This is a genomic window from Gluconobacter cerinus, from assembly GCF_025961355.1.
Lineage (GTDB): Bacteria > Pseudomonadota > Alphaproteobacteria > Acetobacterales > Acetobacteraceae > Gluconobacter > Gluconobacter cerinus.
On sequence record NZ_JAOQNM010000001.1, the window covers coordinates 2077843 to 2300000 of the forward strand.

Consider the following 222158-nt stretch of genomic DNA (forward strand, 5'->3'; position numbering starts at 1 on the left):
TGGTCATTCGTGAAGTGAAGCTTATGGGGAAGGCCGGTGGAAAACGTGACTTTCAGCGGATTGAAGCATGAGGCCCCTTTACGGTCTGGTTCTGGCGGGTGGCGTCAGTGCGCGGATGGGGCAGGACAAAGCTGAGCTGTCCTATCATGGAGCGCCCCAGTTACAGGTGGCGTATGACGCGCTTTTTCCGCTTGTAGAACGCTGTTTTGTCTCTGTGCGTTCGGCACAGAAAGAGGACCCGCTACGGGCACGGTTTCCTCAGATTGTTGACACTGTCGCGGTAGACGGTCCAGCCGCAGGCCTTCTGTCTGCACATCAGGCATTTCCGGAGGCCGCCTGGTTGGTTCTGGCGTGTGATCTGCCACTTCTGGATCAGCTTACGCTTGAAACTCTGATTGCTGCCCGTGATGATCGGCATGTGGCGGTGGCTTATCGCAGCGAACATGACGGACTGCCAGAACCGCTTTGTGCGATCTGGGAGCCGAGAGCGCTGGACGCTCTGGCGCGTCAGGTCGAAGGAGGGCGGAAGTGTCCTCGCAAGCTTCTTATCAATAGCCAGACGTTACTGCTTTCCCCGCGGACAGTCGGTGCTCTGGATAACATCAATACTCCGGAAGAACGTGCAAGCGTCTCACGGCGATTGGGAGGACAGATGATCCGCCTCGATGTGGAATATTTTGCTCAGATGCGCGAACTTGCAGGGCAGAAAACGGAAACTGTGGAAACGCATTTCGGAACGGTCGGCCCGCTTTATGAGCAGCTGAAAGAGAAATATGGCTTTCCGTTCGAGGCTGATCGCCTGCGGGTTGCTTTGAATGGAGATTTCGCACCTTGGACGCAGCCTCTGAAGAGCGGGGACCACGTTGTGTTCATTCCGCCGGTGACCGGCGGATGACCCATTTTCTGATGGCTGATGCGCCAGTCGATCTGAACATGCTGCGAGAGGGCTTACATCTGGCTGAAGCTGGTGGCTTCTGCACTTTTGAAGGCTGGGTTCGCAATAGCAACGAGGGCCGTCCAGTGGATGGTCTGGAATATGAATCCTACGCTGCCCTCGCAGAAAAAGAAGGTGCGCGGATTATTGAAGAAGCATTGGCCCGATTTGAAATCAGCCATGCTGTGGCCATGCACCGGACGGGAATACTACGGGTTGGGGATGTTGCCGTCTGGATCGGCGTGTCTGCGCCTCATCGCGATGCAGCGTTCCGAGCCTGTCGTTATATCATCGACGAGATCAAGCACCGGGTGCCCGTCTGGAAGAAAGAGCATTATCTGGATGGCGACGCCGAATGGGTGGCCTGCCATCACTGTCAGGTCGCTCCCCGGATAAGCGATGACGATCACGGGCACGATCATCACCATCACCACGATCATGGGTCTTGCGGTCACAAGCACTGATCTATTGCCCGGCGAGTACGTCTGACTCTTACCGGGCATTCTCTTTCTTTTTGAAAATCAGAGCGTTGCTGTCCTCTTTCCAGGAGAGGGCAGCGAGCATTTTTTCGTGCCACAAGCGTGCGGTCACGCATTTTTAGTTTGATATTGCAAATCATTCTCAATTAGAGTGTCTCTGGTTCTGCTGATTCGGAGATTGATCATGACACGGACACCGCTTTTCCTGTCTGACCTGTGCTGCTGCGAAAGACTGGCACTCTGGAGTATCCGGTGTCTGGTCAGCCGATACCGCCTGCCGTACTGCCATGAAACCCGCACGACGGATGGCATGTTTCCGGCATCTTTCCGTCCTGTTCTTGATGCAGCGGAGCGAGCGTTCGAGGATGCAGCCCAGCATCTGAGAGAAGCCGGGCAGCCTGTGCTGGATATCAATCCGCCGGGCTCTCAGGGGCTGAGTGCGATGGAGGAGCGCTTTCTCCAGGGGATCCAGACGGTGCAGAATGATGGCCAGAAGGAAGTCTTCCACCTTCTTGCCGACCTCTTCCCCGAGCGACTGATGCAGGGTTACATTGTCACGGCTCTCGCCCTGATTTCAGACTGTATGGCTGGGATTGGTCACTGGCTTCCGCGGCATGAGCGCAAGACGGCAGGGGCCGGAGCTTTGTCATCTCTGGCACGATGGAAAAAGATTCATCCGGCTGAAATGCGGGTGCTTTGGCCACGGGATATCCCCCAGGCCTGGGCGGGACGCACTCTGCACTGAATTCCGCTGCATTCTGCAAGAGACGAAACACCACAGCCTGCTGGGCTTGGATTTAAAAGCGGTCAGACCTCACCAAACTGCCCTGCAGTCATGAGTGAAGTCTGGACCAAATGGGTGTGTGGACTCAGTCCACGCCAACCATGACGCTGGAAGCCTTGATAACGGCATAGGCTTCCTTGCCCACTGTCAGTGACAGTTCCTCAACAGCTTCATTGGTGATGGCACTTGTAATAATCGTGCCGTTGACGTCGATCGTGATGTGAGACGTCGTTGCGCCTTTTACGATCTGTGTAATCTGACCTTTGAGCTGATTACGTGCGCTGAGTTTCATGGTGGTGTCCTTTTGCTACCCCCTTGGAGATGGGGGTGACACATTAGGACACATGGCCTGAGAAAGCAGACAAGACTTTTTTCGGGGATGGCCTGTGCCACCCCCAATCAGAAGCGTCTTAGATATAGTGCTCGGTCAGAGGCGGAAAACCATTGAACCCGACGGAGCAGTAGGTCGAAACATAAGCGCCAGTCGCCAGAATTTCGATGCGATCTCCAGACTTCAGGCTGTTCGGCAGCGGGATGCGGTTCTTCTCATAGAGAATATCGACACCATCGCAACTTGGTCCTGCCACGACGCAGGGGGAACGTGAGCTGTCTGTGTCGTCGCGAGACGTGCGGAATGAGTAGCGAATGGCTTCACCTTCCGTCTCCGCGAGGCCACCGAAGCGCCCGATGTCCAGATAGACCCAGCGTGGGTCTGTCTCTGCACCGCCACGACGGCTCACAAGAATGACCTCGCTCGACACTACACCGGCCTGACCGACCATATATCGGCCCGGCTCCAGCAGAACTTCTGGCTGCTCGTCAGGAAAGTGCTCGCGGAGAGCAGCCTGAATGGCGGCGCCAAATTCCTGCACAGACGGAATGTCTTCCCGATAATGGGTTGGGAAGCCGCCGCCCAGATTGATCATCTGAAGGTCAAGGCCTTCCGCGCGCAGCTCATGATAGAGGCGTGCGGCCGTTGCAATGGCGTGCTGGTAAGCGGCGATACCCGTCTGCTGGCTTCCGACATGGAACGAAAGGCCATAGGGATGCAGGCCCAGATCGCGCGCGCGGATCATCAGGTCGCGGGCGTGGGCAATTGTTGTGCCGAACTTGCGCGAGAGCGGCCAGTCAGCGCCTTCGTTCTCAACGGCCAGACGGCAGAAGACACGGGCACCTGGTGCGTTCTCTGCAATCTTTTCGAGCTCTTCCATGCTGTCGAGCACAAAGAGATCAATGCCCATGTCTCGGGCTTCACGGATCGCACCAACCTTCTTGAGCGTATTGCCATAAGAGATGCGATCAGGTGTGGCGCCAGCCTTCAGGCACATCCGGATTTCTTCGAGCGATGCTGCATCGAAAGACGATCCCAGAGCGACAAGGCGCTTCAGGATGGACGGTGCCGGATTGGCCTTGATGGCGTAATAGATCTTGCCAGCTGGTAGGGCGTCGTGAAGGGCACGATAGTTGCTTTCCACAACATCGAGATCAACGACGAGGCAAGGGGTTGCCGGCTGCTGCTCGGCAAGAAAACGGGTGATTTTGGGAGTCATGACACTCTTTCCCAGAACCGGACTCGTCAGGGAACAGTTACACCCTGCGAGTGTGTTGCGAAACGGTCGAACGGACCAGCGAATAGCGGGGACCCAAAAGAAGCGGGACCCGGAAGGCCAGAACGCTTGACGTCGTTGCGTAACCTCGAGAGGGCCAGTGGCACGTGCGTTGCTGCGTGACGGGGCGTATGAAACCAAAGCCCCGCCGTTGCAAGAGCTAATTTTGCATTATTTGTGTTTTGGAAATATTGAGGGGATTGAAATCGGGGCAAATTCGGAACGCAGAAGGCGATTTCTGCGTATGCTAGGTTCTGTCGATCCTGAGAACGGAACGACTTAATCTCGCCTGTTGCCCATAACAGGAACTGCCGAGGACCCCCTGAGTGAGCTTATTTCCCGATTCTGCGTCAGCTTCCGGTCCAGCGCCAGACGCACCTTCGGAGCCTGACCGGAAAAAAATCCACCAGGACATCCAGCGTGTCCATGAACTGACGCCTGAACCCAGCGAAGAAGATATTCGCAAGGCGCGTGAACTTGGTCCTGATGCCCCAGGTACGGGAGCGAACTCCCCTCTGAGTATGCCCAGAGCGGGGTGGAAGATCGTCCTGCGCCAGGTTTTCTCGGAAGTAGGATCGTCTCAGACGTCCCTTTCTGCTGCGGGCTGCGCGTTTTACGCCACGCTCTCTCTCTTTCCGGCCATATCGAGCCTGATCTCGCTTTATGGTCTGGCGTTTGATTTGCAGACCGTCGAGCCGCAGCTTGAAGTGCTGCGTCATCTGCTGCCCCCAACAGCTTATTCGCTGATTGGCAATCGGATCCACGAGCTGGTTTCCCAGCCGCATACGTCTCTGACCATAGGGCTGATTTTTTCTGTTTCCGTTGCGTTGTGGTCCGCTTCAGCCAGTACGAAGTCCATCCTGTCCGCGTTAAACATGGCATATAATGCCACCGAAACACGCGGCTTCCTGAGGTTCCAGGCGACTGCTCTAGCCACCACTCTGATGGCTGTTGTTGGTGCTGCACTGACCTTGGCACTGATGGTGGCTGCGCCTGCGCTGGTTGATTACCTTCCGCGGTATCTGGGCTTCAGAAAGCCGCCGCCGCCGTTTGATCTTCTGGTGTCTTACGGTGCGCCGCTTGTCGTGCATACGCTTGCACCGATCCTGATGCTGCTGTTCGTGTTCGTGGCAGTCACGATGCTTTATCGCTTTGCCCCCAGTCGGGAGCCAGCAAAGTGGCGGTGGATATTCCCCGGATCAGCGCTGGCGACCGTCCTGTGGGTTCTCATGTCGCTCGGATTTTCGTGGTATGTCGCGCACTTCGCGAGCTACGGCGCAACCTATGGGCCCTTGGGCGCAGTTGCGGCGATTATGATGTGGTTCTTTGTCAGTGCGTATGTTGTGCTCTTCGGAGCAGAGCTGAATGCGGGGCTGGAAGAGCGCATTAAAGGTGCGCAGCCCCGGATTGCTGGTCTGCCACAGACAGACCCTTTGATTGCTGAAGCCGTTACGGCCGAAAGTACGCCCCGGTAACCACCGGGGTAACTAAGCCCGCCCGTCGTTATTAACGTTGGGTGGGCTGCTTTGTGCTGTCAGATTGGGTGCCCGCAGCCTTGATGGCTTGCTCGCTCGTATCCTTGGACTCGGCTTCCGCGACTTCGCTCGCGGCATCTGATGCAGGCTTGTCAGCCATACGAGCAATGGTGACGTGGGCAGTTCCGCTATTCAGCATCCCGATCTTCGCTGCTGCTGCATGGGAGAGATCGATGATGCGGCTATTGAACGGCCCGCGATCGTTCACTGTGACGACAACAGAACGGCCCGTATCTTCAGACGTCACCAGCAGTTTTGTGCCAATCGGCAGGGAAGGGTGTGCGGCGGTCAGATCATTTGTGTTGAAGATCGTCCCGCTACTGGTGCGACGTCCGTGGAAATGACGTCCATACCAGCTCGCCATGCCATGCTGGGTCCAGGACGCGGCCTTGTGGGCCCGGTTTGCCAGCGCGGATCGAACAGAGGCTGCCCAGCTGGTCCGGACCGTCCCCGCTGCATCACCAGAAGAATCGTCTGCTGCATGAGCAGTTGTTCCACCTGCAATTCCGGCAAGCGCGAGTGCAAATGTCATGCTGCGCAGGGGAGACAGTCGACGGGATGAGCGAATGGCAGGCGGGGCAAATTTCACTAGACTGGTATCTTCTCCAGTGGACGAAAACGGGCTTGAGCCGTGCTTCCTAGCACAAAACCATGGGCCTGTCCCCCTTTTGAAGCCTGCGAAGACGGCAGGATTAGGGCGATGACGCTTTCATGACGGCTCCGAAAGTGCTATCGCGCGGCCAGATGAAACGTCCTCTCATTGCCGTTCTGAACGGTCCGAATCTCAATATGCTGGGTCTGCGCCAGCCTGGAATCTACGGTCACGCTACGCTCGACGATGTCGAGCAGGTGTGTATTCAGGCTGCTGAACGCCTCGATGTCGCGATCGATTTCCGACAGACCAACGGTGAGGGAGAACTTGTGTCCTGGGTGCAGGAGTGTCGCGGCCGCGCTGATGGAATCGTGATTAATCCTGCTGCTTATGGGCATACCTCGATTGCCCTGCTCGACGCGCTTCTTGCGGTTGAGTTGCCGATAGTTGAGGTTCATATTTCCAACATTCATCGCCGGGAGCCATTCCGCCATCATACCTACGTCTCGCAGGCCGCCATCGGTGTGATCTGCGGCCTCGGCGTCAGGGGATACGCGCATGCGCTTCAGGCAATAACCGACATGATCGAAGACGAAGGATGAGCCGCATGCTCGTGGACAAGGATGCCATTCGGGCATTGGCCGATATTCTGACGCAGACCGGCCTGACCGAAATCGAGATCTCCGAAGCTGATAGCCGCATTCGCGTGGCGCGCAACGTCAACGTGGTTCAGGCTGCTGCACCAGCCGTTGCTGCTCCCGCCGCAGCACCAGCCGCTGCTCCTGTTGCGGCACCTCCGGCTGATCCTGCCAAGCATCCTGGTGCGGTTCCAAGCCCGATGGTGGGTGTCGCCTATCTGGCGCCGGATCCGGCTTCCCCGGCATTCGCTCAGGAAGGTCAGACCGTTTCTGCCGGTCAGACGATCATGCTGATCGAAGCCATGAAAACCTTTAACCAGATCAAGGCTCCTCGCTCTGGTACCCTGACAAAGTTCTTTGTCGAGTCCGGGCAGCCTGTTGAATTTGGCGAAGCTCTGGCGATCATCGAGTAATGATTTCTAAAGTCCTTATTGCCAATCGAGGCGAGATCGCGCTGCGTATCCAGCGCGCCTGCCGTGAGATGGGCATCAAAACCGTGGCCGTGCATTCGACGGCTGACGCCGATGCAATGCATGTGCGTCTTGCTGATGAAGCCGTCTGCATCGGTCCGCCGAGTGCACGCGATTCTTATCTGAACGTCGCTGCCATTCTGTCAGCCGCCATGATTACGGGCGCGGATGCCATTCATCCGGGTTATGGCTTTCTGTCAGAAAATGCCGAGTTCGCCGAGACTGTTGAAGAGCATGGTCTGGCGTTCATTGGCCCGACGGCGGAGCATATCCGCACGATGGGCGACAAGATCACGGCCAAGACGACCATGCGTGCGCTTGGCGTGCCGCTGGTGCCGGGCTCCGATGGGGCGCTGGTCGATATTCAGGCTGCCCGTGAAGTCGCCGAGAAGGTCGGTTATCCGGTCCTGATCAAGGCTGCTGCCGGCGGCGGTGGTCGCGGCATGAAGGTTGCGCAGACCGCAGATGATATCGAGGAAGCCTGGTCGGTAGCTCGTGCAGAAGCCCGTGCTGCCTTCGGCAATGACGAGGTCTATCTCGAGAAGTATCTTGATCGCCCGCGTCATATCGAGCTTCAGATCCTTGGTGATGCCCATGGCAACGTGGTGCATTTTGGCGAGCGTGACTGCTCCCTCCAGCGTCGTCACCAGAAGCTGCTTGAAGAAGCCGGTTCCCCGGCTCTGACGGATGCCGAACGTGAAGAAATCGGTCGTACTTCGACCGAGGCTCTGGCACGCATGGGCTACCGGAATGCTGGCACGCTTGAGTTCCTGTATCAGGATGGCCAGTTCTGCTTCATCGAGATGAATACCCGCCTTCAGGTGGAACATCCGGTGACGGAAATGGTGTGCAGTGTCGATCTGGTGCGTGAGCAGATCCGGATCGCTGCTGGTGAGCAACTCGGTTATACGCAAAAGGACATCAAGATGTCCGGCCATGCGATCGAGTGCCGTATCAACGCCGAAAACCCCGAAACCTTTGCGCCGAGCCCGGGCACGGTCAATGTTTTCCATGCCCCAGGTGGTCTTGGTGTGCGAATGGACAGCGCCATTTACGCTGGCTATCGCATCCCGCCTTACTACGACAGCATGATCGCCAAGCTTATCGTTCATGCGCCGACGCGTCAGGAAGCCATTGCCCGCATGCAGCGTGCTCTGGATGAATGTGTGGTGGATGGAGTGGAAACTGTCATTCCGCTTCATCGGAAAATTCTGGCGGATCCGACTTTCCAGAAAGGTGACTACACAATTCACTGGCTGGAAAACTTTGTCGCCGCCCAGACCAAGTCCTGAAGCGGAGATGATGTGATGAGTTATGTAGAGACCATCTTTCTGGACGTTCAGCCTGGGCATATCCCGCAGGTGGTCTCTGCTCTCTCAGGTCTTGAGGGGGTAGGGGCATGGGTGACCGAAATAGGTCGCCTGAACCGCATTACCCTTCTCAGGACAGCGCAGACCTACGAGGCGCTTTTGAGTGGCCGTCCAGACGTCTTGTCTAGCCTGCCTCATGAGAACCTGGTTCGGGTGGAAGTGACATCCTGGCGCGCCATCACGCCTGTCGCCAATCCCGGCTCTTATGGAAGTGTCTATGAATGGCGCTGCTATGAGGCCAAGGCGGATGGCATGCCTGACGTTGAGGAGCGTTTCCTTGCTGCTGTGCCGGAGAGAGAAACGGTCTCCCCGCTGACGTGCACACTCGTCTCTCTTGAGGGCACGCCGCGCATTGCGCATCTGTGGCCTTATGCAGACCTGAATGCACGGTCGGAAAAGAGGGCCGCTGCTGTGGCTACCGGAAGCTGGCCGCCAAAAGTCGCGCCGTTTCTGACGCGGATGGAAAGCGAGATTCTGCTGCCATTGGCAATCTCTCTCTGGAACTGAAGTGTTCGGTCTTTAGTGTCCGTATTCAAAAAAAGGCGGCCTGCAGAATATGCAGGCCGCCTTTTTTGTTTCTGGTTCCGCGCGTTAGATGGGCGCGAGAGCTTACTTCTTGGTCGCGTTTGCTGGAGCCAGTGTCGTAACGAAGTCTTCGGACACGAACACAATGGAATCCAGAGCTTCATCTAGAGCCTCTACAGCTTGCTGCGGATGGCGACCTTCCGTGAAGACAGTTGCCCGATTGATTGCGCCTTGAAATGGGGCTATCGGGGCTAGGGCGAGAATGAAGTCCGCATTCTGGCCCACGACTTTCATTGTCTGGGCAGCTGAGTCCGTATCACCGTTCTTCAGCTGAGCATTGGCGGATGCGACAGCTGCTTTCTGCTCTGGGGCAAGCGTCTCGCTGGCAATGAACTCACCACCCACGGGTAGCCAGTCAACCTGGCCGGAGACCGCATGATGCGTTGAGGGAAGTGGGTGCTGTGGAGCTGCGTGCAGATCGTTTTCTGCGGCCTGGAACTTCTGACTGGCTGTTGTTGCGGCGGTCAGTCGCTTCTGGGCGTCATAGAGAGCCGGAATGGCAGCATCTGTCTGACCGGCACTCAGGATCTGACGTGCTTTGAGAATGTCCGTAACGGCGCGTTGCCCGTCAGCAGACAGGTGATGAAATGCCCGATGGGCTTTGAAAGATTCCCAGTCCTTATGAAGAGATCCGGCATGCGCTGGCATGGCGGAGAGTGTCAAGGCTGCTGATGCAAGGATGGGAAGTAGAATTCGCATGATGAGATCCTAATGAATATAAAATCAATATCGAGAAACATAAAAACATAATTCAGAATCTATCAAATGAAAGTTGATTTATATTTCATCATTAATCCGGATCAATTTCGTTCTGATTTCCCGCGATAGGAATTCATTTTGAGTATTTGCTCATCATCGCATCTGCGTATATGAAAATACATAATATTGAAAATACTGGGTAAGTCTGAGTTTGTACTTTATTTTCATTTTTTCGAAAAAAAACGGTTTAAATGAAAAGATAAAAAGCCATTCTGAGAAATAAAAATAATAAATTTTCTCGGAAAGGCATTGTGAGGTGTTGCTGTTCCAGGTTCGGTTCCGTATGAAAGTAGCCCCTTCACGAGGCTGTGTCTTTCAGCGGAAAGAGCGTTTTTTCCGTCTGGCAGCGCGTGTGTCAGTCGAGCAGCGAGTGTTCCAATGTCTTTGAATTCCGTCGTCGAGAGCGTGACCGCCCGGATCATCGAGCGTTCGAAAGTCTCCCGTCGCCGTTATCTTGCTCTGATGGAGCGAAACCGGGCCAAAGGCGTCTCCCGCCCACGCCTGGCCTGCGGAAACCTCGCTCACGCCATTGCTGCGGCTGCGTCTGACAAGCCGGAGCTCATGCGTCCGGCCAGCACGAACCTCGGGATTGTGACGACTTACAACGACATGCTGTCGGCGCATCAGCCGTATGGACGTTACCCCGACCAGATGAAGCTGTTCGCCCGCGAAGTTGGGGCAACTGCTCAGATCGCCGGTGGTGCGCCAGCAATGTGTGATGGCGTGACGCAGGGACAGGAGGGAATGGAGCTTTCCCTGTTCTCCCGTGACGTTATTGCCATGTCCACGGCTGTCGGCCTGAGCCATGGCATGTTCGAAGGTGTCGCGCTTCTGGGGATCTGTGACAAGATTGTCCCGGGCCTGCTGATGGGCGCGCTGCGCTTCGGGCATCTGCCGACAATGCTGATCCCGGCTGGCCCTATGCCGTCAGGCCTTCCTAACAAGGAAAAGCAGCGGATCCGCCAGCTCTATGTACAGGGCAAGGTCGGGCAGGATCGTCTGATGGAAGCGGAAAACGCCTCCTACCATAGCGCCGGCACATGCACCTTCTACGGCACGGCCAATACGAACCAGATGATGGTTGAGATCATGGGTCTCATGATGCCGGATTCTGCCTTCATCAATCCGAACACGCCGCTTCGGCAGGCCATGACGCGCGCAAGCGTCCATCGTCTGGCGGAAATCAGCCTGAATGGCGAAGATGTCCGCCCACTGGCGCAGTGTGTTGATGAAAAGGCCATTGTGAATGCGGCAGTCGGCTTGCTGGCAACCGGCGGTTCGACCAATCACACGATCCACCTGCCTGCCATTGCACGAGCTGCTGGTATCATCATTGACTGGGAAGATCTGAGCCGCCTCTCAGCCGCAGTTCCGCTGATGACGCGCGTTTACCCCAGTGGCTCTGAGGACGTGAACGCCTTCAATCATGTGGGTGGTATGCCCACACTGATTGCCGAGCTTTCCCGTGCGGGCCTTCTGCACACGGACATCATGACGGTCTCGCGCGGCGGATTTGCCGATTATGCCTGCCGTGCCAGCCTGCAGGATGACGAAGTCGTTTACACGCATGCCAAGCCATCGCTGGACCGTGACATTCTCCGGGACGTCAAGGAGCCGTTCAAGGCTGACGGTGGTATCAAGCTCATGCAGGGCAATGTCGGTCGTGGCATCTATAAAAGCAGTGCCATTTCTGAAGAATTCCTGACCATTGAAGCCCCGGCGCGCGTTTTCCATGATCAGCATGATGTCGCTACGGCGTTCCAGAATGGAGAGCTTGAGCGGGATGTCGTTGTTGTTGTGCGGTTCCAGGGGCCGGAAGCAAACGGTATGCCGGAACTGCATAAACTGACGCCAACGCTCGGTGTGTTGCAGGATCGGGGCTACAAGGTGGCTCTCCTGACAGACGGACGGATGTCAGGTGCGAGTGGTAAGGTGCCTGCTGCCATTCACGTCGGCCCGGAAGCTCAGGTCGGCGGCCCGATTGCCCGCGTTCGGGATGGTGACATGATCCGGGTGTGTGCCGTAACGGGGCAGATTGAGGTTCTCGTCGATCCGGCAGAATGGGAGGCACGCGAACCTGTTGCGCCGCCGCCGCCTGCTCTCGGAACTGGACGTGAGTTGTTTGCCCTCATGCGTTCAGTGCATGATCCGGCCGAAACCGGCGCATCGGCCATGCTGGCCCAAATGGATCAGGTAATCGAAGCCGTTGGCGACGCCATTCACTAAGGACCAAATTTCATGAATGATACTGCCAAACTTGATGCTGTCATGACCCGCTGCCCGGTTATCCCGGTGCTGGTAGTCAATGATGTTGCACAGGCTCGTCCCTTGGCTGAAGCGCTGGTCGCTGGTGGCCTGACCACTCTGGAAGTGACGCTGCGGACGCCTTGTGCGCTCGAAGTGATCGAGGAAATGTCCAAGGTTGAGGGCGCGTTTGTTGGCGCCGGCACTGTGTTGAACCCGACGGATCTGGAGCGTGCAGTAAAGGCTGGCTCCCGCTTTATCGTGAGCCCTGGCTTAACTGCACCGCTGGCTGACGCTGCCCGCGACCATGACATGCCTTTCCTTCCGGGCGTCGCAAATGCTGGTGACATCATGCGCGGTCTGGATCTGGGCCTGACACGCTTCAAGTTCTTCCCGGCTGTGACCAATGGTGGCATTCCGGCGCTGAAGAGCTTGGCCAGTGTATTCGGCAATGTCCGCTTCTGCCCGACAGGCGGCATCACTGAAGGGAGCGCTCCGGACTGGCTGGCACTTCCTTCCGTCTCCTGTGTCGGCGGATCGTGGATTACGGCAGGTGAGTTCGACGCAAAGACGGTGACGCAGCGTGCTACGGCTGCTGCTCTTTTGCGTCAGAGCTAAGATACCTTGTAAATTTTTCGCTCTATTGAAAACAGGAAGGCGGTCTGGAAGATATCTGGATCGCCTTTCTTTTTTTTCATTGAGGGCCTGTTTCTCTGCTTGAGAACGGATAAAGAACATTCCCAGAGGAAGAGGGGATGGAATTTATGAATATCTTTGCAGGAAAAGGGGTTACGGCCCTTTCCGCTAACGTCCGAATCGGATCATAAGAACCCGTGACTGGACGTTCTCATCTCCTGATTGGCGGATTTGCTGTTTTGTGTGCGATGCGCTGGCATGTCCTGTCACCCGAGCCTTTTTCGATCTGCACAGGGTTGCTGGGTAGCCTGCTTCCAGACATTGATACGGAGCGTTCCATGCTTGGGGCCCGGGTCAAATTTCTGTCCCGTTTTCTGGCGCGGACGTTTGGTCATCGTGGGATGACGCATTCCGGCGTTGTGTTGCTTTTGATCGCCACTGTGATTGGGGCTTTTATGGGGGAAGGTGCGCTGCGAGGCCCGATTGGCGCTCTTTTACTGGGCGTTGCCACCCACATCGCGGCTGACCTGCCAACCGGTGGCTGCCAGCTTCTGGCGCCCCTTAGCCGGTCCAGACTGTCTTTCTGGCCCTATGTCCGCACAGGCGGCCTGGGCGAGATCATGCTTCTTCTGCCTACTCTTTTTCTATTAGGGTGGGCAGGGTTCGCGGGACGTGATCCATTTGGTGGTCACGCTCCTTACGTCGTGCATCACCAGCGGTTGCACGGACATGTTTTGAAGGATATTGCATTTCCATCATGACTGAGACCCGACTCCCCGTCCGCCGCGCCCTTCTCTCCGTTTCTGACAAGACGGGACTGATTGAACTGGGGCGCGCGCTTGCCGCCCACGGTGCAGAACTGCTTTCGACGGGGGGCTCGGCAAGGGCGCTGCGTGAGGCCGGTCTGACTGTCAAAGATGTTTCAGAGCATACGGGCTTTCCCGAAATTCTTGACGGTCGTGTCAAGACGCTGGTTCCGCAGGTTCATGGTGGCATTCTCGCACGTCGTGACCTGCCGGCTCATCTGAGCCAGATGGAAGAGCACGGCATCGTGCCAATCGATCTGGTCTGCGTTAACCTGTATCCTTTCGCCGCTACGGTTGCATCCGGCGCGGGCGATGAAGACTGTATCGAGAATATCGATATTGGCGGCCCGGCCATGATCCGTGCTGCGGCCAAGAACTTCGATCATGTCACGATCCTGACGTCTCCTCAGCAATACGGTGATTTCGTTCAGTCTCTGGACGCGGGTGGAACGTATTTGAGCGAGCGTCGTGATTATGCGGGTGCTGCGTATGCTCATACGGCGTCTTATGACGGGATGATCTCCCGTTGGTTCGCGGAGCGTGCGGGCGAATTGTTGCCTCCTGTTCTGACGCTCAGTGGCTCCCGCGACGAGCTTCTGCGGTATGGTGAAAACCCACATCAGAAAGCTGCTTTCTATCGTGATGGCAGCACACGGGCAGGTATTGCGACGGCTCGCCAGGTGCAGGGCAAGGCGCTGAGCTACAACAATCTTAATGACACAGACGCAGCGTTCGAGGCTGTTGCTGAGTTTGATGCGCCTACTGTCGTGATCGTCAAGCACGCTAATCCATGCGGTGTGGCGTCTGCTGAAACGCTGGAACAGGCATGGATTGCGGCGCTGCGTTGTGATCCGGTTTCGGCATTTGGTGGCATCGTAGCTGTGAACAGAACGCTGGATGCAGAAACGGCTCAACGTATCAGTGCGATTTTCACGGAAGTGATTGTTGCCCCGGATGCGGACGCACAGGCTATTGAAATTCTTTCTCGCAAGAAGAACCTGCGTCTGTTGCTCACTGGCGGAATGCCGGACCCGGAAGCTGAAGGTCTGGCTTTTCGCTCTGTCGCCGGTGGTTTTCTGGCGCAAAGCCGGGATGCAGGCCGCGTCCTTGAGAGCGATCTGAAGGTCGTCACCAAACGCGCGCCCACGGAAAAGGAGATGAAAGATCTCCTGTTCGCGTTCCGAGTGGCCAAGCACGTGAAATCCAACGCGGTCATTTATGTTCGTAACAATGCGACTGTCGGGATTGGGGCGGGGCAGATGTCCCGTGTTGATAGCGCGCGCATTGCCGCTCGCAAGAGCGAAGATGCTGCGAATGTTGCGGGTGAGACTGCCCCGTTGACCAAGGGATCTGTGGCCGCATCGGATGCGTTCTTCCCGTTCGCAGATGGTCTTGAGAGTGTTGTTGCTGCTGGTGCTGTGGCTGTGATCCAGCCTGGTGGCTCAATTCGCGATCAGGAGGTGATCGATGCTGCCGATGCAGCTGGAATCGCCATGGTCTTCACTGGCATGAGGCATTTCCGGCATTGAAACCTTTCGCTCTCGCAAGCCTGCTTCTGGCTTTCTCCGCCCCGATGGTCGCCGAGGCCGCGCCATGTCTGTATGACATGTCACCGCTGCCCGTCACGAAAGGGATTGTTTCCCGTATTACGCCTACAGGTGTGATGCTGCGTGATGGTACGACTGTCATTCTTCCAGAGGAGCTTCTGGCAGGTGTACGTCTGGCACAGCCTCTTGCGGTGAGAGGGCTCGTGGCAGCATCGACCCACACAGTGCAGGCTTTTGCACTTGATGGCGTTCCGCCAGTTTGCCCGGCGCCAGCCGCAGTTACGCGAGGGCCATTTCCGGGTTCTCCTGGATACGATCACATTCAGAACTGAGTTTTGTGCGCGGCCTCTTTGAAAGGGCCGCGTATAAACCTTTTATTTACGTCTGCCGTGCCACTCTCCTTACCGGTTGTTTCCCCGGGAACTGGAGGGCTTGTCATTGTCGCAGATTCTGCCCGCAGCAAAGCCGGGAATGACGACTGGTGGCGGCACGTTTCCTGTTGGTACGCCACTTGCTTCAAAAGAACGATTTCAGGATTTTCTGAAAAGCTACGTTCATGAGAAGTCTCCGTCCTCTGACTGTGCCGCTCTCTCTCGTAAAAATACGCCGCGGGTGCAGAGTGAAAAGAACGTTCAGACAAACAGAGGGTCTGAGGTCGGCAAGAATCAGCCTGTTTCAACAGAGAACCGCGAGGTCTCTCGAAGTTTAAAACCTTTGAGCGCAGCGACGAAGGTCTCTGCACAGCCTGTCCGTTCGAATTCACTTCCAGAAAAATCTTCGAAAATACCGAATCCGGTTAACATTGCTCGACGCGGATCAGAGCTATCCGCTCATAAAGTTTCGACGGATGCATCCTTCATGGAAGCTCCCAAAGTGTCTTCATCGGTGCTGCAAAACAACGTCATAGACGAGCCTGTGACGACAGAAGAACCTGATCTGGGCCAACACGCAGAACAATTCGCACAATGCGTGTCGGATCTAGAACCCGACAACGGCCAGAGTTCGATGTCTGATTTGTCTCTTGGTATCGCCTCCTTTGATGGCGCGTCGAAATCCACGATAGACCCACTTGAGGTCAAGGAAGACAGGGAAGTTTCTGAAACAGAGAGTGTGAATGTGGCGTCTCCCACGTTGGCAGAAAATATTCCTGTTTTGCAGCCGTCGAATGCCGAGGCCTCGGAATCACTCTTGGAGCTTCCGCCCACGGAATTACAGAATTCCAGTTCCGAACATACGAGCGTTTCAAGCCCCACAAGGGGCGAACCCAGCCCGTCATTTCTGAATGGCCCTGTCATTACGCATCAGGCAACGGATCAGCGTCTCAATACCCAGATCGACATTTTCCTGGAACATGACGGCAAGATCCGGATGTCCGTTGCTGAGGACAAAGGGGGTGAACGCCACATCCATATTCTGGCTGAAAATTCGGAAGCGCTGCGTAGTCTTTCTACAAATAAAGAAAGCTTATTGTCGTCGCTGAACCAGAACCTCGTGTCGGTCTCCGCAGATCAGCCTGTGATATCCACAGAGGTCAGTTTTGGTTTGCTGGGATCTTTCTCGCAAGACTATCCGACAAATTCCGGCCGGGATGAGGGTCAGCAACGGCCCTTCACGGCTTGTGGTTCCTCTGAGACTTCGCCTGAAGATCTCAGTGAGAACGCCTCCATATCTCCTCGAAAATTTTTACGCGGTGTTGTTGATCTGACCGCTTAAAGGACGCTTTTTAATGGTCTCTTCTGTCACGTCATCATCGCTTCTGAACCAGGCTGTCTCGGCGGCCAAGTCGAGTGCGTCATCTCAGACGTCGAGTGCATCAACATCCACAGCAAGTAGTGTGGGCAGCGCTGCACTGTCTTCCATGGCAGGGAATTTCAATCAGTTTTTAACACTTCTGACTACCCAACTTCAGCATCAAGACCCCAGTAATCCAACCAGTACGGACAGCTTCACCAGTGAGTTGGCGCAGTTTGCGGGTGTGCAGCAACAGGTCGAGACCAATACTAATCTTACCAGCCTGATTTCTGCCACGCAGGACACTCAAATCACGTCTGGTATTGCGCTAGTCGGTAAAACAACGACAGCCACGACGGCTTCTCTGCCCCTACAAAGCGGTAAGGCTAGCATGACATTTACAGCGGAGCAGGCTGGGCCTGTAGCAATTGCCGTGACCGATGCGAGCGGTCAGGTTGTCAAAACCGACACGATGACGGCCACTGCGGGTACAAATTCCTGGTCTTGGGACGGAAATGATAACAGCGGACAACAAATGTCTGATGGTCAGTATTTCGTAGCTGTTGAAGGGACCGGGACGAGTGGGGAAACGGCATCTTTCCCGACAACAGTTTCCGGTACCGTTACAGGTCTGACACGGACATCGAGCGGCGTTAACGTGCAGATGGGAAGTGCGACTGTTCCGCTGAGTGATCTGGACGGATTTTCAGGAGCCTGAACAGTCAGCGGGGAAAATTCTATCGTTTTAAGCGCCCGTTAACCTTTTCTGTCCACAATGTCTGTCAGTGATTGCAGCAGGACAGGGTGAACGCGCATGTGGGCAGGGCTTGAGGCATCTCCTGAAAAAGCTTGTACGCAGATGACCGTATGGTGGGCGATTAAGTGAAGGCTCTTCTCGCAAATCTGAAGCAGCTCGGCCTTCCACGGCTGGCTGCTCTGGGGGGAGTGGGGGCGGCGCTGCTTGTGCTGCTCGGAGTTCTGGTTATGCACGGAGCAAATTCCACTACCGGACTGCTCTATCGAGATCTGGACCCCAGAGAAGCCGGTGAAATCGTAGATCAGCTTGCTAAGGCCCATATTGCGTATCGCCTTCAGGATCAGGGCGCGACGATCATGGTCCCTGATGACGAAGTGGCAAAAGCACGCCTTCTTCTTGCGAAAAGTGGCCTGCCGTCCGGCGGTTCGGTCGGATATGAGATTTTCGATAAGGGAAACAGTTTTACAGCCACGCAGTTTGAGCAAACGATCAACGAGACGCGTGCGCTGGAAGGTGAATTGGAGCGATCAATCCGCTTGATCCACGGTGTTCGCAATGCTCGTGTTCATCTTGTTCTGCGGCACAGAGAGCTTTTCTCTACGAACGAACAGGGCGCCCAGGCAAGTGTGCTTCTTTCGATGGACGGCGCACGCCGTTTGGATGAGGAAAGTATTGCGGCGGTCGTTAATCTGGTTTCTGCGGCGGTACCGGGGTTGGAGGCGCAGAATATCTCACTCGTAGACAATCGCGGGCATGTCCTGCTGCGCCAGGGCGCGGGAAGCGTCGATGGCAATCAAACGGCAGAAATGCAACGGCAGGCGTTGGAACAACGCATTTCCCGTGAAGTTGAGGACATGTTGGGAGCTTCTGTCGGCATAGGCCGTGTGCGGGTGGAAGCGACCGTGGCGATGAATAATGATCATGTGCGGGAAACTCAGGAAAGTTACGACCCTGACCAGCAGGTTCTCCGTTCTCAGCAAACCAAAAATGACAAAAGTATAAACACACAAGGAACAGCGAATACGACGGTCGGAAACAATCTGCCGAATGCTAACGCCGGTCAGCCGCAGAACGGAAGTCAAAGCAGCAGGCAGGAGCAAACGGATAATTACGAGATTGGTAAAAAGGTTCGGACCCTTGTGCAGGATCAGCCGCGCATTTCTCGTATCAGTGTCGCTGTCATGGTTGATGGAGCCGTGCAGACGGACGTGAAAGGTCAACATGTCTGGCAGCCACGAAATACTCAGGAGCTGGAAAGGCTAACGGCTCTCACCAAGACTGCCATTGGGTTCGATCAGGCTCGTGGCGATGTTGTTACCGTAATGTCTATGCAGTTTTCGGATATCGAAGCGGCAATACCCACGCCCCAACAGACATTTCTGAAGGGAATTTTGAGCCGCTCAAATGAAATGGAAGCTGCGCGTTTCGGTATTTTTGCTCTGTGCCTATTGATGGTGCTTTTCTTTGTCGTGCGCCCCTTGTTGCGTCCTCCTGGGGGCGGGCTTCCGACCGGGCAGCTTCTTTCTGATGCAAGAAGTGGCGGAGCTCCTCTGCCTGAGTTGGGGGGCACACTGGCGACTGAGGTGGGAAACCCGACAGCTCTTTTGGCTGCTCCATATGATGCCACAGTGCCTCTAACAGAGAGTGACGAAGAGACGGTGGCCGTGAGTGGCGTTTCCGGCCGTATTCGAGCGTCCTCTGTTCAGCGGGTGGTAGACCTCGTGGAAACGCATCCTGCGGAAAGTATTGCACTGATGCGCAGTTGGCTGATGCCGAGACAGGAGGGGCACTAAAAATGATTGGACTGGAAAAATCTGTCACGGGTGCGCAGAAGTCCGCCATTCTGATGATGGCATTAGGCGAAGAAAACTGCGCTCGCTTGTTTGAGCAGATGCACGAAGAAGAAATTCGAGAAATTTCTGCCGCCATGTCTCAGCTTGGAATGGTCTCTGCAGAAACTGTCGAAAGCGTCTGTCACGAATTCAGCCGGAGCCTCGGGTCTTCAGAAGTTTTGATTGGCGATATCGAAACAACTGAACGATTGCTCAAAAATACGCTTCCCGCTGGGCGAGCAGCGGCCATCATGGAAGAAATTCGCGGTCCTGCCGGGCGAACTATGTGGGATAAACTTGGAAACGTCTCAGAGGCAGTGCTCGCTAACTATTTAAAAAATGAATATCCGCAAACGGTCGCTGTTATTCTTGGCAGGATCAAGGCAGCGCACTCGGCGAAGGTTCTTGCTCTGCTGCCTGAAGAATTTTCGCTCGATGTTATGACGCGGATGCTGAAAATGGAAAATGTGCAGAAGGGGGTTTTGCACAGTGTGGAGCAGACACTAAGATCCGAGTTTGTCTCTAACCTTCCTCGTGGTTCGCATAGAGACAGCCACGAAGTTCTCGCAGACATCTTCAATAATTTCGATCGAAGACTTGAAGCACGCTTTATGACTGCCTTGGATGAGCGCAGTCATGATGATGCGGAGCGAATTAAAAGCCTTATGTTTACTTTCGAAGAATTGGCTCAGGTTCCTGTAGAGGGCCTTATGGTGTTGCTTAATCAGATTGCACGCGAAAGCTTGCCGATTGCTCTTAAGGGTGCAAGCGAGAAACTGCGAAGTGCATTTCTTGCGGCAATGTCTGAGCGTGCAGGGCGTATTCTTATAGATGAAGTTGAAGCATTAGGCCCTGTGCGCGTTAAGGACGTCGATGCGGCACAGAGTGATATTCTGCTTGTTGCCAAAGTTCTCCTTGATCGTGGGGAAATTGAACTTCTGGATCAAGAACAGGCCGCGAATGAGATGCTCGTATGAGGATTCCTGATTTCGACCGCCGCGATCAGGTGTCCAAAGTTCTCTACGCTGAAGATTTTGACATCCCGGTTTTGTCTCCAGTCGAACCGGAACCAGTCTCAGATCTGTCTTCTGGGGAAATAACTACACCTGAACTCTACACTGCCGAAGATTTAGATTTTGCCTGTAGGCAGGAAAAAGAACGAGTGTCTGCACTCGAACGAAATTTTTATGAAAAAGAAAAATCTGAATGGAAAAACTGTATTGAGAACAATTCTTTAAATATTATAAAAAAAATTTCTGATCAGATAAATCAATGTGCAGAGCAAGAAGCTGAAAATTCTTCAATCGCCATTTTTTCTCATCTCGCTAAAATTTTTCCATCCCTTTTGGAAAATTATGGCCCCAGAGAACGGGATGTATTGATTGATAAAATCATGCCAACCCTCAGAGAGGCTGCGCGCATCAGAATAGAAGCTAAATCTCAGGAAATTCAGCATTTATTAACGTTGTGTGAGCGAGAAGGAGTGGAAGTGATTGATTGTCGTGCAGATGACACTTTGGCTTCGGGAGATTTTCGAATTTTTTGGGCGACGGGAAAGGCTTGCCGAGAGGCAGGAACCTTGGTGCAGGAAATTTTGAAAATATTTTCTCTGGATAAAGTTTTACCTGCAGTGAGCGCGGAATAATTGAAATGACTGATACACAGAATAATTTCGATCTTGATGACGTCGAAGCAGTATCGGCGCAGTCTGTAGAGCCGCCTCGCTTCGCTCATGATCTCGAAGCGATCTACGATATTCCTGTAACGGTCAGTGCCGTTCTGGGACGTGCAAATATGCAGGTGAGCCAGCTATTACGCTTGGGGCGTGGGGCTGTTGTGGAGCTTGATCGAAAAGTCGGTGATTCGATCGACATTCTCGTAAATAATCGTCTGATAGCTCGTGGTGAAGTCGTGATGGTTGATGAGAATAGACTTGGTGTAACCATGACGGAAATTATTAAATCTGGAAAAGTTAAAAACTGAAAAATTTCCTAATATTTAACCTTGTTGTTATATTTTCTTTCAAGATAAAAATTTAATCAGGTAAGACTATTATTATGAACACATCAGAAGGGGTTCTTTCTTCCTTTGTGAAAAAGACCTCTCTCTCTGGTTATTTTCAGAAAATGCCCTTGCCCGCCTGGTTGCAAGGAGGGCAGCGCTGGCTGCCGGGAACAGATGTTGGATTGGCACTGGCAGTTGCCGGATTGCTCTCAGTTCTCGTCTTGCCGCTGCCGACATTCATTCTGGATGTCGGGCTGGCCCTCTCAGTCACGGCGTCCGTACTTGTCCTGATGGTCGCTTTGTTTTTAACGCGACCACTTGATTTCACCTCTTTCCCAACATTGCTGCTCCTCACAACATTGCTCCGTCTGTCGCTGGAGGTTGCGACAACCAGACTTATTCTTAGTCACGGTTATGAGGGGATGTATGCAGCTGGCCATGTCGTAGCTGCCTTCGGAGGTTTTCTGATGGGAGGTGACGTCGTAATCGGCGCGATCCTGTTTGCAATCCTTCTGGTTGTGAATTTCATGGTGATCACTAAGGGGTCAGGGCGTATTGCTGAAGTGGCAGCACGCTTTTCGCTGGATGCCATGCCTGGAAAGCAGATGGCGATTGATGCTGAACTGTCTTCTGGCGCCATCAGTGACAAAATTGCGCGGCAGCGCCGTAAAGAACTCCAGGAAGAAAGTGGGTTCTATGGAGCGATGGATGGTGCGGCCAAGTTCGTCCGTGGAGATGCAATCGCGAGTTTGATCATTACGGCCATCAATATTGTCGGAGGGTTAGCCATCGGCATTGGGCGTCATGGGATGTCTGTGGCGGATGCTGCATCTGCTTTTACGACTTTGACGATCGGCGATGGCCTGGTTTCGCAAATTCCTGCTCTGCTTGTCTCTACGGCCTCGGGTATTGTGGTGACCAAGGGAGGTACTGAAGGTGCGGCGGACGTAGCTTTGGTGCGGCAACTTGGCGGCAACCCCAAACCGCTTGCTTTGGCAGCTGGCTCATCGGCTGTCCTGTCATTAATGCCTGGGTTGCCGACGCTTCCCTTTCTTGGTTTGGCAGCTCTTGCAGGAGGAGGAGCGTGGTTGCGACATCGCTCACCTGTTAAGGATCAAGATGCTGAAGAGGATGCTGTCAGCCTTCCTGAAAACACACAGTCTGGTGAGCCCCCCATTACCGAAAGCCTCCGTGTAGATTTGCTACGTTTAGAGTTGGGCTTTAATTTGCTCTCAATTGCGAGCGGTGATGGTGCGCGGTTGACTGAGCAAATCAAGGTTCTCAGAAGAACAATTGCTGGAGAAATGGGATTTATTCTGCCACCTGTCCGTATTCAGGACAATCTTCAGCTTTCATCTGACGCGTATGCTGTAAAAATTAAAGAAATCGAAATTGGACATGGAGAAGTACGGATTAGTCGAATTTTGGCGATGAATCCGAAGGGAGGTTTGCCAGACTTGCAGGGTGAGGAAACGCGAGAGCCGGCATTTAATCTCCCAGCATTGTGGATCGATCAAAGTGAACGAGAGAATGCGATTATCAAGGGATATACAGTCGTTGATCCAGCAAGCGTCATTATTACGCACTTAACGGAGTTGGTTCGGGAAAACATGGCCGACCTCCTGTCTTACTCCGAGACACAGAAACTTCTGGATGACATGCCAAGAGATCAGCAGAAACTGATTGTCGATCTTATTCCGTCTCAAGTGTCAGTGAGTGTTGTTCAGAGAGTTCTACAAAGTCTTCTTGCGGAGCAGATTTCAATTCGTGATTTGTCGGGTATTTTAGAGGCGCTGCAGGAAGGCTGTGGGCAAGGTCTCAAATCTGTACTGGCGTTGACCTCACATGTTCGGACCCGTTTGGCGCGTCAGATCAGCTTCGCTGTTACCGGACCAAAGGGCTATATTCCTGTTTTGACACTAAGCCCCGATTGGGAAGTCGTGTTGTCAGAGAACATGATTGGTCCTGCAGATGATCGCCAGTTGGCGCTCCCGCCATCTCGCCTGAACGAATTGGTAGGCCAGCTGAGGCAGGCTCTGGATGTAGCTTTGGGGCAGGGTGAAAACCCGGTTATTCTTGTCGCCGGGGGGATGCGTCGTCCTATACGAATGATTGTGGAACGCATTCGCCCAGCGACCATGGTTCTATCGCAAACAGAAATTTCTACTCGCGCAAAGATACGGACCGTTGGGGTCATTCAGTAAGAACCCAAGAATGCATGGCTCTCGTGTATTGCAAGCTGCCATCTGAGTCTAAGGTGTTCGGGCTTACCTCGGACTTTGTGATCGCTTATGGTCTCTGGTCATTGCTAAAGGGAATGTACCGACCATGCGTGTTGCACTGATCCAGATGGCTCCTTCGGCTGACCGGGATGCAAATATTGCTCAGGCTCAGAAGCTCGTGGCGGATGCAGTAAAAGCCGAAAATCCTGTTTTGGTGGTTTTGCCAGAGGTGTGGAGTTGCCTGGGCGGGACGGCTGAGACCAAGCATGCCAGCGCTGAGCAACTTCCGGCTCCTGGAGAGTCTGGTGGTCCGCTGTATGAGGCTTTGCGCGCAATGGCCAAAGAGCACGGTATTTGGGTTCATGGTGGCTCGATCGGAGAAACCGTCTTGGGTGAGGGAAAAGATAAATTGGCGAACACATCGCTGATCTTTGACCCTGACGGCAATGAATGCGGACGCTACAGGAAAATTCACCTTTTTGATGTGGTCACGCCGAATGGGGATGGTTATCGGGAGAGTGATAACTATGTGCCAGGTGACAGCGTAGAGGTTGTAGATATTTCAGGCGTCCCGACGGGTCTCGCCATTTGCTACGATTTGCGTTTTGCTGAGCTGTTTCTTGCATTGCGAGCCGCAGATGTGGCGATGATCATCTTACCTGCTGCGTTTACACAGCAGACAGGGGAAGCTCATTGGGAAATCCTGATCCGGGCACGTGCGATAGAAACGCAGGCCTGGGTCATTGCCTGCGGGACAGCCGGTTGGCATACGGATGCTGCTGGAAACGAGCGTCAGACATATGGTCACTCCATGATTGTAAATCCATGGGGCGAGGTTGTTCTGAAACTGGGGGGCGAAGCCGCTTGGGGAACTGCCGATCTCGATTTCGATCAGGTGCGTCAGGTGCGTGAACGTATGCCAATTCAGGCAAACAGGCAGCTGATCTGACCGGTATGAAAATTGCTTTTGTAGCGGCGTCAACAGACGCCGCCCAGGATGCACTCGCAGTTCTGGTCGCTCGCTATGGGAACGTTCCGCTCGAAAGCGCTGATGTGGCTGTCAGTCTGGGGGGTGATGGCTTTATGCTCGAAACGCTTCATCGTGTTCTTGGGCTTGAGTTGGCCGTGTACGGTATGAATTACGGAACCATCGGGTTCCTTATGAATACGCCCAATGAAGATGATCTACCGGAACGCCTGTTAAATGCGCAGCCTTCCTTGCTGCATCCGCTGCATATGACGGCGAGGACAGTTAATGGAGAAGTGTCTGAAGCGCGGGCATTTAATGACGTGTTCCTCTTTCGCCAGACACGCCAGACATCCCGAATTCGTATTGAGGTTGATGGTCGGACAAGGCTGGAAGAGTTGATTTGTGACGGGGTCATTGTTGCGACCCCTGCGGGATCGACGGCGTACAATCTTTCCGCACATGGTCCCATCGTGCCCCTGAGTGCGAACATCTTACCGTTGACACCGATTTCTGCTTTTCGTCCCAGGCGCTGGCGGGGCGCTCTCCTGCCATCAACGGCCGTAGTCAGACTGACGTTGATGGACACAGACAAGCGACCCACGGCGGCAGTCGCAGATTTCAAGGAAATCCGTGATGTGGCTGAGGTGATTGTCAAAGAGGACCGCAAGCTGCATGCCACGGTCCTCTTCGATCCAGATCACGGGTTGTCCGAGCGTATTATCGCTGAACAGTTTCTGGAGTAGCTGTTTTACAGGATGGGTGTCAGTAACGGCTTACCGTCAAAGTGCGCGATGAGATTGTCGACCATCAGGTTACCCATAATGGTCCGCGTTTCCACGGTTGCCGATGCCTGATGAGCTTGGAGGACGGTATTATCAAGCTTGAAGAACTCGGGATTGATGTTTGGTTCATTCTGGAACACATCCAGTCCCGCGCCTGCAATCCGCTTTTCTTGCAAAGCTGAGAGCAAAGCTGCCTCATCTACAACCGATCCGCGGGCAATGTTGATGAGGACGCCGTCTGGCCCGAGAGCTTCAAGAATTTCCGCATCAACCATATTGGCTGAGCGAGGGCCTCCCGAGACTGCCAGAACGAGAATATCGCTCCATTCAGCCAGTTTCTTCAGATCACTTTCGAAGCGTACTGCGCTTTCAGGACGTGGCTTCGAATTGAAATAGGCCAGTTCCATACCGAATGCTGCTGCACGGTGGGCGATGGCTTGCCCGATCTGACCAAAACCTGCGATGCCCATCCGTTTTCCGGTCACGCTGCGGGACAGGGGCAGCGAATTTCTGGACCATTCACCGGAGCGAACAAGACGGTCATTCAAGACCGTGTCACGCATGACTGATAGCGTCAGAACAATGGCCATGTCTGCGACATCATCGGTGAGGGTCCCAAGCGTTGTTGCAACACCAATTTTGCGGCGGCGTGCTTCGTCAAGGTCGATCTGATCTGTCCCGACGCCGTTGACGGCGATGACTTCTAACGCAGGAAGCGCGTCCATGAGGGGGCGCGGAAGTCCTGAACCGCCGCCAGTGGCCACCCCCCGGACTTTATCTGCGATTGGCTTGAGCTGATCGAGGTCACTGTATGTGTGCAGGTTAAAATGCTCTGCAAGTCGCGCTACGATCCCGGCTGGGAAAGGGTCGATCATGAGCAGGTCAGGTTTGATAGACAAGTCGGTTCTCCTGTTGATCAGTGACGGGAGGGAAGAGTGTCGAGCTCTTTGTCCGCAAGGGCACGGCAGGCGTGTTCAACGTCGTTCCAGGTGATCGTAAAGCCGCTTTCTGGGCCATAATAAGGATCATCGACGTCTTCACCCTCTCGGCCAGGAATATGGTCGAGCATAAGGGAGAGGCGCGCTCTACTGTCCGAGGGCTGCATATTTTGCAGGTGGGTCAGATGTGAGTGATCGAGCGCAATGATGTGGTCAAAGCGGTAAAAATCATCTTCGCAGATGAGGCGTGATCTAAGTGCCGAAGCGTCCAGGCCGTGTTGGCTTGCTACCTTGCAGGCTCTCGGATCTGGTGGATACCCGAGGTGCCAATGTCCAATAGCAGCTGAATCAATATCGAGTTCAAGTTCTCGCTTCTCAGCCTCTCGCCGCATGGCAAGTTCAGCGAGTGGAGAGCGGCAGATATTGCCAGTGCAGACAAAGAGGAAGCTATTTAAGCGCCGGTTAACCATATGAAAAATGCCATTGTTGCAATGGAAGTCAGTGTTCCGAAAAACAGGACGGAAGCGATTTCGCGTTCCAGAACGTGATACCGCATTGCCAGAATAACGTTGATGGAGGCACTTGGGATTGCCATCGTCAACACACTTTCCTGAAGGGCCTGCGGGGGAAGGTGCCACGCTCGAGCCAGAGCATAGATTATTCCCGGAATGACAATGTTGCGGATCCCCACAATCGTGCCCACCAGAGGACTAAAACGAACCTGCCGCGTAAACAGGACGACGCCTGATGCGAACAAAGCTGCTCCTCCGGTCGTGTGGCCGAGCAAAAGAAAAGATCCTTTCAGGAATACGGGCAGGAAAGCGCCAGCACTGACGAGCACAAGAGCTAGCAGCGGCACCCAGACCACGGGCTCACGGCATGAATGAAGAAGATGCCCTACCAGTTCACGAAGTTCGTTGCGTCTTTCCGTTGTGGTATCGCGGGCCTGTCGGTTTCCGTGATCGTGCCCCATCAGAATAAGGGTTATGGGTAACTGGATCAGGTTCATCGCTAGGGCGGCGATTGAAATTGGCACACCGCTGGCAGCCCCGAAAATCTGCCCTAAAACTGGGATACCAATAAACGGGACCGAGGGACCGGTGATTGTCATGGCAATGATGGCGGCTTCGCTCAGTCGGCGCTTCAGTGCAAAACGGAATACACTGAAAACGGCAGCATATCCGCCCACCATTGCCAAAAGTATGAGCGCCGCTACCGGACCAGCAGACAGCACCTGAGCTTTGGGCGTGCTCAGAATGGAGACGAAGAGTTCGAGCGGAAGAGCATAGAGCATGACCAGTCGCGTCAGAACGCCTGCCTGTTGGGCATCAAAATCTTTACGGTATGCGGCGAAATAGCCGAAGCCCAGTGTGACCAGAATGGGCAAAATAGCCTGGATGATCGTGAGCAGCAGGTTGGGCGAAGAGGTCATGAGATGCTCATAGAAAGGCAGAAGTTCTAGGTGTCGCTATTCTCTTTCGTAATGACATCGTTATCATCCGTCCATCCCTGCCGCTGGAAGCGATTGACCAAAAAGAGCGGGTGATGTCTTTGTAGAATGCTTTTGCTTCAATTCTTGCTCTGGGCGAACCATGCAATCCATTTTTGACACCTTGCTCAGTTTCATCCTGATGCTGCTGGGTTTTATCGTCGCAGCTGTAGCTTTCGTGGAAGTTGCCGCGCGTGCCGTATTGAGTAGCATCGGGATACATGGGCAGTTTCAGACGGTTCTTCTTCTTTGTCTGTTATGCGCACTAATTGTTGTGGCATTTCGTATTTTTGGACGCTTATTGGCGGTGCTTCTGACCGCTGCTTTTGTCGTGTATCTGTTGCACGCGTTGTTAGGTATTCCTCATAATATTCCCGTCGGGGAAAACTCCTCGGAGAAGGCTATTACTCTGTAGGTATATGTTTTCCGTTATGGGAAATGTATTTTTCTTCGATTCGTGTTCTATGGCATTAGAAAAGTATTTATAATTTTAGTTAAATAAATTTTTTACTAAAAATGCATTTCTCTCACTTTCTGAAAATATTTCTCTACAAAGGTGCGGTTATTTTTCTTTGGTGATGGATTTTTATCTGAATTTCTTTTAAAAATGGCGGTTTTGGGGCGTACCACTTGCAAGAAATTGCTGAGCATTGAGTCATAACCCTTGAAGAATATGGTATCTCCCCGTCGCTAGGGGCGCTTCCAAAGCATAGTCGAGGCCAAGGACGGAAGTCTGTAGCGTTATTTCCCGTAGCCGTTAAGGTGCCAAGGGCGCACCAAGGAGGATGGGAACCCATTTTCCCCGAGAATAGATCACTGGCTGTGCACTTCCCCCGACACAGTCTGAACATAGGGCCATGCCGCCCTCCACGCCTTTCACCTTCGAAAGAAGTGTGGATTTTGTATAAGACTGCATGAACAACAGGCCCCCGTATGTAGCGGCGGCTGTTGCATCCCCAATTGAGATATTATGGGTTACAGGATCTGCGTTGATATATGCGAGACGGGCATAAGATGCAGGTGCAGTTTTTGTTGCAGGCACTGAGCTTCCCAGAACAAGGGATTTGGCTTGCAGTGTTGTTTTTACCGTGGCTAACCCATTGATATAAAATGCACCATTGGGAGGTGTTACCGACGTCATCGCTTCATTTGTAGTGCTGCTGAGGTTCACTGTTGTCGGAGAACCCACAGAAGCATTGTAAATATTGTTATTGCCGTTCCAGCCACCAAAAATACTGATCGCTCCAGATTGCCAGCAGTTATTATTAGATATTGTAGTCTGGGATACTGTATCTGCCGGGGTTGTGATAATCATGCAGGTGCCATGCCAGATGCCAGACGTCTGATTTCCAGTCACAATTGAACCGTCTGACACGTATAATTGGTATACAGGTGTTGTCTGGGTTGGTTGTCCACCCAGAGAATTCGCACCATTGTCCGTAATCACGGAATATACGCTCGAAGCCGTCGCGCTACCGATTGAGTAGCCGATAAAAGACGGGCGAGCCGCAGCCTGTAAGTTATTTCGTGAGACGATATTTAAGCCGCCCTGAATCCAGATACCGCCATATTTCACATTCAGGCCGTTATCTACAATCTCCATACCTTCGGATCCAGTATGATCTGCTGGAGCCATGTACACCCCGTACCCGAATGTCAGAAACCTGTTTCGAGAAACGAAGATGCCTTGGACATGATCGTGAATACGCACGGCGACCGACCCCTGCGTATAAACCCCTTGAACGCTGTTATCGTAGACATCAGAGTCAGATGAGTACTGGTCTGCGCCGGTTGTTCCTACTGCTTTCGCCACGCCCGTGAACTCGGTGAAAGCCCGAGAAAAGGAGCCGTAGTTTCTATAGATACTGAAATGGCCGACATTCTGTCCGTAGAATAAGGACCCTGCCCCCGCAGACACAACAGAAGCATTTGGGTAACGTGGGTCTTTGTTAGGAACCGACATGCCGTGAATGCTGGACTGGAAATATCCGAAAAATTCTTTCGCGTTCTGGACGGTCACGAATTTTGCTTTTCCGGCCGTATCAAAAAATACGCCATCATGAATGTTGAAGCCGGACATCTTGGGAACATTTGATCCATCGAAGACCAGAAAATCTGATCCGGTCGTCGTCACAACGCCTCCGCTGTTGAAATTAATATCAACAATATTGCCTGATCCGGTTGAAATGCGGATTGGTGCGTTATTGACGCAAAGCCGACCCGCCGGGAACGTCAGTGAATTGCCGGTGGCCATAACATAGGCAAAAGCGTTCGAGAGCGCGACATGATCATCAATGGTGGCGTTACATTTGGCGCCGAAATCCATAGGGCTGAGAATGCGTCCCAGATGATCGGCAAGTGTATGTGCTGTCGGAGCTTCGCTGGCTCGTGCCACGGAAGTGGTGACGTCAAGACCTGAGGCTGAACCGCCCTGAATGCTGGGATTTTGCATCCGCCCGTTGACGGCATCAGACCTGACAGGATCTTCCGGATTTCCAGCTGGAGTATGAGATCGCCAGTTTGGCACGGCATTGACGGGATCGGCCACTGCATGCCTCGTGCAAGGCAGTAATAAGACGGCGATGAAAACTGTCCTCACGAGTTTCATGTCACAGGCTCTCCTTATGCCTCAATCGCTATTTTGTAATGCAGGCTGATGTCACGTTTGATCGCCATAGTAGGCCAAACACATGTTTGTAACGTACTCACACTTTTTGGGTCATCACATGTGGAGGGTCGGTCCCTTCACATAAACATTCGCGTCGAAGTGGGTATGTTTGAGATACGGTGCCGATACTAACCGCTCATCTGAGGTTAGGGGCACCGTGTGGTAAATTTGGCCTTAGGCTGCGGAAATTTCCAAGGTGAGTGGACAAGCGGCCTACTGAAAAAACTGGCGTCTTCAAAAACATTAGAGGTGGAGGAATGCGGATAATTTTTAACCGGCCCTACCTTAATGGCTTTCTGAAGTGATTCGATACGAATGGAAAGTAAAAACCTAATAGTGACTAAAAAATCTGGCAATATTTTATCACTGTTTCGAAGATTTTTACTGTGTAAATTCCTCTGAATAGGGAGGTATGTAAAAATTGTTAAATAAAAAATTTATCGGAAAATACGAAAATTATCGTGATTGTAAAGCGTAGGGAAAATGTAAAATATTACTCGGGAGTGGAAAGGAGGAGCTTTGTGTGGTGTCCGCGAGAGGATTCGAACCTCCGGCCCCAGGATTCATACCACTTCGACTTTCGCCGCCATGCCCTTGAGCATGTTCGTGGTCTGGACTGTCTCTTCACCACAGCCCCCTAAGCGGCCAAGGTGTCACCCGTACAGTCTCTACACCTTCTTTCCGACTAATGCGGAAAGCTTGGCTCGGGATTGGCACGGCTCAAGTGAACCAGAGCGTTCCCCGAATTTGAGTGAATCCACCATGAAGTTTCCTGTCATGGCGCCCAATTCAGACCTTAGGAATCCTGTGCTCTATCCTGCTGAGCTACGCGGACACACGAGGAGCTAGTTATCCTAAGATGCTTTCACCTGCAAGCATCGCTCTGGATAGGGTCAATACTGAAAAAAAATGTTATTATTTTGCAAACCAAATATGATATCAGTGAAGCGGAAACGTTATTCATTCCGTAATTTAATTATCAAATTAACATAAAAACGTAAATCATATTTCCAATTATCGGGTTTTTGGCGTATTTATATGTCTAAATTTGGAGGCAAAAATGTAAGAACATTCTTGCACTTTCGTGTTGTCTGTGGTTCCAGTCATCCCTGTCTACATAGTTTTTTGATATCAAACTTTCAGAAGTGCCTGTGTCAAAAGCTGTCTCTGATGAAGTGCCATAGTCTTGGCTTATCCTGTGGATAGGTTGAGAAAGTAGTACGTAACTGGGTGGTATATCCTTGCCTCAATGTATGAGTGTGAAGAATTGCTATCCTCGAAATAGACCCCTCCATAAAGATTTCAAGAAATCTTCTGATGGGGTGTGGTTGCTGAACATTATCAGCGCCTGGGTAGGGAGGATGGTAATGCCACAGCCTGTTCCTACAGCGAGCGTTTTGAAACGCCTGTTTCAGGGCTGTTAGGGTTGAGGGTTGCTAGCCATGGTTTCGCATCGAATATCTGATCGAGATAGTCTGCGTCCTTTTCATGCGTTTCGGTCTGACTGCGGGTATTGATGGGTATGACTAAGATGCTTTCAAGTTCAGTGCGCCAGGCCCGCGAAGCAGACCCTACACTTCTACGTCTCAAGCTTATTGGGCAAATGGAAGCGCGCACCCTGACGGGGGAGAGTGTTCTTCCTGTTGGGGGTAAAACGCGCGCGCTTCTGGCTATTCTGGCTCTGTCTGACAGAAAGCCCGTCCTTCGTTCCCGATTGGCTGAACTGCTATGGAGTCGTCGGCCAGAAGATATGGCGCGCGCTTCATTGCGGCAGGAAATTCACCGTCTTTTGGACGCTCTGAGCCCCTTGGGCGTCGAGATTATAGATGTGCAGCGGCATTCTCTTATGCTGAAGCCTGCTCTGACGTCTGTGGACGCTGAACGTATCCTCACGGCCAGTGTCAGGACCATCGATAGTATCCCTGCGCCAGAGGAAGTGCTGCTTGGGGAGCTTAGCGGAATCGATGTCGCGCTGGATGAGTGGCTCAGCCAGCAGCGTGCACGGCTCTCACATCATCTTCTCGGGCTCTACGAAGGCTGTCTGCGCGAGTTGACTGACCCAGAGCAGGTTGATGACGTTACGGATCGTCTTCTCAAGGTTGATGCCCTGAATGAAGCCGCGTGGCGGGCCAAGATTCAAAGTGCTTTGCGTCGCGGTGAGCAGGCAAGGGCTGTTCTCTTGGCGGAGCAGGCCGTGCGAGCCTTTGGGCAGGAAGAGGGGCATGTGGCAGGCCCTGTTACCCAAGCGTTAATTTCCAGTGTTCTGAAGGCCGCTGGGCTCGAGCCGAGCATTGGGGCCGCAGGTATTGCCGAGCTGGACGGCGCTTCGGTGCTATTTTCAGGCAACGACGATACTCTTGCTGTTCCTACAGGCGCACAGCGTACAGATCCGATGCTGGCATTACCCCTTCATCTTTCGCAGATGGCAGCCGGGCAATCCCGAAAGATCTCCCTGCTTGTATTGTCGCCGTTTGCGGCGGACGGTTTGAAAGATGCCGAGTTAAAGTGCGCGACCAGCTTGAGCGATCAGTTTGAACTTCTGTTCGTTCATGTCGACACTTTTGATATTGTGGCAAAGCCTGAAGGTTTCGTTCCAGACCCGGCCAACCCCCTTGCATCGTATCGCGGCCTCGGCGCCGACTATGTCGTGACTGGCGCGGTTCGGGCCGGTGCCTCGGATAATGCTTTCCGGCTTATCCTGAAGGTTCTGGATGTTCGGGCCGGTGGATTTATCGTCTGGGGCACTTACTACGATCTGCCGGATCTGGACCCGATGTCAGTCAGCAACGGACTGATGGGGCCTGCAACGGCAATGCAGTGGGGCCTTCTCCTTGCGGAGGCACGCCGTACGGCGAACCGCGCAGACAGTGAACTCTCTGCTCTGGGTAAAGCGACCAGGGTTTTCATGTTGCTGTTGAAGCGGGACAATGCCCTGTTCCCGAGGATTAGTCAGCTTCTGGACGCTGCGGGGATCGAAGATCCGCGGGAAGGCACCGTGGCAGTGATGCAGGTGCTCTACTGCCTGATCCGCTACGAAAATGACTGGAGTGCGGCCGGAACAGCGCTGCTTGCGCGCGGCATCGAGTTTGCGCGCCTGTTGGTGAATCTCAAGCCGGATGCGCCTGGCATGGCCATCCTTTTGTCCACGCTGCTGATGCACGATCCGGCATCTGTGCCTCTGGCACGTTCCATCATGCGGATGTGTGAGAAGTCTATGGCTGGGACTTCAAGCATGCATAACATGCACGATGTGCTGCTATGCCGCGTCCTGTTACATGTTTTGGATGGAAACCTGGCTGAGGCGGCAGCGGTAGCAGGAAGGCTGCGTCACAATCCGTATCATTCTCCACTTTCAACACTGATCAGACCGTTTTTTATGATGGTCATGATGTTGGGCGGAGAACGTCAGGACGTCATTGAAATGGGGCGTCTGATGGCTGGGCTGCACCCCAATTACTCGAGCACGCTGGTCTATTATCTGGCAGCTCTGGTGCTTGAGGGCGAAAGTAGTGAGGAAATCCAGCAGGTGCGACAGCATTTGCACCGTCTGGTTCCGGATCTGACAATTGAGAAGATTTTGAGTCGTTTTCCGTATCTGAGTGCGGCCAAAAAGGCGGAGCTGCGGCAGGCTTTCAGCTCAACAGGTCTTTTATAAAGCGCTCATGTGCAGGTAGGGCGCTTGGCCTTACCCGATGAGCGCGATATGAACACGGAATTGATGTTGCCCGGATTCAGGTTTCGCCAGTCTGTCTCCATGCCCGTGACGGCCCTGGCCCGGCCCGCAGGACCACCATGATGTCTCGTATGCAGATGATTGTTTCCAGCTCTTCCCGCCGTTCAGCGCTTCGGACGGCCGTGGGCATTCTTGCCCTCGGTACAGTTGCTGCCTGTGGCGGCGCTCGCGATCCCAGCAGCCTTACTGCGCCCCGCAATCATCTGCTCGGCGTTGATCGTGGGGCAGAAGGTGGCGCTGACCAGCTTAAGGGCGGCGTTAATGCCTATCTGTGGCGTGGCGCGATCGATACGCTTTCGTTTATGCCGCTGGCTTCCGCCGACGCAGTCGGTGGTGTCATTCTGACGGACTGGTATCAGCCGCCGTCCAGCAAGGGCGAGCGCTTCAAGATTGCTGCGTATGTGCTTGACCGCCGTATGCGTTCTGACGCGCTTCGCGTGTCGGTATTCCGGCAGGTGTTTCAGGACGGCGAATGGCAGGATACTCCGGTTTCAGCCACGACCACGTCTGACATCACGACCCGTATCCTGACCCGCGCCCGCCAGTTGCGTGCAGAAAACGGCGAACAGGGTAACTGAGTTAGACATGAGCGACACGACACATACGGCTTTCGATTTTCAGTCCCGGGAGCCGTTCTGGCAGGCAGAGTGGAAACAGCGGAATGTATTTGCTGTTCCAGATGTGCCTCCGGCTGATCGGCCAAAATATTACGTTCTGGAGATGTTTCCGTACCCCTCCGGCCAGCTGCATGTTGGCCATGTGCGGAATTATACGCTTGGAGACGTCGTAGCGCGTTATAAGCGCGCAAGAGGGTTTTCGGTGCTTCATCCTATGGGATGGGACGCTTTTGGACTGCCCGCTGAGAATGCAGCGCGGGAACGCAATGTGCATCCTGGCAAGTGGACGATGGAAAACATCGCCACAATGCGCGGCACGCTGCAACGTCTCGGCTTTTCCTTGGACTGGGATCGCGAAATCGCGACCTGCCTTCCGGAATATTACGGCAAGCAGCAGAAACTGTTTCTGGACATGCTCGCCGGTGGTCTGGTTGAGCGCCGGGATTCGTCTGTAAATTGGGACCCGGTCGATGAGACGGTTCTGGCCAATGAGCAGGTTGTCGAGGGACGCGGATGGCGGTCCGGAGCGCTGATTGAGAAGAAAGTTCTTTCTCAGTGGTTCCTGAAAATCACCAAATTTGCTCAGCCGCTGCTCGATACGCTGGGGCAGCTGGATCGCTGGCCGGAACGCGTGCGGACGATGCAGGAACGCTGGATTGGGCGTTCAGAAGGTGCGCGTGTCCGTTTCGCTCTTCATAGCCCGCCGTCGGGCTTCGACATTGATCTGGATGGTATCGAAGTCTTCACGACCCGACCGGATACGCTGTTCGGATTGAGCTTCATTGGTATTGCCGCGGATCATCCGCTGGCAGCCAAGGTCGCGCGGACCAATCCTGCTGCGGCTGAATTTATTGAAGAATGCCGTCGTCTTGGAACATCCGAAGAGGTAATTGAGGCCGCTGAAAAGCGTGGCTTCGATACGGGTCTTCGCGTCAGCAATCCTTTGAATCCAGATCAGACGGCACCTGTCTGGATCGCCAATTTCGTGTTGATGGATTATGGCACAGGGGCAGTGTTTGGATGCCCGTGTGGCGACCAGCGTGATCTTGATTTTGCTCACAAGTATGATCTCGCCATGCCGCAGGTTCTGCTGCCCGCTGGTGAAGATGCTGAGACATTCCGCGTTAGCCGGAAGGCAGTCTCGGGCGAAGCTACGCTTTACAATTCGGGATTCCTGGACGGTCTGGCTGTTGCGGTCGCCAAAAAGACTGTCATCGAGCGTCTCGAAGGCATGGGCGTTGGGCATGGCGTCGTAAACTGGCGTCTGCGGGACTGGGGAATTTCCCGTCAGCGCTACTGGGGCTGCCCGATCCCGATTATTCACTGTGAGAAGTGTGGTGCAGTTCCGGTTCCGGATGACCAGCTGCCAGTTGTTCTGCCAGAAGATGTGACATTTGATCGGCCGGGCAACCCGCTGGATCATCATCCGACCTGGAAGCACGTTTCCTGCCCAAGCTGCGGGTCTGCCGCCACACGTGAGACAGACACGTTCGACACGTTTGTGGACAGTTCGTGGTACTTCGCCCGCTTTACCAGCCCGCACGCGCCGACGCCGACCGTGCCGGCTGCGGCTGATGGCTGGCTGCCCGTCGATCAGTATATCGGCGGCATTGAACATGCGATCCTGCATCTGCTCTATGCGCGCTTCTTTACCCGCGCCATGCATGAGACGGGTCATCTGGGTCTGGATGAGCCGTTTGACGGCCTCTTCACTCAGGGCATGGTCACGCACGAAAGCTACAAGGACGGGGCAAACTGGCTCTATCCGGAAGAAGTCGAGCGTCGCGGCGATGTGGTTGTCCGACGTGACACGGGAACGCCCATTCAGGTCGGACGCTCTGAAAAGATGTCCAAGTCCAAGCGCAATACGGTCTCTCCGGTAGAGATTATTGAGCGTTTTGGTGCTGATACAGCGCGGTGGTTTGTTCTGTCTGACAGTCCGCCAGAGCGTGACATGGAGTGGACAGCGTCTGGCGTGGCTGCTGCAGCCCGGTTTGGGCAGCGCCTGCATCGTCTGGTTTCCGCTGTGGCTGCGGCTGATCCGATTGACAGTGCGCATGGCTCGGCTGGAGATGATCTGCGCCGTGCTACGCATCGTGCCATTGCCGCCGTCACAGAAGCTTTGGAAGCGTTCACGCCGAACGTGGCAGTGGCTCGACTGCATGAGTTGACCTCCGCTCTGGCAGAGGCGCAGGGCAAAGAGGGGGCTGGTTTCTCTGCTGCACGACGGGAAGCTGCCTCCGCGCTGTGCCTGCTGTCTGCACCAATGATGCCGCATCTTGCTGAAGACATGATGGCGGTTCTCGAACCTGGTGGTGAACTCGTTGTGGATCGGGCATGGCCCGAGGCGCAGGATGAGTGGCTTGCAGTTCAGAGCGTCACGATTGGTGTACAGGTGCTTGGAAAGCTGCGTGGAACAATCCAGGTGCCACCAGATGCCCCGAAGGATGAGGTTCTCGCTGCGGCGAAGGCTGAGCCTAATGTTGCCCGGGCCCTTGAGGGCAAACGTCTGGTGAAGGAAATCCACGTTCCCAACCGGATCGTCAATTTTGTGGTAGCAGGCTGATCGTGAAACGTCGCAGTTCCCTGACCCTTTCTGCGTTCCTTCTGCTGGGAGGGTGTGGTTTCACCCCTCTCTACGGCAAGATGGATACGAAAACCGATATTTCGGCTGAACTCGCACAGGTTTACGTCGCGAATATTCCGGGAAGATATGGTCAGGAACTGCGACTGGCCTTGCAAAAAAATCTTGCAGGTGCCGGTCCTGAAAATCCTCAGCATTATATGCTGCGGGTCAATTCCGGTGCCAACAGTGAAGCCATTGATATTCACCAGGACAATACAGCGGGGCGTATCCGTGTTTCTGGTTCAGCGCACTGGCAGTTGTTTACGGTAGAGCAGTCTCCCCAGTTAATCACGCAGGGAGATGCGACAACGCTTGACGGTTATAGCGGCAGCTTTGAGCAGTATTTTGCTCAGACGCTGAATGATGAAACGACCAAGGGGCGTGTTGCGGATACCTTGGCTCAAAGTCTCACACAGCAGCTCGCCGTCTGGTTCCGCTCCCATAACATGCCGTCCAATGCGGCACCTGTTGATATGCCGAGGTATATCAACACGGACAGAATGCCGTCCGATAACGGGTCTGCGACGGATCGCGTTGGCGTGGATGGCTTCCCGGCCTCCGCGACGGGACGTCTCTCTCAGGGCACCACAAGCAATTAATGAAAATTGAGGCCCGTAACATTGGCCGCGCCCTGTCCGATGCCGGAAGGTGGCGCGCCATTCTTCTTCATGGCGAAGACACGGGGCTAATACGGGAAAGAGCGGCTCAGGCCGTGCGGCTCGTTGCAGAGACACTGGACGATCCATTTCGCGTCTCCCAACTCGATCGCGAGACGCATGATCGTCTTGAGGAAGAGGGCACAGCCCTCTCGTTGATCGGTGGTCGGCGTGTTGTGTGGGTCCGCAGTGGCACAGACGCCCTGACCCCCATGCTGACGCGTGCTCTGGAAGTCTCGATGGACACGTTGATAGTGATTGAGGCACCCGGTCTTACGTCACGATCCACGCTGCGTGCTTTCGCCGAGCGGCACAAAGAAATGGCATCGATTGCCTGTTATCCTGAAGAGGGGCGGGCGTTATCCCAGACGGTGACGGATGCTTTGTCCCAGGCCGCAGTTTCCATTGATCGGGATGCTTTGACCTGGCTTATGGGACGGCTTGGGGCAGATCGAAGCGGCGTTCGCGGGGAGATCGAGAAGCTTGTTCTCTATGCAGGGCCAAATGGTCGGCTTGATCTTGATGCTGTTCAGGACTGCGTGGGTGATGCGGGAGGGAGTTCTCTGGAAGATGCGGTCTTCGCCGCGTTGTCCGGCCATCGGGCAGAGGCAGATCAGGCTCTGGAGCGCGCTTTGGCCGATGGGGCTAATCCCGTAGCGGTTGCGCGTGCAGTATTAAGCGTGCTGACGCGGCTTCAGAAAGTGGCACTTGCAGTTAAGGCTGGCCAAGGCCGTGCAGAAGCCATGAAAACGCTCAAGCCGCCAATCTTCTTTAAACGGACTGCTGCATTTAATCAGGCTCTGGACCGTTGGTCTGTCGCGGCACTGAGCCGGGCTGCACGCGAAACGCAGGCTTTTGAACTGGCCTGTAAGCAGAGCGGTGCACCTGATCTGGCACTTTGCCGACGTCATATCTCGGCGCTGTGTGGCATCTGGAAAGTCTGAGTTTCCAGCGTCTGCATTAAGTGGATGGGTTGTCAGTGTTGTGGTTATGCAAAACGGCGGAGTTCAGCTCCGCCGTTTTGCGTTCTGGCTTAGAAGCGCGCAGACACATCCAAATAGTAATAGCCGCCAGCAATACCGAGCTGGTTGGTGCTCATGTAGTACTTGGGCGCACCAAGATAACGGTTTTCCTTTGGCACGACGGAGGGGTAAGCAGCGAAGATGTTGTTGCCACCAATCGTCGCACTCCAGCGCGTGTTGATGTTGTAGGTTACAGACGCATTGGTGGTCCATTTAGGTGCGTTCTGGAATTCGCGATAGTTCGTGGTCGAGAACGCGTTCGGGCCAGTATAGTAGGTCAGGTTTGATGTCGTCTGGCCATAGCGGATTTCGTGAACTGCAACGGCCCACCTGTTGTTGGGCGAATGCCAGCGACCGCCAAAGATGATCTTGGAGCGCGGATAGGCTGTCGTCAGATAGGCGAGAGTGGGGATGGTCAGCAGGTTTGCACCGCTGGTGGTCGTACCCTGATGGCGCAGGCGCGTCCGGTTTAGGTTGATGGCAACGTCCCAGTCCACATGACCGAAGCGGCCGAACTCGCTTGGGTAAGTTGCATTGATGTCCAGGCCCTGTGTGCGGGTCGTGGCGACGTTCGCGAACCAGTAAGCTGACAACTGGCCAGCACCCCAGTTTTCGGAACCTGACGGCAGTGGGAAGCCGTTTGCGTAGAGGGCCTTATACGCCTGTGAACCGTAGATCGTTCCACCTGGCTGGATACGATCACGCAGATCAATTTGGTAGGCATCGACCGTGACGTGAAGCTTACGGATCGGTTCAACAATGATGCCGCCTTCGACGCTCGTGGCCTGCTCCGGCTTCATCTGTGAAGCGCCGTTGGCCAATGCACCGGTGGAGTTGGCTGCAATCAGGCCGCGTGCTGCCGTTGGGGAGACGGCAAGCGCGGAGTAATGCTGCTGGGCCAGTGTCGGGGCGTGGAAGCCACTGCTGAATGTTCCGCGAACAGCAAACCGCGGGCTGAAATCGTAGCGTGTGGAGACCTTGCCGGTTTTGGCGTTTCCAACATCTGTATAGTGCTCGACGCGGCCTGCCAGATCGACCTGCCAGTTCTTCATCAAGTGTGTAGAAATATCGACGTATCCAGACGCGACATCACGGGACCAGTTGCCTGCGTTGTAAGTTGTCGTACCGGGGATGCCGTCAGCGCCTGTACCAGCAATGCTGTCTGCGGAGCCGGTGCCCATGGAATAGGATTCATAGCGATACGCTGCGCCACCGGCGACGTTGATGCTGTGAGGCCAGAAAGAGAAGTTGAACTTCCGGGACAGATCGAAACTGCTTGTCCACTGGGAGTTGTTATATCCCTGCGCATTGTAAAAGTTCGTAGGCGTCCGGCCGTCGGCTTTGTAAACGGCGCTGTTAATCGTGCTGAGGGCATCAAACCGATCAAAGTCACGGCCATACACTGTGGAAAGATCCCAGTGCCAGCCAGCCAGCATACCTTTGAAACCAGCTGTCAGTTCGTAATCGTTTTCTTCCAGCCCCAGGATCGGCGAATAGCCATATGGGTATTTTGCGGCGTATCCGGGATAGGCGCTCAGGGTCGAAGGCAGGCGATAGTTCTGGTAGGATTCCGCATGCCGATGGGCATAGGTTGCACTGGCATAGGCCTGAACAGTTTCGGTGATGTCGTAACCTGCAGTAATGGCGACGCTCTCACGTGTCTGTTCGGGCTGGCTCAGCACCTGGTTGGTATACTGGTTGGTACGATTGTCTTTACCAGACCGGAAAGCGTGGTCCTGATGCACGAAATCGCCGCCGATATGCACATAGCCGCGGTTATTCAGATTGAAGCCGCCATCCAGATACACACCCTGCTGGAAACCATCACCCTCGCTGGTGATGCCAGTGTTAGAGCGCATGCTCAGACCGTGGTCCTGCTTCTTGGTGATGATGTTCACCACGCCAGCGATCGCGTCCGAGCCGTACTGGGCTGATGCGCCGTCACGCAGAACTTCGATGTGGTCGATCATCGACATTGGCAGCATGTCGATATCAACCGGGGTTGCGCCCTGAGACGGCCCCGGATCGGCATAAATATTGGCCGTCGTATGACGACGCTTGCCATCCACGAGCACAAGGGTTTCGTTCGGGTTCAGGCCACGCAGGGCGATGGTGTCCGTAAGGGCGCCAGCGTCGAAGCCTGCTGTCGGGACTGTCAGGGACGGCAGCAGGAGGGAGAGCGCATCGCGAAGGGTTGGCTGACCCGTTGACGTGATCTGGCGACTTGAAACAACATCAATCGGGGAAATGGAATCCCGTGCTTTCTTGCCGAACTCACGCGTTCCCGTGACAATCACAGCCTCAGTGCCGCCGGAGACGTCCTTGGCGTGCGCGGGGGCAGCATTGCGGACTGCTTGGCTCTTGGTTTTCTTGGGGTGGGTGTCCGTTGTCGGGACGGCTGCGCATAGTCCTGCAACCGGCATCATGAGGGAGGAGCCAAGAAGTGTGGTACCAAGGAGTCCCAGATGTCGGGAAGAAAAGCGTACAGCCACGATTTAACGATCTCACAAGAGTGTATTGATAATTCGACAATCTGATGTCGTGTATCGTTTTGGTCAACGCAATTTCTTGCAGTTTGATAACATTCCCGAAAATTGTGTCCTGGTGTTGCTTCATTCCCTCAGTTGAGGCGTTGCTCTTTGACTGACCACTTGGAGCTTGAACAGTGAAGCGTCGTCGTTTTCTGCGCGCAGCATCGGTTGCGCCCGCCTCTCTCGCTGCATCCTCTCTTATATCCCAACCCGCTTGGGCTGATGGAAATGAAGACCGGGGAACAGGCCCTTCCGGGGTATTCGAAGTGGTGGCCCGGTTTGATGGACCAGGCCCTTCGGGCGTCGTGGTTCTGCCAGATGGTCGCATTTTCGTTGGTTTTCCGCGTCATGCAGTTGACCATAAGGGTGCGACCCTCGGTGAACTCGTGAAGGGAAGGGTGGTTCCTTATCCTTCGGCCGAGGAAAGTATGCCCGGCAGCCGCGCGGCCGCGGATTGCCTTGTATCCATTCATGGCATGACGCTGGACGCAAAGGGCAGGATCTGGGCGATTGATGATGGCAAAAGAGCCGGTCACCCGCTGGCGCCAGGGGCTGCCAAGATCATTTGTATCGATCCGCAGACCAACACGATTGTTCACAGGCTTATCCTGAAAGCGCCTGCGCTTTTGCCGGACAGTCATATGAATGATCTGCGTGTGTCCTTGTCTCATGGACCCAAAGGCACGGTATTCGTAACGGATTCTTCCTTCGGGACGAAGCCGGGACTTGTAGTGGTGGATGTCGCGACAGGGCAGGCGCGTCGTGTCCTGACGCAAAGCAAGGCCATTCTGGCGGAACAGGGCTTTCTGGCAATTGTGGAGGGCGAGCCCCGCCGATACATTCCCGGCAAGCCTCAGCTTGTTTCAGGCGGTGTGGATGGTATCGCCATCACAAAAGACGAGCAGCGTCTGTACTTCTCGCCTCTGACAAGTCGCCGTCTCTACAGCTTGCCCGTTGCTCTGCTCGCAGATGTCTCCTCGGATGACGCAACACTTGAGCCAGCGATCAGGGATGAAGGTGAGAAAGGGGTGGCTGATGGCCTCGATTTTGACCGGCATAATCGCCTTTACACGACCAACTACGAACACGACTGTATCTTGCGGCGTGATCCGGATGGCAGTTTCAAGATGATGCTGCGGGACCCGCGCGCTCTCTCACCGGATGGCATTTTTGCATCCGACAATTATGTGTACTGCACGTTTGGTCAGTGGAACCGGCTGGCGTCTTTCAATGAAGGCAAAGACCGGCGCGTTCCGCCCTATCTGCTGGTCAGGTTCCCGATTGAAGAGCCGGAAGCCTACAATGCCCTGCCCGAAGGGGCGCCCGCCAAAGCCGGAACATCGGGTGATTAAAAACGAAAAAGCCCTCGACCAGATGACTGAACTGAGGGCTTTTTCGGGCTTGGAGCCTTCAGGCTGTCTGCTGCGGAGGCAGCTGGTCTTCTGTCGTGTGTTTGTCCACTGCTGCCGGAAGCAGCTGGGCAATAGCCGGAAGAATGGTTGCTGCCGGAAGACCTGTCTTTGCGACAATCATCTGGATCTGCTCGTTCGTCAGCAGGTTGCGGAGTTCATCCGTGGTGATGGGCAGGTTCTCCCCATTACCAATCCAGGAATGGATCTTTTCATCAAGGCCTGCACTCTTGGCCTGTGCGATGAGCATGTTCAGGCCTTCGCCTTTGAGCATATCCCCAAAGCTGCCACCCAGCTTGTCGCCGAGTTGGCCGCCAAGGGCGCCCATGGCCTGATTCACGATGTTACCGAAAAAGCCGCTCATGGCGCATGTTCCGTTTTTGATGCGGCCTGAACGCCGCTAGGAGAAAAAAGGGCCGACCCAAAATGATCGGCCCGGCTTTAAATCAGGACGCCCGTTTCTTGTTCAGTTCCTGAGGAACTTCGACGTCAATTTCGAGCATTGAACAGCCACTGCCACGATCGACCTTGATCTTGACCTTGTCCTGATCGACGGCGACGTGGCGTGCGATGACTTCCATGATTTCTTTGTGAAGCTGCTTGATCAGGTCTGACTCGCCTTCTTCACCCGCGCCACGTTCGTGAGCGAGAAGAATCTGGAGGCGATCCCGTGCGACAGCGCTACTGGACGTCTGCTGACGTTTTGCGAAGAGGTTTGCGAGGAAGCTCATGCCGCCCCCTTCTTGCCAAGGAGCCAGTCAAAGAAGCCACGCTTCTCGACCGGGACTGAAACTTCAATCTTCTCACCGGCCAGACGACGTGCGGCTTCAAAATAGGCGCGCGCCGGGAGGCTTTCCGGAGAGGACAGGGTGACAGGAGCGCCAACGTTGGACGCCTTCAGAACATCATCACTTTCCGGCACAATACCAACCAGCGGGATGGAAAGGATTTCCAGAACGTCTTCAACGCTCAGCATTTCCTTGCGGGCAGCGCGGATCGGGTCATAGCGCGTGATGAGAAGGTGCTTTTCAATCTTCTCGCCGCGTTCGGCCTTTTCGGTCTTGCTATCCAGCAAGCCGATAATGCGGTCTGAGTCACGTACGGAGCTGACTTCAGGGTTCGTCACGATGACCGCAGCGTCAGCATGGTACATGGCGAGTTGCGCGCCGCGTTCAATGCCGGCCGGGCTGTCACAGATAACCCAGTCAAACTTCTCGCGAAGTTCTTCCATGACGCGGGCTACGCCTTCTGACGTCAGCGCGTCTTTGTCACGCGTCTGGGAGGCCGGAAGAATGGACAGGGTTTCGCAGCGCTTATCGCGGATCAGGGCCTGGGAGAGTCTTGCGTCGCCCTGCACCACGTTGATGAGGTCAAACACAACGCGACGTTCTGCACCCATCACCAGATCAAGGTTACGCAGGCCAACGTCAAAATCCACCACAACGACGTTCTGGCCGCTCTGCGCGAGTGCGGCGCCGAGAGCGGCGGTCGATGTCGTCTTGCCGACGCCACCCTTGCCTGAGGTGACAACCAGAACCTTGGCCATGAATACTCCAAAAACTGCTTCTGTGACGTAATGCCGCCCGTTGTGCGGAACCCGCGCCTGATGCCTTATCCTATGGGATAGTAAAGCCTTACGGCAACACGGGAATAAGGGCTGTTTCGTGGCATGAGGTCACTTTCTTGCAGTTCCCGCCTCCGGATCAGCGCGGAAGAGGCAAAACGCGGACCCGGTCCTCATCCAGAAGGACCTGTGCGGGCTGGCCGAAAATCGCAGCGTCAATGTCTTCCGTAACGGCGTAAAAGCCATCCAGAGCAAGGAGTTCGGCCTCCATTCTGGATGCAAAAATCCGTGCTTCAGACTTGCCGCCGACACCGGCAATCGCGCGGCCGCGTAACGAACCGTAAACGTGGATAGAGCCTGCCGCGACGATCTCTGCTCCTGATGAAACTGAGCCGATAATGATCACGTCGCCCTGCATGTGCTGGATGCACTGTCCTGAGCGGATGGCACCATCGAGGATCAGCGTTTGCCCGCCTGCGGGCGCCGCGACGGCTGTTGCATCTGCTGCGGCCCCTTGGTCGGGAAGCTCTACTTCGCCGGAAGGGCGGCCGCCTTCGAAGGAGGCGGGCCAGTCCCACCCCGAGACAGCCGGCCATGAACGATCACCGCCTTCAATGCTGATGATCCGTACACCACGACTGCGGATATCTTCCAGGAGGGTTGGCAGGCCTGGTGTTTCCTCCGAGAGAAGTCCGAGGTCGAGAATCACCGGCTTTCCGCTGAAAAGGCCGCCGGAACGGACGACCTGCTGATCCAGGCCGGCCAGCCAGAGGTTCAGGGGAGCCTCCGGTGACAGGACCAGCGCCAGAAAAGAGCGGCCGCGGGCACGAATGCGCATCGGGGAGGAGGCGTGAGAAGCGGATGCGGTGTCTGACATCGGAAAATTCGTTGGCCCTGTATGGAAGCAATGACGGAGGCTCTTGTGAGCGCGTAATGGCTGACTTAGAACATGAAGAATGCGTATCCTGCATCACCTTCCACTCTCCCCGCAATGCCGTCTTGTCCGGCTTGTGCTTGGCGAGAAGAGACTGCCCTGTGAACTCGTGATCGAACGGGTGTGGGAACAGCGCGAGGAATTCCTTGCTCTGAACCCTGCCGGTGAGGTTCCGGTTCTTGTTGAAGAGAACGGGCTTGCCGTACCCGGCGCCCGCGTCATCTGCGAATATCTGGATGAAGCCTATCCGGATACACCCCTGCTTGGCCGTACGCTTGCCGAACGTGTCGAAGTCCGTCGATTGATGGACTGGTTTGAGACCCGTTTCGGGCAGGAAGTGACGCGCAACCTGCTGGGCGAAAAAGTTGACAAGCGGTTGTATGGCCGTGGTCACCCAGACGGAAACGTCCTGCGGGCCGGTTACGGCAACATGCGCTTCCATCTGGACTATATCGGCTGGCTGGCAGAAACGCGGTCGTGGCTTGCGGGGCCGTCCATTTCGATGGCTGACTTCGCTGCTGCTGCGCATCTCTCGGCGCTGGACTTCATTGGGGATGTGAACTGGGCAAAAGCGCCGGCCGCCAAGGACTGGTATGCTCGGGTGAAGTCCCGTCCGTGTTTCCGCGGCCTTCTGACTGACCGGATGAGTGGCATTACGCCGCCCGGTCATTATGCGAATCTGGATTTCTGAGCGGGAGCTGTCCGTGACATTTGATGTGGTGGTCCTTGGGGCTGGTGCGGCTGGCCTCATGGCCGCTGCAACTGCGGGACGTGGTGGTGCGCGCGTACTGGTTCTGGATCATGGGTCCGAACCCGGACGCAAGATCCTGATCTCGGGTGGTGGGCGCTGTAATTTTACGCATCTGGAGACGGGGCCAAACTGTTTCCTGTCCCAGAACAAGCATTTTGCGCGCTCAGCGCTGGCACGTTACACCCCGCGTGATTTCGTGAAGTTGGTGGATCGCTATCAGATTGCCTGGCACGAAAAGGCCAAGGGGCAGTTGTTCTGTGATGGGTCTGCCCGTCAGATCGTGGATATGCTGGTGTCTGAATGTCAGGATGCTGGTTGTGAAGCGCGGATGGATACCCGGATCACGGATGTCGAGGCCGATGCGGATGGCTTTGTCGTTCGCACGGATGCCGGGGATGTTCGAAGCCGTTCTGTGATTTTGGCGACCGGCGGTCTGTCCATTCCCAAACTGGGCGCTACGGACCTTTCCCTGCGGATCGCACGATCCTTCGGTTTGAAAATTGTCCCGACTGCTCCTGCTTTGGTGCCGTTGATCCTGGATGATGCGGACCCTTCTCTGGCGGGGGTGTCTCTGGATGTCGTCACAACTTGTGGGAAAAAAGGGCCTCGCTTTGCCGACGGGATGGTTTTCACTCATCGTGGGCTGTCAGGCCCGGCCATCCTCCAGATTTCCTCTTATCTTGAGGCAGGCGGCACGGCTCATATTGACCTGATGCCAGGGCGAAATGCGTTGGAGGTTTTGCTGGCGATCAAGAAGGCACGTCCGCGCGCGCTTCCTCCCAGCCTGCTTGAAGCGCTCCCCGCGCGTCTGGCGAAAGAGCTGGCTGCCGGGCTTGGAGACGTCATGCTGGCCAATCAGCCGGACAAGAATATCAAAGCGCTCGCAGAACGTCTGTCCCGATGGGAAGTCCGTCCTTCTGGAACGGAAGGGTACGCGAAGGCCGAAGTTATGCGCGGAGGGATCGATACGAGCGGTCTCTCCTCCCAGACAATGGAAGTGCGGGACGTCCCGGGGCTGTATGCGATTGGTGAAGCAGTGGATGTCACGGGATGGCTGGGTGGCCACAATTTCCAGTGGGCCTGGTCCAGCGGTGTTGCTGCAGGGCAGGCTGCTGCTGCCCGTTTGTAGGCTTGTGCGCCACAGGATTGCCATATCGGCATAGGATGCCCGCAACTGATGAGCGGAAGATCCGTTTTGCGCTCACATGAATTGTTTTGAGAGGGTCATGTTGATGTCTGGTTCTATTCGCCGTTCAGCCCTGCGTGCTGTTGCAGGCCTTTCATTCCTAGGATTGGGTGCATGCGTCGGAACGGCCGCGCCGGGCCCTGTTAACCCGTCAGCGCCTGTCGCCGGGTATGGCTACACCTGCAAGGCCGGAATCTACACCTGCAAGATGCCAACTCAGGTTCCTTTGGGCACCTCCTGTTCCTGCCCGGGACTGGGCGCTGCAAGCTACGGCAACATCCATCAGCCCTGAGGCTGCCAGGATTGGACATGAGCTCCTAAGGGGCTAGAACCGCGCCATGCAGGATGGGAGTTCCGGTATGGTGCAGTTCGTTCCATGGATTATTGCAGCAGCGGCTCTCGTGGTGGCTGCACTGGCATTATTGCGTGGTAAGAGCGGGGAGGTTGCCCGCTTGCTGGACCGTGAAGCCGATGAGCGTGCGCGGGATGCGGACTATCAGCGAGCGCATCTGGCCGAGGTTGAGCGTGTCCTGTCCGGCCGGATGGATGCTCTTCGGCTTGAAACCAGTGAAAAACTTGGTGATCTCGCGCGCCGCGTTGGGCAGGATCAGGCTGAAGGGCGCGTTCTGCTCTCTGATGCGTTGCGTGACATGGCACAAAGTCAGAACGAACAGATCGAGCGGATCCGTCTGGCCGTAAATGAACAGTTGCACGGTGCTGTCGAAAAGCAGATGCAAACCAGCTTTCAGCGCGTGGTTGAGCAGTTCAGTGCGATGCAGAAAGCTCTCGGTGAAGTCACAAGCGTTACAGCCCAGATCGGGGACCTCAAGCGTCTGTTCTCGAACGTCAAAACGCGCGGTGGCTGGGGCGAGGCACAGTGCCGGGCTATTCTGGACGATATTCTTCCAGAAGGGAGTTATGACACCAACTTCCGACTGGGAGACAGCGGAGAGTCGGTGGAGTTTGCCATTCGAATGCCTGTGAAAGGGCATGTCGCCCCTCGGCTGGCGATTGACAGCAAATTTCCTACGGAGGCTTACGAGCGGCTTTTAAATGCCTCAGAGCTTTCGGACGCAGTGGCAGAGAAGGCTGCAAGGCGCGAGCTTGAAATGGCGATCAAGTTCGAGGCGCGCAAGATCGCGTCCAAGTATATCCGGCCACCTGTCACGGTTGAATTCGCTGTCCTGTATCTGCCGACGGACGGTCTTTATACCGAAATTGCCCGGATGCCCGGCGTTATTGATGAAATCGGGCGGTTGTATCGGGTGATTGTCATGGGGCCGTCATTACTACCCGCCATGCTGCGTACGGTTCATCTCGGTTATGTGACGCTTGCGTTGGAAGAGCGGACAGAGACCATTGCAAGCCTGCTGGGCGCGACACGGCAGGAAATGCTTCGGATGGATCAGGTTCTTGAACGGTTGCAACGGAATGCCGGTACGATGGGGAACACGATCGAAGAGGCGCGCCGCCGGACCCGTGTTCTTGGGCGTCGCCTGAGATCACTGGATGGTATTGATAAAACGGATGAGGAGCAGGGCGAGATTGATAGTCTGGAAGCTTAAGACTGATTTTAATTGGATGACAGGATATATTCCCGCATGTGACAGTTATGAGCATGATGCCCGTACCTGAGCACGAGGCGGTCTCCCGCCCGATTGAGCCTGTCATTCGTCTCCTGCTGATTGAGGACGATGAAAGTATTGCGTCGGAAGTCTCCGAGGAACTGAAGACGCGCGGTTATGATGTGACGTGGGTCGATAACGGCATTCTGGGCCTCGAAGCTGCGCAGTCCGGTCAATACGACCTGATGGTCGTTGATCGTATGTTGCCTGAGATGGACGGCCTGAGTGTTATCGAGGCCCTGCGCCGCCAGAAGATCACACTTCCTGTTCTGGTTCTTTCCGCATTGTCCGCAGTTGATGACCGTGTGAATGGCTTGAAGGCGGGCGGTGACGACTACCTTACAAAGCCGTTCGCCATGGAAGAGCTTGCTGCCCGATTGGAGGCTTTGCTGCGGCGTCCCACGGATAGCCGTGTAACGGTTCTGCGTGTTGGTCCGCTTGAAATGGACCTGATTGAACGCAAGGTGTCTCGCAGTGGCCGGGACGTTGAGCTTCTGCCGCGTGAGTTCCGTCTTCTGGAATACATGATGCGCCGCCCGGGCACCGTTCTGACCCGCACGATGCTGCTTGAGGACGTGTGGAATTACCGCTTTGTGCCACAGACCAATCTGGTGGACGTGCATATCGGCAAGTTGCGCAGGAAGATTGATCTTCAGGGCGAAACGCCGCTGATCCATAGCATCCGGGGTGCGGGGTTCAGTCTGCGTGTATCGGACTGACATTTTCCGGACGGCCACGTTCCGGCTGACACTGGCATTCGTGGTGGCAATGATCGGCGGCATCACGATGCAGTTCCTGCTCGTCTATGCCCAGATGAACGGTTACGAAAGTGCTCGTTCCAGCGATCTGCTTCGGCGCGAGGCAGCACTTCTCGTTCAGGAAACGCCTGAGCGTCTGGAAGACGTCGTCCGGGAACGAAGCAAGACGGACCTGCGCGTCATTTTGAATGGCGCTGGCCTCTTCGATCTAAATCACAACCGTATTGTTGGTGACATTCGGCGTTGGCCTGAAGGGCTGGAGGTCTCCAACCGGACGCGTCGGCTCAAAGTCGCGCCTCCGGGGGACACACCCTATGAGATGCGATATCTGGCGATAGAAGTTCCGGGGCCGGGTGGCGGAGCAGGGGATCGGATTCTGGTCCTTGCCCGCTCCATGCATATGGCGGATGAGCTCCGGTACATCATCAAGCGGGCAGCGCTGATCTCACTGGTGCCAATGGTGCTGTTTGCGCTGCTGGCGGGATTGTTTCTCAGTCATCGGGCCTTGGCGCGGGTCAAGGAGATGCGGCAGGCTATTGAGCGGATCATGGCGGGCGATCTGCATGAGCGTTTGCCCGCTGGGCGCGAATGGGATGATATCGAGCGTCTTGCAGGCGCCGTGAACCGGATGCTGGATCGGCTTGAACATCTGCTTGATGAAATTCGGGATGTTGGCAACGATATTGCGCACGATCTTAGGACCCCACTGGCACGTGTGCGGGCGCGGTTGGAGCGAGCACTCTCGTCGTCAGATGATCCTGTTCACCTCAAGTCCATCATCCTGCGGGCCACGCAGGATCTGGATCAGTGCTTTTCCGTGATTACGGCGCTGCTGCGTATCGGTGAAATTGAGAACGGACGCCGGCAGGCTGGATTCACAACGATGGATCTGTCGGAGCTGGTTGCGGGTATCGCAGATCTCTATGAGCCAATTGCCGAGGCTGGTGGGTTGGCTCTGAGTGTGGAAGGCGCCGATCGCGCGATCCCACTCTATGGAGATATGGATCTCCTGAACGAGGTTCTGGCAAATCTCGTGGACAACGCCATCAAGTTCACCCCTCCAGGCGGGGATGTTGGGTTGATGGTCGGGCAGGACGAGCAGGGCTGCGCCTGGCTTCAGGTTCATGACACGGGCATCGGGATTGCGGAGGAAGAGCGGGGCGCCGTACTGGGGCGATTCTACCGTTCAGACAAAAGTCGTCACATTCCGGGAAGTGGTCTTGGTTTGAGTCTTGTATCTGCAATTCTGCATTTGCATGGGGCAACGCTGAAAATCAGTGCGTTCCGGCCCAATCAGGAACTGGCAGGATCAGTATTTACGATTCATTTTTCAGGGCGCAGTGGCTCCGATCGTAGTGCCAGTATTACATGACATTTCTGTTTCATGCCTGAATCCGGTCTTTCTTAAATTCAATTTTGCTTGTCGCACTTCCTGTGTCCGGTATGACTTGTCTCAATTTAAAGGGGACGCCCGTTGAGACTGAAAAAGACTGACGTAATCGCGCAGCTCCGATCATCCAGGAACGGGAGCATCGCAGACGCATGAATGCCATCGTCGTAACGGCCCTCAAACGGCCTTATACGTTCGTTGTTCTTTCGATCATGATCCTTATTTTTGGGGTCAGGGCGATTGTTTCGACGCCGACGGACGTTTTTCCTTCAATCAAGATCCCTATTGTTGCGATTGTCTGGTCCTATACTGGGCTCATGCCAGACGATATGTCGGGTCGTATTGTTTATTATTACGAAAGATCGCTAACAGCGACTGTCAGTAATATCGAGCATATTGAGAGCTCGTCTTACTACGGCCGTGGCATCGTCAAGGTTTTCTTCCAGCCCGGAACGAATACTGCGGTTGCGCAAACGCAGATTACGTCTGTTTCCCAGACGGTCATCAAGCAGATGCCCACCGGGGCGACGCCGCCGCTGATCATTGCGCTGGATGCTTCTTCCGTCCCGGTTCTGACATTGCAGGTCAATAATTCGACCATGTCCGGGTCGGAAATCTACAACATGGCGTCCAACCTGATTCGTCCGGCGCTTGTGCCGGTCGCGGGTGCAGCCATTCCGAATCCATATGGTGGTCTTGCGCCGGACATCATGGTCGATATCGACCCGATCAAACTTCAGGCTCACCGTCTTTCACCTGAGGACGTTGCGAATGCGCTGAACCGCCAGAACATTGTTCTGCCAGCTGGTGATCAGAAGGTCGGGTCCATTGACTGGATGGTGAAGACCAACTCGACCCCGCTTGATCTCTCGGTCTTCAACAAAATGCCCATCAAGCAGGTGGGGAACTCCGTTATCTATCTGCGAGATGTCGCGTGGGTGCATCGAGGGGGCCCTCCCCAGATCAATGCTGTTCTGGTGAAGGGGCAGCAGGCCGTTCTGATCGTCATCCTGAAAAGTGGTGACGCCTCGACCCTGTCTGTCGTCGCGGGCGTGAAGGCGCTTCTGCCTCAGATCAAGGCTACGTTGCCCGCAGGCACTACTCTGAACGTACTGACGGACGCGTCAGGCTTCGTGAAAGAGTCGGTTTTTGACGTGGTGCGTGAGATGATCACCGCTGCGATTCTGACCAGTTTGACAGTTCTGCTCTTCCTCGGTTCCTGGCGCTCTACCGTCATCGTTGCGACGTCTATTCCGCTGGCCATGCTCTGTTCGTTGATCGGCCTTAGTATTGCGGGGCAGTCGATTAACGTCATGACACTGGGTGGTCTTGCTCTGGCTGTCGGTATTCTCGTGGATGACGCGACCGTCATGATTGAGAATATCGATGCCCATCTTGAGATGGGGAAAGAGCTTGAAGACGCCATCATTGATGCAGCCAATCAGATTGTTATCCCGACATTCGTATCGACAACCTGTATCTGTATCGTCTGGCTACCGCTTTTCGAGCTGACGGGCGTTTCCGGCTGGCTCTTCATGCCAATGGCCGAGGCCATCATCTTCGCGATGATTGCGTCCTTCATTCTCTCACGAACACTCGTCCCGACAATGGCGAACTGGCTGCTTCCGGCGCAGGTGAAGATGCACCGCGATCCGGAGTGGCATCATCGTAAGCCAGGCTTTTTCGGACGGTTCCAGAGAGGCTTTGAAGCCCGGTTTACGAGCTTCCGCGAGCATTACAAAGGTATCCTGTCGGGCCTGATTGCTATTCGCGGCCGATTTGTTGCCATGTTCCTTCTGGCGGCTGTGGCATCCATGGCCCTGCTGTTGTTCGTTGGGCAGGATTTCTTCCCCGAAATCAAATCCGGTACGCTTCAGATGCATATGCGCGCACCGGTTGGCACGCGTATTGAAGAGACAGGCAAAATCGCTGGGCTCGCAGAAAAGCGCCTGCGGGAAATCCTGCCGGGTCAGGTCGAGAATGTCGTGAATAACTGTGGCTTGCCGTTCAGTCAGTTGAACCAGGCCATGGTGCCGTCACCGACAACCGGTGCGCAGGATTGTGACATCACGATTCAGCTCAAGAATGATGAAAGCCCTATCCCGGAATACCGTCAGAAAGTCCGTAAGGGGCTGACAGATGCGTTTCCTGGAACAATCTTCACGTTCCAGCCGGGCGACATGACCGCCAAGATCCTGAACTTCGGTCTGCCAGCGCCGATTGACGTTCAGATTTCGGGCCGTGATCTGCAGAACAACTTTGCCTTTGCAACGCACTTGGCCAAGAAGCTGCGTCATATTCCGGGTATCACGGACGTATCCGTTCAGCAGCCGATGACCCAGCCAACGTTGCTGATCAACAATCGTCGAAGCTTTGCACTGGGAACAGGCATCACGCAGCGGGACGTTGCGTTGAATGCTCTCGTCACGCTGTCTGGTAGTGCGCAGGTGGGGCAGACCTACTACCTGAATGCTCAGGGGACGTCTCAGCTTATCGATGTGCAGACACCTGCGAACTATCTTCAGACCATGAATGATCTGGAAATCGTTCCAATCGACAAGGGCGACGGCAATCCCACCAACCAGAACCCGCAGATGCTGGGTGCCCTGAGCGAACTGGTTCAGACCGGTACGCCTGCGGAAATCTCACATTACAACATCATGCCGGTCTTCGATATTTACGCAGCTCCAGAGGGGACGGACCTTGGCACCCTGTCGCGCGCAGTGAACCGCGTGGTTGACGGAGAGCGTAAAGACCTGCCGCACGGATCAACCCTTGTGGTGCGCGGTCAGGCCGTGACCATGAATGATGCCTATGTGCAGCTGATTGGCGGTCTCGCCCTGTCCATTGTTCTTGTTTACCTGATCATCGTAGTGAATTTTCAGTCCTGGCTTGATCCGTTCGTGATCATCACGGCGTTGCCGGGTGCGCTTGGTGGTATTTCCTGGAGCCTGTTCCTGACCCACACGCCATTGTCTGTGCCGGCATTGACTGGTGCGATCATGTGTATGGGAACGGCTACGGCCAATGCCATTCTTGTCGTCTCGTTTGCGCGAGAGCGGCTGGATCACCACGGTGATGTTCTGCTGGCATCTCTGGAGGCGGGATATGAGCGTATCCGCCCGGTTCTGATGACAGCGCTTGCCATGATGATCGGCATGATTCCGATGTCGATCAGTAATTCTTCGAACGCTCCGCTGGGTAAGGCCGTGATTGGTGGCCTGCTCATCGCAACAGTGGCAACGTTGCTGTTCGTTCCCTGTGTCTTTGCCCTAATGCATTACAAGCGGCCTGCTGGGCCTGAAGGAGACCGCGCGTGACCCACCCGACACAACAGGGGCAGACGCCTCAGGGAAACCGACAGGAAAGTGGATCACCCGTGCGGAACAGACTGATTCTTCTTGGTGTCGTGGTGGTTGCCATTGTGCTGGCTGCCTGGGGTATCGTTGAAAGAGGCGTGCACTATCATTCGCTCAGCGGTGTGACTGAAGAAGCGGCCATTCCGCCGGTAACGCTGATTTCTCCGCAGCCTGGGCCGAAAACGCGTCAGGTAGATCTGCCTGCCAATCTGGCAGCCTGGTATGAAGCGCCGATTTACGCTCAGGTCTCCGGCTATGTGAAAATGTGGTACAAGGACTACGGCGCGCATGTGAAGCGTGGTGATGTTCTGGCTGAAATCAATACGCCAAGCATTGATGCCCAGTTCCAGGCGGCCAAGGCGCAATATAACGTCAAACTGGCGCGCTATAATCTGGCCGTTATCACGACTCAGCGCTGGACTGCTCTGAAGGGGACGCAGGCTGTTTCCCGGCAGGAAGTGGACGTGCAGGCTGCAAATGCAGCGGCACAGAAAGCTGAACTGGAAGCTGCCGAGCATGAAGTCGAGCGGTTTCAGGCGCTGGAAGACTTCAAGAAAATTGTCGCTCCATTTGATGGAATCGTGACGTCACGTCTGGTGAACGTCGGTGACTATGTGAATGCAGGGGGTGGAAACGTGAACTCGCGCGGAACAGCCTCAGAGCTGTTTTCGGTGGCAGATGTTCATCGGATGCGCGTTTTCGTCTCTGTTCCGCAGGATTTTGCGAGCGTTATTTCGCCTAAAATTACGGCTGATCTGTCTGTTCCGCAGTATCCAGGGCGCCGCTTCCGCGCCACGTTCCTGGCAACGGCAAACGCGTTCAATGCGTCTACGCGAACTGTGACGACAGAGCTAACGATCGGGAATGAGGACAATCTTCTCTGGCCGAATTCCTACGCAACAGCTCATATCGCTGCTCCCGGCAATCCGGACATTTTGATTCTTCCCGAGGGCGCTATCATTTTCCGGGCCCAGGGAATGCAGGTTGCCAAAGTTATCAACGGACATGTCCATCTGGTCAGCGTCACGGTTGGTATCAACTTCGGGACGACTGTGCAGATCCTGAGTGGTGTGACGAAGGATGACCAGCTTATTGCCAACCCGACCGCTGATCTGCTGGAAGGGGATGAGGTTCGTGTTGTGCCAACGACACCGGGCTATAACATTCCGACCAAGGCTCAGCAGGAAGAGGACCAGAAATCTGTGCGTTCGCATGATGCCAATCCGGATGAGGCTGGATCCCGTTGATGAGATTGACTGATCGCAAGCGCGGATATTTCTCCAGGCCTCGCCGTCATGTGGCGACGGCTTTGGCTGGTGTCCTATCCATCGGTCTGGCGTCCTGCAATCTGGCGCCAGAGTACCATCCCCAGAAATTTCTCTATCCGGAAGGCTGGGAAGGGAAGGGGGTCATGGGCAACGCCCGTCCTGCGGATGATGCGCTCCGCAGTGACTGGTGGACGATGTTCAAGGACCCTATCCTGAACGAGATGGAAACGCGGATGCTGCAGGTCAATCCGGACCTGCAAGCCGCAGCGGAAGCCTTTACCCAAGCCCGGGACGTTGCGCGAGAGGCGGAGAGCAAGCTCTATCCGCAGCTCACCGGTGCAGCTCATATGAGCTATAACAAGGGCTCGGTCGGGCGGTTGTATAACAATCCGAGAACCAGTTCGTCGCTCGTGTATGAGTCAAATCAGGCTTATAGCGGTGCTGCAACCTGGGAGCCCGATTTCTGGGACTCCATCCGTAACTCAACACGGATGGAGAAAAACCTCGCTCAGGCAACGGCCGCAGAATATGCGTCCGCCAAGCTGAGCCTGGAGGCGGAGCTCGCCAGCGATTATATCGCGTTGCGGGGGCTTGATGCCCAGAATGCGGTTTATGAAGACTCAATCCATTACTTTAAGGCCGCAGTAGAAATTACGGAGCTGCGTCAGGCTGGTGCTATTGGCGCGGGACTTGACGTTTCGCGTGCGCAGAATCAGCTGTTTTCAGCCATGGCCGCTCAGAGCACTCTGGTTGCAGATCGCAGAGTGATGGAAAATGCGATCGCCGTGCTGCTGAATACAGCGCCTGCGGGTTTCCATATTGCGCCAGTTCGCGACGTGAAAATGCGGTTTGGTGTCGTGAAGGTAAATCCGGGCTTCCCGTCGTCCCTGCTGGAGCGGCGTCCGGATATTGCATCAGCTGAACGACATATGGCCGCAGCCTCCCGGGCGATAGGCATATCACGCGCAGCGTTCTATCCGCATATTACGTTGAGCGCGGATGGTGGCTTTGAGGATGGCGGATTTGATCTTGCCAGTGTCTCCCGGGCATTCTGGAAAATTGCAGTTCAAGCTGTGGAGCCGGCATTTACGGGTGGACTACGGCGTGCAGCGTTGCAGCGGGCGTGGTCTCAATATCGGGCTTCAGTTGATGACTATCGCGGCGTTGTCCTGTCTGCGTTTCAGGACGTGGAAAACGGTCTGACCCAGAGCGGGCAATACAAAATTGCTCAGGACCAGCAGCAGAAAGCTGTTGAGGCCGCATTGCGGACGCAGAGCATGACCATGGCGCTCTACACAGGTGGATTGTCGAATTACCTGGATGCTCTCGTAGCGCAGCAGGATGCGCTTCAGGCACGGCTGGGGCTGGTTCAGACGCAGACGTCACAGATACAGGCGACAGTCCGTCTTGTGCGCTCTCTGGGCGGCGGATGGGATGCCAGTGAGCTTCCAGGCGTGAAGCAGATCGATCCGTTTGGTGCGTTCCAGTATGAAGGATTGCACAAGCCGGCACCTGTGGCGGGAATTGATGCCCATGAGTCTGCAGCTGACAACGACCTGAGCGGAGACAAAGGGACGAAAAATGTCCGCGGAGGGTTGACGCACTAGGCTAAACCAGTCTAGGGGACCGCCTCACTTCGAACGCGGGAGGGGGCGGCTGTGTCCGACTCCGTTGTCACCGCGGTTCGGGAACGACAAACAGGGGAGTCCCGGATATGGCCAAAAAAGTTGTTGGCTACATCAAGCTTCAGATCCCGGCTGGTAAAGCCAACCCGTCTCCGCCGGTAGGTCCGGCACTGGGTCAGCGCGGCCTGAACATCATGCAGTTCTGCAAAGAGTTCAACGCGAAGACGCAGCAGCTTGAGCCAGGTATGCCGATCCCGGTGGTTATCACCGCGTATGCAGACCGTACGTTCTCCTTCATCACGAAGACCCCGCCGAACACGTACTTCCTTCTGAAGGCCGCCAAGATTTCCAAGGGCAGCCAGACGGTTGGTAAGGCTGCGGCTGTTGGTTCCGTGACGACGTCTCAGCTTCGCGAGATTGCTGAAACGAAGTTCAAGGACATGAACGCCAACGATCTCGATGGCGCCGTGCGTATGCTCGCCGGCTCCGCGAAGTCGATGGGCCTGAACGTGGTGGAGGGCTGATATCATGGCCAAGAACAAGCGTCTGAATGCTGCGCAGGCTACTGTCGAGCGCAACAAGCCATATGCCCTTTCCGAAGCTGTTGCTCTGGTGAAGAGCAACGCCAAGGCAAAGTTCGATGAGACTATCGAAATCTCCCTGAACCTTGGTATTGACCCGCGTCATGCTGATCAGATGGTTCGTGGTCTGATCTCCCTGCCGAACGGCACGGGCAAGACACTTCGCGTTGGCGTGTTCGCACGTGGCGCCAAGGCTGAAGAAGCTTTGGCAGCTGGTGCAGAAGTTGTTGGTGCGGAAGACCTGGCTGAAAAGATCCAGGCTGGCGAAATCGCTTTCGACCGCTGCATTGCAACGCCTGACATGATGGCTCTCGTTGGTCGTCTCGGTAAGGTTCTTGGTCCGCGTGGCCTGATGCCGAACCCGCGTCTCGGCACGGTAACGATGGACGTCAAGGGTGCGATCACGGCTGCCAAGTCCGGTCAGGTTGAGTATCGCGCTGAAAAAGCCGGTATCATCCATGCCGGCGTTGGTAAGGCTTCTTTCGATGAAGCCAAGCTGGTCGAGAACATCAAGGCTCTGGTCGATGCCGTTCAGAAGGCTCGTCCGTCTGGCGCCAAGGGTACCTACATGAAGAAGGCAGCGCTGTCTTCCACGATGGGTCCGGGCGTCCGCGTTGACGTGTCCTCCTTCGAGGCTTGATTGAATTGAGGGCTTTCTGTAGAAAGCCCTCAACAAGGAATGACGCCATGTTTCGGCATGGTGGCGTAGGGGTAATTCGTTCGCGAATTGCTTCCAAACCTGTCCAAGACCGCACGTAGCACCTCTGGTGCTTTAAATGCTCCCTTCGTGGAGTGGCGAGCGTCAGGCGGGGCGCCAGTGTTTCAGTGGCTTTGCCAGGATGCACTGGGTTCGCTCACTTCTGTGGACAGGCGAGCGGGGTATTTTCCGGAAACGGGGGTATCCCATGGGTAACTTGGTCCGGATCGTTCCGGACTGACGAGGAGACAGGTTTTGGACCGTACGGAAAAGCGGGCCTTTGTCGAGTTCCTCGCCGATGTGTTCAACAGCACGTCCATGGTTGTCGTCACCCAGAACAAGGGTCTGACGGTTGCTGATGTGACGGAGCTGCGTCGACGCATTCGTGCGGCAGGTGCGACATATAAGGTTGCGAAGAACCGGCTGGCCAGCCGCGCTCTGGATGGGACCCAATTCGACGGCATCGCGCCGCTGCTCAAGGGGCCAACCGCCCTGGCTTGGTCTGAAGACCCGGTTGCAGTTGCAAAGGTGATCGTCGAGTTCGCCAAGACGAATGACAAGCTTGTAGTGCTCGGTGGCTCCCTTGGTTCCCAGACGCTTGACGTCGCTGGAATCAAGACACTTGCCGAGCTGCCGTCTCTGGACGAACTGCGTGCGAAGCTGGTGGGTATGATTCAGACCCCCGCTACGCGTATCGCAGGTGTTGTTCAGGCTCCGGCAGGCCAGCTTGCTCGCGTCTTCGGCGCCTATGCCAAGACCGGCGAAGCCGCCTAAGAGTAAAATCAATGCTGCGGCGTAGATTTGAACCCAATCAAACAGTGCATCACGTAGGATAAGACCATGGCCGATCTGGCAAAGATTGTTGAAGAGCTATCCGCTCTTACCGTTCTCGAAGCTGCTGAGCTTTCCAAGCTTCTCGAAGAGAAGTGGGGCGTTTCCGCTGCTGCTCCAGTAGCTGTTGCTGCTGGCCCGGCTGCTGCTGCAGCTCCTGCTGAAGAGCAGACCGAGTTCACTGTTGTTCTGGCCGCTGCTGGCGACAAGAAGATCAACGTGATTAAGGAAATCCGTGGCATCACGGGCCTGGGTCTGAAGGAAGCTAAGGACCTGGTTGAAGGCGCACCGAAGACCGTCAAGGAAGGCGTGTCCAAGGACGAAGCCGAGAAGATCAAGAAGACCCTGGAAGACAACGGCGCCAAGGTCGAAATCAAGTAATCAACTTGATCGGGTCGTTTCCTCTCTGAGGGGACGGCCTCTGCGAAAGCAGACGGATAGGGCGGGGATCGCATGCGGTTCCCGCCCGATTTGCCGTTGGTGGAAATAAGAGTATAATACGCGGCTCGCTACGTATTGAAATTACTGAAAGCCGGTCGTTCCGGTCGTCCGTGTCGTGTCAGACGTTCGTCTGACAATGAAATCCCGGGCGACTCGAAGGTCTGGTGCAGAGGGCAAGATAGATGAACGCGATCACCAAATCGTTCACGGGACGCAAGAGGATCCGCAAAAGCTTCGGGCGCATTCCCGAAATTGCGCCGATGCCCAATCTGATCGATGTGCAGCGCGCGTCCTACGAAGCGTTCCTGCAAATGAACGTGAGTCCTGACAGCCGTCAGAACTCCGGTCTGCAGGAAGTCTTCCGTTCGGTTTTTCCAATCAATGACTTTGCTGGTCGCGGTCGTCTGGACTTCGTGTCTTACGAGTTCGAAGAGCCGAAGTATGACGTTGAAGAGTGCATTCAGCGCGGTCTGACATTTGCAGCTCCGCTGAAGGTTATCCTCCGTCTTACGACTTGGGATATCGATGAAGACACAGGTTCACGCTCCATTCATGATTTGAAGGAACAGCCGGTTTACATGGGCGACATGCCGCTCATGACCAACAATGGCACCTTCATTATCAATGGTACCGAGCGTGTCATCGTTTCTCAGATGCATCGTAGCCCGGGCGTCTTCTTCGATCATGATAAGGGCAAGACGCATTCTTCGGGCAAGTATCTTTTTGCCGCCCGTGTGATTCCGTATCGTGGTTCGTGGCTGGACTTTGAATTCGATGCAAAGGACCTGATTTACGTCCGCATCGATCGCAAGCGTAAGCTTCCAGTTACGACGCTGCTTTATGCTCTTGAGGGCGCGAACTATATCGCCCAACGCGAAGAGAAGATTGCAGAAGGCGGTGATGTCGAAGGTCTAGACATCCGGGGTATGGACCAGGATGAAATCCTGTCTTACTTCTACGACATGGTCACCTTTACGCGCATGGGTGACGGCTGGGCACGTCCGTTCGAGCCTGATGCGTTCCGCGGCCAGAAGCTGCTGAGCCCGTTGGTTGACGCTGATACCGGTGAAGTCGTTGCTGAAGCCGATGCCAAGCTGACAGCGCGCATGGTTCGCAAGATTGCTGAAAAGACCCGTGTAGTTCAGGTCGGCCGTCTTGACGTTCTTGGCTGCTATCTTGCCCATGATCTCATCAATGAGAACACTGGCGAGATCTACGGTGAAGCTGGTGAAGAGCTGACGGAAGACCGTCTGGCAGCACTTGAAGAGCTGGGAATTACAGAGCTTCCAACGCTTTCCATCGATGGTTCGCACGGTCCTTGGATCCGCAACACGCTCTCAGTTGATAAGAACACGAGCCGTGACGAAGCACTGATCGATATCTATCGTATCATGCGTCCGGGCGAGCCGCCGACCAAGGAAACCGCTGAAGCGATGTTCCGCGGTCTGTTCTTTGACCAGGATCGCTACGACCTTTCGTCTGTTGGTCGTGTCAAGATGAACATGCGTCTTGATGTAGACGCTCCGGACACCCTGCGCGTTCTGCGCAAGGAAGATATCCTGCGTACCATCAAGATCATGTGCGATCTGAAGGATGGTCGTGGCCAGATCGACGATATCGATAACCTTGGTAACCGTCGCGTTCGCTCTGTCGGCGAGCTGATGGAAAACCAGTATCGCGTTGGCTTGCTTCGTATGGAGCGTGCCATCCGCGAACGCATGGGCTCCGTCGATATCGATACGGTCATGCCGCATGATCTGATTAACGCCAAGCCTGCGGCTGCTGCCGTACGTGAGTTCTTCGGGTCGTCGCAGCTGAGCCAGTTCATGGATCAGACAAACCCGCTTTCCGAAGTGACGCACAAGCGTCGTCTCTCGGCGCTTGGCCCGGGCGGTCTGACCCGTGAGCGCGCAGGCTTCGAAGTTCGTGACGTCCATCCGACGCATTACGGTCGTATCTGCCCAATTGAGACGCCTGAAGGCCCGAACATTGGTCTGATCAACTCGCTTTCGACCTATGCCAAGGTCAATAAGTACGGCTTCATTGAGACACCGTATCGTCTTGTGAAGGACGGCATTCTTCAGGATGGCTGGAAATATCTTTCCGCCATGGAAGAAGAGAAGCTTGTTGTTGCCCAGGCCGATGCGAAGCAGAGCGCCGATGGCCATCTGACGGACGAACTGGTCTCGGTTCGTAAGTCTGGTGACTTCCGCGTTGTTCCGCCTGAGCAGGTTACGGCTTGCGACGTATCACCGAAGCAGCTTGTGTCTGTTGCTGCGGCTCTCATTCCGTTCCTTGAGAACGATGACGCGAACCGCGCCCTGATGGGTGCGAACATGCAGCGTCAGGCCGTTCCGCTGGTGAAGGCTGATGCCCCACTGGTTGGTACGGGCATGGAAGCAGCCGTTGCACGTGACTCTGGTGCGACAATCGTCGCCAAGCGTGACGGTATTATCGACCAGATCGATGGTGCCCGTATCGTTGTCCGTGCTACCGACGATGCCGGTGCAACTCAGGGCGTCGATATTTATCGCCTTCGCAAGTACATGCGTTCGAACCAGTCGACCTGCATCAACCAGCGCCCGCTGGTGAAAGTTGGTGATACGGTTCATGCTGGCGACATCATTGCTGACGGTCCGTCCACGGAACTGGGTGAACTGGCTCTGGGTCGTAACGTGCTCGTCGCGTTCATGCCTTGGAACGGTTACAACTTCGAAGACTCCATCCTGATTTCTGAGCGTATTGCTCGTGATGACGTGTTCACCTCGATTCATATCGAGGAATTCGAAGTCATGGCTCGTGATACGAAGCTGGGTCAGGAAGAAATTACGCGCGACATTCCTAATGTCGGCGAAGAAGCTCTTCGTAACCTTGACGAGGCTGGCATTGTTTATGTCGGTGCAGAGGTTAATCCGGGCGACATTCTTGTTGGTAAGGTGACACCAAAGGGCGAAAGCCCGATGACGCCGGAAGAGAAGCTTCTGCGTGCCATTTTTGGTGAAAAGGCTTCTGACGTTCGTGATACGTCTCTGAAGCTTCCACCTGGAACGACTGGAACGATCGTTGATGTTCGTGTCTTCTCGCGCCGCGGCGTGGACAAGGACGAACGTGCCATGGCCATCGAACGCGCTGAAATCGAGCGTCTGACGAAGGACCGTGATGATGAGCGTTCCATTCAGGAGCGTAGCTTCCACAACCGTCTGCGTGAGCGTCTGGTTGGTGAAGTGGCAGGAGCAGGCTTCAAGGGGATCCGTGCAGGAACGCCGATCACAGTAGAGGTGCTTGATGAGCATCCTCGCGCTGCATGGCGGAACGTCACGGTTGCTTCTGACGAAGTCACCGCCGAGCTTGAGACCCTGCGTTCAGAGTTCGACGAAGCTGTTCGCCTCATTAACTCTCGCTTTGAGAACAAGGTCGAGAAGCTTCAGCGTGGTGATGAACTGCCGCCTGGGGTGATGAAGATGGTTAAGGTCTTCGTCGCTGTGAAGCGTAAGCTTCAGCCTGGCGATAAGATGGCCGGTCGCCATGGTAACAAGGGTGTTGTTTCCCGTGTTGTGCCAGTCGAGGACATGCCGTTCCTGGAGAACGGTCAGGCGGTTGATATCGTTCTCAATCCGCTTGGTGTGCCGTCTCGTATGAACATCGGTCAGATCCTTGAAACCCATCTGGGTTGGGCATGCGCCAATATTGGCGCAAGCATCGGGGAAATGGTCGACGAGTATCAGCGGTCTGGCGAGCGTAAGCAGGAACTGCTTGATCGCCTGCGTGATGTCTATGGCGACGAAGTGTTCGAGACGGATGTGGCAACGCTTCCTAACGAGCAGCTTGTCGAGCTGGCCAATAACCTCCGCAAGGGCCTGCCAATTGCTACGCCTGTTTTCGATGGGGCTTCCATCCCCGATATCGAAAACATGCTGGAGAAGGCTGGCGTTGATAAGTCTGGCCAGTCCCAGCTGATCGATGGTCGTACAGGCGAGCTGTTCGAGCGTAAGACGACAGTTGGCTACATCTACATGCTGAAGCTGCATCACCTTGTCGACGACAAGATCCATGCACGTTCGATCGGTCCTTACTCGCTTGTTACGCAGCAGCCGCTGGGTGGTAAGGCGCAGTTCGGTGGTCAGCGCTTCGGTGAGATGGAAGTGTGGGCACTTGAGGCGTATGGCGCAGCATATACGCTGCAGGAAATGCTGACGGTGAAGTCGGATGACGTGTCCGGCCGTACCAAGGTTTATGAGGCGATCGTGCGTGAGCAGGATGACTTCGAGGCCGGTATTCCTGAGAGCTTCAACGTTCTGATCAAGGAACTGAAGTCGCTCGGTCTGAATGTCGAACTTGAGCAGGGCGCCGCTTAATTGGCGTCTCTGCTGCTCGCTTTACGGTTCAATTTTGACGCGCCCGCAGGACGCTGCGGCGCGCATTGGGGTTTCGGCGCATGAACGAACTCATGAAGATCCTGGGTCAGGCTGGCCAGTCGGTAGCCTTCGATCAGATCAAGATCCAGCTTGCTTCCAGCGAGCAGATCCGTTCCTGGTCTTACGGTGAAATCAAAAAGCCGGAGACCATTAATTACCGGACGTTCAAGCCTGAGCGTGACGGCCTTTTCTGTGCGCGTATTTTTGGTCCGATCAAGGACTACGAATGCCTGTGCGGAAAATACAAGCGGATGAAGTTCCGCGGCATCGTCTGTGAAAAGTGCGGTGTTGAAGTTACGCTGGCGAAGGTTCGCCGTGAGCGTATGGGCCATATCGAGCTCGCTTCACCTGTTGCACATATCTGGTTCCTGAAGTCGCTTCCTAGCCGTATTGCTACGATGATGGATATGGCTCTCAAGGATGTTGAGCCAGTTCTGTACTTCGAGAAGTTCCTTGTGCTCGACAAGGGAGTCTGTGACTCCGATCAAATTGAGTCTTACAAGAACGGCAAGAAGCGCGACCAGTACCTTCTGGACGAAGTACGCTGTGAAGATCTTCTGGATGAATATCCGGATGCAGGCATCGACGTCGGTATCGGCGCTGAAGCCATCAAGCGTGCACTTTCCACGTATGACTGGGGTATTCCTAACGCTCAGGAGCGTGAACTGAGCCTTGCCGCTAAGGCAAAGGGCTTGGCGGATCCGTTTGACTATGACGCTGAGGTCATGGAAGGCGATTCCGAAAAGACGATGATGCGCAAGAAGCTGCGCAAGGCAACGTCCGAGGCTGCTCGCAAGAAGCTGGTCAAGCGTCTGAAGCTCGTTGAGGCATTCGTTGAGAGTGGTTCACGTCCGGATTGGATGATCATGGACATTATTCCGGTGATCCCACCGGAACTGCGTCCGCTGGTCCCGCTGGATGGCGGTCGTTTTGCCACGTCCGATCTGAATGATCTGTATCGTCGCGTTATCAATCGTAATAACCGTCTGAAGCGTCTGATCGAGCTTCGTGCGCCGGACATTATTGTTCGCAACGAAAAGCGTATGCTTCAGGAATCTGTTGATGCGCTGTTCGATAACGGTCGTCGTGGACGTGCCATCACGGGTGCCAACAAGCGTCCGCTGAAGTCTCTGTCCGACATGCTAAAGGGCAAGCAGGGCCGTTTCCGTCAGAACCTTCTTGGTAAGCGCGTTGACTACTCTGGCCGTTCGGTCATCGTGGTTGGTCCGGAGCTGAAGCTGCACCAGTGCGGTCTTCCAAAGAAGATGGCGCTAGAGCTTTTCAAGCCATTCATCTACTCGAAGCTTGAGAAGTACGGTCACGCTACCACCATTAAAGCTGCAAAGCGTATGGTGGAGAAAGAGCGTCCGGAAGTTTGGGATATCCTCGAAGAGGTTATCCGCGAGCATCCTGTGATGCTGAACCGTGCGCCGACGCTTCACCGTCTTGGTATTCAGGCATTTGAGCCAACGCTGATCGAAGGGAAGGCTATCCAGCTTCACCCTCTGGTCTGTACCGCGTTCAATGCTGACTTTGACGGCGATCAGATGGCCGTGCACGTTCCGTTGTCGCTCGAGGCGCAGCTGGAAGCCCGCGTGCTGATGATGTCCACAAACAACATCCTCAGCCCGGCTAACGGTAAGCCGATTATCGTACCGTCTCAGGATATTGTTCTGGGTCTCTATTATCTGAGCCTTGAAGTTCCTGAGTATCGCGCAACGCCAGACGAAGCTGTTATCGAAGGCGACAAGGTCGTTAAGGCCGCGCCGCCGGCTTACTCGGATGTTGCAGAAATCGAGAGCGCAATGCTGTCGGGTACTCTGCAACTGCACGATAAGATTCGTCTGCGCCTGCCGACCGTTGATGAAAACGGTAAGCCGATCCGCCAGATGATCGTGACGACGCCAGGGCGCGCGCTTATTGCGCAAATCCTGCCGAAGCACCCAGCGATTCCGTTCAGCCTGATCAATAAGCAGCTAACGAAGAAGAACGTGTCTGACGTGATTGACACGGTCTACCGTCACTGTGGTCAGAAGGAAGCAGTGATCTTCTGTGACCGTTTGATGGGTCTTGGATTCCGTCATGCTGCCCGTGCCGGCATCTCCTTCGGCAAGGATGACATGATCATCCCGGCAGAGAAGGCGCCGCTGGTTGCCAAGACTTCGGAAGAGGTCAAGGAATTCGAGCAGCAGTATCAGGATGGTCTGATCACCGCTGGCGAGCGCTATAACAAGGTGGTTGACGCATGGTCACGTTGCACGGACGAAGTCCAGGCAGCCATGCTGAAGGAAATCTCCAAGCAGGTTATCGGTAAGCCGACCAACTCTGTCTGGATGATGAGCCACTCCGGTGCTCGTGGGTCGCCAGCCCAGATGAAGCAGCTCGCTGGTATGCGCGGTCTGATGGTGAAGCCTTCGGGCGAAATTATCGAACAGCCGATTATCGCGAACTTCAAAGAAGGTCTGTCGGTTCTCGATTACTTCACGTCCAGCCATGGTGCTCGTAAGGGCCTCGCGGATACGGCTCTGAAGACTGCAAACTCGGGTTATCTGACGCGTCGTCTCGTTGACGTTGCCCAGGATTGCATCATTGTTGAGCCGGATTGCGGTACTGAACGCGGCCTGACGGTTCGTGCAGTTATGGATAGTGGCGAAGTCGTCGCTTCGCTGTCTGAGCGTATTCTAGGACGTACGACGTCCAAGGATGTGCTGCATCCGGTGACGCATGAAGTTCTGCTTCCGCGCAACACCCTGATCGAGGAGCCTGAAGCCGAGCTCATCGAGAAGGCCGGCGTCGAGAGCATGGAGATCCGCTCGGTTCTGACATGCGATAGCCGCGTTGGTATCTGTGCGCATTGCTATGGTCGTGATCTGGCTCGCGGTACGCCAGTGAACATCGGTGAAGCTGTCGGCGTTATCGCCGCTCAGTCCATCGGTGAGCCTGGTACGCAGCTGACGATGCGTACCTTCCATATTGGTGGTGCAGCAACGCGTGGCGCCGAGCAGTCGATGGTCGAAGCCTCCCGTGATGGACGTGTGACGATCAAGAACCGCAACGTGGTTGAGAACTCTCAGAAGGTTCTGGTGGTGATGTCGCGTAACTGCGAAATCCTGCTGACCGATGAGAACGGTGTCGAGCGTGCCCGTTATCGTGTGCCTTATGGTGCACGTCTGATGGTGGGCGAGGGTGAGGCCGTTGCACGTGGTCAGAAGATGGCCGAGTGGGACCCGTACACCCTTCCAATCATCACCGAGCAGGCTGGTACTGTTGAATACCTTGACCTGATCGACAGCATCACGCTTGTCGAACGTATGGATGAGGTCACCGGCCTTAGCTCCAAGGTTGTGGTTGACTACAAGCAGGCTTCCAAGGGTGTTGATCTTCGTCCACGTCTGCAGCTCAAGGATGCTGCGGGCAATGTGGTCAAGCTCGCCAATGGTAATGATGCTCGGTACTTCCTCTCACCAGACAGTATTCTGTCGATTGAGAATGGTGCCGAAGTTCATGCTGGTGACGTGCTCGCGCGTATTCCGCGTGAAGGTTCCAAGACCCGTGACATTACCGGTGGTCTGCCGCGTGTTGCCGAACTGTTTGAAGCCCGCCGTCCGAAGGATCATGCGATCATTGCCGAAGGCGATGGTCGTATTGAGTTCGGGAAAGATTACAAGTCGAAGCGTTGCGTTATCGTGAAAAACGACGAGACCAGCGAAGAGACGCAGTATCTCATCCCGAAGGGCAAGCACGTTTCCGTTCAGGAAGGTGACTTTGTTCAGAAGGGTGATCCGCTGGTCGATGGTCCGCGTGTGCCGCATGACATCCTGAAAGTTATGGGTGTCGAGGCGCTCTCGGATTATCTGGTCAACGAAATTCAGGACGTCTATCGACTGCAGGGCGTGAAGATCAATGACAAGCACATCGAGGTCATTGTTCGTCAGATGCTGCAGAAGGTTGAAATTCTGGAGCCAGGGGATTCTACCTATCTGATCGGCGAGACCGTGGATCGGATTGAGTACGAGATCGAGAACCAGCGTCTTCAGGAAAACGGTGATACCCCAGCAGTGGCTATGCCGGTGCTACAGGGCATTACCAAGGCTTCTCTGCAGACGCAGTCCTTTATCTCGGCAGCATCCTTCCAGGAGACGACGCGCGTACTTACGGACGCTGCGACGTCTGGTAAGGTCGACACACTGAACGGTCTCAAGGAGAACGTGATCGTGGGTCGTCTGATCCCGGCCGGTACTGGTAGCGTTATGAACCGTCTGCGCGGCATTGCTGCCAGCCAGGATCGTCATCGCGTTGGCCGTTCAGCGGCTGAAGTGAAAGACGCGGCAGAATAATGAGAAACGCCTCTGTTCCTCTTTTAGAAGAAGAGCAGGGGGGAAATTGCGGCGATTCTAAAAACTCTCTCTTTAGAATCGCCGCAATTTTAGCCGAAACACTTGACTCAACGCGGAACCCTTCGTAGGTTCCGCGCCCTCGGCTACTCCCGTCTAATTAGGCGAAAAAAAGCCGTCGAAGACAAAGAATCGCATGTGGTGCCGCTACCCCGGATTCGGGGGATGCCAAGGCCGCACGCTACAAAAGGAGGGAAATGGCTTTTGCTGTTTCTCTTTCCAAATGTGGGATAGGCAGGCGGTTTAGCCGCATGTCGATTTGAATAAAATGTCATGGCAGAAAGTCTGGTGCTTTCTGTCCGGAATAGGACAAGGATTGGGAAGGGCGCATGCCGACCATCAACCAGTTGATCGCGAACGGCCGTGAGCCGGCCGCAAAGCGGAATAAGGTCCCTGCACTACAGGGATGCCCCCAGAAGCGTGGCGTATGCACGCGCGTGTACACGGTAACGCCAAAGAAGCCGAACTCCGCTCTGCGTAAGGTCGCCAAGGTGCGTCTGACCAACGGGTACGAGGTCGTAAGCTACATTCCGGGTGAAGGTCATAACCTTCAGGAACACAGTGTTGTTCTGATCCGTGGTGGGCGAGTGAAGGATCTTCCTGGTGTGCGTTATCACATCCTGCGAGGCGTGCTTGACACGCAGGGCATCGCTAAGCGTCGTCAGCGTCGTTCGCTGTACGGCGCGAAGCGTCCGAAGTAAGAGGTATTTGGAATGAGTCGCCGTCACCGCGCTGTAAAGCGTGAGATCCTTCCCGATCCAAAATTCGGAGACATCGTCATCACGCGCTTCATGAATGCGCTGATGTACGATGGAAAGAAATCCACCGCCGAAGGCATCGTTTACGGTGCTCTCGAGGTTCTGCGTCACCGTGGTGGTGCAACTGCTGACCCGGTGGCTATGTTCCACTCGGCTCTGGACAACGTGAAGCCGGCTGTTGAAGTCCGTTCACGTCGTGTCGGTGGTGCTACCTATCAGGTGCCTGTCGAAGTGCGCACTGAGCGCCGTCAGGCTCTGGCGATCCGGTGGTTGATCGATGCCTCCCGCAAGCGCGGTGAGAACACGATGCAGGAGCGCTTGTCCAACGAACTGATGGACGCGGTTAACAATCGTGGCGCTGCTGTAAAGAAGCGCGAAGACACCCACCGTATGGCTGAAGCCAACAAGGCATTCAGTCACTATCGCTGGTAATCAGAACCCGCTAAAGGGCTTCCGGCAGTATCTGGGAATCTAACAGGTACTGACTGGATGAACTTTCAGTCTTATCTCTGCCTCGTGGAAGGCAGGGTTTTGGAGAAAGACGATGGCAAAGGCTAAATTCGAGCGGAACAAGCCGCACTGCAACATTGGTACGATCGGTCACGTCGATCACGGCAAGACCTCGCTGACTGCTGCAATCACCAAGGTGCTGGCAAAGACCGGTGGTGCAACGTTCAGCGCATATGACCAGATCGACAAGGCTCCTGAAGAGCGCGCTCGTGGTATCACCATCTCCACGGCTCACGTTGAGTATGAGACGAAGAACCGTCACTACGCTCACGTCGACTGCCCTGGCCATGCTGACTACGTCAAGAACATGATCACCGGTGCCGCTCAGATGGATGGCGCAATCCTGGTTGTGTCCGCTGCTGACGGCCCGATGCCACAGACGCGTGAGCACATCCTGCTTGCCCGTCAGGTCGGTGTTCCTGCTCTGGTCGTGTTCCTGAACAAGGTCGATCAGGTTGATGACGAAGAGCTGCTCGAGCTCGTGGAAATGGAAGTTCGTGAGCTTCTGTCTTCCTACCAGTTCCCAGGCGACGATATCCCCATTGTCAAGGGTTCTGCTCTTGTGACTCTTGAAGATGGTGATGCCACCATCGGTGAAGATCGCGTTCTTGAGCTGATGGAAGCTGTAGACACCTACATTCCGCAGCCTGAGCGTCCGGTCGATCGTCCGTTCCTGATGCCGATCGAAGACGTATTCTCGATCTCTGGTCGTGGTACGGTTGTTACCGGCCGTGTCGAGCGTGGCGTTGTGAACGTTGGCGATGAAGTTGAAATCATCGGCCTGAAGGACACCATCAAGACAACCGTTACGGGCGTTGAGATGTTCCGCAAGCTGCTCGATCGCGGTGAAGCCGGTGATAACATCGGTGCACTGGTTCGTGGCACGAAGCGTGAAGACGTTGAGCGTGGTCAGGTTCTTGCAAAGCCAGGTTCCATTACGCCGCACAAGACGTTCAAGGCTGAGGCTTACATCCTCACAAAGGAAGAAGGTGGCCGTCATACGCCGTTCTTCACGAACTACCGCCCGCAGTTCTATTTCCGTACGACCGACGTCACTGGCGTCGTGACGCTGCCAGAAGGCACGGAAATGGTCATGCCGGGTGATAACGTAGCCATGGATGTCGAGCTGATTGCTCCGATCGCCATGGACGAAGGCCTCCGCTTCGCAATTCGCGAAGGTGGCCGCACCGTGGGTGCAGGCGTGGTTTCTTCAATCAGCGCCTAAGTCCTGCGTTTCGCCGTTGATATGGAAGCCCCGGCCAGATTTATTTCTGGCCGGGGTTCCCTTTCAGATGCAATGGCAGTAGGACGAGACCCGAATTTTTGAGTTGGACGAATTAAGACTATGGACAACCAGAACATCCGCATTCGCCTTAAGGCGTACGATCATCGAGTGCTGGACAACAGCACCAAAGAGATCGTAAACACGGCGAAGCGTACGGGTGCGCGGGTTCGGGGTCCGATCCCGCTGCCGACGCATATCGAACGTTTCACGGTGAACCGTTCGCCACACGTGGATAAGAAAAGCCGCGAGCAGTTCGAAATTCGGACTCACCGCCGGCTGCTCGACATTGTCGAGCCGACACCGCAGACCGTGGACGCCCTCATGAAGCTCGACCTCGCCGCTGGCGTTGATGTCGAGATCAAACTCTAAGGTCCAGACGATGCGTACCGGATTGATTGCAAAAAAGCTGGGGATGACCCGGCTGTTTAAAGAAGACGGCACTCATGTGCCTGTGACGGTCCTGCACCTTGACGAAGTTCAGGTTGTAGATACCCGCACGAATGAGCGTGATGGCTATACAGCCGTTCAGCTCGGTCTTGGTAATGCCAAGGTGAAGAATGTCACCAAGGCAAATCGTGGCCACTTTGCCCGTACCAAGGTTGAGCCGAAGAAGCACCTCGTAGAGTTCCGCGTTGCGGAAGATGCTCTGCTTGAGGCCGGCGCAAAGCTCTCCGCTAACCATTTCGTGGTTGGGCAGAAAGTTGATGTCACGGGCCAGAGTAAGGGTAAAGGTTTTGCGGGTGTTATGAAGCGTCATAACTTCGCTGGCCTTGAAGCCTCTCACGGCGTTTCCATTAGCCACCGTTCTCATGGTTCTACGGGCCAGCGCCAGGATCCTGGCAAGGTCTTCAAGGGCAAGAAGATGGCAGGTCATATGGGTGACGAGCGTGTTACAACGCTGAACCTGGAAGTGGCAGCCGTGGATGAAGAGCGTAACCTGATCATGGTCAGGGGTGCGATTCCTGGTGCGAAGAATAGCCTTGTGCTGATTCGCGATGCAATCAAGAAGGCTCGCCACGCCGATGCGCCGTACCCGGCTGCAGTCGTAGCGGCCGCCGGTTGAGGACGAGGGGCATGGAATACGATATCAAGACCCTCGATAATGGCAGCGCTGGCTCAGTCGCGCTTCCAGAAGAGATTTTCGCGGTTTCTCCGCGTGCCGACATCATGGCGCGAGTTGTTCACTGGCAGCTGGCTAAGCGCCGCGCTGGTACGCATCGCACCAAAGGCATGGGTGAAGTTTCTGGCACGACGAAGAAGCCGTTCCGCCAGAAGGGCACCGGTTCTGCACGTCAGGGCTCGCTGCGTGCGCCGCAGTTCCGTACGGGTGGCGTTGTTCATGGTCCGGTTGTCCGTGACCACGGATACGATCTGCCAAAGAAGGTTCGTCGTCTCGGCCTGATTTCTGCGCTGTCGCAGAAGGCTGCTGCTGGCAAGCTGGTTGTGCTCGATACCGCCAATGGCGTGAGCAAGACCCGTGAAGCTGCTGCTAAGCTCAAGGTTCTCGGCTGGTCCTCCGCGTTGATCGTGGATGGTGCGGTTGATGAGCAGTTTGCTCGTGCGGTTGCGAACCTGCCGAAGATTGACGTCCTGCCGACCATCGGCGCGAACGTCTATGACATCCTCAACCACGATGTACTGGTTATTACCCGTGCGGGTCTTGAGGGTCTTAAGGAGCGTCTGGCATGACCATCTCTATTGTCATGAACGCACGTAAGACAGCTGAGAACATGTCTCAGGAAGCTCTTTACGATGTGGTCCGTTCGCCGCTGATCACGGAAAAGGCTACGCTTCTTTCGGAGCGTAATCAGGTTGTTTTCAAGGTCTCCACGACTGCAACCAAGCCGCAGATCAAGGCCGCTGTCGAAAAGCTCTTCAATGTTAAGGTTTCTGGCGTGAACACGCTGGTCCAGAAGGGTAAGACGAAGCGCGTCAAGGGTCGTCCTGGTCGCCGCTCTGACATCAAGAAGGCGTATGTACAGCTAGCAGAAGGTCAATCCATTGACCTTACAGCGAAGCTGGGCTGACGCGGGGTAATAACCATGGCACTAAAGCACTTTAATCCCACGACGCCGAGCACACGCGGCACCGTGCTGATTGATCGTAGCGAGCTCTGGAAGGGCAAGCCGGTCAAGCAGCTGACGGAAGGTAAGAACAAGTCTGGCGGTCGTAATAACCACGGCCGTACGACAGTTCGGTTCCGTGGCGGCGGGCACAAGCAGTCCTATCGTTACGTCGATTTCAAGCGTCGTAAGTTCGATGTGGGTGCAACGATTGAGCGCCTTGAGTACGATCCAAATCGTACGGCGTTTATCGCACTCATCAAGTACGATGACGGCGAGCTTGCTTACATTCTGGCTCCGCAGCGCATCAAGGTTGGCGATCGCGTCATCTCTGGCGCCCATACGGACGTGAAGCCGGGCAATGCGATGTCTCTCGGCGCTATGCCGGTTGGTACGATTGTTCACAACATTGAACTGAAGCCAGGTGCTGGCGGCAAGATGGCACGTTCCGCTGGAACGTATGCTCAGCTCGTCGGTAAAGATGCGGGCTACGCCCAGATCAAGCTTCAGTCTGGTGAGCTACGTCTTGTTCGCGGCGAATGCATGGCAACGGTTGGTGCTGTCTCTAACCCGGACAACATGAACCAGCACATGGGTAAAGCTGGACGTTCCCGTTGGCTCGGACGTCGTCCGCACAACCGTGGCGTTGTCATGAACCCGGTCGATCACCCACATGGTGGTGGTGAAGGTCGTACCTCTGGTGGCCGTCACCCGGTTACGCCTTGGGGCGTTCCGACGAAGGGTTACAAGACGCGTGTTAACAAAAAGACGGATAGCTTGATCATCCGTCGCCGTAAGTCCGGCAAGTAAGAGGGGGCAAACAGAGATGGCACGTTCCGTCTGGAAGGGCCCGTTCGTTGACGGGTATCTGTTCGGCAAAGCAGAAGCAGCACGTGCTTCTGGTCGTAACGAAGTGATCAAGATCTGGTCACGTCGTTCCACGATTCTGCCGCAGTTCGTCGGGCTTACGTTCGGCGTCTATAATGGTCACAAGTTCCTGCCTGTGCAGGTCACGGAGAACATGGTCGGTCACAAGTTCGGTGAATTCTCACCGACACGGACCTACACCGGTCATGGCTCTGACAAGAAGTCGAAGCGGGGCTGAAAATGAGCAAGCCGAAGCACATCCGCACGCTTGCTGATACGGAAGCGCAAGCAATTACGCGTAACATCCGTGTTAGCCCGCGTAAGCTGAACCTGGTTGCGGCAATGATCCGTAACCAGCCAGCTGACAAGGCTATTGCCGCTCTGACCTTCTCGCGTCGTCGTATCGCGCAGCAGGTCAAGAAGACTCTTGAGAGCGCCGTGGCCAACGCTGAGAACAATCATCAGCTGGACGTTGATCGTCTGGTTGTGAAGACGGCTGAAGTCGGCAAGTCCATCGTCATGAAGCGTTTTCACGCTCGTGGCCGTGGTCGCTCGGCTCGCGTTGAAAAGTTCTTCAGCCACCTGAAGATTGTTGTGGCCGAAGCTGCAGAAGCGTCGGAAACCAGCGAAGAGCAGAAGGCAGCTTGATCCATGGGACATAAGGTCAATCCAATCGGGCTTCGGCTCGGTGTTAACCGTACCTGGGATAGCCGCTGGTACGCAGGTGCAGACTATGCACGTCTTCTTCACGAAGACCTTAAGCTGCGTGCATTCCTGCGTCGTAAGCTGTCTGGTGCTGGCGTCTCTCGTGTTGTTATCGAGCGTCCGGCAAAGAAGCCCCGCGTAACGATCTACGCTGCCCGTCCGGGTGTCGTGATCGGTAAGAAGGGTCAGGACATCGATGCACTGCGTAAGGAACTGAGCCGTATGGCGAAGACCGACGTGGCGCTGAACATCGTTGAGATCCGTAAGCCGGAAATCGACGCAACTCTGGTTGCTGAAAACATTGCTCAGCAGCTTGAGCGTCGCGTTGCTTTCCGCCGCGCCATGAAGCGCGCAATCCAGTCTGCAATGCGTCTGGGCGCCCAGGGCATCCGTATTACTTGCAGCGGACGTCTAGGTGGTGCCGAAATCGCACGTGACGAGAAGTATCGTGAGGGACGTGTGCCGTTGCATACGCTCCGCGCTGATATCGACTATGGCACGGCGACGGCCAAGACGACTTATGGAACCTGCGGTGTGAAGGTCTGGATCTTCAAGGGTGAGATCCTGGCTCATGACCCCCTGGCACAAGACCGTCGTGCCGCGGAGCAGGCTCCGCAACGTTGAATTGTAGGCGAAAGCCTACAGTTCCATTGCTGGTGCTGATTGAGGATTTAACAACATGCTTTCCCCAAAGCGGACAAAGTTTCGTAAAGCTCACAAAGGCCGTATCCACGGTCTTGCGAAAAGCGGAACGCAGCTGAACTTCGGTGCATATGGTCTGAAGGCTCTTGAGCCAGAGCGGATCACGGCCCGTCAGATCGAAGCGTCCCGTCGTGCTATTACTCGTGCGATGAAGCGTGCCGGTCGCGTATGGATTCGTATTTTTCCTGACCTTCCGGTCTCGACAAAGCCTGCAGAAGTGCGTATGGGCTCGGGCAAGGGTTCCCCAGAGTACTGGGCAGCTCGTGTCAAGCCAGGTCGCATCCTGTTTGAGATCGAAGGCGTTCCGCCGGAAGTCGCTCGCTTGGCACTGAGCCTGGGAGCTGCAAAGCTTCCGATCAAGACCAAGTTCGTTCAGCGTATCGGAGACGCGTAAGATGGCCGACACGTACAAGCCTGCAGATCTGCGCGCGAAGAGCGAGGACGAGCTGAACGCTCTGCTCATCGATCTGAAGCGCGAACAGATCAATCACCGTTTTGCGGCTGCCACCGGGCAGTCGGAAAACACAAGCCGTGTTAAGGTCGTGCGTCGTGCTGTCGCGCGCATCAAGACACTGGCTCATCAATCGAAGAACCGTGCGGGCGCCCAAACGTCCGCCGCAAAGTCCTGAGAGGAGACGGACGATGCCAAGGCGCGTCCTGACAGGGCGAGTAACGAGCGACAAGATGGACAAGACGGTTACCGTTCTTGTTGATCGTCGTATCATGCACCCGCTCTATAAGAAATTCATCCGCCGCTCCAAAAAGTATGCGGCTCATGATGAAGCCAACGTCTGCCAAATTGGCGATCTGGTTCGCATTGAAGAATGCGCACCGATTTCCAAGCGCAAGACTTGGTCTGTCGTCGCACGCAACGGAGAGGACATGGCTTCGGCTTCCTCTTCCGTCAGCGCATAAGGGGGTAGGCACATGATTCATCCCGAGACCAACCTTGACGTCGCCGATAATTCCGGTGCGCGTCGGGTGCAGTGCATCAAGGTGCTGGGCGGCTCCAAGCGGAAGACTGCCTCGGTCGGCGACATCATTGTCGTATCCGTTAAGGAAGCCATTCCCCGCGGTAAGGTGAAGAAGGGTGACGTCCATCAGGCCGTTATCGTTCGTACGTCTTATCCGGTACGTCGTGCAGACGGATCTGCGATCCGTTTTGACAAGAATGCTGCTGTGCTGATTAACAAGCAGCAGGAGCCGATTGGCACGCGTATCTTTGGCCCGGTCGTTCGTGAACTGCGTGCACGCAAGTTCATGAAGATTATCTCCCTGGCGCCGGAGGTGCTGTAATGGCTGCACGTATTAAAAAAGGCGATCAGGTCCTCGTTCTTTCCGGCAAATCCCGGGGCGTTCGTGGTGAAGTCCTTTCAGTGATGCCAAAAGCTGAGAAAGCTGTCGTCCGCGGCGTAGCTATCGCTAAGCGTCACACGAAGCCCAACCGCGCAGGTGGAGAAGGTGGTATCATCGAGCAGGAAATGCCGATCCATCTGTCAAACCTGAAGCTGGTTGATCCCAAGAGCGGTAAGCCGACACGCGTTGGCTTTCGGGTTCTTGAAGACGGTCGCAAAGTTCGTGTTGCTAAGGCAACCGGCGAAGTGATCGAAGGCTGAGGAACGCAAAAATGAGCGATAACAACACCGCTTTGCCGCGTATGCAGCAGCGCTACGAAGAAATTCTTCGTAAGCAGCTTCTCGAGCAGTTCGGCTACGCAAACCCGATGCAGGTTCCTAAGCTCGAGAAGATCGTGCTGAACATGGGCGTCGGTGAAGCAGCTGGCGACCAGAAGAAGCTGGATGCAGCAGTTGCTGAAATGGCAGCGATCTCCGGCCAAAAGCCGGTTAAGACGCTGGCACGCAAGGCTATTGCTGGCTTCAAGATCCGTGAAGGTCTTCCGATCGGTTGTAAGGTTACTCTGCGTCGTCAGCGTATGTATGAGTTCCTCGACCGTCTCGTGACGATCGCAATGCCTCGCATTCGTGATTTCCGTGGTCTTCCGGCAAACAAGGGCTTTGATGGTCGTGGCAACTTCGCCATGGGCATCAAGGAACAGATTGTTTTCCCGGAAATCGAATATGACAAGATCGATGCCGTTCGCGGTATGGACATCATCTTCGTGACCACTGCAAAGACCGATGCCGAAGCAAAGGCTCTGCTGAAGGCCTTCGATCTGCCGTTTGCAGGTTGATCAGGTAATTTTTCAGACCGATCGCGACTAAAAATAAGGATTCGGCCTTCCATTGGAAGGCCGCTTTCCTTTATAGACACGCAGATTGGAAAACCGTCGGGATAGGCCTGACAGGTTCCGGGAGAAAATTCGAGATGGCGAAGATCTCAGCGGTTAACCGTAATAACCATCGCGCAGCTCTTGCAAAGCGCGATAAGGAAAAGCGGACCGCTCTTAAAAACATCATCAAGGATCGTTCCCTTTCGGTTGAAGACCGATTTGAAGCGACTCTTAAGCTGGCACAGATGCCACGTAACGGATCCGCAACGCGCGTCCGTCTTCGTTGCAAGCTGACCGGTCGTCCCCGTGCTAACTACCGTAAGTTCGAGCTTTGCCGTATCGCTCTGCGTGATCTTGCGTCCGCCGGCCAGATTCCTGGCATGGTCAAGTCGAGCTGGTAAGGGATAGATCGAATGTCGTTGTCTGATCCACTGGGTGATATGCTTACCCGGATCCGTAATGCTCAGCGTGCTCGTCATGCTGCCTGCGTTGCGCCCGCTTCCAAGCTTCGCACGAACGTGCTTGAGGCTCTGAAGCGTGAAGGTTACATCCGTGGTTTTTCCACGGAAGAAGTCCGTAAGGGCGTATCGCAGCTCCGTATTGAGCTGAAGTACGTTGAAGGGCAGCCGGTCATTAAGGAAATCCATAGGGTCTCCAAGCCTGGCCGTCGTGTCTATTCGAAGATCAAGGAACTTCCGCGCGTTTATGCCGGCCTTGGTGTGTCGATCCTGTCCACCCCGCGTGGCGTCCTTTCGGACGTCGAGGCCCGCGCTGCCAATGTTGGCGGCGAGGTTCTCTGCCGCGTCTTCTGAGGAGGGTCGCATGTCTCGCGTAGGTAAATATCCCGTAGAAGTTCCGGCAGGTGTGCAGGTCGCAGTTGCCAACGGTGTCTTCACGGCCAAAGGCAAGCTTGGTGAACTGAGCTTCCCGGTTTCTCGTCACGTGGACGTGAAAATCGAAGACAACTCAGTTGCAGTTGCTCCGATTGGTCGTCGCTCCCGTGAAAACTGGACGATGTGGGGAACGACGCGCGCTCTGATCGCAAATATGGTCAAGGGTGTGTCTGTTGGTTTCACCAAGGGTCTTGAAATTCAGGGTACGGGTTTCCGTGCTGCTGTTCAGGGATCCAATCTGGTGATGAACCTCGGCTTCTCGCACGATGTCGTTTATCCGATTCCGGCCGGTATCAAGATCACCACGCCGCGTCCGACCGCTATTGTTGTTGAAGGCAACGACAAGCAGCGCGTTGGTCAGGTCGCTCTCGATATTCGCAGCTTCCGCAAGCCTGAGCCATACAAGGGCAAGGGCGTTCGTTATGACACGGAAGTTCTGCGTCGCAAGGAAGGTAAGAAGAAGTAATGGCATCGCAGCAAGGATTGCAGGAACGTCGCCGTCAGCGGCTGCGTTTCCAGCTTCGTCGCAAGAGCGGCGGCCGGCCGCGTTTGTCGGTCTTCCGTTCCAGCAAGCACATTCACGCCCAGATCATCGACGATGCACAGGGTCGTACTCTTGCCAGCGCATCTACGCTGGAAAAAGAGCTCCGCGACAATGGCAACACCGGTGCTAACGTGGACGCAGCTTCGGCGATCGGCAAGCTGATCGCGGAACGTGGCTTGGCAGCTGGCGTGACGGCCGTCGTGTTTGATCGCGGCGCTTATGTCTATCATGGCCGGGTCAAGGCCCTGGCAGAGGCTGCCCGTGAGGGCGGACTCTCGTTCTAAGGAGGATCACACATGGCACGTGAGCCAAGAGAAGGCGGCCGTGGTGGTCGTGAGCGCGAGCAGGGCGACGATCTGGTCGACAAGCTCGTAACCATCAATCGTGTTGCCAAGGTTGTTAAGGGTGGCCGTCGCTTTGCTTTCGCAGCGCTGGTTGTTGTTGGCGATCAGAAGGGACGCGTTGGTTACGGTGCGGGTAAAGCTCGTGAAGTGCCCGAAGCTATCCGTAAGGCTACCGAGCGCGCCAAGCGTACGATGATCCGCGTACCAATGAAGGAGGGTCGTACCCTTCATCATGATACGTCAGGTCACTACGGCGCTGGTAAGGTTGTTGTTCGTGCGGCTGAGGCCGGTACGGGTATCATCGCCGGTGGTCCGATGCGTGCGGTTTTCGAGAGCCTGGGTGTTAACGACGTTGTCGCTAAGAGCCTCGGAACGCGTAACCCGCACAACATGATCAAGGCTACGTTCGCTGCCCTTGAAAAGGCAAGCAGCCCTCGCAACGTCGCTTCGCGTCGTGGCAAGAAGGCCGCTGAACTTTTCGGTAAGCGCGAGCAGGCTCAGACCGAGGAGACTGCAAATGTCTGAAAACGGTAAGACCGTTCAGGTAAAGCAGATCGCTTCTGTCATTGGTCGCAAACCGGGCCAGGCTGAGACCCTTGTTGGTCTTGGTCTGCGCGGTATCGGTTCCACCCGTACGCTGGAAGATACTCCGGCTGTGCGTGGGATGATCCGCAAGGTTGCCCACCTCATCCAGGTGGAGGGTTGAAATGAACCTCAACGAATTGCGCGATAACGAGGGCTCTCGTTATCGCAAGAAGCGCCTAGGACGTGGCATTGGTTCCGGTAAGGGTAAGACCTCCGGACGCGGTGTTAAGGGTCAGAAGGCTCGTGAAGGCGTCTCGCTGAATGGCTTTGAAGGTGGTCAGCTTCCGCTGTATCGCCGTATGCCTAAGCGTGGCTTCGTGAACATCTTCCGCAAGGAATATGCTCCGGTAAACCTTGGCGCGATTTCCAAGGCTATTGAAGCAGGCAAGCTGGATAAGTCGGCTCCTGTCACGGAAGCAACACTTCGCGCTGCTGGGCTTGTCAATGGCAAGGCCCATGGTGTTCGTCTTCTTGCGAAGGGTGAACTTTCGCATGGCGTAACCATCGAAGTCGACGGTGCTTCCGCAGCAGCTCTCGCTGCTGTCGAGAAGGCTGGTGGCTCCGTTAAGGTGCTTGCACCGAAGAAGGAAGTTCAGGCTGAAGCCTGAGTTCTCCTCTCCCAGATTTATCTGGGGTATGGTTAGATAGTGAACAGCGTCCCGTGCAGATGTGCGGCGACGCTGTTTTCATGAAAGGACAGGTGGATGGCTTCCGCAGCAGAGCAGCTCGCCGCCAATCTCAATATGAGTTCCTTTGCCAAGGCGACTGAACTCAAGAAGCGTATCTGGTTTACGCTTTTGGCCCTTATCGTTTATCGCCTCGGAACATACATTCCTGTTCCTGGTGTTGATGCGACAGTCATGGGTCAGCTGCTGGCACAGCATCAGGGTGGCATTCTGGGCATGTTCGACATGTTCACGGGTGGTGCTCTCGGACGCATGACTGTGTTCGCCCTGAACATCATGCCGTACATCAGTGCATCGATTATCATTCAGCTTCTTTCAACTGCTCTTCCGTCTATGGAGGTAATGAAGAAAGAGGGTGAGGCGGGGCGAAAAAAGCTTAACCAGTATACCCGCTACCTCACTGTTTTCATTGCGCTCTTCCAAGCATACGGCATCGCCGTTGGGCTGGAGAACATGACGTCTCATGGCGCAAGCGCTGTGGTGATGCCGGGTGTCTTCTTCCTCGCGTCGTGTGTCGTGACGCTGGTGGGTGGCACGATGTTCTTGATGTGGCTTGGCGAGCAGATCACATCACGGGGTGTTGGTAACGGTATTTCGCTAATTATTTTTGCGGGTATTGTCGCCAATCTTCCCCATGCGCTGGCTAGTTTGTTTGAACTGGGTCGCACCGGAGCTTTGTCCCCAATCTTCGTGATGATCTTTTTGGTTATGGCGATTGCCGTCATTGCCTTTATCGTCTTCATGGAGCAGGCGCAGCGTCGTGTTGTGATCCAGTATCCGAAGCGTCAGATTGGCAATCGCATGTTTGGTGGTGACTCCACTCACATGCCGCTGAAGGTCAATACGGCAGGTGTAATCCCTCCCATTTTTGCTTCTTCCGTGTTGCTGATTCCTGTGACGATTTCAGGGTTCATGAATGGGCATAATATGCCGGGTTGGCTTTCCGTTCTCGGGCAGCAGCTTGGTCAGGGACAGCCTCTTTACATGCTGTTCTATGCCGCAATGATCCTGTTTTTTTCATACTTCTACGCGGCTGTGACGTTCAATCCTGAAGAAACGGCGGAGAACCTGCGGAAGCAGGGGGGCTTTATTCCGGGTATCCGTCCTGGGGCAAGCACGGCGTCGTATTTTGATCGCATCCTGTCGAGGCTGACCACAATCGGTGCTCTGTATCTGGTTGTTGTTTGTCTTCTGCCGCAGATTTTGATCAGCAAGTACAACGTGCCATTTTATTTTGGCGGTACGAGCCTCATCATTATCGTGTCCGTAACGATCGATACTGTGACGCAGGTTCAGTCCCATCTTGTTGCACATCAGTATCAGGGGTTGATCCGCAAGCAGCGTAGCCGTGGTTCCAGGAATGGTGTTTCGGGAGGAAACAAGCGTCGATGAATATTATTCTTCTTGGTCCTCCTGGGGCAGGTAAGGGGACGCAGGCAAAGCGTCTTGAGCAGCTTTATGGCCTTAAGCAAATCTCCACTGGAGATATGCTGCGCGCTGAAGTTGCTGCTGGCACGCCTATCGGACAGGAGGCTAAGGCCATTATGGAAAGGGGAGAATTCCTTCCTGATCCTATCATGGTAAAGATGATCCAGGGGCGTATAGCGCAGCCCGACTGCGCTCAGGGGTTTATTCTGGACGGCTTCCCAAGAACGGAAAGCCAGGCGGAAGCACTTGATGCCATGCTGGGCACCGATGGGTTGAAGATTGACGCCGTCATTCTTCTGGATGTCGCCGAAGATCAGCTTGTCGAGCGTATTGCCAGTCGTACTGCGGAAGATGGTACACGTCGGCCAGATGACAATCCTGAGGTGGTGAGATCTCGTCTTGATATCTATCGCCGTCAGACTGCACCAATCCTTCCTTATTATGAGAAGGCTGGTCGTTTGAAGCATGTTGATGGAATGCTGGGCGTTGACGAAGTGGGTGCAGAGATTGATGCACTCATCGGAAAGACCGCAAAAAATTGAAGAAATGAGAATGATCACGCAGAAGTGATCATTCTCATTTGACTCAAGGGGGGTGCCCGGTATATTGCGCGCCCTCGACATATCTGTGGCGTGAAGGTGGCCCTGGGTTCCGGAATCGGACTGGGAGCTGACATGCCTGCGATGCAAACGATCCGGTTTCGACCGGACATGAAACAGGCTGACGCGGTCAATTGATCGCGTCGATGGGAGAATTGGCGTGGCACGTATTGCCGGCGTAAACATTCCGACCAACAAGCGGGTGGTCATCAGCCTGCGCTATGTCTACGGCATTGGCCCGTCGACCGCGCAGGCAATCTGCAGCAAGCTCGGTATCCCCGATGCAAAGCGCGTCAACGAACTGTCTGATGACGAGATCGTAAAGATCCGTGAACTGATCGACGGTGAGCACCGCGTTGAAGGCGACCTGCGTCGCGAAACCGCTATGAACATCAAGCGTCTGATGGATCTGGGCTGCTACCGCGGTCTGCGTCATCGTCGCGGCCTTCCGGTCCGCGGTCAGCGTACGCACACGAACGCACGTACCCGTAAGGGTAAGGCAGTGGCGATTGCTGGCAAGAAGAAGGTCACGCGCTAATTCGCGCCTGACTGCTTCACTCTGACGCTTCTCGCTAACTTTTAGGACGACCTCTATTATGGCTAAGGCCGCAGCACCGCGCATTCGCAAGAAAGAGCGCAAGAATATCATCTCTGGCGTTGCTCACGTGCTTTCCACGTTCAACAACACCATGATCACGATCTCCGATGCGCAGGGTAATGCAATTGCATGGTCCTCCTCGGGCGCACAGGGCTTCAAGGGCTCGCGTAAGTCCACACCGTATGCGGCACAGGTTGCTGCAGAAGACGCAGGCCGCAAGGCTCGCGAGCACGGCATGGAAACGCTTGAGATCGAAGTGTCCGGCCCGGGTTCGGGGCGTGAAAGCGCTCTTCGCGCGCTGCAGGCTGTTGGCTTCACGATTACGTCCATCCGTGACATGACGCCGGTGCCCCATAACGGCTGCCGTCCGCGCAAGCGTCGTCGCGTTTGAGTGATGCCATGCCGCGCGTTCGTGAGGATGCGCGGCATGTGTAGTGATTGCATCTCCCTCCGCACGATTTGTGCGGGCCAGGTGCCGCCAATTTTTGTTGGCGGGCTTCGTTGTTTGAAAGGCCACGACCTTGGTTCTCCAGAAAAACTGGCAGTCCCTCATCAAGCCGGAGAAGCTTGAAGTCGAGCCCGGCCCGGTTGCCTCGCGCATCGCCACAGTCGTGGCGGAGCCGCTGGAGCGCGGTTTCGGTATGACGCTCGGTAATGCGCTGCGTCGTATTCTTCTGTCCTCACTACAGGGCGCTGCAGTAACAGCCATTCAGATTGATGGCGTTCTGCATGAGTTCTCGGCTGTTCCAGGTGTGCGCGAAGACGTTACGGACATCGTCCTGAACGTTAAGCAACTCGCTCTGCGTATGCACAGTGAGGGACCGAAGCGCATGATTCTCACGGCGACTGGTCCGGGAGAAGTGACGGCAGGACAGATTCAGGCTGGGCATGATATTGAAATCATGAACCCTGATCTCGTGATCTGCACTCTTGATGATGGTGTGAAGCTCGGAATGGAGTTCACCGTCAACATGGGCAAGGGTTACGTTGCTGCTGTTGCAAACCGTCCGGAAGATGCTCCGATTGGTATGATTCCGATCGATGCAATCTACTCGCCGGTTCGTCGCGTGTCTTACAAGGTCGAGCAGACCCGCGTTGGTCAGGTTACTGACTACGATAAGCTGCTGCTGACGGTTGAGACGAACGGTGCTGTGACGCCGGAAGACAGTCTGGCTCTTGCTGCGCGTATTCTTCAGGATCAGCTTCAGCTGTTCATCAACTTTGATGAGCCGCGTCCGGTCCAGCATGAAGAGCCGCAGGATGACCTGCCGTTCAACCGCAATCTTCTTCGCAAGGTTGACGAGCTCGAGCTTTCGGTGCGTAGCGCCAACTGCCTCAAGAACGACAACATTGTTTACATTGGCGATCTGGTGCAGAAGTCCGAACAGGAAATGCTCCGTACGCCAAACTTCGGGCGTAAATCGCTCAACGAGATCAAGGAAGTTCTCACCGGTATGGGGCTGTCGCTCGGCATGAGCGTCCCGGCCTGGCCGCCCGAGAACATCGAGGATCTGGCCAAGCGTCTCGACGAGACGTTTTGAGAACTTCTTAGGGTAAGGAAAACTAGCAATGCGTCATGGTGTGAGCGGGCGTAAGCTCAATGTCACCTCTTCTCACCGCGCTGCCATGTTCCGCAACATGGCCGTCGCACTCATCAAGCACGAGCAGATCACGACGACTCTGCCGAAGGCGAAAGAACTTCGCCCGGTTGTTGAGAAGCTGATCACTCTCGGTAAGCGCGGTGACCTGCACGCTCGTCGTCAGGCATTCGCTCAGCTGCGTGATGACACGGTTGTCAGCAAGCTCTTCAGCACGGTTGCAGAGCGCTACAAGGCTCGTGCCGGTGGCTACTCCCGCGTTCTGAAGGCTGGCGTACGCTACGGCGACAATGCCGATATGGCAGTCATCGAACTCGTAGAGCGTGATGTTGATGCCAAGGGCCAGGACAGCGGTCCGAAGCCAGTTGCAGAAGAGCAGGAAGCCGCCTGAGGCTTCTCGTTTTGAGACGAAAGAAAGGCCGGTGCAGCAATGCACCGGCCTTTTTTTTATTCTGCGGTTCACATTGCTGTGCAGAGTGTGTAGTTTTTCCACATCTCTTGCAGGACGATTCCCGTCTGGTTTTTTAACCGGCTGTTTTTCTCCCGCCCGTCAGGGCGGGGAGGGTGTCTCTTTTCCTGAAGGTCGACAATCTGTTGGCCTCGCTGTCCTGCATAATTTTGAGAAACGGGTCCGAGCACTCTCGTAGGGCCCGCAACGACGCCTCCCATATCTGTTTCGGCAATGAGGTCGAAGCAGGTTCGTGACGCGCCTATGCCTGGAGAGCATGAAAATGTCCGAAACAGCCGCACCTAAACGCGGACTAGCGGAAATTCTTGGCATCCCACGCGCCCTTTTCTGGGCTTTTGTTGGTCAGCTTTTATTCATGGTGGGAGACGGTGTCGAAGCCGGATATCTCGACACCTACATGCTGCACCACGGCCACTCCCAAGGGTTCGTCAACGAACTCTTCACTCTTTACGGCATCACGGTCATGATTGCCGCTTGGTTTTCCGGGCCTCTGTCTGATCTGATGGGCCCCAAAAAGGTCATGTGGATCGGCCTGATCCTGTGGGCTCTTCTGGAAGTCTGCTTCCTGACATTCGGGCTTGGTCCGAATAGCGGGCCTATGATCCTTCTCTTTTATGCGCTGCGTGGATTTGCCTATCCGCTGTTCGCATACGGTTTCCTCGTGTGGATTGCTGCCGCCACCCCGGCTGCCATGCTTGGATCGGCTGCTGGATGGTTCTGGTTCTCTTTCTCTGCGGGTCTGCCGACACTTGGCTCCCAGTTTGCACGCTACACGATCCCATATCTTGGTGAACTCAAGACGTTCTGGTGCTCACTGGGACTGGTGATTATCGGTGGTCTCGTCGCATTGCTGTTTACGCATGAGCCTACAGGCAAGAAGCGTCTTCTGCCTGATCACGTGCCCACCAAAGATATTTTCTTTGGCTCACTCAGCATCATGTGGCGTGAACCCAAAACGACGATTGCTGGCATTGTCCGTATTATCGATACGTCTTCGGAATACGCTTTCCTTGCCATCATGCCAGCGTTCTTTGTAGACCAGCTGCACTTTAGCCTCGAACAATGGCTCAACCTGCTGTCGCTGATCTTCCTCAGCAACATCCTGTTTAACCTTGTCTCCGGCATGATTGCTGACACTTTGGGACATCGTTTCGTGGTGTCGGTCTTCGGCGGTATCGGCGGCTTCATTGCCATTCCGCTGTTTTACTATGTGCCAATCTGGTACCCGGGGAATTTCTGGGCAGTTGCCGCAGCAGGCATTTTCTATGGTGCAACGGTCGCTGCCTTCGTGCCGCTTTCAGGCCTGATGCCGCAGATTTGCCCACGTGAAAAAGCTGCAGCTCTGTCCATTCTGGGTCTCGGCGCAGGTGCCTCGACATGGGTTGGTCCGGCAATCGTCTCGTTCTGTGGAGCGGTTTTCGGTCCGGGCATGAGCTATGTGATCTGGACATTTGCTGTGATCTACCTTGCTTCCGCTGGTATGACGCTTGCCCTTAAGATTTCTCCTGAGGCTCGTCGTTACACAGAAGAAGCTACGGCCCGAGGCGAAGTGAGCACGACTGTCGGTCACTAAGAGCGATCTGTCACATCTTCGTTGTTAAGCTGTAAAAGAGCAGGGGTGGTTCGTTATCGAGCTGCCCCTGTTTTTATATGTCGTGGATGAAATGGTTTTGGAGTTGAAAACTATGGATGCGGATCTGGCGTCATATCTGGATGAGAGCGTGCCATCCTTGCAGGATGGGGCTGGGCGGGTCGTCGATTGCACCCGTGCAAAGAAAAATATTTGCTCGTTCTTAAAAGAAAGTAGGGCAGTTGTCGCCGATCTGATGGTGGATCAGCCGTTGTTCTTACTGTTTTCCGCATTTCTCAGCGGTCTGTTGTTCGCACGTACTCTTTTTTCAGGAAAGAAACCTTCCTGAGGCGCATGACGTTACGACATGACCACGACCTATAATTCAAGGATCATGTCCCATGCTGCACTATGCTATCGTTTTCTTTATCATTTCCATCATTGCTGGCGTGTTCGGCTTCTCGGGCATTTCTGCCGCGACCGCAGGTATCGCCAAGCTGTTTTTCATTATCTTCCTGGTGTTGGCCGTTCTGGCGATCCTGGCCGGTGTTGCCGGACTGCACGCTCTCTAAGAGCCGCATCTTCTGCCTGAAGAGGCCATAAAAAAGGGCGGGATCTTGATGATCCCGCCCTTTTTGTTTTTTAGCGCCCGTTTTTGTCTTTTTGGATAAATGACGGCAGCAACGGATTGTCTGTCTGAAGAGAGGCTTTTGTCGGCAGGTCTTTGGAATTCCAGCCGCCGCCAAGATCTGTCAGCAGAGCAACTTCCGCATTGAATTGCTGCTGACGGATGCTCAGCTGACTTTCTTCATATTGAAGGGCAGTCTGCTGTGCCGTGATAACGGTCGTATAGATCTGCGTCCCCGCAAGATACTCGTTCATGGATACTCGTACGGCGGCCTCGGCACTCGCAACAGCCTGGTTCTGAAGTCCTAGCTGCTGATCGAGATAGTGCAGGTTGGACATCTGGTCTTCCGTGTCCTGCATGGCGGCCAGAACGGTCTGTCGATATGTGGCAACCGCATTATCGTAATCTGCCTCAGCTTCACGGACAGCCGCTGTTCGAGCGCCTCCCTGGAAGATCGTTTCCGTGGCTGCAGCACCCAGGCCCCAGGTGCGCGTGGCTGTCTGGATCAGCTGCTGGAGTGGGTTGCCGCTGTATCCATAAGACGCAGAAAGCGTGATCTCCGGGAAGAAGGCGCCAATCGCATATCCGATCTCTGCGTTATAGGCTTCCATGTTCCGCTCAGCCTGAGCGACGTCTGGCCGGCGTTCGAGGATCATGGACGGAACGGCTACCGGCGCTGCTGGAATCTCCTTGGGCAGCAGTGCCGCAGCGATAGTGACATCTGCCGGTGCTCGACCGGTCAGCACTGCAATGGCATGCTCATACTGTGCGCGAGCGATATGAGCATTGGCAAGGCTGGCTTCGGTGGACTGCAGCAGATATCGAGCCTGAAGAACGCTTGTTGGATCTGCAACACCAGCCTCAAGCTGGTTCTCAAGGATTTTGAGATTATCCCGGTATAGACCCACGTTGCGCGTGTAGAGATCAATCAGGCTGTCCTGATAGCGCATGCTGAAATAGTCCTGCGCCAGTGTCAGCTGGTAGGACAAGCGCATACTGGCAACCAGTGCGGCGTCGCCCTGCGTCGCGGCGACCTGTTGCTGCACCTGCCGACGTATCTTTCCCCAGACGTCAACCGTCCAGCTGGCGGATGGGCCAGTAGCCCAGGTGTTGCTCGTGTAGGACTGCGACGATGTGTACGTGAAGCCGCCACTCGTGCTTGAGGCACTGCTTCCCTGTGAATTTCTGTTGAAGCTGAAATTTCCGCTTAGTGTGGGGTAGAGGCTTGCCTTGATGGAATCGATTGTCGCAGCGGCTTTGCGGTACTGCGCTTCGTATTCCTTCAGGCTCTGATTGGACGTTGCGATCCGTTCTTCCAGATCATTGAGAAGCGGATCATTAAAGATGGTCCACCAGTCGCCTTTGGGCATCTGCACCAGATCCGGGCGTGCCTTGTTCCAGCCAGCTGGGGGAGGCACTTCCTTGAAATGCGGAGAAATGACTGCCGAAGGACGATGGTAATTCGGTCCAACCATGCACCCACTCAGGAAAGGCAGGGCTGCGGCTCCCAGCAGAAGAGTACGCAGGGAAGGCATACGAAGGACGGTCATCAGATTTCCGTTTCCCGGGGCGAGATGTGAAGCAGAATGGCAAAGTGATGTCGGGCGCGGCCGAGCATTTTTCCGAAACGATCAAGGTATAAAAACACGACGGGCGTGCTGTAGAGCGTAAGAAGCTGGCTAACCATCAGGCCGCCGAGAATGGCGATGCCAAGCGGTCGGCGCAGTTCACAGCCATATCCATTCCCGAAGACGAGAGGCACGGCACCAAAGGCTGCGGCCAGAGACGTCATGAGGATTGGGCGAAACCGCAGAACACTCGCCTGTTGGATAGCCTCAAAAGCTGTCGCGCCCTCACGTTGCGCCACGAGTGCAAAATCGATCAGCATGATGGCGTTCTTTTTGACGATGCCAATCAGAAGAATGACACCAATCATCGCCATAAGTGAGAACTCCTGCCCAAACAACTGAAGGGCGAGCAGCGCGCCGACGCCAGCGGAAGGGAGCGTGGACAGGATCGTCAGGGGATGAATGAGGCTCTCATAAAGCATACCCAGAACAATGTAGACCGCAGCAAGAGCCGCAAGGATCAGCAGAGGCTCATCACTGACAGACTTCTGGAAGGCAGCGGCGTTGCCAGCAAACCCACCGTGAATGGTCGGTGGAACATGCAGTTTGACCATAGCGGCTTCAACGGCCTGCACGGCAGGCCCGAGGGACGCTCCTGGGGCAAGGTTGAAAGACACGGTCGTTGCAACCGAGAGGCCATCATGGTTGACCGTCAGGGCCGTGTTTGTTGCGCGCTGGTATCCAAGCACCGATAGCGGCACCATGTTGGAAACGCTTGTTGCGACGGCGGCACCACTGGACGCGGATTTTCCACCAGCCAGAGCATTGGCCACAGAGTTAATGTAGGACTGCTCGCTTTGCGAGAGCGTGCTGGTTGTGGTGTCGGCTCGAACACGCAGGTTGTTCGAAGACGTGCCACCTGCGGCTGTTCCGCCAGAGGCACTCACCCACATCTGTTTTAGCGTTTCGGGGCTTTCCCAGTATCGCGGAGCGACTTCCATCACCACGTGATACTGGTTCAGATTTCCGTAAATAACAGAAGCTGAGCGCTGTCCGAACGCATCGTAGAGTGTATTGGCAATGAGCTGGGGCGTGATGGAATACCGGGAAGACATATCGCGGTTGATCGCAATGGCAATGGCCTGACCGCCTTCTTCCACGTTGGATGAAACATCCATCAGCAGAGGAATTTTTGAGAGCGCCGAGACAATCTTCGGCGTCCATTCATAGAGATCTTCGGCCGACGGACCTTCCAGCGAATACTGATAGGCTGCGTCACCTGAGCGCGCACCTATACGGACGGCACCAGGGGCCATCAGACGGAGCTGCGCACCTGGAACATTCGAAAAGGCCCGGTTGATGCGTTGCACCGTGGCAGCCAGATCGTCCTTACGTTCCTCTTTAGACTTCAGTGCAACGAAAAGATTGGCAGAGTTGGCAGAACGCCCGCCAGCGCCGCCCATAACACCCGCGACATCCCTGTCAGCCGCGACAACCTTCATGGCGTGAGCCGTGATGTCTTTAAGAGACTGAAAGGACACGGACTGGTCCGCGACCAGACGCCCCATCAACTGACCGGTGTCTTCAGAGGGAAAGAAGCCCTTGGGCATTTTCACAAAGAGAACACCAGCCAAAATCAGGGTGGCTGGCAGAGACATGACGATCAGGAACGGATGCCGAAGGCTCCATCCTAGCGACTGCTCGTAGCCTTTCGCGACGCGGTCGATCATGCGTTCGAGCAGGGAACCAATTTTGCCCCAGAAACCCTGTGACGCGGCTGGCGCAGAGGTGAGGATCAGTGCGCTGAGCATCGGGGTGAGGGAGAGGGACAGAACCATGGAAATGGTCAGGGTAATGACCATTACCATCGCGAATTCGTGGAATAGCCTACCCGCAATGCCCCCCATGAACATGATGGGAGCGAAAACCACAATCAGGGACACGGTGATGGATAGAACCGTGAAGGCAACTTCGCTGGCCCCAAGGATGGCGGCTTCCATCCGCTCATGACCCATTTCCATGTAGCGGGTGATGTTTTCAAGAACGACGATGGCATCGTCCACAACGAAACCGGTGGAGATTGTCAGGGCCATCAGAGACATATTGTCGAGCTGATAACCCAGCAGCGACATCACCCCAAACGTTCCGATAATCGAAATGGGGACGACGATCGCTGGAATGAGAATGGCGGACAGGCTGCGCAGAAACAGCAGCACAACGACGACGACCAGCACCACAGCTATGATGAGGGTCTGTTTCGTATCATTCAGGGACGCGCGGATTGTCTTGGATCGGTCAATCAGGACGTTGATATGGGTGTTGCCCGGCATTGCCGACTGAAGAATGGGAAGGCGCTTGCGGATACCATCAACAGTCTTGATGACGTTGGCGCCACCCTGTGTGAACACCGTACAGATGATGGCGCGCTGACCGTTGAGGAAGCCTGTCTGGCGTAGATCTTCAACGCTGTCATTGACTTCCGCGACGTCTGTCAGGCGAACAGGTTGGCTGTCACGATAGGCGACGACAAGCCCACGATAATCCACTGCCTTGCTGGCCTGATCGTTGGTGGACAGCATGAGACGCGTGCCGTGGGAGTCAATGAAACCCTTCGGCGTGTGAGCGTTGGCTGATGCAAGTGCCGCGCGAACATCTTCGAAACCAATGCCATAGCGGAACAGGCGGAGAGGATTTAGTTCTACGCGAACCGCGGGGAGGGAACTGCCGCGGATTTCGACTTCGCCCACGCCCTCAACCTGACTGAGCTGCTGAATCAGAACGTTGCTGGCAAATTCATAAAGCTCCTGTGGCGTCCGTGTGCTGGACGTCAGCGTCAGTGCAACAACCGGGGGGCCGTTGGAGTTGGCTTTGTCGTAAGTCGGGTTTGTGCGCAGAGTGGAGGGAAGATCCTGGCGTGCGCCCTGAAGTGCAGCTTCGACGTCTCGTGCGGCACCATTGATGTCGCGGGAGAGGTCAAACTGAAGAGTAATGCGCGTCTGATTGACCGTTGATTCAGACGTCATCTCCGTCACGCCCGAAATCGCGCCCAGATGCCGCTCCAGCGGCGCTGCGACTGTACTGGCGATCTCGGACGGAGATCCGCCAGGCTGGTTCGCCATCACCATGATGACCGGGAAGTCCACGTTCGGCAGATCGGCGACGGGCAGGCTGAAATAGCCCAGGATGCCGCCGATCAGGAGCGCGACGGCCAGAAGGATCGTTCCAACTGGCCGCATGACGAAAAGTCGGATCAGCTTCACGGGTTGCTGTGCGTGCTTGGAGTTTGCGCCCGGCCTGCGTGATAGCGCTGCATGAGCGTCCTTGTCTTACGACCGATGCCGTCCATGAACAGATAGATGACCGGAGTGGTAAACAGGGTCAGCATCTGTGACAGCATCAGGCCACACACAATCGCCACGCCGAGGGGGCGGCGCAGTTCGGAGCCGACGCCATGGCTCAGCATGAGAGGCAGGGCACCAAACAGGGCGGCCAGCGTCGTCATGAGGATTGGACGGAAACGCAGGAGAGCTGCCTGGCGAATGGCTTCGAGCGGTGTGTGTCCTTCCAGTCGCTCGGCCTCGAGTGCGAAGTCGATCATCATGATGGCATTCTTTTTCACAATGCCGATCAGCAGCACGATGCCAATGATCCCCATGATGTCGAGGTCCATACCGAACAGGTACAGGCCAATCAGCGCGCCGATAGCAGCGGAAGGCAGCGTGGACAGGATGGTGATGGGGTGGATGAAGCTCTCATAGAGAATACCCAGCACGATATAGACCGCGATGACCGCAGCCATAACAAGCCAGACTTCGTTCGTTAGAGACGAGCGGAAAGCTGCGGCTGTGCCCTGGAACGCAGTTTCAAATGCTGGGGGAAGGCCAAGCTGCTTCTCAACCCGTTCAATGGCACTCGTTGCCGCACCGAGCGAATACCCTTTCGAGACGTTGAAAGAGATCGTCGTGGCTGGGAACTGGCCGTAATGACTGATGAGGAGGGGGGCAAGGCTATGACTGATTGTCGTAACCTGCTTCAGCGGGACCAACCCGGAAGTCGGCTGACGTGTCGGTCCGGAGGTGCTGCTGCCTGCTTCGGATGAAATTCCCGGCAGGTACAACTGGTTGAGGGACGTCAGGTCGTTCTGAAGATCTGGAAGCGCTTCCAGAATGACGCGGTACTGGTTGGCCTGCGTGTAGATTGTTGAGATCTGACGCTGGCCATAACTGTCATACAGAAGGTTATCGACTGTCTGCGGCGTGATGGAATAACGCGCACCCGTTGCACGATCCAGCGAGAGCTGGGCAACCAGACCTTCAGCCTGCAGATCGGACGTGACATCCGACAGGGAAGGCTCCTGTTTCAGCGCGTCGACAATTTTTGGAACCCACGTCTTGAAGGTGTCGTAATCCGGGTTCTCAAGCATGAACTGGTATTGTGTGGCCGAAATTGAGGAATCCAGAGACAGATCCTGAATCGGCTGAACAAACAGCTGCGTTCCGATGACATTATGGCCGACCTGGCCCAGACGCTGAAGGATGGTCGACAGGTCGGAGGTGCGCTCGTCCCGCGCCTTGAGATTGATCAGGAAACGACCGACGTTCAGCGTCATGTTCTGGCCGTCAATTCCCACAAAGGAGGAGATGCTGGCTACATCTGGATCCTTGAGGATCTCGGCGCCCAAAGCGGCCTGACGTTCTTTCATGCCATTGAAGGAAATGGCCTGCGACATGACGGAAATGCCCTGCACAACGCCAGTATCCTGCGTTGGGAAGAAGCCTTTTGGGATTGTGTAGGCCAGTGCGCCCGTCAGGATAATTGTTCCGAGCGTGACCAGAAGCGTCAGGCCACGGAACCGCAGAACCACGTCCAGCCAGCGGCCATACAAGGCAATCATACCATTGATGCCACGCTCGGTGCCGTCGGAGAGGCGGCCCCAGATTCCACGGCTCTTGGACGGAGCGTGCGTATCCGTCAGCATCCGCGCGCACATCATTGGAACCAGGGTGATGGACACGATGGCCGAGATGACGATCGTGATGGAGAGCGTCATGGCGAATTCGTGGAACAGGCGTCCCACGACATCCTTCATGAACAGCAGTGGGATGAGCACTGCGATCAGCGAAACCGTTAGCGAGATGATGGTAAAGCCGATTTCGCCGGCACCCTTCAGGGCAGCGGTGTAACGGTCTTCGCCAGCTTCCACGTAGCGGGCAATGTTCTCGATCACCACGATGGCGTCATCCACCACAAAGCCTGTGGCAATGGTGAGGGACATCAGCGACAGGTTATCGAGCGAGAACCCGAGCAGATACATTGCCGCCATGGTGCCCACCAGCGAAAGCGGGACCGACAGGCTGGGAATGATTGTGGCAGGGACATTGCGCAGGAAGACGAAGATGACGCCGACAACGAGCAGCATGGACAGACCCAGCTCGTATTCAACATCGTCAACAGAGGCACGGATGGTTGTTGTCCGGTCTGTCAGCGGTGTGATTTCGATGCCAGGAGGGAGATCCTGCTTGAGTTGCGGCAGGATGCGCAGAACGTTATCCACCACGCCAATCACGTTGGCGCCGGGCTGACGCTGAACATTCAGGATCAGGGCAGGGGTCTTGTTCGACCATGCCGCCAACTGAGTGTTCTCAGCACCTTCGACGACCGTAGCCACATCACGAACGCGGATCGGGCCGCTGTTCTGATAGGCAATGATTTGGTCCATCAACTGATCGACGGACTTGATCTGCCCATCAATGCGCAGGGACGTAGAGCGCTTGGGGCCGTCAAATGTGCCGGTTGGGGAATTGACGTTCACCGTTGTGATGATGGTCCGCAGCGTATCGATCGCGATGCCGTATGATGTCAGCTTCGGGATGTTGACCTGAATGCGGTACGCCTTGCGATTACCGCCAGACAGCGTGACAAGGCCCACGCCGGAGATCTGGCTGATCTTCTGCTCAAGACGCGTGTTGACGTAATCTTCCACTTCCGGAAGCGGCAGGGTTTTCGACGTGATACCCAGTGTCAGGACCGGAGTATCCGCCGGATTGACCTTCGCATAAATCGGAGGTGCTGGCAGATCCGTTGGCAGCAACGATGTCGCGTTGTTGATGGCGGCCTGAACTTCCTGCTCGGCCACGTCCATGGACATGTCGAGGCCAAAGCGCAGAGTGATGACCGACGCACCGCCAGAAGACTGAGACGTCATCTGGTCAAGGCCCGGCATCTGGCCCAGCTGCGTTTCGAGCGGAGCCGTAATGGACGTGCTCATCACGTCTGGTCCGGCGCCCGGGTAATAGGTCGATACCGTAATGGTTGGATATTCAACCTGTGGCAGAGCTGAGACTGCCAGGAAGTGGTAGCCGAGCAGTCCGCTCAGCAGGATGGCGAACATCAGGAGGCTGGTGGCAACCGGACGCTCGATGAACAGGCGGGACGGATTCACGGTCTTGCTGTTCCCTGTGAGCGGTCAGTGATTGCCGGTGACATCGGCTGCGGACGGATCATTGCCACGCTTGGCGGCATCAGTGCTTTGCTGACCATTGCTATGGCGATGATGGGTCTCGGCCGTTTTGGCTTCAGCTGCAGCATTCTGTGTCGTGGGCGCGGAGGTGTCAGGGATCGAGATTTTCTGACCCGGGCGCAGATGGCTCACGCCATCAGTCACGACACGATCACCAGCTTTCACACCGGACAGAATGACGGCGTTGCTGTCGTCCGTCTCGCCAACCTTGACCGGAAGGTCCTTCACCGTCATGTCCGGCTGCACAACATAAAGGAACTGTCCGTCCGGGCCTGTCTGAAGAGCATTACCCGGCACGATAAGAACGTTGTGCAGTGTATTGACGAGCAGGCGGGCATTCACGAATTCATTCGGGAACAGTCGTTCGTCTTCATTGGCGAAAATGCCACGCATACGGACCGTGCCGGTGGACGTGTCGATTTGGCTGTCCAGCGCCTTCACGGTGCCAGTGGCGATTTTCTGGGTGTTATCGCTGTTCCAGGCTTCGACCGGAAGTTCCTGAACTTCACGCAGACGGTCAGCAACCGGGCCAATCTGGTTTTGCGGCACAGTAAAGATAACGGAGATTGGCTCCATCTGCGTCAGGATTGTCAGGCCGCCGGACTGGCCGGCAGAGACATAGTTGCCCTTATCGAGCACACGGATGCCGACGCGGCCATCAACCGGGGCAATGATGTGACAGTACATCACGTTCAGTTCGGCGTTATGGACGTTGGCTTCGTCGAACTTCACGGTGCCTTCAAGTTGCTGAACCGTGAATTCCTGATCCCGAGCTGTCATCGCTGATGTTGAATTCTGACGGATCAGCTTCTGGTAACGGGCATTATCCACACGGGCTTTTTCAAGCTGGGCGCGGTCAGCTGCAAGTGTTCCTTTGTACTGGGCAAGAATTGCTTCGTACGGACGTGGATCAATCAGTTCCAGTTCATCGCCCTTTTTAACGTGCTGGCCTTCCTGATAATAAACATCAAGAATATGGCCATCCACGCGGGGTGTAATCGTTACGTTCGTTACGGGAACGACGGTGCCAATCAGTTGCAGGATCACAGGCATGTCGCCTGTATGCACCGTGGCAACAGCAACAGGCTGCGTGTCGCCCGCTGCGCCGTTTTTGCGCGATTTTCCGGAATGAGATCCATGCGTCCGCAGGACTGCAAAAAGGATCAGCAGAATCACCAGAACAATTGTGCCCCATAGCAGCCAGCGACGGCGGGGGCGTCGGGCTGGTGTGGGGGACTGGGCGTTGATGCTCTGGTGGCGGTCGCTGGGTCCGGCCGTCTGCTCGTCCATAGTGGTCCTGTCTTTCCCGTACAGCTTTTTGGCATGGATGCGCCTGAGAAACGGCATCCTTCCGTCAGTTGTTCTCTTATAGTGCAGCGAATGCAATGCTGCCATGACGGGACCTTAAATCCTGTTCAGGTTCAGCAACGAATTTGAAACATGGAAGGCTAAGAGATTGCTTTTCAAGGCAATCTCTCTCTTGCTTCATTTCACGCTCGCACCATATCCTTATGGAAACCCGATGGTCCGTGAGCCGTTTAAGACAGGAACGGATCACATCCGGATAAGGAGATACAGACATGGCTGATACGACAGGTACAAAGGCCGAGGGCCTTCTTGATGAAGTCAAGGGCAAGGTCAAGGACGGCGTTGGTGGTCTGACGGGTGACACGGCCACGCAGGCTGAAGGCAAGTTTGACCAGCTTTCGGGGATGGCTCAGCAGGAATTCGCTGATCTTTATGACGAAGGCGAAACGAAGCTTGAAGCCGCTACGGCTTTCGTTCAGGACCGTCCGCTTATCTCCATCGTCATTGCCACCGTCGTTGGCATGATTGTTGGCGGCCTGCTGTTCGGTCGCAAGAGCAGCTGATTTCACACACGCATTACTTCGTGTGCTAGAAGCCTCCCGGAGTAATCCGGGAGGCTTTTTCTATGGAATGGTTTTACGAGAATAACGGGCAGCAGACAGGGCCCGTATCCCGTGAAGAAATTCTGCGTCTGATCATGCAGCAGCGGATTCGTCCGGAGACGCTGGTCTGGACGTCAACCTTTGGGGATTCCTGGCGTCCGGCATCGTCCGCCGGGCTGGTATCGCCATTGACCGGACTTGTGCGTCCTTCCGCAGAAATTTCAGAGCACTGGGCCTGGGCGCTGCTTGTTGGCCCGTGGATCATGGGACGTGTAACGCTCTACATCATGGACTGGCGGCACGTGGCAGAAGCCGACCGCATGAACACGATGTCCGTAGTTAGTCTTCTGGTGCTAGGTCTGTTCTTTACGGCGTTTTTCATGGATCGGAACTCGATCCGGGAAACAGGCGCGACACCGCCGGGGTTCTGGTGGTGGCTTTTCCTGCCTGGTTATTTCTGGCGCCGCCGTCAGATCACCGGACGAGGCCGGTCGCTTCTTGTCGTGAGCCTTGTACTGCTCGTGTTCAACATCGGTGACACCCTCAGCCGTTGGCCGGAAATACAGCAGCAGGTGAAGCATGGTCACCATGTGACCAGTGCTCCTCAGGACCCCGCGGAAGGCGACGGCGAGCAGGAAAACCTCTGAAAGGCACGAGAAAGAGTCTTTCGAGGCACACTTGACAACTTATTCTGAAAAATAACCCATTTTTGGGCTTCCCTTTCGAGTCGCCATGATTCAAAACCGATTCGGTAGTCAGTTGATTGACCGGATTGGTCGGGGAGAAGTTCAGGAATGCCAGATTACGCCCTTGAAGCGGCCCATGGCGGGCTGGTCGTCGGGATCGACGAAGTCGGGCGTGGTCCTCTGGCTGGACCTGTAGTCGCAGCAGCCGTTGCGTTCACCTCTCCCCCTGATGAAACGCTTTCGCGCCTTCTTGATGATTCCAAGAAACTGACAGCGAAGCGTCGTATGGTCGCCTATGACCTGCTGATGCAGGCGCCGAACATCCTGATTGGGGTGGGCGCAGCATCCGTCACGGAAATTGAACAGATCAACATTGCGCAGGCTTGCCACCTGGCCATGAGACGGGCGTTGGACCGGTTGGATCGTATGCCGGATCTCGCGCTGGTTGATGGCAAGCACGCGCCCAAGCTGCCCTGTCCCATTCAGATGGTGATTAGTGGAGATGGCATCAGCCTCTCCATCGCCGCAGCCTCTATTATCGCAAAAATTACACGAGACCGCCTGATGGCCCGTCTTGCTGTTCGGCATGATGCCTATGGATGGGAGCGCAATGCCGGATATGGCACCGCTGTTCATATGAGCGGCCTGAAAACACAGGGTGTGACGCCCCATCACAGGCGCGGATTTGCGCCTATTCGAAACATGATTGAAGCAGAGGCACACGCAGCATGACCGGCGAACTCCCAGTGGACCAGATCCTGCGTGGTGAATGCGTGGAGACGATGAAGACCCTGCCGGATGGCAGCGTGGACTGCATCTTTGCCGATCCGCCATATAATCTTCAGCTTCGTGGCGAACTTCGGCGCCCGGACGAAACTGTCGTTGATGGCGTCGATGATGCCTGGGACAAGTTCGACGATTACTCGGCGTACGACAAATTCACGCGTGAGTGGCTGTCAGAAGCACATCGTATTCTGGACAAGGACGGCACGATCTGGGTGATCGGCTCCTATCATAACGTGTTTCGTCTCGGTGCCATTCTTCAGGATCTTGGGTTCTGGATCCTGAACGACATTATCTGGCGCAAATCCAACCCGATGCCGAATTTTCGTGGGCGCCGGTTTACGAATGCTCATGAAACGATGATCTGGGCGGCCAAGAGCCCGCAGAGCCGTTATCGCTTCAATTATCAAGCCATGAAAGCGCTGAACGACGACCTTCAGATGCGATCAGACTGGTACTTACCGTTGTGCACGGGGAACGAGCGCCTCAAGAACGAGCACGGTTTGAAGCTGCATCCAACGCAGAAGCCGGAAAGCCTTCTGCATCGTGTGCTTGTGGCGTCCACGAATGTTGAGGATGTCGTGCTTGACCCATTCTGTGGTAGTGGCACGACACCTGCGGTGGCCAAGCGACTGGGGCGTCACTACGTCGGAATTGAACGTCACCCGGATTATGTGAAGGCTGCGCGTGAGCGGGTTGCCCGCGAGGAACGTCTGACGTCCGAGCATGTTGCTGTTACGCCCGCCAAACGCGATATTCCACGGATTCCGTTTGGGAGCTTTGTGGAAACAGGTGTCTTGCCTGCGGGAACGGCACTGTATGATCGTCAGAAGCGTCTGAAGGCAACGGTTACGCCAGATGGCACGCTGGTATCAGGCAATCAGCGTGGTTCCATTCACAAGTTGGGCGCAATGCTGACCAATGCGCCTTCGTGCAATGGGTGGACGTTCTGGTTCTTTGAGCGGGACGGAGAAATGGTGCCGATTGATATTCTGCGTCAGGAAAGCGTTGCCCTGCGAAACGTGGGCTAAAGCGTCCTTCCGCTCTGGAAAGCAGATTATAAAAAAGGCCTGAAGGAGAACTCTCCTTCAGGCCTTTTCTGTTTCTAAAACGTTAGGAAATCAGCGTCCTGCAAATCCAAGGAAGCCGGATGCCGGATCAGCGGTACCGCCCTTTTCATCGAAATGAGGAGAAGGCGCCGCACGGGTTGCTGTCGAGGCTTTGCCGCCGATTGTCAGGTGACCGCTGCCACCTTTCATCTGCACGCCGCTATCCTTAACGCTCGTTTCCAGACGTCCATCCGGATTGTAGGTCCGCATGGAAAGCAGCAGGAACATGATGTCCTTGCGGTTCAGGTCAATCGCCATGTCCAGCGGGGTCTGATCAAGAATGTTGTGGCCATTCATGTCAGCACCGCGATTCAAGGCTTCCTTGGACGCATTCAGCGAGCCGCGATTGATGGCGTCGAAGAGAGCTGTCGTCGGGTTCGTGTCCACACGCGCATGACCTGCGTCGTCATCTGCGGCCTCTGCACCTGGCAGGGCTGAAGGAGGGGCTGCACGTTTGGCAGCCTTGCGGGCTTCTGCCTTTTTGGCAGATTCTTCCGCATCCTGTTCAGCTTCCGCGTCATCGGCATCCTGCGCATGGGCAGAGTGCCAGGGCACGAAGATTGTCGGTGTGGCTGCCAAAGCGGCAATCAGCAGAAGGCGGGGCAGGGTGAGGGGCAGTCGCATAGGGTCAATATACTGCGATCTGAAGTCCTGTGCGAGTCTCCAGAATCGTCGTCCGCAACTTGTCACATGCTGCAATATCAACGTCCTTCCCGCCACCAGCCCACGCCAAGGAATATCAGAGCCAGAACGAGCGCCAGCCATGCCGGAACAAGGTCCTGTGTACGTGTCTCTCCTGCGACCGCAGCCTGACTCACAGGCAGGCCGATCCACCCGGAGCCGGAGAGATCTTGACCAGCTGTGACCTGGCGCAGATGAGGAATACCGATTCCTGCCCAGTTCTGGCTTCCGCCCGATGCCTGGGCCGTGGCGCCCATAACTGTTGCGGTCGCGCGGAGGTCCTGCCGTTCAAGAATATCCTGTGCGGCAGGGCTGGCGAAGGCCACGAGGCCATCTTGCCGGATGGTCCAGATCCCGCTGCCTGTTACAGGCACTGTGCCATGCCAAAGGCCTTTTCCGCCTGTCATGGGGAGGGGCTGGGTGTGCCCGTCCGGAAAGGTGACCATGGCTTGCGGTGTTATTGTTGTCTGACCCAATGCGTGACGGTCCACCACAAGCTGACCATTTTCAATGCGGGCACTCAGTCGGTTTTCTTCGAGATCCGGCTCCTTCATGAGCCAGTGCGAAAGACGGCGCAGCAATTCAGCCTGTGGACCGCCTCCGCCCTCATTTCGGGACCAGAGCCAAAGCTGATCAGACAGCAGCATCGCCACGCGCCCTTGATCCACTCGGTCAAGCAGAAGGAGAGGTGAGCCATTGGGGCCGCTCATTAGATTCTGGCCGTGGGACTGATCCACCTTCGCTGAGCGGTACCAAGGGCCCCAGTCAGCGCTGTTTCCCAGTCCCGCAGTGACCGGATGAGCTTTGCCAAGGTCTGTCAGGGCCGGACGAAAAGCCTGCGTTACGAGACCATCGGTTGGGACATGTGCTGGAAAAACCTGAGCCAGTGTCGTGTCCTGCAAGGAGCCATCCTGCACGAATTCCGGCCCCGCCGTGACAAGCAGGCCACCACCACGGCGAACATAATCCGCGATGTTTGTCAGATACTCTTCCGGCAGGATGTTGCTGTTGCGAAATCCATCCAGAATGATGAGATCAAAGCTGCGGATTTTTTCCTGAAACAGTTCCCTGATGGGGAAAGGTATCAGCGCCAGATCCGAAAGCGGGGTGCCATCATCTGTGCTCGGGGAGCGGAGAATGGTGAAGTGGACCAGATCGACCGACGGGTCCGCTTTCAGCAGGCGGCGCCAAACACGCTCACTCTGGTTCGGGACGCCAGAAACCAGCAGAACACGCAGCCGGTCCCGAACACCGCGAATGCGAATAACGTCATTGTTGTTCAGCGTAGAGGCCTCGCCCGGGAGGGCTGAGACGGAGAGGCCAACCAGTGTTTCACCGGGATGCTGGACAGGAACGGTAATATCCTGCGGCTGGCCTGTTTGGATCGTCCGGGTCGTTGCAGGAGCGTCTCCCGCACGGACAGTCAGGGTTGCTGTCGCCGGGGTGGGCGTTCCCAGATCGTCGACTTGAAGGCGAATGGTCGCGTTCTGGCCGACAATGGCATACGGCGGAGTGCTCAAAATTCGCAGACGACGATCTGTTTCTTCTCCCTTCGCCGCCAGAACCAGATGAAGCGGTAGTCTCTGTCCGTTCGGGCCCTGAAAGCGAGTTGGAAGCCGTGCTGGGACGTCATGATCCATGCCGTCCGTGACAACGATGGCTCCGGCAAAACGACCTTGCGGCAGATCCGCGTGATCCATCGCGTCAAACAGGCGCGTTCCGTGGCCGGAGCCTCCCGGCACATCAATGCGATGAAGTGTCAGGCCCGGCAGGTGCGTTGCGTCCTGCGTGATCTGATTGGCTGTCTGATCTGCGAGAGACGCACGTTGCCCGACCTGCATGGACGGAGAATGATCCACGATCAGGAGGGCATCCTGTGGAACAGGCCGAAGAACAGGGTGCAGGGAGCGCGGTCCAGCCATCCAGCCCAGAAGCATCAGAACGGCTAACGCACGCCAGACCATCCCGCGTGCACCACGCACCAGACCGTAAAGGGCGCCTAGAATAATGAGTGCGCCCACAGTAGCCAGAAGCCAAAGTGGAAGCATGGGGGCAAGGTCGAACGTCATGGTGCGTCCTCCTCGTCTTCGTCCGTGCCGACGGAGGGGCTTTGCGTGTCAGGATTGTCCTGCCCCAGACGATGGAGCATTTCCGGGTAATGGGCCTGATCGCTCTTGTAGTTTCCGGTCAAGGCGTAGAGCACCATGTTGACACCAAAACGATAGGCTTGTGTGCGCTGATCATCACCGCCGGGGAGTACGGCGTAAGGGTGGTTGCCGGACGCATCGACAGCCCATGCATGGGCCCAGTCTCCGTTGCCGATGATGACGGGGCTGACATCATCGTTCGCTTCATCTCCGTTACGAGCCACATAAACGGGCTGCCCATTGACGCGCCCAGGGAAGCCGCTGTGGAGTAGATAGAACGTGTGCCCCAGAACGTGCTTGTCCGTGAGTTTGGCAAGAGGAGGAATGGTCAGTCCGTCCGTGACGCGCTTCAGAGCGGCTCTCACGGCGCCTCCTGATCCTGCATCCATATCCGTGCCGGCGCCCTGCTGATCAATCAGCAGAATCCCGCCGTGATCCATGAAGGCGTTCAGGGCTTTGGTGCGAGCGGCATCCGGTTGTGCATCTGCTGTAATGGGCCAGTAGATGAGCGGATAGAACGCCAGATCGTCTTTCCCGGGAACAACACCGTCAGGGTGCCCAAGAAGGGCAGAGCTTCGGGCACTTGTATAGTCAGACAATCCCTGAAGTCCCTCCCGGGAGGCTGTATCCACATCGTCATTCCCAGTGACGACGTAAGCCAGCCGGGTCTCCAATGCGGCCTGCGGCACAGTTGTCGGGAGTGCTGAGGGGACTGGTTGCTGAGCCTGAGCCTGTTGGAAGGAAAGTACCACAAGTGCACCACACAGAGGGCCAAGCAGGCCCCGCCGTCGCAGGGACAATGCAAAATCCACAAGCAGGACCAGCAGTCCGGTGGCAAGAAGCCATGGGCCAAGCGGCCGATCTGGTGACGCGCCCTCGGGCGTAAGCTGCGCTCCCATGAGCGCCTCTTCCCGAAGAGGGGGCGCGTGATCGGACAGGTTCAGTGGGCGTGTTCCGTGGGCGGGACCATAGAGCCCTGCTGGATGTGTGACGCTGACCTCTGTGGTGGCAAGAGCATTGGCTTTGACGGCTCTGGCCGCTGCGGGCGGCATAGTGAGGCCGACGGTGCTGTCCAGTGTGCGCCAAGGGGCAAGATCGGTGGGGCTCGTGCCAGTCACACCTGCGGAGCGCTCGATCAGACGCTCTAGCATCTGTGGGAATAGGCCGGAAATGGGAAGATTGGACCAGTCCGGAGAGGCTGTGATGTGGAACAGGACAATTTCTCCATTGCCTTCCGACCGTGCCGTGACCAGCGGCGTCCCGTCTGCCAATGCGGCCCAGACGTGATCCTGCAAACCCGTTTCCGGCTTCGCAAGAACCTGTCGTGAGACTGTCACGTCTGGCGGAATGGCGAGGTCAGCAAAAGGCGACGTGGCGGGGAAAGTTTCCAGAGCCTGAGGCTTGCCCCAGGACATCGGCCCCCCAAGCTGGCGCATACCGCTCATCAGGGGAACGGGCAGCAGAGCATCCGAGGCGTCGTCGGTCGCGTTATCCTGTTGCGAAGACTGAGCGGCTGCAAGGCCCGGCCCAGCAAAGCGGATAAGCATTCCACCATGGCGGACCCACTCGAGAACGCGGTTGCGGGTCTGGTCGCCAGACAGGGAACCATCGGTGGCCACCAAGACGGAAAGTGATGAACCGAGCAGAGCGCTCGCGTCACCGGTTCGGCGTTCCGAGAGTGTATCGAGCGCATGGTTAAGGAAGAATGCTGAACCAATGAGCGGTGTGTTGTCGCCGGGCGTCTGAAGGAGACCAACAGGGCGACGATGCCCGGCGTCTCCTCTCAGCACTGTTGTCGCTGGGCCTGCCAGGCCTTCTACAGCGAAATGATCCAGCTGGTTACGAAGCAGCGCAGGTAGCGGAAGTATTTTGTCTTCGCCAACCTGAACCGGATATGCTGCCAAGGTCCCACCATTCCCTGCAACGGCACGAACCGTAACTGTCCGGCTGGGGCAGGAAAATCCTTCGATCTTCGCATAAAGAGTGCCGTTTGCCTCCTGATTGGCACTCAGGCGTAGAACATCGCAGGGGTTCCAGCGCATATCCTGCACGGATTCTGCTTTGCTCAGGGCGTTTTGCAGAGCTTCGTCATGAGGGGCGGCGACCCCGTCAGATAGCAGAGTAATATGTTGGTTCGACAGATCCATATGGCCAAGCTCGTCAGCCAGCCCTGCGCGATCAACCGGCCAAGGCTGAGGGCGTATGTGCTCGAGACGTTCCGAAAGAGCGTGGCTGTCTCTCGTGACGAAAGGCTCCGGCATCGCGCCATCGGGGGAGCGGGCTGCACGAACAAGTGTTACCGGGTTTCCGCTGCGGAGAGCTGATTGTCCAAGGGAAAGAGCTGCTGCAACGCGTTCATTCCAGTGTGGGATTGCGGCCCATCCGTCATCCATAACAATGAGGACAGAACCGTTCGTCTTTCCAGAACTGTGTGGAATGAGGACGGGACGGGAAAGGCCAAAAATAACCAGTGCAACTGTGGCAATCCGCAGAATCAGGAGCCAAAGAGGCGAACGGGCTGCATCCTCCCGCTGCGCCGTCAGGCGGCGGAGCAGCAGCAGCGATGGAAAGGATTTCTCCTGCGGGGCAGGAGGTGTCGCGCGGACAAGCCACCACAGCGCTGGAAGTGCCAGCAGACCAAGCAGAAGAAGAGGCGAGAGAAAAATCATCGTCCGCTTCCCATGGCGAGGTGGAGGGCCAGCAGCGCAGGGAGTGGGTCCTGCGATGTTTCATGCACAATGCAGTCGGCATGCAGGTTTGCCGCACTTGCTTTCAACGCATCCAGATGCGCTGAGACCGCGTGTTCATAAGCTGAATTGAGACTTTCCACGGCGGGAAGGGTCAGAACACCGCCCTCCAGACCGGAAAAGCGGATTCGTCCTGTCTGGTTAAGGGAACGCTCGCCGGGATCCAGAATGCAGAGCAGATGGACGCGGACAGGCCGACTGGCACAATGCTTGAGAACGACTTCGATCCGGTCTTCTTCCCAAAGAAAGTCACTGATGAGAACCAGATCTGTCTGAGGTGACAGCGCATTTAGTGGAGGAAGTTCTGGTTCATCCGTCGAAGAGTGAAGGAGAGCCTCGCCGAGACGGCTGAGCACCTGAGCTCCACCAAAAACGCGTCCGGCTTCTGGCCCTGTCAGAAGGCCAGCCCGTTCACCACCGCGGAGAGCCGCACCGGCCAGTGCCAGTGTACAGAGCTGAGCACGCTCCCGTTTGGTGGGGAGCTGGTTGGAAGACCGCCAGTCCATGGATGCAGAGGGATCGCACCACACGAGCAGAGACTGGGCGTTTTCCCGCTCCCGTTCCCGCACCCAGAACGTGTTTTCGATGGGAGAGCGCGCGGACTGCCGCCAGTCAATGGCCGTTGCCGGTTCCCCAGAGTGATAGGGACGGAACTGCCAGAAGTCTTCTCCACTCCCGGAACGTCTGCGGCCATGTGCGCCGGCCTGAAGGCTGGCTGCAATCTTTTCGGCCTGAAGCAGCAGAGCCGGCAGAGCGAGCCGCTCGGCTGGTGCCGTAAGAGAGGCGGGAGAGTGCCTGTTCTGGGAGGAGAACAGGCCCCGGAGCGTTTCAATCGGACTTTTCACAGGGGTCAGAGAATCGTTTGAGCCTGCGCGCGGATCAGGGCTTCGACTGTTACGCCGGAGGCCCGCGCACCGAAGCCAAGACCGATACGGTGTGAGAGGACGGGTTCTGCCAGCGCGATGACATCGTCCAGGCTGGGGGCAAGACGGCCGTTCAGCAGGGCGCGGGCACGGGTCGCAATCATCAGGGCCTGCGCGGCGCGAGGACCTGGGCCGAAAGAAACGGCGTCCCGGACTTCGGAAGAAGCAGACGGGTCTTCTGGACGAAGGGCGCGCGTCAGGCTCAGGATTGCGTCAACGATTTTATCGCCAACAGGAAGCCGACGAACGAGGGCCTGAGCTGCCAGAAGGGATTCGGCGTTCAGAAGCGTCGGAGCCTGTGCCGTTGTGGCGCCCGTGGTTTGCAGGAGCATCTGGCGCTCTGCGTCACGATTTGGGAAATCCAGCGGAATGCGAAGCATGAATCGATCGAGCTGGGCTTCTGGAAGCGGGTAGGTGCCCTCCTGCTCGATCGGGTTCTGTGTTGCGAGAACGTGGAAGGGGCTTGGAAGGACGTAATCCTTGCCCCCCTGCGTTACGCGGTGTTCTGCCATGGCCTGCAACAGGGCGGACTGCGTGCGGGGGCTCGCGCGGTTGATTTCATCCGCCAGCACAAGTTGTCCGAAGATCGGGCCAGGAAGGAATCGGAACGCCCGCTGTCCGTTGACGTCCTGATCCAGGATTTCAGCACCCGTGATGTCTGACGGCATCAGATCAGGCGTAAACTGGATACGCGTGGCATCCAGTCCCAGCACGCGCGAGGCCGTGTTGACGAGAAGGGTTTTGCCGAGGCCCGGCGCACCCATCAGAAGTGCGTGACCGCCAGACAGGATCGTGACGAGAACCTGCTCGATCACCCGGTCTTGTCCCAGCACGATACTGCCGATAGCTGTATGGACATCGCGGAGAACAGGGGCCAGACGATCGGCCTCGGCCACATCTGCTTCGCCCCGGAGGGTTCCGGCGGAGGCGCCGGTAGAATAATGCTGCTCGCTCATATCACCAGTCTGACAGGTGTGGGGGTTTCATCAAGGCTCGATTGCACCCAACTTGGTGTGAGAAGAGAAGTTTTCATTTTAACCGGAGGGAAAATTGAGCGCTCATGATTGTCGGGATGTCTCCCCATCTGACGTTTTCCCCGCGACGGGATCTGCTGATGCGGCTCCAGCACCGGCTACCGGTGTCCGGAAAATTCCATTTCTGATTCGCCGGGATGGCACCTGGCTGTATCGGGGGTCTCCCGTGACACGCAAGGCGATGCTTTGCATGTTTTCGTCCATGCTGACACGCGATAGCGAAGGCACGTACTGGCTGAAAACGCCCATGGAAAGCGGGGTTATTCAGGTCGAGGACGTCCCCTACATCGCCGTTGAAATGGACTTTCGGGGAAGTTGTGGGCGCCACCAGACGCTCTGTTTCCGCACTAATATGGACGAACTCGTTTGCGTGGGGCCGGAACACCCTATCGCGTGTGACTGGGATCGTCCGCTCGATGAGTGTGGAGCCATTCCTTACGTTCGTGTGAGAAACGGGGAAGGTGATTTCCCGATCCAGGCGCGAATCAGCCGATCCGTCCATTTTGAGCTCGCGGCTCTTGCCGTGCAGGGCCATGTTGAGGGCAAGCCGTGTCTGGGCGTCTGGAGTCAGGACTGTTTCTTCCCGTTATCCCGCCAACCATGACGGATACATCCGGACTTCTGGCCCGTCTGGACGACCGGAGTGGTCTGGATGTGTTGTGGAGGCTCCTGCCAGACGCACGTTTGGTTGGCGGGTCCGTCAGAGATCTGCTGCGGGGCGTCTCCGTGCACGATCTGGATATGGCAACACCTGAGCCCCCCGAAATCGTACAGGACATTCTAAAGGCCGACGGAGTCCGGGTTATTCCGACCGGATTATCCCATGGCACTGTGACGGCTGTGATTCGGGGGGTGCCGTACGAAATTACAACCCTACGGCGTGACGAGCAGACAGATGGTCGGCATGCTGTTGTTGCTTGGACTGAAAGCTGGGAAGAAGACGCCGCACGCCGCGACTTTACCATCAACGCGATGTCTCTGGATCGGCATGATCGGCTGCATGACTATTTCCAGGGCAGCCGGGACCTTGAAGCCCATCACGTTCGATTTGTTGGAAATGCCGGGCGTCGCATTGAGGAAGATGCTCTGCGGGCGCTCAGATTTTTTCGCTTCGATGCACGTTATGGCAGGGGAACACCCGATCATGAGGCCTGCACGGCGATTACGGAACGGCTTGATCTGATTGATGGCTTGTCTGCCGAACGGATTGCCTCAGAGCTGCTGCGGATCCTGACGGGGCCAAGGTTGCGGGAAACGTTGCAGGCTATGCAGGACGTCGGCCTTTTGGCTCGGATTGTCCCCGTACCCAATTTGGTCTTGTTACAGCAGCTTCTGATGTGTGAAGCGCCAGAAGATCCAGTGCTGCGGCTCTCGGCTCTCGGTCATGGGCAAGGCAAAGTGCTGGCAGAGCGTCTAAGGCTCTCCAATGCGGATCGTGACCGGCTGCGTTTGTTTGATTCTGATCGGCCAGATATGGCACCCGCAATGTCTGCCGACGATGTCCGGCGAGCACGTGTAGAACAAAACCTTCCCGTTTTGCTGGATAGAAGCTGGCTGTTGCAGGCTGCTCTCATGGGTGCCCCGAGTATTGAATGGAACAGGCTGCGAGATCGTCTGACGCAGGAACCACAACCTGTGTTCCCGCTTGGAGGCAAAGAGGCCAGAGACGCCGGGATTATGCCAGGCCCAGGCATGGGGCAGTGGTTGGCTAAGGGGCGTATGTGGTGGATGAACCACGGGTGCCTTCCGGGCCGAGACGCATGCATGGCGTATCTTCTGGATGAGATGGGCGACGCGTCAGAGTAGGCACATGGTGTCGTCGCGGTTTCGTGCTTTTGCAGAGGCCTGCTAAACCCCCTCGAATGAGCAGAAAGACAGCCCTTGATACAGACAGCCAGATTCTGATTCGACGGATCTGGCGTGATGAAATGCGTCATCACGTGCGCCAGATTGTGAGCGTGGTTGTGCTGACGGTTCTGATGGCAGGACTGACAGCGCTCTATCCAGTGGTGATCAAACGCGCTGTAGACATGTTTGCGGCTCAGGACCCGCGCATTCTTTACCAGGTTCCGGCCCTCGTTGTGATTGTGACGACCCTCAAGGCTGCCTCCCAATACGGGCAGACAATTGCCGTTCAGGGGCTGGTACTGACTGTTATCCGTGGGCTTCAGTCGCGGATGTTCGCACATGCCCTGCAAACAGACATTTCGCGCATTGAGCGCGAAGCGCCTGCTCAGTGGGCCGCACGTTTCACGACGGACGCTGTTTCGATCCGTGAAGCCATGGTCCGGGTCGTGAATGCGCTGGGCGACGCTGTTACTGTGGTTGGGCTTGTAGCAGCCATGATCTGGGCTGACTGGGAACTCAGCCTGATTGCTCTGGTGCTTTATCCCGTTGCAGCAGTTCCGATTCAGAAGCTTGGCAAGAAGGTTCGTCGGGCTTCGGGGGGAATGCAGGAGCAGATTGGCGAGACCTCTGCGCTCCTCAATGAAAGCTTTGCCTTGGCGCGTCAGGTGCGCATTTACCGGATGGAAAGCCGGGAAAGCGAGCGCGTCGATCATTCTCTGGATCTGTTGCACACTGCTTTTCTGCGGATTGCGAAGGGACGTGCACGCGTCGATCCCGTTCTGGAAGTTCTGGGAGGTACAGCGGTTGCCGTTGTGCTGGGCTTCGCCGGGTGGCGTGCCGCCATGGGGGGCGCCACGCTTGGTGATTTCACAGCTTTCATCACAGCGCTGCTGACCGCGGCGCGCCCAATTCGGGCTCTGGGTTCTCTCAATACGGCGATGCAGGAAGGATTGGCCGGGCTGTCTCGCGTCTTTGCAGTGATTGATGAGCCTCCTGCGGTTGTCGAACGGACGGATGCGCTGGCGGTCCCAACTGGAACTGGACATCTGGTTTTCGAAGAGGCGTCTTACGAATACGAAGATGGGCGTGTCGGATTGGCCGGTCTGACCTTGGATGTTCAACCGGGGCAAACAGTTGCGCTGGTGGGCCCTAGTGGTGCGGGAAAATCGACTGCACTCTCCCTTATCCCACGTCTGCATGACGTGACGGCAGGGCGTATTCTGCTGGAGGGCGTAGATATCCGGGATGTGCGCGTATCGTCCCTGCGTGATGCGATTGCGTATGTCAGTCAGGACACGACGCTTTTCGATATGTCGCTCATGGAGAATATCTGGATTGGCCGCCCGGATGCGAGCAGGGAAGAGGTCGAGAACGCCTGTCGGATGGCGGCTGTCGATTTTCTCGGTAACCTTCCTTATGGACTGGAAACGCGTGTTGGGCCGGGGGGACGGCGCCTTTCAGGGGGGCAGCGACAGCGTGTTGCTCTCGCGCGGGCTCTTCTGCGTAACCCGCGCGTACTGTTGCTGGACGAAGCAACAAGTGCGCTGGATTCCGAGAGTGAATCTCGTGTTCAGGAAGCTCTCGGTACGCTCCGCACGGGCCGCACCACTGTTATTGTGGCGCACCGACTTTCAACCGTGCAGGCTGCCGACGTTATCGTTGTGATGGATGGAGGCAAAGCGGTTGAATCTGGGTCTCATGCTGAGCTGCTCAAAAAGAACGGTCTCTACGCCCGCTTGGTCCGAAGCCAGTCTCTTGAAGCGGCCTGAAAGAGGTTTTTGAGTTCAGGCAGGAGCTTTTCATAAAGCTCTCGTTTGAACCCCAGATTGCGCTGAAGAAGATCCTCAGGGGCAATCCATTCCCATGTATCGAACTCGGGCGGGAGATGAAGATCCAGACGGATATCCTCGTCTTCCCCATCAAATCCGAGAACGAACCATTTCTGTGTCTGGCCTCTGAATTTTCCGCCTAGCGCGCGACCAATCAGGGGAGCAGGAAGATCATAGGACAACCAGTCCGGCCGTTCTGCGAGCAGTGTCGCCTTCGTGCACCCAGTTTCTTCTTCAAGTTCACGGAAGGCCGCAGTTCGCGGGTCTTCTCCGTCATCAATACCGCCTTGGGGGCATTGCCAGATGTCTCCAGGAAGATCCGCGCGACGGGCGACGAACAGCTCTCCATGACGATTGAACAACGCCACGCCAACATTGGGGCGGTAGGGCAGGTCTGAAAAATCGGTCATAGGGGTGCCGTCTGAATGTCTGTTGACTGGATGGATGCCTGATGGTCCATCGTGCCGTTGTCGGCAAGTGCGGAGGGCGGGACAAGAATGAAACCCTCTGCCGCCGGGCTTTTCAACCATGCTTCAAGGCGGTCGATTGCGACGGGTGTCAGCGGCCCCATCATCAACAGAATATGGGTGGGCTTGGCCCCGTCTGGGACTAGGGCTGCAAACTTTGCGTCAAGCGTTTTGGCATCTGTGTCACCATTGATCCACGTGGACGCTGTCATACCCCGGATACGACGGTCTTCCTGCGAAGATCTGCTGATATACAGAAAGCCACGGCTGGAAATCGTATCTGCCAGAGATTGAAATGCAGGCGTAGTTGCGTAGCCGTCTGCCGGTTGGCTGTCTCCGGCTTCGGAGGCATCGGTTAGACCTGTGGCCCCTTTAGCCTGCGAGAGGCACCAGTCCAGTTCCTGTCGGTCTTCCGCTTCCGAATTTCCATAGCCTAACGCATGAGGGCCTTCGTCAACCTGCTCCGGATGAGCGCTTTGCATGGGGAGTGTGACGTAAGTTTCGCGATGGGCAGCGTGTGCTCGGGACAGGACGTCCGTCAGGTTGCCAAGATAGGGCGAGACACCGACAGCAACGGGCTCGGGGATGCGGGAAAGGACGTCATATGTCATGGCGTCTGAATACCCGAAACCTTCGAGCACGATGGCCACAACGCTTTTGCCTGAAGCTGTAATTGTTGCCAGATCAGTATGGGTTGTCTGCGCAATCGGGGGCGGCATTTCCGGCGTTTTTATCGCTGACGCAGGTTGCGCTGGTGAGACCGATGAATTTGCGTTGAGAGCAGCTTTGGAACTCTGATTTACTGGCGTCGCCGGGGGGTGTGTCTTTTCACCGGAAGCAGTCTTTTCTGGCGGGTGTGACGGTATCGCCAGAGCAGTTTCGGTTTTTTGTGGTGGCACGTCAGCAGGTGTTTGATGCCGAAGCATCAGGGCTGCTGACGTACCACCAACCAGGACGACACCCCAGAACACGATCAGAAGACGCCCGATAACGGGAAGGCGGCTCCAGAGCCCAGAGCGGGATGAAGCGGGACGGTTCTGCACGGTCTGGGCTGTCCTGTGTCGTTCTACGGGTTAGTGCGTCGGCGCCGGTGCAGGGGCGGCCTTTTTGTCTGCTGGAGGCGCTTTGACTTCCGTAGCCTGCTCTACAGCCGGTGCAGGATTGGAAATTCCAGCCATGGCGTTGACGACCTTGATGGCCTGCTGCAGCTGGAAGTCCGTCGCAGGTTTGGTCAGATCAAATTTCGGCCAGTCTGCCGGCGGAGCTTTTGGAATAGACTTGGAGATCGGGGGCAAATCGGTCCGAGGCGTTTCTGCTGTTCGGTTTCCACCGACATTGGTCAGAATGTGGGACAGGTCTGCTTCCCGATAACCATAGGCGTCATCGTCCTTGGTTTCCGCAACGGGGATGTCAGGCGTGATGCCCAGTCCCTGGATGGAACGCCCAGATGGCGTGTAGTAACGCGCTGTTGTCAGGCGAACGGCACCCTGATCTCCAATAGGAATCAGCGTTTGGACAGACCCCTTGCCGAACGTCTTTTCACCCAGAATGACAGCCCGACGATGGTCTTTCAGCGCTCCGGCCACGATTTCACTGGCAGACGCAGAGCCACCATTGGTCAGAACGACAATCGGAAGGCCATTTGTGATGTCCGTGCCGCGCGCATCCCAGCGCTGGTTGTTTTCAGCATGCCGCCCGCGGATGGAGACGATTTCTCCCTCCTTGATGAAGTCATCAGAGACGGCAATAGCCTGATCCAGCTTGCCGCCCGGATTGGATCGCAGATCAAGAATGATACCTGTCAGCTTGTGGGCTGAACTCTTGGCAGCTTCAGCCTTCAGTTTGTCAAAAGCGGCATGCATTGCGCCTTCGAGATCATCGTCGAACTCTGTCAGACGAATATAGGCAGTGCTGCCGTACAGAGCCGACCTTACGATCTGGACGTGAACGATTTCGCGCTTCATGTCGAACGTGAGTGTCTTGCCTGTTTTCGGACGAACCACGGTCAGGCTGATGGACGTTCCCGGATCGCCGCGCATCTTGCGAACAGCTTGATCGAGCGTCAGGCCATCAATGCTCTTGTGATCCACCATCGTGATGAAATCACCAGTCTGGATACCAGCCCGTGCGGCGGGCGTGCCATCAATTGGAGACACAACGCGCACATGGCCGGATTCAGCCTGAACCTGAAGGCCTAGACCGCCGAATTTGCCGGAAATCTCGGTCTGCATGTCCTTGAACTGGGCGGCGGTCATGTAAGATGAGTGGGGATCGAGTTCGCCAACCATGCCGTCCAGGGCATTGTTGATGAGATCTTTGTCCGTCACGGGATGGACGTATTCGGCTTTCACGACATCCATGACCGTGCCTAGCAGGGTCAGGAGGCGAACGGTTTCAGCGCTGTTGTCGTGAGAGACGTCGCGAGCGATGGCGGCGGTGGGGAAACTGCCAGCGGACCCGACGAGACGCAGTGCGCCCGGTCCGACAGCCAGTCCGGCCAGAAAGGCGGTGCCCAGCAACAGGCCAGTACGGAACTTCATGTGATCTCCATCCTCGGGAACGGGCGTGCTTCCGGCGTCTCTTGCAGTGTGTGAACTAGCGCGAAACGGGTTGCCGAAATGTTAAGACGTGATCTTACAGTGTCCTGCCCTGTCAGAAAACAGGGTCACAGAAACGGAGCAGGGCTGACGATCTGGGCGCCGTGGCGCAGCTGGACAAAGAGCAGCCCCTCAGCAGATGGCATTTGCCCAAGTGCGGCAGCTTTCCTGACACTTTGCCCGCTGGAAACACCCAGTGAACCCAGACCAGAGAGAACAAAGCGGTAATTCTGTCCGCAATCCAGAATCAACATCTGTCCAAAAGAGCGGAACGGACCGGAAAAGACGATTCGGCCACTGCAGGGAGCTTGAACGGATGCTGAAGGTGCGGCGGCGTAGGTGATGCCTGTTGACGGACCGGCTTCCGTATCCTGTCCCCACCGAACCGCAATACGCCCTGTGACAGGTGCATGGCCGCTCCCGGAAGAAACACCATTCCCGGCGGAAAGAGCTTTGACCTGAGCACGGGCTTTGCGCGCCTGTTCCATCTGATGGCTCTTTGCGAGCGCACGGGCTTCGGCTTCCAGGGTTGCTTTGGCCTGAGCTTCCTGTCGGGCGATTGCGTCGATTTCCGCGGAAAGGTCCGCAGACGCTTTCATCGCTTCGGCAACTGCGGATTTCGCACGGCGTGCGGCCTGGTCCGAGACGTTTTCCTGCTTGGCTGCAATCCGGGTTTTGGCGGCCGCGATATCACGTTGATGCGTCTGTGACTGTAGGAGGCCATCGAGCTCTTTCTGGCGGGCTTCCAGAGTGGTCCCGATCTCCTGAAGCTCATCTTCCTTCGTTTGCAGGTTTGCTGCTCGCTGCTGGGTCAGGCGGGAGAAACCTCCTAAAATGGAAAGTGCGGTAATGCTCTCCGTCGCAGTCGTCGGGGAGGCTAGCAGAGCAGCATCGGGCGCTATCGAAAGTCTCGCTGCAACGGGCAGGAGCGGTTGGAGCGCTTGGTTTTCGTGGGCGATATCCTGCCGCACGTTTGCTTGCCGACTGGTGAGATCTGCGATTTCGGTATTCAGAGCCGCGATACGGGAACGTGTCGTCTGTACAACGGTCTGGGCCGTGTGGGTCTGAGCGGCCAGTGCATCTTTTCGCGCGCTGTCCTGCAGCGCCTTTTGCTGTGCAGCAACGGCAGCAGCCTGTCTGGCACGGAGTGTGGCGGCTTCCTGGGCCTGCTGTGTCTCAAGCGCTTTCCGGGCAGCCTGAGCTCGGGCCAGTGCTTGTTGTCCCGCGCTCAGGGCATGCGCCGGGTGAGCGTGGGCAGTGGTATGATGCCCATGAGGCGTGGGCGCAGTCGCGGCCACCAGCAATGGCGAGAACGCCAAAACCAGTGGCAGAACGACGGTCGGGTCAGGCGTTTTCAAGCAGGGAGACGCCTGTCATCGCTGGGGGCTGAGCAAGGCCCAGAAGTGCCAGAAGCGTCGGGGCCAGGTCTGCCAGGCGTCCGTCGTGAATCGTTTTGCCATCAGCATGGGCCAGAATGACTGGAACGACGTTGAGTGTGTGGGCTGTATGAACGCCGCCCGTCTCAGGGTCGCGCATGGTTTCGCAGTTTCCGTGATCGGCGGTGACAATCAGTGTGCCACCTGTACGGACAAGTGCGTCATTGATGCGGCCCAGCCCCTGATCAACGGTTTCGCAGGCCTTGATGGCAGCGGGCAGGGAGCCTGTGTGGCCAACCATATCCGGGTTTGCGAAGTTCAGAATGATCATGTCGAAGCGGCCGGAATCAATGGCTTCTACGGCACGATCTGTCAGCTCGGGAGCGGACATTTCTGGTTGCAGGTCGTAGGTGGCAACCTTGGGAGACGGCACGAGAATGCGTTCTTCGCCCGGAAGCTGAACTTCACGACCGCCATTCAGGAAGTATGTGACGTGAGGGAATTTTTCAGTTTCGGCCATACGAAGCTGAGTCTTGTTAGCCTTGGCCACGACCTCACCCAGAAGATCTTCCAAAGGAATTTTTGGGAACAGGACTGTCATGTAAGGGGACAGGTGATCCGAGTAGCGCGTCATGCCGGTAATGGCGGCAAACTTGATGCGGCGACCGCTGTCGTATCCATCAAAGTCCGGAGCCACGAGAACGTCCAGCAACTGACGGATACGATCGGCACGGAAATTACAGGAGAGAATGCCGTCCCCGTCTTTCATGCCACCATACTGTCCGAGTACGGTTGGAAGGACGAACTCGTCTCCCTTGTCCTCCGCGTAACTGGCTTTGAGTACAGAGAGGGCGCTATCTGCATGAGGGCCTTGACCATCACGGATCGCATCCACGGCCAGCTTGACGCGCTCCCAACGGCGATCGCGGTCCATGGCGTAGTAGCGGCCACTGATTGTGGCAATCTGTACGGTCTCTGGCAGATCTCGAAGGAGGGCTGAAATGAATTCCTCGCCGGAGCGTGGGGGAGTGTCACGGCCGTCGCTGAAAATGTGTAGAGCGACAGGCACTCCTGCTGCGCTGACGATTTTTGCGAGAGCCAGAATATGGTCCTGGTGTGCATGAACGCCGCCGGGCGAGACGAGACCCATCAGATGGCAGGTTCCACCTGAAACCTTCAGTGCATGAATATATTCTTTGAGGGCTGTATTTTCGGCGAGTGAGCCGTCACGGGCACTGCGAGAAATGCGAGGCAGTTCCTGCATTACGACCCGGCCTGCACCAATATTCAGATGGCCGACTTCGGAGTTGCCCATCTGGCCTTCAGGAAGTCCGACATCTTCCCCGCATGTTTTAAGAAAAGCATGCGGGTTATTCGCCCAAAGTCCGTCAAACGTTGGGGTGTTTGCCAGTCTTACCGCGTTATCGGAGTTTTCTTCACGCCAGCCGAACCCATCCAGAATGACAAGCATAACGGGGCGGCGTGGAGAAGAAGCGGTATGGGACATGATTGGACTTCCTGTCTCGCATTAAGGAGGAAAAGACTGTTGGGCATTATGCCACCTCTCCTCCAAAATGCGAACGCCCGCCAGATGGCGGGCGTTGCAGGTGACATGACACTCGCGTGAGCGTCAGATCTTGTCGATGCCGCCTTTGACGGCGTCCTTGACGTCACCCTTGGCGGTCTGGGCCTGTCCCTTCAGATTTTGGACAACGCCTTCACCTTCGAGCTTTTCATCGTCGGTGACGCGACCAACTTCTTCCTTGATCTTGCCGACGACCTTGTTGGTGGCGCCTTTGATCTTGTCTTCAATGGAGCTCATGACATTACCTCCTGAAACAGGGTTGCCGAACACAAACGGCTGGTGAGGCAGGAAGTTTCATATCTTGCGCTCAGATATGCGTGACAAAGCGGCGTGCGGCTTCCATATATCCAAGACTGAAAACCTCAGATTTTCTGGAGATTGACCATGACCCAAAGCTGCGGTCCCGTTTCGGGAACCAATGGCGGGGGGTGTGGCGTCGGCCTTACGCCGGAACAGCGCCGTATCCTGCTCGAGCATGGCACCGAATATCCCGGTTCCAGCCCGCTGAATGATGAAAAGCGAGCGGGAATTTATGCCTGCGCAGGATGTGGGCGTGAACTTTTTTCATCCGTCACGAAATACGAGAGCGGAAGTGGCTGGCCGTCTTTTTTCGCGCCTTTGGAAAACGGTGTCGGGACGACGCAGGACGTCAGCCACGGAATGGTTCGGACGGAAGTGCACTGTGCGGGTTGTCACGGGCATCTGGGGCATGTTTTTCCTGATGGGCCACCGCCCACAGGGTTACGGTATTGCATGAACGGTCTGGCACTCGATTTTCGCCCGGCCGAAGGAGAAAAAGCATGAGTCAGGCGCTGCCGCCTATCGTTCTCGACCACCCGCTGGTGCGCCACAAGCTGACCCGTCTGCGTGATAAAAATACGTCTACAGCAGGCTTTCGTCGGCTGACCCGTGAGCTCAGTCTGCTTCTGGCATACGAAGCGACGCGCGGGCTTTCTCTGGCGTCTCGCCATATTGAAGCCCCGAGCGGGCCAATGGAAGGTGAGGAACTGGACGGCAAGAAGCTATGCTTCGTCTCCATTCTGCGTGCAGGAAACGGCCTTCTGGATGGAATGCTGGATCTGGTTCCGTCTGCGCGTGTGGGACATATTGGTCTGCGCCGCGACCATGAAACGCTGGAAGTCAGCGAATATTATTTCAATATGCCAAGCGACGTTCCGGGGCGGACATGTATTGTTCTGGACCCGATGCTCGCCACGGGACATTCCGCCGCGGCGGCTGTAGCGCGCGTCAAGGAAGCGGGTGCTATTTCACCTGTTTTCGCCTGCCTGCTCGCGGCCCCGGAAGGCATTGATTACATGACGAAGCTGCATCCCGATGTGCAGATCGTAACGTGTTGTGTTGATCAGAAGCTTGATGAACACGGATATATCGTCCCCGGTCTGGGCGATGCTGGCGATCGTCTTTTCGGGACGCGCTAAAAAGGGTTCAAATGTTCAGCACACGCGCTTGTGTGCTGAACATCGCGCCGTTTTGTGGCCGGTTATGCATCACCCCCGTTCAGGAGATGAAGTACCATGACCGCTTACGCTATTTTCATTCGTGACAAATTGACCGACCCAGCCGAGTTTGAAGCCTATTCAAATGGTGTCGGCGAGACCTTCAAGGGGCATCCTGCCAAAATTCTTGCTGCCTACGGAAAGCAGGAAAAGCTTGAAGGTATCGAGCCGGATGGTGTCGTTATTGTCGAATTTCCGGATATTGCTGCTGCCCGGGCCTGGTATGACAGCCCAGCCTATCAAACGGTCGCGAAGCATCGCTGGAAGGCTGCTTCTTACAACGTGGTGATTGTAGAAGGCGTCTGAATTTCGGAAATTAGGTTGCAGTTGCATTGTGTTCGACGCTGGGAGACCAGATCGAACACAATGCGTGCAGTTTCAGTCCCGTCGAACGATGTAATGACGGGCAAGATCGGTTTCGATCTGCGTGGCGTGCTGAGTGTCACGGGCTTCGATCATCACAACCAGCTCGGCTGTCTGAACTGACGGCGAGGCAAAAAGGCGATGATGGGACACTTCGATGATGTTTCCACCGTAGTTGCCAATACGCGCGGAAATGTCAGCCAGCATTCCGGGGCGGTCGGGAATCTGGAAGATCAGGCGAAGAATTCTTCCGTCCCGGAGGAGGGAGCGAAGGATTGTATTGGCCAGAATACGGGCATTGATGTTGCCACCCGACAAGGGAAGGGCAACCTTGCGGCCCTTGAACATCTCAGGGTTGGCCAGAACAGCAGCCAGACCCGTCGCGCCGGCGCCCTCACAGACCTGCTTGGCTTTTTCCGCCAGCGTCGTGATAGCGCTTTCGACCTGAAGTTCGTTGACCACGAGAATTTTGGAAATCCGGTGACGAAATGCTCTGAGGCAATGATCGCCCAACTGCGTCACGGCAATGCCTTCAGCAATTGTCGAGCCACCGAGAGTGGCGCCACCTTCCGTCGGAAATGCGGCTAGAGAGGCATAAGCCTCGACCTGAACGCCAATGATTTCCACATCTGGGCGAAGTGCAGCCATGACGGTTGCAAAACCACCGATCAGGCCGCCCCCACCGACAGGGACGACGACCGTATCAATATCGGGTGCATCTTCGAGAAGCTCGAGTGCAGCAGTCCCCTGACCCGCAATGACGGCAGGGTCATTGAACGGATGGACGAGGACCCGGCCTTCTTTATTCTGAATTTCTTCCGCCGTTACGCATGCAGAAGCAAAATCGTCGCCTGCGAGGACAACATTTGCTCCCCATGCCTGCGTCGCTGCAACTTTGGTTGCTGGCGTAAAGCGGGGCATGACGATCGTGGCATCAATGCCAAGGAGGCTGGCCTGACGCGCTACACCCTGTGCGTGATTGCCTGCCGAGACTGTAATAACGCCGCGGGCGCGTTCCTCGGGCGTCAGGAGCGCCATTTTGTTGGCGGCTCCCCGCTCCTTGAACGAGCCAATAGCCTGAAGATTTTCAAGCTTGAGCGTAATTTCGGCACCTGTCAGGCGGGAAAGGGCCGGGCAGGCAATCGTCGGCGTGCGAACTACCGTGGACGCAATACGCTTCTGAGCGTTTTCAATGTCCAGGAGAGTCACAACAGGGGCGACGGACGTCAGGACGTCAGACATTAGCGGTATGTGACTTTCAGGATCTCGTAGCTGCGGTCACCGCCGGGAGCGGGAACGGAGATGGTGTCGCCTACATCTTTGCCAATCAGCGCCTTCGCCAGAGGAGACGAGATTGAAATCAGGCCCTGCTTGATGTCGGCTTCATGAACGCCAACGATCTGATAGGCGTTTTCCTTGTCCGTCTCTTCGTCAACGACTTCGATATGCGCGCCGAAACGTACTTTCGTGCCGGTCAGGGTCGAAGGATCAATAACTTCTGCCGAGGAAACAATGCTTTCCAGCTCAAGTACGCGACCTTCGATGAAAGACTGACGATCTCGGGCGGCGTGATATTCGGCGTTTTCGGAAAGGTCGCCATGTTCGCGGGCTTCTGCGATGGCACGAATGACTGCAGGGCGGTCAACGCTCTTGAGGGTACGCAGTTCGTCTTCAAGACGCTGCAGTCCCTTTGCGGTCATGGGGATCTTCTGCACTCTGAAATCCTCGGAAAAGCGTGACTGAAATTGAATGAACAGCCTGACAACATAGGATTTTAGGGGGGTTTATGCAAGGTGGCGCGTTTTTGTTTATTGAAAAGCAATAAATTCTCTAGCGAAACGAAATGAAACATATTATTGAAAAACGATAAATTCATTGTCAGGGCGGGTAGGAATGATTGCAGGTACGCGTAAGGGCAGGACAGAGAGAAAAATCGAATATGCATTGACCCTGCTCAAGCTGTTCCGTCTGCTCCTTTGGCTTCCCATTGGTTTTTTCGGGATGGCTACGTTTGTTATCATTTTTATTGTAATTGTTGACCATTTCCCCATGGATAATTCTCTTGGATATACGAAAGAAGATTTATGCTGGAGCTTTGTATTTATTTGCGAATTAGTAATAATTTACTCTTGTTTAGAAATAATATTCAGAATTTTTTCCAAAATTTTAATGAACTCCAGACGGGGAAATATTTTTACAAAAGAAAATGTGAAAAGAGCATATAAGATTCTATTTCTTGGTTTTGTTTATGATTTCCTCATGCCTGTAACGAATTATATCCATGATATTTATAGTTTATCAGGATTGGGTTTTGCGAATTGGATTGGCTATTTTGCTGAATTTCTGTCAGACGTGCCTGAAGCGATCATCCTATTTGCTGTCGTGTGGCTTTTTGATTTAGGAACCCAGCTTCAGTCCGAAATGGATGAGGTCATTTAATGCCGGTTCAGGTCAGTCTGGATGCACTGCTGAAAGAGCGCGGTATGTCTCTTACGGAGTTGTCAGAGAAGGTTGGCCTGACTCTCGCCAATCTTTCAATTCTCAAGACTGGTAAGGCAAAGGCAATCCGGTTTTCCACGCTTGAGGCGCTCTGCCATGTGCTGGAGTGTCAGCCGGGAGATCTTCTGCGCTATTCCAACGATTGAATACAAAAGAAGCCCGCCAGATTGCTCTGACGGGCTTCTTTGCTGGAAGGGCTTAGAACTCGCCCTTGAAGTAGGACTGAAGCGGAGCGACGCCGAGGTCGCCTTCCTTAAGAACCGCGATGGCGTAGGTTGCCGCGCGGGCACCGGCAATCGTGGTGTAGTGCGGGATGCCCATGGTCAAAGCGCCGCGACGGATATCGTAGCTGTCACGTGCGGCCTGACCGCCCTGTGATGTGTTGATGACCATCTGAACGTCACCCGAGCGGATGGCATCCACGCAATTCGGACGGCCCTGCATGACTTTGTTCACGCGCTTGACCGGAATGTTAGCCGCTTCGAGGCGTGAAGCTGTGCCGCTGGTTGCGAGAACGGTGAACCCCATTTCAACTAGTTTGCGGGCTAGCGGCTGCACATGTCCCTTGTCGCTGTCACGAACGGACAGGAAGACCGTTCCAGCCAGTGGCAGTTTTACGCCGGCAGCAAGCTGAGACTTCGCAAAGGCACGCTCGAAGCTGGAATCCAGCCCCATGACTTCACCCGTAGAGCGCATTTCCGGACCGAGGATCGTGTCTGCGTTCGCAAAGCGATGGAACGGGAAGACGGCTTCCTTGACCGCAACGTGCGGGGAGACCGCCCCGCCATCCAGACGGAACTCGGACAGACGCGCGCCAGCCATAACGCGAGCGCCGATTTTGGCAACCGGAACGCCTGTTGCCTTGGCAACAAACGGCACCGTACGAGACGCGCGTGGGTTCACTTCAAGGACAAAGACTTCCTGGTCCTTGATGGCGTACTGCACGTTCATCAGGCCGCGGATGCCAAGCTCACGAGCCATGGCTTCCGTCTGCGCGCGAAGTTCTGTCACCAGTGCTGGAGACAGCGTGTAAGGCGGCAGGGAGCAGGCAGAGTCACCGGAATGGATACCAGCTTCCTCAATGTGCTCCATGACGCCGGCAACATAGACGTTTTCGCCGTCCGAAATGCAGTCCACATCGGCTTCGATGGCATCGTTCAGGTAGTGATCGAGCAGGACCGGACCGGTGGAAACTTCGGGGCCAGCGGCGCGCAGAACCGTATTCAGGTAGTGCTTCAGGCCTGCGTTATCATAGACGATTTCCATCGCACGGCCGCCCAGAACGTAGGACGGACGGGCAACGACCGGGTATCCGACCTCTTCGGCCACTTTCTCGGCTTCTGCCGGATTGCGGGCAATGCCGTTACGTGGCTGGCGAAGACCCAGCTTGCGTAGCATGGTCTGGAAGCGTTCACGGTCTTCCGCGCGATCAATAGCGTCAGCCGGGGTGCCGAGCAGCGGAATGCCTGCCTCTTCAAGTGCACGGGACAGCTTGAGAGGGGTCTGGCCACCGTACTGAACGATGCAGCCCAGAACCTTGCCACCCTTCGCTTCCGTGCGGATCAGAGCAATGACGTCTTCCGCAGTCAGAGGTTCGAAGTACAGGCGGTCGGACGTGTCGTAATCGGTGGAAACGGTTTCCGGGTTACAGTTGACCATGACCGTTTCGAAACCAGCTTCACGCAGGGCGTAAGCGGCATGAACGCAGCAGTAATCGAACTCGATGCCCTGACCAATCCGGTTCGGGCCACCACCCAGAATAATGATCTTGTCGCGGGTGGTCGGGCGGCTTTCGCATTCCGGCGTGCCATATCCGCCTTCATAGGTGGAATAAAGATACGGAGTGTCAGAAGCGAACTCTGCGGCACAGGTATCGATGCGGCGATAGACGGGTACGACTTCAAGAGCTTCGCGCTGCGCTGCGACGTCCGGAATGGTGTGGCCTGACAGGCGGGCAAGCTGGGCGTCAGAGAAGCCCTGGGCTTTCAGGCGGCGCATGCCGTAGGCGTCTTTTGGCAGGCCGTTCTTTTCCACGTCCCGCTCAGAAGACACGATGTCTTCAAGCTGGCGCAGGAACCAGGGCTCGAACTTGCAGGCCTGCTGGATCTCTTCGACCGTCAGGCCCGCGCGCAAGGCGTGCGTGGCCATCAGAATGCGTTCTGGGCGTGGTTCTGCAAGAGCAGCCAGATAGGCGTCTTTCGAACCATCGCCGGGTGCTTCAACCGGGTCCAGACCCATCAGGCCCGTCTCCATGGAGCGGAAGCCCTTCTGGATCGCCTCGGCAAAAGAGCGACCCACGGACATGGCTTCGCCGACCGACTTCATGGACGTGGAAAGCAGGGCCGGGGAGCCTGGGAACTTCTCGAACGTGAAGCGGGGGATCTTGGCAACAACGTAGTCGATCGTCGGCTCGAAAGAGGCCGGGGTCGTCTTCGTGATGTCGTTCTTGAGTTCGTCCAGCGTGTAACCAACGGCCAGCTTGGCGGCGATCTTGGCGATCGGGAAGCCGGTGGCCTTTGAGGCAAGCGCCGAGGAACGGGAGACGCGCGGGTTCATCTCGATGACGACCAGACGACCATCGGCAGGGTTGACGCCGAACTGCACGTTGGAGCCACCAGTCTCGACGCCGATCTTGCGTAGGCACGCGATCGAGGCGTCCCGCATGCGCTGATATTCTTTATCGGTCAGCGTCAGGGCCGGGGCGACGGTGATGGAGTCACCGGTGTGCACGCCCATCGGGTCAATGTTTTCGATAGAGCAGATGATGATGCAGTTATCCGCGGTGTCGCGGACGACTTCCATCTCGTACTCTTTCCAGCCCAGAACAGACTCTTCGATGAGCACCTCCGTTGTGGGAGAGGCATCAAGGCCGCCTGCAACGATCTGGTCGAACTCTTCGCGGTTATAGGCGATGCCGCCACCCGCGCCGCCCATGGTGAAGGACGGGCGGATGATGGCGGGCAGGCCGACATCAGCCAGTGCCGCGCGAGCTTCTTCCAGCGTATGGGCGATGGTGCTGCGCGGGCTTTCGATCCCGATCTCGTCCATGGCTTCGCGGAACTTCTGGCGATCTTCCGCACGGTCGATGACCTCTGCGTCGGCGCCGATCAGTTCCACGTTGTGCGTCTTGAGGAAGCCGGACTTGTCGAGCGCCATGGCGGCGTTCAGGGCTGTCTGGCCACCCATGGTCGGCAGGACGGCGTCGGGCTTTTCCTTAAGGATGATGCGCTCGACGAATTCCGGCGTGATCGGCTCGATATAGGTCGCGTCCGCCAGGCCTGGATCGGTCATGATCGTGGCTGGGTTGGAATTGATGAGGATGACGCGATAGCCTTCCTCGCGCAGGGCCTTACAGGCCTGTGCGCCGGAGTAATCGAACTCGCAGGCCTGTCCGATAACGATCGGGCCTGCGCCGATGATCAGGATGGACTTGATGTCTGTCCGTTTTGGCATGGCTCAGGCTCCTGCTTTAGCGCGACGGTCCATGACCGCGACGAAACGCTCGAAAAGATAGAAACTGTCAGACGGGCCAGGGCTGGCCTCGGGATGGTACTGAACGGAGAAGGCGTCCTTCGTGGTGGAGGCAATGCCTTCGTTGGAGCCGTCAAACAGGCTCACATGCGTCACCTTCACATCAGCGGGCAGCGACTTCTCATCCACGGCGAAGCCATGGTTCTGGCTGGTGATTTCCACGCGGCCGCTCTCGATGTCTTTGACCGGCTGGTTGGCGCCGCGATGGCCACGATCCAGCTTGTAGGTCTTTCCGCCGAGGGCCTGTGCGAGAAGCTGGTGCCCAAGGCAGATGCCGAAAACTGGCACGTTGGCGTCCAGAACGCTCTTGATGGCCGGGACGGCATAGGTGCCGGTCGCTGCCGGATCGCCCGGGCCGTTGGACAGGAACACACCTTCGGGCTTCAGTTCTAGAATTTCCTCAGCCGTAGCGGTCGCGGGCAGAACCGTGACGTCACAACCAGCGGTCACGAGGCAGCGCAGGATGTTGTCCTTGGCGCCGTAGTCCATGGCGACCACACGGCGGCGGTTCTCGGTACGGGCCGGGCGGGTGCTTTCCCATACGCCTTCCGTCCAGACGCGCTTTGGCTGCGTGACCTCTTTGGCAAGATCCATGCCTTCGAGCCCAGGCCACTGACGCGCACGGTTTAGCAGGCTGTCCGTGTCGATCCGACCATTCGCCGGGAAGGAAAGAATGGCGGTCTGTGGGCCATTGTCACGCAGGGAGCGTGTAACTGCACGGGTGTCGACGCCACTGATGCCCGCGCGGCCGTGCTGCTTCAGCCATCCGTCAAGGGATTCTGTGGAGCGCCAGCTTGCCGGAGCGGTGATGTCTTCCTTCACGACGGCGCCAAGAGCAGCCATTTTGGGCGCTTCATTGTCGTCCGTGTTCGTGCCGACGTTGCCGATATGCGGGAAGGTGAAGGTGACGATCTGCCCAGCGAAAGACGGGTCTGTCAGGGTTTCCTGATAGCCGGTCATGCCGGTAGAGAAGCAGAGTTCACCGACGGCGCCATCGGTATGGGCGCCGAAGCCTCGGCCCCACAGGACCGTGCCATCTGCAAGGACAAGGGCGGCATTGGCGCCGGCAGGGCAGGAATTGGACACGTCCGTCTCTCTTTCTTGCGGGGTTTCAGCGGAAGTTAGGTCCTGGAGTTCGATTCCGGGAACGCGCAGTAGGGCGGGCCAGTGCTTGGTCGGCACGGTTCGCGACTGACGCCACTTTCGTACGGCTTCAAGGCCGACACCAGCCAGCGCGGCGATTTCTTCCGCGCCACCAGCTTTTTCAATGATTCTGTCGATGTCCATGGTCGCCCGTTCCTGGCTCCGCGTTCACTTTCCCGTCTGATAGGCGATCGAACCGGAAATGGGAAGTTTTTTCCCAATGAGTTTTTGTGTCTGTGGAATGGTATGGGAAAAAACTTCCCTGCACCTTGTGACGATGCTGGAAAGAGCTGTGCTTTCCATTGTTGGGGGGAGGCTTTTATGCGATTTTGCCGCCATTGACTGAACAGGGGCTTTTCAGGCCCCGCGCAAACAGGAGAAGACGCATGTCGCTTCGCACGCAGATCATGGATGACCTCAAAACAGCAATGAAGGCTGGTCAGTCTGAGAAGGTGGCGCAGATCCGTGGCATCACGGCGAAGCTGAAGGATCTTGAAGTTGCTGCTCGCGCCAAGACCGGGGAAGTGACGGAAGCAGAGATTATTTCCGCTCTGCGTTCCATGATCAAGTCCCGTACTGAATCCGCAACGATGTATCGTGAAGGTGGTCGGCCGGAACTGGCGGAAAAGGAAGAAGGTGAGATCGCGACGATCAAGGCCTACCTGCCGCCAGAACTCGATGAGGCAACTCTGAAGTCTGCCATCGATGAAGCCGCGACTGCTGTAGGTGCGGAAAGCATGAAGGACATGGGCAAGGTTATGGCAGCGCTGAAAGAGCGTTTTGGTGCCGATCTGGATCCGGCCAAGGCCAGTGCACTTGTGAAGGCACGTCTGTCTGCCTGAAGCGGGCTAGACATCGTCGCTTGAAGAAGGTCGTCCCTTGTGGGCGGCCTTTTTTATGTTGGGGTCATGAACCCCTGAAAGCCCGCGAAGTTTGACTTAGGTTATCCGAGGTCCCCAATCTGGCCTTTGCTTACGGAAATGAGGGCTTCATGTCTGCTGGTGGTTCAACAAAAGTCGTTTTCATCGCGCTGGGTGTCAATTTCGGCATTGCCTGCGTGAAAGGCATGGCTGCTCTTTTAACCGGCTCCGCTGCGATGTTGGCTGAGACGGTTCATTCCTTTGTGGACTGCGGAAACCAGATCCTGTTGTTGGTGGGCATGAAGCGGTCCGCGGCACCGGCAACGAAGGAGCATCCGCTGGGCTACCATCGCGAGCTGTATTTCTGGACGATGGTTGTGGCCGGCGCGCTGTTCGTGGGTGGTGGCGTCGCGTCTCTTTATGAAGGTTGGGAGAAGGTCATGCATCCGGCGGAAATGCAGCCGGTGAACCTTCTGGGTCATGTCTTTCCGGGATGGTGGATGAACGTGGCCATTCTCGCGATTTCCGGCAGCATGGAAGGGTATGGGTTCATTGCTGCGGTGAAATCCCTGCCACGTAGCGAGGGGGTTTCATTGTGGAGAATGATTCGGCGGAGTGCCGATCCCGGCCTGTTTGTCGTGTTGTTTGAGGATGGGGCCGCGCTGGTCAGTCTGGTGATTGCGCTGGTGTTCACCGTGCTTTCCGTTGTGACGGGTCTGCACGTTCTGGATGGAATTGCATCTCTGCTGATTGGTGTCGTGCTGGTTGTGGTGGCAGCATTGCTGACCAACGAGACGCGCTCTCTTCTTGTGGGTGAGAGCAATCCGGAAATTGATGCCTTTGTGCGCGCTGAAGCGCAGAAATTGCCCGGTGTTGTCGGGATCAATGAGGTTGTGACGGAGACCCGAGGCCCCGAGAGCATTATCGTTCTGCTATCTCTGGACTGGGATGATGCGATCTCAGCCGGAGACGTGGAGCGGGGAGTTTCGATGCTGGAGAAAATAACCCGCACGCGATACCCCGCTGTATTGCGGATGTATGTTGAGGCGCAGGACAAGAGGGACGGGATTCCAGCCCCTCTGGTCTGATGGCGGGTACTACTTCGCTGCTAGGAACGGCTCGACGACTTTAAGAAAAGCCTCGGGTCTTTCAATGCTTGGGGCATGCCCTGATTGTGGAATGACCGTCAGATGTGCTCCGGGAATTTTTGCAGCAAAATCGTGGCCGTCGGCCAGTGGAATGACCTGGTCATTCTGTCCCCAGATCACGAGCGTGGGAATATGAATGGCCTTCATGCTGTCATCGAGAAAGGTGTCCGGCGCATTGGCGTTTCTGGCGAAGCTCTCCTGCGTGTATTGCGCACCTTCGGCCAGTCGGGTTCGGAATGTTGCCTGAACCAGTTCATCTGTAATGAGTGCTTTATTGTAAAAAAGCCATCTTAGCCCCGTGCGAATGCCAGAAAATGACACCGGGCCGAACAGGGGAAGACCATGTTCGACGAGGGACTTGTGGCCAGCGGCATCGCTCAGGACGAGGCGCAGGGGCATGGCCATGGAAGAATTCTGTGCCGCCTCGATTGTGTAAAGTCCCGCGATCCAGCCGCCGAGGGATTCTCCGGCAAGCATGAAATGCGTGATGTGGCGTGCTTTCAGGAAGCCATCCAGCATGTCCACCCATGTCTGAATTCCATAAGCGACCAGTGGCTTTTCCGAAGCACCAAAGCCGAGTTGATCCATGGCGATGACATGATAATGCCGGGACAGTTCAGGGATGACTTTGCCCCAGTCCATTGTGGCGCTGCTTCCGAGGCCATGGACCAGCACAAGGTCCGGACCTGTACCAGCTTCCAGGAAACGGATCTGCTGACCGTAAACGGAGACACTTTGCAGGGGCGGGAGAGTTTGCGCCTCGCTGTGGCTGGGAATGCATGCTGCGCCGAGCGTGGATGCGAGCACGGCGGTTCGGAGTGTTTTGGACAGTCGTCTCATGGTGGCCGAGCCTTTATGGTCAGATGATATGTTTCTAATTCGGAATAGTATTATCGATCTGGCCTGGCTGTCTTCAACATATCATTCCCGGAATGAACGGGATCTTTCGGGGCGATGCCCTGATCATGAGCAGTCGCCTGATACTTCCGGATATGGAGGGGCGTCCATGGCAGCGGAGGTTCTTTGGTGAGAGAAGGGTCTGACGCGGGAGAGAGCCAGATGGCCGCACGAGGTGGGTCCAGAAGGATATGGAAACGGTTCAGAGCATCAGTGCCTAACTCGTCATAGGCAATGGTGGAAGCGATGACGATCTTCGGGTGAGATAGCAGAAACGGGCCGATTTTTAGTGTGTCGAACGTATGAAGATAGCCACCAACTGTATTGCTTGCATTGATGCGGACGGGATCATCTGTGTTTGGCTCAGGCGCAATGCCTATTGCTCTGGCCGTATCTTGCTGGATGAGGGTTCGGTTGGAGCTTAGGTTGATTTTCATCCGAACTGGATGGCCGTTGAGTTCAACAAGAACCGTGTTCGAGAGTGGATAACCGTCTTGATAGAGGTGCAGTTTGGTTGTCGGCGCGGGGAGCAAATCTCCGATCGATGGACATTTCTCATCGTCGTATCGAAAGAACGTGACGTTGCGAGATGAGCGGTCAATCAGGGTGGAAATATGGGAGAGAAAGTGCTCTCCCAATTCGACCTGGAGTGGTGGAATAATAGTGTTGGGCACTGAATAATCCACCACATAAGCAGTATAATTTTTGAGTATGAGGGCACCAATATTTACGGTTGAGAGCGTTTTTACGAATACTGTCGCTTCGCCTGTCTCTGATCCGGCATCTTCAGGAGCTGAGCCCGAAAACGTGACATTGTGATTGGCAAAAATAAAAGTATCGCTTGCCTGTGGGGCAAGGAAAAAGCGGGCAGGTAATCCGTCTATACTGCCCAGCATGGAGGGTGGCGCATTATAGTGCTCCAGTGGAACGGAGACCGCTCCATGAAGGCAACTCTGCCAGGGTGCAGCTTGAGCGTGCCCGCAGAATTGAAAGACGATCAGGAGAAGAGCTGTCTTACGCATGAAGTGCCTGTCGCCTTATTGTGACACAGTATGTCTTTCTTAGGCGATGGGGCTGTTAAGAGCGAGGGCAGAGCAGTGGTGTCCGCTTATGGAATGAGAACAGCGGCTCCCTCAAAACGACCGTGGCGCAGGTCATCCAGAGCCTGATTGGCATCTTTGAGGGCATAAGGCGTATTCGTGACCTTGATGCCGATCTCAGGAGCCAGTTTCAGAAAATCCAGTCCGTCCTGCCGGGTCAGATTGGCAACGGAAACGATCTCGCGTTCTTCCCAGAGTGTATCGTAGGAAAAGGACGGGATGGGGCTCATGTGGATGCCGCCACACACGACCTTTCCACCCTTGCGGACGGCTTTCAGTCCGGCCGGAACCAAAGCACCGACAGGCGCAAACAGGATGACGGCGTCAAGCGGTTCGGGTGGGAGTTCGTCTGAACCGCCTGCCCAAACGGCGCCAAGGGAGCGGGCAAATGTCTGCTTCTCTGTGTCTCCGGGAGACGTGAAGGCATAAACCTCGCGGCCCTGCCAGCGCAGTACCTGAATGATGATGTGAGCGGCGGCTCCGAAGCCATACAGGCCGATCTTTTTGCCGTCTCCAGCTTTGCTGAGACAGCGCCAGCCGATCAGGCCAGCGCAGAGCAGGGGAGCAAGATTCTTGTCTTCCCCTTTGTCACCCATGGGAAAAGCATATTTTGCATCAGCGACTGTCATGGTCGCGTAGCCGCCATTGCGGGTGAAGCCTGTGAAAAGGGGGTGATCGCAGAGATTTTCCATCCCATGCGTGCAGTAATAGCAATGCCCGCAGGTATGGCCGAGCCAGGGAATGCCGACCCGTTCCCCGACGCTAAGGCTTTTAACGTTGCTTCCTAGCTTGTCGATCCGGCCAACAATTTCATGCCCGGGAATGATGGGAAGGGTGGGGTTGGCGAGTTCGCCGTCTACGACATGCAGGTCTGTGCGGCAGACGCCGCAGGCCCCGATGCGGATGCGGATTTCGTCCGGTCCGGGTTCGGGGTCTGGCAGCTCCACCCATTCCAGAGGCTGGTGGTGTTGGCGGAGCTGCATGGCAAACATGGCGTGTGCTTTCTAAAGTCTTAGGTGTCCTGTCTCAGGAACGGAAATCCAGAACCGTACGGCCCTGAAGGCGTCCGTTCTTGAGATTGTCGAAGATCGTGTTGATGTTCTCGATCTTGTCTGCGGTGACGACGGACTTGACCTTACCGCGGGCGAAGAAATCCATGGCTTCGATCATGTCTAGCCGTGTGCCCACGATGGAGCCACGAATGGTCGTGCCGTTCATGACCATATCGAAGATCGACACCGGGAAGTCTCCGGGTGGCAGGCCGTTCAGAACGATTGTGCCGCCGCGGCGGGCATAACCCATGGCCTGCGAGAACGCGGTGCGACCCACAGCCGTAACGAGAGCGCCATGAGCGCCGCCGACTTCCTGCTGGATAAAGGCTGCCGGGTCCTTGTCCTTGGCATTGACGGTCAGAGCTGCGCCAAGCTTTGTGGCTGTGGCGAGCTTGTCGTCGTCAATATCGACGGCCACGACATTCATGCCCATGGCGACCGCATATTGAACGGCCATCTGACCCAGTCCGCCAACGCCCGAAATGGCCATCCACTGACCGGGGCGGGCCTCGGTCATTTTCAGGCCCTTGTAGACCGTCAGACCTGCGCAAAGCACGGGTGCGGCTTGTAGGGCATCGATGTTGCTGGGCAGATGTGCGACATAGTTCGGATCTGCGACGACATATTCGGCGAAGCAGCCATTGACCGTGTAGCCGGTGTCGTCCTGATCCTTACACAGCGTTTCCCAGCCGCCGAGGCAGTGTTCGCAGTGCCCGCAGGCGGAATAGAGCCACGGCACACCGACCACGTCGCCGATCTTGGCGTGGCTGACCTGACTGCCAACGGCCACGATATGGCCGATGCCTTCATGGCCGGGAATGAACGGTGGGTTCGGCTTTGCGGGCCAGTCACCCTCCGCGGCATGCAGGTCAGTGTGGCAGACGCCGCAGGTATCGACTTTCACGAGGATCTGGTTGGGCCGGATCTCGGGGATGGGAAGCCTCTCGACTGAGAGAGGCTTCCCGAACTCGCGGACGACGGCGGCTAGCATTGTATCAGCCATGAGAGTGTCTCCTTGAGAAGGGTTTTACGATGCGCCGAGAGCCTTGACGGCTTCGACCATCTTGCTGAGGACGGCCTGCGCATCGCCGAAGACCATGGCGCAGTTGTCCTGGAAGAAGAGCGGGTTCTGAACGGCGGAATAACCCATGCCCATGCCACGCTTGATGACGAAGACCTGACGGGCCTGATCGGCATTCAGGATCGGCATGCCGTAGATTGGGGAGGATTTGTCCGTCCGGGCGGATGGGTTCACCACGTCGTTGGCGCCGATGATGAGGGCGACATCCGTGTCAGCGAAGCTGTCGTTGATGTCTTCCATGTCATAGATCATGTCGTACGGGACGCCGGCTTCGGCGAGCAGCACGTTCATGTGGCCCGGCATACGACCGGCGACCGGGTGGATGGCGAACTTGACGTCCACGCCTGCGGCCTGAAGCTGCTTGACGAAGTCGTACAGCTTGCCCTGAGCCTGAGCGACGGCCAGACCGTAACCCGGAACAATGATGACAGACGACGCATAGCGCATCGTCGTGGCAGCATCGCTTGGAGCGACGGACTTGGCTTCCTTTTCGGGGCCTGTGGCCGTGGAGGCAGAAGCTTCACCGAAGTTGCTGAACAGCACGTTGGCAATCGAACGGTTCATGCCCTTGGCCATCATGACCGTCAGCAGCGTACCGGCGGAACCCACAACCATACCGGCGATCATCAGAGCCGGATCGGCCATGACATAGCCTTCGAGACCGACAGCCAGACCTGTGAAGGCGTTGTAAAGCGAGATCACGACCGGCATGTCAGCGCCGCCGATGGGGATCGTCATGCAAATGCCAGCAAGCAGGGCGCCGATGAAGAACAGCAGCGTGGCGATACCGCCGCCATCCTGATGGTACAGGAAGGCTGCCATGATGCCGAGCAGGACGGTCAGCATAAAGACGGCAGCATTGACGATACGCTGGCCGCCGAAGCGGATCGGCTTGTTCATCCGGCCATCGAGCTTGGCCCAGGCAATGATGGAACCCGACAGGGACATGCTGCCGATCAGGCCACCGGCGACGGTGACGAGCAGCGGAACGATGCCTGTCTCTTTCGGGCCGGTCAGGGCAATGACGGACACAGCTGCAGCAGCACCGCCACCCATGCCGTTGAAGAGGGCAACCATCTGCGGCATGGCCGTCATGGCAACGCTGCGGCCTTTCCACCCAGCCCAGCCGCCGCCAATGACAAGGGCGAGAATGGCCAGAATGACGTTGACGACCAGATGTGGTTTTGCGGCTTCAGAAACACTGAAGATGCCGAGGAAGCTGGCGGCCGTGACGAACAGCATACCCCAGCCCGCCGTCACAATGCCGGAAACGGCCGTGACGGGAGAGGACATGCGCTTGAGGCCGTAGACCAGCAGGCCGGAGGCGATAAGTGCGCTGATGGCGACGATATATTCGAGGAGGATCATTTCTGCGCTCCCTTCTGCGGAGCCGCTTTGTCGCTGGGCTTGAACATGGCCAACATACGGTCAGTCACGACGTAACCGCCGACAACGTTACCAGCGCCCATCATGACGCCGAGGAAACCGACAACCTGTTCAAGCACGGAAGAGGCGTTGAACAGGGCTGTCAGCGCCCCCACGACCACGATACCGTGTACGAAGTTCGAGCCGGACATCAGCGGTGTGTGCAGAATGGAGGGCACGCGGCTGATGACCTCGTAGCCCGTGAAAGCCGCGAGCATGAAGATGTAGAGCGCGATGATGAAGGTCATTGCGGTGATCATCGTGCGGCCTCCTGTCCTGAAGCCTGTGCCGGTGCGGCGGGGGCGGCAGCCGGGGCAGGGGGTTGCGGTGCGGGCGGTGCCGGGGAATTCGGATCGACGGCCGTGCGGATGCCTTCGTTCGTGATGTAGCCATCATGAGTCAGGGCTGTGCCGGAAATGACTTCATCTGTGAAATCCAGCTGGATCTGACCATCCTTGGTCAGGATCTGCTGGAGCAGATGCATGATGTTTTTGGAATAAAGTTCGCTGGCCTGAAGGGCGAGCATGGACGGAACATTGATCGGACCAACGATTGTGGTCGGGCCAACCTGCACCGTCTGGCCGGCCTGTGTGCCTTCACAGTTGCCACCACCTTCTGCACCGAGGTCGATGATGACGGAGCCGGGCTTCATGGCCTTGATCTGCTCGGCATCAATCAGGCGCGGAGCCTTTTTGCCGGGGACGGCGGCCGTCGTGACGATCAGGTCAGCCCGTGCAATGTGGTCGCTGATGACCTTGCGGACCGTCTGTTTTTCTTCGTCTGTCAGTTCGCGGGCATAACCGCCTTTGCCGGTGCCATCCACGCCGGTATCGACGAATTTGGCGCCGAGAGACTGTGCCTCTTCGCGTGTTTCGGGGCGGACGTCATAACCTTCCGTGACCGCACCAAGGCGCTTGGCCGTGGCGAGGGCCTGTAGGCCAGCGACACCAAGGCCCATGACAAGAACCTTTGCAGCCCGCAGGGAGCCGACGGCCGTGGTCATCATGGGAAGGATCTTGGTCATGTGCACGGACCCGAGCAGAACGGCGTAATAGCCGGCAAGGGTGGCCTGACTGGACAGGGCGTCCATGGCCTGTGCGCGGGAAATGCGGGGAACCAGCTCCATGGCGAAGCAGGTGACTTTCTGGTCCCGGAGGGCCTTGACCAGATCAGGGTGGTTTCGGCCGTAAATGAAGGACACCAGAATGGCGCCGGGCTGCATGGCCTGAACGGTTTCAATGGTGGGAGGCTGAACGGCGAGGACAATATCCGCATCGCCGAGAAGAGCCTTCCGGTCTGTTGAAAGGGTTACGTCTTTATAGGTTTCATCCGGATAGGAAGAGGCGACACCGGCCCCGTTTTCCATCGCGAAAGAGACGCCGAGGCTGCTGAGGCGCTCGACAACCTGCGGGATCAGGGCGACGCGACGTTCACCGCCTTCGTCCTGTTCTTTTAGTACCGTGATTTTTACGGTCATAGGTTGAGATCCTGCGTCTTTAATCTTTTGTGAAGGCGCGACTCATCCACCCCACTAAAGGGATGCAGGGGCCTGCACCTCGTTCGACTGCCATATTGACGCTATATTTGCGCCTCTTCCATTGATGGGTGTCAAAAGAAAAAAATTTCTTTTAGTTGTCATATTGTAATCGTTTCCAGATCAGGAAAACGGCTACGATTGTTTCGGAAACGGCCAGTAACCTTTCTGTTTTTCTTCGAGTGCCCGCTGTTCGAGCCAGAGTAGATTTTCCTGTCTCAGGCTTGTAAGAGCCATCTCTTCCGACGGAACTGATTGAAAGGCTCCTGCTGCCCGATGGCATTCGACGCCGCCTTTCTGGACGAACTCCGCAATCGAACGCCGCTGGCCTCCCTGATCGGGCGTCGTAACAAGCTGGTTCGCTCCGGTCGTAACTGGAAGACATGCTGTCCTTTCCACGGGGAAAAAACGCCGTCTTTCTACGTTTATGATGATCATTTTCATTGCTTTGGCTGTGGCGCGCATGGCGATGCGATCTCTTTTGTCATGCAGAGCGACGGCAGGAGTTTCCCTGAGGCTGTTGAGCAACTAGCCGCTGAAGCAGGCCTTGAAGTTCCGAAGCAGGACCCACGGAGTGAGGCGCGTGCGCGGGAGGTCAAATCTCTTGGCGATGTTCTGTCCCTTGTTCAGGCCAGTTACCGGCGTCGGCTCTTCCTTCCGGAAGGACGGGAAGGGCTCGCTTATCTGCGTGGGCGCGGACTGAGTGACGCGACTATCGAGCGGTTTGGTTTGGGGTGGTCTGGCGATGGGCGGCATCTGGTTGAAGAATTGCGCGCCCATGATGTAACGCCTGAAATGCTGGTTCAGGCGGGCATTTTGCGCGTGGATGACCGGGGACAGCCCAAAGGGGAACTGTTTTTCAATCGCGTGACGTTTCCGATCCGGGATCGCCGCGGCAAGCTGATTTCTTTTGGCGCGCGCACCCTGGGGGACGGGCAACCAAAATATCTCAATGGTCCGGAAACGGCGCTCTTCTCCAAGCGGCGCATACTCTACAACCTCGATCTGGCGCGTGAGGCTGTCCACAAGGGCGCTGAGCTTGTTGTGGTTGAAGGGTATATGGATGTCATTGCTCTGGACCAGGCAGGCTTTGGCGGTGCTGTGGCGCCGTTGGGGACTGCGCTGGGCGAAGAGCAGCTCGATCTGCTGTGGCGCATGACGCCCTCTCCGATCCTGTGTCTGGATGGTGATGCGGCAGGAGCCCGCGCCGCTTTGCGGGTCTGTGAAGTCGCGCTTCCGCTGTTGTCTCCCGAACGAACGCTCAGGTTCTGCCGCCTGGACCCTAAAGATGACCCGGACAGTCTGATCCGTACACGCGGCGTTGCGGCCATGAAGGAAGCCCTGTCTGGGGCGACGTCTCTGGCAACTGAATTGTTCGGGTTGATGACAGGGGGGATGGTTGATCCCGGTCCCGATCAGCGGGCGGCGTTGCGTGAGAAGCTTGTTGCTTTGTCAAAGCTGATCCCGGATCGGGCACTTGCGTCTGAGTATCGCAGTACGTTTCTGGATATGTTTTTCGCGCGCTTCAGGCGCGGTGGTGGAAGTAAAAAGCCGTTCCAGAAGAAAGGGGCACCGCTTCCTCTTTCAACGCAGGCCCCTGGCGAGATGAGGCATATCGAGCAGGGGAGTGTAGAGCGTCTTAACATTCTGACTGCGATGCTGCTGCGCTATCCGGATATTCTTCCGGAGGTTGAGCAGGCCTATAGTAGTCTGGCTCTCCCAGTGGATCTGGATCGGATTCGCTCCGCCCTTTTGGACTGGAGTTGCCAGGACGAGGATCTGACGGAAGAGAACTGCCATCGCTGGATCGAGGCTCATGGGCTGACGGATATCGTGGGGGCCGTGACAGAAAGTCCGATGCCTCGGGAAGTGGGGCTTGGAAAAGACAGGGATGAAGTTCTTAAGATCGATGTTGTGGAGAGCTGGTGGCACTTTTACGGGCTTGTAAATTTTCGCAATTTCGAGCGCGAAGTGGCCAATGACATTCAGGCAACCATCATGCAGGTCTATTCTGGTGGGGGAGGCGGAGACTCATCTTTTCCGGAAAGCCTGCTGGCGCGGATGAGGGTTCTGGAAGCGCTGCGGCGAGGTGAGGATGTTGAAGAAGAAGGGTGAAAAAGGCCGGGGCTAACGTTTTTTATTGCCCTGAAGTTGCTTTCTTTTTCGTCTAAACCTTGACTTACGGCTCAGGATCGACCACCTGCACGCTGCCGAATTGCTTGCTTTCGGTGGAGTTGAGGGAGAGACGCATGGCGACGAAAACAGCCTCTGGTACGGATCGGAACGCGCAGGAACAGGAGGGGGATGCCACTCTTCTTGATACGCAATCCGCTGCCGTGAAGCGGCTGATCGCCAAAGGGCGTGAGCGTGGCCATATTACCTTTGACGAGCTGAACGCCGTTCTGCCGCAGGACCAGATGTCCTCTGAGCAGATCGAAGACGTGATGGCAGCTCTGTCAGAGATGGGCATTCAGGTTCTGGAAAACGAAGAACAGGACGAAGCTGAGCCGGCTCAGGAAGAAGCCAAGGAAGAAGCTGAGGAATCAGATGAGCCTCAGGGCGGCAATATTGATGCCGAGGCTGCCAGCCGCACGGATGATCCGGTTCGGATGTATCTGCGTGAGATGGGGTCTGTAGAGCTCCTGTCCCGCGAAGGCGAAATCGCGATCGCCAAGCGCATTGAAGCTGGTCGTGACGAGATGATTGGCGGGCTTTGCGAAAGCCCGCTGACGATCCGCGCGATCATTTCCTGGCATGAACGCCTCAAGGACGGCGAAATGCTGCTCCGTGACATCGTCGATCTGGAAGCCAGTCAGGCTGTCGGTCCGGGTCCTGAAGGCGAAGAGGGCGAGGAAGGCGAGGAAGCTGCGGCTGACGAAGACGCCACGGACGACGATGCCGAAGAAGGCGACGGCGATCAGCAGGAAGGCAGTGGCCTGTCCCTGTCTGCTCTGGAAGAGAAGCTGAAGCCAGAAATTCTGGCCCGCTTCGAAGCCATTGAGCCGCTGTATCACAAGCTGCGTCAGCTTCAGGTCAAGCGTCTGGAGGCCCTGACGGCTGGTGAGGAAAGCTCGGACAAGTCTGAGAACATCTACGAAGAACTGCGCCATGAACTGGTCAGTCTGGTGGAGCAGGTTCACCTGCATAACAACCGGATTGAAGAGCTTGTTGCCCAGATCAAGATGCATGTTCAGCGTCTGAACAATCTCGAAGGCCGCTTGCTGCGTCTGGCTGAGGGCTGCAAGATTTCGCGTGACGATTTCCTGCTGAAGTATCGTAACCGCGAGATGGACCCGACCTGGGTTGATTTTATCTGCACTCTGCCCGGTAAGGGTTGGAAGACGCTGACGACCAAGCACCTGGACCAGATCCGGTCCATGCGTGCTGATCTTGCGGCGCTTTCTCACGAGACTGGCCTGCCGGTTGGGGAGTTCCGTCGTGTGTATGCGACCATTTCCCGTGGTGAGCGTGACTCCACGCGTGCCAAGAAGGAAATGATCGAGGCCAACCTGCGTCTCGTGATCTCGATTGCCAAGAAGTACACGAACCGTGGTCTGCAGTTCCTGGATCTGATTCAGGAAGGCAACATCGGTCTGATGAAGGCGGTGGACAAGTTCGAGTACCGTCGCGGTTACAAGTTCTCGACCTATGCCACCTGGTGGATCCGTCAGGCGATCACGCGTTCTATCGCCGATCAGGCCAAAACCATCCGTATTCCGGTGCACATGATCGAAACGATCAACAAGCTGGTGCGGACGTCCCGTCAGATGCTGCATGAGATCGGGCGCGAGCCTGCTCCGGAAGAGCTGGCTGAGAAGCTTGGCATGCCGTTGGAGAAGGTTCGGAAGGTCCTGAAGATCGCCAAGGAGCCGATCTCTCTTGAAACGCCGATTGGCGACGAGGAAGACAGCCATCTTGGTGACTTCATCGAGGATAAGACGGCTGTTATTCCGTTGGATGCCGCGATCCAGACCAACCTGCGTGAAGCAACCACGCGCGTTCTGGCATCCCTGACACCACGTGAAGAACGCGTTCTACGGATGCGCTTCGGTATTGGCATGAACACGGACCACACCCTTGAGGAAGTGGGCCAGCAGTTCAACGTGACGCGTGAGCGTATCCGTCAGATCGAGGCAAAGGCTCTTCGCAAGCTCAAGCACCCGAGCCGCAGCCGCAAGCTGCGTTCCTTCCTCGACGATAACTGATCGTCTGGGTCATGCTGCCGGCCTGGCTTCATCCGCAGGGATCATCCACCCGTTTTGAGGTGGGTGTGACTTTTCTGGAGACGAGGGCAAGCCGCCCAGCTCCGGTTTTGCCAGAGGGCGTCTCTCTTGAGAGAGTTCTCCCTCCGGCATTGCCGCTATACCGAAAGCTTTATCGGGAAGTCGGTGAGGCATATTGCTGGTGGATGCGTCGTCCGATGCCGGACGAAAAACTTGCTGAAATTGTCCATGATCCTGACGTTTACTTCATGGTGCTCTGGCAGGCAGATGGTACGCCTCTCGGGTTTTACGAACTGGATCTGAGAGAGGGTGGAGACGCCAATCTGGCGTACTTCGGACTTCTGCCAGCAGCGATTGGTCATGGCTTAGGTCGGGCATTGCTGGATTCCGCAATTTCTCAGGCGTTTGCGGCAGGGTGCTGGCGATTGCGGGTCAATACCTGCACACTGGATCATCCCAGAGCTCTGACCAATTATCAGAAATGTGGGTTTGTAATTCAGTATGTTGTTCAGGAAATCTGGAACGTTCCTGACGAATATGTCCCGGCAGAGCTGCGTCGACTCTGAGTTTATCCTTGATTTCCGTTAGGCTGCATGATTAATGCAGCCTTTCCCTGCCGGGCGATGTGGCGTCGCGCCGGCTATACCCGCGCTTTCCCCAAAGATTGCACTGTCTCTGGCACGGGCTGGACCAGTTGGGTTGACCTTATCCGAAGGGAGTTTTCATGCCACTGTACGAAAGCGTGCTCATCGCACGTAACGATGTGTCTCAGGCACAGGTCGAGAGCCTGGTTGAGACCATTGAAGCCCTGCTGACCGAGAATGGTGGTTCCATCCAGAAGCGCGAATTCTGGGGTCTCCGTTCGCTCGCATACCGCATCAAGAAGAACCGTAAGGGCCATTACGTCCTGCTCGGTATCGACTGCACGCCGGATACGCTTCGTGAAGTTGAGCGTCAGCTCGGCCTGAACGAAGACGTGCTTCGCGTTCTGACGCTTCGCGTTGACGAAATCGACGAAACTCCGTCCCCGGTTCTTGCTCGCAAGAATGATGACCGCGGCGACCGTGGTAGCTTCCGTGGCGGCTCCAAGCCGGCTGGTCGCTTCGAGAGCGGCCGTGGCGGCCCGCGTCGTGGCAGCGAAGACCGTGAAGAATACCGTGCACGCGGCGAGCAGGACGATGCTCGTGAGGCGGCTGGAGCGGAGTAAGAAACATGTCCGATACAACCACCACCGACGTGAACGACGTCAACCCAGCAGCCCGTCGCACGGCTGTCGGCGCACGCCGTCCTTTTTATCGTCGTCGTAAGTCCTGCCCGTTCTCCGGCCCGAATGCGCCGAAGATCGACTACAAGGACGTGCGTCTTCTGAGCCGCTTCCTCTCTGAGCGTGGCAAGATCGTGCCGAGCCGTATCACGGCTGTTTCGGCCAAGAAGCAGCGTGAGCTGGCGCAGGCTATCAAGCGTGCCCGCTTCCTTGCCCTGCTCCCCTACGTCGTAAGCTGAGGAGAGCACCATGTCCCAGACCGCACTGATCCTGCTCCAGCGGGTCGAGCATCTCGGCCAGATGGGCGATCTTGTTTCCGTGAAGCCGGGTTACGCCCGTAACTTCCTGCTTCCGCAAGGCAAGGCGATGCGTGCTACGGCCGCAAACCGCAAGCGCTTTGACACGGAGCGCGCCCAGCTTGAAGCGCTGAACATCAAGAAGCGCGAAGAAGCTGAGCGTCTTGCCGAACGTATGGACAGCCTGTCTGTCGTCATCATCCGTCAGGCAAGTGACAGCGGCAACCTGTACGGCTCCGTCAGCACGCGTGATATCGCTGTTGCTGCTACGGATGCTGGCCTTACGGTTGCTCGTCAGCAGGTTGTTCTGGCTCACCCGATCAAGTCTCTTGGCCTGACGGAAGCCCGCATCGTCCTGCACCCGGAAGTTTCCATTCCGCTGACAGTCAACGTTGCACGTTCTGCTGAAGAAGCTGAGCGCCAGGCCCGCGGCGAAGCCGTTGGCGTGGAAGAAGAGGATGACAACATCCTCGGTGAACTGCAGGCAGAGAACGCAGCTGAAGAAGCTGCTGCCGAAGCTGCAGTCACGGAAGAAGCCGAAGGCTGATTTCGCTGGCATAGCCAACAGAAAACCCGGCCGGGTATTCCCGCGCCGGGTTTTTTGATGTCTGCTCTCCCGGTCAGGCAACTGAAGACTGTGTCATGTCTTGTCATGACGCGTGAACAGGAGGGAGACAGGCGTGAAACCCATTCTCGATTTCGTTCTGAAGAAATTTATTCAGGTCGGAACGTTGCGAGTCACGTTCAGTGACGGCACGATACAAACCTATCGTGGGGCCTTGCCCGGCGTTGAAGCGGGCTTACATCTCAAAACAAAACAGGCTGAGCGTTCTCTGGTTATTAATTCCGGGTTGGCGTTTGGCGAAGAATACATGGCTGGCGAACTTGCGCCGGAAGGATGCACTCTTGAGACACTGATGATCGTCCTCATGGCGAACATCACCCAAGGTGGTCATGTTTTTGAAGAGATCGAGGATCGACTCCGTTACCTTCTCCGACCTTTCAAGGGGCTAAATTCCCTCAAGCGGTCATGCCGGAATGTTGCGCATCATTATGATCTGAATGGTCGCCTTTATGACTTGTTTCTGGACAAGGACCGCCAGTACTCCTGCGCTTATTTCCAGCGTGAAGATATGACGCTTGAGGAGGCTCAGATCGCGAAGAAGCGACACATTGCCTCCAAATTGAATCTCAATCGTCCGGGACTGGAAGTTCTGGATATTGGCTGTGGTTGGGGCGGTCTGGCGCTGACACTGGCAAAAGAATATGGCGCAACGGTTGTCGGTATTACGCTTTCCAAGGAACAATTAGAGGAAGCGCGAGCTCGGGTGCGCGCCGAGGGGCTGGAAGGGCAGGTCCGTTTCGAGCTTATGGACTACCGCAACGTTCATCACGAGTTCGATCGTGTCGTGTCAGTCGGAATGTTCGAGCATGTTGGGCAACCGCAATTTGAGCGCTATTTTCGAGGCATCAAGGAATGTCTGAAGCCGGATGGTGTGGCTTTGATCCACTCGATCGGTCGAACGGATGGGCCTGGAACGACTAATGCCTGGCTCCAGAAATACATCTTTCCGGGTGGATATTCCCCGTCTTTAAGCGAGACGCTGGCTGCTGTTGAGCGCACTGGCCTTTGGATGACGGACTGCGAAGTGCTGCGTCTGCACTATGCCAAGACAATTGCAGAATGGCGTAAGCGTTTTGAGGCCAACAGACAGAAAATCATTGATCTGTATGACGAACGGTTTGTGCGGATGTTCGAGTTGTATCTCGTGGGAAGCGAGCTGGCGTTCCGGGTGCAAGGGCACATGAATTTTCAGCTTCAGCTGACACGGTCCGTAGATGCTGTGCCTTTGACGCGTGATTACATGTTTGAGAATGAGCGTGCGAAAAGTGCGGTCTGAGTTTTTAGACTTGGGGGTTGTAGCGAAAGCAGGATGGGTCATGATCGTGGATCAGACCCACGGCCTGCATCCAAGCATACACGATGACAGGTCCGACGAAGCGAAAACCTCGGGCTTTTAAAGCTTTAGACACAACTACTGAAAGAGGCGACTGCGCCAAAACTGCTCCGGTCGAATTATAAATCGGAGCATTCGGGACCAGTGAGGCAATGAACCCTGCGAAATCTTCGCCTTGTTTCTTCATCGCGAGGTAGGCTTGTGCATTGCCTATGGTGGCTTTGATCTTGGCACGGGCCCGGATGATGCCGGGATCCTGCATGAGGCGGTCGATATCCTGTTCCGTAAAGAGGGCTACTTTTTCAGGGTCAAAGTTAGCGAAGGCTTTCCGAAACCCTTCGCGCCGTTTCAGAACAATTGCCCAGGACAAGCCAGCCTGAAAGCTTTCCAGAACAAGGGTCTCCCACAGCTCACGGCTATCACGGATCGGAACGCCCCACTCTTCGTCATGGTACTGGCGAAGAAGGGGGTCTGTTGCGGCCCAACGACAGCGGGAAAGGTTCTCAGGCGCGGGAGCGGGCAAGATGTAGCTCTGCAAGGCGGCCAAATTCTGCAACGCTCAGGGTTTCAGCCCGGCGTGTGGGCTCGATACCCGCAGCGTCCAGAAGTGCTTCCCCACCAATTGATTTGAGAGATGATCGTAGCATCTTGCGGCGTTGTCCGAACGCGGCGGCTGTGACGCGCTCGATCGCACGGAAAAGCTCTGGTGCGGGCTGCTCTGCATGCGGAATGAGAACCGCAACGGCTGAGTGAACCTTGGGCGGCGGGGAAAATGCCCCTGGTGGAATGCGCAGAGCCACGGAGCAGGACGCGCACCATTGGGCCAGAACAGCAAGCCGCCCGTACGCAGACGTATCTGGCTCAGCACAGATGCGTTCAGCAACTTCAAGCTGGAACATCAAAGACAGGCGTTCCCACGAATGGGCCTGTCTTAACCAGCCAACAAGAAGGGGTGTGGCAACATTATAAGGCAGGTTAGCGATGATCTGTCTGGGAGCGGGGGCAAGGTTCGCCGCATCCAGTTTCAGGGCATCCTGCCGGATAACATGCAGACGATCCGGATAGTGCCCGGCCAGCTCTTCGAGCAGCGGCCACGCGCGTTCATCAATTTCCACAGCATCGACACGGCTTGCCGGACTATCGAGCAGAGCGCGTGTCAGGCCACCAGGACCAGGTCCGATTTCAACAACGCTTCGCCCCGTCAGATCGCCACCCAAGGCGACGATCCGAGCACAAATTCCGGGATCCAGAAGAAAGTGCTGACCGAGGGATTTTTTTGCATCCAGACCGTAAGCCTGGATGGACTCTTTCAGAGAAGGAAGGCTCACGTCAGTTGAGAGCCGGCTTCGCTGCGGGGCGGATATCGATGATGGACCGGCGCTGTAGATCCCGCTGGAGCTGACGGGACGCCTGCTCAACCCGCTCATTCATGAGCTGATCGGCAATTTCCCCAGGTGTCTGCTGTGCCAGATTTTTCTGCTGGCGGTCACAGACCATCAACAGGGCAATACCATCCATGGACACCAGCGGATGGCTTACCTTGTTTATAGGCAGAGGCTCGATAATGGAGCGCATCTGGGGCGCCAGGCGTTCCAGAACCTGAGTTCCGGGATTGCTGGGGCGCTTCTCACCCTGGGCTTTGTTAAGCGCTTCCAGAGCATCGCAGCTATGGATCGTTTCAACAGCGTGTGTTGCCTTCTGAAGAGCCGCCTGCTGCTGAGGTGTAGGGTTCTGCGGGTTCAGCGGCGCATCGAACGGGAAGAAGGCCTGACGCAGGGCAACGAGTGTGCCCATCTGTTTGCCGACGACACGTTTGGCCTGAACTGTTGCAATGACGAAGCCGCCAGCAACCTGGATCGGGTTGGAAATGGCACCAATTGGCATCTGGCGCACGACATTCACGACCTGTGGGTCAAGGTTGTCTTCCTGCACCCAGCCCATGGAGCCACCGTCGAGAGCAGACTGTGCCTGCGAGAACTGTGCGGCAACAATCGGGAAGGGCGCGCCTTCGCGAAGCTGGGAGATGATGGTGCGTGTGAACGTGAGTTCGTTTTCATCGTGGCGTGGGTCAGCAACAGGAACGAAAATTTCGCTCATCATGTACTGCGCACGACCCTGCTCAGCCTGAAGGGCCTGCTCACGTTGTGCGATCTGGGTGGCTGTAATGCGGCCCCCTTCACCCAACTGTTCACGAAGCACCTGCATCCAGCCAATCTGCACACGGATCTGATCGATCAGCGTTGTCAGGGAAACGCCATCGGATGCCAGACGGTCACGCAGGGCATTTTTGGGCATGCCGTTGCGCTGTTCGATGTTGCTGATGGCTCCGGCAATCTGCTCAGGCTCGACATTGATGTGTCGCTTCAGCATTTCCTGAGTCTTCAGGCGTTCTTCGATCAACTGGTGAATGATCTGGCCGCGCATGCGGTTCATGACATCCGGGCTGACGGGCAGGCCGGTGGAAAGCACGAACAGCTTGGCGCGGTTATCCACATCACGCTGGGTCAGCACCTGACCGTTGATAACAGCCAGGATCTGGTCTTCAGGCGGTTTCGCTGCGGGTGCCTGCTCCTTTTTGGGAGCACTCTTGTGTGCGGGTGCAGCATGCGCCACGGCGGTTGGAGCCGCCGCAGAGAAGGCCAGCAGGGCAACCAGGGCAGTAGATGCGATGCGATGGGTCTTGGACATGCTCAGCCGTTAATTCCGAAAGTGCCGATCGTTTTGAACGTGAAGTTGAACATCACAGTGGTGTTCCGCTGCTCGCCGCCGATCCGTGTGTACTGTTTGATATACATGATATCCAGCCCGAAGCAGTCGTTGGAATACCCAATATCTCCGCCATTTGCGACGAACTGTTTCCGGGACAGACTGCGACGGAAGAAGCCTGACGCATGATACTGGCGCCAGTGGGTAGAGACACTGCCCGTAATTTCGTTCGTCTTGACCAGATAGGGCGAGTTTACACCGCTCTCACGATAGTTGGTGGCGTAATAATAATACGGTGTCACCGGGGCATAGAGGTAGCCGGCACTGAAGCGCAAAGCCGGAATGCCGGCGCTGAACAGGCCTTCGCCGTAGTCCACCTGATGAGTCCATGGATTGTAACGACCGCGGGCCGTTACATCGAGGTACTTGTTGGGTGTGAAGCGCACACGGCCAACCGGGTCCGAAAGGTGATGATCCAGGCCGGAATACGGAATGCGGTTCTTTGTGATGTGCTCCTGGATGCTTTCACCCACCAGCATGTCGATGGAATGGCCGTTCCACGTCCAGCTCTGATGAACGCCGATATTGCCGCGCAATCCGCCATCGAGGCGATCTGTACCGGCGTAGCGGTTCAGGGAGAACATGGTTGTATCGGTGAATTCGTACGTCAGGCTGTCTTCATTCGGCATATTGCTGTTGGCGGAGTTGCCGGTGTTAGGCGCGGCAATCAGCTGAACAATAGGCTCAAGAACCTGTGTGCCACGCCCGCGGGCGAAGGACCGGAGGAACGGCCAGTTCATCTTGACGGCAATGGTTGGCAGAACCTGCCCTGTGATTTTTGTGCCGCCAACTGCGTAATAGGTCGGCTGCTGTGCGAGGCGAGTGGCCCGATAGACGTTTGAGTCCAACCGTGCCGTTACAAGCCACTGCTGGCCCAGACTGTTGTGGAACGGACGGTCCCACTGCATCTGAAGCTGGCCACGCTGATCAGACACGCCCTTTGTACGGTACACGTCAAAATCTGTAGTGTTCATGCTGAAACGCCCACCCAGTGCATCAGGCTGGCCCTGATAAGCGTAAGTGAAGCGCGGCAGTGCCCATGGCAGTTCAGAGTTCTGAATGACGCCCTGGTTCAGGCCCTGATAGGCCTGTGCGTCGAGGCGGGCGTATGCGCCTACGCCGTAGCCTTCAAGATAGACGTTCGAGTTGAGCGATTCCTGACCGTAACCAGGGACGCGGTAATCTCGCATGTAATTGGCAGACGTCGCCAGATTGACGTTGATGCCTGCCTGCCAATGCTTGTTGATCGCGAAATTGCCCTGACCGAACACGTAACCCTGAAGGCCATATTCGCCTGAAGAGTTGACGTTGTTTCCGAACGTATTGACGTAGCGGCTCTCTCGGTTGGTGTCGTATGCGCCACCAGCCGTGATATCCAGCGTGCCAAAGTTGAAACGGCGGCGATATTCGCTGGTGATTTCCGGGCCGGTCTTTGTGGAGACCAGTCCACGAACGGTGAGGTCCTGACTGTCGTCAATGGCCCAGAAATATGGAAGGGTGAAATACGTTCCAAGATAGCGGTCATGCGGGCTGATACCGGCCATCAGGAAGCCGCTCTGTCGTTTGACCGAAGGATCGGACATCGAGAAGAACGGGAAATAGAACACTGGCAGGCCGAGCATTTTCAACCAGGCATGGTTGAACTCGATACGCTTGTGCTGGGCATCCTGCGTCGCGCCATAGGCCTGGAACTGCCAAAACGGGGGAGCATCAGGGTTTGTTTCGCAGATCTTGCACGCCGTATAAACGGCATGTGAGAGATCATTGATCAGACCATTGGTGCGACGCATGCCGTTACCGGCCAGCTTCGCATTATCCTGCATCTGCATGTAGATGGACGTGCCAATGCCGTCATGCATGCCATGGCTGAATTCCATATAGGCGGCATAGGTGGTGCTGCCATCTGGTTCCATGATGGCGACATGGCCGCGCGCTGCCAGAACGCCTGTGTTCCGGTCATAGGTGATCTTGTCGGCACGGAGAGCGTGGTCGCCCTGCCAGATGCGGACATTGCCTTCCCATGTGACAAGACCGTTCTTTGCGTAGCTTTCGCTGTCAGCCAGATAGGTAAGAGGGTCGTGCTCGGACGTCGGCTTGCCAATGACGATGATATGCGAATTGTCGCGCTGCATCGTATTGGCAAACATGTCCTGCGGCGCCACGAGCGCAGTTCCCGTCAGGGCGACGCCTGCAAGAGAGACGCATCTGCGGGCGCGTTTTGGGAGCCACCGGGGCACCGACATCAACCATCCTCCATATGCAGCAAAAGCGCGACCGCAAGGCAGAGCCCTGCGCCCGTGGGCGCCCATGCGGCAAGAACCGGCGGCAAAGCGCCAGATTCACCAAACTGTTCAGCCACTTTCGAGATCGTGAAAAGCGCAAAGCCTGCCGCAATTCCCGATCCCAGCATCCGGGCCACTCCGCCGCGTCGTGCGGGACGCATCGAAAACCCTGCGGACACCAATGCCATTGTACCAGCAAGGATGGGAAGAGCCAGAAGCGATTGGAAATGTAACCTGTGCCGAATTGAAGGGAAACCGGACCGCTCCAGAAGGGAGATAAAGCTGGGTAGAGCAAAGACCGACAGCGTATCGGGCGATGCAAAACTTTCCTGAATGCGACTGACCGTAAGATCGGACGGAAGGCTCAGGGTTCCGATTTTTTCCGGCAGATGGTCTGGATGCAGCAGGGACGAATCATTCAGGCTCCACTGCTGATGGGCGAGTGTTCCGGTTGGCGCTTCGACACGGACGATCAGCCGGTCCCGGTCATCCAGGCGGAAAATGGTCACGCCGGAGACATCGAGCGTATCCTGCGCAAGTTTGACGTTCTGGGCGTGGAGAATGGCAACGCCGTGTTGGGTCAGTCCATCGTCGGCCTGCCTGAGCCAGAGTTCGCCACCCTTGAGTGTGAGAACGCCACCACCCGTTCGAAGATAAGACTGATCCAGAAGCTCCGCCTGCCGATACATCGACGAGGAAAGCGCTGAGATGCCGGTGGTTGTGAACAGACCGATCAGGAGGGCGCAGGAGAGAGGGCTGGCAAGGAACTGCCAGGCAGAAATCCCTGCGGCTCTGGCGACGATGAGTTCGGACGACCGTGTCAGGCGGGAAAAGCAGACAATTCCGCCAAGCAGAATACCAAACGGCAGCACGTAAATGACGTAATACGGAATGTGCAGCCCTGCGATTTCCAGAATGAGGCTGGTGGGCACATTGGGCCGGGTTGCGGCGCGCCTGAGCAGATCAATGAAGTCGAACAGGGACACAAGCCCTGTCAGAGCCAGAACCATCGACAGCGTATTCAACGTGAAATGACGTGCGATGTAGATCGCCAGGGTCGTAGAAAACCCGACTTCCGCTTCCTGTGGTCTCAGGGTGTGGATGAGCGTGGAAAACCAGCTGCGATACCCGTCAGTGGTGGATTTCATGAGGGGCGTCCAGTCTGGCGCGTGGTTCCGGTCCACTGCTCGGCGAACAGAAGAGCTGCACAGATGATGCTTGGAAGAAGGGCTGCAACCCAGAGCAGGGGAACAAGAGCAAGGTTTCTGCCAGCAAAATTCTGCAGCATGAGTGAAAGTGCGAGAAGCCCCACGACTGTCAGAATGGCGATGAGAGGACGGGTGATATTTCCATGTCTGGAGAACGTCCCCCTAAGAACAGCCACAAGCCCGATCATGGCGAAGGATAGCACAGTCAGTGGCGCAGTCAGGCGATGCCACCCTTCGACCGCAAATTTGCCCCTGTCACGCTCGGACACCTCGTTTGGATCAGGGTGGAATAGATCGTGCAATGGCATTTCCGATGCGTCCCGCTCTTCATGGTTGTTCTGGCGGGACGACGTTAGATCAATCGTGTTGCGGCCAAATGTCAGGACGTTCAGTCGCCCTGTATGCCGGTCAATTTCTTCACGAGAGCCATTGTAAAGGACGACGCGAGGCTTGTTGTTGACGGTTACGATCGTGCCCCGTTCGGCCAGAACGGTCGTATGGGCATCTGGATCACGATCATCTTCCACCAGAACACCGTGCAGCAGCCCGTTGGAATCCCGGGAGCGGACATACACAGTCATGTCTCCCGAGACCTTTGTGAAAACACCATCCTGAAGCAGGAAGGCAGCCATCTGATTGCGGATCTGGAATTCGTATCGGTGGAAGGCGTGATAGGACACCGGAGCCAGCCAGAGCGTCAAAACGTAGCATAGTCCCACGCAGGCGCCTGCGCAGATCAGGCCAGGGCGTGCCAGTTCCAGGGGAGAACGGCCAGCGGCGCGCATGACGGTCATTTCCCGGTCGCCGGACATTCGCTGATAGGTGAAGAGGATCACGAGGAAGGTTGTGATCGGCAGAATGACAGCCACAAAGGACGGCAACATCAGGGAGGTAAGCTGCAGGAAGACGCGCAGCGACAGCCCATGCTGAACAATCATCGATACAAAATGCAGCGATTGTGTCAGCCAGATGAGCGCTACGGCTCCTCCCGTCAGCGCCAGAAGGGCGATGACAAGTTGGCGGAGAACGTATCGGTCAAGAAGGGGCAGCAGATGTCGCTTTGCAGCGCCGGGGGAAGAGGCCATGGCCCTTCATCTATCCTTAGCCTGTGACGGGAGAAAGGCAAAAAAACAAAACGGTATCAGCGGAAGTAGACTGATCGGTCAATCGGAGGCCGGTCTGTCAGGCTATGGTAGAACTGGCTTGTCGCGATCCCAAGCAATAGCCCCGCGCTGATCCCAAAGGCAATTGTAATGTAACGCCATGGGCGCTGGGCACGCTGTGTCGCGATCTCGGTCATGAGAGCTCGGCTCTCCATCTGTGTATGACTGAGGGCGCCCTGAGCGGACCGGAGATGACCCTGGGCTTGGCGCAGTTCACGCTCAAGATCGGAAATTCTTTGGCGGAACTGTTTTTCCCGATCGGCTGCGTTTTGGCGTCCGGTGTCAGCAGCAAGGCTTGCGAACAGGTTTTTGAGTGCGCCGCCTGACAGATTATTGCGTTTGGCACGGAGACGCAGTGCTTCGAGCGCATTTTGGGCAGAACCAGAGGGCTCTGCGAGAACCAGCGCGAGAATATCGGAAAGAATTTTGATATCTTTGGGGTCGAAGCGGTTCTCGGCCATGTGTCAGCCAAGAGCTTGAGAAAGTGGGCGTGGTTCAGCCGCACGCCGTAGCCGATCCCGAATTGCAAGCCCAAGGCCCTGACGGGGAATGGGCTGTGCCGCGATGCATGTCAGTCCGCGTTTGGTGCCTTCTGCGTCCAGGAAGCGCAACCCTGCAAACAGGCGCGCCGCCGCCTCTTCCAGATTCCCGGTTTCACTCAGATTCCAGGTCAAGCCAGCATTGGAAAGCGCCGGGCCAAAGGCCAGCAGAGCCTCGTTGGGGCGGACGTCATAGGCGTCAAGGCGGACTGGCAGCGAAGGCGCATAATGCGATGCCAGCCTGCCAGGGGAAGAGGGAAGCGCTTCGGCAAAATCGTCCGGATGCTGGATTGGGCCACAGAGAGCCGTCAGTTCTTCCAGTGTCACGCCACCCGGCCTGAGCAGGACAGGTGTATCGCGTGTGAGATCCAAAACGGTGCTTTCTACTCCGACGGAGCACGGACCAGAATCCAGAATGGCATCAATCCGTCCATCCAGAGACCGCAGAACATGCGAGGCGTCTGACGGGCTGACAGTCCCGGAAATATTCGCAGATGGCGCTGCGATGGGGGCGCCAACCTCACGGAGGAGGGCAAGAGCCGTTTTGCCTCGGGGGACGCGAAGGGCCAGCGTGTTCAGGCCAGCGGCGGCCAAGTCCGAAACAGTGGAGTGTGGTCCGCGGGGCAGGACCATCGTCAGGGGCCCCGGCCAGAACTTGTCGGCCAGCGCATACGCCATGTCTTTGATCCGCCCATGCAGATCTGCCTGTGCAAAGGCGCTTTCTGCATCTGCCAGATGGCTGATGAGGGGATTGAAGCGGGGACGTCCCTTGGCTGCAAAAATACGCGCGACTGCAGTGTCGGACGACGCGAGCGCCCCCAGGCCATAAACGGTCTCGGTTCCGAAGGCGACGAGCTTACCGGCCTTCAGAAGCTCTGCAGCGCGGCGGATTCCGTTTGTGTCAGCAGTCAGGCATTCCGTGTTAAGGGTCTCGCTCACGAAGCGCCTCCGGTGCAGTAAAATGAAGAGTTCAGGCGGTCGGGCTTACCGTAACGCAAGGGCTGGCCGTTTTCATCCAGCAGGCTTCCCCCTGCGGCTTCGAGAATGGCCTGCGGAGCGGCGGTGTCCCACTCCATTGTCGGGCCAAAACGGGGATAGAAATCCGCAGCGCCTTCTGCGACGCGCATGAATTTTACGGAGGAGGCCAGCTTGTCGATGGATGCGACTTTCCGTCCGGCGAGCCACCGCTCAAGAAGCTCGGTATTCCCATGATGGCTGGACGCTAGAACGCGTAGCCCTTCAGATGAAGGTTTGGCCGTGTGGATAGAGGTACTGGTCGTACCATCGAAACGATGCGCGCCGAGCCCTATGCCCCCGCTGTAGATCAGTCCGTATCCTGGAAGTGCGACGACGCCCAGAGCGGGTCTGTCTCCACGAATTAGGCCTATATTGACGGTAAAGTCCTTGCCGCCGGACGAGAAGCCGCGGGTTCCGTCCAGTGGGTCCACCAGCCAGTAGGCGTTCCCGGCTGTAACCTCAATCCCCGCGGACATTTCCTCTTCCCCGATTGCGGCAAGCGACGGGCACGCCGTGCGCAGGCCGCGCAGGATGTGATCTTCAGAGGCGCGATCTGCCTCCGTAACCGGAGAGGCGTCTTTCTTGACTTCCGTGAGGAAGCCTCGGGCACGGATTTCGTTAATGATGTCCGCTGCTTCCGAGGCCAGACGGAATGCGAGGGACAGCAGGGCGCGGTCGTCGTCTGGGGAGACCGTATGGAGGGGGGCTGAGGTCATGCCTGCAAGGCTACTTCATGAAAGGCGTTTCGTCATGTGCTGATGCGAGAGATGTCACGTCGTGATTACGGGAAGCATCCATCTGGAGAGGAGGGCGGCCCCGCATCGGCGGACAGGGGCAGGCCTGTGGCGACTTTCAATGCGATATCGGAGCTACAGAATGTGCCCGGGACAGCGATCTTTTTGAAAAAGCGAAAATAGAGCGGTGTCCATCCAGGAGCGCCATCTGATGCGACAAGGCTGTAAATGTAAACGATGGTTGGGCCCCGAGAGGTTACAGGGCCGTCTTTTGGGTTTCGAATGGCCTCGAACAGGAGAGTCGCGGGTTTCCCATTCAGTTCGCCATGAGCGAACTGAATAGTAGTCAACGCGTCCTCACCCGTATGGGGTGAATCTCTCAGATGGTCTTCAAATGAGCGATCGGGTGTTTCTGAGGATCCTTCGATACCAATGACGCTTGTTCTTTTGTCGATGACGGTCGTCAGAACATACATGTGATAGCCCCATGCATTTCCGTTGTCCCGCCATGCTTGGAAAATGGAGAACGGCCCGAGTGGGCTTTCGAAAGTGTTCAGTCCGTCATGCAGGGGCAGGAGTGAGAGCCGGCTGAGTTGCCCGGAGGGCGCGTGCGCTGTTGCATGCGGAACAGAGCACGCCAATGAGGCGATGATCGCAGCGGAAATGAAGCCGGAACGCAGTGACATGTGACGTCTCCGTTGTGCTCATCGAACTGCTCCCCTCTTGTGTGGAAGCACGCTGTTCCCGATAACGGGAGCACTGAAATGGTTCTGCCATGCAAAAGGTGCGATATGCTCGATATTTCTTTTGGTTCGCTTCCAGCGCTGAACGACACCCAGCCACAGGCCGTTGCCTTGATTGGGCATGGGAAGGCGACCTTTGAAGACAGCATCTTCAAGACACTCGATGACGCGACGGCTGGTGCATTGAGCCGTGCTGCGTCTTTCAAGGGTTTCAAGGGCGAAGTTGGGCAGGCACTTGTGCTGACGGCGCCATCTGCCGGTCTGTCTCAGGTTGTTCTGGTGGGGTGTGCGGCTAAGGATGGCTCGGCTGTCGGGTCGGTTGCTGTTGAAAATGCTGGTGGCTCAGCAGCTAAAGCGCTCGATGGCGTGGCTGATGCTGCTCTCGCCCTGACGGCAGATATTGCAGAATTTGCACCGGAAGCTGCGTTGGGTGCGCGTCTGGCTCGTTACGACTTTGCTCTGTATCGCACGAAGAAGTCTTCCGAGAGGCCGGTTCTGAAGGCTTTGACGGTCGTGGCTTCGGATGTTGTCGCCGCTGAAGCGCGCTGGACGGCTCTGGATGCCGTATCTCGCGGTGTGTTTCTAACCCGGGACCTTATCAGCGAACCCGCCAACATTCTGTCTCCGGAAACGTTCACAGCGCGGATCGAGGCGCTCCGTGAGACGGGTCTTGAAGTGGAAGTTCTCGATGAAGCCGCTATGCAGGAATTGGGCTTTGGTGCCCTTCTGGGTGTGGCACAGGGAAGTGCGAACAAGCCCCGCACGGTAATTGTCCGTCATAATGGCGGTGGTGATGAAGCGCCTCTGGCCTTCATCGGCAAAGGCGTAACGTTTGATAGCGGTGGAATTTCGATCAAGCCTGCTGCCGGCATGGACGAAATGAAGACCGACATGGGCGGTGCCGCCACGGTTATCGGCCTTATGAGCGCACTGGCGCGCCGCAAGGCTCCCGTGAATGCGATCGGTGTTGTCGGACTGGTAGAAAACATGGTGTCTGACCGGGCCCAGCGTCCGGGCGATATTGTGACGAGCTATAGCGGCCAGACCATTGAAGTGCTGAACACGGATGCCGAAGGTCGTTTGGTTCTGGCGGATGTTCTTGCCTACACAAAGGATCGTTTCAAGCCAAAGCTGATGGTCGATCTGGCCACATTGACCGGTGCGATCGTGGTGAGCCTTGGAACGGAAAACGCAGGTTTGTTCAGCAATGACGACACGCTGGCTTCCGGTCTGTTCGAGGCTGGAAAGCAGGTTGGCGAAGGTCTGTGGCGGATGCCGATGGGCGAGGCCTACAACCGCCAGATCGACTCTGACATTGCTGATATGAAGAACATTGGTGGGCGTCCGGGGAGTGCCATTCTGGCGGCTGAGTTCCTGAAGCGCTTCGTTGGTGAGACTGTCTGGGCGCATCTGGATATTGCCGGCACGACATGGAAGACGACGGCGTCCCCGACGGCTCCGAAGGGTGCAACTGGGTTTGGGGTTCGTCTTCTGAACCAGTTCGTACTGTCTCATGAGGCCCGTGCCTGAGAGTGGATGTCGGATTTTATCATCTGACGCGGACGCCTCTGGAAGAGGCGTTGCCTGCGCTTTTGTGTAAGACGCTGGATGTTGGGGAGCGGGCCTTGGTCCGTTGCCCCGATGCAGCGTCCGTTACGGCTCTGGATGCCGCACTCTGGGCGTCCCGCGATCCTGTGTGGCTTCCGCATGGCACCGCAAAGATGGGTCATGCGTCCTGGCAGCCAATCTGGCTGACAGAAGGGACTGATGTGCCGAATGGTGCAAAATTCCTGTTTCGGATTGATGGCGCTGGAGAAGACGATTTTTCTCCGTTCACAAGAATTTTTGACCTGTTCGATGGGCGTGACCCCGCGAGCGTCCAGAGGGCCCGTCAAAGATGGGTAGCCTTGAAAGCGGCTGGCCATACTCTTGTGTACTGGCAGCAGCAGGAGCGGGGCTGGAAGAAGTCCGGCTGAGGTTCAGGCGGAACATCTTCGGGGGGTATGTCGTTGTGTGACAGAGTTCTTCCCGGGAGACGCCTTATGAAAACCGTTACGCTCCGCAACGGCACCACCGTTCCTGCATTGGGAATGGGGACATGGAATGTCGGAGACAGTGCAGATCGTCGCGCTCTGGAAATCGAGAGTTTGCGCACGGGTTTGGAAGCCGGTCTGCGGGTTATCGACACAGCGGAAATGTATGGAAACGGCCGGTCTGAAAAGCTGGTTGGTGAAGCCATCGCGGATGTGCGGGATGATGTTTATCTCGTCAGCAAGGTCCTTCCGTCCAACGCGTCTTATGAAGGCGTGCGCCGGGCCTGTCGGCGTTCGCTGGACCGTCTGGATACGGACTGGCTGGACATGTATCTGCTGCACTGGCGTGGTGGTACGCCACTGGAAGAGACAATCCGGGCGTTTGAAGACCTTCAGACAGACGGGCTGATCCGGGGATGGGGTGTTTCGAATTTCGATGTCGATGACATGGAAGAAATCGAGGCGCTTTCAGGGGCCTGTCAGGTCAATCAGGTTCTTTACAGTCTGGAGCATCGCGGAACAGAGTTTGACTTGCTGGATCATGATCTTTCGACCGGCACTGTGACGATGGCTTATTCTCCCCTGGGGCAGGGCGGCGAACTTCTCCAGCACCCCGCTCTTGCCGAGATCGCAGGGAGACATGAGACGTCTGCTGGCCCGGCTGACCCTGCTCAGATTGCACTGGCCTGGGTGATGCGTCGGGAAAATGTCATGGCTATTCCCAAGGCCGGCTCTCCAAAGCATCTCCTCTCCAATGTTGCCAGTTTGGAAATCAGCCTCACTGAAGGGGACCTGAAAGTTCTGGATCATGCTTTCCCTCCGCCGCAACGCAAGGTATCTCTCGCCATGATCTGACGGGCATGATCTGATACGGCCCGTTCCCACTCTGGACCGGACCGTACCCTGCTCACTTTTTCTGCCATGTTTCATACTGATCCGGTCTCTCTGTGCCTTGCGGCATTGACGTTTCCTGCTGCTCTTAAGACAGACCGGGAAAGCCGTGTTGGCCGGGGGCGCTTTGCCCTTCCGGCAGCTCTTGCGGCTGTATTGTTGGCGTCTGCTCCGGCTGTTGCTGTAGCGATTGGCGTGCTGATGACGCAGGAGCGCAAAGCGTGCCCGGTATGGTGGGCGCTGCCGGCTCTCTTATGCTCGGCATTGATGCCAGACAGTACGTTGGCGCTTCTTTCGCTCTTTCCGGTGTTGTTCTGGCCTGCGCTCTTTACACGTGAGGGGGCGCTGTTTCCGGCATTATCGTCTGTTCTTGCCGTTGCGATTGTCTGGCATGCGGGGACCGTGGTCCCTATTGGCTGTGCAGCGGGGCTAGCTGCACTTGCTTTGCTCGTTTTGGGGCGCAGCGTGTTCTGGGGAATTTCCCCTGGCGATCTGGGACTGGTCCGACCTGCCATTCTGGCAACGCTTCTGATTGCTGCGCAGGATGAGGGCATGGGAACAGGCGCGCGGATTGCGCTTGAAAGCCTGTTGCTGGATCTGACCCTGATAACGCTGTCCGTTCCGGCGCTGAGATTGATGCCGGTCCTCGTGACGCTGCGTCTGCCGTTTCCGCCCCTGCCGGGGTTTCTCGTGTTGTGGCTGGGAATTCACGCTGCGCTGGGGCTGGCTGCTGGGGTGCAAGGCTGGAGCGTGATTGGAGTGCTTGTGGCGCTTCTGATCGGCCTGATTTCACTGTTTGATGTTTTGACTGTGGGGCGTCGGCCCGACACGGGCGTTTTGCCTATCGGTCCCGCTGGTGCGGTCTGCGGGGTTATTTTGGGCGCGCTGCTGCTGCCGGTGGCAGTGTTTGGTATGTTCAGTCCCGTGCTTCATCACGTTGAGGGGGAGTGGGTCTGGCCGTTCTGGTCTTTGGGTGGCGGAGACGGCGCATACCTCAAGGTGCCAGCTTTGATGTTAATTCTCAGTGTGATGTGGCTGTTCTTTGTAAAATCGTGGCGCACGGAGCGCGGTTTTGAAAAGGCGATCGCGAACTTACTGCTTCCGGGGACGCAGACTGGACGTTCAGAGACCGGACTCTTCGAAGAGCCTCCGGCTCTGCCCTGGATCATGCGTCGTTTGATTGTCGGTGGTCGGATCCGTCTTCAGGCGCTTGCGGCGCTTAAGAGCGGTCAAATGCCAGATATGCGGCAGATGGCGGTGGGGCTCTGGCTTGTGCTGCTTGCGCTTGTTCTGGTGGTTCTGGGTCTGACGGCATGATGATGACCGGTCTGTGGGCTGTCGCCCAAACGTTGCTCCAACTTTTCATTCTCCTGGCTCTGGCGCCTGTCATGGCGTGGGCGCTGGCAGAGTTGCCTCGCTGGATAAATGGCGAAGCCATTTGTGGGCCTCAGCGTCAGATGCGAAGGGCAATCCGTTTCTGGGGCGTTGTCTTAAAACAGCCTGTTGCACCGAGACTGGCGCTTGTCTTGGCCATTGCATTGTTGATCTTTGTTGTTCTGCCTGCGGTGACGACGGGCGGGGCATTTGTTTCTCTCGCCAATCCTCTGCTGATTGGCCTTTTGCTGCTGGCTGGTCGCCTCATGTTAGGTGTTCCACAGCAAAGGGAAGAATGGCGGCGGGTTCTCCCTGCCGTTCTGGTGCTCTGCCTGACGGAAGCCTTGATTGCGCTTGCGGCACCGGGCGCGGATGGTGTGGGGGGCTTATGTGCCATGTTGCACATTGAGCCAGCACCAGGGCTCGAAGGTGCGCTGGGCGCGTGCGCATTGGCGTTGGCGATTTCCTGCCCGCCCCTGCGTGAAGACGATATGATCCAGCGTCTGGATGGTGAAAAAAGCCGTCAGGTTCGTGAGATGTCGCGGAATGTTGCGGAAGTTCTGAATACGGCCTGGCTTCTGCTGCTGGCTGACCTCGCTCTGCCCATTACGGTTGGTCTGGGTGGAAGCGATGTGACGGGCTGGTTTGTTGGATTGGGCGGCCTGTTGGGGCGACTTGCTCTTGTGGTGGTCGTGCTTATTGGACTGAGGCTTACCGCACAGGAACGCAGTGAACGACTGACGGCGCTATTTGCCGGAGTGGCGCTTTTGCTCGCGCTCGCCGGGAGGTTTGCGACATGATTGTCGGATTTGGCGTGCTCCTGCTGCTGGCGCTTGCCGGGCTAGGGCGAGATGGACGAGGCCTGCCACTTTACGGTTTGGTATGTGCGTTTGCAGGGGCGACAGTCTGTGGAGGGCTTCTGGCGCTGCTCACCTCGATCGCGTTAATCGGTCTGAATATTGGTGCCTGGATATGGCTCAGGCGGTTCGCTGGTCATGTGCCAGATCGCGGTGCCGTGCTGCCTGTGGTCGGGGCGTTGCTACTGCTGCTGGCACTTGGCCTTTCAGGTGCGAGTCTTGGGTTGGCGCCTGTGTTGGGAGCGGGAGCGGTTCTGGTGGGCCTTTGTGGCGCTGCTTTTGGCCCAGCACTTGTGCAGTTTACAGGGCTGCTGATGGCTGCTGACGGACTGATTGTCATGGCGTGTGTTCTTCAGTCGTGGCCGTTCTTTGCTGCGGCTGTAGCGCTATGGGGTGTTCTGGGCGCACTGGGTATGACGCTGTTGCCACGCCTTGCCTGGCGGCGGGTGGAGGAAAACTGATGCATCCACTTGCTCCCGTTGGAACTCTGTTCGCCGTGACAGTCTGGCCGCTTCTGGCCGCTTTTCTGCTGCTCATGACCCCGCCAGGCCGACAGGCTGTCAGCAGTCGCACGTTTGCGATTGCTGGTGCTCTCATGACCCCCGTTGCAGTTTGGCTGATGCCGGGTGCGGATGCGCTCGCGGCCGCGTGCTCCTGCGTGGTTGCAGTCATGCCGCTTCTGTTGCCGCCTGCGGGAGACCGGGTAGGACGTATTTTGCCCTTTCTGGTGACCGGATGCGCTTTGATGGCCCTGAATGTTCATTCAGCTTTTGCCGTCACGGTGCTGTGTGGCGCAGGAACGGTTCTCTGGGCTTGGCGCGAGGGCCGGGGAGCGCAGAAGGCTGCCATTGTCTGGGATATGGCGAGGTCACGTCTCGGTGGAGTTATTCTGGGAGTTCTGGGTGCATCCCTGCTGTCGATGGACCAGTCTCCTCTGGGGCCGGTTTTGCTGACCGTCGGGTTGTGCATGATGGCCGGTCTGGGGCCGTCTCCCGTTCCGGAACCTGATGCTGTGCTGCTTGATACGGGCCTGAGGTTTGCAGCCATTCTGCTGATGTTGCGACTGGACGGACACCCGCTCGTTCATATTCTGGTGCTGGTAGCTGGGTTCGGGACACTGATCATGCGTATGTCAGGCCAGTCCCGAGGGCGCGGTGTCTTCTTGCCCATTCTGTCCTCGCTGGGTGCGATTGCCGCGGCGGTTGGTGAAGGCAGTGCAATTGTCCTTCTTTTGGTGGCGTCTGTCGGATTGGCTGTTCTGGAACGTCAGAATGACGGAAGTCGATACGAGATGGTTGCTGCTGGCGTAGCGCCATGGCCGGTCTTTTGCGCTTTGTTGGCGATTGGTCGCTCTCTCGAGCCATTGCTCCTCGTGCTGATGATCGTTTGTCTTCTGCCCGGGTTGAGGCAGGTTCGTCTGGCCGGGCTGATGCCGTCCGGTCTTAGTCTCAAGGGTGGCATTGTTCCGGCCGTTGAGGCTGTTCTTTTGCTTGTCGGTCTTTGGGGGCCGCTGCTTCTGGCATGGCATCCAGCACCTGGGTGGCGGCCATGATGAGCATGGAACGCATCATCCGGAGTGGTGAGCGGGTTGCACTGGCGCATTACCACCTTGATCCCGAGCAATGGGAAGCGATGCTGACTGCACCCGGCAGAGCTTTGTCACTGTTGTCCTGCTGGGCGGATGAGCAGCGTGTTTACGTGCTGTTGCTGGACGGCGATTGCCCTTTGATGGCCAGTACGGCGGTGGAAGATCGTCGTTATCTGGCGCCATCTTCGCGTTTCCCTGCGGCGGAGTGGGGAGAACGCGTAGCCTATGATCTCTGGGGCGTTGAGGCCATGAGTGCCTGCGGAGATGGTCGTCCTGCCCTTGATGATGGTTTCTGGGAAACGACATGGCCGCTGTCCTCACGGCCGGGGCCTGGAGGGCAGGCTATACCCTTGCCTGCGGGCCGTAGCCGCCTGCGAGCGGAAACAACAGGATTGAGTGGTCCGCTCGAACTCTCTTTTGATGTTGTGCGCGGCGCAGTGCAAGGGCTGGCCGTCGATGCCGGGCTGGCTCATCGCGGTGTGTTGCAACGCATGGTTGGATTGTCGCCTGAAGAGGCACTCCCGCTGGTTTCCCGTATGACCGCTGGGGGTTTTGTTGCCCACCCAATGGCGTTTTGCCGGGCTGTTGCTCAAGCGCGCGGGTTGCAGCCGGGTCCAGGGACGCGGGATGCCTGGATGATCCTTCTCGAAATCGAGCGAATTTCCGTCCACCTCTTCGATCTGGCGAGAACAGCACGTGCCGTGGATGCGGGGCTGCTGGCAACACACTGTGAGCATGCACGGGAGGCTATTGCCGCCGCTTGTACAGAGCAGGGCGTACCGCGCCGACTAACGGACGTCATTACGTGCGAGGGTGTGCGGTCTGGTTTGGAAATCGTTCCGCTGGCTCAAGCTGTTCTGGAGGTCATGTACTCTCGCATGGCGCAACTGCGCGAACTGCAATCCGTATTTGCACCCCGTTTGAAGGGACTGGCGGTTTTGGCGCCCGCGCAGGCACGTGAATTTGCCGTGGGTGGTCTGGTCGGTCGGGCTTCGGGTCGAAGCCTGGATGTGCGTCGCAGGGAAGTTGGTATGCGGCTGGATGCTTTGCGGGCAACAGGCTCAAGCGATGGCGACGCGGCAGCCCGCGATGCGCTGCGTTTGACGGAAATCCGGGATTCTCTGGCTTTGATCAAGCGGATTTTGGGGAGCATCGGCATGGATGATGACGAGCCCGCACCTGAAGCTACGCAGGAAGGCATTGGCGTGGCTGAAGGGGCGAGAGGTGACGTCTGGTATTGGGTCCGCCTGAAGAATGGGAAAGTTGAGTCTGTCCATGCCCGAGACCCGGCTGTCTCTTTGCTGCCCGTTCTGCATCGCGTGTTGCAGGGAGAGGCTCCTGAGCGTTTGAGCGCCGGGCTGAAGTCTCTGGCTCTGGCCCCGTCTGGAGTGGCGATGTGACAGCGTTTCAGACTATGGGCCCACTCAGTGTGTTGCACGCTTTCCTGAATGTCTCGCGTTGGAGAGTATCCGCTGACAAAGGCACGTCTGTCCGTCCCGATACGATCAATTTGTACGTATTGGAGACCGGCGGATGTGAAGGCTGCGCCATGGAAGTAGAGAGTTTGTGCGGCAGTGCTTTTGCTCTTGAGCAATATGGCTTCGCACGCGTTACCGATCCGGCAGATGCAGACTGGCTGTTGGTTACGGGGCCGATGGGCAGGGCTTGTGTTCAGATGCTTGAGCGGGTCTGGAACGCGATGCCGGCTGGAAAAAGTCTGGTGGCTGTAGGGGCTTGCGCTGTTGATGGCGGGATGTTCGGGCCGAATTATGCCACTTTGGGAGGCTTGAAAGCACTCACGCCGGTCCGCCGGGCTATTCCAGGATGTCCGCCGTCGCCCCAGGACATTCTTCTGGGTCTTCAGCGTCTCGCTGAGGGATGAATGGCGGAGTTTGACCAGAACTCGATCCTGCAAAAACAGAAACATTGATTTTTTGTGATCGGATGACTTGCCGACAGAGGCTTTCACGTTCAATCAGACGAGCGCATACAGTGCGTTAATCTGTTTTCAGGCTCTCTTTTGAGACGGCCGCCAAACAACACAGGGCATGAGATGGCTGACTATCGCCTTGGTATTGATCTCGGTGGAACCAAGATCGAGATCGCAGTTCTTAATCGTCAGGGCGACCTTGTCCTGCGTGAGCGAATTCCTAATCCAGGTGTTTATCCGGAAGCGGTTCTTGCGATCCGTGATCTCGTGACGAGTGTGGATCATCGTCTGGGGGCTGTTCCCAGCCACCGTGTGTCTGCCGGTCAGAGCACGTCCACGCTGGGTATTGGCATTCCAGGATCGATTTCTCCGGAGACGGGGCTGATCAAGAATGCCAACGCGACCTGGCTGAACGATCAGCCTTTCGGCATGGATTTGGAATCGGCTCTGTCCCGTCCTGTTCGTACAGAGAATGATGCAAACTGCTTTGCGTTGTCTGAGGCGGCCGATGGTGCAGCTAAAGGTGCACAGACTGTTTTTGGCATTATTGTCGGAACGGGCATGGGCGCTGGCATTGTCAATAATGGCCGCGTGCTTGAGGGGCGCCATCATATTGCTGGTGAATGGGGGCATCTGCCGCTTCCCTGGCCGCTCCCTGAAGATGGTGAGCCGCGTCCTTGCTTCTGCGGAAACAAGGGCTGCATGGAGCGCTATCTTTCCGGTCCGGCTCTCGCAGCTGACTGGAAGGGTCCTGGTAACCGCAACACGGCTGGCATCGAAGATGCTGCTGCAAACGGCGATCAGGCTGCCATTCGCGCACTGAACCTCTACATGGAGCGTTTTGCGCGCGCTTGTTCCCTTGCGATCAACTTCCTTGATCCGGACGTGATCGTTCTCGGAGGCGGAATTTCCAATCTGGCGTCTCTGTATGAGCGTGTTCCGCCGCTCCTGAGCAAGCACGTCATCACGCCGGTCTGCACAACTCCAATCGTCAAGAACCTGCATGGTGACAGCTCTGGCGTCCGCGGTGCAGCATGGCTTTGGGATGTGACCGAGTAAGTATTTTCCGAATGGCTGGAAGACTGCTTCCAGCCATGTGGAGACATAAAAAAAGCCGCCGGTCATTCCGGCGGCTTTTTTTGTTCAGATTGCTTCTTCTTCAACCGTTTCGGACATGTCTTCAGCGGCCCGTTTCAGCCGGTGATAAGATCGGCGGGAAAAGGGCAGTATTGCGACATAAAAAAGTCCGGCTGCGGCTAGTGCGCCCCACGGGTCCGCAACCAGAACGGCCGCATAGAGGCCCGTTCCCAGCATGAGCGGCAGAACATAGCGGGCCGGAACCTTGAAATTCTTGAAAGACCAGACCGGCAGCGTCGAGACCAGAAGCAGACCTGTCAGGATCAGGCAGACTGCCGAGACGATGGGTGCACGGGCGAAAGCTGCAAGGCCTTCGGCGTGCATCCTGTCTGCCTCAAGGCCCAGGAATACGGGGAACAGAACGATACCTGCGCCAGCAGGGGCTGGAACGCCGGTAAAGAAGTTGGCGGAGTAATCCGGCTTGTCATCGTCATCCAGGCTTGCGTTAAAGCGTGCCAGACGAAGGGCCATGCAGACCGTGAACATGATGCAGGGGACAAAGGCATAGCGCCCGGCATCTTCAAGGCACCAGATCAGCAGCACGAATGACGGTGCGACACCGAAGCATACGAAATCTGACAGACTGTCGAATTCGGCGCCAAAACGCGTCGTGCCGCGCAGAAGGCGGGCAATCCGGCCGTCCAGTCCATCAATGCAGGCTGCGATCAGGAGAGCGACCGCTGCGTGTGCAAACTGGTGTTCCAGCGCAAAGCGCATCCCGCTTAACCCGGCACATAGGCCGAGCATGGTCAGGATGTTGGGAATCAGCCGGTTAAAGGACGGTCCCCGCACGCGTGTGCGGGGGGTGCGTCCCATGCGGCGCAGTCGGCGACGAATGCGGCGGCGTCTGGCAGGACGGTTGGGTTCAGCCGTCTCGGGAATGGTCATTAGCGCGTTCTGGCTCAGAGCTTCGCCAGGACGGTTTCGCCCCCGATCATGGTCTGGCCTTCAACAACGATCGGCTCAACACCCGGCGGCAGATACACGTCTGTGCGGGAGCCAAAACGGATCAGACCGAAGCGTTCACCAGCTTCCAGGTGCTCGCCTTCCTCAACGAAGCAGAGGATACGGCGCGCAATCAGGCCTGCGATCTGCACGACGCCGATATTGCGGCCGTCCGCAAGCGTCAGGCGGATTTCGTTGCGCTCGTTGTGCTCTGATGCCTTGTCGAGGCTCGCGTTCAGGAACTTGCCTGCATGATAGGCAATTTTCGTGACCTGCCCGGCTGCAGGCATCCGGTTGATGTGCACGTCTAGCACGGACAGGAACGTCGAGACGCGCCAGACCGGAGTTGTGCCCATTTCAAGCGCTGCCGGTGGAGTAACGAGGGAGACTGACGTTACACGGCCATCTGCAGACGCCAGTACGAGATCTGATCCCGGTGGTGGTGTGCGCTTCGGGTCCCGGAAGAAGTACAGGCAGAAGGCAGAAAATGCGATGCCAGCCTTTCCGATGAGACGCGTGAACCGCCAGGGCGTCAGGCGGCCGATGATGCCAACGAAGGCACCTGCAGCGAGGAAGGGAGTCGCAGCGCGATGCGGCGGCGACAGGACAAGTTTGAGGGACTGGATCAACGACATGGAACGCACTCTTACGGCACAGGAAGCTAGGGTCAAGAATTCGCCACAAAGAAGGCGTTTTTCAGGCAGGTTCTGCAACCTGTCTGGGGACGGTCACACGCGCTTTTTCGTCCATCAGGGGAAGACCTGCATAGACGTTCTTGCGAGCCACCACGATATGGACGCCCGCGCAGGGGTAGCGGATCATTTTTCCAAGGCGCTCTGGAAGTGTGCCTGAAAGGCGCGACAGCAGAGCAGGGGGCGTCATGAGGGCGCCAGTATGGTGTTCGATTTGGAACAGTCCCTGCTCCAGCAACCGCGTCAACTGTCTGGTGCTGAAGGGGACGCCGTGACCGAAGGGTGTTGCATCCGTATGAGCCCAGTAGCCGGAGCGGTTTGGCACGACGAGAATAAGGTAGCCGTCATCCGTCATGACTTTCCAGGCGGCGCGGAGAAACTCTGCTGCTGAGCGGGTGAACTCCAGTCCATGAACGACCAGCACGGTATCCATCGACAGGTCATCGAAAGGCAGGCGCCCGCTCTCAATCAGGCAGTCCTGAACGATGTGGTGAAATGGGCGCTGGGTCTGGGGATGCTGCAAACGCGCAGAAACTGCGCACCCGGCTGTGGCAGGAAGATAGGGGCCGGGGTACCCTATCCCGAGCAGCCGACGCGCCCGAAGGTCTGGCAGGAGGCTGTTCAATCTTCGGTTGAGGAGACTGGCTGTGCGTTGGCCTGCCCAGCTTTGATAGAAAGCGGCAGCATCTTCGGAACGGGTGCGTGTCAGGCGCGTCAGCATGGAAGTATCTAACCAGCAAGCTCAGGTCAGGGGAACTGTCATGTCACTTGATATTCAGTCCATTCCGGTTTTGTCAGACAATTATGTCTGGCTTTTGAAAGCAGAAGACGGGACGCGGGCTGTCGTGGACCCAGGCGAAGCTGGCCCAGTCATGGACGTGTTGGGAGAAGGGCGTCTCGATCTGATTCTTCTGACGCATCACCACGCGGATCACACGGGAGGGGTGGAAGCCCTTCGCGAACGATATGGCGCGAAAGTGTTTGGACCATCCCAGAAGCAGGAATGGCTTCCCAAGCTGGATCGTGGCCTTGGAGACGGTGACAGTTTTTATATCGGATCCACGAAAGTGGACGTTCTTCTAACGCCGGGACACGCTGTCGGGCATCTTTCCTATGTCGTGTCTGAAGTGCCTGCGTTGTTCTGTGGTGATGTGCTGTTCAGTGTCGGATGTGGGCGCCTGCTGGAGGGGACAGCAGAAGAGCTGTATCGGAGTCTCCATCGTTATGATGCACTGCCCGATAACACGCTGGTTTGTGCCGGACATGAGTACACCCGCTCGAACATCGCCTTCGCATTGCATGTCGATCCAGACAATCAGGCTCTGAAAGCGCGAGCAGCGGAAGTGGAAACGCTTCTGGAAGCGGGGAGACCAACATTGCCAGTCTCTCTGGGAACGGAGCGGGCCACGAATCCATTTTTGCGAGCGTCCGATGTGTCGCATTTTGCGGAATTGCGTCGGCAGAAAGATACCTTCTGAGGGCATGAAAAAACCCCGCCTTTCAGGGGCGGGGTTTTTCCTTGGGAGGCCTTGGTTAGTGATGGCCGCCGAAGATGATCCTCTTGAGGAGTTCAGCGCCCACGCCAACGACGAGGACACCGCTGAGCCAGAAGAGTACGAACCATCCCACCCGTTTCATCCAGGCGACGGTGCCGGTTTTCTGGTTGGGCTTTCCGTACTCGATTCTCATGGCGCGAACTCCCTGAAGGTCAGTGGTAGTGATGCTCGTTCGTCACTTTTCCACGGAACACGTAGTAGGAATAAATCGTGTAGCCGAGGATGACTGGCAGCAGGAACATCGCACCGAAAAGGACGAAAGCCTGACTGCTTGGTGGCGAAGAGGCCTGCCAGATCGTGATGGTCGGCGGCACGATATACGGCCACACGTTGATCCCGAGGCCAGAGAAGCACAGGAAGAACAGGCCGAGCGTCGAGATGAACGGCAGAAGGTGCGACTTGCGGTTACGCAGGCCCAGGAACAGTGCCCCAGCAACAGCCACGACAGCCACCGGAACCGGCAGGACCAGAGCAAGCTGCGGCCATTCCAGCCAATGCTGCATGTAGGTCGTGTGCAGCTGCGGCGTCCAGACGGACACGGCTACGATCGTCAGCAGCATCAGGCCTGCGAGCGTGTAGGAAACGCGACGCATGGTGTCCTGCAGTTCGCCTTCACAGCGCCAGATCAGCCATGTGGACCCCAGAAGCGCATAGCCGATTGTGACGGCTGCACCACAGAACAGTGCAAACGGCGTCAGCCAGTCCAGCGAGGTTCCGACGAACACGTTGTTCTGGACCGGAATGCCCTGCACCAGCGTCCCCAGAATCACACCTTGCATGAATGCTGCAACGATGGAGCCACCACAGAAGGATGCATCCCAGAACAGCTGTGAACCGGGGGACTTCATCTTGAAGCGGAACTCGAAGGAGACACCGCGCAGGATGAGAGCCAGCAGCATGAACAGGATGGGCAGGTACAGCGCGGGAAGAATCGTGCCGTAAGCGACCGGGAAGACGCCGTAGAGTGCGGCGCCGCCGAAGATCATCCAGGTTTCGTTGCCGTCCCAGACAGGGGCGACCGTGTTGACCATGACGTTGCGGTGATCGTGATCCCGTTCCTTGAGGAACAGGACGCCGATGCCCAGGTCAAAGCCGTCAAGAATGACGTAGAGGAAGATGGCAGAGGCCGCGAGAACGGCCCAGACCACGGGAAGCCAGAAAGCGGCGGATTCGGTCATGATCGCTTACTCCGCCAGACCAGCATTGTGGGGGTGATGTGAGACCTGCGTGGTACCAGCGGACATCTGGGGCTCGTGCTCGGACGGACCTTCTTCACCAGAGTGAGGCTCTTCTGCGAAGCTGCGCAGGAGAATGGTGATGCCACCTGCGAAGACCACAAAGTATACAATCACGAATGCAACCATCGACGTCGCCATGCTCGGCAGAGCGATCTGGGAGACACTGTCGGAAGTCTTCAGGAGGCCATAGACCGTATACGGCTGACGGCCGACCTCAGTCGTGATCCAGCCACACAGCAGGGCTATGAAGCCTGCCGGGGACATCCACAGAGCGACACGATGGAGCATCGCGTTGCTGTAAAGGCTGCCCTTCCAGCGCAGGAAGAGAGACCACAGACCAACCAGAACCATGAGCGAGCCAAGCGCGATCATGATGCGGAAGGAAAAGAACAGCAGCGGCGAATACGGGCGCAGATCCTTCGGGTAGTCCTTGAGGCCCGGCACCTTGCCGTCGAGGCTGTGCGTCAGGATCAGGGAGCCCAGGAGCGGAATCTGGACCTTGTAGTGCGTCGTCTCGTTTTCCATGTCCGGAATACCGAACAGGATTTCCGGCGCCCGGCCTTCAGAGTCCCAGTCGCCTTCCATCGCGGCGATCTTGGCAGGCTGGTATTCCAGCGTGTTCAGACCCTGCGTGTCACCCGCCAGGAACTGGACCGGAGCAACAATCGCGGCCATCCACATGGCCATGGAGAACATCAGGCGGACCTGTTCGGACGCCTGACGGCCTTCACGACGGGCCTTCAGCAGATGCCAACCAGCGACGCCAGCCACGATGAATGCGACGGACAGGAATGCTGCCAGCCCCATGTGCACGAGGCGGAACGGGAAGGACGGGTTGAAGATGATCTGCCACCAGTTACCCGGCAGGAAGCGACCTGTCGCTTCATCAATAATGTAGCCCTGCGGCGTCTGCATCCAGGAGTTGGAGGCGAGAATCCACGTCATGGAGATCAGCGTGCCGATCGAGACCATGCAGGTGGCGCCGAAATGCAGGCCCTTACCCACACGATTGAGACCGAACATCATGACGCCGAGGAAGCCGGCTTCAAGGAAGAAGGCCGTCATCACTTCGTAGGCCAGCATTGGGCCAAGGATGGGGCCAGCCTTCTGCGAGAACTGGGACCAGTTGGTGCCGAACTCGTAGGACATGACCAGACCGGAAACCACGCCCATCGCGAATACGACGGAGAAGATTTTCAGCCAGTATTTGAAGAGATCCAGATAGGCGCTGCGTCCCGTCTTGAGCCAGAGGCCTTCAAGAACGGCGAGATAGGCAGCAAGCCCGATCGAGAATGCCGGGAATACGATGTGAAACCCGACTGTAAACGCGAACTGAAATCGCGCGAGAAATAAAGCCGACAGGCCAAACATTGCGATGGTGCCTTCTGCTTGGGAGGCGGACCGCAGAACCGGTCCGCATGGACCCGTCAGCTACGCTCGCACCCTAGAAGTCAGGAATGAGCTGAGATCATGCGCACCGCACTGCACACATGACCCGGATCTGAATCTTGAAAGCCGCAGCACGGGAATAGTTTTCTTTCCGCGCCATGGTTTTGACAAAAATCAAAACATTCTCTGCGTCTACTCGCGCAAATGTGACGCGTCAATTTTTTGTGTGGAGATTGTTTGCAAAAGTTGTTCGAGAGCAGGTGCAGCATGACCGTTCACGACGGAAACTTCTGCGACAACAGGATGACTTTCTGCCAGTCCGGATGAGGGTGTTGCGTGCAAAATATGCTCAAGAAAAACGCGCGTGTCTGGAGCAAGCGAGGCCTGAAGGCGCGGAATATTCAGGATTTTTTCGGCGGCATCATGCCAGTTCAGAAGCGTCAGGGTGAGGTGGCCGCTGAGCGCTGGGTATGTCAGTTCACCGGAAAAGGAAAGATGTGCAGAAGTCGCTTCCGACCCCATCGAAAATGATGCTGTCTGCACAAGTAGGCGCTCATAGCCTTCAGGACTAAAAAGCGGGCTTTCAGGATGTGTGCTGGACGTCGTGAGAGCTACCACGAGATGAGCGTTGTGCAGTGGATACTTGGCAGCATTCAAAAATGATGTGCTGAGAGTGGAAGACAACAGATCCAGTCCGAGGCGTGTGGCTCCTGCTGAGGCCTGGGGTTGGATGAGGATGCGTCCAGAAAGGCGGGACAGCGCGACTGTCTGATCCACAAGGTCCATTGCGACGGCGACTTGGGCAGAAGGAGCATGGAACATCACGGTTCCGTCCTCTGAGATGTTCAGTCTCAAAGCTTCTGTGAGAATGGTTGCTCTGGCCGAAGAAGTGATAATGCGCGCAGCCTGACGACCGGGGAGGGAGACGGTGAGGCCGTTTCTGAGGAACTCCGTCCATGGTCCGCCAAGCCTGAAACTCTCACCTGCCCAACCCGCTTCGAATGGTTGGGCAGGAAAATTTTTATGGCTGAGCTGGGGTTTCTGGATGTCGATCCATGCTCCGAAAGGCCAGCCTCCACGACGAACTTCTCCAGTCTCTACAGACCATCCTGTAGCTTTCAGGTTCGCGACTTCGTTTTCAATTTGTGCCTGCATTCTGGTGGTGACGTGATGCCACAGGGCGGTATCTGCAGCTGCCACAACTGTAATGAAACAGAAGATGACAAGCGTGATTTTCAGGTAACGGGCAGTATTGGAAACTGGGTTCACTGGGCCTGTCTTTGTGTAACTGGATAAAGAAGCTGGTTCGATGGACGGTATTTTATCCCCAAAACAGCATTCCGCGTGCAGTCATTGTTTGACAGCCGAGTCTATGGAAGGCGATCTGGGGACATTGAGGTCGGGGAATAGCTGAAAACCGCAGAAAAACAGGGTTTTTCAGCTCTCTCTGGAAACTGCCGGGTTTCTTGAAATTCGCCGGAAGCCTCTGGCCTCAAAACTCCTTCTGTTCAGGCGGCTGTTAAACCCTCTGAAGCTCCACAGAGTTATCCACAGTATTGCGCGGTAATTCATGGGTTGCGCACAGTTCATCCCATGCTTCGTTCAGCGCGGTCGTGAAGCCGTTGCGTCCCTCTGTGGAGGGGAGTGGCGCGCCGATGACGACCTTCAAAACACCAGGTTTTTTCTGCCAGGGAGATCGGTCCCAGAAGAGGCCGGAATTGGTGGCGACCGGCACGACAGGAACATTAGCCTGTCGGGCTAAAGCAATAATGCCCGGTTGGATGGGGTAGCGCTCTCCGGGAAGTGTGCGTGTGCCTTCAGGAAAGATAATAATCTGTCGGTCAGATGCGTGAGCGCGTGCGCTGTCTTTCATCATGGTCCGCAGGGCTTTAGATCCAGCGCTTCGTTCCACAGGGATCATGCCGCTCAGAATAAGCATGGGGCCGACAAGGGGAATTTTAGTCAGTTCCGCTTTGATGATGTAGGTCGGTAGGGGGACCAGATTCATCCAGACGAAGCCATCGAAGAAGGACTGATGCTGGGATGCAATGAGGCTTGGGCCTGCAGGAATATTATCCCGACCATGAACTTCGATTTTCACGGAGCAAAGCTGTGCAAATCCAAAGAGCACCGCTCTGGACCAGAGTTTGGCGTAAGAGAGTGCCAGATCCTGTCGCTGCATGAGGCGGATCGGGATTGCCCCGAGGCCCATGATGACTGTGAGGATCAGGAAATAAAGATTGAACAGCAGGCCGCGAAGAATGCTCATAATTTTGTCTGCTCACCAGAAAAGCTGCGGTTGCACAAGAGGCCTTAGTGAGGCGTAAGGCCAATCTTGCCGTCTGGCAGGCCCGTCAGGTTACTAAGCTCTGCGCCCAGAAGTTTGAAATATTCCCGGATGAGTAAGTGCAGGGTCTGGCGGGACAGTGGCGCTTCCAGAGCTGGCGGGAGAACCGGATAAGGCACGAGTTCCAGATCTGGGGCAGTCCGGCTGAGCTCTATAATGGCACGGCGAATGTGGTAGCCAGCGGTAACGACCAGCAGGCTGTGCATTTTGTGATCTCTGGCCCATGTCGTGGTCTCATAAGCATTACCAATCGTGCTAACGGCACGGCGGCCCAAAGTGACGCGGCTGGCCAGATCGCTGGAAAGCGTCTGGTTCTGAAGGCGCACCAGTTGATCGAGTGTAACATGGGGCCCGACGCCAGAAATCAGTAGAAGCTGGCCATATCCGCCCTTGAGAAGGGTGAGGGAGGTTTCGATACGGGATTGGCCGCCTGTGAGGGTGACGATGCCATCGCAGACAGTGGCCACATGCGGTGGCTGTCGGGAATCGTGGATGAACCAGACGAAGCCAGCCGACCAGAGCACGGCAATAAGAAACAGCGAGGAAAGAAAGGCCTTCACGGCAATCGACGAAGCCACACGAGCACAACGCCCTGAGCTGTGATCCATCCCAGAAGAGCTGCAATGACGGGCAGGGCACCGAGCTCTTTCAGGAGGCTGAGAGGTAAAATGCGGAGTGTTGTCCACCACCCATCCAGTGTTGTCGGAAAGGTGCTTGGGGCGGTGGCCTGATGCGTGAAGGGGGCGAGGGTTGTGGCAAGGGAGGTTGTCAGTGGCGTGAGGAGGACGAGGCCAGCCACGCCGCCCATAAAGCTGAGGAGTGCAGCTCGACCGGCAATATGGCTGGAAATTGTAAAATCCCCGGCGCCAAGGGAATGCACGATTTCCACAGCCCGTTTCTGGGCAGCGACAGAGCGGCGGACAGTGATGCCAATGGATAAAACGGCAATCGCTGCGATCAGGATAACGGCAAGCCAGGCGCATCCGACGAGGCTTGTGCCCAAATGTTCAAGTCTTTGGCCCCATTGCATGTCTTCCTGAACAATGGCTTCGGGCAGCGTGTCGTGAACAGTGGAGCCTAGGTTAGCGTCAGCCGTGTGGGCGACGATGAGGACGGTGGGCAGAGAGAGGCCCGGCAGACCTTTCCGCGCATCCGTAGGCTGGCCAAGCCAGGGCGCCAGCAGATCCTGCACCTTGTTTGTGGAAAGCTTTTGCAGGTTGGTAACGCCCGGCAAGGCTTTGAGAGCGTGAATGAGTGCGTCCGTGCGATCTGAGGCGTTTGGAATGTCCGTCGGGATTTCGATCGTTGCAGCACTTCGGGCCGCCTGCGCCCAGCCGTCTGCAAGCGCTTGAACACCGGTCAAACCAGCAAGGGCCAAGCCAGCCAGCAGGGTCATGAGCGCAACAAGCAGAGGGAGGCTGCCTGAGCGCAGACCGGGAGAGACGCGGCGGCTCACGCTATCGCCTCATTTGCATGCGGATCGAGCGTGCCATCACGAAGCATAATGGATGGGGCGGGAGCATCGCGCACGAGACCTTCGTTATGCGTCGCGACAATCACGGTTGTTCCCAGATCAATCAGTTCCTGGAACGTTGCAAGAAGGCGTCTGGCCTGAGAATCCTCAAGAGCGTTTGTTGGTTCATCGGCGAGAAGGATGTCGGGTCGTCCGATCAGGGCGCGTGCAATAGCAACACGCTGCTGTTCGCCCCCGGAAAGAGTGGTTGGCCGGGAATGGGCGTGCGGGGAGACATCCAGCCAGTCCAGGACGGCAAAAACCTCCTGTCGAATATCGCGTTCGGAGCGCCCACGCAGACGCAACGGGAGGGCGACGTTGTCAAAAACATTCCACTCCCCGATCAGGCGGTAATCCTGTGGGACGAACCCGATACGTCTTCTCAGGTTCCGTAGAGTGCTTCGGCTGGCGCCCGTGACTGGGGTGTTGAGAATATCCATTTGGCCTGAGGCGGGTTTTGCCCCGAGTGTCAGAAGCTTGAGAAGGCTGGATTTACCTGCGCCTGATGGCCCGAGAAGCCAGCGGAATTCTCCCTGAGGGATTGTCAGGGTCATGCCGTGCAGAACAGGCTGCCCAACGCCAGCAGGTTTCAGGGAGACATCGCGCAGGCGGATCATATGAAAACGATCAAAGGTGTTGCAGGCGTATTAACCATTTATTAACGACAACCTCGTCATATGGGCAACCCAGTTGAGGTCAGACCGAGGCCGGTACGGTCTGATTTTTGAAGGATACCGTGATGCGTGTTGAATGTCCCCACTGTCATGCTGTTTTTGAAGTGCCTGATGCACTTTTGGAGCAGGCGCGGCGGCTGCGTTGCGCGAACTGTGGGGATAGCTGGTCTTTACAAGAGACTCACGAGCCGGAGCTTGCGCAAATTCCGCCTGATGACTTGTCCTTGCTCAAGGCTGAGACTGAAAAGCCTCCAGGCCCTGAAACATCACAGTCTTATCTTGTTGGACTAAGCGCGTCCGAAGCACGGGACGCTGCGAAACATGCGTTTGTTCTACATTCCCGGACAGTAACCCACGGTCTGGGTAAACCCGAGACTGTCGGGACGAAAATGATTGGAAGTCTTGGGACTTGGAGTGCCGCGTGGGGGCTCAGTCTCGTGGTGGTCGGCGGAGGCGTGGCCGCACTGTGGCACTGGAAGGCTGGGGAGCTGGTGACTTTATTGCCGGGTATCGGCCATGTCTTTACTCCCTGAGCCTGAGTTTTACATGTTGCGTGCAGCCAGTGCGGACAGGGTCGCTCCAATTGCGGCAAGTCCCATCAATAGAAAGCCGTCGAACATGAGGGAGCCTGGGGTTAGCAGGTGACTGCCGATCTGAAGATGGGTCGGCAGGGTGCCTGCCACATGGTTCATGATGTCTTTCGCCTGGGGGTCAGCGCTTGCAGCACTCGTCGTAATGGCGTTCACGATGTGCGGAAGGATGTACCAGCCAAGCCCAAGAATCAGGAGAAGCGGAGCGAGAAGTTCTGCGACCTGCTGGGCGAAGTAGAAGGCGAAATAGCAGATGGACCAGATGCCCGTCCGGATTAGCGCGCCGGTTGAAAGAGGGCCGCTTTCCCCGCTGCGGGAGTTGAGCAGGCGATCCGTCAGGTTGCGCGAGGGCTGAATGTCCATGAGATACGGCTTCCACTGATCCGGTAACGGGAGTTATCTTCGCCCCTTGGAAATCGGACGAACATCAGCTTCGGACTAGCTGCAAGAGGCCGTTAATGCAAACATTCCGTCATTCTCATGCTGCCTTCTGATCTTAAAGCTCCGCTCGGAGCCACAGAGACCGCACGTGTTCTGCTCGTGGAGCCGGATGATGCTCATGCCCAGCGGATCTGGCGTGTTCTTCTAAAGGAAGGCTTCACCGTGACCTGTCTCGGCAGCGGTGAAGCTGCTTTGGGAACGGTCGAGGATCTGATGCCTGACCTCGTGGTCGTGTGCTCTGAGCTGCCCGGTATGACGGGTGGGCAGTTGGCGCGGCGTTTGCGGTTGGATGCCCTGACACGCACCATTCCGATCCTGATGCTGACGGAAGATGCTTTTCCCGGCGGTGAGCGAGAGGGGCTGGAAAGTGGGGCAGACGCCTATATTTCCAAATCCGCTCATCCTGACCTGCTGGTGTTGCGGATGCGGGCTTTGCTTCGGGAAGGACCGGAGCTTCTTCAGGTGGATGAAGCCTCTCGCTTTCGCCGGGCAAGAATTGTCATCGTCAATTCTCCCAGGGAAGAGGAGGAAGACGAAGAGATTACCGAAGATGCACCCGAGACAACGTTGGGTGAGCTGCTCTGGCGTGATGGGCATACGGTCACGTCTATCGAGCGTTCAGACGATCTGATTGATGGTGGATGGTTGCGCGGCGCAGATGGCCCGGACTGCCTGGTGCTGGAACTGGGGAGCGGAGACGAAGACCTCAAGTTTTGCCGCCTTCTGGATGCGCGGCGTCAGGCTGTTCTGGAAGCTGGTGGAATTCCGTTTCGAACGCTTGGCATTGTGGAGGCCTCACGCTTCCGGAGGCAGTCTTCTGGTGAATTCTTCGAGGCCGGCATTGACGATTTGGTTCCCAGCGACATTGCCATAGAAGCCCTCGCCATGCGGATCAGGACGCTGGCGCAGAGACGCATGGCGCAGGATGAGTTCCGACAGCAGGAAATTGAGCGGCAGCAGAATGCGCTTACTTTGGAAGCGGCAAGGGCGAAGGCCGAAATGGCTGAAGCTCTTGCGCAGGCAAATATGGAATTGGCGCGCACAAACGAACAGTTGATTCAGGCGCAGTCGAAACTCGTGCAGACTGCCAAGATGGCGTCGCTGGGTGAACTGGTGGCGGGTATCGCTCATGAGATTAACAATCCGCTAGCCTTCACGATTGCTCATGCCGATACAGTGGAGCGGACGTTGAAACGCCTTCAGACGCTGGGAAGCCCGGAGGATGGGGCGCCGCTCATGCAGAAGGGGATTTCACGTCTGGAATCCATGAAACTCGGGTTGCAGCGGATTCAGAATCTCGTTTTGAGTCTCCGGCGATTTTCCCGGCTGGATGAAAGCTCATTCCAGACAGTCGATGTTCCCAGTGCGCTTGAGACAGCATTGGCGTTGCTGGGACATAAGCTTGGTCCGGACATTAGAATTGAAAAGGATTTGCAGGCTCCGGCGCATTTGGTCTGTCAGCCTGCGTTTCTGAATCAGGTGGTTATGAACATTATTTCCAATGCGGCCGATGCATTGGCGGATATCTCGCCTGAGGGCGGCCCTGTGCAGGGGCGTATTGTGATCAAGTCCCGTCTTGAAAATGGCCGGTATGACATGACGATCAGCGATGACGGTCCGGGTTTGCCGATGGAACTGAGAAACAGGGTGTTTGATCCGTTCTTCACAACCAAGCCGGTTGGAACAGGCACGGGGTTGGGGCTTGCGATCGCTTATAGTGTGATGGAAGCCCACGATGGCATTATCGAAATCACAGATGCCCATTTGTCGGGTGGCCGCGGAATAGGGGCGTGTTTCCGGCTCAGCCTTCCCGTCACAATGACGGAAGATGGGCCGGTGGCAACGGGGCGTTCCGTATGAGTGTGTGGAGCGTGAAGGGGCCATTACGTCCCCGTATTTTGCTGGTGGATGACGAAGAAGAAATCCTCGTTGCCCTGGAAGATCTGCTGGAAGACCAGTACGAAATTCTTGCAACGACCGATCCGCTGCGAGCTCTGGAGCTTTTGCGGGCGCATCCGGATGTCGCCACCATTATCTCCGATCAGCGGATGCCTGGATTGACGGGGGATCAGCTTTTGATGCGGGCGCGCGAGTTTTCGGATGCGCGCAGTATTCTGCTGACGGGTTATGCGGATCTGGATGCCGTGGTGTCTGCACTGAACCTCGGGCAGGTGCAGGCTTACGTGCACAAGCCTTGGGATTCGGATGCGCTTCGGTCCTTGGTTGGGGAAGTGACGCAGCATTGTATTGCCCAACGGGCGCTGCAGACGGAACAGGCTCTTTTGCGCGGCCTGATGGATGCCCTTCCGATGGGGCTTGTTTTTTCGGATGCTCAGGGGCGCTGTATTCGCAGTAACGTGCGCGATGAGGCTGCACAGGATCTGAACGACGAACTGATGCATTTCCCGGAAGTACTGCGTGCTGATGTCCAGCAAATGCGCGACAATGTTCGTAGCACGGGGCAGGAAGAGCGGCTGGTTGCTGAAGTTCTGCCAGATCATGACGGAGGAACCGTTCAGCGCTGGCACGAATTGAGCCGCCTTTCATTGGCCTGGCCTCAGGGCGTGCCGACGGAAGACCGATGGCAGGTCAGCATGGACCGGGACGTTACGCAGCGAGTGCTGATGGAAAGCCGTCTGCGGCAGGCGGACAAGCTTCAGTCCCTGGGTACATTGGCTGGGGGAATTGCGCACGATTTCAACAATCTTCTCGCTGCCATCTCCGGGTCCCTGGAATTGCTGGAAGACATGGTGGACCTGGATGAGACATCCAGTGCTCTGGTGAAGAACGCTATGGAATCTGCGCAGCGTGGTGCTGTGCTGACACGGCGGTTACTTCAGTTTGGACGCCCACGTGAGGCACGCCTGGCGCCAGTGGCGTTGCAGGATCTTCTGCCGGGGCTTGAAGCGCTTCTGGTTCAAAGTCTCAAGCGTCGAAGTGGCGAAAGAAGTGTGGCTTGCAAGCTGTCGCTTGAGGATATGCCTGCTGATTTCCCCGCTGTCTGGTCAGATCAGGATCAGCTCGAAATGGCGCTTCTAAATCTTTGTGTGAATGCTCGGGATGCCATGACGCAGGGTGGGACAGTATCGGTGTCGGCGCGTGTAGTGGGGCAGAAGTTCAAAACGCTGCCTCCGGAATGCTGTCTGGATCGTGCGGTTGCGATTGATGTGGTTGATGAGGGTGAGGGCATGTCACCCGAGGTGATGAAGCGGATTTTCGATCCCTTCTTCACTACCAAAGATGTGGGGCGTGGAACAGGGCTTGGCCTTTCCAGTGTGTATGGGTTCCTGAGCCGGAGTTACGGCGAGATCGTTGTGGACAGCACGCCTGGCAAGGGGACGTGCATGACATTGCTGCTTCCTGTCGTCCGAAGCGATGTTGTGGCAGATCGGGTGGCGGACGGTGAAAAACCTCATTCCCTGAAGGTACTGGTCGTCGATGATGAGGCGCCGGTTCGTATGGTAACGGAGGGTTTTCTTCGCCATGACGGGCATAATGTAGCCGCTGCGTCGTCTCTGGCGGAAGCTCTGACCCTGACAGATGAACATGGTCCATTCGATCTGGCTGTGATTGATATGCGTATGCCAGATCATGATGGCCCAACCTGCGCGGCCATTCTGATGGACAAAATGCCTGAGCTGAAAGTGCTGTTTATCAGTGGGCACACAGAATCGCAGTCTGAAAATGCGCCGTTGCCCAAGCCCTTTACACAAAAGGGGCTTCAGGATGCGATCCGGCGGCTGATGCAGGGGGCAATATAACCTGACGGGAGTAGTCCTCTTGTCAGGCGCTATATCCGCACCATCTTTCTGAGTGATGTCTTACCAAATCACTCCCCACGATCCGGTCGGCTGGCATGGCACGACCATTCTTTGTGTCCGTCGTGATGGCCGGGTGGCCATGGCGGGGGACGGCCAGGTCTCCCTCGGGCAGACCGTTATCAAGGGTAATGCTCGCAAGGTTCGGAGAATTGGACCTCACAGCAATATCCTGGCGGGTTTTGCTGGTGCCACGGCTGATGCCTTTACCCTGCTGGAGCGGCTTGAAGCGAAACTTGAGCGGTATCCAGGGCAGCTTGAGCGGGCCTGCGTCGAACTGGCGAAAGACTGGCGCACGGATCGCTATCTGCGGCGTCTGGAAGCCATGATGCTGGTGGCTGACGCAGATCGCTCTTTCACCCTGACCGGAAATGGCGATGTGCTGGAGCCAGAGGATGGCATTGTGGCCATTGGCTCCGGCGGAAATTACGCACTGTCTGCAGCGCGGGCATTGACGACGGTGGACGGTCTGAGTGCCGAGGAAATCGCGCGTCGGTCCATGAAAATTGCCGGTGATATCTGCGTTTACACAAACTATTCCGTAACGCTGGAAACACTAGGCGGGGAGGCCTCCTGAGATGTCTGTTCCAAATTTTGCCCCCCACGAAATCGTATCCGAGCTTGATCGCTTTATTGTTGGCCAGTCCGACGCAAAACGTGCGGTTGCCATCGCGATGCGTAATCGCTGGCGTCGGTCCCAGCTTCCTGACGGCTTGAAGGATGAGGTTGTTCCCAAGAACATTCTCATGATCGGCCCCACGGGTTGCGGCAAGACAGAAATCGCCCGTCGACTGGCCAAGCTGGCGCAGTCTCCGTTCCTGAAAGTGGAAGCGACCAAGTTTACGGAGGTTGGTTACGTCGGGCGGGACGTGGACAGTATTGTTCGGGATCTCGTTGAGGTGTCTCTGACCATGCTGCGGGATGGACGCCGCAAAGACGTGCAGGAGAAAGCTGAAGCCGCGGCTGAAACCCGGCTCGTTGATGCGCTGGTTGGCGAAGGAGCGACAGCCGACACCAAGGTAAAGTTTCGCCAGATGCTGCGAGATGGTGCTTTGGAAGACAAGGAAATTGAAATCCAGATTGCTCCTGATCCACAGCGCGGTAAGGAGAGCGGTGATGTTCCAGGGCTCCAGCCGGGGCAGGTCATCAGTTTCAACGATATGATGAAGGGGTTCATGAACCGGATGCCTTCACGTAAGAAACTAAAGGTTTCGGTGGCGCGCGAGCAGTTAATCCGTGAAGAAGCTGACAAACTTCTGGATGACGAAGCCCTGACGCGCGAGGCGATTGAGCACACCCAGAACCATGGCATCGTGTTCCTGGATGAAATCGACAAGGTCTGCGCGACATCTGAACATGGAACGCGCAGCGGAGATGTCTCTCGTGAAGGCGTGCAGCGTGATCTTCTTCCGCTGATTGAGGGGACGACTGTCAGCACGAAGTATGGCTCGGTGAAGACGGACCATATCCTGTTTATCGCGTCCGGAGCTTTTCACATTGCCAAGCCTTCAGACCTTCTGCCGGAATTGCAGGGGCGTCTGCCTATTCGCGTGGAGTTGGCTGGCCTGAGCAGAGACGATCTGAAGCGTATTCTGCTGGAGCCTGAGCATTCGCTTCTGAAGCAGTATGTGAGTCTGCTGGGTACGGAAGGTGTGACGCTGGAATTCGGTGACGATGCCGTGGATGCTTTGGCGGAACTGGCGGCTGATATTAACGAGCGCGTTGAAAACATTGGGGCGCGACGGCTGGCAACCGTTCTGGAAAAGCTGCTGGAGGACGTCTCATTTTCTGCATCTGACCGGAAAGGCGAGACCGTGAGGGTGACGGCAGAGGATGTTCGTGACAGGGTGGCGCCGCTTGCCCGCAAGGGTGATTTGAGCCGCTTTATCCTGTGACGGAGACGTTTTTTGTGAGTGATGCCTTTCTTGCCCCTCAGGAAGAGACGGCGACCGCTGCCATCGAGGAAATTGAAGCCGAACTGGCGATGTTCGACGATTGGATGGAGCGGTATCAGTATATTATTGAAATGGGCCGCAAACTTCCGGCTTTCCCTTCGGACTGGCAGGACGATGTCCACCGTGTTCCGGGGTGTCAAAGCCAGGTCTGGCTCGAAGCGGAAGACCGTGATGGTAAGCTCTTCTTTGCTGGCGCTTCAGATGCGGCCATTGTTCAGGGATTGGTAGCCCTTTTGCTGAGAGTGTACTCAGGGCGAAGCCGTGAAGAGATCCTTCAGACGAGCCCGGTCTTCTTGCATGATATGGGACTGGTCAAAGCACTGTCCACGAACCGGGGGAATGGTGTTGAGGCAATGGCTCAGGCTATCCTCAAGCGTGCTGCGGCCTGACGATCTCAGTATTTAAAAAGCCCCTGTCAGCAGACGCTGACAGGGGCTTTTTTTGTTTGAGCTTAGTGAGCAGGCTGAGCAACTTGTGGGGCTGTTACATCACACTTGGTGAACTTGCCTTTGGCATCACGGCAGGCCTTCGGCTTCTTTGGGGCTTCACACTTGGTGAATTTGCCTTTGGCGTCCCGGCAGGGCTGAGACTTGGCATGTGCGAACTGGCCGCCGAAAGCGACGGTAGCGAAGGCAAGAAGAGCAAATTTGCGAAGGGTCATGCGTAGCCTCTGTGCAGTTTTTGCCCTGAACCGACAGGGCTTTCGACGCTGATTATGGAATGGACAGGCCTGCAGACACAAGGTTTCAGCGGAACCCGTCATTCCGGTCTTTCGCGTCTGATTCCCAGTTTATGTTGCCATGATAGGGAGCGGAGATGGGCTGCCCGTCTTTCATAGCCGGAAGGTATCTGGCCAGCGTGAAATAGGCGAGCGATGCCCGTCGTAAAATTTCGGGCCCCGGGCTGGCGGTACAGTCATGCGCGATGCCTGCGGTATCAACCTGACAGGTGACGGCTACTCTTCCTGTAATATTCCTGTCGTTCGCAAAGTCTGGATAGTAGGGGCGTGGACTATGCTCATGATCCACGACGGGCAGAGTTGCTGCTCCACGAGCCTCAAAGGGAATGGTCTTTTCCCACCGGCCTTCAATGGGTTTGCTGTCCTGATATGCCGGAAGAAACTTTGATGAATAGGCATAGGCTTCCGCTGCAAGTGCGAAATCGGGTGCGTTCGCTGAAGTTTCGCAGCTTTGAGGCTGACCTTCCTTTGTGATGACGCAGACAATATGCGCCGATCCCGAATGCCTCAGTTCAAGTTCAGCCGGTGGATAGATGAGACGCCCGTGATGGCTCGGATCCAGAACCGCCGTTACGGAAGCAGTATCATTGCTGTGGGCTGGAGACGGAGCGACGGCGATGAGGCCAAAGACGGCCAGAGCCATTCCAGATCGAGAAAAATGCATGCTGCCCTTACTTTATGGAATATATTTCATAACGTAACGAGAGCTTAGAAAGCTTTTGCCGGGACTTGAAGACAAAAAAAAGGGGCACCCGAAGGTACCCCTTTTTCTCAATAACCAATGGCTTACTCAACGATCACTTCTGATCAGCGAGGCTGTAAGCAATCAGGTCGTCGCCCATGACGGTTGGGAAGGAGTTGTGGCCACCAGCATAGGTGACAACGAACTGCTTTCCATTGACCGCATAGGTCATTGGCGTGGCTTGCGCGCCGGCTGGGAGGCGATCCTGCCACAGGGTCTTACCTGTCGTCAGGTCATAGGCGCGGATGTAGTAGTCCATCGTGCCTGTCAGGAAGCCAACGTTGCCAGCCGTGGAGAGTGGGCCGCCGAGGCTCGGGACGCCGATCTTGATCGGAGGCAGCGGAATGGGCAGGGAGCTGCCGTGCATGGAGTCACGGAGCGTACCGTTACGATGCTGCCAGACCACCTTGTTGGTGCGCAGATCGATACCGGCCACATAACCCCAAGGCGGCGTACGGCAAGGCATCTTGATGCCAAGCGGCAGCAGCACAGGGTCCATGAACGGATGCAGATCAACAGCATAGGGGATGCCGTAGTTCGGCTGCAGACCGGTTTCGCCACCGGAGCCCTTTGCGTTCGGTTCCGGCCATAGCGGGTTACCCGGACCACGGGGCACCAGACGGGAAACGAACGGTAGGGAGATCGGGTTGGCAAAGGCCACCTGACGCTGCGGATCGACAGCCAGACCACCCCATTCGAACATGCCGAGGTCGCCCGGGAAGATCAGAGATCCCTGGAGTGACGGCGGCGTGAATGGACCTTCATAGCGAAGGGAGTGGAAGTAGATGCTGCAGAACATCTGGTCGAAGATCGTGCCACCCCAGATATCGGAATCGGAGAGGGCTGCCTTCGGACGCAGGCTCAGCTGAGACATCGGCTGCGTTGGGCTGGTGTGATCGCCCGGTGCGGCGCCACCAGGAACCGGCGTTTCCGGAGCCGGGACGACTTCCTTGCCCGTACGACGGTCAAGAACGAAAATGTCGCCAGTCTTCGTCGGAACGTAGATGGACGGAACGATCGTGCCGTCTTTCGACGTGATGTCTACGAGGCTCGGCTGGGACGGGGCGTCCATGTCCCACAGGTCATGGTGAACAGTCTGGTAGTACCAGGCCAGCTTACCCGTCTCTGCGTTCAGCGCGACGATACCCGGAGCAAAGCGCTCGGATTCCTTGGTGCGGTAACCGCCCCACTGATCCGGCGTACCTACGCCCATTGGGATGTAAACGAGGTTCAGGTTCTTGTCGTAGGACGACACGATCCAGGAGTTTGGAGAGTTCGGATGGAAGACCGGATGATCCGGGTCTGGCATCTGGTTCGGGTCAGGGTTGGATGCGTCAAACACCCAGACGCGCTTGCCGGTATAAACGTCAAATGCCTGCGTTGCGCCCGATGCCTGCTTGATGGAGCCGTTATCGGTGATGGCGCTGTTGGCAATGATCAGCTTGTCGGTGATGACCGGCGGAGACGTCGGTTCATACATGCCCGGCGTGGTGTAAGGCTGGTTCGGCAGGCGCAGATCCAGTTCACCGTCGTTTCCGAAGCCAGAGCACTTCTGCCCGGTTTCAGCATCGACTTCGACAAGGCGGCCGTCATTGACAGGCAGCACGATACGCTTGGCGCAATCGGTTGGAGCCGGATTGCCATCGCTGTCCGTGGCATCCGCCGGTGTCTGGTGGAAGCTCACGCCACGGCACGTCAGATGCTGGAAGCCTGGGTTGATCTGCAGGTGCGGATCGAACGTCCATTTGACGTGACCCGTTGCAGCATCAACGGCCCAGAGCTTCTGGTGCAGCGAGCACAGGTAAAGCGTGTTGTCGAATTCAATCGGTGTGACTTCGTTGGTTGCTTCGCCCGGATCATTCGGTCCCATCAGATCCTTGGTGTGGATGTGCCATGCCACCTTGAGGTTCTGAACGTTGGACGAGTTGATCTGCTTCAGCGGAGACCAGCGATCGCCAGCCTGCGTGCGGCCATAGGCGTGCCACTCGCTGTCTGGAACGTTATCTGCGTCAACCGGTGCTGCGTTGGTCAGCTCTGTTGGCAGATTGCCGCTGATGTCGTGCGGGTCTGTGAAAAGACCGGCAGCAAGCACCAGTACGGCGAGACCGACGGAGCCTGCCAGGGGAAGGACAGATGCGCGTGTGCCGCCGATCTGGCGGGACACGAACGGGATCAGCAGCCAGATGCCAAGAATGATCACGATATCGGAGCGGGGAACCAGTGCCCAGAGGTCGAGACCGACCACGGAAAGTTCCCATACGACCGTCGCGAACACTACAGCAGCAAAGAGCCACAGTGCGGCCGGGTTACGGCGCCATGCGAGGAAGGCAGTCGCAAGAAGTGCGATGCCGAGGAGGAGATAATACAGGGGGCCGCCGAGGGAAACGGCCCATGCGCCGCCCACGGTAAGGATCGCGCCGCAAAGCGCGAAGACCGCGGCCGTGATCAGGGCCCAGAGCCCTGGCCGGGATGATGTGCTCATGATGTTCCTAGAGCTGTTATTTGGTGCAGCACTTGACCTTCGGACAAACACATAGAAGCGCGTTAAGAATCAAGATGTCAGATGGTTCATGTTGCTCACGTCACTGTGAGCGAGATCACAGTGACGTGACTTGAACAAAGGGGCGTCTTTTGCTTGCGCGTTAAAGAAAATAAAGTTCTTGGCGGAATCAGTCCGATGGGATAAGGCAGCCGCTCCGTGTACGCGTCCGGGCCATAAGTGGCATGCCCGGCCGTGCAGAGTCCCGCTCCGGTGGGACCAATCGTTTACGGCGAGGGAGACCGAAATGCCCAAGATGAAGACGAAGTCGTCGGTCAAGAAGCGGTTCAAGATTACCGCGACCGGCAAGGTAATGTGCGGCCCAGGCAACAAGCGCCACGGCCTTATCAACCGCCCGCAGAAGATGAAGCGCACCAACCGTGGTCCTCAGACCATGACGGATATGGACGCAAAGACCATCAAGCAGTGGGCGCCCTACGGGCTCTAAGGGAGATTAAGGTACATGGCACGTGTTAAGCGGGGCGTAACGACGCACGCCCGTCACAAGAAAGTTCTCGATCTCGCCAAGGGTTACCGCGGCCGTTCGTCTACGAACTACCGTATTGCTCTCGAGCGCGTTGAGAAGGCGCTGCGCTATGCGTATCGCGACCGTCGCAACAAGAAGCGTGATTTCCGCGCTCTGTGGATTCAGCGTATCAACGCTGCCGTCCGTGAGCACGGTCTGACGTACAGCAAGTTCATCAATGGCCTGGACAAGGCTGGCATCGAGATCGACCGTAAGGTTCTTGCTGCTATTGCTTTCGACGACGCAGCTGCTTTCGCAGAAATCGTCAAGAAGGCACAGGCCGCTCTCGCAGCCTGAGCTATTCAGACCTGATCCCCACTCGTGGGGGCTGGTGACTGGCGGGCCGTCCTGTTATCAGGGCGGCCCGTTTTGTATTTGTACTGTAAGCGATGGGCGGTATGGCTGACGATCTCGACACGCTGAAGAATGAAACTCTTGCTGCGCTGGGCGCTGCTCAGGACCGCGCGCAATGGGATGCCGTTCGCGTTGGAACACTGGGGAAGTCCGGTGCCTTGACCGGGCTCCTGAAGCAGCTTGGCAAACTTGATCCCGAAGAGCGCAAACTGCGCGGGCAGGCCTTGAACCGCCTGCGGGATGAATTGACCAAGGTGATTGAAGATCGCGGTCGGGAAATCGAAGAAGAAGCGCTGCAGGAACGCCTGAAAGCCGAACGGGTAGATATCACGATGCCTGCCCCTTCTGTGGTGACCGGCGCCATTCATCCGATCAGCCGTACCATTGAAGAAATGACAGCCATCTTTGGCGCTATGGGTTTTTCCGTCGCGGAAGGGCCCGATGTTGAAAGCCAGTGGCATAATTTCTCGGCACTCAATACGCCGGACCATCATCCGGCCCGGACTGAACACGATACTTTCTATCTGCCGCCCAAGTCAGGCACTAACGAGCCGCGCGTTCTGCGGACCCAGACGTCTGGCGTGCAGATCCGGACGATGCTGGGGCAGAAGCCGCCTATCCGCATCATTGCTCCTGGCCGCACCTATCGTGCCGATCATGACGCGACCCATTCCCCGATGTTCCATCAGTGCGAAGGGCTGGTCATTGACCGCAATATTACTCTTGGGCACCTCAAGGGCTGCCTGATCGAGTTCCTGCGCGTCTATTTTGACAAGCCTAATCTGCCGGTGCGTTTCCGTGCATCTTATTTCCCGTTTACCGAGCCCTCCATGGAAGTGGATATCGGCTGGTCCAAAGCCACAGGCGAGATTGGCGGTGGGTCCGACTGGCTGGAGGTTCTGGGGTCCGGCATGGTGCACCCGCGCGTGCTGGCAAATTGCGGCCTCGATCCGGCCGAATGGCAGGGCTTTGCGTTCGGTATGGGCGTCGAGCGCCTGGCCATGCTCAAGAACGGTATCCCGGATCTTCGGTCCTTCTATGAGAGCGACCTCCGCTGGCTCCGCCACTATGGCTTTTCTGCTTTTTCTCCCGCAACGCTGACGGAGGGCGTGTGACATGAAGTTCTCTCTCTCCTGGCTGCGTGAACATCTTGATTTTACAGCATCTTGCGAAGAGATCTGTGCCCGTCTGAACGGCATCGGTCTTGAAGTTGAGAGCGTTGAAAACCCAGCCGAAAAGCTGGCAGGTTTTAGAACGGCCAAAATTCTGGAAGCACATCGCCATCCGGATGCGGACCGTCTTCAGCTTTGCCGCGTCGCTGCTGGTGCGGGTTATGAAGATTTGCAGGTCGTGTGCGGTGCACCGAATGCACGGGCTGGCCTCCATGTGATTTTTGCGCCTCCGGGGACGTATGTTCCGGGGCTGGATATCACCATCAAGAAGGGCAAAATTCGCGGAGAGGAAAGCGGCGGTATGCTGTGTTCCCTGCGTGAGCTGGGTCTTGGTGAGGAGAGCAACGGTATTGCCGAACTGCCAGAAACAGCTCCGATCGGCGAGGCTTATGCGACTTACGCCGAGCTTGATGATCCGGTCATTGAAATCGCGATTACGCCCAACCGCGGCGATGCGTTGAGCATTCGCGGGATTGCGCGTGATCTGGCTGCAGCTGGCATGGGGCATCTCAAGCCATGGCTGACAGAAGCGGTTGAGGGTGATTTCGAGCCCGTCATCAGCTGGAAAATCGCGCATCCGGATTGCTCTTATGCCGTGGGCCGCGTCATTCGTGGTGTGAAGAATGGCCCTAGCCCAGACTGGCTACAGCGCCGCCTGAAGGCCGTTGGGCTTAAGCCGATCTCCAAACTGGTTGACGTCACGAATTACTTTACGTTTGATCTGGGCCGTCCGCTGCATGTCTTTGATGTTGCGAAACTTTCCGGAAATACACTGACCGTCACGCATGCTGCACGGGAGACCTTCACGGCTCTGGATGGCAACGAATACGTCCTCGGCACGGACGATATGGTGATTGTTGACGATGCTGGTGTGCAGTCGCTTGCAGGCATCATGGGCGGTCAGCAGAGCGGTGTGGATGACAACACGACGGACGTGTTTGTTGAATCCGCGTTGTTCGATGCTGTTCGTATTGCCCTGACGGGCCGTCGTCTGGCGATCCATACAGATGCGCGTCAGCGTTTTGAGCGTGGTGTTGATCCGGCACTGGTGCGAACTGGGCTCGAAGCAGCCACCATCATGATCCGTGACCTTTGCGGTGGTGAGCCAAGCGAAATTACGGAAGCTGGCGAACTGCCCAACTGGAAACGCACGGCTACGCTGCGTTTTGAGCGCCTGGAAACGCTGGGTGGTATTAATATCCCTGCGGATGATGCTGTGCGTTCTCTGGAGCATCTGGGCTTCGAGGTTGTTGAACGGAAAGACGATCAGGCGACCTTCGCAGTGCCGTCCTGGAGGAATGACGTTGCATCCGGTCAGGTTCTGGCTCAGGCCGTGACACTTGATGAGGACGTCGCGGCAAAGGCAGCAGCGAATGTTCCGCGCACGGAAGCGGAATGTGACCTCATAGAGGAAGTATTGCGCCTTTATGGGCTGGATGCAGTGCCGGCTGTGTCACTCCCTCAGTTGGCGATGGTCGCGGCTCCGGCAGTCACGCCTCTTCAGGCGCGTGCAGCGCTAATGCGCCGTATCTGTGCAGCCCGTGGGATGATGGAAACGGTTGGTTTCTCTTTCGTCGCTCATGAGGACGCGGTTCTGTTCGGTGACGTGCCCGAAACGCAGCGTTTGCTGAACCCAATTGCCATGGATCTTGATCAGCTGCGCCCGACGCCGCTCGTCAATCTGGCGCGTGCACTCGGCCGTAATCTGGCGCGTGGTCTGGGGCTTTCTGGCGAAGGCGCATTGTTTGAAATCGGTCCATGTTTTGATTTCGAAGGTCAGCACCTTCGTGTTGCCGGCTTGCGAGGCGGATTGACGGCACGTGAACCCGGTCAGACTGCGCAGGAAGCAACGCTTTGGGATGCTAAGGCCGATCTGACGGCCGCGTTGACCGCGCTTGGTGTTCCGGAAGCTTCTTTGTCTGTCACGGCAGATGCTCCGGGCTTTTATCATCCGGGTCGGTCAGGTCAGGTACGGCAGGGTCCTAAGCTGGTTCTGGGTAGCTTTGGTGAACTGCATCCTCGCACGGCACGCGCGCTTGGTCTGACTGGGACTGTCGTGGCGTTCGAGCTGTATCTGGATCGCATTCCGCAGCCTAAGGTCAAAAAGAAGACGCCTCCTGCGCTCTCAGCGCTGCAGCCAGTGCGTCGTGACTTCGCGTTCCTTGCTGGGCCGGATGTTGAAGCACAGGCTGTTCTCAAGGCCGTTCGTATGGCCGACCGGAACCTGATTCAGGATGTTCGCCTCTTTGACGTCTTTGAAGGTGGGAGCCTGCCGGAAGGGCATCGTTCTCTCGGTGTTGAGGTTGTCCTGCAGCCGCAGACCGAAAGTCTGACGGATGTCGGCCTTGAAGCGCTTTCCAAATCGGTGGAAGCTGCGGTTCTCAAGGCAACAGGAGCTACGTTGCGCCGATGAACTCTCTTCCAGAATCCGAACTGGCGCATCAGCCGGGCAATAGGGCCTTCCAGCCGGGGGCTCCCACGCCCCAGCATGGGCGCGTGATTTGGATTCTGGCAGGGGAAGCCAGCGGAGACGTGATTGGTGCACGTCTCATGCTAGCGCTTCATGCGCAGGACCCGACGTTGGTGTTTGCCGGAGTCGGGGGTGGCCGCATGGAAGCCCTCGGGCTTCATAGCCTGTTCCCGATGAGTGATCTGGCTGTCATGGGGCTTGTGGAAGTCTTGCCACGGGTCAGGCATTTGCGGCAGCGGCTTCTGGAAGCTGTTCAGGATATCGAGCTTCGTAAGCCTGATCTGGTGGTCACAATAGACAGCCCGGGTTTTGCACTTCGACTTCTTCAGAAAATTGAAAATTCCGGCTTCAAGCGCGTTCATTACGTTGCGCCGCAGGTCTGGGCCTGGCGCGAAAATCGCGTCAAGGAATTCCCTGGGCTCTGGGATCGGTTGCTCTGCCTTTTACCGTTTGAGCCTGAATGGTTTGCGCAAAGAGGACTGGAAGCGCGGTTTGTCGGGCATCCGGTGTTGCAGTCGGGTGTGAGACAGGGAAACGCTGCACGTTTTCGGACGCGGCATAATATTCCTGAAACGGCACCCGTCCTGATTTTGATGCCAGGAAGCCGGCGCTCTGAAGTTCCGAAGCTGTTGCCAGTTTTTCGCAAGATGCTGGACATTCTGCGCAAGAAGCATCCGGACATCTGCCCGGTGATACCGGTTGCTCCGGTCATTGCGCCGATCGTGCGCAACCTTATTCGTAAATGGCCCGTACAGCCGCATATTGTGACTGATATTCATGATAAGCACGACGCGTTTGCAGCGGCTCAGTGCGCTCTGACAAAGTCGGGGACGTCTACGCTTGAGCTTGCCATGGGCAATGTGCCGATGGTGGTGACGTATCGGGTAAATCCGCTAACTGCGATGATGGCGCGTCGGATGATCAAGGTGCCATACGTCGCCATGGTCAATCTGCTGGCAGGACGTGAAGTCGTGCCGGAAATGTTGCAGGAGAACTGCACGCCTGAGAAGCTGGCAGATATGGTTTCAAAGCTGCTTGATGATCCGGCAGCAGCAAAGAAGCAGCAGATGGCATTTGAAGAGGTGCTGGAAAAGCTCTCTCCCGCTGTGGGTACGCCTGCGGATGCAGCTGCTGCGGAAATTATGGATCTTCTGGACGAGCCGGTGTCCCGCTCGTCCAAGAAGAAAAAAATCAGCGAATAAAGCCGACCAGTCGCTCTGCTTCCTGCACGATTGGCTCGGAAATTTCACGGGCCCGGTCGGCGCCAGCGCGCAGGACGGAGATAATGTGGTCTTCGTTCTGCATCAGGCGGGCTGTTTCGGTGGCCACTGGTCCAAGTTTCTCTACGAGCAGGTCGGCCAGAGCGTTTTTGAACGGGCCAAAACCCTGTCCACCGAAACGCGCCAGAACGTCAGATATCGTTTCGTCTGACATGGCCGCGTAAATAGCTACCAGATTGCGGGCTTCTGCACGGTCTTCCAGTCCCTCAACGTCGCTTGGCAGCGCGTCGGAATCTGTCTTGGCGCGCCGAATCTTCAGAGCGATTTCGTCTGGGGTATCTGTCAGGACAATGCGGCTTTGTTCGGAGGGGTCCGACTTGGACATTTTCTTCGTGCCGTCGCGCAGGCTCATCACGCGGGCTGCTGCTGGCGGGATGAACGCTTCGATCTGGGGGAAGAACTCCGTACCCATATCATGGTTGAACTTCTGGGCGATGTCATTGGCCAGCTCAATATGCTGCTTCTGATCATCACCGACGGGGACGCGGGTAGCGTGGAACGCCAGAATGTCCGCAGCCATGAGGTTCGGATAGACATAGAGGCCCGCTGAGTGGTTCTCGCGGTTCTTGCCAGCCTTGTCTTTAAACTGTGTCATCCGGTTCAGCCAGCCGAGGCGGGAAACACAATTGAAAATCCATCCCAGTCGCGCGTGGGCGCTGACGGCAGACTGGTTGTAGAGGCGTGTCGGTTCGATGCCGGTTGCCAGAAGGCAGGCTGCCGAACCCAGCGTCTGACGACGCAGGTCTTCCGGATTCCAGGGCATCGTGATCGAGTGCATGTCCACGAGGCAGAAGACACAATCATGGTCTGCCTGCATGGCCGCCCAGTTGCGGAGTGCACCCAGGTAGTTACCCAGATGAGGAATGCCAGTTGGCTGAATGCCGGAAAATACGCGCTGCATGATGGATCTGTCTTCAGCTTTGGGGAAAGGTCATGCTCTCAGGGAAGCGGCTGCTTCTGCTCCAGGAGCTGTCGTTCTTGGTAACTCGCTGCGGGGTCACCCTGCTGTGCACGTGCACTGGCGACCTCGGCTGGCGTGATAGTGGGGGAAGGCTTGATATTGCCGCGTGCAATCAGCCAGTTCAGAGTATCAGCAATCTGCTGGTCAGTGAGGCGATCACGATATGCGGGCATGGAATAGTTATAGCGATAGCCCTGCGTGGTGAAACGGCCACGGAGGCCATTCAGAAGAACATTCGCGAGATAGTGGCGACCCTCAGGTGTTTGGGCGATGAAATCTACTCGGCCCACGAGGGGCGGTGTTTCCCCGGGCATTCCACTTCCGCCATGGTGGCAGATACCGCAGTTGGGCCCATAAACGGCTTGACCAGCCGGTTTCTTCCCGCAGCAGGCAAGTGCGAGACAACCAAGAAAAGCGATCCGTTTCATGGGAGAGGGGACTGCTGTTCCAGTTTCTGGCGTTCAAGCAGAACTTCCTGAGGTGACAGCGGACGTTTGCGCTCTTCAGCGATCTCGGCAGCCGTGAATGTTGGGCCCCCTGCGGCCATTTCTTTTCCTCCAACAAATGTCAGGATCCGTGCAATTTCATCATCTGAAAGGCGATGAAATGATGGCATGGAACTGTTGTAAGGAGCGCCACCCGCTGTGATCGGTCCGTCAAGACCATTCAGCAGCACGTGGATAATGTAGCGATGGCCTTCCGGAGCCAGGGCAATATGCCCAACCCGCCCGAATATTGGAGCAACGGCTCGCACCTGCCCATGGCCACCATGATGGCAGATACTGCACTCGTTCGAATATTCTCGAGGGGCCTGTTCACGATTTTCCCACGCATGGCCAACCACAAAGACAATTGCCATGAAAATGGCAATAAACAGGGGAAGCCGGATTGCTGGGTCTAATCTGATCACAGAAGGTTTGTCGCATTTTCATGGTGCGTTCAGCAAGGGTGGCTCTTGGCAAAACCGTCCCGATAGGGCTCATGGGCGCATCAGAAGGAGAAAGCATGAGCGGCAAGGGACGTCTGGTACTGTATGTGGGGCCAATGTTTGCAGGAAAATCTTCGCATCTGATCAAGGCTGCGTCTGCGCATGAACGCGTTCTGGCACTGAAGCCGGGATTCGATACGCGTGACGGTGCAGAACTGGTCAGTCGGGATGGCTCACATTTCGCAGCGCGTTCCGTGCGGCGCTGGCCGCCTCATTCCGAGGACTATTCACACATTGTTCTGGACGAAGTGCAGTTCATGGTCTCACCTCATTACGAGGGAGATATCGTTGCAGAGTTGCAGTCTGCCCGATTGCGCGGAGCAACTGTCACGGTTGGCGGCCTGGATAGCGATTATCGTCAGGAGCCGTTTGAAATTGTATCGAGGCTCATGCAGTTCGCCGATGAAATCATTCATCTGGAAGCTCGGTGCCATGTCTGCAATCAGCCAGCCCAGTGGACTGCCAAGACACATGAGACTGGGCATCTTCTCGAAACGGGAGATCAGGAGCTTTATGAGGCGCGGTGCGATGAGCACTGGTGCCTGCCAGAGGTGCCTTGAGGCCTCTCTGGCAGAGCTGAAGTGAAGCAGCAGGACTTACTGCTGTCCGTTATTGACGCCCAGAAGCTGGAGCTTGAAGATGAGTGGGCTGTTGGGCGGAATGATGCCCATGGAGCGCTTCCCGTAGCCTAGCTTGGCTGGAAGATAGAGCATCCATTCATCGCCAACATGCATCATCGGCAAGGCTTCGAGCCAGCCATCAACCAAGCCATCCAGCGGCATTTCCATGTAGGCACCGCTGCCATGCTGGTCAGAGCTGTCAAAAATTCCGCCGTCTGGCAGGCGTCCTTCATAGATCACCATGATGGTGGAGCCACGATGTGGGCTTTCACCATCTTTGGGGCCGGACTTCAGAACCTTGTAGCTCAGGCCATCCGGGAGGGTTTTGACACCCGGTTCCGCCTGGACCTTCGCCATGAACTGTTCGGGCGTCAGTTCTGGCGCGTCTTCCTTGTGTCCGGCGCATCCTGCAAGGAGCGCGCCGCAAAGGGTCAAGGCTGATGTAAGGCGAAACAGGCTGGTCATGGTCCCCCGCTACTGGTTTGTACTTAGAGTGCGCCGCCGCGGCGGCCAATCTGACCACCCAGACGCAGGCGCAGGGCGTTGAGCTTGATAAAGCCCTGTGCGTCCTGCTGGTTATACGCGCCCTCGTCATCTTCAAATGTCACGACGCGGGTATCATACAGGCTGTTCGGGCTTTCGCGTCCGACGCAAACGACATTGCCCTTATAGAGTTTCATGCGGACACGGCCGTTGACGGAATGCTGGCTGGCATCAATCAGAGCCTGAAGCATCCGGCGCTCTGGGGAGAACCAGAAACCGTTATAGATCAGCTCCGCATAGCGCGGCATGATGCTGTCCTTGAGATGGGCAGCTTCGCGGTCCAGCGTGATGCTCTCGATGGAACGGTGAGCGGCCAGCAGGATCGTGCCACCCGGCGTTTCATAAATGCCACGGGACTTCATACCCACAAAGCGGTTTTCCACGATGTCCAGACGGCCGATGCCGTTGTCGCGGCCTAGTTCGTTCAGGCGTGTCAGCAGTGTTGCCGGGGTCATCGCAACGCCGTTGATGGCAACCGGGTCACCATTCACGAAGTCGATGCTGATTTCCGTAGCCTTGTCCGGCGCGGCTTCTGGGGAGATGGTGCGCTGGAAAACGATTTCGTCAGGTGCCACAGCCGGATCTTCGAGCAGCTTGCCTTCGGACGAGGAGTGCAGAAGGTTGGCGTCAACGGAGAACGGGGCTTCGCCGCGCTTGTCCTTCGTAACGGGGATCTGGTTTTCTTCTGCAAACTCAAGCAGTTTCGTCCGGGATGTTAGTTCCCATTCGCGCCATGGGGAAATGACTTTCACGTCCGGCTTCAGGGCATAGTAGCCAAGTTCGAAACGGACCTGATCGTTGCCCTTGCCGGTTGCGCCATGAGCCACGGCATCAGCGCCAACAGCTTCGGCGATCTCGATCTGACGCTTGGCGATCAGCGGACGGGCGATGGACGTACCAAGGAGGTACTGGCCTTCATAAACCGTGTTCGCGCGGAACATCGGGAAGACGTAGTCCTTCACGAAGGTCTCGCGCAGATCCTCGACGAAGATTTCCTTCACGCCGAACATCTCGGCCTTCTTGCGGGCCGGCTCCAGCTCTTCGCCCTGACCAAGGTCAGCCGTAAAGGTCACGACCTCGCAGTTATAGGTCTTCTGGAGCCATCGAAGGATGACCGAAGTGTCCAGCCCGCCGGAATAGGCGAGAACGACTTTCTTGACGTCCTGATGGGCGCTCATAACTGCGTGGTCCTTAATGGTGTTCGTTCGGAAGGCGTTTCTAGCATCCCGCGTCCGTGAGGGAAACCGGGCGTCAGACGCTTTTGCGCTGACGCTCGCTTTCGGTTTTGAGCTGTCCGCAGGCTGCAAGAATGTCCTGGCCACGCGGTGTACGGATCGGGGCTGCAAATCCTGCATCCATCACGATCTTTGCAAACTTTGCGAGCTGCTCTTTTGTGGAGGGACGGAACTCTGATCCCGGCCACGGATTGAAAGGAATAAGGTTCACTTTCGCCGGCAGATCCTTGATCAGACGGACCAGTTCCCGTGCATCGGCTTCGCTGTCATTCACGCCGCGCAGCATGATGTATTCGAAGGTGATGCGACGGGAATTGGACGCTGCCGGATAACGCTTGCAGGCGGCCATCAGTTCCTCGATCGGATACTTGCGGTTCAGAGGGACAATCTGATCGCGCAGTTCGTTCGTGACCGCATGCAGGGAAATAGCGAGGCCTACGCCCAGTTCTTCACCACAGCGATCCATCATCGGCACGACGCCTGACGTGGACAGCGTGATGCGGCGCCTGGAGAGGGCAATGCCTTCTCCATCCATGACGATGCGCATGGCTTTAGCGACGTTGTCGTAGTTGTAGAGTGGCTCACCCATTCCCATCAGAACGATGGTGGAGAGAAAGCGTGGCATGTCCGCGCTTGGGCTTGGCCACTCCTTGTAGCTGTCTCGTGCCGCCATGAACTGGCCGACAATTTCTGCTGGGCCGAGGTTGCGAACGAGCTTCTGAGTCCCGGTGTGGCAGAACGTGCAGGAGAGCGTACATCCGACCTGCGACGAAATGCAGACAGCGCCACGGTCTTCCTTACGATCAGGAATATAAACTGTTTCAGCTTCCTGACCGTCGCGGAAGCGGAAAAGAAATTTCCGCGTTGCATCCACCGACGTCTGTTCCGTCGTTGTCGTCGGGCGGCCGACGATGAAGTGCTCTGCAAGTTTCGCCTGAAGGGGTTTGGCGATTGTGCTCATCTTCGAGAAGTCGGTGGCACCCTGATGGTAGATCCAGTGCCAGATCTGTTTTGCGCGGAAGGGCTTTTCGCCAATTTCCGTCATCAGGGTTGCCAGTTCTTCGCGTGACATTCCGACCAGATCACGCCGTCCGTCTTCCAGTCGTGCCTCAGGTGGGGCGAACAGGGCGGACTTTGCGCGAATGCGTTCGCGCTCCGCTTCATTCAGATCATCTGAAGCGATGGAATTGATACGGGGGAGGGTGTCGGGATGTTTCAAAGCGGTCATGGCGGCGGAGCCATAGCACGGGGAGGGCGCAGATTTCCAAGGGAAAGTGAGGTGGTGCAAGAAAGATTAGACTCTTTGTACCGTTCGGTACAAAATATGGTTTCTTCTATGGTTCTGAAAGGTACGACATGCAGACGCGTTCGCCTGTGCCCCCATTCACGCGGGACACCGCTATTCAGAAAGTTCGAGCGGCTGAAGATGCCTGGAACCGTCAAGATCCGGAGACAGTTGCGCTGGCCTATACGGCCGACAGTCGTTGGCGAAACCGGGATCAGTTTGTTCACGGGCGGTCTGAAATTAAGGAATTCCTTGCGAGAAAATGGGAGAAGGAGCGTGAGTATCGGCTGATTAAGGAGCTTTGGGCATTTCACGAGAACCGGATCGCCGTCCGCTTTGTTTATGAGTGGCGAGATGGGCAGGGCCAGTGGTGGCGATCGCACGGGAATGAAAACTGGGGTTTTGACGAGGCAGGCCTCATGGCAGAGCGGCATGCCAGCATCAATGATGTGCCAATCAAGGACGCTCAACGCCTGTTCCACTGGGAAGGTAAGGTTCGACCTGAGGAGCATCCTGGATTGAGTGATTTGGGGCTATGACGGGATCAGGCGGCCGTAGCCGTACTGCCATCTTACAAAATATCGCTGAGGTATTTCGTCAGTATGGGTACGAAGGGGCGTCTCTCAGTCGCTTCACAGCTGCGACTGGGCTGGGAAAAGGCAGCCTCTACAATTTCTTTCCGGAAGGGAAGAAGCAGATGGCTGCTGAAGTCCTGGAGCATATCCAGCAGTGGTTCGATGCTGAAATTTTTAGCCCTCTGGAAACGGAAGAAGACCCCAAGGTCGGCCTAACAGCAATGTTCGACGGTACTGAGCAGTACTTTAGGTCAGGCCAGAGAATCTGTCTGATGGGGTTGCTGGCCCTGAGCGTAGACACATCGTTTGCTATGCAGATTAGAAACTATTTTCTGCGCTGGCAGGAAAGTCTGTCTCAGGCGCTCCAGCGGCAGGGGCGCTCGAAAAGCAACGCTGTTGATCTGGCTGAGGAAATCGTCAGTGGCATTCAGGGAGCATTGGTTTTGGCCCATGCTCGAGGCGAGGTGGATGTTTTCAAACGTCGTCTTGAGGCGTTCAAGCTGCGTCTGGATCTTCCAGCGGGCCATTACGACGAGCGGCAATGAGAAACTCCCGATTGCCTTCGGGGCCGGTAATGGGACTTGCTTCAACGCCCAGAACTTCCCATCCTGGAATGGCCGAGAGCCAGTCTTGGATTTCGGCACAGACGCGTTCGTGAACGGCGGGATCCCGTACCACGCCCTTTGCGCCGACTTCGTTTCGCCCGGCTTCAAATTGCGGCTTGATCAGAGCGATTGCCCAGGCATCCGGGGTAGTTAGCCTAAGTGCGGCGGCTAGTACGGTCTTAAGGCTGATAAAGCTGGCGTCGCAAACGACGATGCCTGCGCGTTCAGGAATCTGCTCCGCTGTGAGCGCGCGCGCGTTCGTCTTTTCCATGACCACGACGCGTTCATCAGAGCGGATTTTCCAAGCAAGCTGACCGTGCCCGACATCAACGGCATAAACTTTTGTCGCGCCGTGCGTGAGAAGGACATCCGTAAATCCGCCCGTTGAGGCACCGATATCAATGGCAATACGGCCTTTGGGGTCTAGCCCGAAATGCTCGATGCCGTGAATGAGTTTTAGGCCGCCGCGAGACACCCAAGGATGATCCTGCCCTTTGAGGGACAGGGGGGCATCCTCTGGAAGCTGGTCTCCAGCCTTGGCGATGCGCCGATCCCCCGTATAGGCAAGACCTGCCATAATGAGGGACTGGGCACGAGTTCGGCTGTCAACCAGTCCCCGATCAACGAGGAGCTGGTCTGCGCGGCGTTTGGCCATGACTCAGGCAGACTGCTGGACGACTTCGACGCCCAGTGCAGCTGCTGCCGTACGAACGATATGCGGAGCTGTCAGGCCAGCTTCGTCATACTGAACGTCAGGGGCATTATGATCGATGTACCTGTCCGGGAGAGCTAGTGGACGGAATTTCACCGTATCCAGCAGACCGGTTTCTGCAAGGTGCTGCACAACCAAGCTGCTGAAGCCGCCAATCGCACCTTCTTCAAGGGTGATGAGCACTTCATGCTGGCTGACCAGATCATCAACGAGCTTCGTATCGATCGGCTTGGCGAAGCGGGCGTCTGCTACCGTGACCGGTACGCCCTGAGCGGCTAGCTGGTCCGCTGCGCGCAAAGATTCGTGCAGACGTGTACCGAGCGACAGGATGGCGACACCTGCGCGGGCGCCAGGTGCCTGACGCGCTTCGCGAACGATGCGGCCCTTGCCGATTTCCTGCACTTCGCCCTTTTCCGGAAGGTCGAGGCCGATGCCGCTGCCACGGGGGTAACGGAAAGCAATCGGGCCAGCGTCGTATTCGCAAGCCGTTGCCGTAGCATGCAGCAGCTCGATTTCGTCCGACGGTGCCATCACGACCATGTTTGGCAGGCAGCACAGATAGTTCAGGTCGAAAGACCCGGCATGCGTCGCGCCATCAGCGCCGACCAGGCCAGCGCGGTCGATGGCGAAGCGGACTGGTAGGTTCTGCAAGGCAACATCATGCACGACCTGATCATAGGCGCGCTGAAGGAACGTGGAGTAAATGGCGCAGAATGGACGCAGACCTTCGGACGCAATACCTGCAGCAAAAGTGACGGCGTGCTGTTCGGCAATACCCACGTCAAAGAAGCGGTCCGGATAGGCCTTGGCGAAAGCTGTAAGACCTGTGCCGGAAGGCATGGCTGCAGTGATGGTTACGAGCTTGTCGTCTGTTTTCGCGCGACGCAGGAGTTCGCGGCTGAAAATCGACGTGTAGCTCGGCGGTCCAGCCGGAGCCTTCTTCTGCTCGCCTGTCACGACATTAAATTTGCTGACGGCGTGATATTTGTCGCCAGCAGCCTCGGCAGGCTTATAGCCGCGGCCTTTTTCCGTGATGATATGGAGCAGGATCGGGCCTTGATCGTCCGCATCGCGCAGGTTGCGCAGGATGGGGACGAGCTGGTTCATGTCATGGCCGTCAACCGGGCCGACATAGTAGAAACCAAGCTCTTCAAACAGCGTGCCGCCGGTGATCATGCCGCGGGCATATTCCTCGGCGCGCTTGGCCGTGCGCTCGATCTTGCCCGGCAGGCGCTTGGCCACCTTGCCGGCCAGATCCCGCAGTCCGAAGAACTGGCGCGAGGACATCAGGCGGGACAGGTAGTTCGACATTGAACCGACAGGCGGTGCGATCGACATTTCATTGTCGTTCAGCACCACGATCAGGCGGTTCGCGCCCGGACCTGCAACAGCGGCATTGTTCATGGCTTCGTAGGCCATGCCAGCGGAAATGGAGCCGTCACCAATGACCGCAATCACGTTGCGCTCATGGTAGCTCGGATCTTCTTCCGCGCGCAGGTGATGGGCCACAGCCATGCCAAGACCGGCAGAAATGGATGTGGACGAATGAGCGGCACCGAACGGGTCGTATTCGCTTTCTGCACGGCGGGTGAAGCCAGAGAGGCCTTCCGGCTGACGCAGGGTGCGAATGCGATCGCGACGGCCTGTCAGGATCTTGTGCGGGTAAGCCTGATGGCCAACATCCCAGATGATACGGTCATCCGGCGTGTTGAATACGGCGTGTAGCGCAACGGTCAGTTCGACGACGCCAAGAGAGGCGCCAAGGTGACCGCCGGTTGTGGAAACGGCGTCAACCGTTTCGGAGCGCAGTTCGTCGGCAAGCTGCTTGAGCTGATCGACGGAAAGATTCCGCATATCTGACGGCAGGGTCACGCGGTCCAGAACTGGATAGCGGCCGTATGTAGGAATCGTGGAAGACGGGTTGCTCATGAAATCAGTTCCTGCGCTCGACGACGTAGTCTGCAAGAGCCCTGAGGGCCGCGGCCTGTGCGCCGAAAGATGAAAGGGCCTCCCGGGCCTGATCGCTCAGGCGGCGGGCCTCGGCGCGGGCTCCGTCAATGCCAAGCAGGGAGACATAAGTGGATTTGCCGCTGGCTTCGTCCTTGCCAGCGGTTTTGCCGAGTTCCTCGGCGCTTGCGGTCGTGTCCAGAACATCGTCTGCAACCTGAAAGGCTGTTCCAAGATTCTGGCCGTAGGCGACAATGGCGTCCCGGCGATCATCCGTCACACCAGCCAGAATCGCTCCTGATTCGGCGGCATAGCGGATTAGGGCACCTGTTTTCAGGGCATGCAGGCGACGGACTTCATCCAGAGGGAGGGCACGGCCTTCCCCCCGGATATCGATGACCTGGCCACCAACCATTCCCGCTGCGCCTGAGGCACGAGCTAGGGCCAGTGCGAGGTTGGAGCGGATGGTGGCGTCGGAAGACGTTTCATCCTCAAGAAGGATCTCGAAAGCCCGCGTCTGAAGAGCGTCGCCGGCAAGAATGGCAATGGCTTCGTCAAACTGACGGTGCGTGGAGGGACGCCCACGGCGGAGATCATCGTCATCCATGGACGGAAGATCATCATGCACAAGAGAATATGCGTGAAGCAGTTCGACTGACGCCGCAACGCGCAGCGCAGCCTTGCGGTCTGCACCAAATAGAGACGCAACTTCTACGGCCAGAAAGCCACGAAGACGCTTTCCGCCACCGAGGGCAGCGTAGCGCATGGCTTCAAGAAGAATGGATTCGTCACCCGGCACCATCGGGAGCAGGGCGTCGATTGTCGCTTCGATGTCCGTGCAGGCGTGGGCGAGAGCCTCCTTGAGGGAGGTGGACGTGGTGGCACTCATCGGCCGGTCTCTCCGGTATCGGCAAGAGGCTCCGTGCCTGTGCTGCCGTCATCGTTCTGGACAATGGCGCGCACACGCATCTCGGCCTCTCCCAGCTTTGCATCGCAGTGCTTGCGTAGGGCGGCACCGCGTTCATAGGCAGAAATGGCGTCTTCAAGCTTCATCTGTCCGCCTTCAAGGCCACGGACGATCCGCTCCAGCTCGGAGAGGGCATCTTCGAAAGACATGGCATCAATGGGTTCGGGCATGGAAAGCCTCAAGACACGCTTTGGGAAACAAGGTAGCGAGGGATTACAGCCAGATGACAGGTTTTGCCAGCCCTGTGCTTGGGAACGGGGGAGTTTCCTCAGGAGGGTTGCGTTTCTGCACGCCTGCGGATGACAAATGAAAGAACGCCAGCGCTCTCCGTGAAGGCCACCATCGCATGGCCTGTTTCGCGGCAATAAGACTGGAAATCCGCCACTGAAGCGCGATCCGTTGCCAGAATACGAAGGCGTGTTCCGGGCGCCATGTCACGCAGGGCGCGGTTCGCCTTGAGAACGGGCATGGGGCAGGCAAGACCGCGCAGGTCCAGCAGGGTCTCCGTCGGAGGTATCGTCATGACGTCTGTTATGCCCTGCGCCGTGCCGTGGGCCAAGTAACGGATTTCCCATTGCCGGAATAGCACGGTTTTTCTATAACTATGGCTCAATGCCACAAAGCGTCCTTCGGGGCGCTTTTTTTGTTTTTGAGGAACACATGGAAAAACAGATCTCTGAAAGGCCGCCGTCTTCCGAGGGAAATGAGCATCGGGCTTACACGATCCGTATTTTGGAAGACCGTGTTCTTCGACTGGAAACAGTCGCTGGGGGGTTGTCAGATCGGTACGAACAACTGCGTACGGAGATGAGACAGGAAATCAGTTCTCTGCGGGATCAGATGAAATCCCTGGAGACCAAAGTCGATAATGGTAACAGGATTGTGAATGGAAAGCTGGACCGTCTGATCGGTGGCCGGGCTGTTCTGACGGCGATAGTGACGCTGGCAACATCCATCCTCGGAACTGGGATGGTGCATTTCGCTCTGTCTCTCAGCACGCATTGAGGGGACGAGTCATGGAAGGTCTTGATGTCGGACAACTCAAGCATCTGGTGGTGCAGCCAGCCCTTGCGGCGCTCGGACTAGGCGGGACAGCAGCCGTTAATCTTCTAACGGGCACGGCGCTGGCTGAGAGTAGAGGAGCCTACGTAAAGCAGATTGGGGGAGGGCCAGCGCTGGGGCTATGGCAAATGGAACCTGCAACCCACGACGATTGCTGGGCTAACTTTTTACGTTTCCCGGTTGGGCAGCCATATGCTGGTATTCTGGAAAACATGCTGGCTCATGATCTGCCACGCAGTGCGCAGATGGTCAGTAATTTACGATATGCCTGTGCGATGGCGCGAATCCGGTTTTACCGTGTGCGGGAAGCACTGCCTGCTCCGCAGGATCCGTTTGCCTTAAGCCGATATCACAAGGTGCATTACAACACCCCGCTTGGCGCGGCAGACCCTATGGCCAATGTCGATTATTTCAGGAGGGCCGTTCAGGCTTAAAGCGAGAGCGATGCCGGGGACCTGTATGCATCACGCTCCCGACATCGCAGGTTTACCTTAGATCGGTATATTATGACCGAATAGTGGCGTAGCTGAATATGCCAATTATTTAATCTGATTTTTATGGGTATTTAACGAAGCGCGAAAAGCCTGTTTTGGGGATTGCCCTGGAACGTCGCAGGACCAGTGTGGGACAGGCGCAGTCCCCGATGAAGCCAGACGCTTCCGCCGATTTTTAGCCATCGACGACAGAAGGCAAAATCTTCGGAGAGATATGTTCTCGTCTCCGGATCAATCATGCAGTCGAACAAGGCAAAAGGATTCTCTGTGACCGGACGATCGGTGCGACGGCCACTCTGTTGAGCATCGATGCGCTCGTATTCGGTCTCAGGATAGGCGTTCATCATCTGGCTGATTGTGGCGCGTGTCAGCAGCATGAAGCCAGTTCCGATGTAAGAAACGGAAGCAATTTCGGCTGGCGGTGAAGTGTCATACAGCGCAGAGCAGTCGCCAACATAGCGTAGGCTGGCGCTCTTCGGGGGTTCGCCTTTGCCCATGAACCGCTGGGTATTATGGTCCCAGTAGTGAGATTTGAGCGGGTAGGCTCCGCCGATAACCGGCTTGTCGGCGTTTAGAAGTGCTTGAATATCTGCAAACGAAAAACCAATGTCACTGTCTGCAAATAACAGGTGTGTGGCATCGGTTTGGGTTATGAACTGGTGAAGAAGCGTATTGCGTGCCCGTGTAATCAAGGCATCGCTTCCTAGTGTCGAGAGCGTCAGGCGAATATTGTGAGAAGGCGCTTCACTCATGCAACTGATAATGGACTGCATGTATGCCTGGGTAACGGTTCCCCCAAAGCAGGGTGTCGCAATGAAGACGTGTGGGGCTGCGTTCATGGGGAGATAGTGTTCTATCTCCCCTTAAGAAAGGCTTAAAACTGAGCAGTCAAAATTTGTTAGCCGCCCATGTGACTTTGCAGAATCATATAGAAAAGAAACGCAGCATCGAGGCCGAGCACAATTGGCGTAAGGCGTTTGAAATCCCGTAATGCGAGGGCCAATCCCGTATAAAGCAGCAAGCCACAGGACAGGCTGAGCATGAAGTTTCCGGTAATTCCGGCGATCAGCAGCATCGTGAGGGGCGGAATAGCATCGGAAGGGTTGGAGGCCACGCGGTGGAGGCTGCCAAGCATATTGAGGCCGACCAGAACCAGAACAGGCGCCGTCGCGATAGCCGGGATAGCTGTAATCAGTGGCCAGAAAACGGAAGAAGCTGCGAAAAGCAGGGCGACGATCAGGGCGCTCAGGCCAGTTCGGCCTCCAGCTTCGACACCTGCGAGGCTTTCGACATAGGCTGAAACCGTACACGTCCCGAGGCTGGCCCCAATAATGCTGGCTGCGCCGTCAGATGCAAAAGCACGATGATCCAGCGCCGGTTTCTCTGGCGTTCCGTCCAGACCTGCACGATGGGCAACACTCATCATCGTTGCCGTCGCATCAAAAAAATCACTGATGAGGAAGTAGAGCGTGATGGGAACGAGAAGGCCGAGGTGGGAGAAAAAACCTGCAAAATCAAAAGGGAGAAACAGATTGGTGGGATAATGCGGCCAGTCTACCATATGCGTGGGCAGGGTCGTGATTGCGCCCTTATCAGTATGAATGAACAGGCCTGCCACGGTTAGTGTCAGAATCGCCAGAAGAAGCCCGGCGGGTACTCTCAGAACCACGAGAACGGCACAGAGAAGCACGCCAGCTAGGCTGAGAATAACGGACGGATCACTCAGAGAACCGAACGTCAGCCCCTGAGCCGTAGGGACGGCAATGCCACTGGTGGTGAGGCCGATGCGTGCGATGAAAGCACCCAGCGCGACTTGAATGCCCAGGACAATTGAAGGCGGAAACCCGCGGATAATGCGCTGGCGTATCTGGCTGAGAGAAAGTGCTGTGAAGCACAGGCCGCTGAAAAGGACGACTGTAAAGGCGGTTCGTGGGCTCACATGCGCCTGCTGAACGACAACCTGCGCGAACAGAACGTTGCTGCTCATGGCCGGAGCTAGAGCGATTGGCAGTCTTGCCCATAAAGCCATGAGCAATGTGCCAGCGACTGCTCCTGCAATCGTGGTCATGACCATGTCATGGCGATCCAGTCCCGCCGCCGACAGAATGGCTGGATTGACAGCGACGATATAGGCCATGGCCCCGAAAACCGTCAGGCCAGCGATGATCTCACGTGGAACGGTGGAGCCGCGGGCGGAAATATGAAACCAGCGGTCGAGTGTGGACAGCAACGATCAGGCACTCCGGCGGGAATGAAAATTTTGCTCAGCTATAGTGAAAAAAGTTCATTCCGCCATGGGGCCTTGGTGATTTTTCATTTCGGGTTCGTTTTTTGAGCCCATGCTTTTTTGACCTGAGCGGGTGTCAGGCGCTTCGCAGGCTTGCCAGAAGATGCCGCCTTTGACGGATGTGGAACACTGCTCGCTCCACCTCCTGTCGTCCCGCCTGGCGCAATGCCGGCAGCCGGGTTGGTGTTGGCTTCCCGTACCGCACGTTCACAGGCTGAGCCTTCCCCAACACCCAGTTGAATGGTTGGGATGAGCGCAGCAGGCGGGAAGAGAACACCGAGGCCTACGGACGCTGCAACACGTCCTACCAGTTCTGCGCCCGGCAGAATATTGGGGCCGCTGAGGGGGCCAAAAATATGCACTGCGCCTGGAAGAGAGAGGATCTGAGGGTGAATTGAGCGGGTGGTGACAGCATAGTCAAGAGTATCGTTGTGGAAATTGACTGTTCCCGTTCCGGTCGTGCGGGTGGTTTCTGTCTGGAGCAGTAGAGACTTGGTTTTCAGAATGCCGCTATCCAGGGGCATATCAGCGACCAGACATTCAAGTCTCGATCGATTTGGAATTCCAAGAGCGGACAACACTGCTGATCCCAGCTTTAGGCCCAGCAGATCTGGAAGAAGGGCCGTAACGTCTCCGCCCCGATCCAGCACAAGTGTGGTTCCGCCATCTCCGTTCGCGACCAGCGATGCGACGGAATTTCCTGTTGATGTCAGCGTGACATGGCCACCGATTGTTCCCTCACCTTTGAAGGTGTCAGTTGCTTTCATGATCTGCGAGAGGGGGAGGCGAGAAACATCAAGGCGGAACTTGGTCCGGAACTGCTCATTCTTCGTTGGTTCCAGGGTCGCAGCGGCGCTGATTTTCCCGGATCCTGTCGCAAAAGTCAGATGTTTCAGATCAATAGCGCCGTCTTTGACCTCGAACTCCGTATCGATGTTGTCCAGCGGCAGGTCTTTGTTGCGAATATGATCACCGTGATAGGTCACGTGGGCATTCACGGCATTCAGCTTGGGAACATTGATTTTCTGATCGGGCAGCACGCTTTTGCTTGGAGGAGCGGTTTTCTTTGCCTCGCCCGTTTTCGCACCAATGAATCCTCCGAGATCCGCCAGATCGACTGAGCGCGAGTGTAGGGCAGCCTCAACGAAAGGTGGTTTCAGGTGGGGATTGACGTTGATGTCTCCACCAATGTCAGACGATCCCATCTTCCCTTCAAATTTCTGGAAACGAATGGCATTTTCGGAATATCCGAGGTTGCCCGTGATGCTGTAGGCCGGAGTGTGCGGCACAGGAACACCCGTCAGTCCATAAAGCAAAGACATGTCTGGGCCCGCGAAGTGAAGGGCGAGCTTTGTTCCCTTGAAGTGCAGTGGGTCGTCGACCGTTCCCTTGAGGGTTACGTAGGTTGGGCCGTTAGCGATACGCCCATCAATGGGGTACGGCTCAGCAGGCTTGGTGAGCGAGAGAAGAGCTCCACCAACAATGTGCCCGTTGATTGGTGCCTGAGCGTAGCGCCCCTTGAGATCAACGACGACGTTTCCTTTTTGATTGGCCTGAGCCGGTGTTGTGTGAACAAGCACGTGCATATCGGTTTTCAACTGAGCAAGTGCCAGATGAATGTCCGCATTCTGGATGTCGATTTCGCCGAGATCCGGTAGCGTTGTTGTGCTTGAGGATGAGGCTGATTGGTTATCTTTGGATGTGTCGCCGAACGTATAATTATTACGGCCGTTCATCAGGGAAATAATGTCCCCTCTCGGCGTATCCATGCGGATTACCGGGATAAAAAGGCCACGTCCGGTCAGGTAGCGCCAGACATCCACTTTCACTGTCAGGGATTTGGCAGACGCAAAGTCAGATTTTTCTTTTTCAAAGCCTTCGGGTTGGGAAATTTTCAGGTCATCGACCGTGACGCTGGTGCGCAGGCCGGGTGAAACGTGAAGATGAGCAATGCTGACCGGGCGATGCAATGCCGCCGAGGCTTTGCGATTAATGAGAGGTACGAACCAGTCCCATTGCCAGACAAGCACCAGAACGATGATGGCAATGGCGAGAGCGCCCAAAAAGCCGCCTGCTACTTTTAGAACAGGATGCTTGCGACGAACCTTTTGGGACGAGGCATCACTCATCATTGAAACTCCACATCACGAAAAATCTGGCCGAAGAAGAAATATGACTGCATTGGTATGAATACGATTTGCAGCCGACCCAGTTGCGCCTGAAGACATTAAGAGCGTGGAAAATGAGTGAGACCGTGAACGATATCAGAGCCGAGCATGATCCCCTGACAGCCTTGCGTCAGGTCAGTCGCACTGTGCATGAACGGGTCGATCAGGCGTATTCACGTTTCAATCTGTCAGATCCAACGTCTTATGGTGCCTTTCTGCAGGCCCATGCGAAGGTGTTGCCTGCTGTGGAGCAGTGGCTTGCCACGCAGCATGATTTGCCAGCGTGGCGTGGTCGCACTGATCTTTTGCAACGCGATCTACAAACTCTTGGCCACTCGCTGCCCCCAGCGCTGGATTGGTATCCCCCAACGGGAGCGGGAGGTGCCCTGGGTGCTCTCTATGTGCTGGAAGGATCTCGCCTTGGTGGCAAGATGCTGTCAGCGCCGGTGGGGGAAGGGCTACCCCGGGAATATTTGTCGGCAGCGCATGAAAAGGGTGGCTGGCCCGCGTTCCTTCAGATGCTGCGAGAGCGACTTTCCACCGGGGATGCGACTTATCGGGCTGCGGTCATGGATGGTGTGACGGCAACGTTTGATTTGTTTCGGAAGGCAGCTGTTACGGACTGACGGGCCGGACGCTCAACGGAACGAGCCCTGGGAATGTGACGGCCAACTGTTCTGCCTCTGTGGGAGAGAGCATGGCAATTGCACACCCCAGTGCAGTTGCATCAGGGGCAGGAAGTCTTTCAATGCCCCGAAGCAGCGCTTCTAGTGTGTGTCCGCCCTGACTCAGCACCATCAACGCCGTGAGGCGTGCGTAGAGCTCGGACGTGGCTTCCTGAGGGAGCAGCGTGGGATCAGGGATTTCAAGTTCGACACTCTGCCCCGTGATTGCAGAAGCCATACTCTGGTCTTCTGGGTGGAAACGTAAGGGAACGGCTGCGAGAAGTGATGGAGAGCCTGTGATGGTCAGGCACGGCGCCTGGCAGGGGCGTTCAGGAAAAAGAAATGCAGGATATGGCGAGACTGAACTGGCCTCGACAGCAAGGATCATCCGGACATGCCGGGTAGGGTCCAGATCAGTCGCTGGAAGGGCAATGAGTTGCTCTGTGTGAAGGTCCAGCACGAACGGCTGTGTCTCACTGAACGCGTAAAATTGAAAATCAGGAAACGTGCTGTTATCTTCCGCAGAAAGCGCGGAGGCACTGAGACCAAGCTTTTCCAATGTATTTTCGTCATGGTGGACTACGGTCTGGCGAAGGCGCCAGTAAAGGTCAGTCAAACCTGACTGAACAAGCGAGGCGGCAATTCGGCGCGTTTCAGGTAGCCAACGCTGCGGTCCTGTTTCCAATGCATCATTGCGATCAAAATGTTTCCAGGCCTCTTCTGGCGTTTCACTTGAACCGCGTTGGAAAAAGCTCTGGCGATCGCCTGCTGCGTAATGAAGAACGCGTGCCTGAGACCAGTCAGGATGAGAACTGATATGTCCGAAAGGGTCAGGCAAAGCGCTTTCGAACCGGTCAGCCGGTAAAAGGGTTCGCGTGACTCTGTGGTCAGCACTCTCAAGAAGTGCGTGATGCGTGAAGGCTTGGCTCGGTGCAAAGGGCGACGGTGTTTCATGGCCATTGGAACCAAACAGACACCAGTTTACCGGAATGGGCTGCCCATTTGCTGAACCCAGAAACTCTTCAAGAGACGAGGCCTGTTCAAGATGCAGATATTCGTCTGCGGCTAGAATCATCATCCAATCGAATTCGGTGCGCCCTTGTTCAAAAACAGCCTTTTGAAAGGCTGTCTGGCGCTCCAGACGATCGGGGATATTCTTGTCCGATCGTTGAAGACGAATGTCGTAAAATGAAGCGGCATTGGAAAGAAGAGTCCAAGTGCCGTCAGTTGAATGATCGTCGCAGACGATCAGTGTTGAGAACCCAATCGTGGCATGGTGACTGAGCCACCAGCCGATGTTGTCGGCCTCGTTATGGACGAACAGGACAGCGGCTGTTTTGGGCATAAGGCTGGGTTAATCCATTTTGAGAGCTGCGAGGAAGGCACTCTGCGGAATTTCGACCTTACCAAACTGTCTCATCCGTTTCTTGCCTTCTTTCTGCTTGTCCAGAAGTTTGCGCTTACGGGAGATGTCACCACCATAGCATTTTGCCGTCACGTCCTTGGACAGCGCACCAATGGTTTCGCGGGCAATGACCTTGGAGCCGATAGCGGCCTGAATGGCGATCTTGAAGAGCTGTTTGGGGATCAGATCCTTAAGCTTGCCACAGATTGCCCGTCCGCGCATCTCGGCTACCGTGCGGTGAGCAACGAAGGACAGCGCATCCACTGGCTCATGATTGACCAGAATGGAAATGCGGACCAGGTCGCTCTCTTCGTATCCATCAACCTGATAGTCGAAGGACGCATATCCGCGGGTCAGGGATTTCAGACGATCATAGAAGTCAAACACAACTTCATTGAGCGGAAGACGATAGACGGCCATCGCACGGTTGCCGACATACGTGAGGTCGACCTGAATACCGCGACGTTCTGAGCAGAGTGTCAGCACGGAACCCAGATATTCATCCTGAACCATGATCGTAGCCTTGATCCAAGGCTCTTCAATGGTTTCGATTTGGGCAGGATCCGGCATGTCTGCAGGATTATGCAGTTCTTCCTTCGTGCCGTTCGTCAGTGTCATGCGATAGACGACAGACGGCGCGGTGGCGATCAGATCCAGATTGAATTCGCGGGAGAGGCGTTCCTGGATGATCTCCAGATGAAGCAGTCCGAGGAATCCGCAGCGGAAGCCGAAGCCAAGAGCGGCAGAGCTTTCCGCCTCGAAGTGGAAAGATGCATCGTTCAGACGAAGCTTGCCAAGGCTGTCACGCAGCTTCTCGAAATCGTCGGCGTCGATCGGGAAGAGGCCGCACCACACCACAGGGATGGAAGGTTTGAAGCCTGCAAGCGCCTTTTCGGCCGGCTTGCGATCCAGGGTAATGGTGTCACCGACCGCGACGTCCGCAACGGTTTTGATGGCTGCATTAATGAAGCCCATCTCACCTGGACCAAGCTCCTCAACATTGGTCATCTTGGGAAGGAACACGCCGACCTGATCAACGTGATACGTCGAGCCGGCCTGCATCATACGAATGCGGTCACCGCGCTTGACGGTGCCATTCATGACGCGAATCAGAATGATCACGCCGAGGTAAGCATCGTACCAACTATCCACCAGAAGAGCTTGAAGCGGTGCTGAACGGTCACCCTTCGGCGCAGGCAGACGCGTTACAAGTGCTTCAAGGACGCCTTCGATATTGATGCCGGTTTTGGCGCTGATTTCCACAGCGTCATCTGCCGGGATGCCAATGACCTCTTCGATCTGCGTGCGAACACGCTCCGGCTCGGCTGCCGGAAGGTCGATCTTGTTCAGAACTGGCACGATTTCGTGGTTCGCGTCGATCGCCTGATAGACGTTTGCCAGCGTCTGGGCTTCCACGCCTTGGGACGCATCGACAACCAGCAGTGACCCCTCACAGGCGGCAAGCGAGCGACTGACTTCATATGCAAAGTCGACGTGGCCCGGCGTGTCCATGAGGTTCAGCGTGTAGATGTTCCCATCTTTGGCCGGGTACGTCAGGCGAACCGTCTGTGCCTTGATGGTAATGCCGCGCTCCTGCTCCAGCTCCATCGAATCGAGGACCTGAGCTTTCATCTCACGGGCCGTGAGAGCGCCACAGGCCTGGATCAGGCGGTCTGCAAGCGTCGATTTACCGTGGTCGATATGCGCAATGATCGAGAAATTGCGAATGAGGGAGAGCGGGGTTTCGGTCATGGCAGGTTACATACGGGATTATCGCAGGAATGTCAGCAGACCTGCGGAAAAGCCTGCCTTCGTGAAAAGGCAGGCAAGGGGAATCAGCGATCCGTCAGACGGAACTCGATCCTGCGGTTGCGGGCGTATGCCGCTGGCGTACTGGCTGCGTCAAGCGGCTGGAAGTCTGCAAACCCTGTTGCTGCCAGATGATGCGGGTCTACACCCTCGGCAATCAGAAGTTTCACAACAGTGATGGCCCGTTCAGAGGACAGTTCCCAGTTGCTCGGAAAAGCGCTGTGAATGGGCTGTCTATCTGCATGGCCGTCAATGCGCAGAATCCATGGGATGTCTGCGGGAATGGTTGAAGACACCTGTTTGAACGTCTTTGCCAGAGTAGTGATTTCTTTTTTGCCTTCACTGGTCAGATCAGCGCTGCCCTGAGGGAAAAGAATTTCTGACTGAAAAACAAACCGGTCTCCTACGACATTTACGCCCTTCTGGTTCTTCAGGATATCACGCAGACGGCCAAAAAATTCCGAGCGATACCGTTTGAGCTGGTTCACTTTGTCGGCTAAGGCGACGTTCAGCTTGTTTCCAAGATCCTGAATCTGCGTGTCTTTTGCTTGCTCGTTCTTTTTCTCGATATCGAGGGCATTGCTGATGGCCTGAAGCTGGCGTGTCAGCTCTTCGATCTGAGCCTGTAGGTCCGAGATTTTGCTGTTCTGCTGCTGGCTTGTACTGTCAGCAGAGGCAAGGGCCTGATCTTTGGACTGAAGCTGGCCATTCAGAAGAGCCATCTGTCCAGCCAAAGCCTTGAGCTGGTCTTCGTTCTTCTGCTTGTCATTGGCCAGGCTGGCGACCGTCGCATTCAGGGACTGGTTCTTGTCTTCCGTCATGGAGAGCATGTGTGACAGCTCAGCCAGCTGCTTCTGCAAAGCGTCCAGCGTGTGCTCGCGTCGCATCAGGGCGACGGACAAAAACTGTTGTCCCACCACAAAGACCAGAAGAACGAACGTGACGACCATCAGCAGTGTGGACAGAGCGTCCACATAGCCGGGCCAGGCATCCAGGGCGTTGTTGGGTCCGCGTCTGCGCCGGGCCATGGTCAGTCCTGCCTGCTGGAAGTGCCGTTTGCGGTGCCGGAGGCCGCAGCGATGGTCCGCGCGAGAACGCGCAGGTCATTGCGAATTTCACCGACAGTTTGGGCGCGACCTTGATGCAGTTCTTCAACGAGACGGGAAAGATGGCTCTCAATCCGAAGAAGAGGCGTGCCTTGCGAGCCCGGTTGACCCTCTTCACCCATCTGGCGAAGGAGTGGAACGAGGGCTGCATTCGTCTCAGCCGTGCGGGTCATGATCTGCTGATTGGCTTTCAGGAGTTCAGTCATGCCGCGCAGACGCTCCTGCAGGCTATCCAGCAGCTGAACCTCACGGACGCGGGCTTCTTCACTACGGGAAACGGCGTTCTGAAGCGTTTCAAGATTTTCCGCTGTCTGCTCGAGAAGGGCCTGCACATAGGCTGGGATCGGAGCCCCGTCGCTCTCAATGCTTGTGCCGCCGCTGACGCGTGTAACGCCCGCAAGCCATTCTTCCAGCTCATTGAAGAAGCGGCTTTGTGCCTGACCAGCTGTCAGATCCAGGAAGCCAAGAACCAGCGCTCCTGCCAGGCCGAACATGGAACCCGAGAATGCGGTCGACATGCCAGCCAGCGGACCGGCAAGGCCTGTCTTGAGCTGGTTGAACATGGCGTCCAGATCGCCGTTACCCGCTGACATTCCACCGATCACGGAGGCGATGGAGCTCACCGTCAGAAGCAGACCGTAGAAGGTGCCGAGAAGCCCCAGGAAAATCAGCAACTGCGTCATATAACGCGAAATTTCGCGGCTCTCATCCAATCGGGACGAGAGACTGTCCAGCATGGCCTGGGTTGTCTGGGTCGAGAGGGTCAGACGGTCCGTGCGACTGCGTGCGGCCAGCATGCTCGCCATTGGGGCGAGCAGTTTGGGCGGATTTGGAGCTGCAAGCCCAGCGCGGGGCTGACGGAGCATTTCCACCCAGCGAACTTCCGGCATGAGCCGCTGGACGACGCGCAGGTTCCAGATAATTCCCAAAATCAGAACGCCCAGAATGACGGCATCCAGCTTCGGGTTGGCATTGAAGGCGTTCAGGAGCGTCTTGGCCATAGACGCTGCGAGAAGCGCAACGGCGGCGAGAAAGACGCCCATACGCAGAAGGAAGGTGGTGGGACGGGTCACGGCGGGTCTTTCCTGGCTTATGGCGTGCCGTTTGCCGGGGTTGCGGAATCGGAGGGCGGCGGATTTTGCTCAGTGACGATATCGAGGCGGTCAGCCGGATTGGTATCGCCCTTGTCCGGACGTCCCATGGCGCGGGGATACAGGCGCGTGGTTGCAACGCCAGCATTGATGAAAATGGAGCGTACAGCCAGTGCCCTTGCAAGGGAAATGCGCCTTGGCATTGAAATGTCATCACCTGGCACCGTGGCATAGGCCGTCAGGATGATGCGTTTTTCAGGCTGATCCTTGAGTGAGGCGCCATAGGCCGTAAGGGCCTTGAGGCTCTCATCGGTGAGATCTGAACTCGACGGCGCGAAAATCACGCGCAGTCCACCTTCTGGCAGAGCTGTCGTGCTGCTCTTTGCATCAGCAACGGCCTTGATATCAACCGGTGGAGCGGGCGCATGCGTCTGAATGGGGACGAAAGGCGGCGGCAGCACAACAGGTGGCGGCGGTGCTGCGGGAACGGCAGGAACCGTCGTTTTGCCTGTACCTGTAGGTGCAGGGGCGCTGTGCGGAGCCGTGCTCCGCGACGGAGAAGGCGTCGCTGCGGCACGATGCGTGGTCTGGGAAGGGACTGCAGGTTTTGCAACGGCAGTCGGTTTGCCACTGGGAAGATCATCCAGATTGCTGGTGACCTGGGCATGCGCCCCAGAAGGCTGAAGGCAGGCCAGAACGGCCGCCACTGAGAGGGAGGTTAGGATCGGCCTGTACATAGGGGACCGATCCTAACCGAGCGTTCCATCCTCCCGCAATGGGGCAGGAGAGACTTCTGCTTACTCCCGGTTCAAAGCCTCATGCACGATACCGCGCAGAGTGCCATGAAGCTGGGCATTTCCAGCGACAACATTGACGTCGTCGTCGAGGTCATGAAGCTCCTGTCCGTCCGGATCAGTGGCGTGGCCACCAGCTTCCCGAACGATCAGCAGGCCTGCTGCGCAGTCCCATGGCTTGATGCCGAATTCCCAGTAACCTTCGTAACGGCCAGCTGCGACCCATGCGAGATCAAGGGCAGCGGCGCCGAAGCGGCGGATGCCTGCAACCTGCGGCATGAGAGCACCCAGAACGCGCGCGAAGGGCAGACGCTTGCTGCTGGGGACCTTTGCGAACGGAATACCTGTGGCGAACACGGCTTCCTGCATGTTCCGTCGTGCGGAAACGCGCAGGCGGCGCTCGTTCAGGAATGCGCCGATGCCTTTTTCAGCCCAGAACATTTCGTTGGCAGCAGGATTGTAAACCAGCCCGGAGACCAGTTCGACCGTACCATCCGGCAGGCGACGCTGAAGGCCAATGGAAATGGCCCAGTGCGGAATGCCGTGCAGGAAGTTCGTCGTGCCGTCCAGCGGATCGACAATCCAGCGCCACGTCCAGTTATCCCCGCCCGAGGGGCCTGATTCTTCCATGAGGAAGGCATAGCCTGGACGTGCGCGGGCGAGTTCTTCGCGGATGATGGTTTCTGCACGCAGGTCGGCCTGGGACACGAAGTCTCCCGGACCCTTGATGCTGACCTGAAGCTGCTCGACCTCTGCAAAATCGCGGAGCAGGCGGCGTGCTGCCTTCTGCGCTGCGTTCTGCATGACGGCCATGTGCGGGGAAAGACGCATGATCAGTCCTTGGCGCGCTCGACGTAGGACGCATCATCCGTACGGACAACGATGCGCTCGCCAGCTTCAATGAAAGGAGGAACCATGGTCTTCACGCCATTGGCGAGCATGGCTGGCTTGTAGGACGATGAGGCCGTCTGACCTTTCACGACCGGGTCCGCTTCGGTGATTTCGAGCGTGACATGCGGCGGCAGGGTCACGCCAACGGCGTCGCCTTCCACAAGCTTGACGCTCAGTTCCATGTTGTCCTGCAGGAACGGAAGCTGGTCACCCAGGATATCGGTTGGCAGGATAACCTGCTCGAATGTTTCCGGGTCCATCAGAACAATGTTTTCACCGTCCATGTAGGAATAGGTGAAGTCCTTGTCTTCCGTAATCAGGCGCTCAACGGTGTCTGCGGTGCGCCAGCGCTCGTTCGTCTTGTTGCCCGTCTTCAGGTCACGCATTTCAACCTGAATAAACGCGCCACCCTTACCCGGGGTGATGATCTGCTGCTTGAGAACCGTCCAGCGACGGCCATCGTGCTCGATGACCTGACCGGCGCGGATAAGGTTGGCTTGTTGCTTCATGTGTTGTCCTGACCCTGCAATAGTGGGTTTCTTATCACGTCTTGTGGGCTTCTAGCGCCGTGAAGGGGATTTCGGCAAGGCGCAAGGCGGCCTGAGTGGGCTGAATAACTCAGGAAAGTGTGAAGGATGTCGCTCTTGGAGGAAAAGTGAGAGGGGTTCATGCTCGCAATGGCCCTGTCGTGCAGGCGGGGACGGATAACTCAGGGGCTTGCTCTCATGTACGACATGAAAAATCTTTCCCGTATTTCCCATCTCGAAGCCAACGCCAGCAAGGGGATGGACGCTTTCTGGCAGTTTGATCGCGCTGCATTTGAAGACGGAACTGTCAGCGCTCTGACCAAGCAACTCGCTGCGGTTGCTGTCGCGCTGACCACGCAGTGCCCGTATTGCATCGAACTTCATGCCAAGGCTGCGCGTGAGGCAGGGGCAACAGACGCTCAGCTTTCAGAGATTGCTCTGGTGGCAGCGGCTATCCGTGCGGGTGGCGCCGTCACACATGCGACGCATCTGTTTCCGAAGACGGAAGGGTAAAGCTGGTGCTCGGGGCTGCGTCCCAGTTCGTTGGGTAAGCAGCTCCAAAGTTCGTCATTGGGCAACGCTCTATCGTGTTGAGCAAGCTTGTCCGCAGTTTAGGTGGTTAGAGTTGAAGGCTGAAAGAGGCCAGCATTCCGATGACCTGAGCGATAGGCCCTAACCTTCAAAATCCGCAATTCCTCCTTGAGGTGTACGGACTTTGCCCTTCTCTCCAGGCAACAGGTAATCCGGCCCCAGTGGGACTTTCCCTTTGCCATGGGGAATGTCGAGAACATATGTCGGCCATGCTAGGCCCGTGACGCGTCCACGAAGGCGGCCCAGCAAACCCCGACCTTCTTCAACGGGAACCTGAAAGTGACTGGTTCCCGGTGCGGCGTCGAGGTGATGCAGGTAATAAGGCTTGATACGTGCCCTCACGAGCGCGCGCAAAAGCGCCTCCAGCGAGGATTCCGTATCGTTCACCCCCCTTAAAAGAACAGACTGGGACAGAACCGGAATAGCGCGCGAAAGAATGGCGCGCACTGCCTTGCGGGCCTCTTCTGTCATTTCCCGTGCGTGATTGATGTGCGCGACGACCCACATGGCGCGATCTGTTTCCATGGCATCCAGCAGGTCCGGTGTAATGCGGGTCGGGTCTGCTACGGGAACACGGGAATGAATACGGATGGTCTCGATATGCGGAATCGCCGAGAGGGACTGAACAATATGTTTTAGTCGGCGTGGCGCGAGCATCAGAGGGTCACCGCCCGTCAGGATGATTTCGCGGATGGCGGGATGCGCCCGAACCCAGTCAAGCGCAGTTTCAAGCTCTTTATCCGTCAGAAGACCGCCGTCGGGGCCAACATGTTCACGTCGGAAACAGAAACGGCAGTAAAGTGGACAGATCAACAGGGGCTTCAGAAGCGCACGGTCTTCGTAACGATGTACGATCCCTTTGACGGGGGACAGCGCATCATCCCCAATCGGATCAACGGTTTCATAGGGCTGCGTGGTCAGTTCCCGGATGTCAGGGATGACCTGCTTTCCGATAGGGTCGTCTGAGGTTTCAATCAGTGCCTGGAACGCAGGTGGAATAGCTGTCGCAAAGTGGCTGCTGACAGCATCAAGGGTCGCTCTGTCAACTTCCGGAGCTAGCCCTGCCTGAATGAGATCAGATGGTGTGCGCAGCACATGCCGCTTGTTCGTGGTCTTGACCATATCGTGCATGTGGTGGCTCTAACGCTGGCTGGCTGTGTGTTGCAACAGGAACTCTTCCCTTATGACCCATTCCTCGTCCGATCATGACCGGATTGCTGAACGCCTGCCGTTGCTCAGGCGCCGGGCTGCGATGGTGCAGGCTACGCGAAAATTTTTCGATGATCGTGGTTATCTGGATGTGGAAACGCCTTACGCAGTTCCGGTTCCGGGTGAAGAAGTGCATCTTCGCTGCTTCCGGACAGAGCTGGAACAGCCTGATGGAGGCCGTGAAGCACGGTTCCTGCATACCAGTCCCGAATTTGCGATGAAACGAATTGTAGCGGCCACGGGGCTACCGATCTTCCAGCTCGCCCGGGTGTGGCGCAATGGAGAAAGTAGCTCCACGCATGTTCCGGAATTCACGATGCTCGAATGGTATGCGCCTGAAGCTGATCTTGCCGGCCTGATGGATGAGACGGAGTCTTACGTCAGGGCTCTTTTGCCGGAGCAGATCTATAGGGATGGAAGACTAATCCCCCTGTCTGTGCCGTTTGAACGTCTGACAATGCAGGATGCTTTTGCGCGATATGTCGGTGCAGATCTTCTGGCGACAGCCGGGAATGCAGAAGCTCTGGCGACACAGGCGGGCGCGGTGCTCAGAAACGGTGAGACCTGGGAAGATCTCTTTTTTCGCCTGCTTCTGGAGCGTGTCGAGCCTGTTATCGGCCGTGAAAGGCCTACTTTCCTGACGCACTGGCCTGCAGAGCAGGCGGCTCTTGCCCGCAAAGATCCGTCGGACGCGAGGGCAGCCTTGCGGTTTGAACTGTATATTGGTGGGATCGAACTGGCGAACGCGTTCGAAGAATTGACGGATCCTGTGGAGCAGCGCGAACGTTTCGCTACAGATCGGCAACGAAGACTCGAAATTTCGCCAGATCAGGACTGGCCGCTTGATGAAGCTTTTTTGACGGCATTGCCAGATATGCCATCATGTTCTGGTATTGCGCTGGGGTTTGATCGCCTCGTCATGCTTGCGACGGGGGCGCCTGCAATCCGTGACATTTTGTGGTTGGCATAGCCGTTTTGAAACTTGCAGGACTTTTAATCCGTTTCTATCTCCAAACGGGCTAGAACGTCTCACGAAGAAACATATCTGTGCTGGTCACACAGCCGGGGACAAAGAAAATGAAAAAGGCAAAGCTGCTTTCCGTCGTCGCTCTTCTGGCTCTTTCCGCCTGTGAGGTTCCTACCCTGCAGCAGCGCAAGGTTCTCGATTCGATGGTCGGGAAGTCTGAAGTGGACGTCATTCGCCAGTTTGGCGTCCCGACGAAAGACTACCAGGCAGAAGGTCACTCGTTCCTCGCCTATATCGACAACCAGACCCAGTATTCCGGTGGCGGCGGCTGGGGTTGGGGCGGCTGGGGCGGCGGCTATGGTGGCTGGGGCGGCGGTTGGGGCGGTGGCTGGGGTGGACCCGGCTATGGTGGCTACGGCGGCGGCTGGGGTGGCGGTTTCCCCGCGACCTATTACAACACAAGCTGTCAGACGACGTTTGAACTGGTAAGCGGTCACGTCGTGGGATGGACCATGCGCGGGGACGGGTGCTGAACCCGGTTTCCTCGTCTATGGTTCTGCGTCCTCTTTATTAAGACGGTGTGACCAGACATGCATGTGCGATTCGGTTTTTCCTCTGCCCCCGGCGCTTTGACCCGGTTCTCGGGTCTTCGTTCGGGCGCAGTGGCCCTGCTGGGGTTAGCTCTAGCAGGATGTCATGGGACGGACTGGTCGCATAATTATCAGGACAGTTTCGAGACAAAGGCAAAGACGTCCATGTCTTACATGCCTGACACTGTCGCCGATGCGTTCGAAAAGCCCAAGAATAACGAGCCGAGCACGCCGGTCGCTTATCACCGGCCTGCATCCCCGTCGTATGATGATCGTCCACTGGACGAAAATATCGCTGCGTCCGTGGAACTGGCCGACTATACGGCTGCGATCCGGCATGTTGGTCTGGTGCCCTGGATCACGGGACCGGGCCCTTATACTGTTTTCGCCATTCCAAATGAGGCTATGGAAAAGCTTTCGGCCCGCTGGCCTGGCGGGCTGATGGCCCCTGCGATGAAGGGTCAGTTGACCCATATTCTGGGCTATACGATCGCATCAGGAAAATGGGACGAAAAAGCCATTCGCAAGGCCATCGCCATAAACCATGGTCAGGGTATCGGTCTTAAGACGCTGTATGGGGATATCATCAGCGTGCATATTGACGCGCGGACAGGCGAAATTTTCCTGAATAATCCCGCCGGGCAGGTGGCTCATCTGTGGAGCCATTCGCTGCCGCAGTCCAATGGTGTTCTGTATTTCATGCGGGACGCGCTGCTTCCTGTTTCTCACTGAATCAAAGAAAAGCGCGCCACTTTTTTAGGTGCTGAGTGCGCTTATCAGCTGGATGACAATGTCCTGATCACTGCCATCCAGCTTTAGAGGGATGGCAAGGAAGTCAGCAGCAGAATCTCTGGCGGTCAGTGCAGCTTCGGCCGATACAATGTTTTCGGCCACGGCAGGAAGTTCCATTACGGACGTCCACCACTTAATCATGTCTGCATGTTCTGAAGGGAAGGCGATGTAGTCCGCGCCGCTTTCTCCGGCCTGCATCGCTTCGTCCCGGCTTTGGCAGAAGCATCCAATCTGAATATTTTCTCCTGCTATTTTGCGCAGGGCAGGCAGATTGTCTGGTGACGGCGCGTGGATACCATCAGCCACCTTTAAAAGATCTGGCGAGATAGAAACCGTTACATCCGCCACATCCAGCATCAGAGCGACGTCATTCTCGTGAAGCAGACTCACGAATTTGGAAAGCTGCTTTTTCTCGAGGTTGTGGGCTGTTGGAAAACGCAGTGCAGTGACCTCGGGGCGTGCGAGTAGCCCCGGCAATGCATCAAGCATTGCGGCTGTTTCGAATGTAGCGGGCAGAACGGGATAAAGATCGCAAGGTATCATGTGCAGAGTTTCGCAGATTCACGCGCGGCGGGCTAGCGTCGCCGTGGAGTAGGGGAAGGGCGGCCCGCAAGGACTCTCGTTTCATGGAGTTTGTCTGACTTCAAAGCTCTCATTTGCTGCTGAGACGCTTGGCAAACAACCCATCCAATCCCCGCCAGGAGTGCCATGCGCGCCAAAGCTGCGGAGGCGCCACAATCCAGAATGGAAAAAGCTTTCTGCTCCTGCACCACATCCAGCCACCAGGGAATTCCGAAGCTGTTTCCTGCGCCGTCAGGGGAGAGTGCCAGAAAGGGCTGAGAGTGCTGTGCTCTAAGTCTGGTCATTTCAGGGTAAGAAGAAATACTGAAAACTGGCAGCATCAGAGAAGGTGCAGCGCTTGACCTGATGAAGGGTTCGGGTCTTTCCTGAGCAGGTAGTCTAGGATGAGATGTGTCGGTCATAGTATTCGGCATAGTGATGGCATGAACGGAAAGAGCGCGTTTTGAGCGAGCAGACAGGATCTCTGCAGGACGATAGGACTATTGATCGTCTTGAGGAAGCGGTGGGACGAATTGCCACTGCGATGGAGCAGCAGGCCCGAATGCGGGAAGAGCGTGAGCGCGAGGCGCGTTCAGCTCCCGACCTGCCAGAGATTGCCGCAAACATCGATGCTTTATGTGTGCGTATCCGCGGAATTCTTGAACGAAAGGGAGAATGAGCCATGGGGCAGGTTTCCATTCGTCTGAACGGGTATGTTTACAGTGTTGGCTGCCAGGATGGAGAAGAACACCATCTTTATTCCATGGCACGCCAGGTTGAGAGCTGGCTTCAGCGGGCGAGGACCCTTGGTGGGGCCGCCAGCGAGTCCAAGACACTTATGATGGCTGCGCTCTTGATGGCAGACGAAATTTTCGAGCTGAAGCGCCGCCCGATTCCGGATGATATGCTGGCGACTGTTGAAGAAGCCAAAGCGGCCTTGCGTATCGCGGAATCCCGCCAGGCGAGGCTCGCACATTTGACGCAGCAGGTTGAGGGTTTGGCTGAGACACTCGAAAAGGAAGGGTAATCGACGGGTTCCCGTTGAATATCTTTCCGCAGTGTCTAATATGTAGTTCGGAGCTGCCTGGTGCGTCAGGCAAATCAACCCCCGGGCCGATAAGCATTCCTACGGGAACTGGCTCTGTCGTGGCCCTGGTCACGTTAACCGGTGCCCACCTGCACTTGCAGGTCTAGGAGGGCTGAAAAGACCAACGGCTTTGGCGGCTCCACAGATTTCTTCCATCGATCAGCAAAAAAAAGAACTCCGCGACCTCATGGCTGAGAAGCGCAGAAATGCGCCAGCGCATGCAGAAGCGGACCTTCTGGAACGGATTTTCAAAACCGTTCAGACTTATGATGCTCCGAGCGTAGCGGCAGTTTGGCCTCTGCCGGGAGAAATTGATCTTCGACCTTTGTGTTCCCGGCTGGCTCGTGATGGGCAACGCGTTGCGTTGCCTGAGACGACGCCAAAGGGAACGCCTCTCGTTTTTCGGGAGTGGAGCGAAAAGACGCCCATGCTGGCAGGTCGCTTTGGGACATCTCATCCTGATGGCCCCATCCTTGTTCCTGATCTTGTTCTTGTTCCTTTCCTGGCGTTTGACCGGAACGGTTTTCGCTTGGGCTATGGGGGCGGTTATTATGACCGCACCCTGGCGCAGCTGAATGTGCCCGCAATTGGCTTCGGTTTTGCCTTTCAGGAAATGAAAAGCATTCCCGTTGGGCCGTACGATATTCCCCTCTCTGTTGTCGTCACTGAAAAAGAGACGATTCAGACGAGGCCTTATAATTTGGAAGGCTGACTGTTGAGACTGCTGTTTCTGGGCGACGTTGTAGGTCGGAGTGGACGTGAAGCAATAACCGACAACTTGCCGGAGTGGCGTAAAAAGCTCTCTTTGGATCTGGTTGTCGTGAATG

Annotated in this window: 223 protein-coding genes and 1 other RNA gene (2 of these 224 only partly in view); 136 read left to right on the forward strand and 88 right to left on the reverse strand. The window is 56.5% G+C overall.

The genetic code is table 11. The features are described 5' to 3' along the window. From moaC to M2305_RS09600, 4 genes are all read left to right on the forward strand, one after another. Window positions 1-71, forward strand: partial view of a cyclic pyranopterin monophosphate synthase MoaC gene (gene moaC, locus M2305_RS09585; RefSeq protein WP_211496701.1) — the 3' end only. The gene continues 412 nt to the left of window position 1, outside the view; 71 of the gene's 483 nt are visible here — the last part of the coding sequence; the start codon falls outside the window, past its left edge; it ends in the stop codon at window positions 69-71. After that, window positions 68-895: a MoaD family protein gene (locus M2305_RS09590; protein ID WP_264649230.1), complete on the forward strand. Its 828-nt coding sequence runs from the start codon at window positions 68-70 to the stop codon at window positions 893-895. Before moaC ends, M2305_RS09590 begins: the two co-directional genes overlap by 4 nt. Then, complete coding sequence (locus M2305_RS09595; protein WP_264649231.1) at window positions 892-1398, forward strand: molybdenum cofactor biosynthesis protein MoaE; 507 nt, start codon at window positions 892-894, stop codon at window positions 1396-1398. The genes M2305_RS09590 and M2305_RS09595 overlap by 4 nt, the downstream gene beginning before the upstream one ends. A 199-nt stretch (window positions 1399-1597) precedes the next feature. Beyond that, window positions 1598-2158 (forward strand): hypothetical protein, encoded by a 561-nt coding sequence (locus M2305_RS09600; protein WP_198942027.1) that lies wholly within the window; start codon window positions 1598-1600, stop codon window positions 2156-2158. 124 nt (window positions 2159-2282) lie between these two features. On the opposite strand, the gene M2305_RS09605 is transcribed toward M2305_RS09600, so the two are convergent. Together M2305_RS09605 and M2305_RS09610 are read right to left on the reverse strand one after the other, a co-directional pair. Further along, window positions 2283-2489 carry a TOBE domain-containing protein gene (locus tag M2305_RS09605; protein WP_046901128.1) on the reverse strand — a complete coding sequence of 69 codons (207 nt, stop codon included), beginning with the start codon at window positions 2487-2489 and terminating at the stop codon, window positions 2283-2285. A gap of 118 nt (window positions 2490-2607) precedes the next feature. Next, complete coding sequence (locus M2305_RS09610) at window positions 2608-3747, reverse strand: type III PLP-dependent enzyme (RefSeq protein ID WP_264649232.1); 1140 nt, start codon at window positions 3745-3747, stop codon at window positions 2608-2610. 383 nt (window positions 3748-4130) lie between these two features. Between M2305_RS09610 and M2305_RS09615 the strand changes: the two genes are divergently transcribed. Next, a complete protein-coding gene (locus tag M2305_RS09615; RefSeq protein ID WP_099213140.1) occupies window positions 4131-5279 on the forward strand; it encodes a YihY/virulence factor BrkB family protein in 1149 nt (382 codons plus the stop codon). Between the two features lie 31 nt (window positions 5280-5310). Here the strand turns inward: M2305_RS09615 and M2305_RS09620 are convergent, their stop codons facing one another. Beyond that, entirely contained in the window at window positions 5311-5871 is a 561-nt protein-coding gene (locus tag M2305_RS09620) for a septal ring lytic transglycosylase RlpA family protein (RefSeq protein WP_211496771.1), read from the reverse strand. 212 nt (window positions 5872-6083) lie between these two features. On the opposite strand from M2305_RS09620, the gene aroQ reads away from it, so the two are divergent. From aroQ to M2305_RS09640, 4 genes are read left to right on the forward strand one after another with little or no spacing between them, the layout of a single operon-like run. Further along, window positions 6084-6533: a type II 3-dehydroquinate dehydratase gene (gene aroQ / locus M2305_RS09625; protein ID WP_023943307.1), complete on the forward strand. Its 450-nt coding sequence runs from the start codon at window positions 6084-6086 to the stop codon at window positions 6531-6533. Further along, complete coding sequence (locus M2305_RS09630) at window positions 6530-6982, forward strand: acetyl-CoA carboxylase biotin carboxyl carrier protein (RefSeq protein ID WP_264649234.1); 453 nt, start codon at window positions 6530-6532, stop codon at window positions 6980-6982. The genes aroQ and M2305_RS09630 overlap by 4 nt, the downstream gene beginning before the upstream one ends. After that, complete coding sequence (gene accC / locus M2305_RS09635; protein WP_046901132.1) at window positions 6982-8331, forward strand: acetyl-CoA carboxylase biotin carboxylase subunit; 1350 nt, start codon at window positions 6982-6984, stop codon at window positions 8329-8331. The genes M2305_RS09630 and accC overlap by 1 nt, the downstream gene beginning before the upstream one ends. Before the next feature lie 15 nt (window positions 8332-8346). Beyond that, a complete protein-coding gene (locus M2305_RS09640) occupies window positions 8347-8916 on the forward strand; it encodes an NIPSNAP family protein (protein ID WP_086632867.1) in 570 nt (189 codons plus the stop codon). A 102-nt stretch (window positions 8917-9018) separates the two neighbouring features. Here the strand turns inward: M2305_RS09640 and M2305_RS09645 are convergent, their stop codons facing one another. Beyond that, window positions 9019-9693 (reverse strand): YfdX family protein, encoded by a 675-nt coding sequence (locus M2305_RS09645; protein WP_099213142.1) that lies wholly within the window; start codon window positions 9691-9693, stop codon window positions 9019-9021. Between the two features lie 438 nt (window positions 9694-10131). Between M2305_RS09645 and edd the strand changes: the two genes are divergently transcribed. The 14 genes from edd to M2305_RS09715 all read left to right on the forward strand — a co-directional run bounded on the left by edd (window position 10132) and on the right by M2305_RS09715 (window position 25245). Continuing rightward, entirely contained in the window at window positions 10132-11979 is a 1848-nt protein-coding gene (gene edd, locus M2305_RS09650) for a phosphogluconate dehydratase (protein WP_264649235.1), read from the forward strand. A 12-nt stretch (window positions 11980-11991) separates the two neighbouring features. Continuing rightward, window positions 11992-12615: a bifunctional 4-hydroxy-2-oxoglutarate aldolase/2-dehydro-3-deoxy-phosphogluconate aldolase gene (eda, locus tag M2305_RS09655; protein WP_264649236.1), complete on the forward strand. Its 624-nt coding sequence runs from the start codon at window positions 11992-11994 to the stop codon at window positions 12613-12615. 215 nt (window positions 12616-12830) lie between these two features. Then, on the forward strand, window positions 12831-13394 hold the full coding sequence (locus tag M2305_RS09660) for a metal-dependent hydrolase (RefSeq protein ID WP_264649237.1): 564 nt from the start codon (window positions 12831-12833) through the stop codon (window positions 13392-13394). Then, on the forward strand, window positions 13391-14968 hold the full coding sequence (gene purH / locus M2305_RS09665) for a bifunctional phosphoribosylaminoimidazolecarboxamide formyltransferase/IMP cyclohydrolase (protein ID WP_064275084.1): 1578 nt from the start codon (window positions 13391-13393) through the stop codon (window positions 14966-14968). The genes M2305_RS09660 and purH overlap by 4 nt, the downstream gene beginning before the upstream one ends. Next, complete coding sequence (locus M2305_RS09670) at window positions 14965-15318, forward strand: hypothetical protein (RefSeq protein ID WP_046901138.1); 354 nt, start codon at window positions 14965-14967, stop codon at window positions 15316-15318. Before purH ends, M2305_RS09670 begins: the two co-directional genes overlap by 4 nt. A gap of 526 nt (window positions 15319-15844) precedes the next feature. Further along, complete coding sequence (locus M2305_RS09675) at window positions 15845-16699, forward strand: hypothetical protein (RefSeq protein WP_264649240.1); 855 nt, start codon at window positions 15845-15847, stop codon at window positions 16697-16699. 13 nt (window positions 16700-16712) lie between these two features. Next, window positions 16713-17435 (forward strand): flagellar hook assembly protein FlgD, encoded by a 723-nt coding sequence (locus tag M2305_RS09680; protein ID WP_211508674.1) that lies wholly within the window; start codon window positions 16713-16715, stop codon window positions 17433-17435. 164 nt (window positions 17436-17599) lie between these two features. Further along, window positions 17600-19267: a flagellar basal-body MS-ring/collar protein FliF gene (gene fliF / locus M2305_RS09685; protein ID WP_264649241.1), complete on the forward strand. Its 1668-nt coding sequence runs from the start codon at window positions 17600-17602 to the stop codon at window positions 19265-19267. Between the two features lie 2 nt (window positions 19268-19269). Further along, window positions 19270-20283 carry a flagellar motor switch protein FliG gene (locus M2305_RS09690; protein ID WP_264649242.1) on the forward strand — a complete coding sequence of 338 codons (1014 nt, stop codon included), beginning with the start codon at window positions 19270-19272 and terminating at the stop codon, window positions 20281-20283. Next, a complete protein-coding gene (locus M2305_RS09695) occupies window positions 20280-20951 on the forward strand; it encodes a FliH/SctL family protein (RefSeq protein ID WP_264649243.1) in 672 nt (223 codons plus the stop codon). Before M2305_RS09690 ends, M2305_RS09695 begins: the two co-directional genes overlap by 4 nt. A gap of 5 nt (window positions 20952-20956) precedes the next feature. Further along, the gene (gene fliN / locus M2305_RS09700) at window positions 20957-21289 is read left to right on the forward strand and encodes a flagellar motor switch protein FliN (protein WP_099213153.1); all 333 of its coding nucleotides are present in this window, start codon (window positions 20957-20959) and stop codon (window positions 21287-21289) included. 143 nt (window positions 21290-21432) lie between these two features. Continuing rightward, complete coding sequence (flhA, locus tag M2305_RS09705; RefSeq protein ID WP_408871469.1) at window positions 21433-23514, forward strand: flagellar biosynthesis protein FlhA; 2082 nt, start codon at window positions 21433-21435, stop codon at window positions 23512-23514. Between the two features lie 124 nt (window positions 23515-23638). Next, on the forward strand, window positions 23639-24481 hold the full coding sequence (locus M2305_RS09710) for a carbon-nitrogen hydrolase family protein (RefSeq protein WP_264649245.1): 843 nt from the start codon (window positions 23639-23641) through the stop codon (window positions 24479-24481). A 5-nt stretch (window positions 24482-24486) separates the two neighbouring features. Then, complete coding sequence (locus M2305_RS09715; protein WP_086632879.1) at window positions 24487-25245, forward strand: NAD kinase; 759 nt, start codon at window positions 24487-24489, stop codon at window positions 25243-25245. 5 nt (window positions 25246-25250) lie between these two features. Here M2305_RS09715 and M2305_RS09720 read toward each other — a convergent pair whose 3' ends face one another. From M2305_RS09720 to M2305_RS09730, 3 genes are read right to left on the reverse strand one after another with little or no spacing between them, the layout of a single operon-like run. Further along, on the reverse strand, window positions 25251-26183 hold the full coding sequence (locus M2305_RS09720) for a 2-hydroxyacid dehydrogenase (protein WP_264649246.1): 933 nt from the start codon (window positions 26181-26183) through the stop codon (window positions 25251-25253). A gap of 17 nt (window positions 26184-26200) precedes the next feature. Next, window positions 26201-26692, reverse strand: a complete 492-nt coding sequence (locus M2305_RS09725) for a low molecular weight protein-tyrosine-phosphatase (protein WP_086632881.1) — start codon at window positions 26690-26692, stop codon at window positions 26201-26203. Further along, window positions 26674-27654 (reverse strand): AEC family transporter, encoded by a 981-nt coding sequence (locus M2305_RS09730; RefSeq protein WP_211498509.1) that lies wholly within the window; start codon window positions 27652-27654, stop codon window positions 26674-26676. Before M2305_RS09730 ends, M2305_RS09725 begins: the two co-directional genes overlap by 19 nt. Window positions 27655-27814: 160 nt before the next feature. On the opposite strand from M2305_RS09730, the gene M2305_RS09735 reads away from it, so the two are divergent. Then, on the forward strand, window positions 27815-28126 hold the full coding sequence (locus M2305_RS09735; RefSeq protein WP_264649247.1) for a hypothetical protein: 312 nt from the start codon (window positions 27815-27817) through the stop codon (window positions 28124-28126). A 342-nt stretch (window positions 28127-28468) separates the two neighbouring features. Here the strand turns inward: M2305_RS09735 and M2305_RS09740 are convergent, their stop codons facing one another. After that, entirely contained in the window at window positions 28469-30259 is a 1791-nt protein-coding gene (locus M2305_RS09740) for a hypothetical protein (protein ID WP_264649248.1), read from the reverse strand. A gap of 1636 nt (window positions 30260-31895) precedes the next feature. Here M2305_RS09740 and M2305_RS09745 point away from each other — a divergent pair. The 5 genes from M2305_RS09745 (at window position 31896) to holA (ending at window position 38955) form a co-directional block, all read left to right on the forward strand. Then, window positions 31896-34034, forward strand: a complete 2139-nt coding sequence (locus M2305_RS09745) for a hypothetical protein (protein ID WP_408871470.1) — start codon at window positions 31896-31898, stop codon at window positions 34032-34034. Window positions 34035-34108: 74 nt separating this feature from the next. Continuing rightward, the gene (locus tag M2305_RS09750) at window positions 34109-34690 is read left to right on the forward strand and encodes a DUF3576 domain-containing protein (protein WP_080951478.1); all 582 of its coding nucleotides are present in this window, start codon (window positions 34109-34111) and stop codon (window positions 34688-34690) included. Window positions 34691-34697: 7 nt separating this feature from the next. Beyond that, window positions 34698-37295 carry a leucine--tRNA ligase gene (gene leuS, locus M2305_RS09755; RefSeq protein ID WP_264649250.1) on the forward strand — a complete coding sequence of 866 codons (2598 nt, stop codon included), beginning with the start codon at window positions 34698-34700 and terminating at the stop codon, window positions 37293-37295. 2 nt (window positions 37296-37297) lie between these two features. Then, complete coding sequence (locus M2305_RS09760) at window positions 37298-37954, forward strand: hypothetical protein (RefSeq protein ID WP_099213168.1); 657 nt, start codon at window positions 37298-37300, stop codon at window positions 37952-37954. Beyond that, window positions 37954-38955, forward strand: coding sequence for a DNA polymerase III subunit delta (gene holA, locus M2305_RS09765; RefSeq protein ID WP_264649251.1), 1002 nt, complete (start codon window positions 37954-37956; stop codon window positions 38953-38955). Before M2305_RS09760 ends, holA begins: the two co-directional genes overlap by 1 nt. Window positions 38956-39044: 89 nt before the next feature. Here the strand turns inward: holA and M2305_RS09770 are convergent, their stop codons facing one another. Continuing rightward, window positions 39045-41525, reverse strand: a complete 2481-nt coding sequence (locus M2305_RS09770) for a TonB-dependent receptor plug domain-containing protein (protein ID WP_264649252.1) — start codon at window positions 41523-41525, stop codon at window positions 39045-39047. Between the two features lie 173 nt (window positions 41526-41698). Between M2305_RS09770 and M2305_RS09775 the strand changes: the two genes are divergently transcribed. Then, the gene (locus tag M2305_RS09775) at window positions 41699-42916 is read left to right on the forward strand and encodes an SMP-30/gluconolactonase/LRE family protein (protein ID WP_264649253.1); all 1218 of its coding nucleotides are present in this window, start codon (window positions 41699-41701) and stop codon (window positions 42914-42916) included. A gap of 58 nt (window positions 42917-42974) precedes the next feature. On the opposite strand, the gene M2305_RS09780 is transcribed toward M2305_RS09775, so the two are convergent. The 4 genes from M2305_RS09780 to minC all read right to left on the reverse strand — a co-directional run bounded on the left by M2305_RS09780 (window position 42975) and on the right by minC (window position 45414). Beyond that, window positions 42975-43337: a YidB family protein gene (locus M2305_RS09780; protein ID WP_046901159.1), complete on the reverse strand. Its 363-nt coding sequence runs from the start codon at window positions 43335-43337 to the stop codon at window positions 42975-42977. Between the two features lie 82 nt (window positions 43338-43419). After that, entirely contained in the window at window positions 43420-43704 is a 285-nt protein-coding gene (gene minE / locus M2305_RS09785; protein WP_046901160.1) for a cell division topological specificity factor MinE, read from the reverse strand. Beyond that, the gene (gene minD, locus M2305_RS09790) at window positions 43701-44519 is read right to left on the reverse strand and encodes a septum site-determining protein MinD (RefSeq protein ID WP_046901161.1); all 819 of its coding nucleotides are present in this window, start codon (window positions 44517-44519) and stop codon (window positions 43701-43703) included. Before minD ends, minE begins: the two co-directional genes overlap by 4 nt. Window positions 44520-44676: 157 nt before the next feature. Next, window positions 44677-45414: a septum site-determining protein MinC gene (minC, locus tag M2305_RS09795; protein ID WP_211498500.1), complete on the reverse strand. Its 738-nt coding sequence runs from the start codon at window positions 45412-45414 to the stop codon at window positions 44677-44679. Window positions 45415-45493: 79 nt separating this feature from the next. Between minC and fzlA the strand changes: the two genes are divergently transcribed. The 48 genes from fzlA (at window position 45494) to M2305_RS10035 (ending at window position 87798) form a co-directional block, all read left to right on the forward strand. Beyond that, window positions 45494-46162 (forward strand): FtsZ-binding protein FzlA, encoded by a 669-nt coding sequence (gene fzlA / locus M2305_RS09800; RefSeq protein WP_046901163.1) that lies wholly within the window; start codon window positions 45494-45496, stop codon window positions 46160-46162. After that, a complete protein-coding gene (locus tag M2305_RS09805) occupies window positions 46143-47351 on the forward strand; it encodes a BaiN/RdsA family NAD(P)/FAD-dependent oxidoreductase (protein WP_276556551.1) in 1209 nt (402 codons plus the stop codon). Before fzlA ends, M2305_RS09805 begins: the two co-directional genes overlap by 20 nt. A 103-nt stretch (window positions 47352-47454) precedes the next feature. Beyond that, window positions 47455-47700 (forward strand): hypothetical protein, encoded by a 246-nt coding sequence (locus M2305_RS09810; protein WP_046902022.1) that lies wholly within the window; start codon window positions 47455-47457, stop codon window positions 47698-47700. Between the two features lie 46 nt (window positions 47701-47746). Continuing rightward, on the forward strand, window positions 47747-48973 hold the full coding sequence (locus tag M2305_RS09815) for a DNA recombination protein RmuC (RefSeq protein WP_264649255.1): 1227 nt from the start codon (window positions 47747-47749) through the stop codon (window positions 48971-48973). Between the two features lie 47 nt (window positions 48974-49020). Beyond that, window positions 49021-49752, forward strand: coding sequence for a response regulator transcription factor (locus M2305_RS09820; protein ID WP_086632943.1), 732 nt, complete (start codon window positions 49021-49023; stop codon window positions 49750-49752). Then, window positions 49739-51163 carry a sensor histidine kinase gene (locus tag M2305_RS09825; protein WP_099213175.1) on the forward strand — a complete coding sequence of 475 codons (1425 nt, stop codon included), beginning with the start codon at window positions 49739-49741 and terminating at the stop codon, window positions 51161-51163. The genes M2305_RS09820 and M2305_RS09825 overlap by 14 nt, the downstream gene beginning before the upstream one ends. A gap of 170 nt (window positions 51164-51333) precedes the next feature. Continuing rightward, window positions 51334-54501: an efflux RND transporter permease subunit gene (locus M2305_RS09830; RefSeq protein ID WP_086632945.1), complete on the forward strand. Its 3168-nt coding sequence runs from the start codon at window positions 51334-51336 to the stop codon at window positions 54499-54501. 59 nt (window positions 54502-54560) lie between these two features. Then, window positions 54561-55787, forward strand: coding sequence for an efflux RND transporter periplasmic adaptor subunit (locus M2305_RS09835; RefSeq protein WP_046901168.1), 1227 nt, complete (start codon window positions 54561-54563; stop codon window positions 55785-55787). Further along, complete coding sequence (locus tag M2305_RS09840; protein ID WP_264649256.1) at window positions 55787-57415, forward strand: efflux transporter outer membrane subunit; 1629 nt, start codon at window positions 55787-55789, stop codon at window positions 57413-57415. Before M2305_RS09835 ends, M2305_RS09840 begins: the two co-directional genes overlap by 1 nt. A gap of 107 nt (window positions 57416-57522) precedes the next feature. Beyond that, entirely contained in the window at window positions 57523-57957 is a 435-nt protein-coding gene (rplK, locus tag M2305_RS09845) for a 50S ribosomal protein L11 (RefSeq protein WP_046901169.1), read from the forward strand. A gap of 4 nt (window positions 57958-57961) precedes the next feature. Continuing rightward, window positions 57962-58654: a 50S ribosomal protein L1 gene (gene rplA / locus M2305_RS09850; RefSeq protein ID WP_046901170.1), complete on the forward strand. Its 693-nt coding sequence runs from the start codon at window positions 57962-57964 to the stop codon at window positions 58652-58654. Window positions 58655-58966: 312 nt separating this feature from the next. Continuing rightward, window positions 58967-59485: a 50S ribosomal protein L10 gene (gene rplJ / locus M2305_RS09855; protein WP_046901171.1), complete on the forward strand. Its 519-nt coding sequence runs from the start codon at window positions 58967-58969 to the stop codon at window positions 59483-59485. Between the two features lie 66 nt (window positions 59486-59551). Next, complete coding sequence (gene rplL, locus M2305_RS09860; RefSeq protein ID WP_064275059.1) at window positions 59552-59923, forward strand: 50S ribosomal protein L7/L12; 372 nt, start codon at window positions 59552-59554, stop codon at window positions 59921-59923. 242 nt (window positions 59924-60165) lie between these two features. Then, the gene (rpoB, locus tag M2305_RS09865; RefSeq protein ID WP_099213177.1) at window positions 60166-64338 is read left to right on the forward strand and encodes a DNA-directed RNA polymerase subunit beta; all 4173 of its coding nucleotides are present in this window, start codon (window positions 60166-60168) and stop codon (window positions 64336-64338) included. Between the two features lie 80 nt (window positions 64339-64418). After that, window positions 64419-68735 (forward strand): DNA-directed RNA polymerase subunit beta', encoded by a 4317-nt coding sequence (gene rpoC / locus M2305_RS09870; RefSeq protein WP_086632948.1) that lies wholly within the window; start codon window positions 64419-64421, stop codon window positions 68733-68735. Window positions 68736-69121: 386 nt separating this feature from the next. Continuing rightward, the gene (gene rpsL / locus M2305_RS09875) at window positions 69122-69493 is read left to right on the forward strand and encodes a 30S ribosomal protein S12 (RefSeq protein WP_010502158.1); all 372 of its coding nucleotides are present in this window, start codon (window positions 69122-69124) and stop codon (window positions 69491-69493) included. A 12-nt stretch (window positions 69494-69505) separates the two neighbouring features. Continuing rightward, window positions 69506-69982, forward strand: a complete 477-nt coding sequence (gene rpsG / locus M2305_RS09880; protein WP_046901175.1) for a 30S ribosomal protein S7 — start codon at window positions 69506-69508, stop codon at window positions 69980-69982. Window positions 69983-70094: 112 nt separating this feature from the next. Further along, window positions 70095-71285 (forward strand): elongation factor Tu, encoded by a 1191-nt coding sequence (gene tuf, locus M2305_RS09885; RefSeq protein ID WP_086632949.1) that lies wholly within the window; start codon window positions 70095-70097, stop codon window positions 71283-71285. A gap of 120 nt (window positions 71286-71405) precedes the next feature. Beyond that, window positions 71406-71714: a 30S ribosomal protein S10 gene (gene rpsJ, locus M2305_RS09890; RefSeq protein ID WP_007282720.1), complete on the forward strand. Its 309-nt coding sequence runs from the start codon at window positions 71406-71408 to the stop codon at window positions 71712-71714. Between the two features lie 10 nt (window positions 71715-71724). Beyond that, on the forward strand, window positions 71725-72408 hold the full coding sequence (gene rplC, locus M2305_RS09895) for a 50S ribosomal protein L3 (protein ID WP_046901177.1): 684 nt from the start codon (window positions 71725-71727) through the stop codon (window positions 72406-72408). A gap of 11 nt (window positions 72409-72419) precedes the next feature. Then, window positions 72420-73034 (forward strand): 50S ribosomal protein L4, encoded by a 615-nt coding sequence (rplD, locus tag M2305_RS09900; RefSeq protein WP_046901178.1) that lies wholly within the window; start codon window positions 72420-72422, stop codon window positions 73032-73034. Window positions 73035-73075: 41 nt separating this feature from the next. After that, window positions 73076-73372, forward strand: a complete 297-nt coding sequence (locus M2305_RS09905; protein ID WP_174694852.1) for a 50S ribosomal protein L23 — start codon at window positions 73076-73078, stop codon at window positions 73370-73372. 15 nt (window positions 73373-73387) lie between these two features. After that, the gene (rplB, locus tag M2305_RS09910; protein ID WP_046901180.1) at window positions 73388-74218 is read left to right on the forward strand and encodes a 50S ribosomal protein L2; all 831 of its coding nucleotides are present in this window, start codon (window positions 73388-73390) and stop codon (window positions 74216-74218) included. Between the two features lie 16 nt (window positions 74219-74234). Then, window positions 74235-74513, forward strand: a complete 279-nt coding sequence (gene rpsS, locus M2305_RS09915; protein WP_007282725.1) for a 30S ribosomal protein S19 — start codon at window positions 74235-74237, stop codon at window positions 74511-74513. A 2-nt stretch (window positions 74514-74515) separates the two neighbouring features. After that, window positions 74516-74923, forward strand: coding sequence for a 50S ribosomal protein L22 (gene rplV / locus M2305_RS09920; protein ID WP_046901181.1), 408 nt, complete (start codon window positions 74516-74518; stop codon window positions 74921-74923). Window positions 74924-74926: 3 nt separating this feature from the next. Beyond that, window positions 74927-75604 (forward strand): 30S ribosomal protein S3, encoded by a 678-nt coding sequence (gene rpsC / locus M2305_RS09925; protein WP_046901182.1) that lies wholly within the window; start codon window positions 74927-74929, stop codon window positions 75602-75604. A gap of 55 nt (window positions 75605-75659) precedes the next feature. After that, entirely contained in the window at window positions 75660-76076 is a 417-nt protein-coding gene (rplP, locus tag M2305_RS09930) for a 50S ribosomal protein L16 (RefSeq protein WP_007282728.1), read from the forward strand. Window position 76077: 1 nt separating this feature from the next. Next, window positions 76078-76311 carry a 50S ribosomal protein L29 gene (gene rpmC, locus M2305_RS09935; protein WP_010502114.1) on the forward strand — a complete coding sequence of 78 codons (234 nt, stop codon included), beginning with the start codon at window positions 76078-76080 and terminating at the stop codon, window positions 76309-76311. A gap of 13 nt (window positions 76312-76324) precedes the next feature. Next, window positions 76325-76597, forward strand: coding sequence for a 30S ribosomal protein S17 (rpsQ, locus tag M2305_RS09940; protein WP_010502113.1), 273 nt, complete (start codon window positions 76325-76327; stop codon window positions 76595-76597). A 12-nt stretch (window positions 76598-76609) separates the two neighbouring features. Next, window positions 76610-76978: a 50S ribosomal protein L14 gene (gene rplN / locus M2305_RS09945; RefSeq protein WP_007282731.1), complete on the forward strand. Its 369-nt coding sequence runs from the start codon at window positions 76610-76612 to the stop codon at window positions 76976-76978. Further along, window positions 76978-77298, forward strand: coding sequence for a 50S ribosomal protein L24 (gene rplX, locus M2305_RS09950; RefSeq protein ID WP_046901183.1), 321 nt, complete (start codon window positions 76978-76980; stop codon window positions 77296-77298). Before rplN ends, rplX begins: the two co-directional genes overlap by 1 nt. A gap of 11 nt (window positions 77299-77309) precedes the next feature. Beyond that, window positions 77310-77873, forward strand: coding sequence for a 50S ribosomal protein L5 (gene rplE, locus M2305_RS09955; RefSeq protein WP_046901184.1), 564 nt, complete (start codon window positions 77310-77312; stop codon window positions 77871-77873). A gap of 134 nt (window positions 77874-78007) precedes the next feature. Next, on the forward strand, window positions 78008-78313 hold the full coding sequence (rpsN, locus tag M2305_RS09960) for a 30S ribosomal protein S14 (protein WP_007282734.1): 306 nt from the start codon (window positions 78008-78010) through the stop codon (window positions 78311-78313). A gap of 12 nt (window positions 78314-78325) precedes the next feature. After that, complete coding sequence (rpsH, locus tag M2305_RS09965; RefSeq protein ID WP_010502111.1) at window positions 78326-78724, forward strand: 30S ribosomal protein S8; 399 nt, start codon at window positions 78326-78328, stop codon at window positions 78722-78724. Window positions 78725-78734: 10 nt separating this feature from the next. Further along, window positions 78735-79271, forward strand: a complete 537-nt coding sequence (gene rplF, locus M2305_RS09970) for a 50S ribosomal protein L6 (protein ID WP_046901185.1) — start codon at window positions 78735-78737, stop codon at window positions 79269-79271. Continuing rightward, on the forward strand, window positions 79271-79633 hold the full coding sequence (rplR, locus tag M2305_RS09975) for a 50S ribosomal protein L18 (RefSeq protein ID WP_046901186.1): 363 nt from the start codon (window positions 79271-79273) through the stop codon (window positions 79631-79633). The genes rplF and rplR overlap by 1 nt, the downstream gene beginning before the upstream one ends. A gap of 12 nt (window positions 79634-79645) precedes the next feature. After that, window positions 79646-80218, forward strand: a complete 573-nt coding sequence (gene rpsE, locus M2305_RS09980; RefSeq protein ID WP_046901187.1) for a 30S ribosomal protein S5 — start codon at window positions 79646-79648, stop codon at window positions 80216-80218. Further along, window positions 80211-80399 carry a 50S ribosomal protein L30 gene (gene rpmD / locus M2305_RS09985; protein ID WP_046901188.1) on the forward strand — a complete coding sequence of 63 codons (189 nt, stop codon included), beginning with the start codon at window positions 80211-80213 and terminating at the stop codon, window positions 80397-80399. Before rpsE ends, rpmD begins: the two co-directional genes overlap by 8 nt. 1 nt (window position 80400) lies before the next feature. After that, window positions 80401-80886, forward strand: coding sequence for a 50S ribosomal protein L15 (gene rplO, locus M2305_RS09990; RefSeq protein ID WP_264649257.1), 486 nt, complete (start codon window positions 80401-80403; stop codon window positions 80884-80886). Between the two features lie 96 nt (window positions 80887-80982). Continuing rightward, window positions 80983-82356 (forward strand): preprotein translocase subunit SecY, encoded by a 1374-nt coding sequence (gene secY / locus M2305_RS09995; protein WP_264649258.1) that lies wholly within the window; start codon window positions 80983-80985, stop codon window positions 82354-82356. Further along, window positions 82353-82934 carry an adenylate kinase gene (locus tag M2305_RS10000; protein ID WP_099213179.1) on the forward strand — a complete coding sequence of 194 codons (582 nt, stop codon included), beginning with the start codon at window positions 82353-82355 and terminating at the stop codon, window positions 82932-82934. Before secY ends, M2305_RS10000 begins: the two co-directional genes overlap by 4 nt. A gap of 217 nt (window positions 82935-83151) precedes the next feature. Then, entirely contained in the window at window positions 83152-83529 is a 378-nt protein-coding gene (gene rpsM, locus M2305_RS10005) for a 30S ribosomal protein S13 (protein ID WP_046901192.1), read from the forward strand. A gap of 58 nt (window positions 83530-83587) precedes the next feature. Next, entirely contained in the window at window positions 83588-83980 is a 393-nt protein-coding gene (gene rpsK / locus M2305_RS10010; RefSeq protein ID WP_007282744.1) for a 30S ribosomal protein S11, read from the forward strand. Window positions 83981-84110: 130 nt separating this feature from the next. After that, window positions 84111-85130 (forward strand): DNA-directed RNA polymerase subunit alpha, encoded by a 1020-nt coding sequence (locus M2305_RS10015; RefSeq protein ID WP_046901193.1) that lies wholly within the window; start codon window positions 84111-84113, stop codon window positions 85128-85130. 28 nt (window positions 85131-85158) lie between these two features. Continuing rightward, window positions 85159-85578: a 50S ribosomal protein L17 gene (rplQ, locus tag M2305_RS10020; protein ID WP_046901194.1), complete on the forward strand. Its 420-nt coding sequence runs from the start codon at window positions 85159-85161 to the stop codon at window positions 85576-85578. A gap of 334 nt (window positions 85579-85912) precedes the next feature. Continuing rightward, a complete protein-coding gene (locus M2305_RS10025; RefSeq protein ID WP_174694847.1) occupies window positions 85913-87229 on the forward strand; it encodes an MFS transporter in 1317 nt (438 codons plus the stop codon). Window positions 87230-87341: 112 nt separating this feature from the next. Next, the gene (locus tag M2305_RS10030; RefSeq protein ID WP_099213180.1) at window positions 87342-87575 is read left to right on the forward strand and encodes a hypothetical protein; all 234 of its coding nucleotides are present in this window, start codon (window positions 87342-87344) and stop codon (window positions 87573-87575) included. Between the two features lie 52 nt (window positions 87576-87627). Next, window positions 87628-87798: a DUF1328 domain-containing protein gene (locus tag M2305_RS10035; RefSeq protein ID WP_007282750.1), complete on the forward strand. Its 171-nt coding sequence runs from the start codon at window positions 87628-87630 to the stop codon at window positions 87796-87798. A 70-nt stretch (window positions 87799-87868) separates the two neighbouring features. On the opposite strand, the gene M2305_RS10040 is transcribed toward M2305_RS10035, so the two are convergent. The 4 genes from M2305_RS10040 to M2305_RS10055 are packed head-to-tail and all read right to left on the reverse strand — an operon-like array spanning window position 87869 to window position 97232. Then, the gene (locus M2305_RS10040; RefSeq protein ID WP_086632955.1) at window positions 87869-89404 is read right to left on the reverse strand and encodes an efflux transporter outer membrane subunit; all 1536 of its coding nucleotides are present in this window, start codon (window positions 89402-89404) and stop codon (window positions 87869-87871) included. Continuing rightward, window positions 89404-92682: an efflux RND transporter permease subunit gene (locus M2305_RS10045; protein ID WP_264649259.1), complete on the reverse strand. Its 3279-nt coding sequence runs from the start codon at window positions 92680-92682 to the stop codon at window positions 89404-89406. Before M2305_RS10045 ends, M2305_RS10040 begins: the two co-directional genes overlap by 1 nt. After that, window positions 92679-95864 (reverse strand): efflux RND transporter permease subunit, encoded by a 3186-nt coding sequence (locus M2305_RS10050; protein WP_264649260.1) that lies wholly within the window; start codon window positions 95862-95864, stop codon window positions 92679-92681. The genes M2305_RS10045 and M2305_RS10050 overlap by 4 nt, the downstream gene beginning before the upstream one ends. A gap of 24 nt (window positions 95865-95888) precedes the next feature. Then, complete coding sequence (locus M2305_RS10055; RefSeq protein WP_099213183.1) at window positions 95889-97232, reverse strand: efflux RND transporter periplasmic adaptor subunit; 1344 nt, start codon at window positions 97230-97232, stop codon at window positions 95889-95891. Window positions 97233-97522: 290 nt separating this feature from the next. Here M2305_RS10055 and M2305_RS10060 point away from each other — a divergent pair, with 290 nt between their 5' ends. From M2305_RS10060 to M2305_RS10075, 4 genes are all read left to right on the forward strand, one after another. Continuing rightward, the gene (locus M2305_RS10060; protein ID WP_046901199.1) at window positions 97523-97813 is read left to right on the forward strand and encodes a CsbD family protein; all 291 of its coding nucleotides are present in this window, start codon (window positions 97523-97525) and stop codon (window positions 97811-97813) included. Between the two features lie 62 nt (window positions 97814-97875). Then, complete coding sequence (locus M2305_RS10065; protein ID WP_086632958.1) at window positions 97876-98499, forward strand: DUF4339 domain-containing protein; 624 nt, start codon at window positions 97876-97878, stop codon at window positions 98497-98499. Between the two features lie 147 nt (window positions 98500-98646). Beyond that, window positions 98647-99270 carry a ribonuclease HII gene (locus tag M2305_RS10070; RefSeq protein ID WP_264649261.1) on the forward strand — a complete coding sequence of 208 codons (624 nt, stop codon included), beginning with the start codon at window positions 98647-98649 and terminating at the stop codon, window positions 99268-99270. Beyond that, window positions 99267-100352: a site-specific DNA-methyltransferase gene (locus tag M2305_RS10075; protein WP_046901202.1), complete on the forward strand. Its 1086-nt coding sequence runs from the start codon at window positions 99267-99269 to the stop codon at window positions 100350-100352. The genes M2305_RS10070 and M2305_RS10075 overlap by 4 nt, the downstream gene beginning before the upstream one ends. Window positions 100353-100442: 90 nt before the next feature. Here M2305_RS10075 and M2305_RS10080 read toward each other — a convergent pair whose 3' ends face one another. The 5 genes from M2305_RS10080 to M2305_RS10100 form a co-directional block, all read right to left on the reverse strand. Further along, a complete protein-coding gene (locus M2305_RS10080; protein ID WP_099213186.1) occupies window positions 100443-101054 on the reverse strand; it encodes an ankyrin repeat domain-containing protein in 612 nt (203 codons plus the stop codon). Between the two features lie 77 nt (window positions 101055-101131). Then, entirely contained in the window at window positions 101132-103180 is a 2049-nt protein-coding gene (locus M2305_RS10085; RefSeq protein ID WP_264649262.1) for a VWA domain-containing protein, read from the reverse strand. Further along, window positions 103177-105927 carry a DUF4159 domain-containing protein gene (locus M2305_RS10090; protein ID WP_264649263.1) on the reverse strand — a complete coding sequence of 917 codons (2751 nt, stop codon included), beginning with the start codon at window positions 105925-105927 and terminating at the stop codon, window positions 103177-103179. The genes M2305_RS10085 and M2305_RS10090 overlap by 4 nt, the downstream gene beginning before the upstream one ends. Beyond that, window positions 105924-106850 (reverse strand): DUF58 domain-containing protein, encoded by a 927-nt coding sequence (locus M2305_RS10095; protein ID WP_264649264.1) that lies wholly within the window; start codon window positions 106848-106850, stop codon window positions 105924-105926. The genes M2305_RS10090 and M2305_RS10095 overlap by 4 nt, the downstream gene beginning before the upstream one ends. Before the next feature lie 5 nt (window positions 106851-106855). Next, window positions 106856-107884: an AAA family ATPase gene (locus M2305_RS10100; RefSeq protein WP_264649265.1), complete on the reverse strand. Its 1029-nt coding sequence runs from the start codon at window positions 107882-107884 to the stop codon at window positions 106856-106858. 94 nt (window positions 107885-107978) lie between these two features. On the opposite strand from M2305_RS10100, the gene M2305_RS10105 reads away from it, so the two are divergent. From M2305_RS10105 to M2305_RS10115, 3 genes are read left to right on the forward strand one after another with little or no spacing between them, the layout of a single operon-like run. Then, window positions 107979-108566 carry a DUF1285 domain-containing protein gene (locus tag M2305_RS10105; protein WP_264649266.1) on the forward strand — a complete coding sequence of 196 codons (588 nt, stop codon included), beginning with the start codon at window positions 107979-107981 and terminating at the stop codon, window positions 108564-108566. Continuing rightward, entirely contained in the window at window positions 108563-109768 is a 1206-nt protein-coding gene (locus tag M2305_RS10110) for a CCA tRNA nucleotidyltransferase (protein ID WP_264649962.1), read from the forward strand. Before M2305_RS10105 ends, M2305_RS10110 begins: the two co-directional genes overlap by 4 nt. A gap of 56 nt (window positions 109769-109824) precedes the next feature. Then, window positions 109825-111579 carry an ABC transporter ATP-binding protein gene (locus tag M2305_RS10115; protein ID WP_264649267.1) on the forward strand — a complete coding sequence of 585 codons (1755 nt, stop codon included), beginning with the start codon at window positions 109825-109827 and terminating at the stop codon, window positions 111577-111579. On the opposite strand, the gene M2305_RS10120 is transcribed toward M2305_RS10115, so the two are convergent. The 6 genes from M2305_RS10120 to M2305_RS10145 form a co-directional block, all read right to left on the reverse strand. Further along, window positions 111537-112049, reverse strand: coding sequence for an RNA pyrophosphohydrolase (locus M2305_RS10120; protein WP_264649268.1), 513 nt, complete (start codon window positions 112047-112049; stop codon window positions 111537-111539). The two genes, M2305_RS10115 and M2305_RS10120, sit on opposite strands and share 43 nt — an antisense overlap. Continuing rightward, window positions 112046-113149, reverse strand: a complete 1104-nt coding sequence (locus M2305_RS10125; protein WP_264649269.1) for a divergent polysaccharide deacetylase family protein — start codon at window positions 113147-113149, stop codon at window positions 112046-112048. Before M2305_RS10125 ends, M2305_RS10120 begins: the two co-directional genes overlap by 4 nt. 30 nt (window positions 113150-113179) lie before the next feature. Then, complete coding sequence (locus M2305_RS10130; protein WP_046901213.1) at window positions 113180-114646, reverse strand: S41 family peptidase; 1467 nt, start codon at window positions 114644-114646, stop codon at window positions 113180-113182. 125 nt (window positions 114647-114771) lie between these two features. Beyond that, a complete protein-coding gene (locus tag M2305_RS10135; RefSeq protein ID WP_264649270.1) occupies window positions 114772-116061 on the reverse strand; it encodes a murein hydrolase activator EnvC family protein in 1290 nt (429 codons plus the stop codon). Then, the gene (gene gpmI / locus M2305_RS10140; RefSeq protein ID WP_264649271.1) at window positions 116048-117586 is read right to left on the reverse strand and encodes a 2,3-bisphosphoglycerate-independent phosphoglycerate mutase; all 1539 of its coding nucleotides are present in this window, start codon (window positions 117584-117586) and stop codon (window positions 116048-116050) included. The genes M2305_RS10135 and gpmI overlap by 14 nt, the downstream gene beginning before the upstream one ends. 123 nt (window positions 117587-117709) lie before the next feature. Continuing rightward, window positions 117710-117901, reverse strand: a complete 192-nt coding sequence (locus M2305_RS10145) for a CsbD family protein (protein WP_046901216.1) — start codon at window positions 117899-117901, stop codon at window positions 117710-117712. 147 nt (window positions 117902-118048) lie between these two features. Here M2305_RS10145 and msrB point away from each other — a divergent pair, with 147 nt between their 5' ends. The 3 genes from msrB to M2305_RS10160 all read left to right on the forward strand — a co-directional run bounded on the left by msrB (window position 118049) and on the right by M2305_RS10160 (window position 119487). Continuing rightward, window positions 118049-118468 (forward strand): peptide-methionine (R)-S-oxide reductase MsrB, encoded by a 420-nt coding sequence (gene msrB / locus M2305_RS10150; protein ID WP_264649272.1) that lies wholly within the window; start codon window positions 118049-118051, stop codon window positions 118466-118468. After that, entirely contained in the window at window positions 118465-119103 is a 639-nt protein-coding gene (upp, locus tag M2305_RS10155; protein ID WP_064275018.1) for a uracil phosphoribosyltransferase, read from the forward strand. The genes msrB and upp overlap by 4 nt, the downstream gene beginning before the upstream one ends. Before the next feature lie 96 nt (window positions 119104-119199). Further along, window positions 119200-119487, forward strand: coding sequence for a DUF1330 domain-containing protein (locus M2305_RS10160; protein WP_099213198.1), 288 nt, complete (start codon window positions 119200-119202; stop codon window positions 119485-119487). A gap of 72 nt (window positions 119488-119559) precedes the next feature. Here M2305_RS10160 and M2305_RS10165 read toward each other — a convergent pair whose 3' ends face one another. Both M2305_RS10165 and greA read right to left on the reverse strand, forming a co-directional pair. Next, window positions 119560-120786, reverse strand: a complete 1227-nt coding sequence (locus M2305_RS10165; protein WP_086632974.1) for a threonine ammonia-lyase — start codon at window positions 120784-120786, stop codon at window positions 119560-119562. Then, complete coding sequence (gene greA / locus M2305_RS10170; protein ID WP_086632975.1) at window positions 120786-121259, reverse strand: transcription elongation factor GreA; 474 nt, start codon at window positions 121257-121259, stop codon at window positions 120786-120788. Before greA ends, M2305_RS10165 begins: the two co-directional genes overlap by 1 nt. A gap of 178 nt (window positions 121260-121437) precedes the next feature. Here greA and M2305_RS10175 point away from each other — a divergent pair, with 178 nt between their 5' ends. Together M2305_RS10175 and M2305_RS10180 are read left to right on the forward strand one after the other, a co-directional pair. Continuing rightward, complete coding sequence (locus M2305_RS10175) at window positions 121438-121983, forward strand: hypothetical protein (protein WP_264649273.1); 546 nt, start codon at window positions 121438-121440, stop codon at window positions 121981-121983. Further along, a complete protein-coding gene (locus M2305_RS10180; RefSeq protein ID WP_046901223.1) occupies window positions 121983-122189 on the forward strand; it encodes a helix-turn-helix domain-containing protein in 207 nt (68 codons plus the stop codon). The genes M2305_RS10175 and M2305_RS10180 overlap by 1 nt, the downstream gene beginning before the upstream one ends. Window positions 122190-122241: 52 nt before the next feature. Here the strand turns inward: M2305_RS10180 and carB are convergent, their stop codons facing one another. Beyond that, window positions 122242-125496 (reverse strand): carbamoyl-phosphate synthase large subunit, encoded by a 3255-nt coding sequence (gene carB, locus M2305_RS10185; RefSeq protein ID WP_264649274.1) that lies wholly within the window; start codon window positions 125494-125496, stop codon window positions 122242-122244. Between the two features lie 3 nt (window positions 125497-125499). After that, complete coding sequence (gene carA, locus M2305_RS10190) at window positions 125500-126861, reverse strand: glutamine-hydrolyzing carbamoyl-phosphate synthase small subunit (RefSeq protein WP_264649275.1); 1362 nt, start codon at window positions 126859-126861, stop codon at window positions 125500-125502. Between the two features lie 242 nt (window positions 126862-127103). Between carA and M2305_RS10195 the strand changes: the two genes are divergently transcribed. Beyond that, window positions 127104-127559 (forward strand): GatB/YqeY domain-containing protein, encoded by a 456-nt coding sequence (locus M2305_RS10195; RefSeq protein ID WP_046901226.1) that lies wholly within the window; start codon window positions 127104-127106, stop codon window positions 127557-127559. Between the two features lie 149 nt (window positions 127560-127708). Further along, window positions 127709-128665, forward strand: a complete 957-nt coding sequence (locus M2305_RS10200; protein ID WP_264649276.1) for a cation diffusion facilitator family transporter — start codon at window positions 127709-127711, stop codon at window positions 128663-128665. Between the two features lie 9 nt (window positions 128666-128674). Here the strand turns inward: M2305_RS10200 and M2305_RS10205 are convergent, their stop codons facing one another. From M2305_RS10205 to M2305_RS10235, 7 genes are all read right to left on the reverse strand, one after another. Continuing rightward, window positions 128675-129565: an alpha/beta fold hydrolase gene (locus M2305_RS10205; RefSeq protein WP_264649277.1), complete on the reverse strand. Its 891-nt coding sequence runs from the start codon at window positions 129563-129565 to the stop codon at window positions 128675-128677. Window positions 129566-129615: 50 nt separating this feature from the next. Then, on the reverse strand, window positions 129616-130644 hold the full coding sequence (locus M2305_RS10210; protein WP_264649278.1) for a retropepsin-like aspartic protease: 1029 nt from the start codon (window positions 130642-130644) through the stop codon (window positions 129616-129618). Window positions 130645-130730: 86 nt separating this feature from the next. Continuing rightward, window positions 130731-131714, reverse strand: a complete 984-nt coding sequence (locus tag M2305_RS10215) for a zinc-dependent alcohol dehydrogenase family protein (protein ID WP_211510154.1) — start codon at window positions 131712-131714, stop codon at window positions 130731-130733. A 34-nt stretch (window positions 131715-131748) separates the two neighbouring features. Continuing rightward, complete coding sequence (gene adhP / locus M2305_RS10220) at window positions 131749-132777, reverse strand: alcohol dehydrogenase AdhP (RefSeq protein ID WP_046901231.1); 1029 nt, start codon at window positions 132775-132777, stop codon at window positions 131749-131751. Window positions 132778-132801: 24 nt separating this feature from the next. Beyond that, complete coding sequence (locus M2305_RS10225) at window positions 132802-134223, reverse strand: NAD(P)(+) transhydrogenase (Re/Si-specific) subunit beta (protein WP_046901232.1); 1422 nt, start codon at window positions 134221-134223, stop codon at window positions 132802-132804. Next, window positions 134220-134540, reverse strand: coding sequence for an NAD(P) transhydrogenase subunit alpha (locus M2305_RS10230; protein WP_007282792.1), 321 nt, complete (start codon window positions 134538-134540; stop codon window positions 134220-134222). Before M2305_RS10230 ends, M2305_RS10225 begins: the two co-directional genes overlap by 4 nt. Next, on the reverse strand, window positions 134537-135757 hold the full coding sequence (locus M2305_RS10235; RefSeq protein WP_264649279.1) for an NAD(P) transhydrogenase subunit alpha: 1221 nt from the start codon (window positions 135755-135757) through the stop codon (window positions 134537-134539). Before M2305_RS10235 ends, M2305_RS10230 begins: the two co-directional genes overlap by 4 nt. Before the next feature lie 333 nt (window positions 135758-136090). Between M2305_RS10235 and dnaG the strand changes: the two genes are divergently transcribed. The 7 genes from dnaG to M2305_RS10270 all read left to right on the forward strand — a co-directional run bounded on the left by dnaG (window position 136091) and on the right by M2305_RS10270 (window position 143498). Further along, window positions 136091-137929 carry a DNA primase gene (gene dnaG / locus M2305_RS10240; RefSeq protein WP_264649280.1) on the forward strand — a complete coding sequence of 613 codons (1839 nt, stop codon included), beginning with the start codon at window positions 136091-136093 and terminating at the stop codon, window positions 137927-137929. Window positions 137930-138063: 134 nt separating this feature from the next. After that, window positions 138064-140019, forward strand: a complete 1956-nt coding sequence (gene rpoD, locus M2305_RS10245) for an RNA polymerase sigma factor RpoD (protein WP_064275007.1) — start codon at window positions 138064-138066, stop codon at window positions 140017-140019. A gap of 11 nt (window positions 140020-140030) precedes the next feature. Further along, window positions 140031-140603, forward strand: coding sequence for a GNAT family N-acetyltransferase (locus tag M2305_RS10250; RefSeq protein ID WP_046901238.1), 573 nt, complete (start codon window positions 140031-140033; stop codon window positions 140601-140603). A gap of 158 nt (window positions 140604-140761) precedes the next feature. Beyond that, a complete protein-coding gene (rpsF, locus tag M2305_RS10255; RefSeq protein WP_046901239.1) occupies window positions 140762-141244 on the forward strand; it encodes a 30S ribosomal protein S6 in 483 nt (160 codons plus the stop codon). A gap of 5 nt (window positions 141245-141249) precedes the next feature. Then, window positions 141250-141540, forward strand: a complete 291-nt coding sequence (gene rpsR, locus M2305_RS10260; protein WP_046901240.1) for a 30S ribosomal protein S18 — start codon at window positions 141250-141252, stop codon at window positions 141538-141540. Window positions 141541-141550: 10 nt separating this feature from the next. Further along, window positions 141551-142144 (forward strand): 50S ribosomal protein L9, encoded by a 594-nt coding sequence (gene rplI / locus M2305_RS10265; RefSeq protein ID WP_064275005.1) that lies wholly within the window; start codon window positions 141551-141553, stop codon window positions 142142-142144. A 133-nt stretch (window positions 142145-142277) separates the two neighbouring features. Then, on the forward strand, window positions 142278-143498 hold the full coding sequence (locus M2305_RS10270; protein ID WP_264649281.1) for a class I SAM-dependent methyltransferase: 1221 nt from the start codon (window positions 142278-142280) through the stop codon (window positions 143496-143498). Between the two features lie 4 nt (window positions 143499-143502). On the opposite strand, the gene M2305_RS10275 is transcribed toward M2305_RS10270, so the two are convergent. From M2305_RS10275 to M2305_RS10320, 10 genes are all read right to left on the reverse strand, one after another. Next, window positions 143503-144078 (reverse strand): DNA-3-methyladenine glycosylase I, encoded by a 576-nt coding sequence (locus M2305_RS10275; protein WP_264649282.1) that lies wholly within the window; start codon window positions 144076-144078, stop codon window positions 143503-143505. Then, window positions 144059-144883: a 16S rRNA (adenine(1518)-N(6)/adenine(1519)-N(6))-dimethyltransferase RsmA gene (gene rsmA, locus M2305_RS10280; RefSeq protein WP_264649283.1), complete on the reverse strand. Its 825-nt coding sequence runs from the start codon at window positions 144881-144883 to the stop codon at window positions 144059-144061. The genes M2305_RS10275 and rsmA overlap by 20 nt, the downstream gene beginning before the upstream one ends. Before the next feature lies 1 nt (window position 144884). Further along, window positions 144885-146243 carry a peptidylprolyl isomerase gene (locus M2305_RS10285; protein ID WP_099213214.1) on the reverse strand — a complete coding sequence of 453 codons (1359 nt, stop codon included), beginning with the start codon at window positions 146241-146243 and terminating at the stop codon, window positions 144885-144887. 2 nt (window positions 146244-146245) lie between these two features. Beyond that, window positions 146246-148564: an LPS-assembly protein LptD gene (locus M2305_RS10290; protein WP_099213215.1), complete on the reverse strand. Its 2319-nt coding sequence runs from the start codon at window positions 148562-148564 to the stop codon at window positions 146246-146248. Beyond that, a complete protein-coding gene (gene lptG / locus M2305_RS10295) occupies window positions 148564-149751 on the reverse strand; it encodes an LPS export ABC transporter permease LptG (RefSeq protein ID WP_264649284.1) in 1188 nt (395 codons plus the stop codon). Before lptG ends, M2305_RS10290 begins: the two co-directional genes overlap by 1 nt. Further along, window positions 149748-150896: an LPS export ABC transporter permease LptF gene (lptF, locus tag M2305_RS10300; RefSeq protein ID WP_264649285.1), complete on the reverse strand. Its 1149-nt coding sequence runs from the start codon at window positions 150894-150896 to the stop codon at window positions 149748-149750. Before lptF ends, lptG begins: the two co-directional genes overlap by 4 nt. A 56-nt stretch (window positions 150897-150952) precedes the next feature. After that, the gene (locus tag M2305_RS10305; RefSeq protein ID WP_086632992.1) at window positions 150953-151435 is read right to left on the reverse strand and encodes a hypothetical protein; all 483 of its coding nucleotides are present in this window, start codon (window positions 151433-151435) and stop codon (window positions 150953-150955) included. Window positions 151436-151438: 3 nt separating this feature from the next. Continuing rightward, window positions 151439-152452: an L-threonylcarbamoyladenylate synthase gene (locus tag M2305_RS10310; protein ID WP_211501388.1), complete on the reverse strand. Its 1014-nt coding sequence runs from the start codon at window positions 152450-152452 to the stop codon at window positions 151439-151441. Beyond that, window positions 152449-153246 carry a 3'(2'),5'-bisphosphate nucleotidase CysQ family protein gene (locus tag M2305_RS10315; protein WP_264649286.1) on the reverse strand — a complete coding sequence of 266 codons (798 nt, stop codon included), beginning with the start codon at window positions 153244-153246 and terminating at the stop codon, window positions 152449-152451. The genes M2305_RS10310 and M2305_RS10315 overlap by 4 nt, the downstream gene beginning before the upstream one ends. A gap of 65 nt (window positions 153247-153311) precedes the next feature. Then, a complete protein-coding gene (locus M2305_RS10320; RefSeq protein ID WP_264649287.1) occupies window positions 153312-153950 on the reverse strand; it encodes a hypothetical protein in 639 nt (212 codons plus the stop codon). 105 nt (window positions 153951-154055) lie between these two features. On the opposite strand from M2305_RS10320, the gene M2305_RS10325 reads away from it, so the two are divergent. The 10 genes from M2305_RS10325 (at window position 154056) to M2305_RS10370 (ending at window position 163739) form a co-directional block, all read left to right on the forward strand. After that, on the forward strand, window positions 154056-155537 hold the full coding sequence (locus M2305_RS10325) for a leucyl aminopeptidase (protein WP_264649288.1): 1482 nt from the start codon (window positions 154056-154058) through the stop codon (window positions 155535-155537). A gap of 2 nt (window positions 155538-155539) precedes the next feature. Beyond that, complete coding sequence (locus tag M2305_RS10330) at window positions 155540-155983, forward strand: DNA polymerase III subunit chi (RefSeq protein WP_264649289.1); 444 nt, start codon at window positions 155540-155542, stop codon at window positions 155981-155983. Between the two features lie 66 nt (window positions 155984-156049). Continuing rightward, window positions 156050-156895: an aldo/keto reductase gene (locus M2305_RS10335; RefSeq protein WP_264649290.1), complete on the forward strand. Its 846-nt coding sequence runs from the start codon at window positions 156050-156052 to the stop codon at window positions 156893-156895. A 66-nt stretch (window positions 156896-156961) separates the two neighbouring features. Next, window positions 156962-158248 (forward strand): hypothetical protein, encoded by a 1287-nt coding sequence (locus M2305_RS10340; RefSeq protein ID WP_264649291.1) that lies wholly within the window; start codon window positions 156962-156964, stop codon window positions 158246-158248. Next, on the forward strand, window positions 158245-159105 hold the full coding sequence (locus M2305_RS10345) for a hypothetical protein (RefSeq protein ID WP_264649292.1): 861 nt from the start codon (window positions 158245-158247) through the stop codon (window positions 159103-159105). Before M2305_RS10340 ends, M2305_RS10345 begins: the two co-directional genes overlap by 4 nt. After that, entirely contained in the window at window positions 159102-159623 is a 522-nt protein-coding gene (locus tag M2305_RS10350; RefSeq protein ID WP_046901257.1) for a hypothetical protein, read from the forward strand. The genes M2305_RS10345 and M2305_RS10350 overlap by 4 nt, the downstream gene beginning before the upstream one ends. Further along, on the forward strand, window positions 159623-160714 hold the full coding sequence (locus M2305_RS10355) for a hypothetical protein (RefSeq protein WP_264649293.1): 1092 nt from the start codon (window positions 159623-159625) through the stop codon (window positions 160712-160714). Before M2305_RS10350 ends, M2305_RS10355 begins: the two co-directional genes overlap by 1 nt. After that, window positions 160684-162150, forward strand: a complete 1467-nt coding sequence (locus M2305_RS10360; protein ID WP_264649294.1) for an NADH-quinone oxidoreductase subunit D-related protein — start codon at window positions 160684-160686, stop codon at window positions 162148-162150. Before M2305_RS10355 ends, M2305_RS10360 begins: the two co-directional genes overlap by 31 nt. 14 nt (window positions 162151-162164) lie before the next feature. Beyond that, complete coding sequence (locus M2305_RS10365; protein WP_276556558.1) at window positions 162165-162632, forward strand: NADH-quinone oxidoreductase subunit B family protein; 468 nt, start codon at window positions 162165-162167, stop codon at window positions 162630-162632. A 171-nt stretch (window positions 162633-162803) separates the two neighbouring features. Further along, window positions 162804-163739: an ROK family protein gene (locus M2305_RS10370; RefSeq protein ID WP_046901260.1), complete on the forward strand. Its 936-nt coding sequence runs from the start codon at window positions 162804-162806 to the stop codon at window positions 163737-163739. A gap of 84 nt (window positions 163740-163823) precedes the next feature. Here M2305_RS10370 and M2305_RS10375 read toward each other — a convergent pair whose 3' ends face one another. From M2305_RS10375 to M2305_RS10385, 3 genes are all read right to left on the reverse strand, one after another. Further along, window positions 163824-164705, reverse strand: a complete 882-nt coding sequence (locus M2305_RS10375; protein WP_046901261.1) for a CDP-alcohol phosphatidyltransferase family protein — start codon at window positions 164703-164705, stop codon at window positions 163824-163826. A 14-nt stretch (window positions 164706-164719) separates the two neighbouring features. Beyond that, window positions 164720-165397 (reverse strand): phosphatidylserine decarboxylase, encoded by a 678-nt coding sequence (locus M2305_RS10380; RefSeq protein WP_215767035.1) that lies wholly within the window; start codon window positions 165395-165397, stop codon window positions 164720-164722. A gap of 61 nt (window positions 165398-165458) precedes the next feature. Next, window positions 165459-166175: a class I SAM-dependent methyltransferase gene (locus M2305_RS10385; protein ID WP_264649296.1), complete on the reverse strand. Its 717-nt coding sequence runs from the start codon at window positions 166173-166175 to the stop codon at window positions 165459-165461. A gap of 40 nt (window positions 166176-166215) precedes the next feature. On the opposite strand from M2305_RS10385, the gene gloB reads away from it, so the two are divergent. Next, window positions 166216-166932 carry a hydroxyacylglutathione hydrolase gene (gloB, locus tag M2305_RS10390; RefSeq protein WP_264649297.1) on the forward strand — a complete coding sequence of 239 codons (717 nt, stop codon included), beginning with the start codon at window positions 166216-166218 and terminating at the stop codon, window positions 166930-166932. Window positions 166933-166987: 55 nt separating this feature from the next. Here gloB and M2305_RS10395 read toward each other — a convergent pair whose 3' ends face one another. The 8 genes from M2305_RS10395 to M2305_RS10430 all read right to left on the reverse strand — a co-directional run bounded on the left by M2305_RS10395 (window position 166988) and on the right by M2305_RS10430 (window position 174114). Beyond that, window positions 166988-167143, reverse strand: a complete 156-nt coding sequence (locus M2305_RS10395) for a DUF2474 domain-containing protein (protein WP_086633006.1) — start codon at window positions 167141-167143, stop codon at window positions 166988-166990. A gap of 19 nt (window positions 167144-167162) precedes the next feature. Next, window positions 167163-168188, reverse strand: coding sequence for a cytochrome d ubiquinol oxidase subunit II (cydB, locus tag M2305_RS10400; RefSeq protein WP_264649298.1), 1026 nt, complete (start codon window positions 168186-168188; stop codon window positions 167163-167165). 6 nt (window positions 168189-168194) lie between these two features. Beyond that, window positions 168195-169619 (reverse strand): cytochrome ubiquinol oxidase subunit I, encoded by a 1425-nt coding sequence (locus tag M2305_RS10405; RefSeq protein WP_046901266.1) that lies wholly within the window; start codon window positions 169617-169619, stop codon window positions 168195-168197. Window positions 169620-169829: 210 nt separating this feature from the next. Further along, window positions 169830-170906, reverse strand: coding sequence for a DUF2125 domain-containing protein (locus M2305_RS10410; RefSeq protein ID WP_264649299.1), 1077 nt, complete (start codon window positions 170904-170906; stop codon window positions 169830-169832). Between the two features lie 250 nt (window positions 170907-171156). Beyond that, on the reverse strand, window positions 171157-171906 hold the full coding sequence (locus tag M2305_RS10415; RefSeq protein WP_264649300.1) for a lysophospholipid acyltransferase family protein: 750 nt from the start codon (window positions 171904-171906) through the stop codon (window positions 171157-171159). Between the two features lie 44 nt (window positions 171907-171950). Then, window positions 171951-172592, reverse strand: coding sequence for a YdcF family protein (locus tag M2305_RS10420; protein WP_373321833.1), 642 nt, complete (start codon window positions 172590-172592; stop codon window positions 171951-171953). After that, the gene (locus M2305_RS10425) at window positions 172541-173440 is read right to left on the reverse strand and encodes a cell division protein FtsX (RefSeq protein ID WP_264649301.1); all 900 of its coding nucleotides are present in this window, start codon (window positions 173438-173440) and stop codon (window positions 172541-172543) included. Before M2305_RS10425 ends, M2305_RS10420 begins: the two co-directional genes overlap by 52 nt. Continuing rightward, entirely contained in the window at window positions 173437-174114 is a 678-nt protein-coding gene (locus tag M2305_RS10430; protein ID WP_046901269.1) for a cell division ATP-binding protein FtsE, read from the reverse strand. The genes M2305_RS10425 and M2305_RS10430 overlap by 4 nt, the downstream gene beginning before the upstream one ends. A gap of 122 nt (window positions 174115-174236) precedes the next feature. Between M2305_RS10430 and M2305_RS10435 the strand changes: the two genes are divergently transcribed. Continuing rightward, on the forward strand, window positions 174237-174704 hold the full coding sequence (locus tag M2305_RS10435; protein ID WP_264649302.1) for a zinc-ribbon domain-containing protein: 468 nt from the start codon (window positions 174237-174239) through the stop codon (window positions 174702-174704). A gap of 9 nt (window positions 174705-174713) precedes the next feature. On the opposite strand, the gene M2305_RS10440 is transcribed toward M2305_RS10435, so the two are convergent. Then, complete coding sequence (locus M2305_RS10440; RefSeq protein WP_086633011.1) at window positions 174714-175124, reverse strand: hypothetical protein; 411 nt, start codon at window positions 175122-175124, stop codon at window positions 174714-174716. A gap of 117 nt (window positions 175125-175241) precedes the next feature. Here M2305_RS10440 and M2305_RS10445 point away from each other — a divergent pair, with 117 nt between their 5' ends. The 5 genes from M2305_RS10445 to M2305_RS10465 are packed head-to-tail and all read left to right on the forward strand — an operon-like array spanning window position 175242 to window position 181364. Further along, window positions 175242-177062, forward strand: a complete 1821-nt coding sequence (locus M2305_RS10445; RefSeq protein WP_264649303.1) for an ATP-binding protein — start codon at window positions 175242-175244, stop codon at window positions 177060-177062. Beyond that, window positions 177059-178963: an ATP-binding response regulator gene (locus M2305_RS10450; RefSeq protein WP_276556561.1), complete on the forward strand. Its 1905-nt coding sequence runs from the start codon at window positions 177059-177061 to the stop codon at window positions 178961-178963. Before M2305_RS10445 ends, M2305_RS10450 begins: the two co-directional genes overlap by 4 nt. 55 nt (window positions 178964-179018) lie before the next feature. Further along, window positions 179019-179597 carry an ATP-dependent protease subunit HslV gene (gene hslV, locus M2305_RS10455; RefSeq protein ID WP_264649305.1) on the forward strand — a complete coding sequence of 193 codons (579 nt, stop codon included), beginning with the start codon at window positions 179019-179021 and terminating at the stop codon, window positions 179595-179597. 1 nt (window position 179598) lies between these two features. After that, window positions 179599-180915 carry an ATP-dependent protease ATPase subunit HslU gene (hslU, locus tag M2305_RS10460; RefSeq protein WP_264649306.1) on the forward strand — a complete coding sequence of 439 codons (1317 nt, stop codon included), beginning with the start codon at window positions 179599-179601 and terminating at the stop codon, window positions 180913-180915. Between the two features lie 14 nt (window positions 180916-180929). After that, window positions 180930-181364, forward strand: a complete 435-nt coding sequence (locus tag M2305_RS10465; protein ID WP_099213278.1) for a SufE family protein — start codon at window positions 180930-180932, stop codon at window positions 181362-181364. A 62-nt stretch (window positions 181365-181426) separates the two neighbouring features. On the opposite strand, the gene M2305_RS10470 is transcribed toward M2305_RS10465, so the two are convergent. The 3 genes from M2305_RS10470 to M2305_RS10480 all read right to left on the reverse strand — a co-directional run bounded on the left by M2305_RS10470 (window position 181427) and on the right by M2305_RS10480 (window position 184938). After that, window positions 181427-181636, reverse strand: coding sequence for a hypothetical protein (locus tag M2305_RS10470; RefSeq protein WP_086633016.1), 210 nt, complete (start codon window positions 181634-181636; stop codon window positions 181427-181429). Window positions 181637-181721: 85 nt separating this feature from the next. Beyond that, a complete protein-coding gene (locus tag M2305_RS10475) occupies window positions 181722-182378 on the reverse strand; it encodes an energy transducer TonB (protein WP_264649307.1) in 657 nt (218 codons plus the stop codon). Window positions 182379-182511: 133 nt separating this feature from the next. Beyond that, window positions 182512-184938: a glucose/quinate/shikimate family membrane-bound PQQ-dependent dehydrogenase gene (locus M2305_RS10480; protein WP_046901278.1), complete on the reverse strand. Its 2427-nt coding sequence runs from the start codon at window positions 184936-184938 to the stop codon at window positions 182512-182514. Window positions 184939-185242: 304 nt separating this feature from the next. Between M2305_RS10480 and rpmI the strand changes: the two genes are divergently transcribed. From rpmI to lpxB, 5 genes are all read left to right on the forward strand, one after another. Then, window positions 185243-185443: a 50S ribosomal protein L35 gene (gene rpmI / locus M2305_RS10485; RefSeq protein ID WP_046901279.1), complete on the forward strand. Its 201-nt coding sequence runs from the start codon at window positions 185243-185245 to the stop codon at window positions 185441-185443. 15 nt (window positions 185444-185458) lie between these two features. Then, complete coding sequence (gene rplT, locus M2305_RS10490) at window positions 185459-185818, forward strand: 50S ribosomal protein L20 (protein ID WP_007282845.1); 360 nt, start codon at window positions 185459-185461, stop codon at window positions 185816-185818. Between the two features lie 101 nt (window positions 185819-185919). Beyond that, window positions 185920-186990: a phenylalanine--tRNA ligase subunit alpha gene (gene pheS, locus M2305_RS10495; protein ID WP_099213279.1), complete on the forward strand. Its 1071-nt coding sequence runs from the start codon at window positions 185920-185922 to the stop codon at window positions 186988-186990. A 1-nt stretch (window position 186991) separates the two neighbouring features. After that, the gene (gene pheT, locus M2305_RS10500) at window positions 186992-189460 is read left to right on the forward strand and encodes a phenylalanine--tRNA ligase subunit beta (protein ID WP_264649308.1); all 2469 of its coding nucleotides are present in this window, start codon (window positions 186992-186994) and stop codon (window positions 189458-189460) included. Then, window positions 189457-190719, forward strand: a complete 1263-nt coding sequence (lpxB, locus tag M2305_RS10505) for a lipid-A-disaccharide synthase (RefSeq protein ID WP_264649309.1) — start codon at window positions 189457-189459, stop codon at window positions 190717-190719. Before pheT ends, lpxB begins: the two co-directional genes overlap by 4 nt. On the opposite strand, the gene trpS is transcribed toward lpxB, so the two are convergent. From trpS to M2305_RS10520, 3 genes are read right to left on the reverse strand one after another with little or no spacing between them, the layout of a single operon-like run. Further along, on the reverse strand, window positions 190709-191698 hold the full coding sequence (gene trpS / locus M2305_RS10510; RefSeq protein ID WP_264649310.1) for a tryptophan--tRNA ligase: 990 nt from the start codon (window positions 191696-191698) through the stop codon (window positions 190709-190711). The two genes, lpxB and trpS, sit on opposite strands and share 11 nt — an antisense overlap. A gap of 38 nt (window positions 191699-191736) precedes the next feature. Next, window positions 191737-192186 (reverse strand): c-type cytochrome, encoded by a 450-nt coding sequence (locus tag M2305_RS10515; RefSeq protein WP_086633021.1) that lies wholly within the window; start codon window positions 192184-192186, stop codon window positions 191737-191739. Continuing rightward, complete coding sequence (locus M2305_RS10520; RefSeq protein WP_264649311.1) at window positions 192183-192668, reverse strand: c-type cytochrome; 486 nt, start codon at window positions 192666-192668, stop codon at window positions 192183-192185. Before M2305_RS10520 ends, M2305_RS10515 begins: the two co-directional genes overlap by 4 nt. 95 nt (window positions 192669-192763) lie before the next feature. On the opposite strand from M2305_RS10520, the gene M2305_RS10525 reads away from it, so the two are divergent. Continuing rightward, complete coding sequence (locus M2305_RS10525; RefSeq protein ID WP_211503855.1) at window positions 192764-193306, forward strand: thymidine kinase; 543 nt, start codon at window positions 192764-192766, stop codon at window positions 193304-193306. 36 nt (window positions 193307-193342) lie between these two features. On the opposite strand, the gene M2305_RS10530 is transcribed toward M2305_RS10525, so the two are convergent. The 3 genes from M2305_RS10530 to rlmN all read right to left on the reverse strand — a co-directional run bounded on the left by M2305_RS10530 (window position 193343) and on the right by rlmN (window position 196372). Beyond that, entirely contained in the window at window positions 193343-193831 is a 489-nt protein-coding gene (locus M2305_RS10530) for an FKBP-type peptidyl-prolyl cis-trans isomerase (RefSeq protein ID WP_086633024.1), read from the reverse strand. A 23-nt stretch (window positions 193832-193854) separates the two neighbouring features. Next, window positions 193855-195087 carry an argininosuccinate synthase gene (locus tag M2305_RS10535; protein ID WP_046901287.1) on the reverse strand — a complete coding sequence of 411 codons (1233 nt, stop codon included), beginning with the start codon at window positions 195085-195087 and terminating at the stop codon, window positions 193855-193857. A gap of 73 nt (window positions 195088-195160) precedes the next feature. Next, window positions 195161-196372 (reverse strand): 23S rRNA (adenine(2503)-C(2))-methyltransferase RlmN, encoded by a 1212-nt coding sequence (gene rlmN, locus M2305_RS10540; RefSeq protein WP_046901288.1) that lies wholly within the window; start codon window positions 196370-196372, stop codon window positions 195161-195163. Window positions 196373-196500: 128 nt separating this feature from the next. Between rlmN and M2305_RS10545 the strand changes: the two genes are divergently transcribed. Both M2305_RS10545 and M2305_RS10550 read left to right on the forward strand, forming a co-directional pair. Beyond that, entirely contained in the window at window positions 196501-196968 is a 468-nt protein-coding gene (locus M2305_RS10545; RefSeq protein WP_264649312.1) for a nuclear transport factor 2 family protein, read from the forward strand. After that, window positions 196965-197549, forward strand: coding sequence for a TetR/AcrR family transcriptional regulator (locus M2305_RS10550; protein ID WP_264649313.1), 585 nt, complete (start codon window positions 196965-196967; stop codon window positions 197547-197549). Before M2305_RS10545 ends, M2305_RS10550 begins: the two co-directional genes overlap by 4 nt. Here the strand turns inward: M2305_RS10550 and M2305_RS10555 are convergent. From M2305_RS10555 to M2305_RS10575, 5 genes are all read right to left on the reverse strand, one after another. Further along, complete coding sequence (locus tag M2305_RS10555; RefSeq protein ID WP_264649314.1) at window positions 197500-198264, reverse strand: TlyA family RNA methyltransferase; 765 nt, start codon at window positions 198262-198264, stop codon at window positions 197500-197502. The two genes, M2305_RS10550 and M2305_RS10555, sit on opposite strands and share 50 nt — an antisense overlap. Window positions 198265-198267: 3 nt before the next feature. Further along, a complete protein-coding gene (gene dxs, locus M2305_RS10560) occupies window positions 198268-200250 on the reverse strand; it encodes a 1-deoxy-D-xylulose-5-phosphate synthase (RefSeq protein WP_046901292.1) in 1983 nt (660 codons plus the stop codon). Between the two features lie 4 nt (window positions 200251-200254). Then, complete coding sequence (locus tag M2305_RS10565; protein ID WP_086633029.1) at window positions 200255-201157, reverse strand: polyprenyl synthetase family protein; 903 nt, start codon at window positions 201155-201157, stop codon at window positions 200255-200257. Then, entirely contained in the window at window positions 201154-201405 is a 252-nt protein-coding gene (locus tag M2305_RS10570) for an exodeoxyribonuclease VII small subunit (RefSeq protein WP_046901294.1), read from the reverse strand. Before M2305_RS10570 ends, M2305_RS10565 begins: the two co-directional genes overlap by 4 nt. Before the next feature lie 98 nt (window positions 201406-201503). After that, on the reverse strand, window positions 201504-201758 hold the full coding sequence (locus M2305_RS10575) for a sulfurtransferase TusA family protein (RefSeq protein WP_046902033.1): 255 nt from the start codon (window positions 201756-201758) through the stop codon (window positions 201504-201506). Between the two features lie 137 nt (window positions 201759-201895). Here M2305_RS10575 and M2305_RS10580 point away from each other — a divergent pair, with 137 nt between their 5' ends. Together M2305_RS10580 and M2305_RS10585 are read left to right on the forward strand one after the other, a co-directional pair. Continuing rightward, a complete protein-coding gene (locus tag M2305_RS10580; protein ID WP_211508751.1) occupies window positions 201896-202240 on the forward strand; it encodes a hypothetical protein in 345 nt (114 codons plus the stop codon). Window positions 202241-202251: 11 nt separating this feature from the next. After that, window positions 202252-202731, forward strand: coding sequence for a hypothetical protein (locus tag M2305_RS10585; protein ID WP_264649315.1), 480 nt, complete (start codon window positions 202252-202254; stop codon window positions 202729-202731). Window positions 202732-202862: 131 nt separating this feature from the next. Here the strand turns inward: M2305_RS10585 and M2305_RS10590 are convergent, their stop codons facing one another. The 3 genes from M2305_RS10590 to M2305_RS10600 form a co-directional block, all read right to left on the reverse strand. Next, window positions 202863-203630 (reverse strand): hypothetical protein, encoded by a 768-nt coding sequence (locus M2305_RS10590; RefSeq protein ID WP_264649316.1) that lies wholly within the window; start codon window positions 203628-203630, stop codon window positions 202863-202865. 59 nt (window positions 203631-203689) lie between these two features. Next, the gene (locus M2305_RS10595; RefSeq protein WP_264649317.1) at window positions 203690-205021 is read right to left on the reverse strand and encodes an NCS2 family permease; all 1332 of its coding nucleotides are present in this window, start codon (window positions 205019-205021) and stop codon (window positions 203690-203692) included. An 83-nt stretch (window positions 205022-205104) separates the two neighbouring features. Next, a complete protein-coding gene (locus M2305_RS10600) occupies window positions 205105-207207 on the reverse strand; it encodes an AsmA family protein (RefSeq protein ID WP_408871492.1) in 2103 nt (700 codons plus the stop codon). Window positions 207208-207320: 113 nt separating this feature from the next. Between M2305_RS10600 and M2305_RS10605 the strand changes: the two genes are divergently transcribed. Continuing rightward, entirely contained in the window at window positions 207321-207872 is a 552-nt protein-coding gene (locus M2305_RS10605) for a biliverdin-producing heme oxygenase (RefSeq protein WP_264649319.1), read from the forward strand. On the opposite strand, the gene M2305_RS10610 is transcribed toward M2305_RS10605, so the two are convergent. From M2305_RS10610 to efp, 7 genes are all read right to left on the reverse strand, one after another. Beyond that, window positions 207862-209256, reverse strand: coding sequence for a glycosyltransferase family 2 protein (locus M2305_RS10610; protein WP_264649320.1), 1395 nt, complete (start codon window positions 209254-209256; stop codon window positions 207862-207864). The two genes, M2305_RS10605 and M2305_RS10610, sit on opposite strands and share 11 nt — an antisense overlap. A gap of 9 nt (window positions 209257-209265) precedes the next feature. Then, on the reverse strand, window positions 209266-211068 hold the full coding sequence (gene lepA / locus M2305_RS10615; protein ID WP_264649321.1) for a translation elongation factor 4: 1803 nt from the start codon (window positions 211066-211068) through the stop codon (window positions 209266-209268). 83 nt (window positions 211069-211151) lie between these two features. Then, window positions 211152-212153 carry a peptidoglycan -binding protein gene (locus M2305_RS10620; protein WP_264649322.1) on the reverse strand — a complete coding sequence of 334 codons (1002 nt, stop codon included), beginning with the start codon at window positions 212151-212153 and terminating at the stop codon, window positions 211152-211154. A gap of 2 nt (window positions 212154-212155) precedes the next feature. Further along, window positions 212156-213304 carry a hypothetical protein gene (locus tag M2305_RS10625; RefSeq protein ID WP_064274969.1) on the reverse strand — a complete coding sequence of 383 codons (1149 nt, stop codon included), beginning with the start codon at window positions 213302-213304 and terminating at the stop codon, window positions 212156-212158. A 17-nt stretch (window positions 213305-213321) separates the two neighbouring features. Then, entirely contained in the window at window positions 213322-214059 is a 738-nt protein-coding gene (locus tag M2305_RS10630) for an OmpA family protein (RefSeq protein ID WP_264649323.1), read from the reverse strand. A gap of 60 nt (window positions 214060-214119) precedes the next feature. After that, complete coding sequence (locus tag M2305_RS10635) at window positions 214120-214947, reverse strand: inositol monophosphatase family protein (RefSeq protein ID WP_064274968.1); 828 nt, start codon at window positions 214945-214947, stop codon at window positions 214120-214122. Window positions 214948-214949: 2 nt separating this feature from the next. Continuing rightward, entirely contained in the window at window positions 214950-215516 is a 567-nt protein-coding gene (gene efp, locus M2305_RS10640) for an elongation factor P (protein WP_046901304.1), read from the reverse strand. Window positions 215517-215732: 216 nt separating this feature from the next. Here efp and M2305_RS10645 point away from each other — a divergent pair, with 216 nt between their 5' ends. Next, the gene (locus M2305_RS10645; protein ID WP_046901305.1) at window positions 215733-216047 is read left to right on the forward strand and encodes a carboxymuconolactone decarboxylase family protein; all 315 of its coding nucleotides are present in this window, start codon (window positions 215733-215735) and stop codon (window positions 216045-216047) included. Window positions 216048-216206: 159 nt separating this feature from the next. Here M2305_RS10645 and M2305_RS10650 read toward each other — a convergent pair whose 3' ends face one another. Next, complete coding sequence (locus M2305_RS10650; RefSeq protein ID WP_264649324.1) at window positions 216207-217256, reverse strand: lysine-2,3-aminomutase-like protein; 1050 nt, start codon at window positions 217254-217256, stop codon at window positions 216207-216209. 52 nt (window positions 217257-217308) lie between these two features. On the opposite strand from M2305_RS10650, the gene epmA reads away from it, so the two are divergent. From epmA to M2305_RS10665, 3 genes are all read left to right on the forward strand, one after another. Next, window positions 217309-218304, forward strand: coding sequence for an EF-P lysine aminoacylase EpmA (gene epmA / locus M2305_RS10655; RefSeq protein WP_264649325.1), 996 nt, complete (start codon window positions 217309-217311; stop codon window positions 218302-218304). A 107-nt stretch (window positions 218305-218411) separates the two neighbouring features. Then, window positions 218412-218834, forward strand: coding sequence for a hypothetical protein (locus M2305_RS10660; RefSeq protein WP_046902037.1), 423 nt, complete (start codon window positions 218412-218414; stop codon window positions 218832-218834). 57 nt (window positions 218835-218891) lie between these two features. Next, the gene (locus M2305_RS10665) at window positions 218892-219623 is read left to right on the forward strand and encodes a fasciclin domain-containing protein (RefSeq protein WP_264649326.1); all 732 of its coding nucleotides are present in this window, start codon (window positions 218892-218894) and stop codon (window positions 219621-219623) included. Window positions 219624-219647: 24 nt separating this feature from the next. Here M2305_RS10665 and M2305_RS10670 read toward each other — a convergent pair whose 3' ends face one another. Further along, entirely contained in the window at window positions 219648-220226 is a 579-nt protein-coding gene (locus tag M2305_RS10670; protein ID WP_264649327.1) for a thiamine phosphate synthase, read from the reverse strand. A 32-nt stretch (window positions 220227-220258) separates the two neighbouring features. Next, window positions 220259-220666: a hypothetical protein gene (locus tag M2305_RS10675; RefSeq protein WP_264649329.1), complete on the reverse strand. Its 408-nt coding sequence runs from the start codon at window positions 220664-220666 to the stop codon at window positions 220259-220261. Window positions 220667-220707: 41 nt separating this feature from the next. On the opposite strand from M2305_RS10675, the gene M2305_RS10680 reads away from it, so the two are divergent. From M2305_RS10680 to M2305_RS10700, 5 genes are all read left to right on the forward strand, one after another. Further along, window positions 220708-220923 carry a hypothetical protein gene (locus M2305_RS10680; protein ID WP_086634867.1) on the forward strand — a complete coding sequence of 72 codons (216 nt, stop codon included), beginning with the start codon at window positions 220708-220710 and terminating at the stop codon, window positions 220921-220923. 3 nt (window positions 220924-220926) lie between these two features. Continuing rightward, window positions 220927-221271, forward strand: a complete 345-nt coding sequence (locus M2305_RS10685; RefSeq protein WP_046901310.1) for a cell division protein ZapA — start codon at window positions 220927-220929, stop codon at window positions 221269-221271. Window positions 221272-221318: 47 nt separating this feature from the next. Next, window positions 221319-221475: non-coding RNA, 6S RNA (gene ssrS, locus M2305_RS10690), on the forward strand. A gap of 43 nt (window positions 221476-221518) precedes the next feature. Then, complete coding sequence (locus M2305_RS10695; RefSeq protein WP_317215606.1) at window positions 221519-222043, forward strand: 5-formyltetrahydrofolate cyclo-ligase; 525 nt, start codon at window positions 221519-221521, stop codon at window positions 222041-222043. 3 nt (window positions 222044-222046) lie between these two features. Continuing rightward, window positions 222047-222158 carry the beginning of a TIGR00282 family metallophosphoesterase gene (locus M2305_RS10700; RefSeq protein WP_046901312.1) on the forward strand. Its footprint extends 704 nt past the window's final position, so only the first 112 of its 816 coding nucleotides appear in the window; it begins with the start codon at window positions 222047-222049; the stop codon falls past the right edge of the window.

What these genes read in the sequence shown, in the direction of transcription:
- M2305_RS10285 (WP_099213214.1), bottom strand. Translation starts at nt 146,243, where the DNA reads ATGTCCAAGACCCATCGCATCGCATCTACTGCCCTGGTTGCCCTGCTG.
- rplE (WP_046901184.1), top strand. Translation starts at nt 77,310, where the DNA reads ATGAGCGATAACAACACCGCTTTGCCGCGTATGCAGCAGCGCTACGAA.
- M2305_RS10100 (WP_264649265.1), bottom strand. Translation starts at nt 107,884, where the DNA reads ATGAGCGAGCAGCATTATTCTACCGGCGCCTCCGCCGGAACCCTCCGG.
- fzlA (WP_046901163.1), top strand. Translation starts at nt 45,494, where the DNA reads ATGCGTATCCTGCATCACCTTCCACTCTCCCCGCAATGCCGTCTTGTC.
- M2305_RS10585 (WP_264649315.1), top strand. Translation starts at nt 202,252, where the DNA reads ATGGAAGGTCTTGATGTCGGACAACTCAAGCATCTGGTGGTGCAGCCA.
- pheT (WP_264649308.1), top strand. Translation starts at nt 186,992, where the DNA reads ATGAAGTTCTCTCTCTCCTGGCTGCGTGAACATCTTGATTTTACAGCA.
- M2305_RS10335 (WP_264649290.1), top strand. Translation starts at nt 156,050, where the DNA reads ATGAAAACCGTTACGCTCCGCAACGGCACCACCGTTCCTGCATTGGGA.
- M2305_RS09600 (WP_198942027.1), top strand. Translation starts at nt 1,598, where the DNA reads ATGACACGGACACCGCTTTTCCTGTCTGACCTGTGCTGCTGCGAAAGA.
- M2305_RS10290 (WP_099213215.1), bottom strand. Translation starts at nt 148,564, where the DNA reads ATGTCGGTGCCCCGGTGGCTCCCAAAACGCGCCCGCAGATGCGTCTCT.
- M2305_RS10230 (WP_007282792.1), bottom strand. Translation starts at nt 134,540, where the DNA reads ATGATCACCGCAATGACCTTCATCATCGCGCTCTACATCTTCATGCTC.
- rpsL (WP_010502158.1), top strand. Translation starts at nt 69,122, where the DNA reads ATGCCGACCATCAACCAGTTGATCGCGAACGGCCGTGAGCCGGCCGCA.
- M2305_RS10035 (WP_007282750.1), top strand. Translation starts at nt 87,628, where the DNA reads ATGCTGCACTATGCTATCGTTTTCTTTATCATTTCCATCATTGCTGGC.
- M2305_RS09595 (WP_264649231.1), top strand. Translation starts at nt 892, where the DNA reads ATGACCCATTTTCTGATGGCTGATGCGCCAGTCGATCTGAACATGCTG.
- M2305_RS09820 (WP_086632943.1), top strand. Translation starts at nt 49,021, where the DNA reads ATGAGCATGATGCCCGTACCTGAGCACGAGGCGGTCTCCCGCCCGATT.
- M2305_RS10675 (WP_264649329.1), bottom strand. Translation starts at nt 220,666, where the DNA reads ATGACCGACACATCTCATCCTAGACTACCTGCTCAGGAAAGACCCGAA.
- M2305_RS09810 (WP_046902022.1), top strand. Translation starts at nt 47,455, where the DNA reads ATGTCTGGTTCTATTCGCCGTTCAGCCCTGCGTGCTGTTGCAGGCCTT.
- M2305_RS10470 (WP_086633016.1), bottom strand. Translation starts at nt 181,636, where the DNA reads ATGACCCTTCGCAAATTTGCTCTTCTTGCCTTCGCTACCGTCGCTTTC.
- upp (WP_064275018.1), top strand. Translation starts at nt 118,465, where the DNA reads ATGAGTCAGGCGCTGCCGCCTATCGTTCTCGACCACCCGCTGGTGCGC.
- M2305_RS10695 (WP_317215606.1), top strand. Translation starts at nt 221,519, where the DNA reads ATGGCTGAGAAGCGCAGAAATGCGCCAGCGCATGCAGAAGCGGACCTT.
- M2305_RS09730 (WP_211498509.1), bottom strand. Translation starts at nt 27,654, where the DNA reads ATGACCTCTTCGCCCAACCTGCTGCTCACGATCATCCAGGCTATTTTG.
- M2305_RS10395 (WP_086633006.1), bottom strand. Translation starts at nt 167,143, where the DNA reads ATGAGAATCGAGTACGGAAAGCCCAACCAGAAAACCGGCACCGTCGCC.
- minE (WP_046901160.1), bottom strand. Translation starts at nt 43,704, where the DNA reads ATGAGCTTCCTCGCAAACCTCTTCGCAAAACGTCAGCAGACGTCCAGT.
- M2305_RS10580 (WP_211508751.1), top strand. Translation starts at nt 201,896, where the DNA reads ATGGAAAAACAGATCTCTGAAAGGCCGCCGTCTTCCGAGGGAAATGAG.
- rplP (WP_007282728.1), top strand. Translation starts at nt 75,660, where the DNA reads ATGCTTTCCCCAAAGCGGACAAAGTTTCGTAAAGCTCACAAAGGCCGT.
- M2305_RS09695 (WP_264649243.1), top strand. Translation starts at nt 20,280, where the DNA reads ATGAGGATTCCTGATTTCGACCGCCGCGATCAGGTGTCCAAAGTTCTC.
- rpmD (WP_046901188.1), top strand. Translation starts at nt 80,211, where the DNA reads ATGTCTGAAAACGGTAAGACCGTTCAGGTAAAGCAGATCGCTTCTGTC.
- M2305_RS10040 (WP_086632955.1), bottom strand. Translation starts at nt 89,404, where the DNA reads ATGACCGTCCTTCGTATGCCTTCCCTGCGTACTCTTCTGCTGGGAGCC.
- M2305_RS09645 (WP_099213142.1), bottom strand. Translation starts at nt 9,693, where the DNA reads ATGCGAATTCTACTTCCCATCCTTGCATCAGCAGCCTTGACACTCTCC.
- M2305_RS09725 (WP_086632881.1), bottom strand. Translation starts at nt 26,692, where the DNA reads ATGGTTAACCGGCGCTTAAATAGCTTCCTCTTTGTCTGCACTGGCAAT.
- gpmI (WP_264649271.1), bottom strand. Translation starts at nt 117,586, where the DNA reads ATGTCCCATACCGCTTCTTCTCCACGCCGCCCCGTTATGCTTGTCATT.
- M2305_RS10590 (WP_264649316.1), bottom strand. Translation starts at nt 203,630, where the DNA reads ATGAACGCAGCCCCACACGTCTTCATTGCGACACCCTGCTTTGGGGGA.
- carA (WP_264649275.1), bottom strand. Translation starts at nt 126,861, where the DNA reads ATGGACATCGACAGAATCATTGAAAAAGCTGGTGGCGCGGAAGAAATC.
- M2305_RS10215 (WP_211510154.1), bottom strand. Translation starts at nt 131,714, where the DNA reads ATGTTTGCCATGCAGCTCCGCCAACACCACCAGCCTCTGGAATGGGTG.
- M2305_RS10405 (WP_046901266.1), bottom strand. Translation starts at nt 169,619, where the DNA reads ATGTTTGGCCTGTCGGCTTTATTTCTCGCGCGATTTCAGTTCGCGTTT.
- M2305_RS10130 (WP_046901213.1), bottom strand. Translation starts at nt 114,646, where the DNA reads ATGAAGTTCCGTACTGGCCTGTTGCTGGGCACCGCCTTTCTGGCCGGA.
- M2305_RS10610 (WP_264649320.1), bottom strand. Translation starts at nt 209,256, where the DNA reads ATGCCCAAAACAGCCGCTGTCCTGTTCGTCCATAACGAGGCCGACAAC.
- M2305_RS09830 (WP_086632945.1), top strand. Translation starts at nt 51,334, where the DNA reads ATGAATGCCATCGTCGTAACGGCCCTCAAACGGCCTTATACGTTCGTT.
- M2305_RS09805 (WP_276556551.1), top strand. Translation starts at nt 46,143, where the DNA reads ATGCGAATCTGGATTTCTGAGCGGGAGCTGTCCGTGACATTTGATGTG.
- rplB (WP_046901180.1), top strand. Translation starts at nt 73,388, where the DNA reads ATGGCACTAAAGCACTTTAATCCCACGACGCCGAGCACACGCGGCACC.
- M2305_RS10235 (WP_264649279.1), bottom strand. Translation starts at nt 135,757, where the DNA reads ATGACCGTAAAAATCACGGTACTAAAAGAACAGGACGAAGGCGGTGAA.
- M2305_RS10070 (WP_264649261.1), top strand. Translation starts at nt 98,647, where the DNA reads ATGCCAGATTACGCCCTTGAAGCGGCCCATGGCGGGCTGGTCGTCGGG.
- M2305_RS10345 (WP_264649292.1), top strand. Translation starts at nt 158,245, where the DNA reads ATGATGATGACCGGTCTGTGGGCTGTCGCCCAAACGTTGCTCCAACTT.
- rplC (WP_046901177.1), top strand. Translation starts at nt 71,725, where the DNA reads ATGCGTACCGGATTGATTGCAAAAAAGCTGGGGATGACCCGGCTGTTT.
- M2305_RS10370 (WP_046901260.1), top strand. Translation starts at nt 162,804, where the DNA reads ATGGCTGACTATCGCCTTGGTATTGATCTCGGTGGAACCAAGATCGAG.
- M2305_RS10210 (WP_264649278.1), bottom strand. Translation starts at nt 130,644, where the DNA reads ATGCGTAAGACAGCTCTTCTCCTGATCGTCTTTCAATTCTGCGGGCAC.
- M2305_RS09590 (WP_264649230.1), top strand. Translation starts at nt 68, where the DNA reads ATGAGGCCCCTTTACGGTCTGGTTCTGGCGGGTGGCGTCAGTGCGCGG.
- M2305_RS10535 (WP_046901287.1), bottom strand. Translation starts at nt 195,087, where the DNA reads ATGAGCGCCCATCAGGACGTCAAGAAAGTCGTTCTCGCCTATTCCGGC.
- M2305_RS10530 (WP_086633024.1), bottom strand. Translation starts at nt 193,831, where the DNA reads ATGACCAGCCTGTTTCGCCTTACATCAGCCTTGACCCTTTGCGGCGCG.
- M2305_RS09715 (WP_086632879.1), top strand. Translation starts at nt 24,487, where the DNA reads ATGAAAATTGCTTTTGTAGCGGCGTCAACAGACGCCGCCCAGGATGCA.
- M2305_RS09620 (WP_211496771.1), bottom strand. Translation starts at nt 5,871, where the DNA reads ATGACATTTGCACTCGCGCTTGCCGGAATTGCAGGTGGAACAACTGCT.
- efp (WP_046901304.1), bottom strand. Translation starts at nt 215,516, where the DNA reads ATGAAGCAACAAGCCAACCTTATCCGCGCCGGTCAGGTCATCGAGCAC.
- dxs (WP_046901292.1), bottom strand. Translation starts at nt 200,250, where the DNA reads ATGAGCAACCCGTCTTCCACGATTCCTACATACGGCCGCTATCCAGTT.
- lpxB (WP_264649309.1), top strand. Translation starts at nt 189,457, where the DNA reads ATGAACTCTCTTCCAGAATCCGAACTGGCGCATCAGCCGGGCAATAGG.
- M2305_RS10195 (WP_046901226.1), top strand. Translation starts at nt 127,104, where the DNA reads ATGTCGCTTCGCACGCAGATCATGGATGACCTCAAAACAGCAATGAAG.
- M2305_RS10565 (WP_086633029.1), bottom strand. Translation starts at nt 201,157, where the DNA reads ATGAGTGCCACCACGTCCACCTCCCTCAAGGAGGCTCTCGCCCACGCC.
- adhP (WP_046901231.1), bottom strand. Translation starts at nt 132,777, where the DNA reads ATGGCTGATACAATGCTAGCCGCCGTCGTCCGCGAGTTCGGGAAGCCT.
- M2305_RS10120 (WP_264649268.1), bottom strand. Translation starts at nt 112,049, where the DNA reads ATGACCGATTTTTCAGACCTGCCCTACCGCCCCAATGTTGGCGTGGCG.
- M2305_RS09640 (WP_086632867.1), top strand. Translation starts at nt 8,347, where the DNA reads ATGAGTTATGTAGAGACCATCTTTCTGGACGTTCAGCCTGGGCATATC.
- cydB (WP_264649298.1), bottom strand. Translation starts at nt 168,188, where the DNA reads ATGACCGAATCCGCCGCTTTCTGGCTTCCCGTGGTCTGGGCCGTTCTC.
- rplO (WP_264649257.1), top strand. Translation starts at nt 80,401, where the DNA reads ATGAACCTCAACGAATTGCGCGATAACGAGGGCTCTCGTTATCGCAAG.
- M2305_RS10090 (WP_264649263.1), bottom strand. Translation starts at nt 105,927, where the DNA reads ATGATTTTTCTCTCGCCTCTTCTTCTGCTTGGTCTGCTGGCACTTCCA.
- eda (WP_264649236.1), top strand. Translation starts at nt 11,992, where the DNA reads ATGAATGATACTGCCAAACTTGATGCTGTCATGACCCGCTGCCCGGTT.
- M2305_RS10420 (WP_373321833.1), bottom strand. Translation starts at nt 172,592, where the DNA reads ATGGATCACAGCTCAGGGCGTTGTGCTCGTGTGGCTTCGTCGATTGCC.
- pheS (WP_099213279.1), top strand. Translation starts at nt 185,920, where the DNA reads ATGGCTGACGATCTCGACACGCTGAAGAATGAAACTCTTGCTGCGCTG.
- M2305_RS10430 (WP_046901269.1), bottom strand. Translation starts at nt 174,114, where the DNA reads ATGATCCGCCTGCGCGATGTCTCCCTGAAACCTGCTGGCGTTGGGCAG.
- M2305_RS09815 (WP_264649255.1), top strand. Translation starts at nt 47,747, where the DNA reads ATGCAGGATGGGAGTTCCGGTATGGTGCAGTTCGTTCCATGGATTATT.
- M2305_RS10515 (WP_086633021.1), bottom strand. Translation starts at nt 192,186, where the DNA reads ATGAAACGGATCGCTTTTCTTGGTTGTCTCGCACTTGCCTGCTGCGGG.
- trpS (WP_264649310.1), bottom strand. Translation starts at nt 191,698, where the DNA reads ATGCAGCGCGTATTTTCCGGCATTCAGCCAACTGGCATTCCTCATCTG.
- M2305_RS10600 (WP_408871492.1), bottom strand. Translation starts at nt 207,207, where the DNA reads ATGAGTGATGCCTCGTCCCAAAAGGTTCGTCGCAAGCATCCTGTTCTA.
- M2305_RS10200 (WP_264649276.1), top strand. Translation starts at nt 127,709, where the DNA reads ATGTCTGCTGGTGGTTCAACAAAAGTCGTTTTCATCGCGCTGGGTGTC.
- M2305_RS10630 (WP_264649323.1), bottom strand. Translation starts at nt 214,059, where the DNA reads ATGTACAGGCCGATCCTAACCTCCCTCTCAGTGGCGGCCGTTCTGGCC.
- rplN (WP_007282731.1), top strand. Translation starts at nt 76,610, where the DNA reads ATGATTCATCCCGAGACCAACCTTGACGTCGCCGATAATTCCGGTGCG.
- minC (WP_211498500.1), bottom strand. Translation starts at nt 45,414, where the DNA reads ATGTCAGACACCGCATCCGCTTCTCACGCCTCCTCCCCGATGCGCATT.
- M2305_RS10355 (WP_264649293.1), top strand. Translation starts at nt 159,623, where the DNA reads ATGCATCCACTTGCTCCCGTTGGAACTCTGTTCGCCGTGACAGTCTGG.
- rplI (WP_064275005.1), top strand. Translation starts at nt 141,551, where the DNA reads ATGTCCCAGACCGCACTGATCCTGCTCCAGCGGGTCGAGCATCTCGGC.
- rpoC (WP_086632948.1), top strand. Translation starts at nt 64,419, where the DNA reads ATGAACGAACTCATGAAGATCCTGGGTCAGGCTGGCCAGTCGGTAGCC.
- rplF (WP_046901185.1), top strand. Translation starts at nt 78,735, where the DNA reads ATGTCTCGCGTAGGTAAATATCCCGTAGAAGTTCCGGCAGGTGTGCAG.
- M2305_RS10165 (WP_086632974.1), bottom strand. Translation starts at nt 120,786, where the DNA reads ATGTCTGACGTCCTGACGTCCGTCGCCCCTGTTGTGACTCTCCTGGAC.
- M2305_RS10645 (WP_046901305.1), top strand. Translation starts at nt 215,733, where the DNA reads ATGTACGACATGAAAAATCTTTCCCGTATTTCCCATCTCGAAGCCAAC.
- rpsH (WP_010502111.1), top strand. Translation starts at nt 78,326, where the DNA reads ATGTCGTTGTCTGATCCACTGGGTGATATGCTTACCCGGATCCGTAAT.
- M2305_RS10340 (WP_264649291.1), top strand. Translation starts at nt 156,962, where the DNA reads ATGTTTCATACTGATCCGGTCTCTCTGTGCCTTGCGGCATTGACGTTT.
- carB (WP_264649274.1), bottom strand. Translation starts at nt 125,496, where the DNA reads ATGCCAAAACGGACAGACATCAAGTCCATCCTGATCATCGGCGCAGGC.
- flhA (WP_408871469.1), top strand. Translation starts at nt 21,433, where the DNA reads ATGCCCTTGCCCGCCTGGTTGCAAGGAGGGCAGCGCTGGCTGCCGGGA.
- M2305_RS10085 (WP_264649262.1), bottom strand. Translation starts at nt 103,180, where the DNA reads ATGACGTTCGACCTTGCCCCCATGCTTCCACTTTGGCTTCTGGCTACT.
- dnaG (WP_264649280.1), top strand. Translation starts at nt 136,091, where the DNA reads ATGGCATTCGACGCCGCCTTTCTGGACGAACTCCGCAATCGAACGCCG.
- M2305_RS10080 (WP_099213186.1), bottom strand. Translation starts at nt 101,054, where the DNA reads ATGCGACTGCCCCTCACCCTGCCCCGCCTTCTGCTGATTGCCGCTTTG.
- M2305_RS10350 (WP_046901257.1), top strand. Translation starts at nt 159,102, where the DNA reads ATGATTGTCGGATTTGGCGTGCTCCTGCTGCTGGCGCTTGCCGGGCTA.
- M2305_RS10375 (WP_046901261.1), bottom strand. Translation starts at nt 164,705, where the DNA reads ATGACCATTCCCGAGACGGCTGAACCCAACCGTCCTGCCAGACGCCGC.
- M2305_RS10110 (WP_264649962.1), top strand. Translation starts at nt 108,563, where the DNA reads ATGACGGATACATCCGGACTTCTGGCCCGTCTGGACGACCGGAGTGGT.
- edd (WP_264649235.1), top strand. Translation starts at nt 10,132, where the DNA reads ATGTCTTTGAATTCCGTCGTCGAGAGCGTGACCGCCCGGATCATCGAG.
- rplT (WP_007282845.1), top strand. Translation starts at nt 185,459, where the DNA reads ATGGCACGTGTTAAGCGGGGCGTAACGACGCACGCCCGTCACAAGAAA.
- M2305_RS10030 (WP_099213180.1), top strand. Translation starts at nt 87,342, where the DNA reads ATGGATGCGGATCTGGCGTCATATCTGGATGAGAGCGTGCCATCCTTG.
- M2305_RS09710 (WP_264649245.1), top strand. Translation starts at nt 23,639, where the DNA reads ATGCGTGTTGCACTGATCCAGATGGCTCCTTCGGCTGACCGGGATGCA.
- rplK (WP_046901169.1), top strand. Translation starts at nt 57,523, where the DNA reads ATGGCCAAAAAAGTTGTTGGCTACATCAAGCTTCAGATCCCGGCTGGT.
- rpmC (WP_010502114.1), top strand. Translation starts at nt 76,078, where the DNA reads ATGGCCGACACGTACAAGCCTGCAGATCTGCGCGCGAAGAGCGAGGAC.
- M2305_RS10060 (WP_046901199.1), top strand. Translation starts at nt 97,523, where the DNA reads ATGGCTGATACGACAGGTACAAAGGCCGAGGGCCTTCTTGATGAAGTC.
- M2305_RS10550 (WP_264649313.1), top strand. Translation starts at nt 196,965, where the DNA reads ATGACGGGATCAGGCGGCCGTAGCCGTACTGCCATCTTACAAAATATC.
- M2305_RS10320 (WP_264649287.1), bottom strand. Translation starts at nt 153,950, where the DNA reads ATGTCACTGCGTTCCGGCTTCATTTCCGCTGCGATCATCGCCTCATTG.
- M2305_RS10575 (WP_046902033.1), bottom strand. Translation starts at nt 201,758, where the DNA reads ATGACGATACCTCCGACGGAGACCCTGCTGGACCTGCGCGGTCTTGCC.
- M2305_RS10145 (WP_046901216.1), bottom strand. Translation starts at nt 117,901, where the DNA reads ATGAGCTCCATTGAAGACAAGATCAAAGGCGCCACCAACAAGGTCGTC.
- M2305_RS10065 (WP_086632958.1), top strand. Translation starts at nt 97,876, where the DNA reads ATGGAATGGTTTTACGAGAATAACGGGCAGCAGACAGGGCCCGTATCC.
- M2305_RS09605 (WP_046901128.1), bottom strand. Translation starts at nt 2,489, where the DNA reads ATGAAACTCAGCGCACGTAATCAGCTCAAAGGTCAGATTACACAGATC.
- hslU (WP_264649306.1), top strand. Translation starts at nt 179,599, where the DNA reads ATGTCTGTTCCAAATTTTGCCCCCCACGAAATCGTATCCGAGCTTGAT.
- M2305_RS09630 (WP_264649234.1), top strand. Translation starts at nt 6,530, where the DNA reads ATGAGCCGCATGCTCGTGGACAAGGATGCCATTCGGGCATTGGCCGAT.
- rpsR (WP_046901240.1), top strand. Translation starts at nt 141,250, where the DNA reads ATGTCCGATACAACCACCACCGACGTGAACGACGTCAACCCAGCAGCC.
- epmA (WP_264649325.1), top strand. Translation starts at nt 217,309, where the DNA reads ATGACCCATTCCTCGTCCGATCATGACCGGATTGCTGAACGCCTGCCG.
- holA (WP_264649251.1), top strand. Translation starts at nt 37,954, where the DNA reads ATGAAAATTGAGGCCCGTAACATTGGCCGCGCCCTGTCCGATGCCGGA.
- msrB (WP_264649272.1), top strand. Translation starts at nt 118,049, where the DNA reads ATGACCCAAAGCTGCGGTCCCGTTTCGGGAACCAATGGCGGGGGGTGT.
- M2305_RS10385 (WP_264649296.1), bottom strand. Translation starts at nt 166,175, where the DNA reads ATGCTGACGCGCCTGACACGCACCCGTTCCGAAGATGCTGCCGCTTTC.
- M2305_RS10180 (WP_046901223.1), top strand. Translation starts at nt 121,983, where the DNA reads ATGCCGGTTCAGGTCAGTCTGGATGCACTGCTGAAAGAGCGCGGTATG.
- secY (WP_264649258.1), top strand. Translation starts at nt 80,983, where the DNA reads ATGGCTTCCGCAGCAGAGCAGCTCGCCGCCAATCTCAATATGAGTTCC.
- M2305_RS09905 (WP_174694852.1), top strand. Translation starts at nt 73,076, where the DNA reads ATGTCTCAGGAAGCTCTTTACGATGTGGTCCGTTCGCCGCTGATCACG.
- lptG (WP_264649284.1), bottom strand. Translation starts at nt 149,751, where the DNA reads ATGAAATCCACCACTGACGGGTATCGCAGCTGGTTTTCCACGCTCATC.
- M2305_RS10305 (WP_086632992.1), bottom strand. Translation starts at nt 151,435, where the DNA reads ATGGCCGAGAACCGCTTCGACCCCAAAGATATCAAAATTCTTTCCGAT.
- M2305_RS10250 (WP_046901238.1), top strand. Translation starts at nt 140,031, where the DNA reads ATGCTGCCGGCCTGGCTTCATCCGCAGGGATCATCCACCCGTTTTGAG.
- rpsG (WP_046901175.1), top strand. Translation starts at nt 69,506, where the DNA reads ATGAGTCGCCGTCACCGCGCTGTAAAGCGTGAGATCCTTCCCGATCCA.
- rpoB (WP_099213177.1), top strand. Translation starts at nt 60,166, where the DNA reads ATGAACGCGATCACCAAATCGTTCACGGGACGCAAGAGGATCCGCAAA.
- M2305_RS10415 (WP_264649300.1), bottom strand. Translation starts at nt 171,906, where the DNA reads ATGAGCATTCTTCGCGGCCTGCTGTTCAATCTTTATTTCCTGATCCTC.
- M2305_RS10555 (WP_264649314.1), bottom strand. Translation starts at nt 198,264, where the DNA reads ATGGCCAAACGCCGCGCAGACCAGCTCCTCGTTGATCGGGGACTGGTT.
- rpsN (WP_007282734.1), top strand. Translation starts at nt 78,008, where the DNA reads ATGGCGAAGATCTCAGCGGTTAACCGTAATAACCATCGCGCAGCTCTT.
- purH (WP_064275084.1), top strand. Translation starts at nt 13,391, where the DNA reads ATGACTGAGACCCGACTCCCCGTCCGCCGCGCCCTTCTCTCCGTTTCT.
- M2305_RS10475 (WP_264649307.1), bottom strand. Translation starts at nt 182,378, where the DNA reads ATGCATTTTTCTCGATCTGGAATGGCTCTGGCCGTCTTTGGCCTCATC.
- rpsS (WP_007282725.1), top strand. Translation starts at nt 74,235, where the DNA reads ATGGCACGTTCCGTCTGGAAGGGCCCGTTCGTTGACGGGTATCTGTTC.
- rpsQ (WP_010502113.1), top strand. Translation starts at nt 76,325, where the DNA reads ATGCCAAGGCGCGTCCTGACAGGGCGAGTAACGAGCGACAAGATGGAC.
- accC (WP_046901132.1), top strand. Translation starts at nt 6,982, where the DNA reads ATGATTTCTAAAGTCCTTATTGCCAATCGAGGCGAGATCGCGCTGCGT.
- rpsC (WP_046901182.1), top strand. Translation starts at nt 74,927, where the DNA reads ATGGGACATAAGGTCAATCCAATCGGGCTTCGGCTCGGTGTTAACCGT.
- M2305_RS09745 (WP_408871470.1), top strand. Translation starts at nt 31,896, where the DNA reads ATGGGTATGACTAAGATGCTTTCAAGTTCAGTGCGCCAGGCCCGCGAA.
- M2305_RS10025 (WP_174694847.1), top strand. Translation starts at nt 85,913, where the DNA reads ATGAAAATGTCCGAAACAGCCGCACCTAAACGCGGACTAGCGGAAATT.
- M2305_RS10660 (WP_046902037.1), top strand. Translation starts at nt 218,412, where the DNA reads ATGAAAAAGGCAAAGCTGCTTTCCGTCGTCGCTCTTCTGGCTCTTTCC.
- M2305_RS10605 (WP_264649319.1), top strand. Translation starts at nt 207,321, where the DNA reads ATGAGTGAGACCGTGAACGATATCAGAGCCGAGCATGATCCCCTGACA.
- M2305_RS10160 (WP_099213198.1), top strand. Translation starts at nt 119,200, where the DNA reads ATGACCGCTTACGCTATTTTCATTCGTGACAAATTGACCGACCCAGCC.
- M2305_RS09610 (WP_264649232.1), bottom strand. Translation starts at nt 3,747, where the DNA reads ATGACTCCCAAAATCACCCGTTTTCTTGCCGAGCAGCAGCCGGCAACC.
- M2305_RS09675 (WP_264649240.1), top strand. Translation starts at nt 15,845, where the DNA reads ATGGAAGCTCCCAAAGTGTCTTCATCGGTGCTGCAAAACAACGTCATA.
- hslV (WP_264649305.1), top strand. Translation starts at nt 179,019, where the DNA reads ATGTCTTACCAAATCACTCCCCACGATCCGGTCGGCTGGCATGGCACG.
- M2305_RS10435 (WP_264649302.1), top strand. Translation starts at nt 174,237, where the DNA reads ATGCGTGTTGAATGTCCCCACTGTCATGCTGTTTTTGAAGTGCCTGAT.
- M2305_RS09680 (WP_211508674.1), top strand. Translation starts at nt 16,713, where the DNA reads ATGGTCTCTTCTGTCACGTCATCATCGCTTCTGAACCAGGCTGTCTCG.
- M2305_RS10445 (WP_264649303.1), top strand. Translation starts at nt 175,242, where the DNA reads ATGCTGCCTTCTGATCTTAAAGCTCCGCTCGGAGCCACAGAGACCGCA.
- M2305_RS10365 (WP_276556558.1), top strand. Translation starts at nt 162,165, where the DNA reads ATGGGCCCACTCAGTGTGTTGCACGCTTTCCTGAATGTCTCGCGTTGG.
- rlmN (WP_046901288.1), bottom strand. Translation starts at nt 196,372, where the DNA reads ATGACCGCTTTGAAACATCCCGACACCCTCCCCCGTATCAATTCCATC.
- M2305_RS10525 (WP_211503855.1), top strand. Translation starts at nt 192,764, where the DNA reads ATGAGCGGCAAGGGACGTCTGGTACTGTATGTGGGGCCAATGTTTGCA.
- M2305_RS10450 (WP_276556561.1), top strand. Translation starts at nt 177,059, where the DNA reads ATGAGTGTGTGGAGCGTGAAGGGGCCATTACGTCCCCGTATTTTGCTG.
- tuf (WP_086632949.1), top strand. Translation starts at nt 70,095, where the DNA reads ATGGCAAAGGCTAAATTCGAGCGGAACAAGCCGCACTGCAACATTGGT.
- M2305_RS10075 (WP_046901202.1), top strand. Translation starts at nt 99,267, where the DNA reads ATGACCGGCGAACTCCCAGTGGACCAGATCCTGCGTGGTGAATGCGTG.
- rpmI (WP_046901279.1), top strand. Translation starts at nt 185,243, where the DNA reads ATGCCCAAGATGAAGACGAAGTCGTCGGTCAAGAAGCGGTTCAAGATT.
- fliN (WP_099213153.1), top strand. Translation starts at nt 20,957, where the DNA reads ATGACTGATACACAGAATAATTTCGATCTTGATGACGTCGAAGCAGTA.
- M2305_RS10380 (WP_215767035.1), bottom strand. Translation starts at nt 165,397, where the DNA reads ATGTCGTTGATCCAGTCCCTCAAACTTGTCCTGTCGCCGCCGCATCGC.
- M2305_RS10440 (WP_086633011.1), bottom strand. Translation starts at nt 175,124, where the DNA reads ATGGACATTCAGCCCTCGCGCAACCTGACGGATCGCCTGCTCAACTCC.
- rplL (WP_064275059.1), top strand. Translation starts at nt 59,552, where the DNA reads ATGGCCGATCTGGCAAAGATTGTTGAAGAGCTATCCGCTCTTACCGTT.
- rplA (WP_046901170.1), top strand. Translation starts at nt 57,962, where the DNA reads ATGGCCAAGAACAAGCGTCTGAATGCTGCGCAGGCTACTGTCGAGCGC.
- M2305_RS10665 (WP_264649326.1), top strand. Translation starts at nt 218,892, where the DNA reads ATGCATGTGCGATTCGGTTTTTCCTCTGCCCCCGGCGCTTTGACCCGG.
- M2305_RS10635 (WP_064274968.1), bottom strand. Translation starts at nt 214,947, where the DNA reads ATGCGTCTTTCCCCGCACATGGCCGTCATGCAGAACGCAGCGCAGAAG.
- aroQ (WP_023943307.1), top strand. Translation starts at nt 6,084, where the DNA reads ATGAAACGTCCTCTCATTGCCGTTCTGAACGGTCCGAATCTCAATATG.
- lepA (WP_264649321.1), bottom strand. Translation starts at nt 211,068, where the DNA reads ATGACCGAAACCCCGCTCTCCCTCATTCGCAATTTCTCGATCATTGCG.
- M2305_RS10670 (WP_264649327.1), bottom strand. Translation starts at nt 220,226, where the DNA reads ATGATACCTTGCGATCTTTATCCCGTTCTGCCCGCTACATTCGAAACA.
- gloB (WP_264649297.1), top strand. Translation starts at nt 166,216, where the DNA reads ATGTCACTTGATATTCAGTCCATTCCGGTTTTGTCAGACAATTATGTC.
- M2305_RS10115 (WP_264649267.1), top strand. Translation starts at nt 109,825, where the DNA reads ATGAGCAGAAAGACAGCCCTTGATACAGACAGCCAGATTCTGATTCGA.
- M2305_RS10000 (WP_099213179.1), top strand. Translation starts at nt 82,353, where the DNA reads ATGAATATTATTCTTCTTGGTCCTCCTGGGGCAGGTAAGGGGACGCAG.
- rpsK (WP_007282744.1), top strand. Translation starts at nt 83,588, where the DNA reads ATGGCTAAGGCCGCAGCACCGCGCATTCGCAAGAAAGAGCGCAAGAAT.
- M2305_RS10545 (WP_264649312.1), top strand. Translation starts at nt 196,501, where the DNA reads ATGCAGACGCGTTCGCCTGTGCCCCCATTCACGCGGGACACCGCTATT.
- rplV (WP_046901181.1), top strand. Translation starts at nt 74,516, where the DNA reads ATGAGCAAGCCGAAGCACATCCGCACGCTTGCTGATACGGAAGCGCAA.
- M2305_RS10205 (WP_264649277.1), bottom strand. Translation starts at nt 129,565, where the DNA reads ATGAGACGACTGTCCAAAACACTCCGAACCGCCGTGCTCGCATCCACG.
- rplQ (WP_046901194.1), top strand. Translation starts at nt 85,159, where the DNA reads ATGCGTCATGGTGTGAGCGGGCGTAAGCTCAATGTCACCTCTTCTCAC.
- rpsF (WP_046901239.1), top strand. Translation starts at nt 140,762, where the DNA reads ATGCCACTGTACGAAAGCGTGCTCATCGCACGTAACGATGTGTCTCAG.
- M2305_RS10055 (WP_099213183.1), bottom strand. Translation starts at nt 97,232, where the DNA reads ATGGACGAGCAGACGGCCGGACCCAGCGACCGCCACCAGAGCATCAAC.
- M2305_RS10325 (WP_264649288.1), top strand. Translation starts at nt 154,056, where the DNA reads ATGCTCGATATTTCTTTTGGTTCGCTTCCAGCGCTGAACGACACCCAG.
- M2305_RS10480 (WP_046901278.1), bottom strand. Translation starts at nt 184,938, where the DNA reads ATGAGCACATCATCCCGGCCAGGGCTCTGGGCCCTGATCACGGCCGCG.
- M2305_RS09780 (WP_046901159.1), bottom strand. Translation starts at nt 43,337, where the DNA reads ATGAGCGGCTTTTTCGGTAACATCGTGAATCAGGCCATGGGCGCCCTT.
- rplR (WP_046901186.1), top strand. Translation starts at nt 79,271, where the DNA reads ATGGCATCGCAGCAAGGATTGCAGGAACGTCGCCGTCAGCGGCTGCGT.
- M2305_RS10175 (WP_264649273.1), top strand. Translation starts at nt 121,438, where the DNA reads ATGATTGCAGGTACGCGTAAGGGCAGGACAGAGAGAAAAATCGAATAT.
- M2305_RS10685 (WP_046901310.1), top strand. Translation starts at nt 220,927, where the DNA reads ATGGGGCAGGTTTCCATTCGTCTGAACGGGTATGTTTACAGTGTTGGC.
- lptF (WP_264649285.1), bottom strand. Translation starts at nt 150,896, where the DNA reads ATGGCCTCTTCCCCCGGCGCTGCAAAGCGACATCTGCTGCCCCTTCTT.
- rplD (WP_046901178.1), top strand. Translation starts at nt 72,420, where the DNA reads ATGGAATACGATATCAAGACCCTCGATAATGGCAGCGCTGGCTCAGTC.
- rplX (WP_046901183.1), top strand. Translation starts at nt 76,978, where the DNA reads ATGGCTGCACGTATTAAAAAAGGCGATCAGGTCCTCGTTCTTTCCGGC.
- M2305_RS10570 (WP_046901294.1), bottom strand. Translation starts at nt 201,405, where the DNA reads ATGCCCGAACCCATTGATGCCATGTCTTTCGAAGATGCCCTCTCCGAG.
- M2305_RS10650 (WP_264649324.1), bottom strand. Translation starts at nt 217,256, where the DNA reads ATGCACGATATGGTCAAGACCACGAACAAGCGGCATGTGCTGCGCACA.
- rpsJ (WP_007282720.1), top strand. Translation starts at nt 71,406, where the DNA reads ATGGACAACCAGAACATCCGCATTCGCCTTAAGGCGTACGATCATCGA.
- M2305_RS10315 (WP_264649286.1), bottom strand. Translation starts at nt 153,246, where the DNA reads ATGACCTCAGCCCCCCTCCATACGGTCTCCCCAGACGACGACCGCGCC.
- M2305_RS09690 (WP_264649242.1), top strand. Translation starts at nt 19,270, where the DNA reads ATGATTGGACTGGAAAAATCTGTCACGGGTGCGCAGAAGTCCGCCATT.
- M2305_RS10225 (WP_046901232.1), bottom strand. Translation starts at nt 134,223, where the DNA reads ATGATCCTCCTCGAATATATCGTCGCCATCAGCGCACTTATCGCCTCC.
- rpsE (WP_046901187.1), top strand. Translation starts at nt 79,646, where the DNA reads ATGGCACGTGAGCCAAGAGAAGGCGGCCGTGGTGGTCGTGAGCGCGAG.
- M2305_RS09840 (WP_264649256.1), top strand. Translation starts at nt 55,787, where the DNA reads ATGAGATTGACTGATCGCAAGCGCGGATATTTCTCCAGGCCTCGCCGT.
- leuS (WP_264649250.1), top strand. Translation starts at nt 34,698, where the DNA reads ATGAGCGACACGACACATACGGCTTTCGATTTTCAGTCCCGGGAGCCG.
- M2305_RS10360 (WP_264649294.1), top strand. Translation starts at nt 160,684, where the DNA reads ATGGCATCCAGCACCTGGGTGGCGGCCATGATGAGCATGGAACGCATC.
- rpoD (WP_064275007.1), top strand. Translation starts at nt 138,064, where the DNA reads ATGGCGACGAAAACAGCCTCTGGTACGGATCGGAACGCGCAGGAACAG.
- M2305_RS10620 (WP_264649322.1), bottom strand. Translation starts at nt 212,153, where the DNA reads ATGGCCCGGCGCAGACGCGGACCCAACAACGCCCTGGATGCCTGGCCC.
- M2305_RS09735 (WP_264649247.1), top strand. Translation starts at nt 27,815, where the DNA reads ATGCAATCCATTTTTGACACCTTGCTCAGTTTCATCCTGATGCTGCTG.
- minD (WP_046901161.1), bottom strand. Translation starts at nt 44,519, where the DNA reads ATGGCCAAGGTTCTGGTTGTCACCTCAGGCAAGGGTGGCGTCGGCAAG.